The organism is Tullyiplasma multilocale ATCC 49900, assembly GCF_000483165.1.
Taxonomy (GTDB): Bacteria; Bacillota_I; Bacilli_A; order Mycoplasmatales; family Mycoplasmataceae; genus Tullyiplasma; species Tullyiplasma multilocale.
Map to the genome: position 1 here is coordinate 141,135 of NZ_KI519557.1, position 183,993 is coordinate 325,127.

Here is a 183,993-nt window from a genome sequence, read left to right on the forward strand (position 1 = left end):
TACTCAACAAACAATTGAAAACCCAAGGAGACGTTATGAATCAAAAAGATTTCCAAACAGAAGTTATGAGGCAATTTGCCAAGATAAACGGTAGGTTGGATGTAATTGAAGCTGACATCGTAGAAATCAAATCTGACATTGGAGTACTTAAAAAAGCTGTCATTAAATTGAATGAAAAAGTCTTTGGAGTTGCAGCTCTCGAAGTTTAATAAAACCGACCCTTGCGGTCGGTTTTATTTCGCTATTATTGTTACAGTTTTTAAATTTAACATTGAAGCCTTGTTATAGTTCTTAACTATACTAATTTCAGTGAAACCAAGTTCCTTGAGAATCAAACTAAATTCTTCTGCCCCGTATCATCTTAAATTAAATTGTTGAGATTCAAATCCTGTTTCAACACCATTGCTATATTGGTGATAGTTTAGTGTAGAAAATGTCTTTTGTTCTAATCAATCTATTTCCTTGGCAAAATTTATAAGTTTGATTTCTTCGTTTGTATCAATTTCATAATCAAATTCATGTTTTTCACCTGGTTTAAATGATATTGGATAGATTAAGTCGATATATATATTCCCAGTCGGAGATAAATGTCTTTTGAAATTCTTCAGAGTTTCAATAGCATCTTCTCTAGTTTCTAATAAACAAAAACTCCCATTAGGCATTATGATAGCTTCGAACTTTTCATCAATTTCAAAAGTTCTTAAATCACCTAAAACTAAAGGACACTCGACATTATAGTGTTCTGAGTTTATTTTGCACATTTCTAGCATCTCATTTGAATTATCTAGTCCTACTAAATCCATTCCTTTTCTTAATAGTGGAATACTCATACGACCGTTACCAATACCAGCTTCTAATATTTTTCCATCAAGAGGCATTAATGTTTGAGTGTAAAATTCTATATCCCCATCAATACTTGTTCCTGGTGGTTTTGTTAAATCATAAATCTTTGAACAAAGACTCCCGTAATAGTTCTTTTCCATTTTTTACCTCTTTTCATTTAATGATTATAACTTAATTAGTAAATGAGGGTAAAATATTTATTGAGGTGATTTTATGAAAAATTTTGATAATTTTAAAAACCAATTAATTAGCAATGATTCAGAAAATCATGAATTGGTGAGTAAGAATGAATTTAAGTATCTCGCTAAGATAATTTTCGACGAAGAAATTTTACTAGATATCATCGTTGGTTCAATTGATAATCAAGCGTGAATGTTATTGGTTACAGATCAAAGATTGTTGATGGCTAAAAAAGAAAGTTTAATCGGAAGTCAAGTTAAGCAATTTGGTCTTGAAGAAATTCTTGATTTGAAATTGGAAACGTTTGGAGATATGGGGGCATTAACTTTCATTCCTGAATCTAGTGATTTGTTTAAACTAGATTATCTAAAATTAAAAGAAGCAAAATCATTTGGTAGAAACCTAGCTAAAGCAATTAATGCTTGAACAGAAAAAATAAGAAAGAATTTGATATAATAATATAAGACAAAATTGGAGGAAATATTATGGCATTTGGAGACTTTTTATCAAAAAGAATGAAAAAATCGATTGAAAAAAATATGAAGCAATCGACTTTAACACAAGATAATATTAAAGATACATTACGTGAAATTCGTTTAGCATTACTAGAAGCTGACGTAAACGTTGAAGTAGTAAAAGAATTAATTTCTAAAATTAAAGAAAAGGCTGAAGGTGGATACATCGAAGAAGGTGTGAAAGCTCACCAACAAATGGTTAAATTAGTTCACCAAGAACTTATTGAAGTTTTAGGTAAGGAAAATGCACCATTAAACCTTTCTAAAAAACCTACAGTTATTATGATGGTTGGATTACAAGGATCAGGGAAAACAACGACAGTTAATAAGTTGGCCCACTTTGTAGCTAAAAAGAACGCTAAAAAACCTTTAATGGTTGGATTAGATATTTATAGACCAGGAGCTATTGACCAATTGGTTGAACTTGGACAAAAAAATAATATTGATGTATTTGAACAAGGTAAACAAGATCCTATCAAAACTGCAAAACAAGCTATTAAATTTGCAGAAGAAAATGGTCATGATGTAGTATTGTTAGATACTGCTGGACGTTTACAAATTGATAAAGATTTAATGAAAGAATTAAATGAATTAAGAAAAACAACTTCTCCAAGCGAAATTCTTTTAGTTGTTGACGGAATGATTGGACAAGAAATCATAAATGTTACAAATGAATTTAATAATTTACTAAAACTAACAGGTGTTGTTGTAACTAAGTTAGATGGTGATGCACGTGGGGGAGCAACTCTTTCAATAGCTCACATGACAAAATTACCAATTAAATTTATCGGGGAAGGTGAAGGAGTATCTGCTCTTGCGCCATTCTATCCAAAACGTATGGCTGACCGTATTTTGGGAATGGGAGATATTGAAACACTTTTTGAAAAGGCTGTTGAAAATATTGATGAACGTTCAATGCAAAAAACTATGAAACGTATGTTCATGGGACAATTTGATTTAGAAGATTTACGTAACCAAATGGCTCAAATGACAAAAATGGGTTCATTATCAGGTTTAATGAAAATGATGCCCGGAGCAAGTAAAATAAGTGAATCACAAATCGAAGATGCACAACGTAAACTTGTTGTTTTCTCAATTCTAATGGACTCAATGACATTAAAAGAAAGAAGAGATCCAAGATTATTAAAATCACTAACACGTAAAAAACGCGTAATCCAAGGATCAGGAAGAACTGAAAAAGAATTCAATGAATTGCTAAATAACTTTGATAAAGGTAAAAAGCAAGTTATGGAAATGACAAAAATGATGAAATCAGGAAGAATGCCCCAATTTGGTGGTAGAGGATTCGGTGGATTCTAAAAAGAGTTTTAACTCTTTTTTTATTTAAGGAGATATTATGAAAACAAGAATAATATGTTTTGGAAAATTAGATAAAAAGTTTTTCATTGAAGCTGCCAATGATTATTCGAAGAGAATTTCTAAATTTTCAAATATTGAAGTTATCGAACTAAAAGAAGAATTCAATGGTGAAGATGTTAAAAACAAAGAAGTTAACTCAAATACATTGATGGCCAAATTAGATACTATGAAAGATTATCAAATTGTTGTATTGGATGTAGCTTCAAAGAATGTTAGTTCTGAAGACTTAGCGACTTTGATTGAAAATAACAAAAACTTTAAGGGTGGAAAAATAGCTTTCATTATTGGACCAAGTGATGGTTATTCAGACACTTTTAAAAACAGATATTCAAACAAGATTTCCTTTGGAAATATTACATTACCACACCAACTATTTAGAGTAATTTTATTAGAGCAAGTTTATCGTGCTTTTAAAATTATGAATAATGAAAAATATCATAAGTAAAATATTTCTTCGGAAATATTTTTTTATACCCCTTTGTTTCAAATGAGAGTTTAATTGCTAGGGCAGTGCTATAATAAAATTAGCTATTCTTAATTATTGAAATTAAATATAGCTCTCAATGTTTTAAACATTTAAAAATAAAGAAGGAATAAATATGAAAAAAATAACAGGAGCAAAATTATTAGTAGATACATTAATTAATCATGATGTTAAATATGTATTCACAGTTCCTGGGGCCAAAATTGATAAAATTCTCGACGAATTCAACAACAATGATAAAGCTCCAGAATTAATCCTTTCAAGACATGAACAAAATGCTGCATTCATGGCTCAAGGAATCGGAAGAATCACAGGAGAACCAGGTGTTGTTTTAGTGACTTCAGGTCCTGGTGTTTCAAATCTTGCAACAGGATTGGTAACAGCTACGAGTGAATCAGATCCGGTTTTAGCAATTGGGGGTAATGTTAAAAGAAAAGATTCTTTAAAAAGAACTCACCAATCAATGAACAACGTCGCTATGATGGCACCAATTACAAAGTATTCAAAAGAGGTTTTAAGTGCTGACAGTATTGCCGAAGCTGTAAGTAATGCCTATCGTGAAGCGGTTTCATCTAGAAAAGGCGCTACTTTCTTATCAATCCCTCAAGATGTAAGTTTTGAATTAACTGAATACACAGCCCTAAGTCCCAATAGTATCGAAACAATGGGTAGAGCTCCGAAGGCTAAAATTTTTAAATTGATTGAAGCAATCCAAAACTCAAAAAGACCAGTTTTATTATTGGGGATGAGAGCTCCACAAGCTACTGAAGCGATTAGAACTTTTTTAACAAAATTTGCAATGCCAGTAGTAGCGACTTTCCAAGCAACAGGAACAATTTCTCACGATCTAGAAAAAAGATTCATGGGAAGGGTTGGGCTTTTCAAAAATCAACCAGGAGACATTTTATTAGACGAATCAGATTTAATTATTTCAATCGGATTTGATCCAATTGAATATGACCCTGAGATCTGAAATAAGGACCTAAACAGAGACATCTACCATATTGATGAGCACATATCAGATATTGATAATAACTATCAAGCAACAGCCGAATTAATGGGTGATATCACCAAAACAATTAACAAACTTACTGAGTTATTAAGTTTAACTGATTGAATGGTGAGTGAAGATTATTTATCTCACATTGAAAAACTTAAAACAAAATTCACTGACATTAATAAAATGTTCAAAATAAATCCTGACTTAACTCACCCATTACAATTAATGCAAGAAGTTAGAAGTTTGATTGATAATCCTGAATTTGATGTTATAGATGATGAAACAGTAATTACTGTTGATGTAGGATCTTTATATATATGAATGGCTCGTAACTTCAAGGTGTACCAACCTAAGAAATTATTATTTTCAAATGGAATGCAAACTTTAGGAGTTGCACTTCCTTGAGCAATTTCAGCATCATTATTAAATCCAGATAAGAAAGTTTTATCAATGTCCGGAGATGGAGGATTTTTATTCTCAGGACAAGAATTAGATACCGCAGTTAGAACGAAATCTAATATTACTCATATCATTTGAAATGACAGTTCATATGATATGGTTGATTTCCAACAGAAAAATAAATATGGAAGATCAACAGCTACTAAACTTGGAGATGTTGACTTTGCCAAATATGCCGAATCATTTGGGGCAAAAGGATTTAAAGTAGAACATCCTTCACAATTGAAAGATGTTTTAAAAGAGGCTATTTCTTATCAAGGTGTAGCAATTGTAGATGTACCAATTGATTACTCAGGAAATATTATTCTTGGTGAAATGATGGTTAAAGAAATAGATTAGAGGTTTTATGGAAAATAAAATTTATATGTACTCAAGCATAGCTAATTTAGCTAATGGCAACTATGATGGAGAAATTCAATATAAAGAATTATTTCAAAAAGGAGATCATGGTTTAGGGACATTTGATCGCTTGGATGGAGAAATGCTGGCAATTGATGGAGAATACTTCAAATTGACAAGTGATGGAAATGCTGAAAAAGTTAATCCAAATTCCACAACACCATATGCAGCTGTTTGCAACTTCAAACCAAACTGCACTAAAAGTGGATTAACTTTAGAAGATGAAGATAAATTATCTAATATGGTGAATGAATATATTGAGGTGAATGGTTCACAAAATATTTATGCCATTAAAATAATTGGTTGATTTGAAGAAGTTAATACTAGAGCGGTAGCTAAACAATTTAAACCATACAAGAAATTGAACATCGCAAGCAAAGAACAAACTATCCACAGTATTGTAAAAGAACAAGGAACAATTTTTGGGTTTGTAACGCCTAAATACTTAAATACACTTTCAGTTGAAGGGATGCATTTGCATTTCATAAACGAGGACAAGAATAAGGGTGGACATTTATTTAATTTTAAAAATGCAAGAATCGAAACTTTAGAAATTTCTAAGATAGATAACATTGAATTTATAATTGGTAAAACTCCATTTGAACAATTTGATATTCAAAAAGAAATTCATGAAGCTGAGAAGGCGAAAAGCTAAAAAATAAAATTTTTAAGGTGTTAAGTAAATTTACTTGACACCTTTATTTTTTTTATGTATGATAATTAAGGTTTAAAAATTAAAAAATTATATAGGAGGTATATACAATGGTTAAATTAAGATTAAAAAGAATCGGGAAAAAACAAGCTCCTTTCTACAGAATTGTAGCTGCAGATTCTCGTGTTAACCGTAATGGACAATACATCGAATTAGTAGGTACATTTGATCCATTAAGAAATGAAGTTAAAATCGATAAAGAATTAGCTTTAAAATGATTACAAAATGGAGCTCAACCAACTGATACAGTTAGAGATCTATTATCAAAAGAAGGTGTAATGAAAGAATTACACGATGCTAAATTAGCTGCAAAATCAGAAAAAGCACCTGTTGCTAAAAAAGAAAAAACAGTTAAAGCTGCTAAACCAGCTGCGAAAAAAGAGGCGACTGCAAAAAAGTAGTTGCTAAGAAAGTTGAAGTTGAAGTTAAAGAAGAAGAGACTCACGCTTTCTTAGATTCATTAGAAGGTAAATATGAAGAACACTTAGAAAAAGAAGATGTTCAAAAAGTTACTGAAGATGGTAAAAAATTATCAGCTGCAGAAAGAGCTAAGTTAGATGGTTCAGATTCAATCCAAGAAGAAAGATCAGAATTACAAAAACACGCTAACAAATTACGTTCAATGGCAACTGAAAAAGAATTATCAAAAAAATTAACAACAGTTAATTTAAGAGATATGACTAAAAAAGAACTAATCAAATACATGAAATCAGTTCGTACAGCTTTAACTAAATAGTTAAAACTAAAATAGTTAAAATTGGCTTTGTTCTTTAAACCCAAAGTTCAATTTAGATAGTGAGGTATTTATGAATTTAGAAAATGATTTATTAAATATCGGATCTATTGTTAATACTTTTGGAACTAAAGGAGTTGTAAAAATACTTTTAAATGAAGGGGTTACTATTATCTCTGAACTTGATGGTATTAAACTCTTGTTTACAAAAAGTTCTTCAGGAGCTCTTCAACCTTTAAGAGTTGAATCAATTGAAGAAAAACCAGGTCACTTATTAGTAAAATTTATTAATATGAATGATATAAACGATGTTATTAAACTTAAAGGTTATAGCATTTATGCACTTATTTCTGATGATGCATTCGGTCAAGAACTATCTTATTTAGATTTTAAAGTCTTTTATAAAGATGAAGAAGGAAAAATATTGGATGTTATGGATAACGGGGTTCAGGATTTAATTAAAGTTGAGTTTTCTCAATCTAAACCATTCTGAGTACCAGTTGTTGATAAATTCATTGAAGATGAAGATATCGAAAATGCGATTATTAAACTTAAAGATATTGAGGGGTTAAAATAATGAAATATTCAATTATTACTTTATTTCCTGGAATCATTAAGAGTTACATTTCAGAATCAATCATTAAGAAAGCTGCAGATAAATCATTAATAGAATTAGAAGTTGTTGATTTAAGGGATTTTACAGATTTACCACATAATCAAGTTGATGAATATCAATATGGTGGTGGTAGAGGAATGGTTATTATGCCAGATCCTGTTGTAAAAGCTATTGAATCAGTTAAAACTGAAGGTTCAATCGTCATCTTAACAACTCCTCAAGGAAAAACTTGAGAGCAACAAGATGCAAAAGATTATAGTAAAGATTACAATCACATAATTATCCTTTGTGGTCATTATGAAGGTTTTGATGAACGTGTTCTTAAATATGTTGATGCGGAAGTGTCAATTGGAGATTACGTTTTAACTGGTGGTGAATTACCAGCGTTAATATTACTAGATTCAGTCACAAGACTGCTTCCGGGTGTTATTAACAAAGAATCACATGAACAAGAAAGCTTCGAAAATAATCTTCTAGATTACCCGGTTTATACTAAACCAGTTGATTTTAGAGGAGATAAAGTTCCAGACGTTCTATTAAGTGGACATCATGCAAATATTCAAAAATTCCGTGATGAACAACAATTAATAGCAACATTTAAAAAGCGACCCGACTTAATTGACGAGTCAAAATTAAACAAAGTTCAATTAGAACTATTAAAACAATTAAACTCGAAAGGAGAAAATTAATCATGGCAACACAAAACACAAAAACAATGAAATCAAAATATGACTTAGTTAACAATCAATTACGTTCTGATCTACCTGACTTCACTTCAGGAGATACAATTAGAGTTGACGTAAAAATTAAAGAGGGAGAAAAATTCCGTATTCAATCATTCGAAGGTTTAGTAATTAAAACTCAAGGATCAGGAATTACTTTCTCAGTAGTTGTTAGAAAAATGTCAAACGGTGTGTTCGTGGAAAGAACTTTCCCATTACACTCACCAATTATTGATAAAGTTACTACTATCAAACGTGGTAGAGTACGTCGTTCAAGAATTTACTACATGAGAAATCTTACTGGTAAAGCTGCAAGAATTAAAGAAATTATTCCTGCAAAATCAGCTAAAAAATCAGCAAAATAATTTAAACTGATTTAGATTAATTAAAAATGAGCTTAGGCTCATTTTTTTATTTACCTGTATATCTTTTTATATAAGTAGAAAAAAGTTATAATTAAATAATACGAAAGAATGAGGACATAACCATGAGTGCTGAATTTAACTGATTCCCTGGTCATATGAATAAGACCCTAAAAGAAATTGAAAAAAGAATTCCTGTTGTTGATTTAGTTATTGAAATTGTTGATGCTAGAGCTCCATATTCTTCACAAAACTTAACATTTAGAAAAATCTTAAAAAATAAACCGGTTTTATATGTTTTATCTAAAGGTGATTTAGCTGATCCTAGTGTTACTAAATTATGAATTGAACACTTCAAATCTAATGGACATACTGTATTCTTATTAGATGATAGAAATAAAAACATCGTTAAAGATTTAATTAAAGCAATTGACCAAGCAACAATTATTAAACAAGAAAAAGATAAATCTCGTGGATTAGTAAATTCATTAATTAATGCTTTAGTAATCGGAGTACCAAACGTTGGTAAATCAACATTCATTAACCGTGTTATTAAAGATAAATCTGTAAAAGTTGGTAATAAACCAGGAGTTACTCGTGGAATTCAAACAATTTCGCTTAACCAAAGAATTACTTTAATGGATACACCAGGAGTTTTACCTGGAAAATTAGAATCAGAAGCTACTGCTACAAACTTATGTGGAATCAACTCAATTAAAGAAGAAGTTTATCCAAAAGAAAGAGTTTCAGCTCGTTTAATGAGTTATATCTTTAACCACTATGAAGGTGTTGTTGAAAACTACTTCAAGATTTCTCCACACTTACAAAGACCAATTCAAATTGCAGATACTTACATACTATTTGAAATGATTGCTAAATCAATGAAGTGATATCTAACTGAAGATATGCCAGATGTTGAAAGAGTAATGACAGTATTTATGAGAAACTTAGCAAATGGAGTTATGGGTAAATTATCATTTGAAAAACCATTTGAGATTGTTCCTGAATTAATCGAAGAGTCTCACAAAGAAAAAGTTAAAATCATCGATGGAGATATCACTAAACAATGATAGATAACTCTAGAATAGATTTTGATAATCAAATCAGAAAAGATCACAACCTTGAAATAATATCTGGAAGTGATGAAGCTGGTAGGGGAGCAATGGCTGGACCTGTTGTGGTAGCGACCGTTATTCTTCCAAGTGATTATCAAAATCCTTTAATTAAAGATTCTAAGAAAATTAATGAAGTTAACCGTAATAAACTTTATGAAGAAATTATTAAGATTGCACTTGATTACAAAGTTGAGATATTTTCAGCACAGCAAGTTGATGAATTAAATCCGAAACGTTCTAGTGTATTGGGAATGATCAATTCAATTAAAAAGCTTAAAATTAAACCTGAAATTTCCTTAATTGATGGTGAGAAATTAACTGAAGATGGAATTAATTCAATTCAATTAATAAAAGGTGATGATAAATCTCAAACTATTGCAGCCGCTTCGATCATTGCAAAAGTTACGAGAGATCGCATGATGATTGAATATGCTAAACAATTTCCTAACTATGATTTTGATAAACATAAAGGGTATTGTACTAAAGGACATTATCAAAAATTAGATGAAAATGGGATAACTGAAATTCATAGAATTAGTTATAAACCTGTATATGAAAGAATAAAAAAGTAGTTTAAGCTACTTTTTTTGATTTTAATTTAAATTTCTTTTTGAAAATTGGTAAATAATTTTATTTTTTTCCTAAAACTATATGCCGAAAGGCACAAAAAAGGAGTTATATGAATCTAGTAAATATTATCGGTCAGTTAGAAGGTGATGCTGACATTGTATACGAATCTAAAAATGGAGAAAAACGTCTATACAAATTTACCATTAAAGTTCCGAAGAGCTTTAAAAACAAGGACGGCGAAATTTTAGATGATTATATTAATGTGAAAGCATGATCTAGTATCGTAGAAGATGATGGCATCTTACATGATCAAGCAGTAGTTGGAGTGGAGGGTAGAATTCAATCGTTTGCAAATAATGATATGAGTGCATATTACAATGAAGTTGTTGCAAACAGAATTCTATATTTAAATTAATGGATTGAGTATTATTATTTTTCACTTTGAAATATAATGGTGACTGAGAAAAGATTTACAAAGCTTTGGAAGCTAAAGAGAAAATTGAACCAGTAGATTTAGAAGAAATTAAAAAAACATATTCTGGAAATTTCTTAGCTATTACAAATCCTTTGTATCCTAATCATTTAAAACACTCAAACAATACAGTGAACCCAAAAAGTAAGTTTTTAATGTTATTTTAAAAGATTTTAGGGTCTTTTTTTATTTATTAAAAAATAGTACTATCTTACTATAGAAAAAAAAGTATCCATTTTTAAAAAGGGAGATTATGCCGGTAAGTAAATATAATAAGACATTTAAAATAAAAATTGCGAAACTGCACTTAGATAAAAAACTAAGCATGCGTTTTATATCTGAGAAATATAATATACCTATTTCCACGGTCTGAGGATATGTAGATAAGTATAAAAAAGGGATCTTTGATGATGGTAATGGTTTGAGAAAGAAGAAGAACCTTTTTCCCGATGAGAAATATAGGTTGTTAAAAATGAATTACGACTATCTTAAAAAAACTAATAAAGAAAAATTAATATATATAAAGTATATCTATGAAAATGACAAAACCAATCTAAGTATTAGTGAGTTATTAGACACTTTCGATATCAAAAAAAGTTATTGAGATAAATACAAAAATTTAGATTATAAAAAAGATGATCTGGAGCTATTGATTTTAATAAAAAAAATATTTGAGGATAGTTTAAATCAATTTGGATATAGAAGGATCACTGAAGAATTGAAAACAAAATATAATATAAATGTTAATCATAAAAAAGTGTATAGAATAATGAAGGAAAATGAAATTATATCAAATTATGTTATTAAGGCTAAAAAATCTTCTAGATATTCGAAAGCATCGAAAGAAAGTAAAGGCAAATTTCCAGATTTAGTTTTAAGAAAATTTTCTAGTTCTGAAGAAAGGTTCAAACTTCTATTTACTGATGTCACATATTTGATATTGAATGGTAAAAAAATGTATCAATCTTCGATTATGGATTCTTATAGTAAAAATATAATTGATTATAAGATAAGTGAAAGAAATGATATAAAGTTAGTTATGGATAATTTAAAATCCGCAGTAAAAAAAATAAAAAACAAAGGTTATTCAGTTGAGGGGATGATCATACATTCTGATAGAGGTTACCAATACACATCAAACGAATATGAAATTTTTAACCAAAAAAATGGAATATTAATAAGCATGGGAAAAAGTGGGGTTTGTGCAGATAACCTAGTTATAGAACAATTCCATTCAGAGCTAAAAAAAGGCACAATTCATAATAACAAATTTGAAACTATGGAAGAATATATTTTATTTGTGCATAAATGAATGAAATGATATATGAAGTATAAAGATAAAAAATTTGAATTATCTAATAAAAACAAAAACTCACCTAGAAATAAATTTGTATCAAAAGAATATGATCAAAAAACTTTTTTTGAATTAATAAATAATTTAAATGTGGAGGATTATCTATGGCAAAACAAATAAACTCTGTATTGAAAAACGCTATAATAAAAGAATGAGAAAAAACAGGGAAATCTTCTTATAAATTGGCAGATCAATTCTCTATTTCGAAATCATCAGCACATTATATAATCAAGAAACACAGGGATAATGCGAATGGAATATCTGCAAATCAATATGAAAAAAGAATTAGGCACTTGATGGATTTTTTAAATTTAAAAAGAATCGGTAAAAATAAATAAAATATTTCTAAGTTTGATGCGTTAGTAAGAATAAAATCTTTGGATAAAAATATTATAGTGAAATAAGTATGGATTCTACAATACCTTCAACTCTATCGATTAAAAATCCAGTTATTTCTCAAAACCTTGAGCAGTTGAATATAAGTGCTTAAATGATTTTAAAAAACTTAAAATTATATTGGGTCCCAAAAAGTATAAATAAAAAAAGAAAAATCATTTTTTATTTAGAAGTTAAATACATTTTCAAATAAAATTAACATATATTACTTATTTGAAAAGAATAAAAAAGGAGGATATTATGGATATAGTTACAGTACTACCAGAATTGATAGAATCAGCTGGAGCGGTAATTAAAATTGTATATGAAGCTGTAGAATTTTTTAGCAAAAATAAAAATAAAATTTCTAAAAAGAACTCTAAATTATTATTAAATTGAATTGAAGAACAAAAAATAATAGAAAGGATAAAAGCGGTTGAAATTTTAGATGTTGATAAAGCTCAAAACATTTCCGCATCTATTGGACAATATATGTTTAACATATATCTGGATCCTTATCTTAATTTAAAAAAAGATATAATAAGATATGACTTTGATAACTTTATAGAAAATATAGAACATATTAGCTTTTATAACCAAATTACTTCTAAAGATATTGTATTCTTAAAAAATATTGTAAAAACTAGAGATAGATTACTAGTTATTAAAGAAGAATTTATTGAAGCGTATAAAACAAAGATGACTGATGATTCTAAAGTTCGATTTGAAAAAACTATTAACTCACATTACCCCGATTTACTGAAGTCTGGATTTCACGAAATTAAAGTTATTAGTTATAAAAATATAGAATATAAAAATAGTTCATTTGCTAATCCTAGTGTTATTTTCCAAGAAACAGAAGTAGAGAGAATGAATGGACATTTCGATCTCCCATTAGACAAAAAATATACAATAGTGGATTTTAATGATGTAACTATTGATTTAGAATATCATGATTACATTGAAGATTCTGAAGAAATTATATTTAGATTAGAATTTTCTGGACTGATAAAAACAGCGAGCTACGGTGCTACTTTTGGACCCGCAAAAAATAGTTATTTTTATTTAACCAATAAAGGTCTTAAATTTTTAGAATTTATATATGGAAAAACATTTTATTAATAACAAGTTGAGAGATAATATCACTCCATTGTATTTCCGTCTAATAAACAATATTGGTTGTATTTCGTGCGAAGAATATTGTTATAATTTAAAATTTAATAATAATTAATAATTCTACTGTACATAGAACTGAATTTAAGAATATTAAAGAATATTTAATAAATCTTTTATAAGATAATTAAATAAGATAAAATTAAATTCAGAGGTATTTATGAAAAGTAATGTTCTAGATCAATTTTATACAAATCCAATAATAGCTAATGCTTTAGTTAAAAAAACATTTGAATTATTTCCTTCAATTAAAAAATATGTATTTCTTGAGCCATCAGCAGGAACTGGCAATTTTATAGAATCATTGATTTTATATGGAGTACCAAAAAATAAAATTAAAGCCTATGACTTAGAACCTAAAGCTAAAAATAATTTAGGTGTTAAAATACATAAAAAAGATTATTTTGATTTAGTTATTAAAGAGAAAAAAATGGTAACCATTGGTAATCCCCCATTTGGAGTAAGAGGGTCACTAGCTTTAGATTTTTTAAATAAAGCTTTAAATGAATCTGATTTAGTTGTAATGATATTACCTAATATTTTTAATAGATATAGTGTTCAATCAAAAGTTGATAAGGATGCTAAATTGATTTTTTCTCAACAATTACAGGAAAAATCTTTTATACTGGATGATAAAAGTTATGGTGTAAAGTGTGTTTTTCAAATATGAACAAAAAAGATCAATACTTACAACAAAGATTTAAGAATAATTGACAAACCTATGATAAAACATCCCGATTTCGATACATGAATACACAATAACACAAAAGGTACACTTAAATATTTTGATAAAAAGAAATATGGTTGAGACTTCGCTGTTGTAAGGCAAGGATTTTATGACTATGGTGAGAAAATAACAAATCCAAAAAAACTGATACAAAATCGACAATATTTTTTTATTAAATACAATACACCAATTGCAAAAGAAATAATTGAGCAGATTTCATTTGAAAAATTGAGCAAAACCAATACACAGGTACTTGGCTTCTCTACATCAGATTTTGTTAAAGAATATAGAATACTTAAAGGGGAAATAAAATAATGTTATATAAACTATTCGAAAATATTTTAGAAAATAAAGATGTTTATACATCTGCTAATGATGGTACAAGATTTGAAGACAAATTAAGATCTAGGCTAAGAACAAATTTTTCTGAATTTAAAAAAAATGATATTTTTAATTTAGAAGGAATAGCTAAGAAAACAGCTGAAAAAAAATACAAAGAACTTAAAGAAAAGATATTATCTAAAAGCTCGGTTGAAATAGTTGAAAACCCTTTTGGTAAAATTGATAATTCATTTATATTTCAACCATATGGTTCTCAAAATTTTCCCGACTTCTTAATTTTCACAAATGGATTTGTAATACCTGTGGAAGCTAAATTTTCAACTAATGAAAAAGAGGGGTCAAACAAACCAACAGAAAATTCAAAGCCGATGTGAAATTCGAATCTTCCTAAAGCGAATGCATTGTATATTTATGGTATAGCTGGTCTAAACATCACGTTTTTTATAGGTTCTGATGTTCTTTGTCAGGAGACTAGAGAAAAGCTATTGGGTTTTTGAGATAGATTGATAGAAGGTGATTTTGGTAAGATTTTCATCGAGGAAATAAAAATGTCAGAAAATCCTTTCGGATTTTATCCATACATAAGAAAAGCTTATGATCAAAAATTGACAGCATCTACATACACGTATAAAACTAAAGAAGGGGATATAAAAGTAGGTATCGAATCATTCTTTAGTGACGGTTCAAAACAAAGGGAACAAAATCTTATTATTTTTTTAAAAAACATAGAAGATAAAAAATAATATAAACTTTATTATATTCTTATCCTAAAAAAACACTCCTTAAGAGTGTTTTTTTATTAATTCTCATATTGGTTTTACAATTTATATACAATAAAAGGCGCTAAAAAAAGAGCCTAAGCTTTTCTTTTAGCGGAACACTTGTTCACATACTTAATTCCCAAAGTTATCTTTGATTAATTTAAGTATACTTCCCCACCTTTGAAAAGAATAAGCTTTTTTACTAAATAGCAACTTTTTTAATTTTAATTTTTTTATCTACCTAATGTTTTTTATTTGCCTACTTTTTGGGGTTCATTCTACAACCACCATTCGTGATTTTCTTTGATGGTTCAATATCATTATTAACTTCGTATCACCAAATAATTTCTTGTGTATCAGGAAATGAATACAATGATTATGGTTTATGAAGTATGAAAAAAATGGTAAAAGGATTAATCAAAGAAAATAGAATACTACTAATTGACTATGAAGATGGTCTAAGTAATGAAGTAATAGAAAATGTTATAGAAAGAAACGGCAGAGTCATAATCTTGATAAAGGAACACTTGACTGATTTTATTTATAGAAATACAGAACTCATAAATAAAGTAAGAAGTATAGATTACCTATTAATTAGTGAATCTGATGCAAATGTTTTAGACAAAGAAACAAACATGACAAACGAAAATGAAAACAAATCGAACACACAAACAAAAGATGCAGAATCAAAATCACAATCGAATCTTAATAAAAAAGTTTTTCCACATAATGAAGACATTCCTGATCAAAGGAATAATCTCCATCCTGAGGCAAATCCTCCTCTTAGTAAAAAAGACCATTCAAATACATCTAAAAGATTACAAGTTGGTTTATCAAAAGCTTTATTATTCTTACAAAATAGTGCTGAACCTAGTGTAAAAGATATTTTATATCTTGGCTTGGAAGAAGGTAAAGAGGTATTTTCTATTCCTGAAGAAATCAAGTCAAAATACATTGGCGGCAATTCATTTATAAGACAAGGAGCTAAGCTAACTTCTGATGTAAAAGATATATTAAATGATCTTTAAAAAGTATAATAAAAAAACTCACTTTATGTGGGTTTTTCATATATTAAAAGAACCTCGAAAGTGATAAAATCATTTTAATATATAAGGAGGGTTTTATATGTTAGAAAAAGAACAAGTTGAACATGAACAACAAAAGCATGATGCTGTAATTGAAGAAACTTTCTCTGCCGCTAAAGGTGATGCTGAAAAAATGATGGCAATCGAAGAGCAAGAAAGACAATTAGCAAAAGCTGGTAAAAGTTCATTCTTCAAATTAGTCTTCAAGTACATGATTAAAAATAAATTATGAACTGTAGGTATTTTGGTATCTGTTATTATAAATGCTGTTTGTACAGCAATGGGTCCAAAAATTATTCAACAACTTATGATCTCTATTACTGATACTAATGGAACAATGACTGCTGAAGCAGCAAAAATCTGATGAGGTATTAGTTGACAAGGGGTTATCGGAATTCAAGTTGGGGTAATTTTATTGATGGGAGTAGCTATTTATACTTCTCAATGAATTGCTGGAATGTTAGGGAAACAAATCGAAATCGATTTGAGAAATGACATAGTTAAAAAATTAGTAGAGCTAGATATGGCTTACTATTCAGATAAAAAAATTGGGGAAATCTTAACTAAAGTAGTATCAGATACTCAAATCTTAGGAGATCAAACTGGAATTATCCCAGTTACTTTCTTAACTGCAGTATTAACACTATTCTCATCAATTATTGTTATGTTAACAATCGATTGAAGATTATCACTGATTACTGTGGGGGTATTCTTATTGATATTTGCGTTATTCGCACTTTCATACTTACCACTTAAAAAACTAATTTACAGAATTCGTGAAGCTATCACAAGAATCAACGGTGATGTTATTGATAGAATCAATACTGTTAAATTAATTAAAGCTTCAGGAACTGAAGAATTTGAATCAAGAAGATTCGAAGAATTACATGAAGAGTACTATGGAAAATATAAACAACTTAACTTGTCACAATCAGTTATGATGTCTATCTTATTCTTAGGGGTAAACAGTATCCAAGTTATCATGATTGTAATTGCTGCTGCAATTTACAAAAATGATTCCCCAGGATTATTAATTATTCTTCCTTCATTAATTACAAGTATTGGAATGATGATTGGGCCAATTATGGCTTTACTAAGAGTTATGGTTGGGTTAATGCAAGCCACAACTTCTGCACAACGTATTGATGAAATTTTACAAGTAGAAGCAAGAATTGATAATGGTTTTGAAAAACAAGAAGGAATCGTAATTGATAAAATTGAAGGTGATATCTACTTTAAAGATGTAACTTTCTGTTATCCTGAAAAACCAGATAAAGTTATCCTGCCAAACTTTGACTTTACCCTAAAAGCTGGTAAGTCATATGCCTTCGTTGGAGAAACTGGAGCTGGTAAATCAACAATCTCAAGATTATTATTAAGATTCTATGACCCAACAGAAGGTCAAGTGTTAATTAATGATGGAATTGATCTAAAAGATGTTTACTTATCAAGTTACTTAAACAACGTTGGTTATGTTGAACAAGAACCATCAATTCTATTAGGGAACATTTATGACAACGTAAGATACGGAAGATTTGATGCTACTGATGAAGAAGTAATTGAAGCATGTAAAAAAGCTGAATTAGACGGATTAATTCAAACATGACCAGATGGATACAACACAATCCTTAGAGAAAGAGGGTTCATGTTATCTGGTGGTCAAAAACAACGTTTAGTAATTGCTAGAATGTTCTTAAAAGATCCACAACTATTGATTTTAGATGAAGCAACTTCTGCTTTGGATAACGTTGTTGAAAAAGAAATTCAAGCTAAGTTAGATGAATTGATGAAAGGTAGAACAACAGTTTCTATTGCTCACCGTTTATCTACAATTAAAAATGTGGATCACATCATTGTTTTAGGACCTGGAAAAGGGATTGTACAACAAGGTACATTCGATGAATTAAAAACTACACCAGGTCATTTTAAAAACTTATATGATGCTGGTCAATCAAAAAATGATAATAAATAGAAAGGGAGACTAAAATGCAAACAAATGGACAAAATGTTCAAAATGAACAAAAACAAAAAAAAGAACGTCAAAAATTTGATAGCCAATATAAATTCACTTGAGCTAAGCTAGGTAGTTTCCTTGGAATCATTTTTGAAGAAGCTAAAAAGAATAAATTATTATTCATAACAATGGTATTTATGACAGCACTAGATTCAGTTCTTGCTGCATTATTACCAATTGCATCAGCTAGAATGGTGTCATTACTATCAGCTACTGATGCAAATCCAGCACCGGGAAATGCATTGAACTTCTTAGGTATGGATATGGTTTGAACTAGTTGAATTTATGTTTTACTAGTGATATTTGCCTTTATGTTAGTTGCAGAATATTTAACTAACTTTACAATCGGGTTATTTTCAGCTAAAGTTGAAGTAGCACAAAGAAATAAAATTTTAATTTCGTTAGTAAACCAAGAAGTTGATTTCTTCTTTGATCATGTTTCAGGGAATATTCTTACTAGATTAGTAGCTGATACTCAAGGATTATCATTAGGAATTCAACAATTCTTAACAAATATTATTTATTGTGGAGTTGGTCTAACAGCTGCCGTGGTAATTTTATTTGTAGAACAACATACTTTAATTGCAGCTGTTTCATTAGCTTACATGGCTGTTGTAATCTTTGTAGCAGTATTAATCTTTATTCAATTCAGAAGAAGAATGATCACTGCCTTTGACATTAAACGTGATGTTGACACAGATATGACAGATAGAATTGGTAATATTTCATTAATTAAATCATCTGGATTAGAAATGTATGAAATTGATCGTCTTGGAGCTATGAATGAGAAATATAACAGAGCTGGTGACAGTACTGTTAGATGATCTGCAGCCTTAAACCTTTGAGTTTCAATGGGTACAGGTTTCTTATCAACATTCATAATCATCATTGCAGCAATTAGATTTGTAAATGGTGATACAACAATCTATGCATCATTAACTTTAGCTTTACCATTGGTATCACAAATGGTTATTTCTATTGTTATGTTAGTACCAACTCTTAGAGCTGCTACACGTGCATCAAACTGTGCTGATAGAATTGGTGAATTAACTGAACCAATTCCAGAAATTCAACCAAACGTGGACGGATTCCAAGTTGAATCTATTGAAACTGTTGAATTTAAAAACTTAGATTTTGCTTACCCTAAGAAAAAAGACAAAATTATTTTACCTAACATCAATGTTAAATTTGAAAAAGGTAAATCATATGCCTTTGTTGGAGAAACTGGTTCAGGTAAATCTACAATCGCTAGATTACTATTAAGATTCTATGATCCATTAAATGGTGAAGTTATCATCAATGGTAAACATAACTTAAAAGATATTAATATGCCAGCATACTTATCACATATTGGATATGTTGAACAAGAGCCACAAATTTTCTTTGGGGATTTCTTTGATAACATTAGATATTCAAAAATGGAAGCAACCGATGCTGAAGTTATTGCAGCATGTAAAAAAGCTAAATTGCATGACTTTATCATGACATTACCTGAAGGATACAATACAATCTTAGGACAACGTGGATTCTTATTATCTGGTGGTCAAAAACAACGTTTAGTAATTGCTAGAGTATTCTTGAAAAACCCTGATTTAGTGATTTTGGATGAAGCAACTTCTGCTTTAGACAATATTGTTGAAAAAGAAATTCAAGCTCAATTAGATGAACTTGTAAAAGGTAAAACAAGTATTACTATTGCTCACCGTTTATCAACAATTAAAAATGCTGATGTAATTATCGTTTTAGGTGCTGGAACAGGAATTGTTCAAACTGGTACTTATGAAGAGTTAATCAAAGTTGAAGGTCACTTCAAAAAATTACACGAAGCTGGATTAATGAAATAGGAGAGACTATGAAAAAAATTAATATTATTGGTGCAGGTCTTTCTGGTTCAGAAGCGGCTTACCAATTGGCAAAAAAAGGTTACTCAGTTAACCTTTTTGAAGTTAAAAAACTAAAAAGAAACCCAGTTCAAGTAACTGATAATTTTGGAGAGTTGGTTTGTTCTAATTCATTACGTAGTGATGATTTAGGGAATGCTGTCGGAACTCTAAAAGAAGAAATGAGAATGTTAGATTCTTTAATTATTAAGGCAGCTGAATTCGCAAGAGTTCCTGCTGGGGGTTCATTAGCAGTTGATAGGGATAAATTCTCGGGATACATTACAAATGAAATGAATTCTAACCCTTTGATTAATGTTATTGATCAAGAAGTTGAAAAAATTGATCGTGATGCAATTACTTTAATTGCTTCGGGTCCTTTAACAACTGATAAATTGCAAAAAGAAATAAATGAAATTTTAGGAAATGATGATTTCTACTTCTTTGATGCTGTAGCTCCAATTATTGCAAAAGATTCAATTAATATGGATATTGCCTTCCGTAAGAACCGTTATGAAAAGGGTGAAACTGAAGATTACATCAATTGTCCTATGAATAAAGAACAGTATGAAAAATTCTACAATGAGTTAATTAATGCAGAAACTGCAATTGCACATTTAGAAGAAGATCAAACTTTGAAATACTTCGAAGGTTGTATGCCAGTTGAGGGAATGGCTAAACGTGGAGAAAAAACTCTATTATTTGGTCCTATGAAACCTCAAGGCTTAAGAAACTTAGATGGAACAAACAATTATGCTGTAGTGCAACTTCGTCAAGATGATGCTAAAGATTCACTATACAATATAGTTGGTTTCCAAACTAACTTAAAATGAGCTGAACAAAAAAGAGTATTTAGTTTAATTCCGGGATTGGAAAATGCTGAATTTGTTAGATATGGAGTTATGCATAAAAATAACTTCATCAATTCACCTAAATTATTAAATAAACACATGCAATTAAAAGATGCTAAAGATATTTTCTTTGCAGGTCAAATTACAGGGGTGGAAGGATACGTTGAATCAACTGTTTCAGGTATCTTAGCAGCTCTTAATATTGACAAATACATCAAAGGTGAAGAAATGGTTTGTCCACCAAGTTCGACAGTTACGGGGGCTTTAATTCATTATATAAATAATGCTAGTTCAACTAACTTCCAACCAATGAAGGCAAACTGAGGTATTGTTGATGAAATTGATATCGATAAACGTCAAGGTAAACCTGCTAAAAAAGAAGCTTATTCAAAAAGAGCTTTAGAAGAAATGAGAAAATTCATTGAATTAATATAAGAAGGAGGATTTATGTTAAATAAACAAGATTCAGTATTTTGAGCTTACTTCAACGAGTATGCTAAAAATACATTAAATCCGATTTATAAAAGAGTTACGATCGATCTTAAGAATAAGGTCAATGAAATTTTCAACGTAGCTTATTATGGAATCTTCCAATATCAAATGAAAAAGGGTGAACCCCTTTTATCTATTAGTCCTGAGATAATTCAAGAACTATCAAATTACATAATAGATAACTATTTCTTACTTTTTAAATTCAGTTATCAAAATAAGGAAGCTAAATCTAAATTTAGTGTTTCAAATGAAAGTGATTTATTGTTCATTGAAGAAACTATTGAAGATATTATTATTCCTTTTGTGAATTCAAATATGTTCTCTAATTGTCGTCAATTTTTAAAGAAAGATAATGCGGCATTTACATTGCTTGCCAATTTGGCTTTTAAACATGAATTTGATACTAACTTCACAAATGATGAAGATGTTAAGAGAATTTATCATGGTTTGGCATACCCATTACTAATAACTATGTTATTGGTTGATGTTACTAAACCAGATGAAATGTATAACAAAGTAAAAAGATTTTTCACATTTGAAAATGTTGTTCGAGCTATTCAAGTTGGACGTCGTCTTAGCGAAGAAGAACGTGAATATATTAAACCAGACTTAGAAGTAATGAATAACGAAGAAGATTATCATAGCTTCATTGTTAATTTTCAAATTGAAAATTGAGAAAAAATGGATTTAAATACTCGTTATAAATACTTATTTGAATTATCGAAATTCACAGCATTATTCTTAAAAGATAACATCAAATCAATTACTGCATTTGGTAACGGGGAAGAGGTTCTTGAGCTTATCTATAACTATTTACCAAATGTAATAGCAGCTGATGAAGAAGAGGGTATGACAGTTGCCTTCAACTCACTTGATATTGAAAAGAGTAATACAACCACATTCATGCTTTCATATTTAAATAAAGATTATGATTTTTATAAAACAATCAATCATATTGTAACTATAAAAGAGTACAAGAAGATGAATTGAGATGCTGACAAGTTGATTGGTATTACAAACTTAACTAAATATGCCTGCACTTATTTAGAGCTTGTTAATAAGCTAAAAAGAGGTAATGGAATCATTGGTGACTTTTTAATTGAAAATAAAAAGGTGGGAATTGTAAATACTTTGAAAATCTATGAAGAAACTGATAGTGATGGTTATGTTATGAAATATAAAAATATCAAATTCAACGATATTGAACTTGATATCAAAAATTTAGAACACTTAATTCAACCTTCTCCTCGTTTTGTAGAATTGGTTGATACTCATTCTGAAATCAGTGTAATGCTTAGAGTTATTTCGCTAGTATTAGCACTTGAGCCAAAAGCGGCTCGTGATTTTGGTTATGCATGACAAATGCTTGTCAAATATTACATCATAGCTTTTGGACCTTATAAAAAACAAGTGCCAGTTTATGATAAAAACTCATTCAAAAAAATTGAAGCTAAAGTTGAAAAACTACTAGATCAATATGAATGATTGAAACAAAAAGACAAAGTTATTGACTCACTTTACTTAATTTATAAGTTAGCAAACTTTAAAAACTAATAATTTGTAAAAAATTATTAAAAAATATTTTAATTCTGTATTAAAAGTGGTATATTTTTAATATGGTATTAATCATGCCCATGTAGCTCAGTTGGATAGAGCACGCGCCTTCTAAGCGTGAGGTCGGAAGTTCGAGCCTTCTCGTGGGCACCACTTAAAAAAGAACGTCATGCCTCGGCATGTTTTTTTTATATTTTATGAAAGGTAGGAATAGAAAATGAATTATTATGAAGAACTAATTTTAGAAATTAAAGAATTATTAGAACAAAAGAATTATGAAGAATCATTGAGATTGATTAATGCAGAATTAACTATGCCTTATATTCCTGCTGATACTGAAATTCAATTATTAGAATTTAAACAACAAATTATAAATATCCAAATGGAAACAGTGAGAAATAGTGGTGCCAAAAACTTTTCAGTTGAACAAATCAAAGAAATGTTAAATAACAAAAATGATGCAGTTGAACAAACAATAGCAATTAATAATATTGCAAATATTAATGCGAGATTGATCTTAGAAGATATTAAGAATTATTTACTTGAAGAGGATAATTCTTTTGAAAACAAAACTTTCCTAATATTAGCTCTAAGTGAGCAAAAATTAGATGAAGTTTTAACTATCAATAAGTATGAAGAGATTACAATAAATCCAATTGATATTGATGTTGTAGAATACCAAAATAAATTAGATAAGGTCGCTAATTTAATTGACTCTACATTAGGGCAAGAGAATCCTTCTTTAGCTCAAATTTCAAATACTATATTATTTACTTATTTCTTAATGAAATTCCCTAAAATTGACTTAGAAGATGATAAAAACCTAGCAGGTGCAATCATTTTACTAACTCACGAAATCAGCGGATTAGAATTTAATGAAATTGAGTTGAATAAATGATTAGTTTTTGATTTAAATCAAGTAAAATCATATATGGTAGATATTAAAGAATGTGGGGTTTTACAAGATGGATACAATTGAGTTCAATAGCGATTATTACGAATCATTTAACGATTATAATGATTTAATGGTTCAAGCCTTTGGAATTGGTTGTTCATTGTGTGAATCACCAGAAATTACTTTCGTTCATAAAGGGCACCCAACACCAATTGGGATGTTAATCAAAGAACAAGGTAAAGACCTATCAGATAAAGAAGTAGAAAAATTAATTGCAAAACCTTTAGAAGAATGACAAATCTTTGATGATTCAAATTCTGACGAAAGTATCGCAACCTTCTTATGTGATGAATGTTTTAATACATTAGAAAATAACTAAGGAGGAAATAAAGAATGAAATTTATTGATACAGCTAAATTTACAATTAGAGCCGGAAAAGGTGGAGATGGAGCAGTAAGTTTCCACCACGCCCTATTCGTACCAAATGGAGGTCCAAATGGTGGAGATGGTGGAAATGGTGGAGATGTTATCTTCGTTGCTGACGGAGGAAAACACTCATTACTAGATCTTAAATTACAAAAAGTATATGCTGGAGAAGATGGTGGAAAAGGTGATATCAAAAACATGCACGGTGCTGCCGGGGATGAAAAAATCGTTAAAGTTCCAGTTGGAACATTAATCATTGATATTGATGGAGATGTTATCTTAGCCGATCTTGATGAAGATGGTAAAAGAGTTGTTGTTGCTCGCGGAGGAAAAGGTGGAAAAGGGAACGCTCGTTTCGCCAACTCACGTAACAAAGCTCCAACAATCTTCGAAGCTGGTGAACCAGGACAAACTTTCAATGTTAAAGCTGAATTAAAAGTTTTAGCTGATGTTGGTTTTGTTGGGTTACCAAATGCTGGGAAATCAACATTATTAAGAGCTATCTCAAACTCTAAACCAGAAGTTGCAGATTATGCCTTCACAACATTAAACCCTCAACTAGGGGTTGCAAAAGCAAGAGATGGTTCAACATTTACTGTAGCTGATTTACCTGGTTTAATCGAAGGTGCTTCACTTGGTAAAGGGTTAGGACACCAATTCTTAAAACATATTGAAAGATGTAGAGTAATTTGTCACGTTTTAGATATGTCAGGGAATTATGGACAACAAGATGTAATTAAAAATTACGAAATGATCAGAAATGAATTAAAAGAATATAATTTAAAACTTGATGATAGAGTTGAAATTATTGTTGCTAATAAAATGGACTTAGATGAAGCTCAAATTAACATGATGGATGAAAATATCATTAACTACTTTAAAGATAAGAATATGATTCAAGTTTCAGGACTAAATAGAGACAATACTGAAGAATTATTAACAGCAATTGCTAAAGAATTAGAAACCGCTAAATACATTCCATTATGAGAAATGGATGGAGAAGTTGATACCGATGTTAGAATCTATACTCTTGAAGAAGAAGCTGAAGACATTCAAATTATCAACCGTGGTAATGGTAGATGAGAAATCGCTGGAGATACAGTATTCAAAATTTACCAAAAACTACCTATTTGAACAAGTGATAACTTATTACTATTCAATGAAAAAATTAAAAACCTTGGAGTTTACGATCAATTAAGAGAACGTGGAATCGGTAAAGGTGATATTGTTAAAGTATTCGAATATGAACTAGAATGAATGGATTAATTTTATGAAAAAATTAGAAAATTACTTAGATTACTTAGTTGAGTATATTCAAGATACAGTTAAAGCAGCTGGAGCTAAAGGGGTTATTGTTGGAATTAGTGGTGGAATTGATTCTGCTGTTGTTGCTAACTTAGCTAAAAAGGCATTCCCAAATGATTATTTAACTGTATGAATGCCAATCAACTCAAGTCAAGAAGATCTTGATTGTGCAAATGAATTAGTTGAAAGAAATAATTTAAAATCAATTACAGTTGATTTAGAAAATACTTTCTCAGCTTTTAAAGGTTCTTTTGAACAATTAGATGCTGAACCAACTCTATTGGCGCTTTCAAACTCAAAAGCTCGTTTAAGAATGACTACTTTATATAATATTGCTCAAACAAAAGGTTATTTAGTTCTTGGAACAGATAACATGGATGAATGACATATTGGATATTTCACAAAATTTGGTGATGGAGGAGTGGATGTTGTTCCAATTATTCACTTATTGAAATCTGAAGTAAGAGAAGCTGCAAGAATTTTAGATGTTCCTGAATCAATCATTAATCGTGCTCCAACAGCAGGTTTATGAGAAGATCAAACAGATGAAAAAGAAATCGGTTTTTCATATGATAGAATTGATGCATATTTAATGGGACAAGATAACGCTCCAGATCTTGTAGAAAGAATTGAACACTTACATAAAGTTAGTGAACATAAACGTAATATTGCTGCAAGTCCGAAGCCATTTAAAAGATAAATATAACAACCATTAAAAGTGGTTGTTTTTTTATTAAATGATAAAATATATTTAGGTTTATGTAAGAAAGTGAGGAAATTGTATGATACCAAATGCCGGAATTAACATTTTCCAACAAGACATTAGTTTTGATGTTATCTTTTATACATTCGTAGCATTAGCAGCATTTGCTTTGTTGATTTATATTTTAAATATGATATTCCGAAAAAATAAATATCGAAAAGTTGAAAAAACAAATAATGTTGAATTAATCAAAATAACAACAAATGAAAAACAAAAAAACTTAATTGATGATGAAATAAAATCAATAATTAAGGATAGAAAAATACAAGTATTAGCAACGGAGGGGGAATAATATGAGAGATTATAATGGTAACGAAATCAGTAACTTCACAGAAAATGGTGAAGTAAGAATTGATAATGGATATAACCAACAAGGTCAACGATTTGATCGTCCATTTCGTGAATTAACACCCAACTTTTCGAAGAAGGAGTTAGATTCAGTTGAAATCCCGAGAGAAATTGCTAAAGAAATTAAATTTGAAAAATTTAGAATATTTGGAATTCTTTTCATTGGATTTATCATAACTTTTATTTCTATATTCTTCATGTGTCTGGATTTAATAAAAATCGAGGGTAAAGATAACTTCTTGGGTATGAATCCTGATTATGTTCCTTCATATGTAGGGATGATGTTCTTATTAGCTTTAGGAATAGTGATGTTGTTAATGGGTATTGTTGATCAAGGGCATATCTTAAAAGATGTTAAGAGATACAAAGCTGATTTAATTATGGGTCGTGAAAAAATCCCATATTTCATTAAAAGAAATTATAAAGCATTATTAGCTAGACCAATTTATGTAAATTGAGCTGCATTCTTCATCTACATCTTTGGTGGTATTACAATCGGAATCATGTATGCAGTACAAGCAATCTCAAAAGGGAGCGTTAATATCAAAACCGAAATCATCATCATGATTTCAATTGAAATAGCTACATTAATACTTCATGTACTTTCATTAATCTTTAATAGGGCTAGAATGGGTAATTTACACGTGTATTACGACCGTGACATCCTTCCCTTTGAACAGATTAAGGATATCAAGAAAAGAGCCAACAGAACATGTTTAATTCTATTCTTCGGATTCTTAGCAGTTGTCCTATTCTTTATCATCATTCCAATAATGATTATTAGAAAACGGGATGGGAAATCAATAATTCCGTTCATATAATAACTAAGCACTAAGGTGCTTTTTTTAATGCTTTTGATAATTAGCACTCTTATGTTGTAATTGCTAAAATATGTTATATAATAATAAAGAATCATCGAAATGGTTCAAATATTTAGGAGGTATTTTATGGAATTTCAAGAAAAGGGAAATGAGACAAATGCATTAGAAAAATACACTAGAGATCTTACTCAAGATGCTAGGGATGGAAAGATAGATCCAATTATTGGAAGAGATGAAGAGATTTTAAGGGTTATTAGAATCTTATCTAGAAAAACAAAAAATAACCCCGTTTTAATTGGGGAACCTGGAGTTGGTAAAACTGCAGTTATCGAAGGATTAGCACAACGTATTGTAAAAGGTGATGTACCAAGTGTTCTTAAAGATAAAAAAATTTACGAATTAGACATGGGTTCAGTTATGGCTGGTGCCATGTATCTTGGAGATTATGAATCAAGAATTAAAAGTATTGTAAACGAAATTAAGAAAACTGATGGAGAAATTATTTTATTCATCGATGAGTTACACTTAATTGTTGGAGCTGGTAAAACTGGAAGTGGTGGAATGGATGTTTCAAACCTATTAAAACCAGCATTAGCTCGTGGTGAATTAAAAACAATTGGGGCAACAACTTTAGCTGAATATAGAGAATATGTAGAAAAAGATGCTGCGTTAGAAAGACGTTTCCAAAAAGTAATGGTTTTAGAACCAACACCTGAAGAAACAGTTTCAATTTTACGTGGTCTTAAAGACAGATTTGAAACATATCATGGAGTTAGAATTCATGATAACGCCCTAGTGGCTGCAGCTGAACTTTCAACTCGTTATATTTCAGATCGATTCTTACCCGATAAAGCGATTGATTTGGTTGATGAAGCATCAGCAACTATCAAAACAGAATTAGCTTCTGTTCCAACTGAACTAGATCAAATTAACCGTAAAGTTGTACAATTAGAAATCGAACGTTCAGCACTATCTAAAGAAAAAGATGATAAATCTAAAGAGAGATTGATTGAAGCCGAAACAGAACTTAAATCATTAAAAGCTAAACAAATGGAATTAGACGAAGAATGAGAAAAAGAAAAGGCTGAATTGGCAAAAATTAATGGGTTAAAATCAACAATTGAACAACTTAAAATCGAATTAGAGCAAGTTCAAAATGAAGCTAACTATGAACGTGCAGGGAAAATTCAATTCGATTTATTACCAGCAGTTGAAAGACAATTAGCTGAAGTTGAAAAGAATACAGATAACAAAATGCTAACAGAAGAAGTGACTGAACAAGAAATTGCGAAAATTGTTGCTCGCTGAACTGGTATTCCAGTTGATAAATTGGTAGCTGGTGAAAAATCTAAATTAATGAATTTAAAAGATGAATTGCAAAAATCTGTAAAAGGACAATACGAAGCAATTGATGTAGTTGGGGATGCTATTTTAAGAAGTAGAGCAGGAATTAAAGATCCTGAAAAACCAATTGGTTCATTCCTATTTTTAGGACCAACAGGAGTTGGTAAAACTGAAGTTGCAAGATCATTGGCTGAGTTAATGTTCAACTCATCTAAAAAAATGATTAGATTCGACATGTCTGAATATATGGAAAAACAATCTGTTTCTAAATTAATTGGATCTCCACCAGGTTATGTTGGATATGAAGAAGGTGGAAGATTAACTGAAGCAGTTAGAAGAAATCCTTATTCAATTGTTTTATTTGATGAAGTTGAAAAAGCACACCCAGATGTATTTAACGTATTGTTGCAAGTTTTAGATGAAGGTAGAATTACTGATTCACTTGGTAAAACAATTGACTTTAAAAACACAATTATCATTATGACTTCAAACTTAGGAAGTGAATACATGTTAAATGCCGAAAAAGCTGAAGATATAAATAAAGATTTAGTAACAAAAGAACTTCAAAAACATTTCAGACCTGAGTTCTTAAACAGAATTGATAACATCGTTATGTTCAATCCTTTATCAAAAGAAGTAGTTGTTGAAATTATTGATAAATTATTATTTGAATTGACAACAAGATTAGCAGAACAAAAATCATACTTCATTTCATTTACAGATGCTGCAAAATTCAAAATCTTAAATGACGGATTTGACAGACAATATGGGGCAAGACCTATTAAACGTTTCATTGAAAAGAATATTGAGACTTTACTAGCTAAAGCTATTGTTGAAGATAAAATAGAAGAAAACACTAAATACGTAATAGATGTTAATGAAAAAGGTGATTTTTCATTAGAATCATCAATTAAATTGAACTAATATTAGCAATATAATTGTTTGAGTGCTAAAATATTAAAGAATAGTGGTGAAAATATGTTAAAAGAAAGACAACAACAAATATTAAAAGTTATCGTACAAGAATTTATCGCAACTAACCAAGCTGTTGGTTCTAAACGAATTCTTGAATTACTAGATATTAAGGTTTCTTCAGCAACAATCAGAAATGAATCGGCTGCCTTAGAAGAAATGGGATTTTTAGAAAAACAACACACATCTAGTGGAAGAATTCCGTCAACAATGGGTTATAGATTCTATGTTGACAATCTGATGATTAGAACTGATAATGCTGAGTTAAAAGATTATCTTAAAAAAGTAATATTTGCTCGTGGTGTTGGGATAGACAATGTTCTTGATCAAGCTACAGAAATCATTAGTGAGATGACTAAGATGACTGCGATTGTTACAAAAAAAGATAACTTAGAAGAAGTTAAACTAAAAAAAATTGAATTGATTCCTTTGAATCAAAGTATGGCTTCTGTTATCTTTGCTCTTTCAAACGGAACTATTCAAACTAAAGTATTTAACTTAAACAATGTTTCATTAAATGATTTATCTATTTCAATTAAGTTGTTTTCTGATAACTTAATTGAAACAAATGTTGAAGATATCGAGACAAGAGCTCGTGAATTCAAACCATCATTGGAAGTTAGTGTTAAGAATTATGAGTATGTACTCCAAACATTCATTAACACAATCTTGCAAGGTAATGATGAAAAAAGAGAAATCGTTGGAATGAAATATATGTTAGAAAATCCAGAGTTTAATGACACACAAAAAATTAAAAATGTTATTAACTTAATGGAAAAAATGTCACCATTTGATTGATTTGATGTAACTTATGAATCAAATCAACAGATGAATAGAATTAGTACAAAAATTGGTAATGAAATTGGTGATGACACTGATGATATCGCGATTGTTGGTACTGAATTCAAAACTGAAGATGGTGGAACTACAACATTAACACTTGTTGGTCCTAAACGCGTGGACTACTCACAAGCCAACCAATTAGTGCAAATGTTGATTGATATTATAAATAGAGGCGAGGAAAGTTAAATGAACAAAAATATTCCAGAAGAAATTTTAGAATTAGTTAATCAACTTTCTGATGAAGTTGTAAAAGCTGATGAGACAGAAGAAACAAAACCTTCTGAGAGAGAAATCTTATTAGAATTTATCAACAAACAACAAGAACAAATTGAAGAATTAACTAAAAAAATTGAAGAAGAAGAATTAATGTATGCAGCTAAAGTTCAAACTTTAACTCGTAGACATAATGAAGAAAATACAAATAGTAGAAAATATGGTTCAGCAAGTTTAGCTGAAGATATTATTAAACCAATTGATTTATTCAAAAAAGTGTTGGCAGCTCCAGCACCAAGTGAAGAAGTTAAGAATTATTTATTTGGATTTGAAATGATCGCAAAACAATTGGAACAATCTTTAGAAAATAACGGAATCACAATGATTGAAGTAAAACCCGGAGATGAATTTGATTCAAACATCCACAACGCTAATGAGGCTGTTGAAGGAACTAAATTCAAAGAGAACCAAGTTGTTCAAGTTATTAGTAATGGATATAAAATTCATGATCGTGTATTAGTACATGCAATTGTAAAAGTAGCAAAATAATAAAGGAGATTTAAAATTATGGCAAAAGAAAAAATTATAGGTATCGATTTAGGGACAACTAACTCAGTTGTTTCTGTAATGGAGGGTGGACAACCAATCATTTTAGAAAACCCTGAAGGACAAAGAACTACAGCTTCAGTTGTAGCTTTCAAAAATGAAGACATTATTATTGGTGGGGCAGCAAAACGTCAAGCTGTAACAAACCCGAATGTTGTTATCTCAGTAAAATCAAAAATGGGATCAAATGACAAAGTGGATGTAAATAACAAACAATATACACCAGAACAAATTTCAGCAGAAATCTTACGTTATATGAAAAAATACGCTGAAGATAAATTAGGAGAAAAAATTACTAAAGCAGTAATTACTGTTCCTGCTTACTTCAATGATGCACAACGTAAAGCAACTAAAGATGCTGGTAAAATTGCTGGATTAGAAGTTGAAAGAATTATTAATGAACCAACAGCTGCAGCACTAGCTTATGGTTTAGATAAAAAAGACCAAGAACAAAAAGTATTAGTTTATGACCTAGGGGGAGGAACTTTCGACGTTTCTATCTTAGAATTAGCTGATGGAACTTACGAAGTTTTAGCAACAAGTGGTGATAACAAACTTGGTGGGGATGACTTTGATCAAAAAGTTATTGACTGATTAATTTCAAAAATTAAAGCTGAAGCAAACGTTGATTTATCAAATGATAAAATGGCTTTACAAAGACTTAAAGATGAAGCTGAAAAAGCAAAAATTAACTTATCTTCACAATTAGAAGTTGAAATCAACTTACCATTTATCGCAATGAACGCAGAAGGACCAGTTTCATTTGCAACAACTTTAACAAGAAGTGAATTTGATAAAATGACTAAAGACTTAGTTGATAGAACTGCTAAACCAGTTAAAGATGCTTTAGCAGCAGCTAAATTATCACCATCAGATATCGATGAAATTTTATTAGTTGGGGGATCAACAAGAATTCCTGCAGTTCAAGCTGTAGTTAAATCTCTTGTAAATAAAGAACCTAACCGTACAATTAACCCTGATGAAGTAGTTGCTATGGGAGCTGCTATCCAAGGTGGAGTATTAGCTGGAGATGTTACTGACGTTTTATTATTAGACGTAACTCCTTTATCATTAGGAATCGAAACAATGGGTGGAGTATTTACTAAATTAATTGATAGAAATACAACAATTCCAACAGAAAAATCACAAGTATTCTCAACAGCTGTTGATAACCAACCAGCCGTAGATATTAACATCTTACAAGGTGAAAGACCAATGGCTGCGGATAATAAATCTTTAGGACAATTCCAATTAACAGGAATTAAACCTGCTCCAAAAGGACAACCTCAAATTGAAGTTACATTCAAAATCGACGTTAATGGAATCGTTTCTGTTACAGCAAAAGATAAAGCTACAAATGAAGAAAAATCAATTACAATTTCAAATTCAGGATCATTAAGTGATGAAGAAATCGAAAGAATGGTTCAAGAAGCTCAAGACAATGCTGAAGCTGATGAATTAAAACGTAAAAATATTGAATTGAAAAATAAAGCAGAAAGCTACATTAATATCATGGAATCAAGCTTAACTGAAGCTGGTGACAAAGTTACTGAAGAACAAAAAACTCAATCAGAAACAATGATTAATGAAATTAAAGAATTATTAGCAAATGAAGACTATACAGCTTTAGAAGCTAAAATGGCAGAATTAGAACAAGCAATGGCAGCTGCTGCTGAATTTGCAAAATCACAAGAAGACAATTCTGGAGAAGAACAAGCAAATTAATTTAATCAAAACTAACTTAGGTTAGTTTTGTTTGTTAAAGAAAGGTATATATGGCAAATAAAAGAGATTATTATGAAGTCTTAGGTGTTAGCAAAACTGCAACAGAACAAGAAATCAAAAAAGCTTATCGTTCATTAGCAAAACAATATCACCCGGATATGAATAAAGCTCCTGATGCTGAAGAAAAGTTTAAAGAAGTAAATGAAGCTGCGAGTGTATTAATGGATCCCGAAAAACGTCAACGCTATGATCAATTTGGTCACGCTGGTGTTGATGGACAAGCTGGTGGATTTGGCGGATTTGGCGGATTTGAAGATTTCTTTGGAGGAGCTGGTGGAGGATTTGCTGATATGTTCGGCGACTTCTTTGGTGGCGGTCAACAAAGACGAGGACCTTCAAGAGGTGAAGATATTGTTTTACAGACAACATTAAGTTTTAAAGAATTAATTTTTGGTGTTGAAAAGGAAATATCTTTAAACTTACTAACTAAATGTGCTACATGTAATGGTGTTGGGGCTGCTAATCCAAACGATGTTCACACATGTAATAGATGTGGTGGATCTGGTCAAGTTCTAACTCAACAATCAATGGGTCCAATTAAATTCCAATCACAAGCTGCTTGTCCAGATTGTAATGGACAAGGTAAAACATTCACAAATAAATGTCACGATTGTGCTGGTCATGGTTTACACATGAAGAAAAAAGATATCATTGTACCTATTCCTCAGGGAATGAGACCTGGTCAGCAAATGGTTATGCAAGGATATGGTCACGCTTCAGAAAATGGGGGACCATCAGGAAACATTTACATCAATGTAAATGTAGCTGATTCAAAAATGTTTAGTATTTCTGGAACAAGAGATCTACTTATGAAATACAACATTAGTTATCTTGATGCAATATTAGGTAATACAATTACGATTGATACATATGATGGACCAATGAAATTAAAAGTACCTAAAGGAATTAATTCTGGTGAAACTATTAAAGTGCCTGGAAAAGGTTTATACAAAGATACAAAAAGTAGTAAACGTGGAGACTTGATTATTTCTGTAAATATTTCAGTTCCAGTATCTGTTTCAAAGGAAGAAAAAGAGATTTTAGAAAAAATCAATAAAGAGACAAATTTCAAAGTTAGAAATATTCTTGATTAATTTCTTATTGTTTATGTATAATAAGAATATAAATTGAATATCGAAAACTTATATAATCCTGCATATTGGGCAGGAGTCTCTACCTTACACCGATGTAAGATTATGAGTTATAAAAAGCTTCTAAGCTGTGTTTTCACATTGTTTAGGGGCTTTTTTTGCTTTTTCAAAATATGTTTTTCATTTAATTTATGCAAAAAAAGTCGAAAGGAAATATATGACGAAAAACACAAAATCAAAAACTGTTAAAGTTTCTGAAGATTATTTAATTGAAGAATATGATTTTTCAAATGAAACTCCAGAACAAACAGCCGCTCGTTTCGCCAAAGATTTTAAATTCAGTAAAAACAAAAGTATTGCTAGACTTGAAAGATATTTTAAGTTTGATACTTTAGGTGCTATCTGAAAAAAAGAATTTATTGGTGGACTTGCTACATTTTTATCACTAATTTATATTTTATCTGTTAACCCAAATATCTTGGGTAGCGCCACTTCAATTACTGAAGGTGCTCCAAATATGAACTCATTCGGGATCTTTTTAGCAACAGCTATAGCTTCAGGAGTTGGTTCAATTGCTATGGGGCTAATGGCTAATATTCCGGTTGCATTGTCAACAACAATGGGAATTAATGCCATGTTTACATTCAACTTAGCAAATGCAGGTAATCTTGGATATGAAGGGGCATTAATTGCTGTAATGATTTCATCAATTATGTTCTTCATAGTTTCAGTAACACCTGTAAGAAAAGTTATTATGGGAGCTATTCCTAAACAATTAATCCTAGCATTCGGAATCGGAATTGGATTCTTTATCGCCGTTGTTGGATTAACTGACATGGGATGACTGAAAAAAGATATGGATGCCGGTGTTCCACTTGCTTCAATTAATGATTTACAAACTTTCTATCCAATTATTTTAATTGGGATGGTTACTTTATGTATTATTTTGGTGTTACATTTCAATAAAATTCCAGGAGCGGTAGCTATTGGAATTGTATGTGGATTTGTTATTGCGATGATCTTTGCTAATACATTAAGTAAAGACTCTAGTTTATATGAAGAACTTGTAGGGAAATCATCAAGCCCTTTATATAACACTAACTTCAGAAATGGAACTGTAAAATGAGAATACAATTTCTCAGGATTTACAGATAACTTCAAAAACACATTTAAAGCGTTTGGTAATGTTGAGCTTTGAAAAAGTCCTGTAATGTACATTTCAATCTTTGTATTCTTATTCTTAGATTTCTTTGATACAACAGGAACAATGGCGACATTCAACCACCAATTAAACAAAAGAACAAACCAACACCATGAACTATCAACCAAAGCATTAGCTGTTGATTCTGCAACAACAATGTTGGGAGGGGTTCTAGGAACTTCTCCAGTTGGGGTATTCGTAGAATCATCAGCTGGTATTGAACAAGGAGCTAGAACAGGGGTTGCCGCTATCTTAAACGGAGTATTATTCTTCGCAGCAATCGCTTTATTCCCAATCTTTAAATCTATTCCTTCTTGTGTAACTTCCGCTGCATGTTTATACATCGGTTTAATGATGATTGGTGAAATGAAAGCTATTGAATGAAAAAAACCAGAATTTGCTTTTGCAACATTCTTTGTAATTGTATTCATGATGATGACATATTCAATTGCGGATGGAATTGCTATGGGAGTATTGATTTATACATTTGTGATGTTAGCTACAAAACGTTATAAACAACTACCAATTGCTATCTGATTCTTGTCTGTAATATTCATTCTTTACTTTGTGGCCTTAGCGTTCATAAAGTAGTTTAAAAAACACTATAAAAATGATAAAATTAAAATTGCTTATAAAAGCAATTTTTTTATTCTTTTAAAAGCATTTTTATTGTAAAAATAAACAGAAGGAAATATTATGAAGAAAAAAGTTATAGTAGGAATTAGTGGTGGTGTTGATTCATCAGTTGCTGCATTACTATTACTTCAACAAGGATACGAAGTTGAAGGATTGTTTATGCGTAACTGAGATTCTGCTGCTAATGGAGATGTATTAGGAAATCAAGAATCATTAGATGAAATTTGTACACAAGAACAAGACTATTTTGATGCTAAACAAGTAGCCGATAAATTAGGAATCAAACTACATAGAATCGACTTTATTAAAGAGTATTGAGATTATGTATTTGAATACTTTATTAAAGAATATAAAAAAGGGAGAACACCAAATCCAGATATTCTATGTAATAAATATATTAAATTTGATAAATTTTTAGACCATGCTTTAACAAACTTGGGGGCCGATTATATTGCGATGGGCCATTATGCGGGAGTTAGATTCAATGAAGAAACTCAACAATACGAAATGATTAGAGCTTTAGATCAAAATAAAGATCAAACTTATTTCTTATGCCAATTAAATCAAAAGCAATTATCAAAAACTTTATTCCCTTTACAAGCATTAGAAAAACCAGAAATCAGAAGAATTGCAGCTGAACACGACTTAATTACAGCTGATAAAAAAGATTCAACTGGAATTTGCTTTATTGGTGAAAGAGAATTTACAAAATTCTTACAAAATTACATTTCTAACCAACCAGGTGATATCGTAGATATCGCAAGTGGTGAAGTTGTTGGAGAACACATTGGAGCTATGTATTATACAATCGGGCAACGTAAAGGTTTAAACCTTGGTGGGATGAAAGAACCTTATTATGTTGCTGCAAAAGATGTAGAGAAAAAAATAATCTATGTTTCAAAAGCTAGCGATGAAAGTTATTTATTATCACAAAGCTGCATCGTAAATGAAATAAATTGATCATTGGATTTAAATAAATACTTTGACAATATTGAAGAATTTGAATGTACAGCCAAATTCAGATATCGTCAACCTGATGTTAAAGTTACTATGACTAGAATTGATGAAACAACTTATAAAGTTTCGTACAATGAACCGGTTAAAGCTGTAACAGAAGGTCAAGAAGCAGTATTTTACCATGGAGACATTTGTCTTGGTGGTGGAGTAATTGATATTGTTAACAAATAAATATGTAATAAAACAATAAATGTTTTATAATTATTAAGAAATATGTCATAAGGAGATAAAAATATGGGATCAGGTGGAACATGAGTCTTATTGGGACTTTTAGTTGTAGTAATCATTTTCGTTATTGTTACTACAATCACAGGTAAGAAAGCATCTAAAAAAGAAAAAGCTAAACGTTACCAAGAAGTACGTGAAAAAATAAAAGCATATATTGCTAAAACAGATAACCGTAAAAACTTACGTGTTGAATTTGAAAAAGTTTACGCAAGAAAAGGTGCTGAATATAAATATAGAGACGTTTTTGATGTTATTGTAGATTTAATTGAACCTAAAACTCAAAAACACTTAGAAACTAAAGCTTATGAAGTTGAAGGTATTACAACTAAAATTGATAAAAAAAATTATAGAACAGAATGAATTGTTAATACTACTTTAGAATTAGAAGATACTAAAAAACGTATTGCTATCGCCGAAAAAGATATCAAACTTACAAAAGAAGAAAAAGCTGCTTTAAGACGTGAAGAACGTGAAAAAGAAAAAGAATTCTATGCTAAAGAAAAAGCAGATAATAAAGCTGCTAAAAAAGCTTCAAAATCTACATCAAAACTTGATAGAGAAAGAGAACTTGATAGAGTTAATAAACAAATGGTAGAAAAATTCGTACCAGTAAGAAGAAAAGATTAATTAAGGATGGCTTATGCCGTCTTTTTTTAATCTCAAAAAATAAAAAAGATATAATTAAAGGAGAGGTAATTATGAGCAATATTTATAAAACTAACATTTCAAAAGAAACATTTAAAAAAGCACTAAATGAATGTGTTAAAAAAGCTTGAATTTTTAATTCCAAAGAAAACTTCTTACAAGCAGTCGAATGAAAGAATGAATATAAATTTCAATACAATTTAAAAGAAGCTGTAGATTCTGAAGACGATTTTGGTGGAGATGCTTCATCAATTGATATTTTCCAAACTTATATCGATTCTGTTAATGAGGGTGAAAGATCACAAGAGTTTTTAAAAGATTGAGAAGCTAGTTGAGAAAACGAGAATGGTTTTGAAATGACAAAATTTGCAGGAGAATCTATTGAAGATGGTAATGCTGTTGGAGAAGCTGCAAGAGAATATTTTGAAGCGTTAAATGAGCAAGAAAATATTACGAATAATTCACATTATAAAACATTCTCATTTGAACATATCTCTAATTTTGATGTCGCAGTTGAACACACTAAAAAACTTTTACAGAACGCAAATGAGTATTCATATCTATTTGAAGCAGCATTTGAATTTGATAATAAAAATTTAAGAACTAGATGTGATATTTTAAAAATCAAAAAAGATAAGCATGTAGAAATAATTGAGGTTAAAGGAACTTCTAAAGTCAAATCAGAACACTTCTTCGATTTAATGTATCAAGTTATTGTATTGGAGAAGAACGGGTACATTGTTGATGATATTGCAATTTGTCATCTACAAAAAAATTATTTAAGGGGTCGCGATAATAATGCTGACTTTAAATCTATCGGAGATGAAGCTAAAGAATACTTTGAAACATTTGACACAATAACTTATGAAGAAGTTGTTGAAGCAATTAAAAATGCTCCAGGGATTGAAAAAGATAAAACGCCTTCTGATCTTAATTACGATGAATACTTCTTAGTTGATAAATTATCATTTGGTACTGCAGCAACTAGGCCAACACTTAAACAAGAATTAAATTCTTTCAGAAGTGTTTTCAATGTCGAAGAGTTAATAAAAGAATTAACAGATATTTTAGTTGATAAGACTGGTCAAATTCTTGAAATATTCGCAAGTGAAACATGTGGAACAAAAGTGAAAAGAACACGTAGTGGCCAATGAGAAAAAACAGCTCCATATTGTTATCATGCGGTTGAATATTTCAATAAGGACCAAGAGAATGTTTTTAACTTTACAGGTGGAACAGATTTAACAAATGAAAAAAAAGCTAAATTCTTTCATAGAGAAAAACTTTGTTATTTAGACGACATTAGTTTAGAGAAGTTTCAAAAACATTGTTCACATTGTAATGAATATGAAATGGAACAATTAGAAGCAGATCTAGCAGACGCTAAAAAAATCCATAAGGATGAAATGAAAAATCTTCCAAAAGAAGAAAGATGAAAACAATCAGAAGATGATCAAATAAATGAAATCAAAGCTTCAATTGAAGAATTGAAAGCAACTTTCTATTTTAGTTATAAACACCATCGTCACTTTGAAACTTATTTGAATAAAGATTTAATTGCTGAAGATGTTACTAAATCGATAAATGGGGATACTTATTTTAACTTAGTATCAATGTTGCGTAAATATGAAGATTATCCTGTTTACATGTACGATTTCGAAACTGTAAAATGGGCAATACCAAACTTTGATAAGTCATCTGGTTACCAACAAATACCATTCCAATACTCTGTAGATATCATCGTTGATGATAAGTATGATTATTGAAATCCTGAAACAATGAAACACTATGATTTTATTGGTCCTAATCGTTTTGATCCGAGACCATACTTCATTGAACAATTTATAGTGGATATGTTTAGTGAAGGACCTGGAGTATACGTTGCATATAATGATTCATTTGAAAAATCAGTTTTAAAGTACTTAGCATACATCTATCCAGAATATGCAATTCCATTACTATACATAGTTCAAAACACAATTGATTTGATGGATTTTTTTAAAGGTAATTCAAAAAGAGATATTCCTTGATTCTTGGTATATCATCCAGGCTTCCACGGAAGCTATTCAATTAAAAAAACACAACCATCATTAGAACCTGGTTTCAATTACTCTGATTTAAAAATTAATAAGGGTGATAAAGCCTCTCAAACTTTCCGAGAATATGTAGATGGTAATATTCCATTAAAAGCATGAGAAGAAACAATTAAACCAGATATGATTAAATATTGTAATAGAGATACTTTAGCAATGGTAGTAATCCTTAAAAAGATTGAAGAAATTGCTGCTAAATATAAGGAGAATAATTATGGGTAATAAAATTAAAGTAGTATTTTGTGGGACTCCAAAAATTGGAGCAGACATTTTGAATGCATTAATCGAAATGAATAATGTGGATGTGGTAATGGTAATATCACAACCAGACAAAATGGTTGGTCGTAAGAAGATATTAACACCAACACCAGTTAAGGCAGTTGCTGTTGAAAATGATATTAAAGTCATTCAACCAATCAAAATCGGAGAAGCTTATGATGAAATTAAAGCTGTGAATCCAGACTTTATTGTTACTTGTGCTTATGGACAATTTATTCCTACGAAAGTTCTAGAAATACCAACAATCGATTCTATTAACATTCATGGAAGTTTATTACCAAAATATCGTGGAGGAGCTCCAATTCAATACGCTATTAAAAATGGTGATCCTGAAACTGGTATTTCAATTATGAAGATGGTTAAAAAAATGGATGCTGGAGATTACTTTGTTCAAGGGAAAGTTGCCATTACTGATGAAGATAATACTGGAACAATGTTTGAAAAATTAGGTATTCTAGGATCTGAAATGATTAAAGAAAATCTTGAAAAGATTTATAATGGTGAATTGACTCCAATTCAGCAAGTTGAAGAAGAAGTTACTTTTTCTAAAAATATTACAACTGAAGAAGAACGAATTGACTGACAAACTACTTCACGTGAAATCTTTAATCACATTAGATCTTTAGATCCATGACCTATTTCGCACACTTTCATTAACGGTGAAAGATATAAAATTAAATCAACAAGATTAATAACTGAAGACGAACACTTCATTACAACTATGAAAATTCACTTACCAGGTGAAATTGTAGCAATGGATGAAGAAGGAATTATAGTTAAAACAACTGATGGATTTATTAAAGTATTAGAAATTCAAAGACCTGGTAAACCAATGTCTGATGCTGGATTATACAAAAAGAATAATTTACAAGACTTAAAAATCGGAATGGTCTTCGATAATGTACAGATTTAAAAATACTAAGTACATTACAATCACAAGTATGATGATAGCTATTTTACTTGTGATTTCACTTACAACTTTATTCATTAAGGTTGGAGATAGTACAATTCAATTTACAACGGGTTTCTATTTAGCATTATGTGCTCTTATGCCGGGACCATCAATGTTAATTGTTGGAATTGTGTATGGAGCTTTAATGGATACCATCAATGGTGGCTTCATTTATATACCAGCAACAATAATGATAAATGTCTTGATGTTTTTAATTGTAAAATTTGGTAAAAGGGCTTTGAAACCATACGGTAGTTTTGCAATAGGCGCTTTAGTTCTGATGATTTATGTTCTATACAATTATCTAATTAACATGGCTAATTCGGAAGTGGATTCAATAGTTATTAAGGAATTCATAATAGATTCAATCCAGTATGTAACAGCTGTTGGAATATCTTGTCTTATTTACTATGTTTGTGTTAAAAGGGATTTTGACAAAACTTTATTTAAAGACAATTATAAAAAGTTCTAAAAATGTTATAATTATTAAGATGAAAATTAAGAGGAGAATTTAATATGCAAGTAAATGACTTACGTCCTGGAACTACATTTTTATACGAAGGTAATATTTTTGTAGTTATTGATCAATCATTCTCAAAAACTGGAAGACAACAAGGTAAAGTTACAGTTAAAGTTAAAAACTTAAGAACTGGAGCTAGAGTAGAAATTACTTTCACTGGTGGTGCTAAAGTTGATAAAGCAATGATCGAGAAAAAAGATATGCAATACCTATACAATGATGGTAATGAAGCGTACTTAATGGATACTGATACTTATGAACAAGTTCAAATTCCAATGTCTAACTTAGAATGAGAAGCAAACTTCTTAACAGATGGTTTAATGATTAAAATGACTGAATTTGAAGGTGAAATCTTAGGGATCTCATTACCAGAAAAAGTTGAATTAACTATTACTGAAGCTGAAGCCGCAGTTAAGGGAGACACAACAAGTGGAGCACAGAAAAAAGCTGTAGTTGAAACTGGTTGAGGAATCCAAGTTCCATTATTCGTAACTGAAGGTACAAAAGTTATCATCAGTACAATTGATGGTAAATATGCTGGAAGAGCACAATAATTTAATAAGAAAGGAGAAATAATATGTATATCTCAATCGAAAGAAACACACGTGGTGCATTAGATATTGAAAGACATGCTTTGAATAAATTAATTCAAGGAGCTGTATTTAATGCAATGAGCGTTAAAAAAGATCGTAAAGTAGAAGTTACAACAGATTTGTATCATGATAATTTATTATACGTTTTGGTTAAAATTGAATTAGCTTCAAATGGAATCGCTGATATCGTTTTTGAAGAAAAGAAAATTAGTAAAATGGTTGAAGATATTATTTCTCAAACATTAGATATCAAACCTAAAAATATTGCAATCGCATATACAAAATAAAAAGAGGAGAAAATAATATGAAATTTACAGAAAGCAAAATGCTTGAACAAGGTCAAGGTAAATGAACAGTTACTATTGATGGTCAAGAATGAACAGATACTTTAGCAAAAGCTAAAAACAGAGTAAAAGCTAACATCGAAATCCCAGGATTTAGAAAAGGTAAAGCTCCAGAAAGTGAAGTTGCTAAATTCTTAACACCTTCAAAAATCTTTAACGAAGGATTCAGAATGTCAATTCAACCTGCATTTGAATTTGCAAGAGCTCAAGAAGTTAAAATTGAACCAATGAACTCACCAGAACCAGTTCCTTTCAAAGTAAGTGAACAAGAAATCATTATCGATTTCGTATTTGACTTACGTCCAGAAATCGAATTAGGAGCATACACAGGAATTAAAACTGTTGAAAAAGAAACTCCTGCAGTAACAGCTGAAGAAGTTGAAGCTGTTATTACTCAATACCAAAACCAATTTGCAATGGAAAAAGCTAAACCAAAAACAGCTAAAATTGAAGCTGGAGATGTAGTTGCTTTTGACTTCAAAGGATTTGTTGATGGAGTAGCATTCAAAGGTGGAGAAGCTAAAGGTCACAAATTAACAATTGGATCAGGACAATTCATTCCTGGATTTGAAGATTCAATGATCGGATTAGGATTAGGTGAAGCTAAAATTGATGTTAAATTCCCTGAAGATTACACACCAGAATTAGCTGGAAAAGATTCAGTATTCGAATTAAACATTACTGAAATTACTTCAAGAATTTTACCTGCTAAAGATGATGAATTAGCAAAAGACTTAAACATGAAAGATGTTAATACATTTGCTGAATTAGAAGCTAAAATTAAATCAGAAATCTTAGAACGTAAAGTTTCAGGATTAAAAAATCAATTTGTTAACCAAATCATTGATGAAATCATCAAAGGTTCAAAAATTGAATTACCAAAAACAGCAATCGATAACCAAATTTTAGATCTTAAAAAACAATTTGAACAAGAAGTTCAAAAACAAGGTTTAACAATGAAAGCTTACAAAAAAGCTACAGGGTTAACAGATAAACAAATCGAAGCTGAAATGTATGGAGATGCTAAAGCTAAATTAGAAGGTTTCTTAGTAACTTCAGAAATTAGAGATAAAGAAAAATTTGAAGCAACAGAAGAACAAGTTGAAGCTAAATATGCTGCATTAGCAACACAATTTGGATTAGACTTAGAATACATCAAAAAAGTTATTCAACCAGAAGCTGTTAAAGCTGAATTAATGAACGACTTATTAGTTGACTTCTTATACGAAAACAACGGAAAATAATTTCTTACAAAAAAGCAAAGCTGACAGCTTTGCTTTTGTTTATAAATTAGCACTTTTACCTTTAAAGTGCTAATTATTGTGATATTATATTTATGTACCGAAAAAAGGGGGAGAAAGTATGAATAAAATTAAATTTCCTATATTTGTAACTAGAGGGGTTTTTGCTTATCCAGAATTTACAGAAACTGTAGAAGTTGGGAGAAAAGCAACTCAAGATGCAATTAAATATGCTATTGAAAATAACGATGGGAAAATGATCGTTGTTTCTCAAAGAAAAGTTATGGACAACGAGCCAAAAATTGATGAGATTTTTGACTTCGGAACTTTAGCAACTGTTCAAATTAGAAAAGAATGAAAAGATGGTACTTTAACTGTTGAAATTAACGGTGAAGAGAGAATTAAATTAACAAATGTTGAAGAAGAAAATGGATTCTTTATTGGTGAAGCAGACGTTTTAGATTCAAAAGAATTTGAAACAGAAGAAAACAAAGTAGAATTAAAAGTCTTGATTCAAGAAGTGGCTAATTTAGGTAATGAATTACCAGAAATGGCAAAAAATTTCTTAAATAATAGTGATGAAGAAGTTAGTTTAAACTATTTAGTAGACACAATAGCTAAAGGTTTACCATTCATGACATTAGAAACTAGAAATAGTATTTTAGGTGAAGCTAATCCTGTTAAAAGATTAGAAAACTTACTATCATTCTTAGGTAAAAAAGATGTATCTCAAGATGTTGAATCAGACATTAACAAAAAGTTAAAAGAAAAAATGGATCAACAACAAAAAGAATACTACTTACGCGAAAGAATGAGAATTATTAAAGAAGAATTAGATGATGAAGATTCAGATTCAAGTGCTGTTGAAAAATACAAAAAACGTTTAGAAACTGAACCATTCCCAAAAGAAGTTAGAGAAAGAATTCTTTCTTCAATTAGTCGTTTAGAAAACATGCAAGCAGCATCTGCTGAAGCAAATGTTGAAAGAAACTACATTGATTGAATGATGTCAATTCCTTGATGAGAACAAAGTGAAGATATTCAAGATTTAAAATTTGCACAAGAAGTATTGGATAAACACCACTATGGATTGAAAAAAGTTAAAGAAAGAATTATTGAATATCTAGCTGTTAAACAAAAAACAAAATCATTAAAAGGACAAATCATTACATTAGTGGGTCCTCCAGGAGTTGGGAAAACATCTCTAGCAAAATCAATTGCTGAAGCTCTAGGTAAGGAATTTGTAAAAATTTCTTTAGGTGGAGTTAAAGACGAATCAGAAATCCGTGGTCACCGTAAAACTTATGTTGGGGCAATGCCAGGACGTATTATTCAAACAATGAAACGTGCTAAAGTTAAAAACCCACTATTCCTATTAGATGAAATTGATAAAATGGCAAGTGATCAAAGAGGAGATCCAGCTGCAGCTATGTTAGAGGTTTTAGACCCTGAACAAAACGCAGAATTCTCAGATCACTACATTGAAGAACCTTACGACTTAAGTAACGTAATGTTCATTGCAACCGCTAACTATCCTGAAAACATTCCTGAAGCTTTATATGACAGAATGGAAATCATCAACTTATCAAGTTATACAGAAATTGAAAAAATGAAAATTGCTGAAGATTACTTAGTGGAAAAAGTTCTTAAGGAACACGCTTTAACTAAAGATGAATTAGAATTTACAAACGAATCATTTGATGAAGTAATTAAATACTACACACGTGAAGCTGGAGTACGTCAATTAGAACGTTCAATATCTGCTATTGCTAGAAAATTCATCGTTAAATTATTAAATGGTGAATTAGAAAAATTAGTAGTTACTAGAGAAGTGGTAAATGAATACTTAGGAAAACGCATCTTCGATCACACTGATAAACAAGGTGAATCAAGTGTTGGGGTTGTTACTGGTTTAGCATATACTCAATTTGGTGGAGATATCTTACCAATCGAGGTAAATACTTTCCCAGGAAAAGGAAACCTAATCTTAACTGGTAAATTAGGTGATGTTATGAAAGAATCTGCATCAATTGCTTTAGGATATGTTAAAGCCAACTATGAAAAATTTGGAATTGATAAAGATATCTTCGAAAAAACTGACATCCACTTACACGTACCAGAAGGTGCAGTACCAAAAGATGGTCCGTCAGCTGGAATCACTATGACTACAGCATTAGTTTCTGCTTTCACAGGAAGACCTATTTCGAGAGACTTAGGAATGACTGGAGAAATCACTTTAAGAGGTAATGTGTTACCTATTGGTGGATTAAGAGAAAAATCAATTTCTGCTGCAAGAAGTGGATTGAAAAAAATCTTAGTACCAATTAAAAACTTACGTGACTTAGATGAAATTCCTGATGAAGTAAAAGAAGTATTAGAAATCAAGGGTATGGAAACATACGATCAAGTATTTGCTGAAGTATTTGGTAAATAGTTAAATAAAAATGTAAAATAACTAGTAAGTACTAGTTATTTTTTATTAGGAGGAAATATGTCAAAACCATTAGCATTTTTATTAAGACCGCAAACAACAAAAGATATTATTGGTCAAACTCATATTCTTTCAAAAGATGGATTAATCCCCAGAATGATTGAACAACAATTTTCAACATCACTTATTTTTTATGGACCAAGTGGAATTGGTAAAACAACATTTGCAATTGCTTTGGCAAATGACTTAGGAATAGAATATGCACTATTTAATGCTTCATACGATAAGAAAGAAAAAATGTCTAAAATTATCGATAAGGCTATGAAGACTGAAAAATTTATATTAATAATAGATGAGATTCATAGATTAAACAAAGACAAACAAGATATTCTTTTAGAATATATGGAACATGGTAATATTAATCTTTTTGCTACAACTACAGAAAATCCTTTCTTCGTAATTAACCCCGCTATTAGATCACGAGGGAATATTATTGAGTTGAAAAGAATTGCCCCAGAAGAAATGTTTGATTACGTAAAAGGATTAATTACTTTAGGAAGAATTGACCTAGAAATTCATGATGAAGCTTTAAAATACTTATGTGAATTAGCCGGAGGGGATGTTAGAAGTTTAATAAATAATATTGAACTTTTCATCAATTTATATCCTGGCCAATTAATTGACTTAAAGTTAATACTGAAAGTTATTCCTTTAGCTAAGAATCCATCTGGAGCATATGGTGATGATTTCCATGATTTGAAATCTGCATTACAAAAATCAATCAGAGGAAGTGATGTAGATGCTGCATTGTATTATTTTGCAAGACTAGCAGAAATTGGAGACTTTGAAACTTTAATGCGAAGAATGGTTATCATGGCCTATGAAGACATAGGGATGGCTAATCCAACTCTTCCTCCAAGAATTGTCACTGCAACTAATGCTTTTAGACAAATAGGGATGCCTGAAGGAATTATACCTTTGGGACTAGCAATTGTTGAAATGGCATTAAGTGAGAAATCAAATTCGGCATACTTAGGAACAGCTAAAGCCCAAGCGGACGTTAAAAATGGCTTGATATATGATATGCCAGATTATCTTAAAGATAATCATTATGCTTCAGCTAAGAAACTCGGTAGGGGAGTGGGATATAAATACCCACATGATTATAAAAATGATTGAGTAGAACAACAATATTTACCAAATGAAATCAAGAATGTTAAATACTATAAAGCTAAGACAAGTTCAGCGTATGAAAAACGTATCTTCGATTTATATGAGAAAATGAAAAAACACTAGTTTAACTAGTGTTTATTTTTTTGTAATATCTGTAATTTTTCAAGTAGCTACAGGATCTTGTCCTGGATTAACTGCATATCTCTTAATTGTTACATCATATTTTTCTTTTGCTTTAGTATCATTGTTATTAAAAATTAATTCGTATTTAATAACTGCATCTTTATGAGCGTCATGAATATCTGTATTAGAAATATGTCTTGTTGTTCAATTCTTTTGATTTAAAGCATCAGAGAAAGTATCTTTAACATAAACTGCCATAGATTTATTATCTAATCAAGTAACAACTCTTAGTAAACCATCAATAACCTTTTGCATAGTTTTAGCTTCTTCTGGTTTAGCACTGTTAACTCCAGTTGTTTGGTCATAGTAGTTACCGTACATATTACCTAAAACTCCAAATAGAGAACCTTCTTTGAAGATGTTTTTTCCATTAACTTTTCTCATACCTAGTAAGTATGTAGATTTTAGTTCTTTGATTTCTGTACCATTATCTTCAAGTACTAATTGTTTCTCATATCCTAAAGTCATTAAGATCTGTCCCAATAAAGTTTTAGGTAGTGATTCATTAGTAGGGAAGTCTGATGGTGGAGTTGTTCCATCAACTCATTTAATAGTTGTTGATGTTTCTCCAACTAGAGCGTCCAATAAATTTACTATGTGATCTGTGTCAAATTTATACTTAGTATTATCTTTTGAAGGTGTATCTCTATTAGTTTCAAATTGTAAAGCTGCTGAATCCATAATATCTGATAATGAAGTTCATTTTAGACCATATAAGAAAGTTGCAGAATCGACAATATTTAATCCGAATATTGCCAGAACATCAGCAAGAGGGGTAGTTAATAAACCACGTAAACCTTTACTATTAAGTCTTGCAAAACCTGTGATTACGGAGTTATTGATATTAACTCCTCCATCTTTTAAAGCTTTAAGGATATCTAAGATGAAATCCCCATCAAAGATAGCTAAGTATAAGTTATCTAAAGCATTTTGACCAACTGGACTTAGTAAATAGTTTGCGATTGCTTTAACTGGTTTTGAAGGGATAAGTTTTAAAATTGTTGCAATTGTGTTTAATAAACCTTTTGATTTATTACCTTGATTTGCAATATCATAAAAAATATTTTCAATAGCTTCAACAATTGCTGAAGTCCCACCTTTTAATAAGTCTAAAATTAATTCTTTAATTCAAGGTTCAAGTGAGTTGGGGTCTAATCCTAATGCTTCTAGAATTGTATTGAGTAGATCAGCACCACTTTGACCAACTAATCCCAAGATTGATTCTAAGGCTGCAAGTATTCCACCAATAACCGGATTGTTAATTCCTTCAGCTTTTGGTTGTGCAAAAAGCATAACTAATAATTTTTGGAAGTTATATCCTTTTCGGTCTTTTTTCTCTGGTGATAATAACATTTGTAGAGTACTGAATAAATCTTGAAGGCTGATTTTTGTATAAGCTTCATAATCGAAATCTCTTCTTAAGACCTCTTCAACAACTTGTTCATTTGTTTTGGTTTTTGAAAAAATCTTAGTTGGATCCACAATATCATAAATATCTAATTGACCCTTGTAAGTATCAAATTGGTTAATATAGTAAACTAAAGTTCTTACATATTTAATAATGTCAGGAAGCATAGACATTAAAGCATCCATTATATTTCCACCAGTTATTAATTCACCTACTAGTGCACCAATTATGTTTACGATACTTCTTTCGTTGAATAAATCGTTTAAAGTTCCACTAAATTCTTTTATATCTGAATTATTGAAACCTTCACGGATACCATTGATTATTAACCCAATAGTACTTGTGTCAGTTGATAAACCTTCAACAGTTTCGATAAGAGAAGGGGTAACAATTCCTTTAAGAGCATTAGCTACTAAATCAGTTACAATAGCACCTTCAATAGTTGCTGAAATCCCGGAATTAAAGTTTGAACCCAATAACACTGAAGCAGCGGCAGAAACCAAAGAAAGGGTTTTTAAGATACTACTATCGCCAGTGATTGTAGTATCTGTTGATTCAGCCATAGATTTAATAAAATCACTGTCTTTGTTTTCAAAATCGTTGGCATTAACACGATAATCTTCATCTCCAAACATTTGAGAGAATAATCTTTCCATTGTAGTTGTATCTTGAGTTTCACCCATCGGTACTTCAATAAAGTCTTTACCTAAGACATCTGCAACCTTTTGTGATTTAAAATGACCGCTTGTGTAATCTAAGGAAAAGTTTTTACCATCTTTGTCATTTAAAATCGCTGATTGCGCTTTAATAGATGAAATTTCGATGTAGTTTTTTATTTGTCTTTCAATAGAAGCCTTGTAATCATTAACAGTTGTACAAGCTATTGTTGCGGTACTTGAAGCAGTTATACTTATCGCACCTAATATCGCTAATAATTTTTTCATGAAATTTACCTTTCCTTTGTGTTTTTATATGAAATTATTTTATCACATTAAAGAGTGTGATTTTTATTGAGAATATACTTTTATGATATTTAAATATGATATAAACTATATATGTAAACTTATTTTAGGAGAAAGATATGAATAAAAAATCTAGTTTCTTTTTATTGCTTAAACAAGGGATAAAAGGGGTATTTAAATTTAAAGTTCAATTCATCATCATTTTGGTGTTGTCTTTTTTAGCTACCTTTATTTTCACAACTTCATATACTGTCTCACAACGTATTAATGGATCTTATAATAATATTGTTAAAAGTATTAAACGATTTGATGAAACAACTTCAATGACGGTTGGTTCTAGAAGTAAGATGGATGAAGACATTCAAAGTCTTTCACCTTTAAGTGACTTCATTGATTCAGGTTTTGTTAACTATACATCAAAAGATGGCTCAAACAAATCTGACTACAGTTTTTCATTTAACACAATTAATAATAAAAATAATCAAGTGACTTTTTTAACAAGTACTTTTGCCAATGAAAAATTCAAAGAAGAATTTGCTAAATTACAACTTACTTTTGATGAAGGTGTTAATGGTGATGCATATAAAAACATGCGTAACATTTTAGTTGATGAAATGATTAAAGCGATGTCTGAATACTCACAAGACAACAACGTTAATTCATACCTAAAAAATACTACTTTTGGAAACTTAATCAGAAAAGATAAAGATTTTATTAAAAATATTGAAAATGGTACTGATACTACAACATCAAGTTATATCAACATGACTGCAAGTACTGTAATTAACTGAGTTAAAAACCAAGGGGTTCAATTTGGTCAAGACTTAATGGATAAATATAATAGTGATAAGTTTGCTGAATTATTATACTTATTTATTACAGGTAACCAATTAAATGGAACTATAACAGGAACTGAAGCTTTGGTTGTGTCAGAAACTAATAAGTATTTAACTGATATTAAATTAGGACAAGAATACAATCAACAAGATGAAAATAGATATCTACAAGTCTTAACAAACCAAGATGCTGAAAATGCAGCTCCATTAAATGAGGTTGTTGTATCTAAGGGACTAAGAGGGATTGTTAACCCAATCTCAGTTAAAACTTTTGAGTCAGAAGGTCAAGTCGTTCTTGAAGCTGCATTTTTCTTAGGAAATAATTCAGAATTTAAAATGAACAACTATAATACAAAACACCCGAGCATTGGTCAAAAATTATCAGCATTTTCAAACTATGAATTACCTTTCATGGGAAAAGATTTTTGAATTAACTTCACTGTAGATGATGGTGAAGAAGATAATCATTTAGATATCAGAGCTTCTATGTTCCAATATCACTTAGAATTAACAGCTAAAGCTAGTGGATTAGATATTAGATTCAGAAAAGAAGCATTTGCATTTGATTCAATTACGCAAACTAAATATCGTGCCGTAACATTGAATGAAAAAGACGATGCAAACTTTACTATCTTAACTGGTAGAATGCCTACTACAAAAGGTGAAATTGCTATTTCAGAACAATATGCAAGAGCACACCATATCCCACTTGGGAAAACATTAAGAATTGCAGATGCTACATTTACAGTTGTGGCACTAGCAACAGATGCGTTTTCATATTTCCCAACTGCAGATCCCGACTTCCCGGTTCCTCAAACTGAAGTGAGTGCTATTATTTATGGATACAGAGATACATTAAGAGCGATTTCAGCTGGTTCTTCTTCAAGTCAAGCGGATAAAACAGTTACTGAAACTTTTACATTCTTCTTAACAAATCCAAATAAAAAATCTGGATTCTGAAATAACATATTGGGAAAAGATAGTCAAAATGAAACTAATAATAAAATTGCTAAATTTGTAGCTTTACAAAAAAACGTACCTTCATCATTGAAAGATAGTTATGAATATATAACTTCTTTTAAAGAAGGGAAAGCAGAAATAAATGATGCTGTAAGACCTAGAACATTTTTCAGTTTAACTAAATTTGATGATTCTAACTATGCTTTAAACTGAACAATCCAACCGCGTGTAATGGGTGCATATAACGCAATTACAATGGCTGCTTCTGCAATCATCGCAATCATTGCTTTAATCGCTTTAATTATCTGTATTAGAAAAACTATTATGTTTAACTCTAAACAAATCGGTATTTTAAAAGCATTGGGGGTAAATCCTTCAACAATTTCAGCTTCATATATCGCTCACTCATTAATCATTGCCTTTATAGTTATTCCTTTAGGATGATTAGTTGGATTGGCAATGCAAGTTCCATTCATGTATATGTTCTCTGATTACTTTAGTGCCCCATACATGTTTAATCAATTCTTATTTGATTTTGGTTCACTTGGAATTACGTTTGCTGTGTTTGGGGTTGTTGCAATTGCAATATCATTCATTTCAGCATTCTTAATCACGAACCAAAGTGTTATGGAAATTTTAAAAGTAAGTGTTAAATGATCTAGTTCAAAAACGATTAATAAACTTAAAGATACAATCTTTAAAAACTCTAAGTTTACTTTGAAATTCTCATTAACTTTAGCTAGTTCAGGTAAAAAACCTATTGCATTATTAGTAACTGTTGTAGCTTTATCATCTGTACTGATTTCTACAGGATTAGCAATACCAGCCATTGCGATGAACGCTAAAGATTCTTACTACAAGAGTGTAAATTACGCCAACTCATATAAATATAACGATGTAACAGCAAACTCACCATTCTCTAAAAAAGCTATTAACTTCTGAGATGGTCATGATGATTTGGATACAGACTATACTGAATCTGATTTAAATCTTGATGGTTCTGGAACTGGTTATGGATACTACATTAATCCTGAAAATTATTCAGCATCAATAAACGATATCAACCCAATTTCAAGATATGTTTATAAAACTGATGTAGAGTCACAAAAAAGTGTTCAAAATACAATGCAATATTTAGTTGAAAATAAAGATGAATTGATTGGATTCATTACTAAGATATTTGGGGATAACTTCTTCAATAACTTAGGACAAAGTTTCTCAATCGGGATGATTGATCAATTCTTTGGATTGATTTTAAACTCATTAGAAAACCCTTATGACAAAAATGAAGCATGAACTGATGAAAACAAAGTTTCATTCTCACAAGAATTCTCAGGGTTTATTACAAAAGCTGTTCCTCAATTAATTTCTGCAATTATGGGTTCTGCCGATAACAATGAAGCTGAAGCTGGTAAAGATGCTAACTGAAAACGTCAAATTATTGACACAATTTTAGTGAGTTTACCACCTTATGTAAAGGGTTATGTACAAGAGGAAAGTAGATTAGATCAATATTCAATTGGTTGAAACGTTGAACACTTTATTCCGACAGAAGAAAGTTTATCAACTCAAGTTTCTTTAAATACTAAGTCTAAAAAAGAATTTGTTATTTCAGGATTAGATAAAACTCAATCAGCTTTCAATATTGATAAATCAGATAAAGAAAAAACTTTCTTAGATATCAAAACTCAAGCTGAAGTTGAGAAAGTATTCCAAGGAAAAGCTACAAATGACATCTACTTTAACAAGACTAAGATTTACGATTACGCTACAAATACATTGACAGCACCAATTGTAACTAATGCGCAAGCAAAAGCTGCATTTAATATCTCAGAGGGTACTGTAGTTAAAGATGTTTCAACAACATCAACTGTTCTTAAATATCAAAGCAATGAGGAATCAGGATTCAGTGTTCTGCCAAACTCAGCATGAGTTTATAATGATTCTGATTATGTAAATTCTGATTATGCAACTAAAAATCCAATGTTAGATGCACAAGCGCAAAAACAATATAAAGAATCTATTAAAACAAGAACTGGGGCAATTGATGAAAATTATTTAGATCCATTTGCGATCGATACAAATAAATTCACTTTCTCACAACAATATGATGGTAAAAGAAAAGAAGTTGGAAACGCAGTTAATGCATTAGATCCAACTCAGCCAATAATTAAAAACGCAACTTTGAAAGACAAAACATATTTATTCAATGACTTTTCATATAATGAAGATGGAGAATTAGATTCTTCATTCGTGAGACCTTACTACCAATATGATAATCTTGAAATCTTTGTTCCTGTATCTAAATTAGGTAAAGGTGGAGTTGAAGGATTTATTAATGGAATGAACAAAGATCACCGTTCAACAAATGATGAAAACACTTGATATAGTGTTGTTGAAAATGAAGTTGTTCCAACATCAGTTAAAGAAGGATATGATAATGCAACTGGCAAATACTTACTAGTTCGTCCATTTGATATCTCATACAATCTTGATTCACAAGAAATGCCTCAAAATGATGATGGTTCTTTAGGTAACTTATTAAATGGACCTAAATACTGATTCAGATTTGCTTTCGAAGGTATTAATCCTGCTTTAAATCAACAAAAAGCAAAAGTTACTTATGCTAACAAGGATTTAAAAGTTAATTTAAAATCTGTTGGTAATATGACTTCTTATAATGAAAAAGTTATTGTTGTAGATTCTACAATAGCTAACTTAATAGCTGGATATTCTACAGCTAGAAAAATCGGAGTTAATTATACTTACTTTGATGAAAATCCAGTTATCAAAGCTAATGTTGATGATCAAGTTTACGGAAAATCACGTTTTGATAGATATAACTTCAAAACTGTGGATAATCAAATTTATACAAAAAACTGAGAGTCTCTAACTTATATGGGTGAAGAAGCTCAAAACTATGCACCTATGTATTGAAATAACTTTAAATTCTCAAATATTGAAGAACCTTTAGGATTAACAAGTGGGGTTTCATACACTACTCCAAATAATATTGGTCAAAATGCTATTGGATTAGAAAGTGGAGATATTGGTGGTGTTGTAAACGGAATCAAATCTCAAACATTACTATCAACTTCAAAAGCTTTAATTAATCAAATTTCTGTATTAGCTATTTCAATCGGAATGATGTTAATTATTGCTGTTATTATTACAGCCGCATTACTAATTATGTTGGTTGGGGATATCTACATTATGCAATATCAAAGATTTATGATCTTGATGAAAGTATTGGGATATTCAAATTGAAAAATCCAAAAATACTCATTTGGTACAGTTACAATGTTCAGTTTATTTATGTGACTATTGGCAACTGTTCTAGCGTGAGGATTAATGGCTATTGCTATTACTGTTATTGCAAACATGGGATTCGCAATTCCTTACGGAATTTCTTGATGACCACCAATTGCAAGTTTCGCTATTATCTCAATATCATTCTTGGGTTCACTACTAGTGTCATCTAAGAAAGTTAGAAATGGTAATCCGGCTTCACTTATGACAGATAGTGCAGAATAGAAAACGCCTTCGGGTGTTTTTTTTATTTGATATAATATACACAAGAGGTGATATTATGAAAAAAATCGCAATTTTTATTAAAAAGAATTTTGAAGAAATTGAAGCAATAACAACAATTGATATCTTAAGACGAGGTGGAATTGAAGTTGAATTAATTTCTATGGAATCTGAATTGAATGTAAAGGGTTCTCATGACATTGAAATAGTAACTGACAAATTTATAAATGAATTTGATCAAAACTCATATGAAGGAATTATTATTCCTGGAGGACCTGCTGTCAATGATTTATTTGATAACAAAACATTGTTAAAAATCATTAATGACTTTAATGATGAAGAAAAGATGGTGGCAGCAATTTGTGCCGCACCACAACTTTTAGGTCAAGCAGGAATTGTTAAAGGATATAGAGTTGTTAACTATCCGGGATGTGACATGTACTTGGCTTCAGCTGAACAAGTTAGTCAGATACCTGCATTAACTCACAAAAACATTATTACTGGAGCTGGACCTGGTTCAACAATTCCTTTCGCATTAGAAATTGTTAAATATCTAACAAATGAAGAAAATTTTAAAGAAGTTAAAGAAAAACTGGTAATTTTATAAGATTTTTTCCTAATACTATTTGATGATAGAACACATTAAGCAAAATAGAGAAAATGATTGTGGAATCGCTTGTGCAGCTATGTTGATAAACCACTTTCAAAAAACTAACTACAAAGTCGAAGATTTAAATAAGCATTTTAACTTGAACGAAAACGGTTCAAGTTTTTTTGACTTAATAGAGGTATTGAAAAAGTTTGATATTTTAGGCACTGGTTATTATGATGAAGAAATCTTTTTAAAAGATATCAATGATTCTCCGATGCTGGTTTATGTTGGTGATGAAAATTTCCATCACTATATAATTGTTTATCGAAAAGGTAAAAGAATAATAGCACATGATCCAGGAGAAAATTACAGCAAAGAAATATCCTTAATAGAATTAAATTTGATTTTTAAAAATAGAATAATAACTTTTAAATGTAAGTGTGAAAAAATGCAATATATAGAAAAATTAAAACCTCTGATAAAAAATAACTTCTGATCAATTATTTTCTTAACTTTTATTAGAGTATTCAAAGTGATTATATTTATGATCGAATCCAAGTTCATACTTAGTTATATAACGATGATGTTAAAAAGTGAATTTGAAATATCTATTGCGATTTATTTTTTAGTCATTTTCATAATTGGAGGGATGATAGTGAAGTTAGAAACAATCTTTACTATCAATATCCAAAATAAAATTAAAGTAAGTAATCTCGAAAGGACATATAACATCATTTCAAAAAGGCATTCAATTTATGAAACAGTAAATTTATATAAGGACTTCAATTTCATAGCAGATTTTGAAATGTTAAATTTGATTAAGGTGATCACCAATATATTGCCACTATTTTTATGTATAGCATTTTGTTGATATATAAATGACACCTCGTTATATTTGATTCTTCTTATAGAGGTCTTCATTATATTGCTATTGATAACTTTTAAGAATAGGGGTTCTAGAGCATGTGATACGAATAGTTTCGTAGAAATACTAACCAATATCCATTATTATCAAAAGAATGGCTTAGAAAGCTATAAAATCAAGGAACTTAAACACAAACTTGAACAACATACTTTCGTAAATGTATTTAAGAATTTATCTAATTATTTATCTGTGATTTTTAAAGTGGCAGATATTCCATTAATGGTACTGTTCTTCTTTTTATTTAAAAGCGACATAATCGATATATTTGATATTATTATTGTGCTGTTGATGAAAACAAATATAAGAAAATATTTCTCCAATATAGCTAACATGACAATGGATTGACAAAAGTACAGAGCTAACTTATACCGATTAAATAAAGAATACAAAACCCAGAAGCGGTTTTTAAATATTTCTAAAATATCATCGATAGAATTTGTGCAATTTTGTAAGAGAGAAGATATCTTAAAAGAAGGGTTATCAAAGAAAATAAGAATTGGTGAAGTGATTGTAGTCAATCACGAGGTTGAAGATTACATTCTGAAACTAAATGATGATTATTTTGGGAGAATTATAGTGAATGATCTTAACCTTAAAGAAATTTCAGGAATTGATTTACGACAGCAAATAAAGGTTATTCACAAAACCCCAAATGAAGACGTTTTCCTAGAGTTGGAGAAAACCCTTGTTAAGACAGAATATAGTTTAGCGATGATACTTGATATGTCTGATTCTAAACCTGATGATATAATGATTCTAAAATGCGAACAAATGATTGGTAAATACCCAGATAATATAGTCATTTGACAATGTAAGGAACCATATAAGGTATAATAATAAAAAGAGGATATTATGGTAGAAATTGATTTTATAAATGAAACACAAATTGATATGGTTGAATGAGAAAATTTCGCTCAAACAATATTAGATAAAGGAAAAGCGATATTAAATATTAAAGAAGATATTAATTTGTCAATTACCTTTTTAGATGAACAAGCAGCTTTAGAAATAAATAAGGAATATAGAAATAAAAGTTATATACCTGATGTAACATCTTTCCCTGTTGAAATGAGTGAAGCTGAAGTTGCAGCATTGGGATTCAGAGAAATTGGAGATATCTTCATTTGTCTAGAAGAAGCTCAAAGAAAAACAATTAAATATGATCACACTATTGAACAAGAAATGGGATTCTTATTCGTACATGGTTTCTTACACTTATTGGGATATGATCATGAAGATAGCTTGGAAGAAGAGAAAAAAATGTTTGATTTACAAGACCAAATTCTATTAGCAAATAATATTAACTACACTATAAAATTCACAGAAGAAGATTATTTAGAAGAGGAAAAAAATGGATAAAAAATTTAAAGCAGGATTCGTGACGATTGTTGGAAGACCAAACGTTGGGAAATCAACATTATTAAATAAAATTATTGGACACAAAATTTCAATAGTAACAAACAAAGCGCAAACAACAAGAAACAACATCAGAGGTATCTTAACTAAAAAAGATGAATACCAAATGATTTTCGTAGATACTCCGGGTATCCATACATCAAAAAAAGAATTAGATAGATTTATGAATGCATCTGCTTTAAGAAGTATGAAAGATGTAGATTTAGCATTATTCTTAGTTCCAGCAGATGAATTAGTTGGTAAAAATGACTTATTCATCTTAAGAGAATTAGAGAGATCTGAGATTCCTAAGATTTTAGTAATTTCTAAATCAGATTCTGTTTCAAAAGAAGAATTGTTCAAAAAAGTATTAGAGTGAAAAGAATTATCAAATGGATTTATCGATACAGTAATTACATCTTCAGTTAAAGATGTAAATATCGATACTTTAATTGAATTAATCCGTAAAAACTTACCAGAAACTGATTACACATTTTATGATGAAGATATGATTACAGATCAACCAAATCGTTTTGCAATCAGAGAAATAATCAGAGAAAATATTTTAATGAAGACAGGTCAAGAAATTCCACACTCAGTAGCAATTATGATTGATGAGTTAATTGATGAAGAAGATGGTATGGAAATTACAGCTTCAATCATCGTTGAAAGAAGTTCACAAAAAGGTATTATCATTGGTAACCAAGGTACTAAAATTAAAGACATTAAATATAAGTCTAAAAAACAAATTAAAGAGCTTTTCGAAAAAGATGTTCATTTAGAGTTATTTGTTAAAGTTCAAGAGAACTGAAGAAACTCACCGAGTTTAATTAAAAAAATGGGTTACGACAAAGATAAATATTAATCATGGCTGAAATCAAAACAAAGGGGATTGTATTATCGTCTTTCGACTTTGAAGAAAATTCAAAGATTGTGACAACCTATACTGAAAAATATGGAAAGATGTCGTTTGTAGCTCGTGGAGTAAATAAACCAGAAAGTAAGAATCGTTATTCTATTCAAAACTTTTCTTATTCTGAGTTTGAAATATTTAAATCAAGATTTAAAACCAGTTTATCCAAATTAAAAAAAGGGATCTTGATAAATTCGAATGTCACTATTACAAATAATTATGACAACTATCTATTTGCTTCTGTTATCACATCGTTAATAGACTTACCAAATGAATTCAATAACAAGAACTATCGATTATTCACAATGCTAAACAAGGCAATTGAAAATATTTCTTCTAATATAGATCCATTCACAACAATGGTGTACTTCATGTTTTATTTATTAAAGCATCTTGGAGGTTCTTGAAATCTTGAATCATGTTATCGTTGCAAACAACGTAGTAAAGTTTATCGAAGATTTGATTTCAAGAATTATGGATTAATTTGTCCTAATTGTTTAAGAGAAGACGAAGAAGAGCAAAATGTAGATTTCCTAAATTTCTTAAGAATTCTAGGAACGGAATCATTTGCTTCAATTTGAAAATATAGCTTTGATACAAGTTTTCAAATAATATTGGCTAAGTTAGTAATGGATTACTTGTTAGACAATCTTGGAATCGAAACTAATTCAATCAGAATTCTTAAAGCTAAGAAAATATTCAATGATGACGTGTTCAATGACTACACTCATAGTGTCTTGACAAAACGTGATTTTTGAGGATAATATATAGAGAATAAATGTTATTATAACTAGTCAGCGGATGCTGACTTTAATTGTTTAAGGGAGGAAAATATCAATGGCTAAAACTATGGAAGAAATGATCAATCACTTGAAAGCACAAGGGTTTGTATTTCAAGGGTCAGAAATTTATGGAGGGCTTGCTAACAGTTGGGATTACGGTCCATTAGGAGCAGAAGTTAAAAACAAACTTAAATCTGAATGATGAAACTTTTTTGTTAAAAAGAATTCAATGAATATTGGGTTAGATAGTTCAATTATCTTAAATCCAAAAGTTTGAAAAGCATCTGGTCATATTGATGGATTTAATGATCCGTTAATCGATTGTAAAAAATGTAATTCACGTTGAAGAGCTGATAAATTAATTGAAGAATTTGATGAAACAATTAATGCTGGAGCTATGGAAGATGCTGAAATGGAAAATTTCATCAAAGAACATAATATTAAATGTGCTAAATGTGGTGAATGTGATTTCACTAATATTCGTAAATTTGCATTAATGTTCAAAACTAATCAAGGAGTTCTTGAAGATGAATCTTCAACTGTATACTTGAGACCAGAAACTGCACAAGGGATTTTCATCAACTTTAAAAATTCTCAAAGAGCTTTACGTAAAAAATTACCATTCGGTATTGGTCAAATCGGAAAATCATTTAGAAATGAAATTACTCCAGGTAACTTTATTTTTAGAACAAGAGAATTTGAACAAATGGAATTAGAATTCTTCTATGATCCAGCAGATGGTAAAGATTGATTTAATTACTGATTAGAAAAAGTTGAATTTTTCTTAAACAATAAAGTTGGTATTGAAAAAGAAAACTACCGAGTAAGAGCTCACGATCAAGAAGAGTTAGCTCACTACTCAACTCAAACAAGTGATATCGAGTTTAGATTCCCATTTGGATGAGGTGAATTATGAGGAGTTGCACACAGGGGAGAATTTGACTTAAATGCTCACCAATCTGCTTCTGGTCAAGATTTAACTTATTTAGATCCAACAACTAATACAAAATTACTTGCAAACGTTATTGAACCATCAGTTGGTGTTGAAAGAATGATGTTAGCAATATTCTGACAAGCATTTACAGAAGAAGAACTTGAGGGAGGTACTTCAAGAGTGGTTATGAAATTACCATACTCACTTGTGCCTTACCAAGTTGCTGTAATGCCATTACAAAAACAACAAAGCGAACAAGCTAAAGAATTATTCGAAGAATTATTATTAGACTTCGATGCAACATATGATGAAACTGGAAATGTTGGAAAACGTTACAGAAGACAAGATGCTATTGGAACTCCATTTGTAGTTACTTATGACTTTGACAGTGTTGAAGATAAAAAAGTAACTGTAAGAAATAGAGATACAATGGAACAAGAGAGAGTTGAAATCTCAAAAGTTAAAGAATACTTAGCTTCAAAATTTTAATTACAAATGATAGGGGTGATATTTTATGGCAAATATTTCAAGAGAAAAAATTGAAATGATTACCAATAAAGCAGATATCGTCTCTATCATTTCGTCTTATTTAAAGCTTTCAAAAAAAGGTAGAAATTTTTGAGGTGTTTGTCCTTTCCACCCAGATAGTGAGCCATCAATGTCGGTTTCTCCAGAGAAAAAGATATTTAAATGTTTCTCTTGTGGGGCTGCTGGTAATGCTATTGATTTTGTTAAAGATATTGAAAGAATAGATTTCTTATCAGCTTTAAAAAAGGTATCTGATTCTGCTGGTGTAGAATTGGGCGAATTATCAAACCATGCAGTTAAAGATAAATATTCTAAAGAGCAAAGGTTGATAATAAAAATCAATGAAGAAGCAAACAACTTCTTTAAAGGAATGCTACATACCGAAATCGGTAAGGAAGCATTGAAATACATTCAAGATCGTAAAATTTCAAATGAATCAATTAGAAAATTTGAAATTGGTTATGCTTCTTCAAAAGTAAAACTATCTGAAAAACTTTTGGAAAAGGGTTATACAAAACAAGAGATTGAACTAGCTGGACTTGGAACTGTTTATGACTTAGAGGTAAGGGATTATTTTGTTAATAGGGTAATATTCCCGATTAGAAATGAAGATAATCATGTTATTGGATTTTCGGCAAGAACTATGACAGATGAAAAACCTAAATATATCAACAGTCGTGAAAGTTTGGTCTTTAAAAAATCTCAATTAGCGTATAACATTCAAAATGTAGCTAAAACTGCCAACTTTAAAAAAGAGATTATTGTCTTAGAAGGATTTATGGATGTTATTAGTCTAGATCAAGTAGAGATTGATAATGCGATTGCAATTATGGGAACAGCTTTCAGTGATTATCATGTTAAGTTATTCAAAAATATAAATGTAAAAGTTAAGTTATTCTTGGATGGCGATAATGCTGGTATTAATGCAACTGTCAAAGCAGCTAAGAAACTTATTGATAATAAGATTGATACTTTAGTAATTGATAATGAAACTGAATCAGATCCTGATGAATTGATTAATCAAGGTAAAGTAGAATTGGTTAATGAATTGATTTTAAAAGCAACCCACCCAATTAACTTTGTTATTAACAAACTTTGAAAAAGAGTTGATATTAATAACCCAGACAGTGTTAATAAGTATATTGTTTCAATTAAAGATTTTGTTCAAGGTGTTTCTAATCCAATTTTGATTGAACAAGCAATCAAAAAGATTTCGAAATTAACAAATATAAATGAAGATATCGTGAGACAACTTTTCGGGGCTAAGCCCCAAAAGGTAGTTGATAAACAATTCGAGAAAGAATTTATTCCTGACAATCCTTCAGTATATGAACCGGGACCTCAATATATTCCGGAAGATATTCCTCCAATTCACAATGTTGTTGTAGAAGATACTAAGGCTTATCGCATTGATAAAGCATATAGAAGAGCTGAACAAAGAGTTTTTGTTTCATTATTAAAAAGTGATGAATTTATCGAAAAGATAGATAAAAATAAAGACCTTATAATTGATAGCAATTTAAGAAGTGCTATAAGAGGGATTATCGGAGAATATCGTAAAGGCAATTATCTTGGTAATAACGTTACTAAGATATTAGAATTGGTTTCAGATAGAACTATGCACTACCGAACAGAAATAGATCAAATCATTTCTGACCCATTAGTGAATATTGCAATGACCGAAAAAGAAATTGATGACTCTTTTAAACTTCTAAGTCGCTTCGAGGGTGAAAGACAAATCAAAGAATTAGAGATAAGAATGAATAATGCTGATGATATTAAAGAAAAAATCAGAATTATGAATAATATAAATCTATTAAGAAAAAACTTAAATAGTAAATAGGAGAAAATTTATGGCAAATAAAAAATTTAACGATAAAAAGAATATGAAAAATATTTCTAACTTTGAAGATTTCAAAGAAAGAATTCATGATTACTTAGGTACAAATGATAACGAAATTTCTTCAGAAGAAATTTTAGATGCATTTTCATCTACATTCCCAAATGCTGATGATAACGTTGCAGAAAACTTATTAGAAGATTTACAAAAACATGGAGCGATCTTTGTTGATGCTGATATTGATCTTGATGAATTAGATATTGATGAACCATCATCATCAGATGACTTCATGGATGATTTAGAATCAGATAAAAAAACTGCTGCTCGTGGAAGAAAAGCTGCTAAAGATACAGTTACTATGAAATACCGTGTTGGTGGAATTTCAAATGAAACAAAAATCCAAGATATCATTAAAGCTTATTTTAACAAAATTGGTTCAGCAAGAATCTTAACAAAAGATGAAGAAATTGAATATGCAAAAATGTTAACAGCTGAAGATCCTGAAGAAGTAATGGAAGGACGTCACAAGTTAATTGAATCTAACTTAAAATTAGTTATCTCAGTTGCTAGAAAACACTTAAACCGTGGATTAGACTTCGCTGACTTAATTGAAGAAGGAAACATCGGTTTAATGAAAGCTGTAGATAAATTCGATTATACAAAAGGATTTAAATTCTCAACTTATGCAACTTGATGAATTCGTCAAGCAATCACACGTGCTATTGCTGACCAAGCTAGAACAATTCGTATTCCAGTTCACATGGTAGAAACAATTAATAAATTAGCAAGAGTTGAACGTCAATTAACTCAAGAATTAGGAAGAGAACCATCTGCTGAAGAAATTTCAGAAAGAATTGGTTCAGGAATTACTCCAGCCAAAGTTATTGAAATTAAGAAATTATCTATTGAACCAGTTTCATTAGAAAAACCATTTGGTGATGAAGATGATACACACTTTGGAGACTTCGTAGAAGATAAAGATATGATTTCGCCAAATGACTATGCAGAAAAGGAAGTTTTACGCGAAGTTATTGATAATGTATTCTCTGAAATGCCTGCAAGAGAAGAAAAAGTTATCAGAATGCGTTATGGTATTATCCCAACTAAATTAAGAACATTAATCAGATTAGCTGATGAATGTGGAGATGAAACAGTTGAAGATTTAAGAAATGCAATTAGAGATTTAGATATCCACATTGACACTCCAATTGAAAAAGTTAGAATGTATGATTCAGAAATTATTAAAGATCACTTATCAAAATACGATGCTCCTAAAACTTTAGAAGAAGTTGGTAAAGAATTAAATGTTACTCGTGAAAGAATTCGTCAAATTGAAGCGAAAACAGTAAGAAAATTAAAAACACCTTCAAACACTAATAAATTAGGTAAAACATTAAAAGAATTCTACAAAGGATAAGATGCTTACTAAAAGATTAGAACAAGTGTTAAATTTAATTGAAGGTGTTCAAACAGTGGCTGACATTGGAACAGATCATGCTTATTTACCGATATCAATTATTGACAAGAGAAAAGCTAAGTTTGTTTATGCAGTCGATGTTAATGAAAAGCCATTACAAAGTGCAATGGCTAATATCAAGAAATATGGCTTTTCAAACAACATAACTCCAGTACTTTCAAATGGGTTAGAATTTTCATTAAGTGATGAAGTTAAAGAAATTGATTATGTAACTATTTCAGGACTTGGAACTCAAACAATTTTGTCAATTCTTGAAAATGACAATGACAAAATCAAGGGTTATATAATTTGTTCAAACACTGATTTATGAGCTTTAAGAGATTGAGTTAAAGAAAAAGACTACAATATTGAGCTGGAAGACTTTTTTGATGACTACGATAAACACTATTGATTAATCAAAATTAATAAAAATAAGAAATTTGAACAAGTATCAGATGATTTTATGAGACTTGGAGATTATAAATTCTTAGCCAATAACGAAACATATGGAAGATTCTTAATTTCTGAAAAAGCGAAATTTGACAACATCATTTCAAAAATAACAAATGATGAAAATAGAAGATCAGAAATGATAAAAGTTTCTGAAATTATAGGGAGATATCTTGAGAATGGAATTAATAAAAATAATTAAATATCTTGATAAAAAATTCAACCCTAAATTAGCTAGCGAGTGAGATATGGTTGGGTTACAACAAACATCGAATAAAAACATCGATATCAATAGAGATGTTGAAAACATTTTTGTTTGTTTGGATTTAACTAGTGAAGCCTTGGATGAAGCAATAAAACATAATGCTCAATTGATTATTACTAGACACCCTTTTGTTTTTAGAGAATTGCAAAATGAAAGAAAAAATCCAGCAAAAAATGCAATGCTTAAATTGATTAAACAAAATGATATAGTTATATATTCTATACATACAAACTATGATGCTTCAATAAATCAAACTTTGATAGAAGAATTATCAAAAGTTATTTCGATCAAAAAGTATAAAAAATTCGGTTTAGATAAAGAATCAACTAAAATCACTATCGACAAAAAAATCACTTTAAATGATTTCATCCATAAAATGAAAGAAGTTTTTAAAAGTGAGTTTGTTCAATATTCTAAGAATATTGAACTGAAAAATCAAATTCAAGAATTTTATATTACAACTGGATCTGGAGCTTCTACAATGGTAGAAAACAAAATGCAAGATGTTGTGTTTTTAACAGGTGAAGTTAAATGGAATGAATGAATATATGCAAATGACAATAATGTAGATTTAATATCTGTAGGACACTACATGGAAAACTACTTCATTAATGACATAAAAAATAAGTTAGAAAATAACTTTAAAGATAAATTAAAAATAAGAGCATTTGATATTACAAATGCATATAGAGAAATATAGGAGGAAGAAGATATGGAATTTTCAAGTTTTGGATTTAAAAAATTTATAAATGACACACTACATGATATTAATTTTGTTACTCCTACATCAGTTCAAGAAAAAGTTATACCTTTAATTAAAAAACACAGGAACGTGGTAGCATTGGCCCACACAGGGACAGGTAAGACACACAGTTTCTTATTACCAATCATTAATAATTTAGATGTTAATGTACCATTTGAAAAGAGAAGGGTACAAGCATTAATTATTGCCCCAACAAGAGAATTGGCAAAACAAATTTTTGATAATATTAAAGATTTCCAAAAAAATGAGCCAAGAATTACTGCAAGTTTATTCATCGGGGGAGAAGACATTGAGAAATCAATTGATAAGTTAGAAAAAACTCAACCAATGATCGTTGTTGGTACTCCAACAAGAGTAAGAGAATTATATGAAGCAAATCACCTACGTGTAACAACAGCTGATTATATCGTTGTTGATGAATGTGATATGATTTTTGATTTAGGTTTCATCGAAGATGTCGATTTAATTATTTCAAAAGCTAAACAAGATGCTGTTATTTCATTATTCTCAGCAACAATTCATGAAACACTTAGACCATTTGTTAAAAAATATCTAAGAGATTCTATTTTTATTGATGACTCAGAATCAAAACCATCAAATAAAAATATTCAACATATTTTAATCGATACAAAAAACAGAGAGTTAGAAGAAGTTATTAAAAAGGTAGCTACTTCAATTAATCCATACTTATGTTTATTATTTGTAAACAAAAAAGAAGATGTTTCAAGAATTGTTAAAATTTTAAGAAATGCAGGAGTAACTGAAGTTGGAGAATTACATGGTGATTTACAACCAAGAACTCGTATGAATATGCTTAAAAAAATTAAGAATAATGACTTTAAATTTGTAGTAGCAACTGACGTCGCTGCTCGTGGGGTTGATATTCAAGGTGTATCACACGTTGTGTCTATTGATTTGCCAACTGATTTAAGTTACTACATCCATAGAGCTGGTAGAACTGGTCGTTCAAAAATGACAGGAATCAGTTATGTTTTACTAAATGTTAAAAACCAAAGTTTAATTGAAGAACTTGGTAAAAAAGGAATTGAATTCGAAGTTCAAAGAATGGTTGATGGAGAGTTAGTTGACGTTAAAAAACGTGCTGCTAGAACCGTTAAAAAGAACCAACAAAACTTAGATGTTGAATCTCAAACAGTTATTGCCAAATATAAAAACCAAAAAGTAAAACCAGGATATAAGCAAAAACGTAAACGTGAATTGGATAAAATTAAACAAAAGCGTAAACGTGATCATATTAAACAAAACATTAATAAAATCAAAAAAGAAAAATACAAAAAACGTAGAGAAGAAATTTTCGGAGATTAACACCAAAAAGGGGTTGTTAATCTCTTTTTTTGTTATATTATTTATATAGTTAAAAAGGGGAAAATAATGAAAAAGATTAAATTCAAATCATCTGATGGTCAAGAGACTGTTTCCCTTTCACCTGAAGAACTGGAGATTGTTAAAAGTTCTCCTAAATACGATAAAACTTACAATGATTTAATAAGTAAGTGTGAAAAGAAATTAGAGAGACAAATTTATTTTAAAAAGACTTTTTGACATGATTTAATGATCATTGCCTTAAGTGCTTTTGGAACTACAATTGCATTTGACTACTTTATTTCAGCAACTGGTAGAGTTGGACTATTCCCGGGTGGTTTGGGTTCAATTACTAGATTCGTAGCTGTTATTGTTGGAAAAGATGCAGCAGCACAAGCTAGTTTATACTTTGTGTTCTACTTCTTATTTAATCTACCCTTTATTGCTTTTGGTATTTGAAAGCTCGGGATTAAATTTTCACTAACCACTACCCTTTATATTTTATTAAGTATTGGTTTTGACCAAATAATTACTAGAATACCAGTTATTAATCCAAATGACTGACATGTTATTATTGATTACCAATTAATTGCAGCTATTCCAGGACAATGGGGAAGCACATTATGATTATTCATATTTGCAGCATTTGGTGGTATTGTTTTAGGTTGATCATATGGACAAGTTTATAAAGTTGGTTCATCAACAGCAGGGACTGATTTTATCTCAGTTTACTATTCAAAAACAAAAAATAAAAACATTGGTAAAGTTAATATGAAGATTAACTTTTGTATTATGATTGCTGTAATTATTTTAAATACAATCTTATTAACTCCGGACCAGTTTGATGAAAGTATTAGATATAGTGTTCTTAATGCATCTTATGGTTTCCATAAGAATGGATTTAATAATGAACTAATTCAGGTTTTAGGTTCTGGAAACGGATATGGATCTGATTTATCGGCATGATTGGAAGCTAATAAAGGTGTGTATGTTGAAGCAAACGGAAATAATTTAATGATCGGAGATTGGTTAGAAAATTCTATTTCAATTACAAATTCACAAATTGAATTCAAATTAGGTTCAAATGAAGCTAATGGAAACTTATATCAAGCTATCATTAGAGAAGTTGCGATTGATGATTCATTTAAAGGTTATACATCTGAAATGAAGAATTTAATCCGTTTTAAATACATCTTAGGACCAAGTTTATTCGCTTCATTAATTTTAGTTATCACACAAGCATTGATGATCGACTTTGTTTATCCGAAACACAAAATTAGAACAATGATGATTACTACAACTAATGCATCAGAAGTTGAAACATTCTTATTTGAATCTGGATACAGAAATAACGTTTTTGTTTGAGAGGCTCAAACTTCTAAAAAAGGTTTAGATGTAACCAATAAAAAAGTATTAATGGTAACTATGACTGTTATTAATTGAAAAGAACTAGAAGCTGGTATTAAAAACTTAGATGAACATATGAACATAAGTGTTGTTCCAACTAAAAAAGTTGAAGGGCCATTTACATTTGAATTGAAAGATGAAAGACGTAAAGAAGCTATCAATGCCAAAGTAGTTGAAAATAAAAAATTAATGAAAAAAATTGAACACGATGCAGTTATTAAAACTGTTAAAAAGAAAAACAAAGAATTTAAAAAAATCAAAAATGATAAAAAATAATTAGTACAAAATATTGTATAATTGAATTATGATTTATTATTTTGGTTAAAGAAATAATAATGAAATATTGGCTGACATTTTAAATGTTGGCTTTTCTTATTTTATTAATGGGAAAGGGGATATTATGAATAAAAAAAATTCTAACAAAAAGATAGTTCATATTTTTATAATGTTTATGATTATCGCCTCATTAATAATTGGTATTGTTTTCTCACTTGGAGGGGCAATAAATGATAATAAATTAGGATCACGTTTTAACGGTGGATATGAAGCTCTTGTTGGGGTTTATAATAACACTAAAGAACAAGATGATAATGAAAACCTACCAAACGGTGATTCTGATGAAGGTGCTAGAGCTCTAGAAAAAAAACTATCACCTTTTTCAGATAACACAATCGAGGTTACAAAAACAGGTAACAGTCGTTTAACTGTAAGAGCATCAAAAGATGCTTACTCAAACAATGAAAATTTCTTTGTTGATGCTATTGAACAAAATGGTGGTCTTGTAATTTTAAATAGCGCATTCGAAGATGTTTTATTTGATTCAACTATCATGAAAAAAATTGATAAAACAGTTTTAGATGGTGAAGGGAATGTGACTGATAAAGTTAAGATTTCTGAAATCGTTGGAAATGTTAAAGCTGAAGCAGTTAAGGTTGGAACATCAAACCAACCGTTCTTAAATTTTGATATTAGTGAAACTGAATACTTATCTAAAATTGTTGCAGCTTCTGAAACAGAACAAACACCTGTTCTTAACATGATCACAAGTATCGAAACTTTATTAAATAATCTAAGAGGTTATTATAATCTAGGAACTACTGAAGATGAAATGGATGATTATGTTAGTGCTTATTGAAATGGTTTAATTTCACCATTACAAACAGCTTACAACAAGTTATCTACTAAAGAACAAAATGTATTAGATGATTTTTTTGGTGGAACTTACATTACTACAGGAACAACTGGTTTACAAGTTGAAAATGTTGTTTCATTAATGGATCAAACAAAAATCAAAAGTGAACAATCATTAAAAAGTGTTTTATTCCAATATGAAAATGGAAAAATTAATACAAATAAATCATTTAAATTCTTAAATACAAATATTGGTAAATACATTTATGATCCAAACTCAATTGCTGAAGACTTCATGATTAAAGATGGTAAAAAAGGTAAATACTACGATAATTTAAAAGTTGATGCTAAATTAAATAAACCTTCTCGTGATATGGGGAACATTAGAGAAGCTTTCAAAGTATTGACATCTAATTTATTAGGTAAAGCTTTATTCAAAGATATTAAAGCTGGTTCTAAAGTTAACCAATACTTTGATGAAAAAGTTTTCGATGATTACATCTTATTAACTGAAACAATTAATCCAGCAACTAATGTAAACTCAAAAGCTTATATCGATACAGATGCAAACAGATTAATGGTAAGAAGTGAAACTTATACTAAATCTAAGAAAACTGAAGCAACAATTCTTCAAACAACTTTAGGTATTACATTCAAAGTATTATCAGTTAGTGAATTTGATATGGATATTACAGCAGTAATGTTTATTGTGAGTGTTGTATTCTTAATTATTATTGCATTAGCAATCATGGGATACTTGATCTTTGCATATCGTTTATTAGGGCTATTTGCTTCAATACTAGCTTTCCTGGCAGCATCCTTAACATTATTAGTACCAGTTTGATTCACATTGGCAATTGGGCCTGAAATCATAACATCATTAATAATTGTTGTTGGATTAGTGCTTGATGCAAGCTTCATATACTTTGAATCAATTAAGAAAAACATTTATAAAGATAAGCACTCAATTGAATCATCATTCAAGATTGCTGGTAAAGAAACTTTATGATTAGGAATTGATGCAGCTTTAGTTACTTTGATACCAAATGTCGCTTTATTCTGAATTGGTTCTGGAGCATTGAAAAACTTCGCAACTATCACATCACTTGGGGTAATGTTTGCATTAGTGTTTGGAATAATTGTTTTAAGATTCATGTCAAGAATCGTTATTAATACTAAATGATTTAAAAAATATGATTGATTATTACCAATTGATACTTCTCAAAAAATTAAATCAACTTTCTTTAATGATTTCTTTAAAAAACATTATGAAAGTAAATTAGAAAAATTAACTTCTAAAGATTCATTATCTTCAGAACAATTAATTAAAATTAAGAAAATAAAAGATAAAGTTTCTCATTATTCACAAAAAGAGAGAGATATTATTGCTAAGAAAAATGCTGCATTCATCAAGAAAGCGGAAGCTAAAATTGCTAAGTTTGAAAAACAAAACAAATCACTTAAAGAAACAAAATTTAAGTCATTAAATAAATTAATCAATTCTAGAAAAGACCAAAACAACTTCAATAAGAATTATTATGAAGTTAAATTAGCAAATGATAATCCTGAAGAGATCCAAGTTAATGAAATGATTAAACTTGAAAGAAAAGTTTTTAAAACAGGTAAAATCATGGCTGTTATTGGTGTATTTATGATCGCTATTGGAGCAATCGTGGGATTCACAGCTGGACCTAACTTAACATCAAGTTTTGGTAAAGGGAATAAATTTGTTCTTTATGGTTCAACAATTGATGATACATATGAAAGCTTATCAAACAACGGTCAAATTCAAGAATGAGTATTTGATCCAAATTCAAAACTTGTTCAAGAGATAATTGATTTAAAAGCTAATTCAGATCAAAAGAATATTCAGAAATTAAAAGATCAAGGGATTATGAATATTAATCGTCCTGAAGAATTACAAGGTGATCAATATCTTGAAGCAAGAAATGAATGAAAAGCTAGCGTTGTTGCTGACTTCTATGAGTTCATTATCTTCAATAATCACTTAACAGACTTTGTTAACTATAAAGAATCTGTAGGTAAATTAGCAAACGTTCAAATTAAATATGGACCTGACTTCAAACAAACAGGGATATCACTAGATAAATTGAGTGACGTACCTTATGTTTCTATCCAAACAACCTCATCTGTAGAATTTGGGACATTCAAGGCTTGAATGAGAAGAATTGCAGATAATGGTAAACAAACACCAACTTCAGCTGGGGGAATTTTAGGATTATCAGAATCTCCTTTCACAGCCTATGGTCAAATCAAAGAAGTTGCTATCATGTTTGGAATTATCTTATTAGCGTTACTTGTTTATATGATAATTAGATTTAAATGAACATATTATGTAGCTCTTGCGCTTGGTTTCGTATTTATTACAGCAATCACAGTGGCTTCTGTAATTATTTTCAGAGTTCCAGTAACAGCTGAAATTATTGCGGCTGTAGTTGGAGTAATGAGTTTCGCAGTTATTACAGCTATATTGATTCTAGGAAAAGGAAAATCTATTATTTCTTCAAAAACAGATGAAAGAATTAATGAGTACTTTAACAAGGAAATTGAATTAGCTGTTGAAATTAAAGAATATAAAAATACTATTAATGATATTATTTCTTCTGAAAGAAATCAATACGCTAATAAAATCAATGATCTAAAAGTAAAACTAAAAGATATTGATGATAAAAAATCTGATGACTATAAAAAAGTTAAAGTTGAAATGAAATCATTGAGAAATGAATTTAGAATTTTTAGAAAAGTTGAAAAACAAAAGTTCAAAGACTTCAAAGCTAAAAACAAAAAAGCAATTAAGTTAGAATCAAAAACTAATAACTTTGCTAAAGAGGTTTTCTTAAATGTAACTAAATTTGCAATTACTAAAACTGTCTTTATTTCATCAATTTATGCAATTGTAGCTATTGTTATGGCATTAACATTGCCATCAATTGTTGGGATGGGTATAACACTTGTTATTGGAATTGTAACAACAAGCGTTGTAACTATAACAATTGTAGTTCCGATCTGAATTTGATTAGAACGTCAAAGAATTAGTGCTAAATATGGATACAAACGTTTTATTAGAAAAATTAAAGTGTCTGAAGAAGAACAAATAATTAAAGATATAAATGATTAAGGAAAAAATGGATTTAAAAAAATATATATACGATGTTAAAGATTTCCCAAAAGCTGGCGTAAACTTTAAAGACATCACACCTTTATTAAATGATGCAGATGCATTCAAATATACAATTGAAGAAATTTCAAAATTTGTTAAAGAAATTGGTGCTACTGTAGTGGTGGCTCCTGAAGCTCGTGGATTCTTATTGGCTTCAGCAGTTGCTTTCAACACTAATACACGATTTGTATTAGTAAGAAAACCTGGTAAATTACCAAGAGAAGTGTTTGATATTGAATACACTTTAGAGTATGGTACAAACCACCAGCAAATGCACAAGGGAGATATTAAACCTGGTGATAAAGTTGTTATTGTTGATGATATTCTAGCAACTGGTGGAACTATTGAAGCGATTATTGAATTAGTTGAAATGCAAGAAGGAACTATTGAAGGTATTTCATTCTTAGCTGACTTAACCGATTTACATGATGAAACTTTATTAAGTGAATACAAAGTTCAAAAACTTTTAAAATATTAAAAATAAAGACTTCGGTCTTTATTTTTTTATCTCTAAAAAAAGTTATAATTATTAACAAAGCAGGTGAAATTTATGGCAATGTCAATGAACATGATGAAGAAGGTTAAACGTAACAATAATTCCTTAAATATCGTAGAAATCAGAAAATGATCTGATTTAGAAAACGAGTTGAAAACTTATATTACCAACAAGAAAGAACTTAAAGAAATTGAGTTTGCATATAACTATGCAGAAGAAAAACATAGAGGACAAGAGCGTAAAAATGGAGATCCATATATTTACCACCCATTGTCTACTGGTTATTACTTAGCACAGCTTAAAATGGGTCCTAAGACAGTTATTGCTGGTCTATTACACGATATTATTGAAGATACTCCATATACTGAAGAAGATTTAGAAAAAGTCTTTGGAGCAGAAGTTGCTACATTGGTTGAATCAGTTACTAAAGTAAGCTACTTCGCGAAAGATAATCGCGAACAACTTAAGTCAGAGTACCTAAGAAAACTTTATGTATCAATGGCTAAAGATATTAGGGTAATGATTATTAAAATTGCAGATAGATTACATAATATGCTGACAATTCATAATCTACCTGAGAGAAAACAAATTGTTATCGCTACTGAAACATTAGAAATTTATTCAGCAATTGCACACCGTATTGGGATGAAAAACGCCAAGGGTTGATTAGAAGATTTATCATTTGAAGTTTTAAACCCAGTTGAATATCATAAAATTCAAAATATGTTAGATCGCGAACGTGAAGAAAGAACAAAGAGTATTAATACAATTATTGATAACTTAGACCAATATTTACGTAAAGAAAAACATATTAAACTTCTAGATATTTTTGGGAGAGATAAAACTGTTTATTCTATTTACAGAAAAATGAACGTTTTTGGTAAAAACTTCGATGAAATTACAGATTTATTAGCTGTTAGAATTATCACAAAATCAGTTGATGATTGTTATAAAGTTTTAGGATATATTCACCAAAAATACACTCCACTTGCTGGAAGATTTAAAGATTATATCGCAACACCAAAAAACAACGTTTATCAATCACTACACACAACTTTATCAGATCAAGTTGGAAATATTTTTGAAGTTCAAATCAGAACTCAAGAGATGGATGAAGTAGCTGAAACTGGAGCTGCTGCTCACTGAAGATATAAAGAAGGGGAAGTAATTGATATTGCTAAACGTCAAAAACAAATTGATGAGCAAATTGATATCTTCCAAAGAATTCTAGATATTGAGCGTCAAACAGCAATTGATAACGTAGGTCCAAACCCTAAAAAAGGTGAAATTGAAAAGGCCTTAAAAGAAGATTTATTTACAACTTCTATTTATGTGTTAACTCCAGGTGGAGCTGTTAAAACATTACCATATGGTTCAACTGTTTTAGACTTTGCTTATAGAGTTCACACTGAAGTTGGTGAAAAATGTATCGGAGCCAGAATTGATGGAGTATTTGCTCCAATGAATACTGTACTTAAATCTGGACAAGTGGTAGAAATTAAAACTTCTTCTAAACAAGAACCAACACATGAATGATTAAAAATCGTGACTACATCAAATGCTAAAAATAGAATTAAAAAATTTTTAACAGCTAAGATGAGTGAAGAAAGTGTTAAAGATAAAAAAGACGAAAATAAAGCTATTGCTAAAAAAGCTGAAAATACAATTAACTCATACATCAATCAAAAAGATTTACGTTGAAAACGTAAAACTGATGCTGAAATTTTAGAAAGTGTTAAAAAATTAGGTTTCAAAGATCTTGAAGATTTCCTATTAGCTCAAGCTAAAGGTGAATACTCAGTGGTTGAAGCAACTGAATTAGTATTCATCGATCACAATCATACAAAAGATGATGAAGCACTTGAATCTATTAAAACTAAAATTATTAGTAATTTAGATTTAAAAAACGATATTGTAATTGATGGAATAACTAATTTGAAAACTTCACTTGCATCATGTTGCATGCCAATCCCTTATGAACCAGTTATTGGTTATGTAAGTAAAGGGAATGGTATTAAGGTTCACCTTAATGAATGTGTCAATGTTGGTGGAGAAGGGGCAGAGCGTCTAGTTTCTGTTCAATGAAACTCAGCTGTTGCTGAAAAAAGTATGTATACAACAAAAATTAAATATTATGCAACTGATCGTCCAAACCTTTTATATGATGTAACAAAAGTATTAACATCATTAAAAGCGGCAACAATTAGTGCTAATATTTCAACAGATGAAAAAACATTATTAGCTTCAGGGGTTTTAACTATTAAAATTAAAAACTCTGATCAATTAAATCAAATAATTTCATCATTAAAATCTATTCCTTCAATCGTTGATGTTGATAGAGCAATGAAAAGAAGAGGGAAGTAATGAAAAATACAAACTGACAAGATTATCAAAAACTTGTCGAAGAAGGTTATGAATTAATTGATATTCGTGAACCTTACGAAACAGAAAAAGGGTTTGCTCCAGGTGCTACTTTGATTCCAGGTTCAGTAATTTCTGAAGATATTTCAGTATTGGATAAAGACAAGAAATACATTATTTCATGTCAATCAGGTGGAAGAAGTAACTTTATGATTCAACAATTAGTGAACCATGGTTATGATGAAGAAAATCTAGTTAATATGGTTGGTGGGTATGGTAATTACCTATTAACAAAAGATAATAATAAATAATATTATAAAATAGGAGTTTTTCTCCTATTTTTTGTCTTTAAACCTTTATCAAGTATGAAGGGATGTTATATAATTAATTAGATATAAAGGAACGTGATTAATATGATTCAAAAACCAAGAGGAACTCAAGACATATTTGCTCAAGAAGCTAAAGAATGAAATGCCTTAGAAACTAAATTAAAAAATATTTTAGCAAGATTTAACTTCTCAGAAATTAGAACACCAATTTTTGAGGCTAAAGAATTATTTGTTAGATCAGTTGGGGAAACAAGTGATGTTGTTTCAAAAGAAATGTATGACTTAATAGATAAAAAAGGAAGAGAATTTGTTTTAAGACCAGAAGGTACAGCACCAACTGTTAGGGCCTTAATTGAAAACAAATTATACGCTCCTGAATTCTTGCCATTAAAAGCATTCTATATTGGTCCAATGTTCAGATATGAAAGACCACAAATTGGACGTAATCGTCAATTCCACCAACTTGGTGTAGAAGTGTTTGGACCAAATAGTTTCAATCAAGATATTGAAGTTGCTGCATTGGCATACCAATTAGTTAAAGAAATTGGTTTAGCTGATAAAGTGAAAATCGACATCAACTTCTTAGTAACTGGAGAAGGCAGAGTTAGATATATTGAAGATCTTAAAAAATACTTAACTAACTTTGACCTATGTAACGATTGTAAAGTTAGAATCGAAAAAAACACTCTAAGAGTTCTAGATTGTAAAATTGATGGAGATAAATTTACAGATGCTCCAAATATGAATTTATACTTATCTGAGCAAGAAGAAGTTGAGTTCAAAGCTTTAATAAAAGGTTTAGAAGCAATTGGAATCAAAACAGAATTAAATACTAAATTAGTTCGTGGATTAGATTATTACACAGGATTCATTTTTGAGTTAAAATACTTAGAAAATGATTTAGGAAGTCAGCAAACATTAATAGCTGGTGGAAGATACAATAATTTAGTTGAAGACTTAAATGGTCCATCAACTCCTGCAGCTGGATTTGCTATGGGGATGGAAAGAATCATTATTACATTAAAAGAAAATGGAATAACATTAGTTGAAGATGATTCAATTGATGTTTATACAATTGCTTTATCAACTAATGCGATGATCTTAAATCAAAAGATTATCAGTGACTTAAGAAATAATGGTTTTAAAGTAGATACTGATTATATGAATAGAAGTATGAAATCTGCATTTAAACAAGCAGAAAAATTTAAAGCTAAAAATATCATAATTCTTGGAGACCAAGAATTTGAATCAAATAATATCAAAATTAAAAATCAAATAACAGGAACAACAACTGAAGTTGAAGTTCAAAACTTAGTAGAAACATTAAAAGGGGAATAACAATGAAAAGAACACATACATGTGGTGAGTTAAATATTTCAAACGTTGGTCAAAAAGTTCTATTACAAGGATGAGTTAAAAAAATCCGTAAAATGGGAGCAATGAACTTCGTAGATTTAAGAGATAGATATGGGATCACTCAATTAATTATTGGAGAAGAAAATGCTTCATTAATGGAATCAATTAAAACAGAATACGTATTAGAAGTTGAAGGGACAGTTATTGAAAGAAAATCAAAGAACTCTGATTTATCAACTGGAGAAATTGAAATTCAAGTTTCAACAGTTACTTTAATTAATAAGTCTGAACTAACACCATTCCAAATCGAAGATAACATTGATACTCTTGAAGATAAAAGAATGACATACCGTTACCTAGATTTAAGAAGACCAGAAATGCAACAAAACTTAATTACTAGAGCTAAATTAAATAGTGTTATTAGACGTGTGCTAGAAGGTCAAAACTTCTTAGAGGTAGAAACACCATACTTTGCTAAATCAACACCAGAAGGGGCTAGAGACTTTTTAGTACCATCAAGATTAAACAAAAATAAATTCTATGCTTTGCCTCAATCACCACAATTGTTTAAACAATTATTAATGGTTTCTGGATTAGATAGATATTACCAAATTGTTAGATGTTTCAGAGATGAAGATTTAAGAATTGATCGTCAACCTGAATTCACACAATTAGACTTAGAAATGGCTTTTGCAACAGGTCATGATGTAATGGATTTAGTTGAAGATATGTTAAAACAAATCTTAAAAGAAATCAAAGGTATTGAAATAGATGAACCATTTATCAAAATGCCTTACAAACAAGCAATTAAAGAGTATGGAATTGATAAACCAGACATCAGATATGATTTAAGGATTCATGATTTAAATGAAATCTTTGCAAATACTGAAGTTAAAATGTTACAAGCTCATATTGCTGAAAACGCTTCAGTTCGTGGGATTATGATTGATGAATTATTGGGTAAAAAACAACTTGAAGAAATTAATGAAACAGCAAAACAAAACCATTTAAACGGAGTGGGTTTTGCCAAATATGAGAATGGAACTTGATCTGGATCAATCGCTAGTCAAATGAGTGATGCAGAAAAAGAAGCTATCTTGAAAGAATTTAACATTACTGATAAAGGTACTTTATTAGTTAATGGTGGAAAATACGAAGATGTATCACAAGCAATGGGTGCTATCAGAATCAATGTTGCTAAAATATTTGATTTAGCAAACCCAAATGATTACAAACCATTATGAGTTGTGGACTTCCCATTATTTGAATGAAGTGAAGAAGAAAATCGTTACATGGCAGCACACCACCCCTTCACTATGCCTAAAGCAGAATCATTAAGTGATTTTGAAATTAATAAAGGTGAAGCTGTGGCTTACGCTTATGATATTGTTATGAACGGATTTGAAATTGGTGGAGGATCACAACGTATTACTGACCCAGAAATCCAACAAAGAATGTTTACAGCTGTTGAAATGACTCAAGAACAAGTTGGTGCTAACTTCGGATGATTTATGAATGCCTATAAATATGGAGCACCATATCATGCAGGATTAGCATTTGGTTTAGATAGAATTGCTATGTTATTAAGTCAAACAGAATCAATCAGAGATGTAATTGCATTCCCTAAAAACTCAAACGGAATTGATCCAATGAGTAATGCACCGGATTACGTTGAAGAAAAACAATTAAAAGATTTAAATATTAAAAATGTATAAAAAAATGAGTTTTAAACTCATTTTTTTATTTTAAAACTTAAAATAGCTTAAACTTTCCATTATTGAAAGGGACCCGATTTTTTTATTGGTTTAAAAATGAGAATATACAATATTATTATATAAACGTATAAATGAGGTTTAAATTATGAAAAAGAAAAATAGATTATGAGCTGGTTTAGCAGGATTACTATTGGCTTCAACACCATTATTGGTTTTGGCTGTGCATAGTTCAAAACACGAAACTGAAAATATTCAAGATGAATATGAATTAAAAGATTTAATTAAAAATACAAATTTAGGTACTTTTGAAGAGGAATCTTTTGACGAGCAAAAAGCAATTGCTAAAATTTTAGAATTAAATAAAAGTAAACTTTTAATTGCATCAGAGCTGTCTGTGAATTTAGAAACAAGAATTGTAACTTCTTCAAATGAAAAAATAACAGGAGAAGTAACTTTACAATGAGTTCTTACAATTGGAGGAACTGAAATAACTCCGGCAACTTATGACTTACAAAAATTAATTATTAATCGTAATCTGGGAGAATTTGAAGAAGAAGATTTTTCGAGTGAAGCTATAATTGCAAAAGTTATCGAACTTAATGATAGCCCTATCTTAAAGCCTGAGCAATTAGTATTAAATTTAGAAACAAGAATTATCAAATCTACATTAGAAAATATAATCAATGAAGTGGAATTGGAATGAGCTGTTATTCCGGCTGTTAGAGTTAATCTTTCAGAAATGAATATTGAACCAGTGTTATCAGATACATCTGAAACACCACACCAAGACGCTAAAACTACAGAACAAGTTTTAGAACTTATTGCAACTGAAACAGCAAGACTAAAACCTGGAGCTCAATACGGTAAAGACTACACAGTTGAAGGAAATATGGATCAAGCTGGAATAATTACAGTTAAGGCTGTTGAAGGTTCATTCAAGCTTGAAGGGCAATATGAAATAATTGTTAAAACCACTTTAAAACAAGCATTAAAAGAGTTAAAAGGTTTCGTTGTTAATGAAACTAGTGAAGAAGATGATTTAATCAATCTACTTATCGAAAAAAACCCAGAAGCATACGAATCTTTTGAAGAAGCTAAAGAAGATCTAAATATCACTTTCCAACCAAGTTCAGTTGTTGGTAAAATAAAAGCTACACTGACATCTAAAGAAAAATATTGAAATGATGAAGTACAAGTTAAATCGATTACAGTAAATTATATTAAAGTAGAAATCAATACATTAATTGTTAATACTGATTTGGGAGAACTTAAAGATTTAACTATTGAAACTTTAGCAGAAGCTATAAAGGTTAAAAATCCTCAAATTTCTGAAGATGTTTTAGCTATAATTACAGACGCTTGAAATGATGGTCAACTTGATGATACTGCAACTTACGATACACTTTCTGGTGTATCAGTAGATTGAACAATGAGTAAAAAATCACCAAAATATATAGGTAGTGTTAAATTAACTTATACAGTTAAAATTCCTAATGAGGCTGCTGAGAATGATCTTGTGTATATTGATGCTAAAGGTAATGTTATTATTTGGGACGAAGAAAATAATGTGCAACCTATCGTTATTCAAGTTGGTTATGATTTAGAAACTGGTGAAGCTTTTGAACTATTGGGAGCAAAACATGTTCCTGCATCTATTTCCGAAAATATAACAAGTTTAAATGGTATATTTGTCGGGTCTAAAGAAATGAATGACTCTAACGTTGGGTTGTGAAATACTTCTAATATTGTTGATATGTCTGGAGTATTCAATGATGGAGCTTTCAACCAAGATATTTCAGGATGAAACACATCAAAAGTTACAAAAATGACTCAAATGTTTAGTGGTACTACTCAATTCAATCAAGATATTTCAGGATGAACCGTTTCTAACGTTACTGATATGGAACAAATGTTTTATGGTGCAGAAGCATTTAACCAAAATCTAAATGGATGAGATGTAAGTAAAGTTGAAAATGCAGACTTTTTCGCAAATAAATCAGCGTTTGAAGAAACTAATTGACCTCCATTTAGTGGTGATGTTGATCCTTACATGGTTTCAAATGAATACGCAATTATTAACAAAAAAGAAAAATAATACTAAAAAAATTCTCGCAAGAGAATTTTTATTTTATTTGATATAAGAATTGATTATATAAGAAATTAAATGATTGATTAAATCCTAAGTTGACATAGCATAAGTAAACAACTTTAAGATAATCGGGTTTTTCTAATTTACCAGCTTTCATTAGCTTTGCTGCAAATTTCATTAAAGTATGAACAAAAACGTTAGATTCAAATAATTGTTTATCATTGTGTACTTCGTTTGCAAAGATTTCATCCAGGATATCTTTTTCCTTGATGACTTTATATATTTCATTTTTAAAACGTGTATATTTAACTGAAATTGTTTTGTTACCCAATTGCATAGCTGTTACATGTTTGTTATCGACATCATTGCTATCAATTGTATTATAGTATTCAATGATTTGATCTATTGCCATACAAAAACCTACCAATGACATATAATCTGTAAACATACGGTCGAATTTTCTAAATAACTTATCATCGGTTATGATTTTTGTTAATTTTGGTTTAAAGAAATTTAAGTAATTATTTACCGCTCTAAAAAGTTTGTCATAACTTGTTTGTTCAATGGTATCGAAAGGAATGAAATCATTTGGATTTGTATTGAATTTACTAATTCAAACCTTATTCTTTTTAATTATTTTGTTTAAGTTTTTAGTCCATCAAGGATTAACATGATTAAGCTGTTTTAAATCTTTTTCAGATAACTCTCTTAGTTTGAAGATTTCTATCATAAGTTTCTCCTTTTTATATTATTTATATTATATATAAAATAAAACTGATAGTCATATAAGGTATAATTTAATAATATAAAGAGGTGTATTATGGATAAACAAAACAATGTACAAGAAGAAGTAGAATTAGGTTTCTTTGAACCAAGTTTAGGATTAATTATCACTAACTTAGAATTCTTAGAAGAAGAGTTAGCACAAGAGAAAATTGATGTTAAAGCTTTAACAAACTTAATTGATGAATTTAATGAAATTGAAGACTTAGAACAATGAAATGGTTTAGTTAATAAACTTGATGAAATGTCACAAGGATTAATTGAAAATATTTTAAAAATCGTTGATGCTGATCACTTCAAATTATTATCTTACTTATTCTTAGCTTTAACTTTAGCTAAACATTTAAAAGAAGATGAAAAATTAATGCAATTTGCAATTGAACTAGAAGAAAAGATTGCTAATAAAGAATTGGTAAACAATGATGAAGTTATTATCGTTGAGTACAAAGGATTAGTAGTTAACTTAGTAAATGAGTTATATGCTCACATTCAAGAAAGAATTACAGATGAAACACCAGTTTCTGATGAATTTAAAAAAGTTGTTAAAATTTTAGCAAAAGAAAAAGAATTAGCAGATCTACGAGATGGTACTGAAGTATTAATGGATTTATATGTTGTTGAACACGAAATCAATAATGAATCTAAAGAAACTGTCTTATTACAATTTCAAACATTAAATGAAATTAATGGATTAATTACATTGATTGATTTCTGAGAACAAGATAACTTAGAAGAAGAATAATTGGAGGACAAATGAGCATCGGATATATAGTTTTAACAGCGGTTGTGGCAATATACTTGATTGTTTTATTAGTGAGTGGGATTATGGCTTATAAATACCAAAAAACCCACAAACCAATGAAACAATTACGTGAAGAATATTATCAAGAGTGAAATCTGCAAAAAAACAGCATTGACATTGAACAATTATTACAACCAATCAATGTAAAACTAGAGTTACCAGTTGGAGAAAAAGTATATCTAATTGATGACAATGCCGAAACTTATATTCTCGATAAAAAAAGTGGAGATTTAAAAAATCTAAATAAAACAGGAATTCCTGAAATTGATGCAATCGATTCTTATTATGATGACAATGATTTCATATCTTTGAAAAGTAGTTATAAAGTCTTTAAAAAGAAAATCATGAAAGAAGATTATCTTGGAGTTGTTTATATAACTAATAAAAGAATCATGTTTGAAACCCAAAGTGGTTATGAACAACTACCATTGTCAAAAATAATTAAAACCTATGTTGCGCCAATTGCAGTCAAAAGAGATTTTTACAAAGGATATATTATTCATACAAAAGATGAAATATATCAAGTTGTCTCATCACATCCTGAATCAACAATTGTTTTAAATGAATTATTGAGATTCAATAAATCTAAAAAGGGGGAACAATAATGTTGGATAAGTATATGTCAATAACTACATTTATTTTAATGTTTGTAGTATTTGGATTAAATGTTTACTTAACAATTGATCTATTCTTAAAAATAAGAAAATTAATGTTATTTAAAAAACAAGAAGTAAGAATTTACGAAAATAAAAGAATGCTGAAAGTTATCGTTCTTTCAACATTAATAGTGATGCCAGTAATGTTTATATTGAATACAATATTTTTTGCATTATATATGGCCACTGATAAGACGACATATTCAATTTGTTTAGAAATAGCCGCTTTAATCTTTATTGGTTTTGCGATTTACTTTGATCTTTACATCTTAAAAATAAGTAAAGCTGCAATTGTTGTTAATAAAAATGATAAATTAGCATTCCTTGATGATGTTGTGGATGTTAAAGATATTACAAATATCAGAAATGATATTAAAAGAAAAAACTTCTTCATCAACTTTAAAACCGAAGATGGAGTAATTGGTCAGGTTAAATTAAAATACCACTGAAGGTTAAAAGATTTCCTAGATGAACTAAAAGTAGAAAAAGAATTTATATAGGAGATAAAATTATGATTAAACAAGCAGAATTTATAAAATCAGCAGCTGATAGAAGTGGTTGAATTGAAGATGAAATGCCCGAAATTTGTTTCGTTGGACGAAGTAACGTTGGTAAATCAAGTTTCATTAATTCAATTACAAATAGAAATAAGTTAGCAAAGGTTGCTAATACACCAGGTAAAACTAGATTACTAAACTTTTTTGATATTAACAAAGGAACATTTAGAATTGTTGATGCTCCAGGTTATGGATATGCCAAGATTAACGTAAGTATGAAAATTAAATTTGGACAAATGATGGAAGATTACCTAATCAATCGTCCAAATTTAAGAGGGGTTGTAATGTTAGTTGATCTACGTCATAAGCCAACTCAAGATGACAGAAATATGTATGACTTTTTAAAGGGTAATGAAATTCCAGTATTAATGATTGGAACTAAATTAGATAAGTTAAAAAGAAATGAAATTGCTAAAAATGAAAAAATGATTAAAGAAACATTATCATTTGTAGATACAGATACATTTATTAAAGTTTCAAACTTAAACAAAACTAACATTGAGGGAACTTATGAAGAGTTCATCAAGTTAATAGAAGACTAATTGGGAGAAATATGGAAAATTTTGAATCGAAAAAAACTAAAGATATCGAAGCTGAGTTAGAAACAAATCTTAAAAATGGATTAACTCAAAATGAAGCTGATATCAGATTAGAAAAAAATGGGAAAAACGAATTACCAGCCGGTAAAGTTAGACCTTGATATGTAACATTTATGTTGGCCTTAATTGAACCTTTACAACTTATCTTAATTGCCGCTGCAATTATATCAGTAGTAGCTCCAATTATTGCTCATGGAGCAGGGAACTTAACAGCACACGATTTCATTGACTTTGCTGTTATTATTGCAATTGTATTCATTGATGCAATTCTAGGTACTGTACAGGCTGTTAAAGCTCGTAAATCAGTTGATGCTTTGAAATCATTGTCTAAACCACGAGCAATCGTAATTAGAGATGGGAATCAAAAAGAAATTGATGCTGCTGACTTGGTTGTTGGAGATATCGTAGTTCTTGAAGCTGGGAAATATGTCCCGGCCGAATTAAGAATTATTGATTCTTCTGACTTTATGATTGATGAATCTATCTTAACTGGTGAATCATTACCAGTTGAAAAGACTCATAAAGATGTTAAAGAAACTACAATCTTAGCAGAGAAAATTAATATCGCATTTATGTCAACATTCACAACTGCAGGACGTGGAATTGGTGTTGTTATCAAAACTGGATTAGATACAGAAATTGGTAAAATTGCTAAAACAGTTAATGAAAATGCTGATGTTGAAACTCCATTGGAAAGAAAATTAACAAAATTTAGTTACTGAATATCAATGGCTGCAGCTTTAGTTGGAGTTATTATTTTCACAGCCATGTTATTAACTGGTGAAAGAAATGAATGATCAAACTACTTAATGGTAGCTATTACATTAGCAATTGGGATTATTCCTGAATCATTACCAGCTGTTGTTTCAATTACATTATCATTTTCAACAAAGCGTATGGCTCAAGAAAATGTTATTGTTAAGAAATTAGCATAAGTTGAAACATTAGGATCTGTAAATGTTATTTGTACAGATAAAACTGGTACTTTAACTCAAAACAAAATGACAGTTAAAAAAGTTATTATTAATAATAAGATTATCGAAGCTAAAAAATATGAAGGTTTCGATATGGATGAGCATAAAGAAATCTTCTTACGTGCATTAGTATTACCAAATGATTCAGTTACCGAGGGAACTGAAAGAATTGGTGATCCAACAGAATTAGCATTAGTTGATTATGCTGATTTAATGGGAATTGATGAGCAAAAAACAAGAGCTCAATTCTTAAGAACTGACGAAATTCCTTTTGACAGTGAAAGAAAGTTAATGACTACATTAAATAGCATTGATGGAAAAGTTACTTCATTCACAAAAGGAGCAATTGATCAATTATTAAAAGTTTGTGACCGAATTTATCTAGATGGTGAAGTAGTTGAATTAACTGAAGATCACATCAAAGAAATCTCAAAACAAGCTCTTAACTTAAGTGATGATGCTTTAAGAGTATTGGCATTTGCTTATAATGACAAACCAGCAAAAGATAAAGCTAACTACGAAAGTGGATTAATCTTTATTGGTGCTGTTGCTATGATTGACCCTGTTAGAAATGAAGCTGTTCAAGCGATTGAACAAGCTCATGCTGCTGGAATTAGAGTAGTTATGATTACTGGAGATCATGCAATTACTGCTTTAGCAATTGCTAGAGATTTAGATTTAGCTTATACACCATACGAAGTAATGTCTTCTGAAGTATTAGAATCTATGTCTGATGAAGAATTAGTAAGAGTAATTGATAACATTAAAGTATTTGCGAGAGTTAACCCTGAACATAAAGTTAGAATTGTAGCAGCCTTACAAAGTAAAGGAAACATTGTTTCAATGACTGGAGATGGAGTAAATGACGCGCCAAGTTTAAGTCAAGCTGAAATTGGGGTTGCTATGGGAATCACTGGAACAGATGTGGCTAAACAAGCTTCTGATGTTATTCTTACAGATGATAACTTTGCAACAATTATGACTGGAGTTAATGAAGGTCGAAATGTATATCAAAAAATTAGACGTGCTATTGTTCTATTGATGGGATTCAACTTAGCTAACGTTATTGGAATCTTTGTGATTTCACTATTATTCCACTTATCACCATTAGAAGCCACAAACATTTTATTCATTAACTTAATTGTTGAATCATGTTTAGCTATTGCTATTGGAATGGGGCCATTAGACAGTTCTCTAATGAAACTTAAACCAATGACTGGTAAAAATGGATTATTAAAAGGATTGATGTTACCAATCTTGAAAATTGGAGTATTTTCAGGATTAGCTTCAATCTCAGCATTCTTTATCGGAATGGAAGCTGTAGATATGGTAGCTTGAAACCAAGTTGCAGGAACTGACTTTAGTTCTTGATTTGATTTAGCAAGAGATAATGCTTTAAAATTAGTTGATAAAACTGCCTTTATCTCATTTGGTAGAACAGCTATGTTTATTACAACCGTTACTTCACCATTGTTATTTGCTCACTTGATTAAACTTTCAAACTGAAAAGCATCTAAACATGTAAATATGTTAGTTTCATTACCTTTAGTATATGCTTCATTAATTGCTTTCGGATTAAGTTTAATGGTAGTATTTATTCCTGGTTTAAATGATCAAATCTTTGGATTAGTTCATTATGGAACAAGAACTATAAACGGAATTGAAATTGCTGGTTGAACAAACGATAACTTATGAGTAATCTTTGCTTCATTAGCTTTAGGATTGGTTCCAGCTACTGGAATTTTATTAACTGATGCAATTACATTCTACTCATACCACTTGTCACCTAAAACATGACAAACAAATCGTCAATTAATTAACACAATGATTGAAAACGATAGAAAAGAAGAAATTGCTGCAGCAAAAAAACGCAAAGCAGAAGATAAATAATAAAAACCTTCGTAAGAAGGTTTTTTTATACTCTTTGAAGTTTTGACTTAATTATGTTTGCAAAATTTAGAATTGAATTAACTAAGTATCAATTAAATTAGGTGATAAAAGATAATTTAAAGAGGCTGAAAAAATTTATTTCTAAAAATATATTTTGAGAAGGATAATTGACTGGAACTATAAAATAGATGTTGATATTTATAATTCTGAAATAAAATAAGTGTAAAAACTTTTTTACACTTATTCAAAGTTTTCTTATTTCAAGACATCCTCAGACCTATAAGAAGGTGCTACATCAGTATAGTCTTGTTCGTTTATAAATATTAAATAGTTTTTGACTTGGACTTTTGTAATACCGTTAATAACTTTAATCTGCCTTTCACTAAATATATTTTTATTGTATATAAATTCATCATCAAGGTGGGGACCATTTTTGTGGTCTTTATATTTAACCCTATAGTTTCTTTTCCAGATGTCCTCAAGCTCGAAATTAGAATTAAATATTTTCTTATCTGCATGAAATATTTTTTCGGTATATGTATTTTCTTCCAAAAATTTGTTTGTTAACGAAAGGCAAATGGTTGGAGTTAATGGATAAAAATGTACCAAAGGAGTGTGTGTTATTGTGCCTGCGGCATAAATCGGTCCATGGTCGGTCAGAATATATTTTTTGTTTGTTTCATTTGTGTCTATTTCTGAAAAATTAAGAAAAGTATACTTTAAAAAATTTTCCAGAACTCTTATTGCTTGTCTAATAAACAATTCACTTTTGTAATATTCATCATTTGGTAATATCGAATCAAGATTGCCATTATATTGCTTATTTTCGATAGATTCAAATAATAAATAATAAAAATTCAAATTTTTTAATTGAGCATCTTTGATGTCTTGTGGACTATATTTTTCCATTAAATTATTAAATAAAAAATCACCGTCTAAATCGTTTGAACTGATAATTTGAGATTCCGATCTAGCCATTTGGACAATCATGAATAATTTAATAATTAACAGATCGCTCCTTGTTATTCTAATAGTATTGTACTTTTTTCAATTTCCTATAATATTTTCACTGATAGTATAATATTTCTGTTCAATTTTCCCTAATTTTATTTCTATCTCATTAAAGTCAAAACCCGCTGTATTAGATTCGTAAAAATAATTTCTGAAGAATGGATCGTCTTGTGATCTTATTTCAACAATTTCTGAATTTTTTTCATTGTATTTTAAAATATTAAAAAAAGATTTATCTTGGATTTTTGTTGATCATCTTTTGATTATAAAATTTGGTAAGAAATGTTGTCTTTTAATTTTGGTCATATTATCTCCGCCTTTTTCATTCTAGGCCCTATAGGGGACTTATATTCTGTTACTTTTTAACATTTAAATTTGAAATTTTGTTACCAAACAACATTATATAGCATAATTAATTCAATCAAAAGGTTATTTAAAATAAATTTTTAGATATACTTATTTATTCGGTTTAAGGGGCAAGGGGTGAAAGCAGGGTGTAATTTCATTGTATATTTTTTTATCAATGAGCGTTGTGCCATCAAGTGACTAAACTTGTCTTTGCTGAAAATACATAAAAAAGTTTTACAAGTTGGATCATTCGTCTATAAAATTAATGTTTTTTTATTACCCTTAAGTGTTTTTTAAGTAGGTATAATATTGTAAAATTATATTATTGAATGTGAGGTACATTATGGATAAAAATAAAGAATTAGCAACTAAATATAATCCAACTGAAGTAGAAGAGGGGAAATATGATAATTGAAACCAACAAGGTTTATTTAAAGCTGATCCAAAATCAGCAAAACCTAAGTTTTCAATTATTCTTCCACCACCAAATGTAACTGGAAAATTGCACATCGGTCATGCTTGAGACGGAAGCTTACAAGATGCTATTATTCGTTTTAAAAAATTAACTGGTCATGATGTACTTTATGTACCTGGTATGGATCACTCTGGAATCTCAACACAAGTTAAAGTTGAGGCTAAATTAAAAGAACAAGGAATTAGTCGTTACGACTTAGGGCGTGAAAAATTCTTAGAAGAGTGTTGAAAATGAAAAGAAGAGTATGCCCAAACAATTAGACAACAATGAGCTAAAATGGGACTTGCTCTAGATTACTCAGTTGAAAAATTTACTCTTGATGAAGACGTTAATCAATTAGTAAAAGAAATCTTTGTTAAATTTTACAATGATGGAATTATTTATAAAGGAAAAAGAATCGTTAACTGAGATCCAGAACAAAAAACTGCAATCTCTAACGTTGAAGTAATTTATAAAGAAGTAGAAGGTTCAATGTTCTACTTTAAATACCAAATCGAAGGAACAAATGACTTTTTAGAAGTTGCTACAACAAGACCTGAAACTATGTTTGCAGATCAATGTATTGTAGTTAATCCAACTGATGAAAGATATGTTCACTTAATTGGTAAAAATGTTATTAATCCAGTTAATGGAGATGTATTACCAATTATTGCAGACGATTACGTTGAAGTTGATTTTGGAACAGGGGTTATGAAATGTACTCCAGCTCACGATCTTAACGATTTTGAAATTGGAGTTCGTCATGGTTTAGAAAAACCAGTATGTATGAATGAAGATGGAACTATTAATGAAATGGGTGGAACTGATTACCAAGGTCTTGATAGATTTGAAGCACGTAAAAAAATCATCGAATTAACAACGATTGCTCAAACATTCATCAAAGCCGAAACAATAACTCACCAAGTAGGATTTAGCGAAAGAACTAATGCTGTTGTTGAACCTTACTTATCTGATCAATGATTTGTTAAAATGGATTCATTTGCTCAAATGATTTTAGATTTACAAAACAGTGATGAAAAAATTAATTTCTTCCCAGAACGTTTTAATGATGTATTAAACAAGTGAATGGAAAATGCTCATGATTGAACGATTTCTCGTCAATTATGATGAGGACACCAAATTCCTGCATGATATAACAAAACAACAGGGGAAATGTATGTTGGAAATGAAGCTCCAACTGATATCGAAAACTGAAAACAAGATGAAGATGTTTTAGATACATGATTCTCATCTGGATTATGACCATTTGCTACATTAATGCGTGGGGAAGGATTTGATAGCGAATACTTCAAACAATACTTCCCAGTTGGAGTATTAGTAACTGGATATGACATCATCTTCTTCTGAGTTGCTAGAATGATTTTCCAAACAATGGAATACACTGATTCAAAACCTTTTAACGATGTTCTGATTCACGGTTTAGTTAGAGATGAACAAGGACGTAAGATGTCTAAATCGTTGGGTAATGGAGTTGATCCAATTGATGTTATTGAAGAACATGGAGTTGATGCTTTAAGATTCTTCTTATTAACAAACTCAACACCTGGTCTAGATATTAAATATTCAAATGAAAAAGTAAGAAGCGCTTGAAACTTCATTAATAAATTATGAAATGCTTCAAGATACGTTTTAATGAATATTGAAGAAGATTTCAAAATGGACGATACATTTATTGAAGATATTAAAAACAATGTTGAACCAAGTTCAACAATTGATAAGTGAATCTTAAATGAATTAAGTAAAGTTCAAGTTGAAGTTAAAACATTGGTTGATAAATATGAATTTGCCTTAGCTGGTAAATTGGTTTATGATTTTGTTTGATCAAAATATTGTTCTTGATATATCGAATTTGCTAAAGTTAACTTAAATGGTGATAACTCAGCAGCTAAAAGAACAACAAAACAAACTTTATTCTATGTTCTAAAAAATATTTTAATTATGTTGCATCCATATACACCGTTTGTAACAGAAGAAATTTATTCAAAACTAGGATTAAAAGATTCAATCATGAATGAAGAATGAAATGAACAAGAGTTTGATTTCACAACAGACTACATCAATGAAGTAATTAACATCATTACAGTAGTTCGTGAATTTAGAAATAAAAACAATATCAAAAATTCAATCGCATTAGAGTTTAGCTTATCAAACTTAAATGAAACTCATAAAAATATATTTGATAGTTATACATCAAATATTAATGAATTCTTGAATGGTTTTGTTAACTCAACAATCATTGAAACATTATCTTCAACAGATACAACTTCTTTATCAATTGAAGAATACTTCTTAGAAGTTGCAAATGATTCATTTATCAATAAAGAAGAGTTAATTAAAGAATTGACAGAAAAAAGAGACTCATTACAAAACGAAATCTCAAGATCTGAAAAAATGTTAAATAATGAAAACTTTATCTCAAGAGCAAATCCTGAAAAGATTGCTGAAGAGAAAGCTAAGTATGAAGCTTATAAAGAACAATTAACTGCAATTGTTGACAAATTAAATAGTCTATAAAAAAAGAGCTTTCAAAGCTCTTTTTTTATAATTTAATTTTATGGTTCAATTTTAAAATTGTTTTAGGATAAGAATGACCGATGTTAATATTTAAAATAACAGGAAGATTATATTTATTTGCATACTTAGATAAGATAGATTTATATTCTTCGTAAAAAACTTCATCTTGAGGTTTAGCAAAAATTAGAGCTTGAATAACTTTTAAAGTTCCAGTATCGTCAATTGCTTTAATCATATTTTCAAATGTTTCTGGATTTGGTTTTTCTTCACTAGTTTCTAAGAATAATATTTTATTGTTTCAATACTCTAAATCAGGGTATAAGTTATATTTATCAAAAATTTCTTCTTGAATGTTTCCTTGAGTTGGTTTCAGCATTTCATAAATACTTTCTAAACATCCTCCAAAGACAATTCCTTCAATGTCATTTCTTCAGTTGATGTATTCATGTCCGCGAGCTTCTCCGTGTTTGATTCTTGAAATACCAACTTGATCACTACCAAATTGTTTTCTTTCTTCATATCAAACTGGACTTGAGTTAATGTTATTTACGAATTCTTCATCAAACAATCTTTTGAATGCTTTCTCTGAATACTCTAGCATATTTGTGTCTAATTCAGCTATATCAGTTACAAATGATTGACCATAAAAAGTAGGTAATCCTAATTTGTTAAACATGAAGTGATTTGTTGTTGAATCAGAATATCCTAAAAAGATTTTCGGGTTATTTTCAACAGCCTCAATAAATTCTTGATCATCTAATAAATGGGCAAGGGTTAAGAAAGTATCGTTTCCTCCAATGGCACAAATAACGGCTTTGATATCATCATCTAAGAATGCAGCCTTCAAATCATATGCTCTTTTATCTGGATTATTTTTAACATATTCGATTCCTTTTAAAGAATTCTCCATAAAAACTGGAACCAATCCTAATGCTTCAAGTCTAGCAGTACCGATTTCTAAAGTATGATTACAAAAGTCTTCTCCAAGCATTCCACTTGAAAGACTAACTATTGCTACTTTATCGCCTTTTTGCAAATGTTTTATCTTTAACATAATTACCCCCTTGTTGTTAATCAATTTTAAACCTTATGATTAATAAATACAAGAATATTATTTTAATCATTAGAAAGTATTTATTTGACCAAATTCAAATAAATACCCTCACTTTGCTATAATATGTATATATAAATATAGGAGAAGATCATGAACAATCAACCATACGAACAAAATAGAAATGAATTTAACCCATACTTAATAGCTTTCATTATGAACTTAGTATGTACTATCATCTTAGGGGTTATGATAATCCCATTAGCTTGAGGTATCCCGATGACAATCGCTACTAAAAAAGCTATGGATGAATATGGAACACCTAATGAAATTAGACATGATGCCTTAGGTATTTTATCTATCTTATTCTTAAGTTTTATTGCAGGAATTTGCATTCTTATAGCTCAACCTTCAATTAATTCACAAATATCTAGACAAAATTCTACAAGACATTACCAAAATGAAAATCAAGACTAATTAAACCTGAAAGGGTTTTTTTATTTTTTATCTATCTAAAAGTTTTTTTGAAATTATAGAAAATTGGAATTCTTATATACAATGTAGTTGAAGAGGTTGATATGGAAAAGATTTTATCTACTGCAGTTAAAGAAGTTTTTAAAGGCTTTTTAAAACAATTAAAAAGTTTTTGTATTTTGGCAATATTTCTATTTACTTTGACTATGATTGCTACAATCACTTTAATTGTTCTGGCGACACAACCTAGCTCAAAAATTTCTGGAGAGTTAGCGGGCGGTTTTGGCATATTGTTATTTTTCACCGGAATTAAAATGATATGGATCTTGTGTGTTTACAGTAAAGCAAAAAGATCTATATGCAGCGAGTATCCAGATGTTGTGATTGTTGGGATAAAGATATTAGCAACCTTATTTTTAAGTAAAAGACTGTATAATGAAATTTTTAATACATCAAAACCCAAAAGTATAGTGTCACGAATTTTCAAATTACAATTTTACCAATCATTTGATGCATTAGATTTGATAGTTTGACCTGTTATCATTTTTCTATTTTGAATTGCAACTCTTTTGAATGTGGTGATAATAATCTTAATCAGAGCGATTTGTTTTAATACTATAAAAGAAAATGATGCAATTATTAATAAGTGTTTAAAAGAATGGGAAATTTAAACCAAACAAATAAATAATATAAGTTAAAATATAATAAGTTAAGAGGTAAAGATGAAAATACAAGAATATTATGCAAATCCATTAGTTAAGTTAAATGAAGAAACGCACGAATACTACAATACTCAAACAAACGAAATAATTCAATTAAAGAGTGTTACTAAGTTAGTTGATAACTTATACCCATTTAATCCAGTAAACATCCCAGAAGAGGCTTTAAAAGCCGGGATTGAGAAGGGGATTTGTGTTCATGATCGTTTAAGTAAATGAATTATTAATAAAGACTTGGGTAAATGTAATCATACATACAATGGTTGACCGATCAGAACTCATACAAGTGAGTTCCAATGAATAAAAGATGGTTTAGAAAAAATCCAAGCCAAAGAAATTTATAGTGAAGTATCATTATCAAATGGTGAATTTAATGGAACATTTGATCTACTATATAAAGATTTTAATGATAAATGACATTTAGTTGATTTCAAAACTACTTCTAGATTAAATAAAGACAAAGAATCTTTACAACTAAAATTCTATGAAAAATTATTAACTGATATCTTTGAAGATGTTGATAAAATCGATGTCTTTGAAATTTATAATTCTAAAAATGTCGAACATTATTCATTTGATGAAAAGTTACAAAATGTAGCTGAAGAGAAAATGAATTTAATTTTAGATAAATACCTATAAAAAATATCGCCTATAAAGGGCGATATTTTTATTTAATGTTTGAATTTATTTTTTCTAAAGCTCCAACTCCGACTTTTTTGTTGAATCATTTAGTTCATCCGAATAGGAAACCAACCAAACCCAGTGATTGCTTTGATCATTTGTAAAAATTGAATTCGTCTTTGTGTTTAACAATTTTATCGTTTTCAATTTCAAATGAAGCTAAAACTGAATTTATAACTTTTCGTCTTTTTGGACCAAATTTATATGTGACGATTCAATTTACTTTGAAGTCATCATTGTCTTCGATGATAGTGAATTCCACTGACATATCCTCATTATTTTCTAATAACATTTTTCACATTGCCGTTACTTGTTCGTGATTTAACCCTTTGAAAATTGAATCTGTAAATGTAGTATTATCTGCATAAAATGAATTCATAGTTTTTCAGTCACCTTTTGAGAAGGCTTCATAAAAACTTTCCATTAATTCTTTTTTATTCATAATATTCCCCTTAATGTTTGCACATATGTTAATTATAGTCTTTTTATTGGGCACTTTTCGAAATTTATTCCTAATACTATATGTGAAGAAAAGTATTATAGCAATTATCATAATGATGATCTTGATTGGTTTGTTTATCGGAACATTGATACGAGATGGTTTAATAAATGTTTAGTTTAAGAAAGGAATTCTCTAAGAACCTTTTCTTTGCAAACATTCATCTAGTATTTTTTAGTATTAGTATATTAACTTTAATAGCTGGATTACTAATTAATTGATGAATACTTATGATATCAATTTCATGTCTGATTACAACCTTAATATTTAAAAGGCAATTTTATAAATTGTTTATTTTGATATATCTAATAACTATTGTTATTCTGGTTTTTCAGATTCTCATTATCAATAATAATTATAAAAAAGAACATTTTTATAATGAACCAGCCACAATTATGAAATCGACTAAAAGCTATATTATTGTAAGAATCAATCGACAAGACTTTTATATAAGTATTTACCAAAACAGTTATTTACAATATCAAAAAATATTAGTTTCTGGAGAAGTTGAATCGATTGTTGGTAATGGTAATTATTATAGTTTTGATTTTATGGGATATCTCAAAAACAATAATGTTAATTATCAGATTAAAAAACCTAATATCAGAATACTTCCAACAACAGGAATGCGCTATCTTTTCTGGAAATGAATTAATGGTATTGATGTTAATGATTCAATAAAGTTATTTTTGTTAAATGATAAAAGCAAAGACATACTAATTAATCAGGAACTAAATAATTTAGGGATTGGTTTTTTAACAAACTTCAATGGGTTGAGTTTTTATGTATCTTTAAGTGTTGTGCTTTATCCAATTAAAAAATACCAAAGAAGAAGAAAAGCAGAATCTGTAATTCTTGCAATTTTGTGGTTTTGAATATATCTATTAAATTATCCTAATGTCTTTCTAAGGGTTTTAATCTTTAAAACATTAAATAACATTCTAAATTATTCTAAGTTTAATTTAAACCAAATATTTAAACGAATGACAGTGGTATATCTTGTTTTAATGATTGATCCTTGATATTTGTTGAATCAAGGATTTTGATATGTATCGATAGCTTATTTATACTTATGAATCAATAACAAGAAAAAGGGGATTAAGGGTTTTGTAAAACAACTAATTACCTTATCGGTTGTCTTTTTACCACTTCAAATATACTTCACCTATCGGTTAAACTTATTCAATCAATTAAATATCTTTTTGATTTATCCTCTAATAGAATTAAACTCACTTTTAGTGAAATTGACCTGATTTATTCCAGGAATTCAAAGTGTTTATACATTATTGGATTATGTAACTTATAACGTTCTTATCATAATGAATAAGATTTCATTCTTTATAAATATTGGGAGTTTGCCATCGTTTGTCTTTGTCTTGCACTACCTAATTTTATTTAAGGTTATTAATCTCAGATATCAAAAACATAAAATCATTATCTTAGAATATGTAATGTTATTTCTCTTAATTTTAATATGATGGATTCTTAAGCCAAATATTAGATTGGATATGTTAAACGTTGGGAACGGAAATGCTTTTGTTATATCTTTTAAATGAAGGTTTCAAACATTTTTATTTGATGCAGGAGTTGGGTCTGGTTTTAGCAAATCAACAGTGGCTGATTTTCTAATATATCAAGGGATAAATAAAGTTGATGCAATTTTTGTTTCTCACAATCACCAAGACCACTATAATGGAATTGAAAAAATTGATGAAGTTATAAAAATAAAGCAAATCATAACTAGAGAATTTGATACTTATCATTTTAGTTTTAATTCAATTGATATATTCAAATTTGATAATCCTTATGCCATAAGTGAAAATGATCTTTCAAGTGTTTATATTGTTGATATAAATGATACTAGAGTTGTTTTTACAGGAGATATTGAAAAACAAACTGAGAATTATTTTATTAACAATCAAGAGTTTATTAATAAATTGAAAGAACGAAGAGTAGATATTTTACAAGTACCACATCATGGTTCAAAAACTAGCTCATCACCAGAATTCATATCCTTAATTAATCCTGTTTATGCCCTTATAAGTGGTCATAGTAAGGGGCGATTACAATTTCCTAATATAGAGACAATAAATACTTTGAATAGCTTTAAAATACCTTATTTTATAACGGCAGGAAATTATAACTGAGGTTTTAATCTTTCTAATTTAAATTTTTTGGAATGGTAAATATTTTTAAAAAATCTCTAATACTTAATGGATAAGTGAAATTGATATTTTTATCAATACAACAAAAGGACTTTCAAGTAAATCTTTTTAAAGTGTAATTTGATTGCTATACTAACAATATAGAATGATCAATTTCATGTGTTCACTTATCGAAAGGAGACATATGAAAACAACAAAAGTATTTTGATTCAATTTCGAAAGCATTTCAGATTTGGAATTTGTTTTCGAAGAAAAATGATTCAAAAATATCGAAGTATTAACAGATGAAGAGAAAACTAAAATTAATAATTATCTAAAGGCTAAATGAAAAATCATTAATATAGCCTTAAAAGTGGAGGAACCAATGTTACAAAAGGATTTTCAAATCGAAGTATTGAGACAATTTGGAATGATAAATGGTAGACTAGACAAAATTGAAGATAGGTTAGATAAGATTGAAACTAGACTGGATGTAATTGAAGGAGCGATCTCAATGCTTAATGAAGCTGTATTTGGGATTAATGCTCTTGTAATACCTAAAGGTGCTAAATCAATTCTTAAATGTAACTGCAATCACGCATAATAAAAACGGCAATCCGAAGATTGCTGTTTTTATTATTAATAATGATTAATTGAAAATAATTAAGCACTCATTAAACGAGATTTTTCTCTTGCTGCTTTATTCATTTTTAGGATTCCTTTTTTAACCCCTTTATCAATTAAGCTTACTGCTGTTGTAACTAATTCAGCTGCGTTTGCTGCTTCTTCTTTTTTAGCGATTGAAGCTTTTTTAATTGCAGTTTTGATTTCTGATTTAAAAGCTTTGTTTGCTAAACGAGATTTTTCGTTAGTTAAAACACGTTTCTTTTGAGATTTGATGTTTGCCATATATTTTCAACTCCTTTTGTTTATATAATCGTCAATACAAAATAAATTATAACAAAGATTAAGTTATAGTGTGTAATTATTTTGTATAAAAAAGATATTTTTTTAATGATAAAAAAGTTAAAATATAAATAATAGATTTGAGGACGATAAAATGCATTTCATATATTCTGAAGATTATTTTTTATTAAGTAAAGCCACAAATAAACTTGTTAAGTTCCTAAATAAGGATCAACAAGCTGAAATTCATAACTTTTCTTTAATTGAAGATAGTTTCAACGAAATTGTTGAAACAATCACAACAATTTCTATTTTTGCTGAAAACAAAATTGTAATTTTGAAAGATGCTTGATTTGTAAATGAAGATAAAGTAAATCTTAATAAAGATTTCAGCTTAGAGAAATTAGAATTCATTTTAAAGAATCCTAATCCAAACGTTGAAATAATATTTACACTCAATTCTGGTAAGTTTTCTAAAAAGTTAAAGATTGCCAAAAGAATTAATGAGTTGGCAAAAGTTGAACACATTGCTCCAATGACTGAAGATACGATTAAGAAATACATTAAGACTTTTATGGTTGAAAAAGAAGGTAAAGAAATTAGTGACAAATTAATTAACTTCATCTTTATGAATCTTCCACATGACATGTTAATAATTAATAATGAATTAAACAAGTTATCAAAAATAGATCAACCATTAACTGAAAACATTATTAAAGATACTCTAACTAAATATTTAGAGGCAGATATTTTTGAACTTTCAAATGCTTTTATCAAAAATGATATCGAGAAGTTTTTAAAGTTGTATCGTGATTATTTATTATTAAATGATGATATTTTTGGTTTAATAAATTTAATATTGGCAAACATTTCCTTCACAAGAGATGTCTTGGTAATGAGGGGTCAAGGTAAATCACAAGCTACAATTGCAGAACTATTAAAAGCTCACCCTTATCGTGTTAAATTAGCTTGTGAAATTAATAATATTAAAATCAAACAATTAAATGATAAAATTAAATTGTTATATAAAATTCAAAAGGGGATAATCTCAGATCAAATCGATAAAGAGGTTATAACTGAATATGAATTTGTAAAGATAATGAGGTAAATATGGAATCAAATAAAATTTATTCTAGTGTTGCACATTTATTAAATAACGTTATCAAAGTTGAAAAACTACGTTATTACTTAAATTCAAACACAGAATTCAAAGATAAATTTATTACTCAAGTTAACAATATGTTAGCTTTAGAAATAGATTTTAACGAAGAACTTAACGAAGTTAAATGAGCCAAAGAATTTGGTAAATCAATCGTGAAGATTACTGGACTAAAGCAAAGAATTGAAAAAAGTGAAAACAAAGATCTTGATTCTATTTATGCTGAATATGCAGAATTTATAACTTATATTGTTAAAAACTTTAAAACTCCAAGAACTAAATTAATTGATGACTCAATTAATTTCACAGTTGAAGATGTTAAATTTAACTCAGTTTTAAATGAAACAATGAAAACAAAATGAAAAGAAAAAGAATTAGAAGCTAAAGCTAAAGAAGAAGCAAAACTTGCTGAAGAGGCTAAAGTTGAAAAAGTTAACCCAGAAGATGTTAAAGTAAATGAAAATCCTAACCAAGGACAAAATATGGGTAACATGGGAGCTGGAGCTGGAATGTTTGGTCCTGGAATGGGATTTAACCCACAACAGAACTTTGTAAACAACATGCCAATCCACCCAATGCAAGATCCTCGTTTCTATCCATTTGATAGAAAACCAAGTTGAATGCCATTTGCTAAAATGGGATTAGCAATTGTAAGTATTATTGCTTCAATCCTATTAATTGTTGGTTTATCATATGTGATGGCTACAAGAATTGAAGTTAGAACAGAAGACTATGCAATTAAATTATTTGGAAATGATGGTCCTTTCTGAGTTCTGAAAGATAACTATACTGGTGAATTCCCGAATTCAGTTTCTCTAGCGGGAACATTTGGATTCTCAACAATGAACATTTTTAGTTATATCTTCATTGTTTTACCATCAGTTTATATTGCTTTTGATGCATTTAAAAAACCAAACAACATGAGAATGAAATATAAAGCTGGAATGTGACCAATTATTTTCATGATAATGTTCTTCGGAATTAATATTGCTACAATCGTAAACATGGTATCAATCGATAACATTGAAAGAGTTTGAAATAAAAATTTCGATACTGTATTAGCGGATTTTAATGGTGATAAATTTAAAGACTTTTTCTCATTATTGTACAGCAATAACGCATCTAAATTTGATGCAGGATCTACTCTAATGGTAGTGGCACTTGCGATGATTTGTGTATCAATCGCGTTTGGAATTGTATTATTAATCATGAATCCAAAATTAGATAGACAAAAAATTGGTAGAGCTAACATGGAATTCCAAAATGCAGTTGGAATGGCTATGCAAGGAAAAAGTTATACAATGGATCAATCACTTTATGAAGATGATAATGATGTAATTATTAAAGAGAAATCTAAATTTGCATTATGAATTAAAAAAGTATTTGGTAAAAAGGACAATAACAAATAGAGAGATTGGAAAATCTCTCTTTTTCTTTGTAAAAAGATATTGCATTGTGATTTTTAAATTGGGAAAATGAAATTGGTAAATTTGTTAGAAGGATATCTAATATGAAAATTATCGAATCCAAAAGACTGCTTGAACAATTTAGTCACTTCAATAAGATTGGATTAAGTAACCTTTGTGAAGAAGACAAAGTAAGGCTATTTAAAATTTATGAAGGACCAGTTGAATATGCAATAAATAAAGCTTTCATGAAATTCAAATCCCTTCCTCTAGAAAAATCTGATTTAGAATTAGCTGCTTGAAGCGCTTTTGAGAAAAGTTTACAAATTTTTAATACAAAAAAACTTAGAAAAAATTTTCTTTCATTTTTGGTAGATGCCATCTATTGAAAATGCATGGATGCATGTGTCACTTACATTAACAATAGATACAAAGTGTTAAACCAAGCACTTGAGATGTTTGTTGAACAAGATGGCAACAATCCTCAATATCAAGACGATTTTGCTACCAATATTTCCAATGAAGATTGTCTACGCAAATATTTTGCCCAAACCAATGAAGAATTTGCTGAAGTTATTTTTAGAAAATATGTCGAAGGACATTCTCGAAAAAGTATTTGTGATGATTTAAATATTTCCCGAAATCGAATGACAAGAATTCTTGAAAAGACAATCACCGAATTAAGACCGTATTTTGAATAAAGACACTAAAATATATTATAATCTCCTTAATAGGAGATTTTTTATGAGTTATTATTACAAACACAATTACAATTTTTCATATCATGGTCTTCAACGTTGTCGTGAAAGACTAAATCTTAAAGATGCTGCTGATTATGAAGTAAAAGCAGCTGTTATGGAACATATTAGAAAATCTACTAAATCTTTTGAAATAGGAAGAGAGATTTACATTTCAGCTTCTAATACAGATATTTACTTCATCATTGATAAAACATCTAATTTAATAATTACAGCAACAAAAGTATCTGCTGAAAAACAACTTAGTTTAATGAGTAGGGAGTGATAATATGTTAATTGGAATTTATGGATTAATCGGGAGTGGTAAAACAACGGTCGCGGCTAAAATTAGTGCTATGTTGAATGCCGAAAACATTAACCTAGATGATGTTGCTAAAATAATTATCAATCGTGAAGATGTTTTAGAAAAAATAGCATCATTTGATCCAAAGGTTATTAATAATAATGTGATTGACAGAAATCTTTTCAGAGAGAAAATTTTTACAAATCCAGATTATGCAAATACCATCAATTCAATTACATGACCAGCTATTAATGATTATGTGGAATCAATGATTAAACCTGGACTTGGTTATGTAATAGAAGGGGCTATTTTGCCCAAAATAAGCCTATATGAGAGACTTGATCACAAAATCCTGATAACTACTCCAAATACTGAAATAAACCTTGAAAGAGTGCTTAAAAGAGATGGCAAAGATAAACATCAAACTCAAGGTATTATTGATCAACAACTTAAATTATTGGCTGGAGCAGTACCAACAAGTGAAATAGATTCAACAAAAGGGTTTATTAAACAAATAACAACTATTTTTAAATAGTAGAAATGAGAATAAATGAATTTAGTAATATCAATGAATCAAACATTTTTTGATCAAATAAAAGCAGGGGAGAAAACAGTAGAGTATCGTTTTAAATTCCCAAGAGTTAATAGTGAAGATAAAATATATTTATTTGTTCCTAAAACTCAAAATGCAATTGTGGGTTATATTAAACCTGAAGAAGTGATTTGATTAGATAAAGAAGAAGCTTGTGATTTTGATGCTAAAATGCACGATGATTATGATTCGAACTACAACATAATGAAAGAACTGATCGGAAAACGTGAAGGAACTTTTGCTATTAAAATTAAAGAGTTGGTGGAATTTGAAAAACCAATGAGCTTTGATTATTTAGATAAAGCTTTTGGATTTAAAATACCAACCGGATATCAATTCTTAGGAAACCAAGACTTCCAAGATGATTTAAATGATTTAGAAAAATAAAAAGGTTCAGATGTTAGTCTGAACCTTTTTTATCACGTCTATTTTTAATATCTTTATTAGAGATATGAGTATCATAGTTTTTAATATATTTACCTTGAGCTTTATTTAACTCAAATTGCTTTTCTCAATCAGTTCCACTAGTAATTGATTTATTACCAATCTCCTGATTAATTCTATTCATTAAATCATTTACAACAGGATTGAAAGAAATATCTTTTTCATGTTTAGAGGTTTGATTTAGATCAAAAGTTTCTTGAACAGATAGTTTTCCTTCTTTTTGAAGATTTGATAGACCAACCCCAATTAAAGAAATTTCTCTTTCAGTGTCAAACACTTCGTTGAATAATGCTTTAGCAGCTGAATAAATGTCTTCAAAATCATTGGTATATTCTCCGAAACCTTGTTGTTTACGAAGGTTTTTATGATGTTCACTTTTATCAAACACCGCCATTTTTTTACGATACCTAATAATAATGCTAATTGTTTTGGCTTTCATTCGACGCTTTGTGGCACGAAGATGAATGTGATTTGATAAATGCAAGATAATGTCTTCTAATTCATCTACATCATTGGTTGGGAAATCTAAAGTAACTTCATTTGAAATTGATTTTAAATCATTGTTATCTAATAAAACAACATCAGAACTTAGACCACTGGCTTTTTGTTTTAAACTTGGACCAAAAACCCCTAAAATGCTTTTTAGTTCTTCATCTTCTACTTTTACTAGATCTCCAATTTTATTGATATTATTATCTCTTAAAACTTTTGCTGTCTTTACCCCTACTCCAAACATTTCTTCAATTTCCATTGGTCAAATTTTTTGATAAAAAGTATTTGGATTAGTTATTGTTATCCCATTTGGTTTCATCATTTTACTACTCATTTTTGCCAAGAATTTATTTGAAGATATTCCAACTGAACAAGTTAACCCTAATTGGTTATAGATTTCTTCTTGCATTTTGATCGCCATATTTCTTGGTGAACCAAATTTCTTTCAATCGTGAGTTACATCCATATAACATTCATCAATTGAAGCTACCTCGATTCTTTTGGTAAATTTAGTGTAAAGAATCTCTCAAATCTCTTGCGAATATTGGGTAAATAAGGGGTAATCTGCCTCTACTGGAATTACACCAGGAAAAAGTTCTCTGGCTTCAAATAATGGCATTGCTGCATGAATTCCATACTTTCTAGCTTCATAACTAGCCGCAGATATAATACTACGGTTTTCAAATCCAGAAACAACAATTGGTTGATTACGATATTGTTTGTATTTTGCTTGAATACATCCAGCAAAAAAGGCATCCATATCTAAATGGAATATCACTTTATGTGTTTTACCATCCATATGTCTGCCCTCCTACTAAACTAATGTTTTTCAAGTACGATCAACGATTTCTCAAATGTCTTCATCTTTGAATCGTGAACTTGGATTATCAGATCTTTCTAATAATGCTAAGTACTCGATGTTTTGTTTCTTATTACCTTTGATTGGTGAATAAGTGATTTTTTTAACTGTAAATCCATTATGCAATGCATAACGAATAACTTTAACGATATCTTTGAAATGGATATCTTTTGAGTTAATTTTTCCATGTCTAACTTCTTCAATTTCTGATTCAAATTGCGGTTTGATTAAGATAACTCCTTCAACACCAATCTCAACAATATCTTTTAATGGAATCAGAATCTTTTCAACAGAAATGAAACTTACATCACAACAAAAGAAATCGATGTTTTGATCAAAGTCAGTTTTAACTGCATCTCTGAAATTAAATTTCTCCATGTTTACAACTTTTGAATCATTTAATAAAGTTGGGTGTAATTGTCCTACTCCAACATCAAGAGCATATACTTTACTAGCTCCGTTGTTTAAAGCACATTCGGTGAAACCACCAGTTGATGCACCAATATCTAAAACTGTTTTATCTTCAATGTTTAAACTTCAACGACTTAAGGCCTTCTCAAGTTTTAAACCAGCTCTAGAAACAAATTCCACTTCGTTTTTATCAACAACTATATTAGCTGTTTCTTCAACTAAAAAACCAGCTTTAGTGATTAATTTACCATCAGCAGTCACTGCTTTTTGGTCTTTGATATATTGTTTGGCTTTACTTCTATTTTCAGCAAAACCTAGTTCTACTAATAATTCATCTATACGTTTCTTCATTATTCGAACTCTTCAATTTTGTTATCGGCTAAAACTTTGTTAATTTTACCTTTGTATTCTTCTAACCTATCTTTTGCTAGATTGATTTTTTCTAAGTTATCTTCAAAAATTACCATAGCATCTTCCATAGTGATTTCGTTTGAAGAAAGTTTCATTGTATCTCTTTTAATCTCTTCGATTAATTGATCATAATTTTTATCTTTATTTTCCATTGTATATCTCCTTGATGTTTGTGATTACATGGCCATCTTTTAATTTTATTTTAATATCTTGGTTGATGGCAACATCACTAGTTTTTCTAATGACTTTATTGTTATCGTCTAATAATAATGCAAAACCTTTTTCTAAAGGTTTGATTGGGTTTAATAAGTTATTTCTTTCACTTGTATTATTAAGGTAATTTAAGTTAGTTGTATAAATATTTTTCATATACATAGTGTTTCGATCACTTAAATTAGCTAAATTATTGAAATCATTTGTTATTAAGTTATTGATTCTAAATAAATTGCGTTCTGTGATGTTTTTAAGCTCTGTATCAGCACTTTTGATATGATTGTTCATACTATTTAGCAATTGAGTTGAATTACTCTCAAAACGTTGTTTTTGAACGTTTAATAAATTAGTTATTCTAATTGTTAAATCGGGTGTGAATGTTTTAATGTTGATTGCATTTCGTTTATAAATATTGGCAATATTCATTTTCATGTTTTTATAGTTATAACTTAATTCGTTTTTTAACTCATCCATACTCGGGCTAGCAATTTCTCCAGCAGCAGTTGGAGTGGCTGCTCTTAAATCAGCTACATAATCTGCTAATGTGACATCGGGTTCATGACCAACAGCACTAATAACTGGAATTACTGAATCTTTGATTGCTTTTAAAACAGGCATTTCATTAAAAGATCAAAGATCTTCATAACTTCCACCACCACGTCCAACAATTAAAATGTCTAGTGGAGTTGAGAAGTTGTTTGCTTGAATAATTTTTTTAGCAATATCAAATTGTGCTTGTTCTCCTTGTACTTGACTCGGGAATAAGAAAATATTGATTGAAGGCATTCTTCTTTTAATAGTTGTTATTAAATCGTGAACAGCAACTCCGGTATCAGCAGTTACAATTCCAATGTTTGTCGGAAATTTAGGGATTGGTTTTTTAATTGATTGATCAAATCATCCAGCTTCTTGCAATTCTGTTTTACGATTATCAAATAATTGTTGCAATTCACCTTTACCTTCAATTTTTACATCGCGAACTTCAAAAGAAACTCTTCCGGTAGGGATGTAGTAAGTGATGCGACCCAAACAAGTTATTTTCATACCTTCTTTAGGATTTAGTTTAATTAATGATTGTGCTTTATCTTTCCATATCATGCAATTAACAGATGATGATTCATCTTTAATTGAAAAATATACGTGCCCGGATTTGTTAAAAGTTAAATTACTTATCTCTCCTGTTACGTATAAATTTTTTAAATATTCATTTTGTTCTAATCCAGTTTTTAGAATTTGATTTAATTCTTGAACTGTTAAAATTTGTTCCATTATAGTTTAATGATTTTATCAAGCACAGCATTTACGAATTTGTGATCAAAATCAGGTTCAAATTCTTTTGTTAATTCAGTCATTTCATTGGCAATAACAGCTTTAGGAGCATCAGTATGTTTAATTTCATATGTTCCAACAACAAGAATAGCACCAATTAAAGCTGGTAATCTTTCTCATCTTCATTTTTCTGATAAGTGTGTTTCAACTTCTTCAATCAACTCTTCTAATTTAGAGTTGATATCATTTGCCATTGTAGCAGTATCTTCATCAACTTGAGCTTGAATCTCATCTAAGATATCTTGTTTAATGTATTCTTCACTTGAACTCATTAATAAATATCTGTAATACATGTGTACTAAAACTTTACGACGTTTTGAAACACTTAATTTTAATTCTTCCATATTTTATCCCCTATTAAATTTCTATGTTAATAACAATTGCGCCAATTGCTAAACTTTTTGTTTGTTTTGTTTCTTTTTCTGCTGATGTTAAATTGCTATATCATTTTATGAAGTTAAATAATGTAGCTGCAGAATCATCAATTCCATTTGCGATTTGTTGATTTTTATCTTTTTCCATTTCATTGTATAAAACTTTATCAATTGTTGTGAAGTTGAACGATGTGTCAGTTAATATAAATGAATCCATTGCATGTAATTCAAAACGTAAGTAATCACCCAATAATCTAGATGTTCTTTTAATGGCATTTTCCATAGCTTGATTTTTTACAAAATCTTTATCTTTGTAAGGTGAATTTTTATCTTTGATTTGATCATAAACCCTCTTAGATTCTTTCATTTCATTTACAAATCCAACCATAAATTTTTCAACATTAGGATTTGAATTAGTGTTTGAAATAGAAATTTCAATTTCTTGAGCTTCAGTAATTGATAAAACTTTTCCGGCTAATGGATTTTCAACTGTTTTGCTTAAAACGTCAAGTTTTAAGAAATCACTTTTAGAAGTTATAGTTCCTTCGTCTGTTTTTTTAATTAAAGAGAATTGAATGTTATTAGCAAAATCATCTGCTGCCACTTTTGTTTTAACATCATCAAATGTGATTGTTTTAGCAACTCCAGAAAGTACTTCATTGAAAACCACTGAAACATCATCACTTGTGATACTTTTAAAAGCTTTTAATTCGTTTTTATTAAAACTTGATGCAATAACTGCTCCAACGGCTTTAATGAATGAAGCTTCGTCAGTTGTTGTGATAAATTCTGCTGGTAATTTTGTTTGTTCACCTTTTCATGAACTTGCTTTAATTGAAGACAAACCTTTATATTCGGTTTTAAATTCAACTTTAGTTCCACAAGCTACAACAGCTGTTCCAGCAGTTGCTGTTAATCCGACTGCTCCTAAAATAGCTAATAATTTCTTCATAAAATCATTCTCCTTCAATTTCATTTATTTATTATCTCATTTAATAGGTCTTATTGAAAGGTATATTATTCCTTAATTTCTTTAAATGGATCTGTAAATTTCTTATTTCTTAAATCTTTAATCTCTTGTTTGTATGGTGATATATCTCCAATATATGGTGTTTCTAAAATTTTAGGAATTTCTTTGAAATCCTCATCATGTAAAATTTCACATAAAATATCAAAACCAATTGTTCCATAACCAATATTTTCATGTCGATCTTTTTTAGCTCCAATAGCATTTTTTGAATCATTCAAATGAAAAACTAACACGTTTTTAATTCCAATAGTTTGAGAAATGTTTTCTTTAACTTTTTCTCAATTACTCAAATCATATCCAGCGTCATTCATATGACAAGTATCTAAACAAACACCAAGTTTTTCAGGATAATCAACTTTTGAAAGTACATAAGCAATTTGTTCTAAAGTTATTCCGACTTCAGTCCCTTTTCCACTCATTGTCTCAATAGCGATTCTCAGTGTTGTTTGAGTATCAGCTACTTGATTTAATCCTTCGATTAATTTTTCTAATGCGTCTTCAGTATTTCCTTTTGTATATGCTCCAGGATGTAAAACTAAAATATTAATACCAATAGCTTGACAACGTTCGATTTCTCTTTTTAGCATTGATACCCCGAATGTTCAAGTTTCAGGATTGACCGGGTTTGAAATATTAATGATATATGGTGCATGGACAACCAAATCATTAATATCAATATTATTTTCAGATATTAAAGCTTTCATTTCTTCAATATTAAATTCTTCAATTGGTTTACGATTAGCATTTTGTGGAGGACCTGTATAAATCATGAAAGTGTTTCCACCATCTCTAATTGCTTCTTCAGCAGAACCAATTAAATATTTTCCTTTGGAATTAGCACCAACGTGTGATCCTAAAATTGGATAATTTTTCATATTAAGCTCCTTTAGAAATTAATTCTTGTGCAGTTTTTTTATCTTGATTTAATAAATCAATTAATTGTTCTGTACTTTCAACTTGAACGTTATCTCTTAAATAAGAAACTAGCTCAACTGTCATTCTTCAATCATAAATATCTTGATCGAAATCTAAAATGTGAGTTTCAAAAACTTCAATTTTATTTTGGTTGATTCAGAATGCTGAAATTCCTCAGTGGAAAAAGTCTTCATTTGGTAAAGTTACTTTTACTAAGTAAACTCCTTTTTTAATTTGTAGTTTTTTCTCAGTTAATAGATTTGCTGTTGGATAACCTAAAGTTCTACCAATTTTGTTTCCGTGTGCAACGTGTGCTGTTAATTGGAAGTTGGCTTTATTTAAAGCTTTATATTCTTCAACTTGTCCATTTGCTAAAAACTCTTTACTGTTAATTAGATCTTCATCCATTCCTGTTTTAAATTCAATTCCATCAACAACCCCAGCAAATGAAGTTTTGATTTTGTGGAATCCTTTTACATTTGAAAATGCAAATAAACATGTGATGTTTAAATCTCTTTTTAAGTTATCTCAGTTTCTTTTTGAAATAATTGGTTGGTATCAGTAAATAACACCAACTCCCATTTCTTTTGCTTTTGCTTCGATAATATTATTTGAAAAAATGTTTCCGATATTGTAATCTTCAGTCATCACGATTAAATTCATATCTAAGTTTGAAGGATTGTGAGCTTTTGCATGTTGAATTAACTCATATTCGTTATCTGTTCAATTTCCTCAATTTCCTACTAAACCAATACTTGGTTTCATGTTGTATAGCATCATTGCCATTTCGTTATAATTTACTGTTCTCATATATTTCCCCTTGAACTCTTTTAGATAATTATAAAGCATTCTCTATATAAATGAACAAAACACCCGGAGGTGTTTTGTTTATTTTATGTCGTTTATACAACTATTGTTTTCGATTCATTGTTTTAAGTTATTAAATGATGTTTCTACCATGTTAGTAACAGCTTCATCAGTATAACTACCAATATGTGGTGTAAAGACCACTTGAGGGTATAATGAATGTAATTTTTCATAAGCGTCAATCGTGATTTTTGCATCGAGATATTCTTTGAAGAATATTTCTGATTCTTGTTCTACAACATCAAGGGCTGCTCCATTTAATTTACCATTAACAATGGCATCATATAAAGCTTGTGGGTCTACTAATTCTCCACGAGCTGTATTTACCAAATAACTTCCATCTTTCATTTTACTGATAAATTTTTCATCTATCATATGGAAATTTTCACCTTTGATAAAAGGACAATGTAAAGTTATTAAATCTGATTGTGATATTAGATTTTCAATATCAGTATATTCAAGAACCTCTTTTGCTATTTCTGCTGGATAAATATCAAATCCAAGAACTTTAGCTCCAATTCCTTTTCAAGATTTGGCAACTTCATATCCAATTTTTCCAGTCCCAATAACTCCGATTGTAGATTTTCTAATCTCTTTAGCAAACATTTTGTTATCAACTTTGAAGTTTTTAGTATTTCCAGTTTTGTTTGTCGTATGGAAAATGTTTCTTAACAATCCACAACCTAAACTAACCGCTAGTTCACTAACAGCATTTGGTGAGTAAAATGGCACATAACCCATTTTAAAGCCTAATGTTTGAGCCTCTTTAATGTCGATGTGATTTACTCCAACAGTTCTTGTTAAAAGGTATTTAACACCTTTTTCTTTCATTTTCTCAAGGTTAATTTTATCAGCCACACAATTAGCTCTCAATAAAACTGCTTCATGACCATCAACTGTATCAATGTTTTGATGAGTTAATAGTTCGGGTACCAATGTTAATTGAAAATTAAATTTTTCATTCACTTGATTAAAGAATACTTTTTCAGTTTCTCTAACTCCATAACATACTATTTTCATATTTTCTCCTTTATCCCACTTGGGCAAATAATGGTGTTGATCCAATAGCAATTCCGACAACAACCCATAATGGCATAGCAATAACGGCTCCTAAAGTCGAAAGTGATGTTAAACCAGCTGCAGCCTCGGGGGCTTTATTGTAATTGATAGCATAAGCTACAATTACATTTGCTGGTGGTGTCGCTGCCATCATTAAAATAACTGTCAGTTGTGTTTTTGTTAGTCTTAAAGTACTTTCTGGATCAATTGCATAAATTATTCCTGCAATTCCCAACACTAAAACTAATGCAAAAACTGGAATAGCAAAGATTCTGATAATTGTTGCGTATCAAATTGTTTTTGATTTCATAGCATTTTTGATTTTACCCTTAGCAATTGTCATACCAATAGCAATTCATGATAGTGGTGTACAAATACCGGCTAATGTTGATAAAATGCTTTTTGATGGTGGGAATAATAAGTCTATTCTCAATGGTGAGTAATATGTTTGTAATCCATCCTTATCAAGACCACCCTTCATCACTTGAATTCCAGGTATCAATTGAGTTGCTCAAATAATGAACCCAATAAAAGTACAAATAATAATTGGATTTGCAAAAATATTTTTTAACATCTTAATTCTTAATTCCTTCTTACTTGGTCCGGGCTTAATAACTGCTTGAGTCATGTTTTGACCTGTTGTTAATTTGACCTCAACTTTTTTACCACTAGCATAAGATTTAACTGTTTCGACTGTTAGTTTGCTCATAATTGTGAATCCCATTGTGTACAAGAATACACGATAAGGAATGTTGAAGTTATTACCAGTGATTTCTCCTTGTGGTAATGTTTCTGATAATGCTTTGATTAAGGGTATTGCAAAGAATGTAGTTGATCCAAATGCCACACACATAGCCAATGTATCTCTAACATCTTTGTCTGACTTATAAAAGAAATATTTGGCTATTAAAACTAAAATGAAATAGAATAAAAATCCTATTAGGATAACCATTGCCTCTCTTTTCAAATCGTCAATATTTGCACTGTTTAAAAAACCATTCAAAGCTAATGCTGGTAAACCAACTAGCATAACAATTTTTATAAAGACCTTATCTCAATCTTTTTTAAGAACACCTTTTACTGTGAAAAAGTATCCAAGTCCAATAACAAATATTGTGGCTCCAATTGCTGTTCATAAAGGTCAACTTCCAACAACCTTTAATATAGCATCACTAACTTCTGAACTTGCGTATAAATTCATATATTATCCTCTCTATATTAGAGTTTTTCTAAAGTCTCTAAACTTATCATTTTTTCTTCATTTGTTCTAATTACATATATTGGTATTTCAGAATTGATTGTTGATATTCTCAAATGATGAGAATATGGGGTTTTATTTTGAATAGTGTCAATTCATGTATTCAATAATTTTACTTTTGTAATAATACCTTTTCTTGTACGTACAGAATTCTCACCAATTCCAGCGGTGAAAACAATAGCATCAATGTCACCTTCGAGTTTGTTGGCGTATTTTACGATATAGTCTGCAGCTATTTGAGTATATTTATCAAATGTTATTCTCGCTAATGAATCACCAGTTTCATATTTATTCAATAAATCCCTCATATCTCCTGAAGTTTGGCTCAAACCCTTAACACCTGAATCGTTATTTAGAGTACCTGTGATGTTATCGATATTTTCATTTGTAATTCTGTGAATATATTGGACTATTGAAGGATCAATTGCCCCACTTCTTGAACCCATCATCAAACCATCTAATGGAGTGAACCCCATACTTGTATCGATGGATTTAGAGTTTTTAATACAGCTAATGCTGGCTCCATTTCCTAAATGACAAATTATTAAATTAACTTTATTAGTTGGTTTCTCTAATATGGCTTCCATTTCTTTTAAAACATACTGATAACTTATCCCATGGAAACCATATTTTCTGACACCGTATTTTTCATATCATTCATAAGGTACTGGATATAGGAATTCTCTTGGATCTAAACTTTGATGGAATGCTGTGTCAAAACATGCTACCAACACAGCTTTTGGCAAGAGTAATTTAATAGAATCAATTGCCACAAGAGCTGCAGGGTTGTGAAGTGGTGCAAGAATTGTACTTTCTTGAATTTTTTTATAAACTTCATCAGTTATTAAAGAAGCACTTCTAATATCTCCGCCATGAACAACTCTAAAACCAACAGCTTTAATTTGCTTAATATCAGTTATTATTTTTAATTCTTCTAATAGTGAAAAGATGTTTTTGATACCTAAAAAATGTGTTGGTATGTTAATGTTATATTCTTTTTTTTCATCACCATATTTGATTTTTATTTTTCCATCAATTCCGATTCTTTCAATTAAACCTTGGGCTATTGTTGAAGTGTCTTTTTTGTGAGCTTTATAGAGTTGAAATTTTATTGAACTGCTACCTGAATTAATTACTAAAATCATTAGTTTCGATCATCCTGGTATAAAGTGAATAAAGCGGTTCTTATTATTTCATCTATTTTAGCTCCACGTGACAAATCATTAACAGTTTTATTTAATCCCAAAATGAATGGACCGATAGGTTCTCATTCACCCATTTGTTGCGCTATTTTATACCCGATATTTCCGGAATTGATGTCTGGGAATATGAAAATATCTGGATGTTCTTTTGTTATAGTTGAATCCGGTTTCTTCTTGTCTCTTACCACTTTGCTTCACGCCGCGTCAAATTGCATCTCACCATCAAATTCAAAATCGACTCTGTCTTGTTTTAATAAATTTACTGCTTCAATAATTTTGGTTACATCTTCGCCTTTTCCTGAACCATTAGTTGAATAACTTAATAAAGCCACCTGAGGGTTTCAAACTCCCATGGATTTGGCAAAATCAACAGTCATTTTGGTAATTTCAGCTAATTGTTCAGCGTTTGGATTTAGATTAAAACCACAATCACTAAAGAATACTGTTTTTCCATTTTTTTGCAAAATTGTCGTTGAACATGCTAATTTAAATTCAGGTTTTGTTTTGATGATTTGTAATGCTGGTCGGATGGTATCGGCAGTGGTATTAATTAAACCTCCCAATAGTACATCAGCCTTGTTAGTGGCTACTAACATTGCTGCTAAATAGGTTGGTCTTTTTAGAAGTGTTTCAACCATTGGGTAATCCCACTTGCCCTTTCTAATTTCAAATAGTTGATTTTTCATTTCTTCAGTTGCGAAATTGTGAATATCTATAACCCTAACTTCCTCATCTAAAGGTTTGATAATCTTAAACGGATTTTCAATTATCAAAATTGGGCGTGCTAATTTATTTTTAGCAAGATAATTGGCAACCTTTTGAATTTCTATTTGATCACCTTCAGGAAAAACAACTGTTTGTTTAACAACTTTATTTCCTAATTTTTCAATTATTTCATTTAATGTAATCATAAAACTCCTTTCTATAAATTCAATGTAAAACCACTATCTAAAGCTTCAGCTGCTTCTCCAATGGCTTCGCTCATTGTGGGGTGTGGGTGAATTGCTCTAGCAACTTCACTTATTGTTCCTTCACATTCTATTAATGTAGTTATCTCTGAAATCATTTCAGTAGCCCTATTTCCAATTATGTGGGCCCCAATAACTGTTTTATATTTCGGTTCGATTATTAACTTCACGAATCCCGATGTATGATCATCGGCCAAAGCTTTTCCAATAGCATTGAATGGGAATTTAAACTGTTTGTATTCGATGTTTTGTTCAATTAATTGCTGTTCAGTTTTTCCAATAGTGGCAATTTCTGGATGTGAGTAAATACAACTCGGAATGCGATCGATGTTTAAGACTAAATCGTGAGCTGATTCAAGACCTTTTAGTTTAGCGATATGATTAGCAGCGATTATTCCTTGGTGAGATGCAACATGAGCTAACATTGCTTTACTGGTTACATCTCCAATCGCATAAACGCCTTTTATGTTTGTTTCACAATATTCATTAACGTTGATGAATTTTTGAGGACTTAATTCTAAATTAATATTTTCAAATCCTTGAATAACTGTTTGTCTACCAATAGATTCTAAAATCACATCAGGTCTAATTGAATTAACATTACCTTCGAGCTTAAAGAATATTTCATCATGTTTGATTTCGGTTATTTTAGCTCCAGTGATAATTTGAATTTTGTATTTATTACGCAACTCTTTTGTCATCTCTTTTGAGAGATCTTCATCCAACACTTCTAAAATGGTTGGTAATCCTTGTAGTATTGTTGTCTCGATTCCTAAATTACTGAAAAGGCAAGCAAATTCAACTCCGATTACCCCGCCACCAATAATGACGATTTTCTTAGGTAATTCTTGTAAACCTAGAGCGCCTGTTGAATCTATTAAGAATTCTTTTTCTCGTGCTCTTTCAAAACCTGGTAAATTTAACTTTCTAGGGATTGAACCGGTCGCAATTACTAAATTATCACAAGTATAATATTTGTTATCATCTACAACAATTTCTGTTGATGATATTGCTTTGGCTACACCAGCTACTCGGGTAACTTTGTTTTTATCTAAAAGATACTTAACCCCATTCGTTAATTTTTTAACGACATTGTTTTTTCGCTCTTGAGCTGTATCTCAGTTGATGTTGATTGAAGCCCCTGCTTCGATATCGATTCCAAATTTTTTAGTTTTATTAATTACATCATCATACACTTTTACTGTTTTTAACAATGCTTTTGTAGGGATACAACCGATGTTTAAACAAACCCCTCCATATGCACCTTTTTCAACCACCATAACATTCAATCCCAGCTGTGCTGCTTTGATTGCATGGATATATCCTCCAATCCCGGCTCCCACAACTATTACGTCAAAGTGCGGTTTGATTAAATCTTTAACGGGTTTTACCATATTAGGTATGCGACTAGGGATTACATCATTTGAAATTGGTGTTGATCCTACTACTGAAGCATTTTCATCTTCTACAATATTTATTTTATTTTTCATAAGTCCCTTTCTAAACCAATAGCGTTACAGGATTATCTAAAAATGATTCAAGTTTTTGAATGAATCTTCCTGCATCAGCACCATCGATTATTCTATGATCGCATGTTATTGAAAATGGCATTATATATCTCGGTACTAATTCATCACCAATATAAGTTGGTTGTTTGGTCATTGTTCCAACACCAAGAATTGCTGATTCAGGTGAATTAATAATTGGGGTAGCATAATCTAAACCAACACTCCCGAAATTAGATATTGTAAAAGTCCCACCACTCATATCAGCCATTGTTAATTTCTTGTCTCTAGCTTTACTTGCTAAAGAAGATATTTCTTGAGCTATTTGAAATAGAGATAAATGGTTGGCGTTTTTAATAACTGGTACAACCAGTCCATCTGGAGTATCAACAGCTATTCCAATGTTAATCAAATTTATGTATTTTATCGAATTTGTTTCCTTATTTAATTGAACATTTATTCCTGGCATTTCTAATAATGTTTTAGAGACCGCTTTAACAATGAAAGCAAGATATGTCAATTTGATATTTTGATCAATAGCGTATTGTTTTAATTCTGTTCTTAAATCAAATGTGCTTGTGATGTCAACATTACTCATTCCTGTAAATGCTGCGTTCTCTGTATGACTATATGTCATTGCTTTAGAGATGGCTTTTCTCATTCCAGTAAGAGGTTTCTCATAAAAATCTATGGTGCTATCATTTTTTGGTATAAATGGTTCTTCTTTTATTTTGATAACCTGATCGGATTTTTTGACCATTGTTGATTCAACTTTTGATGCTAAAGAATCTAAATAAGTTTGAATATCTTTTATTAGAATTCGATCTCCTGGTCCGGTTGGTCTAACTAGAGATAGATCAACATTATTTTCAGCAGCCATAACTCTAGCTACTGGAGTAGAACGAATTAATGAAGTGTCATTTTTTTGTTTAACTGAAACATCTCTTTTAATTACTTCGTTTGAGACTGGTGTGGAACCGACCACTGAGGCATTTTCTTCTCTTGCTTTAATAGGTGTTTCAACTACTGTTTCAGTAACAGGGGCCGAAACGGCTCCTTCTTGGGTATTAATTATAAAAACTACATCACCAACATTGATGTCTTGATCTGCGCTTACCAAAATTTCACTAACTATTCCATCAACAGGTGTTGGAATTTCGGAGTTAACTTTATCTGTTTCAACATGAAATAGGCTATCTCCCATTTTTACTTTATCTCCGATTTTAACTAATACTTCAGTTACTTTTCCTTCGGTTAATCCCTCACCGATATCGGTAAATTTTACTTTATACATATCTCCTCCTTCTAAGTTAAGAACTCTAAAGTTTTAACCATTTCTTCATATATTTTTTGAGGATTTACCTGATGATATTTTTCACCTCTTACAAATGGGATGTTTACGTCATATCCTGTGACACGGCGCAACGGAGCTTTTAAGTATTCAAAACAATTTTCATTTACTGAAGTGATTATTTCTGAAGAAACAGAAAAAGATTTGACAGCTTCATGAACAACAATCAACCTACCGGTTTTTTTAACTGATTCAAAGACCATTGGTCTATCTCAAGGACTAATAGTTCTTAAATCGATTAAATCAACAGTGGTATTGGGATGAGTTTCATTAAGTAATTTAAGAGCTTTTTGACAATCAACAGTTTGAGCTCCATAAGTAACCACAGTTAAATCTTTTCCTTCAACTATCTTGTAACCTTCACCAATATTAACTGTGTAGTATCCTTCTGGTACTTCTTGTTTGAAAGCACGATATAGTTTTGTTGGTTCTAAAATGATTACTGGATCTGGAGATTCGATTGCAGCTAAAATTAATCCTTTTGTATCATAAGGAGTTGAAGGGACAACGACTTTGATTCCGGGAATTCCTGCATAAACTGCTTCATAAGTTTCTGAATGATGTTCTAGAGCGCTGATTCCTCCACCCATTGGAGTTCTAATGACCATCGGGCAAGTATATTTACCTCTTGTTCGATTTCTTAGTTTTCCTAAATGAGTACTTATTTTTTGAAAAGATGCTCTACCTAAACCTTCAAATTGAAGTTCAATTACCGGAATCATTCCGTTAATTGCCATACCAATTCCGGCTCCGACAAATATAGCTTCAGAAATTGGTGCATTGAAACATCTGTCTGCTCCAAATTTTTCTTGTAGACCTTGAGTGGCTCTGAAAACCCCTCCTTCAAACCCAACATCTTCACCAAAAGTGATGACGTTCTTATTGCGTTCCATAGCTACTTCCATAGCATCTGTAACGGCTTTGATGTTATTTATAATTGCCATCTTAGTGACCTCCTTTATCAAGTGGATTTCTTGTGAAGAAATCTTTGGCTTCTGCTAATTGTTCTTCCAATTCTGGTGTAAGTTTTTCATAAGTGTAATTAAAGATATCATCAACGGGATAATCTCTATTTTCTTCCATTCAATCAAATTCTGAACGAACATGTCCATCTTGCTCTTCATCTAATTTAGCTTGTAAGTCTTCGTTTCAAATTCCATTTTCAATCATTCAAGCTTTTAATCTAATTAAAGGATCTCGAGTGCAAGCTTCTGCAAATTCTTCTGGGTCGCGATAAATATCTGGGTTGTCTGAAGATGAATGTGCTCCAAGTCTATAAGTTTCTAATTCCACAAAGAAAGATCCATTACCTTTTCTAACAAATTCGAATATCTCTTGCATAACCCCATATACGGCGAAGAAATCATTTCCATCAACTTTAATTGAAGGGATTCCAGAAGATATTGATTTAACAGCTATATTTAATGATTTAGTTTGTTGTTCATATGGTGTAGAAATTGCTCATTGATTATTTTCTGAAACAAAAATACAGGGAACTTCATGTAATTTAGCGAAGTTCATGGCTTCATAAGTTTCTCCCTCGCTCATTCCCCCATCTCCTGTTGTTGTTAAAACAACACCATTCTTATTTTGATATTTTTCAGCAAATGCAATTCCTGTAGCTTGACTGTATTGTGAACCAATTACAATATTTGGTGGTAAAGAGTTTACTCCAATTGGAGATTGAGCTCCAAACTCATTTCCAACTCAATATAATAAAATATTTCTAATAGGTACTCCAACTGTCAATCAAGCTGCATTATTTCTGTAACCTGATAAGAATCAATCTTGACCTTCGATTAGATGCATGGCATAACCAACTTCACTAGCTTCTTGACCAGTTGAAGATAGAAATGACAAAAGTCGCCCCTGTCTTTGAGCTTTGTTTTGGAAATCATCTTGTCTTCTTGATAAGTTCATTAATTTATATGCTTCAATTATGATTTCATTTTTTATTTTTGGCATTATTTTTTGATTAATAATTTTTCCATTTTTATCCATTATCTCGACCCTTTGGTCTTTTAATGGATCAAACTTTCCAATGTATTTCATTTTTCCTCCTTATTTGAAAAATAAATCGATAATATCTTGTTCCTTGAAATTGGGGCCAAAGATATTTTTAACTTTAAATTTATTCAAGACTTTCTGGATATCGTGTTCGGTAAATAAACATTTAACCAGTGCACGTTCTAATTTTTCTGTTCCTTGATAACCCATAAAATCACCATAGAATTTAACTTTCGTAATTCTGGCATCAACAACATCAAAATTAACTTCAATTAACCCAAGGTGTGGTTCATAAACTTTATTCTTCTTTTTGAATTCAGCATTCTTACCAAATGTTCAATCTCAGTTTGAATATTTTTCAGATACTAAGTGTTTGATATGCATTATGTCTTCATCGTTTAATTCAATTAGATTAACTTCATCACCTTTGACATAATGAGTAATTAATTGCTTTGTAAATTCCTCTATTTCCAAAGGTTCATTTAAAAGATGTTTGATGTTGGTAACTTTAGCTCCAACACTTGCAACTTTTTTTGATTCCATTTTTGTCTTATCGACATTTAGATATTTTGGTAATTTGCTTAAATCAACATCGAATAATAATGTTCCGTGCTCTAAGATTTTGTCTTGTGTTTTTAGTTGGGCATTTCCAGAAATTTTCATTTGATCAACTTCAATATCGTTTCTCCCACTAAAGTAAGCTTTCACTCCTTTTTGATTTAAAAAATCTATTATTGGGGCGAGGGTTCTTTGGTAATTTTGGCTTGATGAGAGATTATTATTTTCAACGATTGAGGAAAAACAAATGTTTCCCATATCTTGATAGACGGTTCCTCCGCCAGTATTGCGACGAATGATTGTTACATTATCTTCTTGTGCTTTTAAAACATTAATTTCATTAAAGGCATTTTGATTTCTACCAACGACAATAGTGTTGGCGTTTTGTCATAAAAAGAATAAAGGGTCTTTGAATTTCTTTTTATAAACTAGATATTCTTCAGTTGCTAAGTTGAAGCGAGCATCATTGCTCGTACCAACAACTAAATTAATCATTTTTCTTAAAGTAGTTTAGACCCAAAACTTCCAATCCTAATAAAGTGATGAAATTATACGGCTTATTAAAGTGTGGTAAGAAGAAAATGTCTATTAAGGGTAATTCTTCTATCTTTAAACCTTTTTGAATTGCTAACGCAAACATATACATGACTTCAGTGTGATTATTTTCACTAGCTACTTGTGCTCCAAGAATGCGTCTTGTTTCTTTGTCTCAAATAACTTTCAAAGCAACTTTTTTAACAGTGCTCATAAACTCAGGGCGATTATTGTCTGTGAAATATTTCTCTTCAATTTCAAAACCAACTTTTCTAGCAACTTCAGCACTCATTCCAGCAGCAGCCATTTTCATTCCAAAAACATCTATTCCATTTGCGCCAGTAAAACCAGGTGATGGCATAGTATTGTTTGTAATAGAATTTATCGCTGCTAAAATTCCTGTTCTAACAGCAGTTGTAGCTAAACCAATTTCAACTTCCATATCTGAAGCTGCATTATAGACTTCACAGCAATCTCCAATAGCGTAAATGTCACTATCTGATGTTTGACAATATTCATCAGTAACAATTGATCCATTAACATTCAAGTCTAAGATGTTATCTAATAAATCGGTTTGAGGTTTTGTTCCAACTGACATCACTACAAAATCAGTTTCAATAGTTCTTTTATCAGTTTTAATGCCAACAACTTTTCCATCTTTACCAATAAATTCAACAACTCTTTCACCAGTATATAAATCTAATCCTGAATTTTTCATTCGTCATTCAACATCATCTGTAAATTCTTTATCATAGTAATTTTTCATAATACGATCTTCTAAGTCTATTAAAGTCGTCTTGTGTCCTTTTTTATTAAATGCTTCAGCAATTTCAACTCCAATATATCCAGCTCCAATAACGGCAATATTTTTGTGTTCTCCAGTATTATTTTGGGCTTCAATAATTTTTGCATGATGATAATTCTTACAAATTTGAATACCTTCCAATTCGACTCCTGGGATTGGAGAAATAATTGGCCAAGAACCAGTTGCAATTATTAATTTGTCATAACTCTCTTCGAATGTATCTCCAGTTATAAGGTTGCGAACCACAACATTTTTACTAACATTGTCTAACGCTAGTCATTCGTGATTCATATTAACTTCTATATCTTCATTTTCCAAAATCTCTGCATTGGCATAGAATAGTGAATTAGGATCTTCAACTTCTCCCCCAACTCATAAAGCTATTCCACATCCAAGAAATGAAATATTGTCACTTTTATCAAAAGTCACAACCTCCACTTCAGGCTTAATACGTTTAATTGTTCTAACTGCAGTTGTTCCTGCATGATTAGTACCGATAACTACTACCTTCATAGTGCCTCCTTATTATTTTTTTATTAAAAATGTATTTATTTTGGAATAATTTCCAAAATATTTAAGGTAAACACTTGTGTTTAATTATTATTTTTCCTTTTATATAATAATATTTTGGAAAATATTCTAATTTTATTGTAATCCAAAAGAGTTCTAATTGAAAATCACTATTTGGCAGTTCTGTAGCATATCGAATAAGACAAATTTGAGCCCTTTTAAATGTATCTATGCAAAAAGATGAGTATTTACCTGGCTTAAATGAATATTGCTGTTTATGGGCGTTAAAATAAGAAAACAACTAAAACTTATTAAAAAATATTTGAACATTTTTTAATAGAAAATAATAAAATATCATAAATCACAAACATAGCTTCAGGTTATCTTTTTGTTGTTTGTTATACATTGCTTTTATCAGATATTAAAAAGACAAATAAAAAAAGCGAGTATTCGCTTTTTTTATTTATTCAATTTTCTTAGTTCTTGATTCTTTTTCTACCTTTGTTTTAAGATCATCCAGATTTATTTCAAAACTATTAGAAGTAACTGCCACTAGCAAACCTTCTAAAAATGGTGCATCAGCTATTAATGTTTTTGCTTGTAGTTCTAAATCTAAAAAGTTTATTGCCATTTCAGTATTCATAATCGAAGAACCTAAGTCACAAATTACAAGAACCCCACTTCCACTATCGGCTTTTTCAATTGTTGATTTAATCAACATAGGATCGGTTCCAAAATCGATTCCATCATTAATGCCGGCACAACTCATTAGATTAAAATCTTCAAATTGCATTTCACTAACAAATTCAATAGCTGCTTTTGCTAATTTATGCGAATGTGAAACAACAACTATCCCAATCATTATAAAGTTCTCCCAATAGCGTCTAATACTAGATACATAGAATAAGCTCCTGGATCCATGTGTCCAACACTTCTCTGACCAAGATATGAAGCTCTTCCCTTTTTAGCTATTAGATTAATTGTGTTTTCAGCACCGGTTTTTGCTGCGATGGCAGCTAATTCAAAAACCTCTTTTGCTGCTTTATCTAGATTGTTTTTCATTGTTTGAACAGCTGGAGCTAAAGCATCAATCATTGTCTTATCTTCAAGTTCTGCTTCCCCCATACGAATAATACCATTTAGGCCTGCTTCAAAACTTTTGACAGCAGTTTGCAAATCATCGTTTTTCCAAACCCCAGACATTTGTAATAACATAGAACCTAACAATGGTCCTGATGACCCTCCAATTTTAGACATTAACGTCATAGCGACAGATCTCAAAATTGTGTCGGTATTTTTACCTCCATAAGTGTCCAACTCATTAACAACCCCTTCAAAACCCCTAACAATATTAGTTCCATGATCACCATCACCAATTGCTTGATCCAAATCATTCAAGTGTTGTTTATTTTCTAAAAGAGTTTGATAAATATTTTTAAAAATTGCATCTAATTTCATTAAATTACCACCATTCCATTTGTAATTACAGGCTCATTCAATAATGTTTTTAATTCATCATCTAATTTTAAGATTGATAATGAGAAACCAGGCATATCAATTGCAGTCATATAATTTCCTACAAAAGTTTTGTTTACAGTTATTTGTTTTTCGTCCATTATCATTAAAGCTTTTCGGGCAAGGATGTTTAATTCCATCAGAGGAGTAGCTCCTAGTCCATTAATCATAATCGCTACCTCATCTCCCTGGCTTAAATTTAAATGTTTCTCAATTTCTTTGTATAACATTTCAATAACTTCATCAGCTGATTTTATAGGTTCTCTATTAACTCCAGGTTCTCCATGAATTCCTAAACCAACTTCCATTTCGTTTTCTGGAATCTCAAATCCTTTTACTCCATTTGCAGGAACTATACAGGCATCTAGTCCAATTCCATAAGAACCAAGGTTATCGATAGCTTTTTGAGCTAAACATTTAACCTCTTTTAAATCTTTTCCCAATTCAGCAGCGGCTCCAGCGATTTTATGAACCAAGATTGTTCCAGCAATCCCACGTTTACCTGTTGTATATAGTGAATCTTCTAAAGCAATATCATCATTTACAATAACTGTCTCAACTTCAATATTTTCTGCTGCCGCAAATTCTTTTGCCATTTCAAAGTTTAGAACATCTCCAGTATAGTTCTTAATCACTAAAAGAACCCCTTTAGAGCTGTCAACGGCCTTAATTGCTGCCAATACCTGATCTGCGGCTGGACTGGTGAATACTGGGCCTAAAACAGCGGCATCTAACATCCCAGTTCCAACAAATCCGGCATGTGCTGGTTCATGTCCTGATCCTCCTCCAGAAATAATTGCCACTTTATCTTTATTTAAATTCTTTCTAGTGATTACTTGAAATTCAGGAACTCTAGATAAGGTTTCAGGATTAGCCATAACCATTCCTTGAATCATTTCTTCAACTATTTGATCAATATTATTCGTGAACTTTTTCATAATAAGTCCTCCTTTGTTTACAATATGATTTTAGTCCTAAAAGAGAGATATTCCAAAAGATATTATATTATATGGAAAATATTCCATATAATAGCAAGATAAAAGCAACCCAAAGTTGCCTTTATCTATAGTTCTCAAATTTGAAACTAGTTTAAGGCATATAAAAAAAGGAACTAGATTAGTTCCTTTTTAGATTATTCATTTCTACTAATTTGATCTTCATCAGAGTAGTTAGGTTTTTGAACAAATTCATATTCTTTTTTATCGTATCATTTGAAGCTTCCTTCGAATGGATACATAGCTCTTGTTTTCATATATAATTCTTGATCAAAGGCATTTGGTAAAGCTTTTCAGTTATAAAAAATTTTATCTTTTTTACCTTCTTTAGATTTAATGATTTCAAATTCGCTTGTATCTCTTCCTAAAGCTTTCATAGCACTAGCAACTTTACGTCCCATGTGTCCACCATAGTTCATATCACGTAATCTATTTCTTTGTCCAATAGTTAATCCTAATGTTAAGAAGATTGCGATGTAGATAAAGAATACAGCAAAGTTTTGTAAGATAAAGGCATTTGTAGCAGCTGTTGCTGGTACTCCGAGACTTGTTCCATAAACAATTGCGGTGAATCCTTTAATAACGTATGTGAATGGCACTACGTATCCAACATAGTGGAAGAATGGTAATTGAGCAAAGGCTGGGAATGTTCCCCCTCCAGCTGCAAGTGATAATACCATCATAATAATTACTAAGAACTTACCAACTGTTTCATCTTTAACAACAAATCATAATGATTGAATGATTACCACAAACATCAATCCTGATGCTATGAATCATAATCAAATGTAGAACATTGTAGCAAATCCAAGAATGTGTCATCCAGCGATTGTTACAGCTAATATTTCTAATGTAGCTTGAACAACAACTGTTGTCATCATCATGATAGTTTTTGATAAGTATCATTGACGTCCTGAGGCTTTTTGAAGGCGTTTTCCACGATCGTAGACGAAAGTATGCATAAGAACACCAATTCATAGTCCAATCACTAAGAAGAAGATTCCTAATCCAATTCCATATAATCCAAATTCTTCTCCTTGGATTTCGATTGTCATGATGTCATCTTTTCCAATTCCACCAGTAATTGAGAAGTGAATTAAATCAATAATTGCTCCTGGTAATTGACTAGCACTTGTTATTCCTAAAAATAGGTCTGGATTTTTAACGATAACTTCATCAATCTTAACTGAAAATTCTTTTTCAGTTAATTTAGGTTGCTTAGCATCAAAAACATTCATATTTACTAATAAGCGGTTAAGTGCTTCAGTTAATTTATTGTTTGAAATGTTAATGTTTGTTTTATCTTCAATAAATTTAATTATTTGATCAATGATGTTTTTAATAATTCCTTGATCTTGTTGTGGGTTACCCACAGCTGCATTAAACAATGTTTGGTTCAATTGAACTTCATTGAAAGCTTCATCAAGAACAAATTCAATTGCCCCTTTAATAATTGTAGAAATAGTTTTATTTCCAGTAATAGTATCGATCATTTCAAATAGTTTAGCATTAGCTAATAAATTTTTACCATTTGCTTTAATGTTTGAAAGCATGTTGATGATTTTTCCACCACGACCAACTAACTCTCCATTTTTAATGTTTACATTACCAAATAATGTGTATTTAGCTAAATCATCTGGATTATTATCTGCAGCATTAATGTTTGTTGATAATAATACGTAATCTTCATTTTTTTCAAAGTAATTTGAAGTAGTTTCACCATTTGGAGTGATTGCTTTATTTAAAACAGCTCCACTAGTTGATAAATCACCCATGATTGTTCCTGAAATCACTGAAGTGAAGACACTTGGAATTGATTTAATAATAATTCCATCTACAAATGATGTAAAAGTATCCATCAAGTATCCAAACATGAAGTTTCTCTCAAAAGTAGTTCACATTTTGATTTGGTTACCATTTAATGTATTAACTCAATCACTTGGTGATTTAATTGAATCATCATTGTATAGAATTGAACCAGCATAACCAATTAGGTTAGCCATATAGTTCTCTTCAATACGCATTTGAGCATAATACTTAGTTGCTTGTCATTCTTTATCGATAGTTTGTGAATTATCGATATAACGAATGTTGTCTAGTTGAATTTTATTTTTAATCATTGGACTTGAGAAAGTATAGTCTTGATCGCTGATAGTTTCATCTGTTTTAGGTAATAATTTTTGTTTTAAAATATCTCAAGCACCCATTGCTTTATATTTAACTCCACTAGCATCATCGATTGTGATTCCGTTGTTTAAAACTAAAGTGTTTGCTGATTTTTCTAAGTCAAATATTTCTTCTTCTAAATCTCTAACTGTTTTACCATCATATGAGAAGGTTTTTCCATTTACAGATTCTAGAACTCCTAATTTAAGTTTGTCCCCTATTAAATCATCTTTAGCTGGTTCATTTTTAGTAACCATAATAATAGCATGATCATTGTTCATAATTGCAATTGGAGCTTTTCCAATTCCGGCAATTGGGTTTCAGAATGCTAGAACACAAACTACCCCATAAATAATTGGTACTAATGCAATACCAACGAATTTGATAATACGTTTTCATGACATGAAAACTCTTGATTCGAATTCTACTTGTGTAGTTTTACCTAAAGTTGAAAATCATTCTTTAACTGATGTTCATCATTTATTATTTTTAGATTCTGAATTAGTATTTTTATTTCTCTTTTTCATACCAATTTCTCCTTTTTTCTATAAGAAAACTAAAGCGGTGAGGCTTTAGTTTGCGTGACTATTTAAATAAAATCGAAATAGTCATCGCCTTCTAGGTTATTCACGTTTCCAAGTGCTAAGTCAACCATATCTCTGGCAGCTTTTCATTGGCTTTCTGGAATCCCTTCTAACATTTTTTCACGATACTCATATACATATTCAGTTAACATAACTGAGTAATCGTTTCCTTTGTCAGTAACTTTTAAAATGTTACTACGTTTGTTAGATGGATCTTGAACTTTAGTAATAAGTCCTTCTTCAGCTAGTTTAATAACAATTCTACTCATTGTAGTTTTGTCAATTCCTAAACCTTTTGCGATTCCATTTTGGTTAATACCTGGTTTAAAGAAGATTAATAATAAAACACTTGTGTGCATTTTATCAATAGTTCTTTTTAATCCTGCCTTCTTGTTCACATATTTAATTCCGTTAATCATTAGGAAGTAAACTTTGAATGTAAAAGGTAAGACGATTTGTTTTTTTTCAGTCATATGTTCCCCCATTGTTATTTTTGATAACAAAATGATACTATCTCATATGAAACTATTTTTCAATTATTTTTTTATTTTTTTGATAACTTTTCAATTTCAACATTATTAACGATTATTTTTAATTCGTTTCTAGCAATTTCAGTTTTAACTTTAACTAAAGCATTATGAAATTCAGGAAGACTTCTTCTTTTATTTGTAATAGCAATAAAGATAAATCACCCAACGATTGGTAATAATCATCATAATCAATGTTTTGAAATAATTTTCTTATTAATGTCTTTAACAATTTTGTCAAACTCTTTAATTTCTTGTGTTAATTTTTCGTTGTGAGCTTGTAACTCTTCGATTGTGTTGTATTCAGGTTTCATGTTATCCTCTTTTCCCGACTAGTTCTTCTAAAACTTCTTTAACTAACATATCCAAAGATTGTAAGATAATCTTCATTTCATTTGTTTGAGTTAAGAATACTTGTTTTTCAGCATTGTTGTCTGCTGGGTTAATTTCAGCATATAAGTTTTTTAAATCTTGTAAATAAATTGTGAACTCTTCCATCATTTGTAATTTTTCACCAATTTGGTCACTTGTAATAACTTCACTTGTATATAAAGCTAATTTATCTTTTACTCCATTACTTCATTCGTGTAATGGGTAGTTGTTCATTGTGTTGATATAGTTACCAACATAAAAGTTAATTTGTGATGAGAAGAATGGTGCAAATACATCTAAGAATGTAAATGCTGGATCTTCGTTGATTAATTCTGCTGTAAATTCATCAGAATAGTTTAGATAATCATTATTAGTTGCTGCTAGATATGCGTAACGTTGTAAAAATTGTTGAATAATCATCGCCAAATCAAATTGTTTAGCTTCTGCTAATTTATCAAATAAACTTCCTAGAACATCAACTACCTGAATTAATGTTGTAACTTCACTTAATCTTTGGATCCCTTCTTCAAATTCAACAGTTGTTTCAAACCCTTGATCTTTTAATCCTTTAAGAATTAAATAGTCTTTTTCTAAAAGATCTAAACTAATTCTTTCAATACTGATAATTTCATTAAATTTTTCCATTGTAATTCCGCCTTTGCTTTTAATATTATCTTATTTATTCTATAATAATATTTATATGAAAGGAATAACTATATGCATTACTTAGGTATTATATTAGCTTGTATCTTCGGATATTTCATGGGAGCTGTGTCTTGATCTCTTATCATTGTCTATTGAAGACGTGGAATTGATGTTAGAACAACAGGTTCTGGAAATGCTGGAGCTACAAACACAACAAGAATTTTAGGAAAGAGATGAGGACTTGTAGTTACATTCCTTGATGGATTTAAAGTAGTCTTCACAGCATTGTTTGCTGTTGGGATGAGTGCAATTCCATCTCCACTATTTAGTGAAACTAGTTTCTTCATTCCGTGTATCTTTGCCTTAATTGGACATTGTTATCCAGTTTATTACAAATTTAAAGGTGGAAAAGCTGTTTCATGTTTCTTAGGATTATTATTCGTAATTAACTGAATGTATTTATTAGTATTCCTAGCTGTATGATTCATAGCTGTTTCAATTAGTAGAAAAGTTAGTGTAGCTTCAATTGCAGCAGCAACTGTAATTGGAATTATTATCTGAATCCCATATACTTATGGAATTGCTGATGCACAAGCTGCATATTCTACTGCTAACTTATGAAATGCTTATGGATTATTTGAAGCCAATCCAAGTGGATGATACTTCGCTTGATTTAATGCTTTCCATTTAGCAACAGATCAAAATTTTGCAAGTAGTATTCTAGAAATGCAAATCGTTATCTTATTAGGGTTTGGAATTCTTGCTTGAAGACATTTCCCTAACATGAAAAGAATTAAGGCTAAAACAGAACCTGAAACTTTCCCAAAAATGACTGAAGAAGAAAAAATAAAACGTCATCAAGATGTTAGAAAACCAAAACCAACTAAAGAAGAACGAATTAAATTAAAACAAGAACGAATTAAACAAAAAAGAACTCAATAAGAGTTCTTTTTTATATCCATATTTATTTATAAAGACATTGCAAGATATTAGGTTAATTTTAAGCCTATGACAAATAAAAAAAGAACCTAAGCTCTTTTAAAGCATATCTTCTTGATCCTCAAATTTAAGTAATGAAGATGTGTTATTCTTGTAAGCAATATCAATATTTGAGTTCTCAGGGCTTGTTTCTATGAAATGCAATCTTACTTCGCCCGCATTATTTATTAATTGTTCTATTGCTTCTACACTTTCGAAGTCAATTGTTGCAAAATCAATTCCATCGACTGTTAATTTCAATTTTTGGTTAGCATTCGCATATTCAGATTCGCTAAATATATCATTCATATTACCATTCGTTAAAGATCTGAAAATACTTATTTCATATTCTTTTTGCTTCTCTTCAGTTCAATCATTACCGCTTTCCTTTTTGAATTGATATTCATCAAATATTCCTTGAAGATATTTATCTTCTAATTCACCAACTTTAAACGCAGAGGGTGGAGTTTTAATAAAACGAATACCGTATCAATAAGGAATTTCGAAATCTGGATGTAAACCAGGAACTTGTTCATAATAAGATTTTATGTAATAACCAAGCATTCCATCGATATAACGACCCATCATATAACTGTCATGAATTTCCTCTCATTCCATTTCCTCTATCAGTGCGAAGAAACTTCTAGTTATTTCTAATTTGAAATCATCATCGTTTGGAAAAAAATTCAGTAAGTCTGCGTTGGCAGCTTTAAATTTTTCTAAAATATATTGACGTCTTTGGCCTAAGTCAACAGTCTTAAAGAATTCTACAAATTCTTCTTTTGAGTTAATTAAATCTCCATCATAAACATCAATACCCATCAATGTTCTAGAATCTTCATCAATTTCATTTATGTCATTTACTGTAATACCATTATATTCGACATCAAATTCTTGTAGTACTAATTCAACATCACTAAGATCTATTTCGAAAACAGCTTCGCTGCTTATTGAAGTTTCTTCAAAAGTCACAATAGCGGTTTTAAGACCTTGTTCATACAATTCCCTTGATTTGAAACTGTTTTGGTCTTCACCCAAGAAGGTGAAATCAAATTCTACATTAACAATTGAATTATCAGTCATTCATTTATTTTCAATTTTGAGATTTTCGATAATTGAAGGCGAAAGATATTTGTTAGCAAAATCATTTTGAATTTCTAATATTTCTTCTTTCAGTCAGTTTCCATCATAGCCACCATACTCAACTTCCGGAAACTCCAATACATCTGAAAATTGTGAAGGTAATGTAGGTTCATGCTTAACTGGTTCTTCTGGATTTCCTGGTTCAGTAGGTTTTTCAGCAATAGCAGGATGACTCGATACTAATAAAGCGATTGGTGTTGCCGTTAAAGCTAAAACTGCAAGAATAGCCAATAATTTGCTCATTCCGTTTCTTTTTTTCATTATATGCCTCTTTTCCCTTGGGTATCACTTAGTAAGTGCAATATTTATTCTGTGTAATATAAGTTTTTGAATTCCCCTAAGTTAACCACTTTTTCTTCACCAGTATTAACATTGTGAATTTCTTTGGTTTTAACTGTAACGGATATTTTAAAAGTCTTGTTTTTGATCGGACCTGGAGTCGGGGTTACACCAGCAGCCTTTAAAAGTTTTTTCATGACTTCGATTATTTCTTGACCATTCATATTTGTAATATTAATTTCTTCACCATAAGAAATTCTTATGTTTACTGCTGTTATTTCAGCTGATTCCATAACCTCTTTGTGTTTTCCTATTGTACTAATATAGGCATTGTCCTGAGAATTGAATGACCCTTCTTGTACTTTTCAAAATTCGAGCATTTTATCGCCGAAATACTTTTGTCTTTCCTTAAATTCTTCATTTGTAATAGTGCTATTAATTGCAAGATCTGCTTCTTTTATTTCAGCACTTACAGGACTTGGAACAGGTAAATTGTAGTTAGGTGTCTCATCTTTGAAAGTATATCTATTTGCATTATCAACTACCACAATATCAGTTTCAACAAATGATTTGTTTTCGATTATTACACGAGTATCTACAATTATTGAATTAGGTTCGAACTCATCTTCAACAATCATTTGTTCAAGTTCATCTCAAGTGTCTGGCATATTCAAGAATTCTATTTTAATTTCTTCTTCTTTTAATACAACACCAAGATCACCGAAATCTTCATTTAGGTAATAATTATTTCTCTGAACGAAATATTGTCTTGTGTATTTTGATAAGACTTGTTCACTATAGTCTTTAGGATTTAAACTATTAAAGTTTTTTCAAAAATAGCTGTAAATTGGGCTTACAGCTCCAGGATTCTCTAATACTTCTATTTTGTCGCTGATTTGGAATTTAATAGTTGTATTTGACTCATAAACTTCATCATTTAAAATGATTTTAATTTTTACTTTGTATCCTTCATTTGCCAATTCAAGTTGATTTTTACCGCCAAAAATATTTAATTTTCTTGTAATGTCATTTGATGAAACTCCATAGTCTGGAGTTAATGTAATTTGTTCACTTGTCAACTGAGATTCATCTAATTGGTTATCTTCTCTTATTAAAGCAACCAATGAATCTTTCATTTTTTCTAAATCTTTCATATAACGAAGGCTTAGATCCTTTTCCCTTGTTGTATCATCTAGTCAAATATTTCAAAATGCAAAATAACGGTTTTGAACAAATTCTATATTATATTCATCCTTGATAGTTGAAATTGCATTTCCGGGTGCTGCAGGTTTAATAGGAAGTTCTTCTTCACCTTTCGAAATATTGCTTGTATCTGGATTAGAGCAAGCTACAACAGCAGCCGTTGAAGATAAACTGATTGTAATTGCTGATAATATTGATAATATTTTTTTCATTTTAATCTTCTCCTCTTGAATCTGTAAGTTCTATAATTGTGGATGTTCCACTCTTGTTTGCATAACGAATTTCTCGAATATCTTCACACATTTTTATTCAATCAACTCTAATTTCTTCATAGTTTCTCAATAGTTCTAGGTTTTGTTCAACTGATCCAAAATCAATTTCTTCAGCCAATACACCATCTATTTTCATTTCGAAATTGACACCATAATCTATTACGTTGAAAGCATCAAAGAAATAAACTATTTCACTATAACCTGCAAGTGTTTCATAAATTTCAACTTTATAATTCACTTCGTCTTCATATCCCCATTCACTTTGTTTCATTTCTAACATTCGTTCATAACCATCTTTTAATCACTCAGCCATTCTTTCAAATGAATATTGAATTTCATAAATTTCAGGACCGCTCATTACAGGTCTAACGTAAGCTTCTAAAATAAAATCAAATTGTGGATGGATACCAGCTTCTTGTTCGTAATAAATTTCAAAATAGAATCCGATACTTTCAACGTTATTTAATCATTCTCATTGAATATGTTCTCATTCAAGCTGACTGTGATCATCAATATATAATTTTGATAAATTAAAGTGGAATTTGCTTTCATCTCCCATTAGATGAGCTAACTCTGGATTGATTTCCTTTGCACGTCTATACGCAAACTCTGCTCAATCATCAAAATTATAATTCATCATTAAGTTTACAAGATCCTCTGCACTTTCAACGCTATCGGCATCAATAATTTTGAATGGTCTAATTAATTCTTCATTTTCATCGTATTCATTAAGATCGCTTTCAAAATCAATTTCGGTTAATTCATATTCTTTTAAAATTAATTCAGTTTGTGAAACGTCAACGTTTTTATCAATGGCAAAATTTTGCTCACCCTCACTTAATTTAACGTTAACTAAATTTATTCCTTCATCAACAATAATTCCTGAATTTCAGTGATAATCATCTTCAGTTAGGAAATTATCAAGTAAAGTTAATTCCAATTGATTTTCATCGATTCAATCGTTTACGTTAAGTAAATCAATCTTAAGACTAGCTATCACATATTCTTCAAGATAACCATCAACTATCTTTTTAGCCTCATCATAATAATCAATACTATCAATGTTATATTCCCCAATTGTAATTGCAGAAAATGATTGTGGAATAACAATTTCTTTTGTATCAATAACTGTTGCTATTAATTTTGAATGGTAGATATTACCATTAATGAAAATATCAAGATCAACTTCTCTTTCGAGTTGATCAAATGATGAAATGTATTCTTTTGTATTTATGATAACTTCAGGCACTTCTAAATCATTGTTTGTAGCGATATCATCAGCAATCAAACCTAAATATGGAACCAATTTATTTTGAATATATCTTTCAACATTTATATTAGTTCTTTTAATTGATAGTTCATTATAAGATTCTTTGATATTAAAATCTGGGTTTGTTGAGCTCTCTTCAGTAACTTTGAAGGTGAATTTTCCTGTAATTAATTCAGATTTAGCTAATGCTTTAACTGTAATTATTCCCGCATACTCTGTAGTTCCTTGAACAATGTAATCAATATCAAGAACAGTTCCAAGAATTAACTTATCGATTTCCTTTTGAATATTCGGTAAGGGGTCTCCCACCTTTACATCTACAATTTTAATATTCGCAATAGATTGCCTTTGACCTGGATCTGGTGTTGACGTAACTTTATCCAAAGTAGTGGCCATTAAAATTATTGGTGTTGCAGTTAGCGTTAAACCAGCTAATATCGCCAATAATTTTGTCATACCTTTTTTCTTTTTCATGATATTCCTCTTTCAGTTTGCTTGTTTTTCTTTCAATGAAAAACAATAACAAAGTTATTGTAAAAGTTTTGGTATCATTTTGTAACTATTTTAACTTTCCAATTAGGAAATAAAAAAACTAGCCGAAGCTAGTTTTAAAAACCTTTAACAACTACATCTCCTTCATAGACGTATTCTTTAATTTTTTCTGATCAGGTTTTTCTAAAAAAACTTTTTGAATGATCAGAAAGATTATTTCACGCCATGAAATTAAGAAGAATTCTGTCTTTGCCATTTCTTCCGGCTTCATCAGATAATTTCGCTGCAAATGAAACTGATTCACCAATTCAAATATTATCATTAATCCCAACACCCTTTTGTCCTGCTTTAATCACTAGCGTATTAGAGACTGCCATACCAATACCGATTTCAAAAGTTGGAAAGTTATTTTCTTTCAATATAGATTTGAAAAAAATGTGAAATGAATTTATTTCGTATGTGGCAGAAAACAAATTTTCGATATCTTCTTCATCTAATATATTATTTATCGAATAAACACAATCTCCCCTTATTCCTATTTGTCTATATGTGTAATTTCTATTTAAAACCTTAATTATCTCCTGCGTGAACGCCCTCATGATTCGTGCAACTACCTCGGGTTTCTCTTTTGTAAAAAGTGCTGTTGAATCTATTATATCTACGAAAACAGCCCCTACATAACTTTGCATTCCATTTTTAAAAGTGAATGCCTCTTCCTCCTTGGGAATACCCTTTTTACGCCTCACTACTTGTGTTTTAGATTGAAGAATTTCTAGAACATCATTTTTTATTTGATTCTTATTCACTATATCACCACCAATATCAACAAAGGAATTAGCATAAATGTTGCTAACAATAATGAAATAGAAGAAGTTAAAACGTAGTCGTGTTTACCTTTACAAATTGTCGCATTGATCTTTATTTGTTCCTTTAGAGTTTCGATATCTACTTCGCCAGTAATCTCTGATTCTTTCATTTTAAAAATATGATAGTAATAAAATTGAGACTTGTTTTTAGAATCCACTCTTTTTCTTGGCATAACACACAATATAGAAGAAATTGTTGATATAAAAATCAATATCATAGTGATGACCAAAACAACTATCAAACTAATTTTTATATCACTATTTTTGATTTCACCAATTTTTCCCGTTACACCTAAAAACACTCCAATTATTGCATAATAAATACCCACTATTACCAATAATATATTTGCCTTGTTATCAAATTTATTTATTTGACTTTGTACAGAGGCAAGTACTTTTTCTAATTTTTCTTGCATTGTTGCCCAACTTTCATTTCCTTTCTTATTATAATGCTAAGATGTTCATTTTTGAATATCAAAAGACAAATAAAAAAACTAGCCGAAGCTAGTTTGATATTATTTAATCTATTTACTACGTTTCATAGCGTTCATTGTTTTTTTAATGTCAGCTTCAGATGGTTTTCTCCCCATGCTCATGTACATAGCTCTAATTTGTTTTTCATTAATTGGTGGGTTGTCTTTTAATTGTTTTTTAACAACTGCTCTAGTAATGAAGAAACCAGCGATTCCCCCAACGATTAAAGCTCCAATTACTCCTAAAACGATTCCAGCGATTGCTCCACCAGATAAAACTGTTGTAGTTAATAATGAAATTGTCATAATCATCTCTCCTATTATTCTTTTTACATATAAATATTATCTATTAATATTCACCTATATTCAATAAGTTTGTTATTTAGTTTGTTCTTTTAACTCTTTTAGTTTAGCTGGAGTAATATCTTCTCCTTGTTCATTGACAACTTTTAAGCTTTTTAGTTGTTGAACAAAACCCTCGCGATAAAGTTCTAGATAACGTTGTTTTAATTCTTCTCTATAAGAGCTTTCAACCTCATCTAGTGGACGTTCTTTCTTAATTGCAGCTAATCTATTGATTTCAGCAATAACGTCAGGCATTTGCATATCTTTGACTAACATATTAATCCTCTCAGTTATTGATTGCATAAAATGCTGCACCAATAATTCCTGAATCATTTTGTAATGATGCTAATTCGAATTCTAATTCATCTGCCATAAATGGTAAGATGTGAGCTTTAGCTCCTGTTTCAATAATTTCTAATAAATCATTTCCCATTAAAGCAGCTCCACCACCAATAATAACCGCTTTAGGATTTAAAGCATTTACCATGATTGAAATATGATCGTAGAATGGTTTATAAATTTCATCCATTAATTCTCTAATTTCAGATGGTTTATTATTTTTAATGTAAGCTTCACCAATTGTTTTCATAGTGATTTCTTTACCATCTTTAAAATATTGGTTTGCTAAATGTTCTGGGCGTTGTTCTAGAATAGTTGCAAATGTTTTACCGAAGTTAATTGCTGAACAAGTAGCTTCAATACATTGTCCTAATCCACAATTACATTTGTTGATAGTTTGCATAGCTCCACCATGTCCAAATTCTCCAGCAAATCCGTTTGCTCCAGATACTAATTTGTTGTCAATTACAATTGCTCCACCAATTCCAGTTCCTAATCAATAAAAGATCGCTGAAGAATATTTGCTGGCAGCTCCAGTTCAATATTCTCCAAGTGCTGCTGCATTAACATCATTTAAAACTGAAACATTTTTATTATTAAACAATTTAATTGCTTCACCTTTAACGTCATAGTTTTTTCATCCTAAATTATTTGTTAAAATTGAGATTCCTTCTTCGTGGTTAATAAAACCAGGAACAGCTAATCCAATTCTTTCAATATCAACTGAACATTCATAACCTAAATCAGTTAGTTTAGTATGAATTTGTTGTGCTAAGTTTTCTAATACATTTTCTTTTGAATTTTCAACTACAAACTTGTTTTCAATTTCCCCAAATTGATTAACAACTCCGACTTTAGCTGAAGTTCCTCCTAAGTCAATTCCTAATACTTTTTTCATAGTGACACTCTCTCTTTTTGCTTATATATTTTTATTGTAAAACATTTACCCTGTTTTACAAAGTAAAACCCTCTTAAAATAAAAAAAGCCTCTTAGATTAAGGCTTTTCTTTTATAAATTTCTACTTTGTTGATTTAATTTTAAACATATTGACAAACATCAAGTTTTTTTCTTCTGCTAATATTTTCTTAAAGGATTCGTTGGGTGCAAAAAGCCTACCTTTTAAACGGTATTTGGAAATGATTTGATCTTTGCTAACTCTCATTAATGAATCTCACATAATGTTACTGTTCGTTTTATTCAAAAACGTTCTATATGGTGATTGGGATGTTTGAGTTGTGAGTGGAGCTACCAAAAAATGATTATTACTTATTTTGGCAACTATTATAGCAGGTCTTGATTTAACATATACACAATCATTCATCATAGTTGTTGGATGCTTCTTACAACAAATAAGAGACTCTAAATTATTTTTAATATTGGAAAAAATTAAATTTTCGTGGATTTTGTCAACCATAACGAAGTCAAACTCGTAATATTTATTAGTATTCATATTTATGACCTTTTTTAGACTTTTATTCTTTAAGAATAAAAGGGGAGCCGCAAGGGCTAAAGAAGGAGGAGTATAGAAAAGATATTCTATAAGAATAAAAACATTGATTAAACATCTATGTCCTTCTATTTATTCTAATAGTTATTATATTGTATTAAAGCTGCTTTTCAAGGTCGTTAATCAAAATGAATGGATATCTACTTTAAAATTCAATAAAAAAAGAAAAGAAAAGCCTCTTAGATTAAGGCTTTTCTTTTATAAATAAGAACTTCTTGTTCATTTGCTGGTATTGTAAATACTAATTTACATGGAACTTCAATTATTAAGTTAACTCAACCCAATCCCGAAATCATAATGTCATATTCTTGACCAATATCAGAATTGTTGAATGTAAATTCTTTTACTTGATGAGTTGTTTCTTTAATTGCTGGTTTAATAACTTCTTTATTACGAGTTCAATAATCATTGGCATTAATAGTTTTAGTTCTATGTAGTTCAATTTCTTTATTTGTGTAAATATGGAAGTTTTGACGGTATCCTGCATTATTTTCATAACTAAATCATGCTAATCCTGCAAAGAAGATTGTTTGATCTGAATTTAGTTGGAAAGTGAATTGTTTAACTTCTTTTTGGAAGTATGAATATTTTCAATCGTCTTTTTCCATTAAGTGAGCAATAGAACTTGTTCTAGCAACCCCTGGAGTATCAACGATCACTACAGTTGGGAATAATTTAATTTCAATTAAATCTAAAGTTGTATTAAAGTATTTTGAATCAACAATAGTTGGCACTAAATCTGTGGCATACATTAAAGCATTAATCAATGATGATTTACCAACATTTGATACTCCAACAAAATATTGTTTACCAACATTTTTAACTAATAGATCCAAGAATTCATTAATTGAATCTTGTCCAAATGCCGAAACCATAATAACTTTTTTATCATTTAATTTTGAATCTTTAAATGTTTCATTGATATATCTTCTAATTTTAGCTAACTTAACTGATTTAGGTAATAGATCGATTTTGTTAATTACAATAACAACATTTCTATGAGCAATTAATTCTTCTAATTCTTTTAATCTTGAACCATCTAAATCAAAGATATCTAAGATGTAATAAAAAGTAGCTCCTGGATCAGTTTTAATAACTTCTTTAATATTGTCGATAAAAGCTTTTGGATCAATATCTTGTTCTACTAAATCATTATAGTGTCTAATTCTAAAACACCTTAAACAATAATCATTTTCTAATTTCTTAGCATAACCTTGTTGGTTTTCAAATTCTGTTTGTAGGCGTTTCCCACATCCAATACATTTTTTCATATTAGTACCCTTCTATTTTCTTAACTGTTGCTTTGAGAGTGTTCTCTCTTGGTTTTTTAGCTTTCTTCTTAGCTTTCTTTAAAGCTAAGGCTACTAGTTTGTCTTCTTCGGCTTTTTTACCATGGTTTCTGATGTATTTGTTGTCTTCGTCTTTGAAGAACATGAATGCATATAGAAAGTCGATTAAATACAATAATTTAAGGACATCGTTATAACAATGCATGCGAGCTTTTTTAACATCTAAGATTCACTTAGTGAAATCTTCATAACTAGCTTCTTTATGTGAATAGAACTTTAAAGCTCCAACACATAAGTTATAAATATCATCTTCTTCAATAAAAGTTTTTTCACCATAAATTGTTGTTGCGTAATCGAAGAACTTTTTAAGACTTGGTAGTGATAAAGTATTCTCACCCATTTTTCCTTTTTTAAGGTTTTTAGGTTCATAAAATTGATTACCAAATTTATCTGTGTTTGAAAAACTCATATTTTGACTTAAGACATTATAAATATCAAAAGCATTTACTTCGTATTCCTTAGTTTTATCATTGAAGATAAATAAATCTGTCTTACGATTGTTTAATAAATTTTTATTATTATTGATTCAGTTTGTTAAAATTTTAGAATCATTTTCTTTTCCAGCAAAAACTAGAGTTTTAATACCTTTATTAATACACATATTAATAAAGCTTCTAACCATTGCATTATATTGTTGTTCAAAGTTATAAGTTGGATCTTTAAAGCTACGTTTTACAGATAAACATTTAATAGCCTTATTATTTTGGCGGTTATGAATCTCTTTAAAGTTTTTAGCAAATGAATACTGTAAAACATAAACAATATCTTTTTGCTCTTCACTATATAATTTCTTTTCAAAATCCCCATGATCGTGAGATCTATTGAAAAACTCTGTATCCATAACAATTGCCGGAAACTTAATTTCATTAAGTTTCTGCTTCATTTCTTTTTTATCTACATAAAAATATTGACTATTATTAATATAATACTTATCTTCAAATTTCCTAATTAAGTTCTGTTTCATTCAATCCTCTTATTTCCTTTTTATATAATAACAAATTAGGAGTAATTAAAAAATTAATAATTGAATAAATTGTTATAATATTTTTGTAAGAAAAAGGTGAAAATATGAAATTTACAAAAGAAACTACATTTAATGAATTTTTAGATCAAACATTAATTCATATAACAAAAGAAAAGATTTTTGAAAAAAGTTTAAAAGTTAGAGAAGAATTAACAACAGCTACAGATCAAATGGGTGCTAACCCAATGTTGTCAATGTTTATGCCAAGTCAAGCCGATATTGACATGTATGTAAACGATTTAACTGGAACAATCTCATTGATGAAAAACATGGGAGATTTAAAAATCTTTTTAAATCAAAATTCATTTGACTCAGCAAAACTATTTTCTGGAGATGCAATGAGCAATCCTCAAGAACTAATTGGTAGTTTAATGTCTGGTGGAACTGGAAGTTTCTCAAAAGTTATTCTAAACATGCAGTTTGGTGGAACTTTAAAAAAATTAGGTGAAGTAATTGAAATGATTAATTCAATTAAACCTAAAATTGGAGCTGATGAACAACTAGGAAATATCGATGTTGAAGATCTAGATTATTTATTATCTACTCTATTAACAAATGATATGGATAAGTTAAGAAAATTCTTAACTTCTAATCCAAAAGATGCTGAATCAGTTATTACTGAATTTGCAACATTAGAAGAAACTAAAGTTTGAGAGTTAAGAGATAAATCAATTGAAATTATTGAAAAATACTTCTTAAACTTTAAATCACAAGATATCATGGGTTCTATTCAAGCCATGCAAGGAATGGAAGATATTGAAAACATTGATATGGGTGGAGATATTCAAGAATATATTGAAGTAGCTACTAATGTATCAACATTAAAAGATTTAATCAAAACATCAATCGTTTTAATTAATGAATTAAATAAAGTTAATGCCTAACGAAAAAGTGAGATTTAATCTCACTTTTTATATTTTACTTTATGTATAATTTTAAAAAAGAAGGAGATTTATATGGTTAAAAAACTTCAACAACGATTTAATGACAACTTAAATAGACATCCAAACGTATTGTGAAGTGATGTTTTAAATTTACTTGTCAACAAAGAAATAATGGATGCGATTAATTTTATGGAAGAAACTGGTGGTGAACCAGATATTCTAAAAATGAATGACAATTTATATGTTGTTGATTTCTCTAAAGAAACTCCAGATCGTAAAAGTTTGTGCTATGACAAAGAATCTAGAATAAATCGTAAAAAATTTCCTCCTGTTTCATCAGTTTTGGAGTCATGTGAAATGAATTCATTAGAGTTGATTGATTTAGAAATATATTCGTTCATGCAATCAATCGAAGATCTTGATTTAAAGACTTCTAGTTGATTGAAAACACCAGATGATATTAGAATTCTTGGAGGGGCCATCTTTGCTGAAAAACGTTATGATAAAACTTTTGTTTTTCATAATAGTGCTGATTCATACTATTCAAATCGTGGCTTTAGAAGTTACATTAAATTGAAGTAAAAAAACAAATTGAAAATATCAATTCATATAAGCCCCTTTTGAATAGGGGTTTTTTGATGGTCACTTCTGCGATTCATTTATATAGTCGTTGTCATCTAGATAATTTGAGACTTCAAATACTCAATCCCTTTATTAGTAATTTGTCTTCCTCTTATTCCTCTTACAATTAATCCACAACGTAAAAGTATTGGTTCAATATTAGTTATTAAAGTCGGGATTGGAACATTTAATATTTGACTAGCAGCTTCAATTCCCATGACTCTATTTTCATCTAGAATTTTTAAATATCTTAATTCTTGTTCAGTGATTCCAAACTTATAAATCCCCATTTGTAAAAGAATTTTGTTGAGTGATTCAAGATCTTCAATTTGATAATTACCTGTTATGTAATAATCATTAATCCTTTTAATTAGATTAATGCAAATTCTGGGTGTTTGACGACTATATTCAGCTATTTGCCAACAAATACTCTCATCAATGGGTAAATCTAATTTAAAGGCTGTATTTTGAGCAATTACCCCTATTTCTTGGCTTGTATAACTAACCAATTCTAAATTAATCGAAAATCTATTTAATAAAGGATATGGAATCTTATTAATTTCAGTAGTGGCTGTTATTAAAGTAAAGGCTGGTAGTTTTATATTAATAACTTTTGAATTGTATTCTTTACCAATAATGATATTTAATTTGTTATCTTCTAAAACCGGATATAACAATTCCATAATATCTTTATTAACTGCATGAACTTCATCAATAAAAACAATATGATGTTCTTTAATACTTGAGAGAACTGAAATTAAATCACTTGGTTTTTGAATGCTGGGTCCATTTAAAATATGAATCTTAGTTTTGAGAATTTTAGCAATCAAATAAGCTAGTGATGTTTTACCCATTCCACTGGGACCATGAATAATCATATGATCTAAAACTTTTTCTTGTTTAATTGCTGCTTGAACATAAATCTTTAAGTTTTCAATTATCTTAGTTTGACCTAAATATTCAGATCATTTAACTGGTCGGAATTGATTACTCATGGCGACTCATTTCTTGTAAAGTTATTTTAACCATTTCTTCAACATCAAGACTTTGGTTTACTTTATTAAGTTTGTTATAAATCATTTTAGAATTAAACCTAATTTGATTAAAGACTCCATCACTTTCTTTTTCTTGATTGATAATTGATTTTCAAAATAAACTTTATTTAAATGTTCAATAATTAATTTACATCCAACACTTCCCAATCCTTTAATTTTTCCCAATCTATCTAGATCATAGTTTTGAACAATTTCTAATATTTGATTACTATCATAAGTATTTAATATTAGACTAGCCGTTTTCAAACCAATTGTTTTAACATTTAATAACTCTAAAAAGATATCACGTTCAGCTCGAGAAATAAATCCGATTCAAGTTTGAACAAATTCATTTGTCTGACTTGCTATAAATATTTTCACTGTTTCATTTTTAAGATAATGCTTTTGATCTTTAGTTAGAATATTTATCTTATATCCTTGATCTTGATTTCTAAAATATAAGACTTCATCATCAAAATATTCAACTATTCCAATTATGTAATTCTGCATGTTTACCCCTATAGTATTAGGAGAAAATAAAAAAAACGAACCAATTATGGGTTCGTTTTATTAATAAGAATAACTTTAGTAAAAATTATTTAAATTTACGGTTTTGTTTTTGTTTGTAAATTCTTTTTTCTTTTTTACTTAAGTGGTATTCACGTTTTCTTGCTTCTGCTTTGTTTGCTGAAGCTACCTTTTGAAAGCGTTTTAATGCTTTTTCAATTGGTTCTCCTTCGTGTACGATAACACTTGCCATATGTAATTCAACTCCAATTCCCTTTAATAATACATTATTTTTTATATATTTTGCAACCAGTTTTAAAAATATTTTACTTTTTTTATTTTTTAACTTTTGCGTAGATGATTTCACCAGTTTCAAGGTTAGCTAATTTTGCTACTTGATAATCAATTCCATAATCATCTTCACGATTTTCCATTCCAACAACTTTGTGAGCAACTTCATTTAAAATTACTTCTTGTCCAAATTTAGGAGCAATAGTTAATTCAAATTCTTTTTCTTCACTTGTTAGTTCAACCATTGTAGCTGAATAGTCATCTGTATATTTATCAATGAAGTCTAAAGCTTCTTGAGTTGAACTCATTTCATCAATTGTATCAGTATCTTCTAAGTTATCTAAGAATGCTAATGCATCAACAGTTGAACTCATTTCATCTTCTTCAAATTCAATTAATTCATCATCAATTGTATATTTACCATCAAGTTCATCAATAAAGTTTAATGCATCTTGAGTTGAACTCATTTCGTCATCTTCATCAAGTTCAACTTCTTCTTTAACGCTTGTCAAATCATTGACAATATCTTTAAAGTCTTGGAAAGTATTGTTTAAGTTATCATCTTCGGTAAAGAATGTAGTGATTTCATCTTCAACTTCGGTAATTAATTCATCAAGAGATTGTTCTGTTGTTGAATCTAGATTTAAAGTTCTACTTAATTCTTCTAAATCTAAACTAGGATCATTTTGACTAAAGTTTGACATTTCATCAATTGTTTCAGTTCCATTATCTTCAAAGTCATAATCAACTTCTTCAAAGTTAATTTCAGATAAAGTACTTAGACCATCTAAATCAAATTGTTGGGTTACAGCATCTAAATCAAATTCATCTTCACCAAAGATTGCTTCTTCATCAATTGTTTGAGTGTTATTGTCTTGAGTCACCGTATAAACATTATCTGTTAATTCCTCAAATTCATCTTCAAGATCTTCTAAGATAGTTTTTAACATTTCTTCATCATCTAAGTCTTCTAAGATTGAAGGAATTTGAGTAGTTGAACCAAATTCATCTTCTTCAACTTCTTCTAAATCTAATTCAGCAAATGTTTTACTATACTCATCACTATTTAATTCAAATTCCTCAATAGCATTTTCATATACTTCTTTTCTAGCTGAATAATCAATTGTTTTATCAAAGTTATCTGTAAATTCATCTAATTTAAATGGCACATCAATAGTTTCATCTAAAAGACCTTCAACAGTTTTTTCTAATTCCTCATCATCTAAGTCTTCTAAGATATCATCAATATCAATTGTTTGAGCCATTGTTGGATCTTCATTAAAATCAACATTGATATTGTTAATTGTTTTATCAATTACTTCTTCACGTATTTCTTCGATTTGATTTGCTAACTCTTGGTTGATAACTTCTGTTTTTTCTCTTGAGGCTTGTTGGTGGATTAATTTAGAATAATGATCGATTCGTTCTTGTTCTTTTCTTCGTTGTTCTAGAAATTCGGCATGAGCTTCAGTTTTGACAACTTTCTTTTCAACAACTTCTGCAATTTCTTCTTTTTTAGTTAAAGCTTCAATTCTTGCAACAAATCTTCCAAATGAATTTGTACGATCTTTGTGGTTATCTTTTAATCAAATTACAAAACTAATATATTTTTTTACATCATCTAAAAGTTCGTCACTAAAACTATAAAATTCATTTGACATAATTGATACTACTGTTTCAGTATCTAAGTTCATATCTACGTATTCATCAATTTTATTAATTAATCTTTCATTTAAAAAATCTTTAATATTATGTTTCATAATCTCAACCTCTAGTTTTTCTATAATAATTATAACTAAAATAAAAACAACCAATGTGGAAAAGTGGACAAAAAAACACCTATTAAGGTATTTTTTAATAAATTATAAGATTATATGACTATTTAATAGCTTCTCTTGCTTTTGCGATTGAGTTTGCTAATGTAGCACATGATTCGTTAAACATTTTTTGTTCAGCATCTGTTAAGTCTCATTCAATGATTGATTCTCATCCATTTTCCCCAATAATTGCAGGTACTCCTGTGAACATATCTGTGTTTCCATATTCTCCGCTTAATTTAGCTCCAACCATTAAAGTAGTTCTTTCGTTGTTTAAAACTGCTTTAACAATTCTTGTTAAACAAACACCGATTCCGTAGAATGTTGCTCTTTTTAATTCAATAATTTTGTAAGCCATGTGTACAGCTTCATCTCTGATTTGGTCTAATTCAGCTTGAGTAACTTTACCTTCAGCGATGAATTTTGAGATTGGTTGGTTCATAACTGTAGCATTTGATCAAACAGCTACTGATGAATCTCCGTGTTCTCCAGCTAAGAATGCGTTTACTGATTCAGGAGCAACATTTAATTTGTCTGCTACTAATCTTCTTAAACGAGCTGAATCTAAAGTAGTACCTGATCCAATAACTTTGTGAGCGTCGAATCCTGTAGCTTCTTGATAAACTAATGTTAAAACGTCTACTGGGTTTGAAGCAATAACAGTGATTCCTGTGAATCCTGATTTTTTAACTTCTTCAGCGATTGATTTCATAATTACAGCATTTCCTGCAACCATTTCTAATCTTGTTTCACCTTCTTTTTGTGGACGTCCAGCTGTAATAACAATTACATCTGCGTCAGCACAATCAGAATAATCTCCTGCTTTAACTGTTGTAAATGGTTGTGGTAAAACAGCCATAGTATCAGCTAAGTCAATTGCGTTTCCTTGAGCTGCAGCTGGGAATGCATCGATTAATACGTAATCTGAAGCGATTCCTTGGTTCATTGCCGAATACATAAATGATGTTCCAACGGCACCAGCACCGATTAAAACAACTTTGTTTGATGTTTTTTTCATATATTTTCTCTCCTTATATATAATTTCTTAAATATTATAACACTTAGATTTTTTAACTAAATTGTTTTCTTATTTTTTCTTATTGTTTTACTTAAATTAAGCCGCTGCTTAAATTCAGCCGCAATTTTAAAATGGAATTTCTCGATATACATCTGATAAATCTATAAAATATTTTCTTCTCTCCGCATCACTTGTTTTATCTATAACTCTGATGATTCATTCTCACATTTCGTAAAAAATATTTTTTACAACATCATACGAACCGCCATCTTCTTGACAGACATCTTCAAAAAGTTCCACTAAATTAGAAAGTACCTCACGGTCATTTTCTACAATTGATATTAATCCAGAATATCTATAATCATTAAATAAAACTTTAATAATAAATAAAATTTTAAACAAAAATTCAAATGAATTTCTACGCTTTAACTTTTGAGTCTTCTTCAACTCCGCATTTATTATTTTGATACCCTTGCACATCCCTAAATAATTATTCTTTCTCGCGATTGGAATCATCATTTTTGATAATAATAGATTTAAATCAACATTTAAATCTATTTCTTGAACCTTCGGAAAAGTAGAATTAGACCCATCATACAATGCACAAATTAACCTCTCTTTGTACTTAGACCCATCATAATTAGTAAATCCATGAATTGCTGCCGCAAAAGCCAAATCATAAAGATCATTAAAACTAAACCTCGTCTTTTTCGAAATGGCAATTAACCTAGAATCCAATTCTTCTAAAAAGTAACTTTTATTGTCAATTTCGTTTTGTAATCAAATTGACAATAAATTACCGAAAAACTTGTTTTTTCTAACCTTTTCAAAATCCGAAAGAAAGGATTCTTTCAAAAAAGGCGAATTTTCTACAATATCCCATATATTATCTCGGCCTTTGTTCAAATCAATTTCAATTATTGAACGTAAAACTATGTCATTATCTCCCAACAAAGATAGATTACTTTCAATTAGATTTTTGATAGCACCTGGTTTTTGTAAATACTTATACGAAAAAGGATTCTTAAAATTTATTATCCCTGTTGCTCTATTAAAAATTTCAACCGGTGTAATCTCTTCATAATTTCATTCGGAAATTATGCTTTTAGCGATTACATTTCTTTCTTTTTCGTTATTTGCTCTCGCTAAATTTTCCAGTATTCTTTCCTTATTGTAATAAATATAGATATCGTCCGGCGTTACAATCTCAGTTTCAAATTCTTGAAAACGATTCTCATCCACCTGTAATGTTTGATTATAGTTTTCAAAAAGCTTATTAAAATTCAATGAATTAAAAACCCCTCCATCAAGTTGTGTCCTGAAATTTCTGAGATCTTCATATCGAATGTTCAAACCGCGATTTAAATTTGAGAAGATTTTTTGAACTGATAAAAAATCATATTTAAGTGTTTCCATCATAGCAATTTCACTCATTACTTGTTCATCGAATAAATATCTATATTTCTTCATCAAAAACTTTCTCCATTTCTCTTTTGTTATAGACGAAATTCTTAAACTTCCTATAATTAGAAAGTGTCATTCCTAACTTGATTTCCTCTTCAGTTGCATTTGGTAATATCTCTTTCAACACATTTTCAGAAGGTTTGAATAAGAATATTTTTTCGAAAAATTTTTCCTTAAAATCACTTCCTGAAGTATTTACTATTTGTTCAGAAGTCACGAAAAGAAATGTGAAACCATATTTATATTTTGAATTTTTACGTATTTTATTAATTGATGAAATTTTAGTTATTATATCATTTTCTAAATTATGACTTGAACTATTTTTTTCAACTCTATTTAAATCATCAATTATGAAGATTAAATCTTTTTTATTTTTGTTACATCACTTTTCAATTTCTATATGAGGATTAATTTTATAAAACATTTTATTTTTTATTTTTATATTTATCAATCAACCCAATATGGCTATTAAAATCATAGAGACAAAAAGTAAAATGGAAAGTGCAGGTCAAAAATATTCTTTGGTCAAGAAAAAAGTTTCTTTAACTTCATCATAATAACTAAATACATGGTTTTCGCACAAAATTCCAAACGCTATTCACAACGAACTGCAAATAGTGGTCGCGATACTGATTACTAAAATGGGTAAACTAAGAAAATACTCTTTCGATCAGAACTTTTTCCTTTTAGTACCATCTAGACTTTCTATCAAAAAATTGTAAAAATTTCTCTTAATATCAAGGTCGGGTTTATCAAAAGAATTCAGCACATTTATTGCCGAAAGGTATCTGTATTCCATTTTTTTCTTATATTTAGTATCAAATTCAGGTTTAAGGTTTTCATCAATGAATTTAGTCTTTCCTAAACCTCACGCGCCTGAAATTGCTATATTATCAAATTCGGCCACACTTTTATTAGTTCTTCTGTTTTGAAAAACTTGAAATGCATTTTCTGCAATTTTTTCAGCTAATTCAACCTTGGAATGATCACCCTCAAAAATTACTTCTGCTATCACGAGACTTGCTTTTTCTTCATTTTTATCAGTCATTATTTTTTATCCTTCTTACTATTTTTCTTATTTAAAAATTCTTTTAAATCTTGATCGTTTTCTAATCCTTGATTCAGTTTTTCATCCATAAATGGATTGTATTTTTCTTCTTCAATTTTAACTGTTGTAGTCTTTTTAACAACAACATCTTTTCTAACTTTAGTATCTTTAGATAATAACTTTTCAGCGTCACACGTTTTTTTAGTTGGCTTAACAACTTTTTCTAGAACCTTTTCATCAATTTCATCATCGGGAGAAATTGATAGTTCTTTAACTTTTTGAGCTTTAGCTTCTTTTAACCTATCTTGTTCTTGGTTATATAAAAAGATTTGTTCACCAATTCTTGAAACTGATTCAAAGATTGAACCACAAACCATTCCAATAAAGATTAATGGAAAGATTCCATAAAAAGTATTCATTCCAACTTCATGGTTTTTAGTAGTTAATCCAATAACTGTATAGATTAAGCTCATCAATCCTGCTATTCCATAACTAATTAAAGATCCAGTGATAAATCAGTTATCTTTTTTAGTATATGTATAACCACTCTTAGTTTTAAGAAACATTCTTAAAACTAAATAAACGATTATTCCAACTAATCCTATAACTAAAAGAATTGCTGATACTGTATTTAAAGTATTGGTATTTCCCTTAAAGATATCTTTTCATCATGATAAGAATACTAACAATGGTGCTAGTAATAAAAACAATGATGAAATAGTGGCTATATATTTTGTAAATGTATATGTTTTTATATTCATATATCCTCCTAATATTTTTCAATAACTTCTTTTAATGTTGTTTTACGAGTTATTGGTTCTCTTTTAATAGCTTTTAAGAATAATTCTTTATCTCCAACGATATATAAATGATCTTTAGCTCTTGTGACTGCTGTATATAATAATTTCTTATTTAGGAAGAAAGAACTTCTTCCTGGTTCAATTGCTAATATTACATTTTGATATTCACTACCTTGAGTTTTATGCACACTACATGCATATGCTAAAGCAACATCATTGAAGTTATTTGATTCCAAAAAGGCATTGTTTGTTTGGAAATCAACTCAAGCTTCTTCAAGCTTATTGTTTTTCATTTTCAATGATTTGATAATTCCAACGTCCCCATTACTTAGATTCATATCACTATCGTTTTTTAGAAACATAACTTTATCTTCAACCGTATATCTGAATCGTCCACGATCATAAACTAGATTTGGACTCATGATGTTTTCGTTGAACTCTGCTTGGATATAACTATTTAAGTTTTCAATTCCTAATTCACCAGCATAAACTGGAGAGATGATTTGTAAACTTAAAGGATTATCCAACATTGTTTCTTTATGATCTTGATAAACGTTTTTTATAAACTCTAATGAGTTTTTATTATCTGCAAAGTTAATTGTCAAGTTTTCTAAATTATCAAAATCTAGATATTCGACAGTTTCTTCTTGAATAGCATAAGCTAAATCAATGATTCCATTCCCGCCAGCTTGACGGTGAATACTTTTTAATTTAATTGTTGGAAAACGTTTAACGCTAATAATATCTTCAAACATGTTTCCAAATCCGACTGATGGTAATTGATTTGCATCTCCAACTAAAATAACTTTTTTAGCATCTCCAACAGATTGTATGAATTGTGAAAATAATCTATTTTCAATCATTGAACATTCATCAATGATAATTAAATCGTTTGTTAATGGATTCTTTTCACTAATTTCAAAATCATCATTGGCATTAGCTTTTAATAACTTATGTAAAGTAGTAGCTGCTAATTCTCAACTAGATTCTCTAATTCGGCTTGCAGCTCTCCCGGTTGGGGCAGCAATTGCTACATCAACACTGTTTTCTAGTTTTCTAAATAATTTAACCATTCCTTTAATAACTGTTGTTTTACCAGTTCCAGGACCCCCAGTTAAAATCATTAAACGTGAATTTGCAAAAGTTCTTAAAGCTAGTTTTTGTTCTTCATCATAACTAAAGTCAGGATTTCTAGATTCAACTCTAATATCACTTTCAACTTCTTTAATAGCTCTATTTATAGTTCCATCATCATGTTTGATGATGTGAGTATTTAAGTCATGAAGTTTTCTAGCAATAATTTGTTCATCTGTAAAACTTTCATATGTGTAAATACGTTTTTCAGTTAGTACTAATAATTCTTTTTCTTTAGCATATAGAATACCATCCATTAAGATTTCTTTGTCATTAATATTTAAAGTCTTAGATATTTTGTTTATCAAAGTTCCGAGATTTGTATAAGTATCCCCAGACTGCATTAGAACATCACCAGTAAGCTTTCAAGCTCAATACCCTATTCTTTCTGGATCTACTTGTTGAAGACCGAAATAAAGGGCAATTTTATCAATTTCTTCAAATGGTTTCATCTTACGACGAATTGCAAATCTAAAGAAATCATTTTTAAAGATTGATTCAATTTCAGCATCACTTTCAGTATACTTGCGCATTTGATTTAAGATATCTAATTTAAGATTATTTTCAAAGAAGATAGAAGTTAACTTCTCATCCTCTTCAATCATACGCATTTGAGTTTTAATGATATGAGCATATTTAGGATCTAACCCAGGAATATCAAATAATGAATCAATATCATCTTTGATTTTCTTCATAGCTTCATCACCATAGTGATTAACAATTAATTCAGCAGTTACTTTTCCGACAGTTGGGAAAAGTGGTGAAGATAAGTATTTAACGGTTTGCTCTTTAGAGTTAGCTTCAGCTACTTTATATGAATCTACAATAAATGATTTTCCATATTTTGGATGAGTTTCAAAAACACCATTAATTTCATATAAAACTTTTTGCTTCATTAATCCAATATTTCCATTGATTTTAATTTGGGCTTTAGCATTTTCTTCACTTGAAAAAATTGCTAATCCTCATCCATTATCGTTGGCATATAAAATTTTGGAAACATGTCCTCTTAATACTTTTTTATCTTCCATATTTTTACCTAATTTCTTTACTTATAATTTTAACAAAATAAAAAGAGGTTACCCTCTTTTAAAAACAATTGCTTTGAAGATAATAAATAATAATCAAAATTCACCTATTCTTCTTCATTTAAGTTAACAAAATTGAAAATACCCTTTTCCTTAATTAAATCGACAATTTCACCGTGTCTTTTTTCAATATATTCAGGTTTTAAAGCATTATAATCTATAATGTTGAAATCATTTGAAGTTAAAGGGTCAGTTTCCTTCGACTTCTCTTTAACAATTTTACTTTTCTTCTCAGACTCGTTATTAGAAGCGGTAATGTTAGTATTTTTATTCATCAATCTTATATTACCAAGACAGTCCCTATATTTTGCAATAGCTTCTTCATTATCCTTCAAATCTTTCCATACGTCAGATTCCATAAACTCAGGCTTCGGATTTTTAGGAAAGGCATGCTCTCCATCAATCAAATTTAATTTTAAATGTGTGTGTGGCTCTAAAGTTTCCATAAAAATCAACAACAACAAAGCTTTGTTAAGACTGAAATCTAGAATCTCAAAATTAGAAAATCTTTCAAAAATATCAATTTCACTATAAATTTTAAAATCTCGCTTTACATTTAAGTTTCCTTCTACGATTTCATCGAAAGACACACAATCTTTGGAAATGGAAATAAATTTCATTATTTCCTTTATTCTGTATTGGAAATTACCGGGTGATTTACCCAATAAATTCAACTCAATGATTGAATATTTTATCATTTTAAGAATAATTTCATCTGTAGAAGATGAATCATACCCTTTCTTAGTAAGTAAAAGATAGAGTGGTAAAATCTTCGTTCTTTTAAGTCAATGAATCAATTTACCTATGTAGTTCATTTCATCAGTTAAATATCCATCTAATTTTTCAAACGAATTAACCATGCCTGAGACATTAGTTAAGAAATTTTTATTTTTTCTATCGCCTATAAATTTTTTTATTTCAACAAATACTTCTGAATTAGAAGTGTCGTTATTATTAATTGAATTTATTCAATGAAATGCGTACTTATTCGATAAATCATTACTATCATTATGTATTTTAGTTATGACATCTGTGTATTTTTTCTTAACCATCAAAGCTTCAGGACCGCTCAAATTCTCAATTTCATTCCTGATATAACCATTTATAAGATCAAACGGTTTCAATGACATTCCTGTGTTATTCATGGTTTCAAAAATACTAAATGCATTTGACATATCATTTATTTCGATATTCAATACAAACGTGTTTTCAATAAGGTTTTCACCATATAGAATTAGTAATTCTGCTATTTTTTGGTAATCCTCTTTTAAATTTCAATCGTAATTTAACTCTGCGAATTTGTTATCAAAATAGTTAGAAATATTGTTGTAGTTCTTAATCACTATCGAATTCTTCTTAATGTCATCCATATCTTTTTGGTTTACAATTTTAAAAAAAGCGATTCTATCATTTTCATTATGGTGTGTTAAACGAATTTCATTTTCATTTCCGGACATTGAGCGAACTGCTTTTCGCTTTTTATTAACAAGTATAAGATTCTCGCATTTTTTTATAAAATCAGAAACATCTTCTTCTAGTTCTACAAATGAATCATCGTCAAACTTTGATCTCAATTTTTTTAAACTATTCGTTAAAAAAGCGATTATTAAGAAAATTGTTGTAATCCTTTGTTGTCCATCTATTATTTCTTTTTTTTCACCCGACAAAATAACAATGGGTCCTATATAATTCATAAAATTTGTAACATAAGTTTCGCCTTCTTTATCTGTTTTGTCATAAAAAAGTTCCAATGAATCAAGTAGTGCATTAACATGCTCCTTTGTTCAACTATAATTGCGTTGATAATAAGGTATTAGAAAAATATTTTTAAATAAAGTTTCTATACTTATAAAATTAGGATTCGCATTACCTCTTTTTAATTCTGCCATTTTTACATTTCCTCTATTTTCTTTCCGAGACACTTTGTACAAATAAATTTTCGTTTATTTGGTTTCATAAAATCTTCTTTTTCATAATAATAAATTTTTGTTCTATTTTCTAAACAAGTACTACAATATGTCTTCAATTTTTTGATAGTAAGGCTTGTGAAGAGACCAAATATTTTATATTTCTTTGTAAATAAAATTTTTAATAATATATTTTCCTCAAAGCCTTCTTGGAAAAAAAATTCATTCTTTTGATAAATGGTATTTACCCCTTCTTTATGGTAACTAATTTCTTTTCTTTTTTTTCAAGCCATCAATTCTTTCTGAATTTGAAGAAACAATATTCGTTAATTTAGTTTTAATTTTGAGTTTGCTGTTGTTTTCGTTTTCTGGAAGAAAAAAATATGTAGGAAAAATATTCTCATGCTTTTTAAAAAAATTAAATCAAACATCTGTTATATCACAACTTCGTATATTATCTTTCTCATCGTGATTTATGATGTCGATGATTATTAATTCACGTATAAGTATATAAATTTCATTTTTATCATCATCAAGAGAATTAAAAATATTCATATTATTTAGTAAATATTCTTCACTAAAAATCATTTTGTACATATTGATTACCTCTCTTATCTAAAATGAATAAAAACTCTTTAACGTATTTTGTGCGATTCTTCAAATTTCTAGATCCTCTATATGCATTATATTTCTCTTCTATCACAGTAACTACACCTATTTCAGACAGCATTTCCTTTATTTCTTCGGGTCTGATGAACCCTTCGTTATTAAATGAAATAATAACAAATTTAGAGTCTGCCTTTTCACATATAAAACGCAAAGATTCCTTTGCTATACTCATTTTATTGAAATCTGATTTATTTCAATTATCTGGTATTCCGGATACCTTGCTTATATTTTCTGGTCTCTTGTAATCATTTATTATATTCAACATAAAATAATTTGAAGAATATGGATGTTGATTATAAGGGGGGTCAATATAGACCAAATCAAGATTTTTCAATTTTAAGATTAATTCTTTGGCATCTTCCTGATGAACTTCAAATTCAGAATTAAAATTAGAGAAGATAGGCCTCTTAATTTCGATGTCTGATTTTATTCTCGAAAGTGCATTTTCGCCATTTCCCCCGAATTGCCCTATTCCTGTCTTTGAGTTTTTGAAAAATCCTTTAAATACGCCGGATGTGTTGTTTTTTATAGAGCATTCACTTAGTAATGGTGCGATGAAATACTTTTGATAATCTTTTGGAATTTTATCAATTGCTTGTCGAAGCGAATCTATAAATTTTGCATTTCTCGTTGTATAAAATACTCTCTCACCTTTTTTTATATCCGTATCTTCCTTTGGCGCATATAATTCTTGTATTATCCCCGAAGAGTTTTTCTTCATATCCTTGACAATTCGCTTATAGTATTTCTCGTATTTTTCGAAATCAAAATCACGAGAATTAGTTAAATAACATTCATTGATAATTTTAGAATAACCTTCAAGATCATTAACTATTACTTTGGTTGAATGCTTTTTTAAGTTGCGTGCGACGATACCTGAACCAGAAAATAAATCAACCGTTACAAGCCTTTCCTTTTGAAGCTCGTCTTTGACGTACGTAATTCCAGCATTTATTAGTGGCAATAGTGCTCTCTTATTACCCAAATACGTTATTATTTGCTGTGTTAAATATTCTTTTGATTCCATACATTACCCATTCTATAAATCATTTATATCATTTATTATATAACAATAATAAAATAATAAAATGAGAAAATAAATAAGAAAAATATTCTCAGAAAGAAATAACTTTCGAGAATATAGATGCTTTTAATTATTATTTTTAATCTTCAAATAAATCATCAAAGTTCAATTGAAGTTTTTCTTTTTCTGCTTTTGCAGCTTTTTTCTCTTTATCAGATTTTGGATTGGCATTGACCGAACCAAGAATTGAAGTGATATCTCCTAATAAATCAGAAAGATCAGTTCCTTTAACTTCAGCAGCCGCTGCTTTCCCAGCTTCTTTAACTTCTTTAGTGGCTACAACTTTAGCTGTAACTTTGCCTTTGTTAGCTTCACGTTTAGCATTTAATTCAGCTTTAGAAACATATTCTTCACCTTCATTTGAACCACTATTTGATTCAGGTGGTAAATCCCCATTTACAGCCGTGTATTGGTTTTCTAAACTAGCGGCAACTATCCCTTCAACACCAGTATCAGCTGTTGTTGAAGATGTATCTAAGAATTTAGCCTTAGCTACAATAATTTCTTGATATTCATCATTTGAATCCAATACTCTGATAATGTCATCTTGATTTACGCTAAATCCAAATGTTATATTTTCGCTTCCACGTTTGCGTTCTGGTAATAAACGCGTTCCACGTTTTGGACGAATATAAACGGGCACTTCATTTTGATCAATTTTTTTCATACTGTCTTTTTCAGTAATAATCATAATTGCATCATTATCAGATAATGCTTTTCCCGAAATAATGAAGTCATCTTTCAAGTTTGAAGCCTTAACACCTTTAGAGTTTGTTCCTTGGACAGGAATATCTTCAATGTGGTATCTAACTCCAAATCCTTTAGATGTAACAATAGTACAAGTTCTTGTTTTAGATGTTACTAAACTAGCTGATACAACTTCATCACCATCGTTTAATTTCATGATTCTAAATGATTTAGTAAATAACTTAGTTGCTAAGTCAATAATTGGAACTCTTTTAATCATTCCTAATTTTGTAGTTAGCATAATTTGTTGAGTAGCTTCTTCAAAGTTTTTAATTACAAATACAGAAACAATTTCTTCATTTCCATCCATTGTAGTTACAGTGTTTAAGTGAACTCCCATATCTTTTCATTTACTCATAGTTAACTTGTGTAAAGGAATTGAGTAGTATGTTCCAGCACTTGAAACTAATAATAAGTGATCAAGGTTTGAAACTTCACTTCTAGATATTCAGATATCATTTGGTTTACGACCAAATGTACTCATGTCATTTTTAGCAAGAACTGCGTTTTCAATAGCTTTTAGATACCCATCTTTAGATACTCATAAGTTGAATTTTTTCTCAACTAAAGTATCTTTGAATTCAACTTCTAAGTCTTCAATAAAGTCTACAACTTCACTTCTTCTTGGAGTTGGGAATTGTTTTTTAACTTCTTTTAATCTATTAATAATTTCTTCATCTCTAACTTCAGGGTTATTAATGATATTTGTTAATTTGGCGATTAAAAGTTCTAAGTTAGCTTTCTCTTCTTGAAGTTTAACCACATCAGTTGAAGTTAAACGATATAGACGCATATCAACGATCGCTACCGCTTGTTCTTTATTAAATCCAACAGCATCAACGTTCATTAAGTTTTCAATTGCATCAGCTCTATTTGTAGATTTTCTAATTGTAGCGATTACTAAATCTAAAATAGACATGGCTCTAATTAAACCATCAACAATGTTTAATCTAACTTTAGCTTTATTTAAATCAAATTGTGATTTTCTTGTAAAGATTTCAGTGTAGTGAACAATGTAAGCTTTAAGAATATCAATGATTCCTAATTGTAAAGGTTGTTTATCAACAATAACCACGTTGTTGTAGTTATATGAAACTGATAGTGGAGAGTTTTTAAATAAGAACTTTCTAACTGTTTCAACATTTGCTTTATCTGAAAGATCAATAGCAATTCTTAAACCAGTTCTATCAGTTTCGTCACGTACTTCTCTAATCCCTAAACCAGGATTAGCATCAACAACATCTCCAATTTTTCTTACAAGATCTTGTTTAACAACTTCATAAGGAATTTCATCAATAATGATGTTTCCTTTTTCTTCATGTCATTTAGAATTGATGATAACTTTACCTTTACCTGTAGCAAAAGCGTCACGAATACCATCGCGCCCTTGAACAGTTCCCCCCGTTGGGAAATCTGGTCCTTTAACAATATCTAGAATTGTATCTAATCTTGTATTTGGAGTTTTAATTAATTTAATAGTTGCATCAATTACTTCACCTAAGTTATGTGGTGGCATGTTTGTAGCGTACCCCGCTGCAATCCCAGTAGCACCATTTGCTAAGATGTTTGGAAAGTAACTTGGTAAAACTGTTGGTTCTTTTTCAGAATCATCGAAGTTTGGTGCGAACATAACTGTATTTTTTTCTAAATCTTCTAACATTAAATCAGAAATTTTAGCTAGACGAGTTTCAGTATAACGCATAGCCGCTGCACTATCACCATCAATAGAACCATTATTCCCCTGCATATCTACAAGAGGTGTTCCTAATTTTCAAGTTTGAGACATACGAACCATAGCGTCATAAATAGAAGTATCACCGTGAGGGTGGTACTTACCAATAACTTCCCCAACAACTCTAGCTGATTTTTTATAAGCTTTATCATTAGTTAGTTTTAATTCTCCCATTGCGTATAAAATACGTCTTTGAACTGGTTTTAATCCATCGCGAACATCTGGAAGAGCACGTTCCTGGATAATGTATTTAGCATAACGTCCAAATCGATCACCCATCAGGTCTTCAAGTGGATATACTACTATTCCTTTTTCATTTTCAACGTTCGAGTTGTCCATTACTTTTTTAGCCATATTGTGTTCCTCCTATTCTTCTATATTATCTTCTAATAATAATTCAGCATCAGAATCTTCTAATGTGAATTTAACATTTTCTTGAATTCATACTTTACGCTTTTCAGCATCATCACCCATTAAAGTTCTGAATGCTTTTTCAGCTGCTAAGGCATCATCAATTGTTACTAAGATTAATTTACGTGTTTGAGGATCCATTGTAGTTTCTCACAATTGATCAGCATTCATTTCTCCAAGTCCTTTATAACGTTGGATTTCAAATTTCTTAGTACTTGTTTTTGTATATTCAGCTAATTCTTCTTCATCTCATAAGTAAATAAATTTACGGTCTGAGAAAGTTAATTTATAAAGTGGTGGCAAAGCAATAAAGATATGTTTATTAACAATTAAGTCTTTCATATATCTAAAGAAGAAAGTTAATAATAATGTTTGAATGTGAGCCCCATCGGTATCGGCATCGGTCATGATAATAACTTTTCCATAATTGGCTTCACTAATATCAAAATCAGATCCAATTCCAGCTCCAATGGCTGTAATAATTGTTCTAATCTCCTCATTTTTCATTAATTCAGCTGGTTTAACTTTTTCAGAGTTAATAACCTTCCCCCTTAAAGGTAGGATGGCTTGGAATGCGCGATCTCTTCCTGATTTTGCACTCCCCCCAGCTGAATCCCCTTCAACTAAGTAAAGTTCGTTTAATTCTTTTTTACGACCTTGGGCTGGAGTTAACTTTCCAAGCATTGTACGAGCAGTTTTCTTACCTTTTGAATCACGAATAGCTTGACGAGCTTTTCTAGCTTCATCACGGGCCTTACGAGCCAATAAAGCCTTTTCTACAATCTTTGTAGCTGGTGCTTTATTTTCTGTTAATCAGAAACTCATAAAGTTGTATGTAACTTGTTCAACTGCTTGTTTAGCATCCGGAGTTCCCAACTTACCTTTAGTTTGTCCTTCATATTCAATTAAATCTTCAGGAATCTTAACTGTAACAATTGCAATTAAACCTTCTCTCAAATCATTTGAATCTAAACGAGCTTCTTTTTCTTTTAATAATTTATTAGCTTTAGCATAATCATTAATAGCTTTTACTAAACCAGTTTTAAAACCAGTGATGTGTGTTCCACCATCTCCTGTTTTAACGTTGTTAGCAAAACCTAATACAGTTTCATTATAGTCTTCTGTATATTGTAAACAGATTTCAGATTCAATACGCTTAGCTTCTCCCTTGATAGTCATAGGATCGGTGATTTTTTTCATATCTTCACCAAGTTCTTTTACGAATTCTTCTAACCCATTTTCGAAGTTATATTCAACATGTTTATCTGTTGTTTCATCTTTAAGAGTAATTTGTAACCCTGAGTTCAATAGTGCTGATTCTTTTAATCTTTCAGCAATAGTAGTAAAGCTATATTTTGTTGTTGTAAAAATTGAATCATCTGGAAGGAAGTTAACTGTTGTTCCAGTTCTATAAGTATTTCCAGTTTCTTGTAAAGGAATTGAAAGTTTTCCTCCATCTTTGAATTCAATTTCATGAATTTTTTTATCACGATAAATAGTTACTTTAAATTTCTTAGATAAAGCATTAACAACTGAAGAACCAACTCCATGTAGTCCTCCTGATGTTTTATATCCACTTCCACCAAATTTACCTCCGGCATGAAGCACACTAAAAATTACTTCTGGAGTTGGTTTTCCAGTAGCATGCATTCCAGTTGGAACCCCACGACCATTATCGGCCACAGTTACAGATCCATTTTTCTCTAAAGTAACATTAATTTCAGTAGCAAATCCAGCTAATGCCTCATCAATTGAATTATCTACGATTTCTCATACTAAGTGGTGTAATCCACGACTATCGGTTGAACCAATATACATTCCTGGACGTTTACGAACAGCATCTAATCCTTCAAGGACTTGAATGGCTGATTCGTCATAAGTGTTTGTGTTATTTGCCATATAAATCTCCTTTTTTACAACATAAAAAATATAAAGTTGCTTTAACTTTACTTAATAAATTATAAAGCAAAATATTATGTAAATAAAAAAAGTGGAAAGGTTTTCCACTTTTCCACATAGGTTTATTTTAATAACTTATAAGTTCTTTGAATAATTTTTCAAAATTATTCAAAGTATCTTTTGATAGTAATTTCTTTTCGAAAGTTTTTTTGAACACATAAGCATTATTATATTTCTTATCTTCTAAATTGTTTTTAACAACGTCTTCTTGGGAAAATAAATCTTCAATATTTTTTCAAGAAGGGTCTATATCAACTAGTGAGATCACATCATATTCTGCTTTTTCAGCAGTTTTTTGAAACTTCTTAGCAGTATTATCTCCATCGACTATAAACATTGGATTTTTCCTAATTTCACGAAGTTTATGTATTAATTCATTAAATTCTTTATCTGATTTTTTAATACCTTGAATTGGTATAAATTGCAAATGTTTATATTCTGGTTTTAATTGTTTGAAAGCTGTTAAATAATTATAATCCGTAATACCTTCCACAAAGAAAACTGTATTTTCAGGGTTCATAATTATGTGCTTCTCAACAGTTAAAGCATTTTTAATATTACCAACAATATCTTCTTCATTTTGAATTGTGAATTTATTTATGATTTCACATTCATTTTTTGCGTTTGAATACACAACTCTAACTTCTTCTAAATTATCAGTATTTATCATAAAAGGAGAGTGAGTAGCTATTACAAAAGTTAATCCATTTTCTACTGCATAATCCTTAAGGAAGATTCTCAATTCCTCAACCCCTTTTGGATGGATTTTAGAACCCGCCTCATCTATTATGATGATATCTCCAGCTGAAACATTTTCTTTAATTAAGAAGTTGAAGAAAAAGTTGAAGAATCACTTAAAACCTTCCGATTGCTTGTCAAGGCTAATATTTTTGTCATTATTTTGCATCGCAAAATAGATAGTTTCGGGAGTAAACCTTAAATTAAATTGATATTTATCAGCATGTGAATTGTATATTTTGTTAAACTGTGTATTTATTTTACCCATTTTTTTATTTACATCTTTTTGTAGGTCTTCCAACATTCCAGGGTTATGTGAAGTTTTAGATCTTGCATAATAACCTTCTATAACTTCTTTTGAAAAACCTAAATATTTGATTATATTTTGAATAGGTGTGGTTAATTCCAAGTTTTTGCATACTAATTCAGAATTTTTAATTTCTTTACTTTCGTTATAATCAATAACCTTAGGTATTATATCAAATCCCAAATTTTCTTTAAAATCTTTGATGATAGGATTTGAATGCTTAATTTTCAATATTTCATTTCGAATTATTACTAATTCCGAATTGCTATTAATATCTTTCACTCTTTTTAACAAACTATTAATTTTTCCTTTTTTATATAACAAATCATTGTATCCATTTTCGATATGTTTTAGCATATCGGATAAGTGTACAAAATAACTTTCATCTTCGATAATATCCTCATCAAAATTAGAGATTATTCTTTCGGTTGTAGTGAAATAGTCACGATTATATCCATAATATGAGTTTTCACCAAATTTATACCCGCTTTTTTCTTCTCATGCTATTTTATATTCTTTAGCAATTCTAATAACTTCTTCTTTGAAAATATCGTATGAGCTTTCTTTTATCCTTTCTTCAGCATTATCTGATATTTTATTTAAACTATATTCATTTTTTTCATATTTAAAGTTAACTTTATATTTGTTATTCTTAAAAGAATAATTCATTTCTAATTCAGGTAAGTTATCATCACTTAATTCGTAAAAACCATCATTAATATCTTCGCTATTAATTTGTTTATTTGCAAAAGCTTTAAGTCCAGAAAGGACGTTACTCTTACCTGAATTATTAGGTCCAATCAGGATAACCACATCTCCCATTTTTTTAGGATCAAGAGTATGATTTAAAACAATTTTTTGTTCACTTTCGACTCCGATGTTTCGATAATTTTTGAATTTCAAAACTCTCTCACTAAATTTATCTGTATACTTCATTTTTATTCTCCTTTAAGTTTTTCTAAAGCTTTTTTAGCTTGGGGATTTGTCATTGATTTAACTAAATTTAATAACTCTAATTTTTCTTCAGAAATTTTAGAATCATAACTTAAATCATTTAATATATATTTCAATATAATATTTTTATTTGAGAATTGATTTTTCTCAATGAATCTAAATAATTTTAATACATTTGAATTTATCAAATTATAATTACCATTTTCATACATTTCTATAAACTTATACATTGTAGGTCTCGATATTCCCATTTGTATACTTAGTTCAGAAATGCGAAGATCCATATTCTTCATTATTTCTTTCATATATATACGTCTCAATATTAAATATATCATTATTTTACAAAAAATGTAAAATAATTACAAAAAATGTAAAATAATAAAAAAACAACTAAATAAATAGTCGTTTTAATCTACTAAACTAGCAATCTTTGTAGCCACCATATCAATAGCTACTTCATTTCCATCATAATACGGAACAATAACATCAGCATAATCAATACTTGGTTCAACAAATGCTTCGTGCATTGGTTTAACAGTTTCTAAGTATTGTTCAATAACAGCTTCTGTTGTAAATCCACGTTCTTGAATATCTCTTGTAAGTCTTCTGATGAATCTAACATCATCAGAAGTTTTGATAAATAATTTAATATCTCCAAAGTTTCTTATTTTCTCTACATGTAAAGCTAAGATTCCATCAAGAATAATAACATCAGCTGGTTCAATACATTTAGTTTCATTAGTTCTTAAACTTGTATTGAAGTTATAAATAGGAACTTCAATACTTTCTCTATTTTTTAACTTAGTTAAATCTTCAGCTAATAGATCAATATCCATACTATTTGGATGATCAAAGTTTAATTTCTTACGTTCAACTATATCTAGATTTGAAAAGTCTTTATAATAGTTATCCATAGACATATATGTCACAGATTTATCTTTTAATATAACGTTTGCTATCCTTTTTGCAACTGTTGTTTTACCTGAAGCACTACCTCCAGCAATTATAATAATATGTACAGGTTTTTTATTCATATTTATTTACCTCTTCAAATAAATATTATAAACAAAAAAATGGCTTAAAAACCATTTTTCTCAGATTGTTTTCTTCATAAATCATCTTCTGCTATGGCTGTTTCGAAACTTCTGTTAGTTTCTTCACTTAATATTATATCCATGGCGTTTAAAGTTGTTAAATCTCTGTATCCAAATCATCTGGCGCGTTGTAATGTAGAATCAGATTGAATTGAATTAGCGGTTAAAACTTCTAGCAATAGATTGTCAAAAGTTACTCCTCTAGCGATTTTATAACCACCAATGATAAAAACAGAATTTATCCCATCAATGATTTCTTTTGTATCATATTTTTTATCTTCAGTTTCCAATCCTGACATTTTTACCAAAAATGTTTCCGGGTCATTAAGAACAATTGTTGATCATTTTCTGAAAAAATCAACAAAGTTAATTACATTAACTCTATTAAGCTTTTCGATTATCATCCTTTTTATAACATACATGTCTGGTGAAATATTCATAAGAAATATCTTTTCAAAATCCAGCGCGCTTTCAATTTCATGTTCTAATAATAAATTGTTGAATATTTTATTATTAGAAATGGCAAGATCGAAAAAATATTTATGTTTATTTTCTCTAATATTCGGGAAAAATAAACCATGTACTATTTTCTTTGATTTACCCAAATTAGCTTTTTCTCTATTATAAATATAAGAGTTCAAGAGGAAGAGTATTAAAGATAATTTTAGTAAATCATCTTCATTATGATCATTGGGAACTGTTTTGATGAAGTTTTTATTAAGGGTTTTAAAAACATTCATTTGAGAATCACTTCCAACAGCTTCTCTTAAATATTCAAAAGAATTTTCTTTATGGAAAACATCTATTCCACAATAAAAAGGCTGGTTTTCGATAATAAAATTATAGTGCATCCATTCTTCAATCACCTTAGATTTCAATAACACAGTTTTATTATTGATAAAATTTTCTCTTGTATTTTTAAATATTTTATAAGGTGTAGCTGTAAAGGCCAAATATTTTAAATATTTTCCAGTTGAATGACAACTCTCTTTAATATCCACCAAAATATTGTATAGCTCAGGATTATTTATAATCTCTGAATTATCAAATCCTCAATCAGATTCATCATCAAGAATAAGGATACCATTTCTATCAGAAATCGGATTCATGCCCTGTACAATACTTTTCATCTTATTGTAATTAGAAGTATTTTTTAAAACAAAAAATACATTCATTTTGTTATTTCTATTCCAAATTTCGATTTGATTGTTCAATTCTGCAGTTTGAATTTCATCATTAATTGAAAATCTACCTTTTAGATTTATAAATGAAATAGCAGGACTATAATCAACCCCTAAAAATTTAGAAAAATCATTATTGAATATTGAAAAATCATTTTTTTCTACTATATCTTCTTTTAAAAACTTTTTGAAAGCAAATGTTTCTTTAACAAACCTGTTAAATGTTTGTTTATGCAAAGGGTCATTATTACCAGTTAAAATAAAGACGTTTTTAAAGCCCAAACTGTAAGCTTTTATGAGAGAACATATCATATTAGCAGTTTTTCCTGATTGAACCTCACCGTATGCAAGTACACCACTATAATCAGACTTGTATTCAACATTACTTTCATCAGCGAATAACCCTTCTATATTTTCTTGTAATATATCGTACAAATCAGGATAATTAAAAACATTATTCGCTTGATAGTGTAAGAAAGATTCAAGAGTTAAGGGGAAATCGGAATAACTTTTAGTTTTAAGGAAACTGTTACCAGTCTTTTTAAATATTTTTAAAGTGTTCATAGTTAAAATATTTTTTTCTCAATGGCACTAAATCTTCTATCTAGTTCACTTTCGATAGTTTCATTTAATTTATTTCCATTTAATTTCAAAGTTCTTTTTGCTATTTTGAAAAAACCATTAATATCTAATATTGATAATAATAATTCTGAAATGAATGAATTAATTTTCCCATCCAAAACCTCTTGATCGTATTTATTTATCAAAATAGGTAATGAAATTTTTATACTTTCACCATCTTCGATTATGTATTCCAATATTTCTTCTTCGTTTTCATTTAATTCGATGATTATTCACTTTTCTCAATTTGAAAATGCGTTACCCTTAATTTCAAATCCAATTTTATTTTCTTCCTTAGAAACTTCAACTTGTTTAATTATTTGTTTACTTATAGAATTTTTCTTAGCATCTTTAAGAAGTCTCTCTATGTATTTTAAAACATCTTCAAAATTGTTAATCTCAGATTCATCTTCCAAGAAATCTTGAACAAGTTCTTTTTTAACATAATCATTAGCAATTTTAATCTCAACTAATGAATCAAGTTCTTTTTGAGCCTGAAGTGATAAATTATTAACTTTAGCATTTAAAGATTCGATATCAATAGAACCTTCTTCATTTCTTACTCCAGAATTTTCAACTTCTACACGGGCTTGTTCGTAAATAAATCTTTCCACTAGATCTTTTATTATTTTGACATTTTTAACTCCTAGACGTTTAAATTCTTTAATTTTATCTTCATATTTAGATGCATTTGTTACTAAATCCGCGGGAAAATTATTTTCAAACATATGAACCCATTTAGCAAGTACAGACATACCCATTTCTGAAATTTTCTTCAATAAATAATCTTTAAGAATGTCAAGATTTGTTGTTTGTGATTTGTTAGTTCCTGATTCAAAATTACTATCATTTCTTATTCTTATTGAACCAAAGATTTTAGAAGTATATTTAGAAACGTTACCCCCTACTAATACTTCGGTACCAGATATTTTTGTTCAAGATTTAGGGAAATACATTGCTGTAGCTTCTCTCAATTCTTTAATAATCATATTTTCAGGCATTGGATTACCCGAAAAACTAACGCCATCTAAATTAGGACCGTGATAAATCGCACGATTGTTTTGGATTAACTCAAACCCAGTAATTTTATCTACATTGAAATTTCCAAAAGTCTCTGAAAACTTGGGTGAATTCATTTTAGCTGAAGCTAAGTTAAATGTAAAATTGATTGGGAAAGAATCTTCCTCATCGCTATATCTAGTGGTTAAAATCTTTCTACTTTCATCAATAATAAGGTTATCAATAGTGAATTCTAAATCAGAAAAAGTACCTTTACCTTCAAAAAACATTGTCGTAAAAATTTCAGCCGTCATTTGTGCTAATGGATAATTATCTAAATCAGGCAGAGATATTTTTTTGTCCAAGATTCCATATTTTTCAAGCGGATTTTTATTAATTAAGAAACCGTTAGGAATGTTTGACACCTCCTCTTTCTCTTCTTCGCTGAAAATATTTTTTTTGATTTCGATGAAGAATCTTTTCATATCAGATGTAATTGAATTCTTTATAAATCCCTTTCATTCATTACCAAAAATCTCATCATTTTCTATTTTTTTGTATAAAGAAATATTCTTCTTTCTAAATTCTTCAAATGAGAAAGCTGCTGATTGACTAAAATTGTTTTTAGATATTGTTTTTAAGAATTCAGGTCTCTCACTCCCTATTTTTATTCCATTGGCATTATTTAATAAAAGATTGTTTTTGTTATAATCCAAACAATTGAAATTAATAGAAATTTGATCGTATTCATTAACCAATGGTGAATATCTTTTGAAAAGACTTGCAGATATCAATGGGAAAGCTTCCTTTATCTTATCTAAGATTTTCATTGTGTTAGAGTAATTGACGAACTGAGAATCATCCAAATCATTCATTTCAGGAAATTTTTCAGCATCATTTTTTTGTTTGAATTTTAAATTTCTTCAAAATTGTTTCGCAGAAGAGTAATCTTTAAACATTAAAATTCTTGATCCAGAATTGCCTTCTGATTCTAATTCAACATCTCCATCCAGTAGACCATTTCTATATATAAAAATATTAGCGAAATTTCTCATCTCTCCATCTATTTCTCTTTCTGAAACTAAAATTGAATAATCTCCGAAATAATTCATCGCCGATTTCATTCCAACGAAATATTGGTTTGTTTGCCCAGTTTGAACTTCATCCCTACCTATTTTTTCAATAGAACTTTCAATATCGAATCCTTTACCTAAATCTTTGATTGAAATATAACCTTCACTTTGATCAAAAGTTATATCAATAGGCATTCTTCCTTCATTACCCTCTTTTATCATTTGTTCATAACTAGATTTTGAGTTATCTATAAATTCAGATATTAAATAAATTATATCTTTTTCTGGGCGGGCTCAAATTAATGTATCTCCACCCAATACTTTTTTCATATTATTTTTCATTATCGTTCTCCACTATTTTTTTCTGCAACATATCTAATTGCTTTTCTAATTTATAATCAGAAAATTCAGTTTCTATGTATTTTGGTATATTTATTTTGTATTTAATTTCATCTATATATTTATTATCAGCATTTAAATAAAAATTTGGTAACTCTTCATTCTTAAGAATAACTATATCTATAGAGCTCAAGTCTATATTTATTTTATTAAAATCGTGTTTATTAGAGTTTAAAAGTAAATGATTTGGAACGCTTTTATCTTCAATTGTTAAAATTTCAAATATCTTTTCCGTTAAATCTTTAAGGGTGATCCCAAAGCCATAATCTAGAATATCGTATTTTACAAAGACATATCATATATCATCTTCAATATTATTCATTTGTTGATTAGCCTTCATTACGAAATTCATATATTCTCCAGATGTAGATTTAATTTCCAAAGCCATTTTTTTATTAGGTATCTTAAAATCATGTTTCTTAGAATCTTTTTTCTGATATGATTCAAAAATTGTTTTGACATATTCTAATTTGTCTTTATATTTTTGAGTCATAAAATATATAAAACACATTTCTCCAATATACCCTTTTATTTTATTATCTAAATCACCATCAATTTTTATTTGTAACAACTCAGAAATCGCATTCATTGACGAATACAAGTCCGGTCACACAGAATTATTTAAACCATCGAAAATGTTTTCGAATATTTCATGTATAAATTCTTGATTAGCTATTGACACATTATTTCTAAAAGTTATTATTTCACCAATAAATTTTTCTTTATCCGTTTCATTATCTCCTATTCACAATTCTTCATTGTTTTTATATGTGAAAAAATTTGTTTTGATATTTTTTTGCTTCGATAAATTATTCATATTTTTTATACCGTAAAAAATATTTATCTCATTTTTTAAATCTCTAAAAATAAATAATATGTTGTCATTATTTGTTCGTTTATGATTTAAACTATCCGATATTTGTTTGAACATATATACCCCTTTTGTTTTTTATAATTTTATTATAGATAAAAAAACCACTTATAATTGTTATTTGAGAACAAAAAAATGAGGTTATACCTCATTTTTATATTTTATAACCTCAAAATCTCTTTTCGAAAGGCAAAATTCCGTAATTTCTTTAATTTCTATAACATCATCTAATAATACTTCGACTAAAACTTTTTTAACATCAAAATCTGCATATTGTAAATTTTGCGATATAAAAATATAACTATAAAATTCCAGTTGGCCAAGCCCTTTTAAAAATTGTGCTAAATAATTAGAGTTCGTTATTGTTTTAAACTCATAAATATTTACAATTTCATTCTCCTCATCAATTTCATATAAATCTGTAAATTTACCTTTTAAAACTATATTTTTATCAGTCAAACTTTTTGAAAATTCTTCTATAGCTTTTTCGTGTAATCTTCTAGCTACTTCCAATTTATTTTTACGAACAGAATCGTCAATATTTTCTTTATCGAAACTCACAATGTCTGAGTATTTTAAGTTTGAGTTAACAGCGGATAAAATTTCTCTCAAATATTTTGTTTTTTCATTTACCAAATTTTTAGGTTTTAAAACCTTTTTATTATTAACTTTATAAACGAAATTGAAGTTTTCTGCAATAAAATCGTTTAAAATTTCTCTTTTTTCATTTTCTATTGGTACTAAAGTAAAAGTGAAATTTCTGTATTGATCATCTCATTTTTTTGAAATAACCTTCATTTTTCCAAAACTTTTATATGTATGCGGCGCAAATCTTACAAAAACCTCGAAGAAATACTCACTGTTTAAAGATTTATCTAGAAGCCCATTCCCAGATTGCACCGTTGTACTATATTCTGAGGTTTTATCATTAATTGCCCCATAATAAATAATTTCATAAGAAGTAACCTTATTAGGATACGATGGCCTTTTATATTTTGGTGAATTAATATAAATAATCCCATTTTTTGTATTATTTTTTAAAGGTATTATTCCCGGGAGTTGTCTTGCTCCTGGGTATTCTTTTTTTATTTCTTCTAATTTGTAAATTTTCCCTAACAACATCTTGATACCAGCCTTTTTAATTTACTAATATCATATAATAAGTTAATAAAAAAAACCTTTACAGGTTATTTTTTTATTTTTTTTATTTCATTACCCATTTTTGTTATCAAAGGGACAACTAATGCATTACCCATACAGAAGTATCTCATTCTTTCAGGCATTACGCCATCTGTTCAATTATCTTCAAATCCGTTTAATCTTTCAGCTTCGATAGGTGTTATTTTACGCAATCTCTTCTCGCTTTTATTTAAAGCTATAAAATGTGATGATCTATTAATGGTAGATTCCGAAGTTAACATAGTTCTAGCCGGCAAATCAGGGCTATCAACTTTTGCCATTTTCCCTTCAGCATAGAAATAAGGTGTTCCATCCGGTTTTATTCTCGGAATTTTCTTACTATCTTTTAATTCTTCAACTTTTTTAACTTGTTCTGGAGTTAATTCATATTCTTTAGAAACTTTTTTTTCTAAAATATCCCCTAGCTTTACAAATCCATTCTCACCATTATAATTTGATTCGTAATCAAATGATTGAGCCACTCCATCGATCATAATACCTGCATTTAAAAACTTACCTAGATTATAATTTTTAGTAACTTTTACTTCATCTTTTAAATTCTTATTTTTAAAGTCAACAACGTGCAATTTAGATTTTTCTTTAATTTTCATAGGAAACTCTTTAGAAAAGAATCCGTTTTCAGATAATTCTCTGTCAAATATTTTATTATTCAAATCAAGTTCCACTGTTTTTTCATCTTTTAGTCATGCAAAGACGAAGACCCTTCTTCTTCTTTGGACAAATCCATACTCAGCGGCATTGATAACCCTTCATTCTACGTTATATCCTAAATTATCAAAATTTTTAAGCATGATTGCAAAATCTCTTCCTCTTTGATTTGAAGGTGATTTAAGCAATCTATCAACATTTTCAAGTAGCACCATTTTGGGTTGTCTGTTTTCAAGTATTCAACTAATTTCTCATCATAGGACACCTTTTTTACCTTGGATTCCTTTAGCACCAGTAGATGCTACAGAATAATCCTGACAAGGGAATCCACCAACCAATAAATCAAAATCATTTGGTATTGAATGTTTCGCTAGAGTAATATCTTCATTACTAAAAACCTCCTTAGAATCATCTGTTTTAAAATTTTTTTCTAAAGCTTTAAAGGCATATTGAGCGGCAGGAGTTTTACCAGGTTCTCATTGATTACTGAAAACGAAATCAAAATCATCTGAACTTTTTTTCAATCCCAACTGGAATCCACCAACCCCAGCAAATAGTTCAACAACTTTTATTTTTCCCATATTTATCCCCTTAAATGTAAAATACATAATAATATTGTATATTATAAATGAAAATAAGAAAAGATCCAGGGGTAATATTATGAAAGAAATTAAATATAAAGATATTGAGGAAATCCTGCAAAAAGCTAAAAGAGCTGAAGGGCAAAGGATAATTGATTTAGTTGGAGACTACGGAACTAATAATGATAAAGGAAAGGTTGGTAATCTAATTCAGAAAGGTTATTTTGGCATTCCTGTAAATAATAATCCAGAGGCCGATTTCAAAGAATTAGGTTTCCCGATGGAACTTAAAGTTACACCAGTTAAGCGATTACAAAAACCCAAAAAAGAATTAAATTCAGACTTAGTAGCAAAAGAACGTTTGGTTTTATCAATGATAGACTATAACAATATTGATTTAGATGAAAGTTTTTTTACATCTCATGTTTTTGAAAAAACTGAGTCAACTCTTTTGATGCATTATCTACATGATTACAATAATGAGATAAAAACTCAAAATAAAATTTTATACTCTCACATTTTAGATTTGAATGAAGATTTAACTGACATGGAGAAAAATATAATCGAAGAGGATTTCCAAATAATAAGAAATAAAATAATTACAGGAAACGCTCACGAACTTTCAGAAAGCAATACAAAAATATTAGCAGCCACAACAAAAGGTCAAGGGAACCAAAAGCCTAGAACTTATAAATTTTCTGATATCAATGCCAAAGGAAGAGCTTTTTCTTTCAAGCCCTCTTTTATGACATTGTTGTTCAATAGAAAATACAACAATGCAAAAATCATTACTCCAAAATCAGGAAAATCAGACATCTTCAGTTTTTTTGAAGAAATAGTTGATAAATATAAAGGCATCAACATTTATGAAGATTACATTCAGCGCAGATTAAAACAAGGCATTCATGAACCTAAAGATAATAAGAGTATGAATGCCTGATGAATGAAGAAAGTTGTTAATGAACATGATGAAAACTTCCTGCCATGAATGGAGACTTTAGGATACAAAATGATCTGTATCACAATAGATGAAAAAGGCAAAATACAAGAGAGCATGCCCCTTTCAAGAGTAATCGATCCTCAAGAGTTAGGAGAAAATGAATTTCTTGATTCTTATGAATTTGAGCAATTAGTCCTAAATAAGTATATATTTGTGACATTCAAAAAAATAGTTGGAAATAATCACGAGATATATCTTGATGGTATTTTTGAATTTAATATTTCAGAAAATGATAAATATATTAAAAATTTAGAAAAAGTTTGAAATGACACAAAAATTAAATTCCAAGGAGAACCCTTTATCCAATTTAAACAAACAAAAAATGGTTTATCTAACAACTTAATTAAAATGAAAGATGATTTAGATTTCCACATTAGACCAAAAGGTAGAAATAAAGAAGATAAATATCTTTTGAATGATAATAAAACATTAATTACAAAACAAACTTTTTGAGTTAACAGAGATGTTTTACAAGAATTTAAAGACAAAAAAGCGAACTAATGTTCGCTTTTTCTATACTGCTACTTCCCCTTTAATTCTCGGGTGTGATTCGTACCCTTCTAATCTGATATCTTCGTATTTTACATCAAAGATATTTGTAAATTCAGAATTAATAATTAATTTAGGTAATTGTTTAGGTTCTCTAGTTAATTGTAATTCAACTTGTTCTAAGTGATTTGAATAGATGTGAGCATCTCCAATTGTGTGAACGAAGAATCTTGCTGTTAATCCGCATTCTTTAGCTACAAGTTCTAATAACAATGCATAACTGGCAATGTTGAAAGGAATTCCTAAGAAAATGTCTCCACTTCTTTGGTATAGTTGTAAATCCAAAAACCCTTCTTGAGATACATAAAATTGGAATAATGAGTGACATGGAGGCAACAACATATCATCAACTTCAGTTGGATTTCAAGCAGATACAATGTGTCTTCTTGAATTAGGGTTATTTTTAATTGAATCAATTACTTTTTTAAATTGATCAACTCCATTAAAGTCTCTTCATTGCTTTCCATAAACTGGACCAAGATCTCCATATTGTTTTGCAAATTCATCATCAGTTTTAATTTTTTCAATAAATTCAGCTAAAGTTTCACCTTGGAAAGCTTCTGATTTTTGGTAATCTGCATACGGTCATTCATTTCAGATGTTTACTCCATTATCTACTAAGTATTTAATGTTAGTATCTCCTGAAATAAATCATAAGATTTCATGAACGATTCCTTTAAAGAAAACTTTCTTTGTAGTAACCATTGGAAAACCTTCTCGTAGATCATAACGAGATTGAGTTCCAAATTTAGAGATAGTTCCAGTACCAGTTCTATCTTCTCTTTTTTCACCATTTTCTAAGACATCTTTAATTAAGTCTAAATATTGTTTCATGTTATTCTCCTCTTTTTGTTTTTTGAAATTTGTTTCACTCTATTAAATTGGTTAGTGGAAGACTTTTATTGAGACCTTTGAAAAAAGTATTATATTTCTTAATGTAATTTTCCTCTATTTGCGCAACTTCTTTAGGATTCTTACTCATTTTATTAGAATCAAGAGTTTCCAATATTATAAATATGGGATGTTTACTCCTCAAAGATAGGTTGTCTTCTTTAGCTTTTAACAGTTCAAAGTATCTAACATCAGCAACGCCTTCAAGCATTTTTTCATCATCGCTCTCTAACACGGATTTAACTAAGTCAATTTGAGACGCATGATATTGAAACCTTTCTCTGAACTTATGAGTTTGGCCTATATAAATGGGTAATCTGCGGTCAGGATAATCTTTTGTGTCCACCTTATAACACATCATATATATTCCACCCTTATCAAGAATTTCTGATTTGCTATCCCAACAATCGTATAATCAATATTTTCCTTTACCAGTTGGTTTAATATCTCATCCATTCATTAATTCTTGAATATCTTTTAAGTAATTAATATTGTGATTGTAATGTGGTAATTCACTAACGATTTGTTTTTCAATAACTTTCTCAACATTCTTTAATTCATTTTTTTGAAATTTTAGTTTAGCTACTTCAATTTGACTTTTATTTAACTTATTTATCAGTTCTTGATTTTTATTTTTTAACACCAACAATTTCTTTCTGTTCAAAAAATCAAACATATTAGTTTCCTTCTCTATTTTTTAATAAGTTATATGCTATGTTAATCTTCTTCATCTCAGTTTCTGCTTGGTGAGATTTATTATTATCTGGATGATATTTAATAGCTAATTGTTTATATGCTAGTTTAATTTCTTTTAAACTAGCACCACTTGTTAATCCTAATGTTTTTAATGCAATTTTCTCATCATCAAAGTTAGGATTAAATAATTCAATCTCTTCATCAAAATCAGCAAAGCGATTTTTCTTATGGAAATTATTATTTTGTTGAGATATATCTTTTAATTGATAGTTGCGATATATCTCATTTAAACTTATTTTAGTTATATCTAAAACTTTTTCATTTATCTGAATTATTACATCTTCAATTAATATTTCTAATTTCTTTTCTAATAATTCTTGATCTTCGATTTGAAAGTATTGATTCAAATAAACATCAATTAATCTTGGAAGGATTTTGCTTCCAAGATTAACTTTAATAGTTTCATGAAATGCTTCATAAATCTTTAATTTAATATTATTAACAAATTCAAATATATCTTCAGTTTGGTAAACGTTTTCAATTGCATTATCAATGCTATCAAACCCATTAGTTATAATGTCTTTAAAACGTTGATTTAAGCTTGTTAGCTCAACTTTAGCAATTGTTGCTAGTTCTTGGCTAGAAAAGGCTATAATAACGCTTAAAGTATTGTAAAAAGCACTTCCAGTCAATGATGTTAGACTCTCTTGATAGTTATATTTATTTACTTCAAAATTGTTGTTTGTGTTTTTAAAGTAATTGGTAATATTTGTTAAATTATTATTTTGGTTATTGTTAATTGTTACAGAAAGGGCTTTATCATAATAATCTTTATTAAATTCAACTAGTTGTTCTATTAAATCTAGGTTAAGTTTCATTACAATAAATCTCCTTAAGATATATTTTACTTTATAAATGAAAAATTGAACTTTTAAAGTTCAATTTTATTTTATTTTTTAGCTTTAAGTTTTTCAATGTTTTCAATTTGAGTCACAATGTCATCTGCATATCCATCAGGATCGGTTGAGTTTCCATCAACTACCATAAATGGTGCCATGTGTTTATAGATTTCAAATCACTCTTCATAGATTTCAGCCAATGTTCTTCAATAGTCATATTCAGTATCAATTTCAGATTCACGTCCACGTCCAAGAATTCTTTGAATTGAAACTTCGGGATCTACTTTTAAATAAATTACTAAATCAAATCCTGAGTTTAAATCATCATCTCTAAATAGTTCTGGAAGAATACACCCTTGGAAGTATTCTTTAAAGACTGTATAGTCAACATCATTTAATCTTCCGAATTTATGATCGGCATGAGCAAAGATCATTGAATCTAAAATACTACGATCGTAAATTACATGAGGCTCACCTTTGTTTTTGCTAAATGACTTCATACGATCTGATAACATTCATAAATCTAATTTATAGTTCATGTTTTGATATTCGGGATGATCGTTGTCATAAGCATATTCAAAGTAAGGACAATCCAATGATGTTTCTCAAAAGATTTTGTATTCTTTTGGTAGTCTTTCTTCTAGTTTTGTTATTAAAGTTGTTTTTCCAGCACCAGTAGTACCAAAGATAGCTATCCTCATTTGTTCTCCTTAGATTTTTATATTAAATATATATTAGTATTTTATTAATTAATATTCAACCTTTAAATAGATAAAAACCCTATAAAATAGGGTTTTTAAGGTATATTATTTACTTTTATTCATTACAGATAATATTTCATCAGCATATACTTCAGGATTTTCAATATTTCCATCCACTACTAAGAATGGGAATTTGTTTTCTAAGTATTTATATCAACGATCATACATATTAGTTAATTTAGTTCAAAATTCAGTATTAACATTTAATTCACGTTCAATTGCACGATTAGTAATTCGTTTAATACTTGTCTGGGGACTTACTTTTAAATAAACTACTAAGTCGTATCCATCTTGGCCTTTTTGGGCAAAGATTGAAGGTAATACTACTAATTCAAAATATTCACGATAAACATTTCAATCTTTTTCATCAATGTTTCCTTCTTCATAGTTTCAATGAGCAAAGATAATTGTGTCCATGATTCCACGATCATAAATAACATTTTCATATTGTTTAGATTCTTTAAATTGTTTCATACGATTAGATAACATTAATAGCTCCATTTTATAAGCAGCAGATTGTCTAATAGCTTTATCTGGAGAATAAGAATCTTCAAAGTAAGGATTATCTTGTAATGGTTCTCAAAAGACTTTGTAATCTTGAGGTAGTTTTTTCTTAAGTGTGTCAATTAAAGTTGTTTTACCAGCTCCAACTGTTCCGAAGATAGCAATTTTCATTTTATACCCCTTATTATTTTTTTACTAAATTAATAATAACATTATCAACTATAAAAGTTATAGAATATTTAAAAGGAGTTAAATAATATGAGCTTAAAAATATTAAAAGAAATCAGAACTAATAATTTCGCTGATCCTCAAATGGGAGAAAAATTTGTTAACGTTTGAAAACAAGCTGAAGAAATAATTACTAAACAAAAATTGGAAGGACCTTTCTATGGTGTTTATCATAAATACCAATCAAACTATAAAGGTGATTACAACTATGCAGTTGCCAACATTGGAGTTGAATACAGTGATTTAAACATCAACGAAACAGCTCACTATAAAGAGTTTGAAGTAGATACTAAAAAACCTAATGCTATTTCAAAAACATGAGAACACATTTGAGATTTAGAAGATGCTGGTAAATTAAATAGAATTTATGAGACAGATTTCGAATTCTATGATTTAGATGGAAGTATTACAATTTATATTGGTGTAAAGAAAAACGAGAAATAATTTCTCGTTTTTTTAATTTATTTAAAAAATTCAACAGAATTGTATAGGTTAAATATTATTTTATCTTCCGTAAATTCTTCGGCTTCAATAATTTCTTTTCAGTACGGATTATAGTTGTTCATATCCATACGTCATAGAATATTTTCGGTACCAATTTGAATCAAATAACTATTGATTCAGTTAGTGCAATTCCTGAATGCACTGCTTAGTTGAACATCGAATTCTTCAACCAACCCCTTCTTTAACGCTTTGAATTCTCTTTGAACATTTTTAAATTTATTTTTAAAATGCTCTAAAACTATATAAATATCATCCTGATAATCATAACCAAAATAATTTATTTCTGTATTTTTAGGACTTTCATTAATGAGAATTTCTAAAACTTCATTATCATGGTTGAAACTTAATCCAAAAATATCAATGACGTGTTTTTCATCATGTGATAATTGAGCCATATAACTTTTAAGTTTTATTTCTTTTTTTCTTTCATCAATTTCTATAAGACATTCATCATATTTTGAATAAATATCCTCATTTTCACTTATAGCACCATGCAAATGAATAACACCATTAAGCCCAAACATTTCGATGGTGTTTGAATAATTGAATGTTAATACCACATCATAACTTTCAAGTTTAGATTTTATCAACTTAAATAAAATCGACTTATTATTTTCTAAATCTTGGATCGTTTTATAAACATTTGAAATTTTCATATCCAAAATAAACATAATATAATTTTTTATATTTTCCTTTAAATTCATTATTGAATTTGCTTCTAATTTTGTTTTGCTTTGGATAAATCACTTATCTTTGCATAAACTAAGTAAAAAAGCAGGAAACTCCTCTACACCTTTGTTTATGTAAGAATTACTAAACCCCGGTTTCTTGTGATCTTCCAAGACACTTATTAAAAGCGCTTTTTCAAAAGAATTTTTGTTAAAAACGTCTAATCACTCATTAAGATATTTACTTTCGTAAAAATCTTTGAAAATTCCTTCCATAGTTAATTCATCGTTTTTGATTTTAATGTCAAACCCATTCCCTAAAACTAATATTTTTCTCATTTATTCCTCTTCTAAATTAATAGCTCCCAAGATTCCAGATAAACCTTTATAGATTTTATCTTTAAATTGCGAACTCAGTCTTGTTGATGCTTTAGTTAATTTTGCTGAATTATTATCCAATGAAGATCTTACTGAATCAATTGCTTTTAATTCCGTTTCAATAATCTTTCATGTTTTAGGAAATTCAATAGTTCAGTATTCATCTAACTTAACCTTTTTCTCTTCATATTCTTTAATTAAATCATCACTAACTTCTCCTGTTAGTTTTTGAGTTTTTAATTCAAAGTCATTTTCAACTTCAATTAATTTTCTAACAATTTGTCCAACGAAGATAAAACTTTCACTATCTGTTATTCAAATGTTTGGATATTTTTCACTTCTAATGAAAGGAATCCCATTGTATTTATCATTAAAGCTTGTAGCAATTAAGATTCCGTACTTAGTTTTGTTATTAGCAACATCTGTCGCTAATTTTCCTTCTCAAGCCTCAGATCAAATAGCATTCTTAACTTCATAGACAATTTTCCCAATCTCATTACCTTGGCTATTTTTAATTACTTGTAAGTAGTCAGCTTTTTTATCAGCTGTTGTATTGTTAATTTTACTAATTGAATCATACATTCCAAATGCTTTACGCAATTCACCCTCAACTTCATGTTCAAAGTTTTCACCCTTACGTTTTGATTGTAAGATTTTGTTTTGAGCATTTGCTATTTTTAATTCTTCAATTTGAGTTTGATAACGTTTTTCAACTTCTTGTTGAACGCTTGCTAATTTAATTTCAAATTCATTTTGTTTATTAATTAGTTCAATCTCACGAGTTTGAACTAATTCCTTTAATTGATCAATTACAGGTTTAATTTCATCTCTAAATTGAGCTTCTTTTTTAAGAATTAATGTTTCTTGATTGTTTTGTAAAGTTGCTAATTCTAATTTATATTGATTAATTTTATCTGTATATTCTTTTTCAATTTCATTAGCTTTATTAGCAATTAGTAATTCACGTTCTTCTTTAATTTGTTGAAGTTTCATTTCACCTTCAGCAATTCTAGATTTATAGTTATTAATCTCTTGTTGATTTCGATTTAAAATCTCACTGGCTTTTAAATCGAAATCTTTTTTAGCATTAACAACCGAATTATCAAATTCCATTTTATTCTTTTGAATTTCATTGTTTAATTTATCAATAATTTCTTGGTATTTGTTTTCTGTTTTTAATACTTCAATTTCTTTTTCTTTAGCAAAATCAATTGTTAAAGTTTCTTTAACTTCTAATTCAACTTTATTAAGCATTTCTTGTTTTTGTTGATCCAAAAACTTTTCAACATTTGCTCAAGAATGTTTTGAGTTTTGAAAATCTGATTTAGTTATATCTTTGCCACAATGTGGACATTGTAAAATAATATCATTCATTGATGATACCTCCTTATTTAATGATTTTAAGAATTGTACTAAGATCTTTTAATTTACAATCTAAATTAAATATTGCATTGCATTAATTCTTTGGGTCTCCCCATATTTCAATTATAACAAACCAAGTTATTATAATTGAAATAACAATTGATATAATGAAAGTATTGCGAGGTTGTATGAATAATAAATATGTCTTAATAGATTTTGAAACTGCTAATAGTGATTTATCTAGTGCTTGTCAAATCGGAATAATAGTTGTCGAAAATAATCAAATCATTGAACAATACAGTTCGTTGATAAAACCAGAACCTAATATCTTTAGTAGGTTTAATATCTCAATTCATCATATAACACCAGATATGGTTGCTGATGCTCCAACATTTGATGAAGTATGATGTGAAATTAATAAGTACTTCAAAAGTGATATTCCAGTAATTGCCCATAATGCAAGTTTTGATATTGGGGTTTTAAGAAAACTTGATCAACAATATAACTTAAACATCAACAACTTTAATTATGGTTGTTCAGTTTATATGCTAAAAAAGGTTTTCAATTTACCAAAGGCTGGTTTGGGATATTTAACTGAAATTAATAACATTCACTTTGGACATCATGACGCTTTAGAAGATGTTAAAGCCACAAAGCAAGTTATTGATATTTATTTTAAAAACACTAATAACTTTTTAACATTACCCATACACCATGGATACAGATTTAAAAAATACTAAGCCTTGCTTAGTATTTTTACTATCTACTTCTCATAAGTTTTCTAAAAACAAATTTATCATGATTTTTATACATTAAACAATATAATGTAAGTCCAGCAATTAAGCCTAACATTCCAAAAATAACAACCGTTAATAATATTAGTTGATTTCCTGTTTGGTTTGCCACTTGCGTTACGTGACCTGTAGCTGTATCAACCCACTCCATGCTATATTGTTTTTCAATTATTGCTTTAATAAATCTGAAAAAGGCATTTGGTGTAAAGGCAATTACAGATACCACTCCAACTCCAGTCGCATAATTAGTATTATCAATCTTTAATTCTGCTCCAATCGGAGATCAGCGAATAGTTACTATTGCTCAAGTTAATAGTCCTAAAATCATTAAATTCAAACTAGCAGCTACCGCCATAATTGTTTTAAAAACTTTGCCCTTGTTTTCAAAAGAATTATTAAATCCCGGCAATAACATCGCAACCACGACTAAAACCATTCCCAAGAATAAGCCAAGACATATCAAAAGAATATATGAGTGTGATTTATCAGCTTTTTTACCAGCATAAGGAGAAATTAGAAACCTCATTACATAAGTTCTAAATGTTCCTAACAAGGATACAACAAGTGCTGGTACTAAGAAAATGTTTGTTAAGTAATTCATATATGAACTAAGCCCCATTTGTAGCATATACACTCCAAGTACCAATGTTCCAAGTAATCATATTTTTCAATTTTTAACAACTCTTATTAAACTTTTTAAAGTAAAAGTTTTTTCATGATTATCATCAATTCCTTTTATTAAGAAAACCGTTAATAATAAAGATGCTATTATTAATGTTACATAAACAGCTAACAAGATAAAAAATCCCATATTAATAGACTTATCACCAAATTCAATTGTTGGTAATTTTTTAGCATTGGCAAGGCTCATTAACATAGTTCCAAACAAAGCAAGAACCAATCCTAATAAACCATTAATGCCTCCTTGTAAACCATTGTTTTTACCAACCTGTTTTTCTTTCTCTTCACCAACTAAGTGAGCAGTGTTGTGATTCTTAACAACTTTTCAAAGCGGTGCTCACAATAGCCCTGCAATCGCGAAAGCAAATCCTGCAAAAATTATATACAACTGAATCATTGTTGCAAGTTTGGTGCTATTGAATGGTAACGTCATATATCAAACACCTAGAATACTTATGATTATTAGTGAAAGAACTAGTAAATGTTTGGATTTAAATTTATCTCCTAAATATGAACCCAATAAGTAACACGGTAATTGAACAAATCCATATATGGCATTGGCTCACGAATACTGGCTAGCTGTTATATGTAAACTACTATTCAAATTTGGAATGAAATTTTCCATATATAGTGGAATAGCAAAAATAACAACATCAGTTAAAGCCAAGATTATTATCGGGAGATTTGTTTTGAAAAATGACTTAATATTTTTAACTTCAATCTTTTTCAATTTCATAATAAACCTCAATTCATCGCTCAACCTAAATTTAATATTTCAATGACCACTCATATAAATATTTTCCATTCAATTAAAGCCTAAGACAATGAAACACCTCACAATACTTTCATCAACGCAAAATAGCGACCTAAATCGCTATTTTATAATTTATTTATTTTTCATTAACTTTCTAAAAACGAATTTTTCATGTTTCTTATAAATTGAAATGTACAATATCAATCCAGAAATTAAACCAATTAGAGCAAAGGGAATTGTTGTTGCCAGAATTAATTGATTCCCCACTTGATTTGCCACTTGTGTAATATTACCTGTAGCTGTATCTAAATATTCAGTTGAGTGATTTTTCTCGATCACTGATTTAATTGTTCTGAAAAATGCATCGGGCGTGAAAGCAATTACTGAAATAAATCCTACAGCTGAAGCATAATTGTCGTTGTCTATTTTAAGTTCGGTTCCAATCGGAGATCATCTAATAGTTACCAATCCTCAAACAACAACTCCTAAAACTAACATATTAATTGAAGCTACCACTCCGATAATAATCTTTGTAGTTTTACCTTTGCTTACAAAGTCATTATCGAACCCTGACAAGCTAATTGCTACAACTACTAGTATTATTCCAATTAAGAGTCCCAAACACGTTAAAACGATGTAAGAATGCGATCTATCAGCTCTTTTACCTGCTCGTGAAGATACTAAAAACCTAATAATATAAGAAGTTGATATTCCTAGCAATGAAGTAATAATTGCCAGCACTCCAAAAACATTAGTTAAATAATTCATATAAGCACTTAAACCCATTTGTAACATATAAACCCCAAGCACTAATAATCCTAAACATCAAATCTTTCAAGATTTGATAACTTTTATTAAAGATTTAAGTGATAAGGTTCTTTCATTATTATCTTCAATATTTTTAATACAAAAAATTGTCAAAAACAGTGAAGTAATTATCAACGAAACATAAATTGTCACTAAGATATAAAATCCTAAACTAATCGAAGTTTCTCCAATATCAATTGTTGGCAATATATTTTTACTTGATAATAACAATAATAGAATTCCTAACAAAGCTAAAAACAAACCAATAAATCCATTAGTAGCTCCTTCTAATCCATTATTTGCCCCAACTTTCTTCTCTTTATCTATTCCCACCAAATATTCTGTATTATGATTTTTAACAATCTTTCAAAGTGGAGCTCACAACAAACCACAAGTTGAAAAAGCAAATCCAGCAAAGATTATATATAACTGAATTTTTGTAGCCATTGGTGTTGAGTTGAATGGTAATGTCATATACCAAACCCCAAGCGTGCTTGCCAACGCCAATGACGCTATTAATAAATGTGAGACTGTTACCCCTTTTTGGAGCATTTAAAATAAAATTTGACTACAGCATAGTAATTAATTTAATTTTATCTAAAAAACTAAAAAAGTGTATACAAAATTAAACTTTTTATTTCAAAAGTTTTTTCATTATTTAATTAAATAATTGGAAATTTATATCTTTTTATACCAACTTATATAAAATGGTATAAATTTAGAATGTTTTTTGTCAGTATAGTTTTATGTTGCTTTTTTTATTTTTGTTATATCAAATAATTCAACCAATGACATCATTTATATAATCCTTCAAAGATTTATATTTTTTCTTATTAGAATGAATTGTAGCTTTTTTCATTAA

Annotated in this window: 165 protein-coding genes, 1 tRNA gene and 1 riboswitch; of the genes, 91 read left to right on the forward strand and 75 right to left on the reverse strand. The window is 29.4% G+C overall.

Going from position 1 to position 183,993, the window contains the following annotated elements; all coding sequences use genetic code 4:
- Positions 1 to 209, forward strand: a 209-nt coding sequence (locus G319_RS05045) for a hypothetical protein (protein WP_280123372.1), incomplete at its 5' end; no start/stop codon positions are given.
- A gap of 24 nt (positions 210 to 233) precedes the next feature.
- On the opposite strand, the gene G319_RS07880 is transcribed toward G319_RS05045, so the two are convergent.
- Positions 234 to 983, reverse strand: a complete 750-nt coding sequence (locus G319_RS07880) for a class I SAM-dependent methyltransferase (RefSeq protein ID WP_051350884.1) — start codon at positions 981 to 983, stop codon at positions 234 to 236.
- 73 nt (positions 984 to 1,056) lie between these two features.
- On the opposite strand from G319_RS07880, the gene G319_RS09865 reads away from it, so the two are divergent.
- From G319_RS09865 to G319_RS0103850, 46 genes are all read left to right on the forward strand, one after another.
- Entirely contained in the window at positions 1,057 to 1,479 is a 423-nt protein-coding gene (locus G319_RS09865) for a PH domain-containing protein (RefSeq protein WP_026389714.1), read from the forward strand.
- 29 nt (positions 1,480 to 1,508) lie between these two features.
- On the forward strand, positions 1,509 to 2,858 hold the full coding sequence (ffh, locus tag G319_RS0103625) for a signal recognition particle protein (RefSeq protein ID WP_026389715.1): 1,350 nt from the start codon (positions 1,509 to 1,511) through the stop codon (positions 2,856 to 2,858).
- Between the two features lie 37 nt (positions 2,859 to 2,895).
- Complete coding sequence (locus G319_RS0103630; RefSeq protein ID WP_026389716.1) at positions 2,896 to 3,363, forward strand: 23S rRNA (pseudouridine(1915)-N(3))-methyltransferase RlmH; 468 nt, start codon at positions 2,896 to 2,898, stop codon at positions 3,361 to 3,363.
- A gap of 154 nt (positions 3,364 to 3,517) precedes the next feature.
- Positions 3,518 to 5,200: an acetolactate synthase AlsS gene (gene alsS / locus G319_RS0103635; RefSeq protein ID WP_051350885.1), complete on the forward strand. Its 1,683-nt coding sequence runs from the start codon at positions 3,518 to 3,520 to the stop codon at positions 5,198 to 5,200.
- 7 nt (positions 5,201 to 5,207) lie between these two features.
- Positions 5,208 to 5,915, forward strand: coding sequence for an acetolactate decarboxylase (gene budA, locus G319_RS09870; RefSeq protein WP_026389718.1), 708 nt, complete (start codon positions 5,208 to 5,210; stop codon positions 5,913 to 5,915).
- A gap of 107 nt (positions 5,916 to 6,022) precedes the next feature.
- Positions 6,023 to 6,373 (forward strand): 30S ribosomal protein S16, encoded by a 351-nt coding sequence (rpsP, locus tag G319_RS0103645; RefSeq protein WP_026389719.1) that lies wholly within the window; start codon positions 6,023 to 6,025, stop codon positions 6,371 to 6,373.
- Positions 6,374 to 6,778: 405 nt separating this feature from the next.
- The gene (locus G319_RS0103655) at positions 6,779 to 7,282 is read left to right on the forward strand and encodes a ribosome maturation factor RimM (RefSeq protein ID WP_035358874.1); all 504 of its coding nucleotides are present in this window, start codon (positions 6,779 to 6,781) and stop codon (positions 7,280 to 7,282) included.
- Positions 7,282 to 8,010, forward strand: coding sequence for a tRNA (guanosine(37)-N1)-methyltransferase TrmD (gene trmD, locus G319_RS0103660; RefSeq protein WP_026389721.1), 729 nt, complete (start codon positions 7,282 to 7,284; stop codon positions 8,008 to 8,010). The genes G319_RS0103655 and trmD overlap by 1 nt, the downstream gene beginning before the upstream one ends.
- 2 nt (positions 8,011 to 8,012) lie before the next feature.
- Positions 8,013 to 8,408, forward strand: coding sequence for a 50S ribosomal protein L19 (gene rplS, locus G319_RS0103665; protein WP_026389722.1), 396 nt, complete (start codon positions 8,013 to 8,015; stop codon positions 8,406 to 8,408).
- A gap of 122 nt (positions 8,409 to 8,530) precedes the next feature.
- A complete protein-coding gene (ylqF, locus tag G319_RS0103670; RefSeq protein ID WP_026389723.1) occupies positions 8,531 to 9,478 on the forward strand; it encodes a ribosome biogenesis GTPase YlqF in 948 nt (315 codons plus the stop codon).
- Positions 9,472 to 10,092, forward strand: coding sequence for a ribonuclease HII (locus G319_RS0103675; RefSeq protein ID WP_026389724.1), 621 nt, complete (start codon positions 9,472 to 9,474; stop codon positions 10,090 to 10,092). Before ylqF ends, G319_RS0103675 begins: the two co-directional genes overlap by 7 nt.
- A gap of 107 nt (positions 10,093 to 10,199) precedes the next feature.
- Positions 10,200 to 10,505 carry a single-stranded DNA-binding protein gene (locus tag G319_RS0103680; protein ID WP_026389725.1) on the forward strand — a complete coding sequence of 102 codons (306 nt, stop codon included), beginning with the start codon at positions 10,200 to 10,202 and terminating at the stop codon, positions 10,503 to 10,505.
- The gene (locus G319_RS0103685) at positions 10,505 to 10,729 is read left to right on the forward strand and encodes a hypothetical protein (RefSeq protein WP_026389726.1); all 225 of its coding nucleotides are present in this window, start codon (positions 10,505 to 10,507) and stop codon (positions 10,727 to 10,729) included. The genes G319_RS0103680 and G319_RS0103685 overlap by 1 nt, the downstream gene beginning before the upstream one ends.
- A gap of 86 nt (positions 10,730 to 10,815) precedes the next feature.
- A complete protein-coding gene (locus tag G319_RS09875; RefSeq protein WP_051350886.1) occupies positions 10,816 to 12,036 on the forward strand; it encodes an IS3 family transposase in 1,221 nt (406 codons plus the stop codon).
- Positions 12,021 to 12,254 carry a hypothetical protein gene (locus G319_RS09880; RefSeq protein WP_026389727.1) on the forward strand — a complete coding sequence of 78 codons (234 nt, stop codon included), beginning with the start codon at positions 12,021 to 12,023 and terminating at the stop codon, positions 12,252 to 12,254. Before G319_RS09875 ends, G319_RS09880 begins: the two co-directional genes overlap by 16 nt.
- 298 nt (positions 12,255 to 12,552) lie before the next feature.
- A complete protein-coding gene (locus G319_RS0103700) occupies positions 12,553 to 13,413 on the forward strand; it encodes a hypothetical protein (protein WP_026389728.1) in 861 nt (286 codons plus the stop codon).
- Positions 13,414 to 13,624: 211 nt separating this feature from the next.
- A complete protein-coding gene (locus tag G319_RS0103705; protein WP_026389729.1) occupies positions 13,625 to 14,506 on the forward strand; it encodes an SAM-dependent methyltransferase in 882 nt (293 codons plus the stop codon).
- On the forward strand, positions 14,506 to 15,276 hold the full coding sequence (locus tag G319_RS09885; RefSeq protein WP_026389730.1) for a hypothetical protein: 771 nt from the start codon (positions 14,506 to 14,508) through the stop codon (positions 15,274 to 15,276). The genes G319_RS0103705 and G319_RS09885 overlap by 1 nt, the downstream gene beginning before the upstream one ends.
- Before the next feature lie 284 nt (positions 15,277 to 15,560).
- On the forward strand, positions 15,561 to 16,322 hold the full coding sequence (locus tag G319_RS0103715) for a hypothetical protein (RefSeq protein WP_156902688.1): 762 nt from the start codon (positions 15,561 to 15,563) through the stop codon (positions 16,320 to 16,322).
- 97 nt (positions 16,323 to 16,419) lie between these two features.
- Entirely contained in the window at positions 16,420 to 18,351 is a 1,932-nt protein-coding gene (locus G319_RS0103720) for an ABC transporter ATP-binding protein (protein WP_026389732.1), read from the forward strand.
- 14 nt (positions 18,352 to 18,365) lie between these two features.
- Positions 18,366 to 20,237, forward strand: coding sequence for an ABC transporter ATP-binding protein (locus G319_RS0103725; protein ID WP_026389733.1), 1,872 nt, complete (start codon positions 18,366 to 18,368; stop codon positions 20,235 to 20,237).
- 8 nt (positions 20,238 to 20,245) lie between these two features.
- Complete coding sequence (trmFO, locus tag G319_RS0103730) at positions 20,246 to 21,559, forward strand: methylenetetrahydrofolate--tRNA-(uracil(54)-C(5))-methyltransferase (FADH(2)-oxidizing) TrmFO (RefSeq protein WP_026389734.1); 1,314 nt, start codon at positions 20,246 to 20,248, stop codon at positions 21,557 to 21,559.
- 12 nt (positions 21,560 to 21,571) lie between these two features.
- On the forward strand, positions 21,572 to 23,170 hold the full coding sequence (locus G319_RS09890) for a hypothetical protein (RefSeq protein WP_026389735.1): 1,599 nt from the start codon (positions 21,572 to 21,574) through the stop codon (positions 23,168 to 23,170).
- Between the two features lie 76 nt (positions 23,171 to 23,246).
- Positions 23,247 to 23,323, forward strand: a tRNA-Arg gene (locus G319_RS0103740).
- Positions 23,324 to 23,387: 64 nt separating this feature from the next.
- Positions 23,388 to 24,158: a DUF3196 family protein gene (locus G319_RS0103745; protein WP_026389736.1), complete on the forward strand. Its 771-nt coding sequence runs from the start codon at positions 23,388 to 23,390 to the stop codon at positions 24,156 to 24,158.
- Complete coding sequence (locus G319_RS0103750; RefSeq protein WP_026389737.1) at positions 24,136 to 24,444, forward strand: hypothetical protein; 309 nt, start codon at positions 24,136 to 24,138, stop codon at positions 24,442 to 24,444. Before G319_RS0103745 ends, G319_RS0103750 begins: the two co-directional genes overlap by 23 nt.
- Before the next feature lie 14 nt (positions 24,445 to 24,458).
- Positions 24,459 to 25,757, forward strand: a complete 1,299-nt coding sequence (gene obgE, locus G319_RS0103755; protein WP_026389738.1) for a GTPase ObgE — start codon at positions 24,459 to 24,461, stop codon at positions 25,755 to 25,757.
- A 4-nt stretch (positions 25,758 to 25,761) separates the two neighbouring features.
- Positions 25,762 to 26,496, forward strand: coding sequence for an NAD(+) synthase (gene nadE / locus G319_RS0103760; protein ID WP_035358878.1), 735 nt, complete (start codon positions 25,762 to 25,764; stop codon positions 26,494 to 26,496).
- Positions 26,497 to 26,578: 82 nt separating this feature from the next.
- On the forward strand, positions 26,579 to 26,851 hold the full coding sequence (locus G319_RS0103765; RefSeq protein ID WP_026389740.1) for a TIGR04561 family membrane protein: 273 nt from the start codon (positions 26,579 to 26,581) through the stop codon (positions 26,849 to 26,851).
- A gap of 1 nt (position 26,852) precedes the next feature.
- Positions 26,853 to 27,728, forward strand: a complete 876-nt coding sequence (locus G319_RS09895) for an MSC_0882 family membrane protein (protein ID WP_051350887.1) — start codon at positions 26,853 to 26,855, stop codon at positions 27,726 to 27,728.
- Between the two features lie 126 nt (positions 27,729 to 27,854).
- Positions 27,855 to 29,996 (forward strand): ATP-dependent Clp protease ATP-binding subunit, encoded by a 2,142-nt coding sequence (locus G319_RS04785; protein WP_051350888.1) that lies wholly within the window; start codon positions 27,855 to 27,857, stop codon positions 29,994 to 29,996.
- 54 nt (positions 29,997 to 30,050) lie between these two features.
- A complete protein-coding gene (gene hrcA / locus G319_RS0103780; protein WP_026389741.1) occupies positions 30,051 to 31,073 on the forward strand; it encodes a heat-inducible transcriptional repressor HrcA in 1,023 nt (340 codons plus the stop codon).
- Positions 31,074 to 31,649 carry a nucleotide exchange factor GrpE gene (locus G319_RS0103785; RefSeq protein WP_026389742.1) on the forward strand — a complete coding sequence of 192 codons (576 nt, stop codon included), beginning with the start codon at positions 31,074 to 31,076 and terminating at the stop codon, positions 31,647 to 31,649.
- Between the two features lie 18 nt (positions 31,650 to 31,667).
- Positions 31,668 to 33,431 (forward strand): molecular chaperone DnaK, encoded by a 1,764-nt coding sequence (dnaK, locus tag G319_RS0103790; protein WP_026389743.1) that lies wholly within the window; start codon positions 31,668 to 31,670, stop codon positions 33,429 to 33,431.
- Between the two features lie 50 nt (positions 33,432 to 33,481).
- A complete protein-coding gene (gene dnaJ, locus G319_RS0103795) occupies positions 33,482 to 34,585 on the forward strand; it encodes a molecular chaperone DnaJ (protein WP_026389744.1) in 1,104 nt (367 codons plus the stop codon).
- A gap of 28 nt (positions 34,586 to 34,613) precedes the next feature.
- Positions 34,614 to 34,708: riboswitch (purine riboswitch) on the forward strand.
- A 91-nt stretch (positions 34,709 to 34,799) separates the two neighbouring features.
- Positions 34,800 to 36,374, forward strand: coding sequence for an NCS2 family permease (locus G319_RS0103800; RefSeq protein ID WP_051350889.1), 1,575 nt, complete (start codon positions 34,800 to 34,802; stop codon positions 36,372 to 36,374).
- Between the two features lie 105 nt (positions 36,375 to 36,479).
- Positions 36,480 to 37,607, forward strand: a complete 1,128-nt coding sequence (gene mnmA, locus G319_RS0103805; RefSeq protein ID WP_026389746.1) for a tRNA 2-thiouridine(34) synthase MnmA — start codon at positions 36,480 to 36,482, stop codon at positions 37,605 to 37,607.
- A gap of 63 nt (positions 37,608 to 37,670) precedes the next feature.
- Positions 37,671 to 38,291 carry a hypothetical protein gene (locus G319_RS0103810; RefSeq protein WP_026389747.1) on the forward strand — a complete coding sequence of 207 codons (621 nt, stop codon included), beginning with the start codon at positions 37,671 to 37,673 and terminating at the stop codon, positions 38,289 to 38,291.
- A 71-nt stretch (positions 38,292 to 38,362) separates the two neighbouring features.
- Complete coding sequence (locus G319_RS09900; protein ID WP_026389748.1) at positions 38,363 to 40,624, forward strand: DUF2779 domain-containing protein; 2,262 nt, start codon at positions 38,363 to 38,365, stop codon at positions 40,622 to 40,624.
- Positions 40,617 to 41,594, forward strand: a complete 978-nt coding sequence (gene fmt / locus G319_RS0103820) for a methionyl-tRNA formyltransferase (RefSeq protein ID WP_026389749.1) — start codon at positions 40,617 to 40,619, stop codon at positions 41,592 to 41,594. Before G319_RS09900 ends, fmt begins: the two co-directional genes overlap by 8 nt.
- Positions 41,581 to 42,105, forward strand: coding sequence for an ECF transporter S component family protein (locus G319_RS04790; protein WP_051350890.1), 525 nt, complete (start codon positions 41,581 to 41,583; stop codon positions 42,103 to 42,105). Before fmt ends, G319_RS04790 begins: the two co-directional genes overlap by 14 nt.
- 44 nt (positions 42,106 to 42,149) lie before the next feature.
- Complete coding sequence (gene efp, locus G319_RS0103830) at positions 42,150 to 42,707, forward strand: elongation factor P (protein WP_026389750.1); 558 nt, start codon at positions 42,150 to 42,152, stop codon at positions 42,705 to 42,707.
- Positions 42,708 to 42,730: 23 nt separating this feature from the next.
- Positions 42,731 to 43,033, forward strand: coding sequence for an MMB_0454 family protein (locus G319_RS0103835; RefSeq protein ID WP_026389751.1), 303 nt, complete (start codon positions 42,731 to 42,733; stop codon positions 43,031 to 43,033).
- Positions 43,034 to 43,050: 17 nt separating this feature from the next.
- A complete protein-coding gene (gene tig / locus G319_RS0103840) occupies positions 43,051 to 44,334 on the forward strand; it encodes a trigger factor (RefSeq protein WP_026389752.1) in 1,284 nt (427 codons plus the stop codon).
- Positions 44,335 to 44,452: 118 nt separating this feature from the next.
- Positions 44,453 to 46,765: an endopeptidase La gene (gene lon / locus G319_RS0103845; protein ID WP_026389753.1), complete on the forward strand. Its 2,313-nt coding sequence runs from the start codon at positions 44,453 to 44,455 to the stop codon at positions 46,763 to 46,765.
- Between the two features lie 57 nt (positions 46,766 to 46,822).
- Positions 46,823 to 48,058 carry a replication-associated recombination protein A gene (locus G319_RS0103850; RefSeq protein ID WP_026389754.1) on the forward strand — a complete coding sequence of 412 codons (1,236 nt, stop codon included), beginning with the start codon at positions 46,823 to 46,825 and terminating at the stop codon, positions 48,056 to 48,058.
- 12 nt (positions 48,059 to 48,070) lie between these two features.
- Here the strand turns inward: G319_RS0103850 and G319_RS09905 are convergent, their stop codons facing one another.
- Positions 48,071 to 50,470, reverse strand: a complete 2,400-nt coding sequence (locus G319_RS09905) for an MOLPALP family lipoprotein (protein ID WP_026389755.1) — start codon at positions 50,468 to 50,470, stop codon at positions 48,071 to 48,073.
- Between the two features lie 137 nt (positions 50,471 to 50,607).
- Here G319_RS09905 and G319_RS09910 point away from each other — a divergent pair, with 137 nt between their 5' ends.
- The 20 genes from G319_RS09910 (at position 50,608) to G319_RS09945 (ending at position 82,052) form a co-directional block, all read left to right on the forward strand.
- Positions 50,608 to 55,818 carry an FtsX-like permease family protein gene (locus G319_RS09910; RefSeq protein ID WP_026389756.1) on the forward strand — a complete coding sequence of 1,737 codons (5,211 nt, stop codon included), beginning with the start codon at positions 50,608 to 50,610 and terminating at the stop codon, positions 55,816 to 55,818.
- 55 nt (positions 55,819 to 55,873) lie between these two features.
- Positions 55,874 to 56,422: a DJ-1 family glyoxalase III gene (locus tag G319_RS0103865; protein WP_026389757.1), complete on the forward strand. Its 549-nt coding sequence runs from the start codon at positions 55,874 to 55,876 to the stop codon at positions 56,420 to 56,422.
- A gap of 22 nt (positions 56,423 to 56,444) precedes the next feature.
- Positions 56,445 to 58,166, forward strand: coding sequence for a cysteine peptidase family C39 domain-containing protein (locus G319_RS09915; RefSeq protein ID WP_026389758.1), 1,722 nt, complete (start codon positions 56,445 to 56,447; stop codon positions 58,164 to 58,166).
- Positions 58,167 to 58,184: 18 nt separating this feature from the next.
- The gene (gene ybeY / locus G319_RS0103875; protein ID WP_026389759.1) at positions 58,185 to 58,691 is read left to right on the forward strand and encodes an rRNA maturation RNase YbeY; all 507 of its coding nucleotides are present in this window, start codon (positions 58,185 to 58,187) and stop codon (positions 58,689 to 58,691) included.
- The gene (gene era, locus G319_RS0103880; protein ID WP_026389760.1) at positions 58,684 to 59,592 is read left to right on the forward strand and encodes a GTPase Era; all 909 of its coding nucleotides are present in this window, start codon (positions 58,684 to 58,686) and stop codon (positions 59,590 to 59,592) included. The genes ybeY and era overlap by 8 nt, the downstream gene beginning before the upstream one ends.
- 2 nt (positions 59,593 to 59,594) lie before the next feature.
- Positions 59,595 to 60,404, forward strand: a complete 810-nt coding sequence (gene recO / locus G319_RS09920) for a DNA repair protein RecO (protein ID WP_051350891.1) — start codon at positions 59,595 to 59,597, stop codon at positions 60,402 to 60,404.
- Between the two features lie 73 nt (positions 60,405 to 60,477).
- The gene (locus tag G319_RS0103890) at positions 60,478 to 61,845 is read left to right on the forward strand and encodes a glycine--tRNA ligase (RefSeq protein WP_026389761.1); all 1,368 of its coding nucleotides are present in this window, start codon (positions 60,478 to 60,480) and stop codon (positions 61,843 to 61,845) included.
- 25 nt (positions 61,846 to 61,870) lie between these two features.
- Positions 61,871 to 63,727, forward strand: coding sequence for a DNA primase (dnaG, locus tag G319_RS09925; protein ID WP_026389762.1), 1,857 nt, complete (start codon positions 61,871 to 61,873; stop codon positions 63,725 to 63,727).
- A 10-nt stretch (positions 63,728 to 63,737) separates the two neighbouring features.
- Entirely contained in the window at positions 63,738 to 65,141 is a 1,404-nt protein-coding gene (locus G319_RS0103900) for a sigma-70 family RNA polymerase sigma factor (RefSeq protein ID WP_035358881.1), read from the forward strand.
- A gap of 1 nt (position 65,142) precedes the next feature.
- Entirely contained in the window at positions 65,143 to 65,832 is a 690-nt protein-coding gene (locus tag G319_RS09930; RefSeq protein ID WP_026389764.1) for a tRNA (adenine(22)-N(1))-methyltransferase, read from the forward strand.
- Positions 65,810 to 66,595 carry a Nif3-like dinuclear metal center hexameric protein gene (locus G319_RS0103910; protein ID WP_026389765.1) on the forward strand — a complete coding sequence of 262 codons (786 nt, stop codon included), beginning with the start codon at positions 65,810 to 65,812 and terminating at the stop codon, positions 66,593 to 66,595. The genes G319_RS09930 and G319_RS0103910 overlap by 23 nt, the downstream gene beginning before the upstream one ends.
- A 12-nt stretch (positions 66,596 to 66,607) precedes the next feature.
- The gene (locus G319_RS0103915; protein ID WP_026389766.1) at positions 66,608 to 67,984 is read left to right on the forward strand and encodes a DEAD/DEAH box helicase; all 1,377 of its coding nucleotides are present in this window, start codon (positions 66,608 to 66,610) and stop codon (positions 67,982 to 67,984) included.
- 66 nt (positions 67,985 to 68,050) lie between these two features.
- Positions 68,051 to 69,664, forward strand: a complete 1,614-nt coding sequence (locus G319_RS09935; protein ID WP_026389767.1) for a YitT family ABC transporter — start codon at positions 68,051 to 68,053, stop codon at positions 69,662 to 69,664.
- Positions 69,665 to 69,788: 124 nt separating this feature from the next.
- Positions 69,789 to 73,658, forward strand: coding sequence for a protein translocase SecDF, variant type (locus G319_RS09940; protein ID WP_026389768.1), 3,870 nt, complete (start codon positions 69,789 to 69,791; stop codon positions 73,656 to 73,658).
- Entirely contained in the window at positions 73,651 to 74,178 is a 528-nt protein-coding gene (locus G319_RS0103930) for an adenine phosphoribosyltransferase (protein ID WP_280123373.1), read from the forward strand. Before G319_RS09940 ends, G319_RS0103930 begins: the two co-directional genes overlap by 8 nt.
- Before the next feature lie 72 nt (positions 74,179 to 74,250).
- Complete coding sequence (locus G319_RS0103935; protein WP_280123374.1) at positions 74,251 to 76,560, forward strand: RelA/SpoT family protein; 2,310 nt, start codon at positions 74,251 to 74,253, stop codon at positions 76,558 to 76,560.
- Positions 76,560 to 76,868 (forward strand): rhodanese-like domain-containing protein, encoded by a 309-nt coding sequence (locus G319_RS0103940; protein WP_026389771.1) that lies wholly within the window; start codon positions 76,560 to 76,562, stop codon positions 76,866 to 76,868. Before G319_RS0103935 ends, G319_RS0103940 begins: the two co-directional genes overlap by 1 nt.
- A 102-nt stretch (positions 76,869 to 76,970) precedes the next feature.
- Complete coding sequence (hisS, locus tag G319_RS0103945; protein ID WP_026389772.1) at positions 76,971 to 78,224, forward strand: histidine--tRNA ligase; 1,254 nt, start codon at positions 76,971 to 76,973, stop codon at positions 78,222 to 78,224.
- Between the two features lie 2 nt (positions 78,225 to 78,226).
- Positions 78,227 to 79,957 carry an aspartate--tRNA ligase gene (gene aspS, locus G319_RS0103950; RefSeq protein ID WP_026389773.1) on the forward strand — a complete coding sequence of 577 codons (1,731 nt, stop codon included), beginning with the start codon at positions 78,227 to 78,229 and terminating at the stop codon, positions 79,955 to 79,957.
- 145 nt (positions 79,958 to 80,102) lie between these two features.
- Complete coding sequence (locus G319_RS09945) at positions 80,103 to 82,052, forward strand: BspA family leucine-rich repeat surface protein (RefSeq protein ID WP_051350892.1); 1,950 nt, start codon at positions 80,103 to 80,105, stop codon at positions 82,050 to 82,052.
- 28 nt (positions 82,053 to 82,080) lie between these two features.
- Here G319_RS09945 and G319_RS09950 read toward each other — a convergent pair whose 3' ends face one another.
- Entirely contained in the window at positions 82,081 to 82,776 is a 696-nt protein-coding gene (locus G319_RS09950) for a hypothetical protein (protein ID WP_026389774.1), read from the reverse strand.
- A gap of 90 nt (positions 82,777 to 82,866) precedes the next feature.
- Here G319_RS09950 and G319_RS0103965 point away from each other — a divergent pair, with 90 nt between their 5' ends.
- The 6 genes from G319_RS0103965 to G319_RS09965 are packed head-to-tail and all read left to right on the forward strand — an operon-like array spanning position 82,867 to position 88,307.
- Positions 82,867 to 83,571 carry a hypothetical protein gene (locus G319_RS0103965; protein ID WP_026389775.1) on the forward strand — a complete coding sequence of 235 codons (705 nt, stop codon included), beginning with the start codon at positions 82,867 to 82,869 and terminating at the stop codon, positions 83,569 to 83,571.
- Between the two features lie 11 nt (positions 83,572 to 83,582).
- A complete protein-coding gene (locus G319_RS09955) occupies positions 83,583 to 84,236 on the forward strand; it encodes a hypothetical protein (protein WP_026389776.1) in 654 nt (217 codons plus the stop codon).
- On the forward strand, positions 84,236 to 84,787 hold the full coding sequence (locus G319_RS0103975) for a hypothetical protein (RefSeq protein WP_026389777.1): 552 nt from the start codon (positions 84,236 to 84,238) through the stop codon (positions 84,785 to 84,787). Before G319_RS09955 ends, G319_RS0103975 begins: the two co-directional genes overlap by 1 nt.
- 11 nt (positions 84,788 to 84,798) lie before the next feature.
- On the forward strand, positions 84,799 to 85,386 hold the full coding sequence (gene yihA / locus G319_RS0103980; protein WP_026389778.1) for a ribosome biogenesis GTP-binding protein YihA/YsxC: 588 nt from the start codon (positions 84,799 to 84,801) through the stop codon (positions 85,384 to 85,386).
- An 11-nt stretch (positions 85,387 to 85,397) separates the two neighbouring features.
- A complete protein-coding gene (locus G319_RS10195) occupies positions 85,398 to 86,378 on the forward strand; it encodes an HAD-IC family P-type ATPase (RefSeq protein WP_280123375.1) in 981 nt (326 codons plus the stop codon).
- Positions 86,379 to 86,405: 27 nt separating this feature from the next.
- Positions 86,406 to 88,307, forward strand: coding sequence for a cation-translocating P-type ATPase (locus tag G319_RS09965; protein ID WP_280123379.1), 1,902 nt, complete (start codon positions 86,406 to 86,408; stop codon positions 88,305 to 88,307).
- Positions 88,308 to 88,562: 255 nt separating this feature from the next.
- Here G319_RS09965 and G319_RS0103990 read toward each other — a convergent pair whose 3' ends face one another.
- Positions 88,563 to 89,624, reverse strand: a complete 1,062-nt coding sequence (locus G319_RS0103990) for a DUF4238 domain-containing protein (RefSeq protein WP_026389779.1) — start codon at positions 89,622 to 89,624, stop codon at positions 88,563 to 88,565.
- 385 nt (positions 89,625 to 90,009) lie between these two features.
- Here G319_RS0103990 and G319_RS0103995 point away from each other — a divergent pair, with 385 nt between their 5' ends.
- Entirely contained in the window at positions 90,010 to 92,655 is a 2,646-nt protein-coding gene (locus tag G319_RS0103995) for a valine--tRNA ligase (RefSeq protein ID WP_035358885.1), read from the forward strand.
- 25 nt (positions 92,656 to 92,680) lie between these two features.
- Here the strand turns inward: G319_RS0103995 and G319_RS04810 are convergent, their stop codons facing one another.
- Positions 92,681 to 93,709 (reverse strand): S66 family peptidase, encoded by a 1,029-nt coding sequence (locus G319_RS04810; RefSeq protein WP_035358887.1) that lies wholly within the window; start codon positions 93,707 to 93,709, stop codon positions 92,681 to 92,683.
- A gap of 150 nt (positions 93,710 to 93,859) precedes the next feature.
- Between G319_RS04810 and G319_RS09970 the strand changes: the two genes are divergently transcribed.
- The 3 genes from G319_RS09970 (at position 93,860) to G319_RS09975 (ending at position 95,538) form a co-directional block, all read left to right on the forward strand.
- Positions 93,860 to 94,183, forward strand: coding sequence for a hypothetical protein (locus G319_RS09970; RefSeq protein ID WP_026389781.1), 324 nt, complete (start codon positions 93,860 to 93,862; stop codon positions 94,181 to 94,183).
- Positions 94,184 to 94,284: 101 nt separating this feature from the next.
- Positions 94,285 to 94,851 carry a hypothetical protein gene (locus G319_RS0104010; RefSeq protein WP_026389782.1) on the forward strand — a complete coding sequence of 189 codons (567 nt, stop codon included), beginning with the start codon at positions 94,285 to 94,287 and terminating at the stop codon, positions 94,849 to 94,851.
- A gap of 51 nt (positions 94,852 to 94,902) precedes the next feature.
- Complete coding sequence (locus G319_RS09975; RefSeq protein ID WP_026389783.1) at positions 94,903 to 95,538, forward strand: PD-(D/E)XK nuclease family protein; 636 nt, start codon at positions 94,903 to 94,905, stop codon at positions 95,536 to 95,538.
- A gap of 28 nt (positions 95,539 to 95,566) precedes the next feature.
- On the opposite strand, the gene G319_RS09980 is transcribed toward G319_RS09975, so the two are convergent.
- Positions 95,567 to 96,022 (reverse strand): nuclear transport factor 2 family protein, encoded by a 456-nt coding sequence (locus G319_RS09980; protein WP_026389784.1) that lies wholly within the window; start codon positions 96,020 to 96,022, stop codon positions 95,567 to 95,569.
- Between the two features lie 452 nt (positions 96,023 to 96,474).
- Between G319_RS09980 and G319_RS09985 the strand changes: the two genes are divergently transcribed.
- Together G319_RS09985 and G319_RS09990 are read left to right on the forward strand one after the other, a co-directional pair.
- On the forward strand, positions 96,475 to 98,265 hold the full coding sequence (locus G319_RS09985; protein WP_280123376.1) for an MBL fold metallo-hydrolase: 1,791 nt from the start codon (positions 96,475 to 96,477) through the stop codon (positions 98,263 to 98,265).
- Positions 98,266 to 98,428: 163 nt separating this feature from the next.
- Positions 98,429 to 98,827 (forward strand): hypothetical protein, encoded by a 399-nt coding sequence (locus G319_RS09990; RefSeq protein WP_026389786.1) that lies wholly within the window; start codon positions 98,429 to 98,431, stop codon positions 98,825 to 98,827.
- A gap of 59 nt (positions 98,828 to 98,886) precedes the next feature.
- Here the strand turns inward: G319_RS09990 and rpsT are convergent, their stop codons facing one another.
- A complete protein-coding gene (rpsT, locus tag G319_RS0104035) occupies positions 98,887 to 99,132 on the reverse strand; it encodes a 30S ribosomal protein S20 (protein WP_026389787.1) in 246 nt (81 codons plus the stop codon).
- Between the two features lie 151 nt (positions 99,133 to 99,283).
- On the opposite strand from rpsT, the gene holA reads away from it, so the two are divergent.
- The 6 genes from holA to G319_RS10010 all read left to right on the forward strand — a co-directional run bounded on the left by holA (position 99,284) and on the right by G319_RS10010 (position 103,714).
- A complete protein-coding gene (holA, locus tag G319_RS0104040; protein ID WP_026389788.1) occupies positions 99,284 to 100,237 on the forward strand; it encodes a DNA polymerase III subunit delta in 954 nt (317 codons plus the stop codon).
- A 2-nt stretch (positions 100,238 to 100,239) separates the two neighbouring features.
- Entirely contained in the window at positions 100,240 to 101,697 is a 1,458-nt protein-coding gene (locus tag G319_RS09995) for a hypothetical protein (RefSeq protein ID WP_026389789.1), read from the forward strand.
- 101 nt (positions 101,698 to 101,798) lie between these two features.
- Positions 101,799 to 102,395, forward strand: coding sequence for a sigma-70 RNA polymerase sigma factor region 4 domain-containing protein (locus G319_RS10000; RefSeq protein WP_026389790.1), 597 nt, complete (start codon positions 101,799 to 101,801; stop codon positions 102,393 to 102,395).
- A gap of 43 nt (positions 102,396 to 102,438) precedes the next feature.
- Positions 102,439 to 102,720, forward strand: coding sequence for a hypothetical protein (locus G319_RS0104055; RefSeq protein WP_026389791.1), 282 nt, complete (start codon positions 102,439 to 102,441; stop codon positions 102,718 to 102,720).
- Between the two features lies 1 nt (position 102,721).
- Positions 102,722 to 103,270 (forward strand): dephospho-CoA kinase, encoded by a 549-nt coding sequence (locus G319_RS10005; RefSeq protein ID WP_026389792.1) that lies wholly within the window; start codon positions 102,722 to 102,724, stop codon positions 103,268 to 103,270.
- A gap of 15 nt (positions 103,271 to 103,285) precedes the next feature.
- Positions 103,286 to 103,714 carry an ASCH domain-containing protein gene (locus tag G319_RS10010; protein ID WP_026389793.1) on the forward strand — a complete coding sequence of 143 codons (429 nt, stop codon included), beginning with the start codon at positions 103,286 to 103,288 and terminating at the stop codon, positions 103,712 to 103,714.
- A 13-nt stretch (positions 103,715 to 103,727) separates the two neighbouring features.
- Here G319_RS10010 and G319_RS10015 read toward each other — a convergent pair whose 3' ends face one another.
- The 25 genes from G319_RS10015 to G319_RS10050 form a co-directional block, all read right to left on the reverse strand.
- Positions 103,728 to 105,062 carry a Y-family DNA polymerase gene (locus G319_RS10015; RefSeq protein ID WP_051350893.1) on the reverse strand — a complete coding sequence of 445 codons (1,335 nt, stop codon included), beginning with the start codon at positions 105,060 to 105,062 and terminating at the stop codon, positions 103,728 to 103,730.
- A gap of 15 nt (positions 105,063 to 105,077) precedes the next feature.
- The gene (locus G319_RS0104075) at positions 105,078 to 105,884 is read right to left on the reverse strand and encodes a TlyA family RNA methyltransferase (protein ID WP_026389794.1); all 807 of its coding nucleotides are present in this window, start codon (positions 105,882 to 105,884) and stop codon (positions 105,078 to 105,080) included.
- Positions 105,884 to 106,096, reverse strand: coding sequence for an exodeoxyribonuclease VII small subunit (locus G319_RS0104080; protein ID WP_026389795.1), 213 nt, complete (start codon positions 106,094 to 106,096; stop codon positions 105,884 to 105,886). The genes G319_RS0104075 and G319_RS0104080 overlap by 1 nt, the downstream gene beginning before the upstream one ends.
- Positions 106,086 to 107,426, reverse strand: a complete 1,341-nt coding sequence (gene xseA / locus G319_RS0104085; protein WP_026389796.1) for an exodeoxyribonuclease VII large subunit — start codon at positions 107,424 to 107,426, stop codon at positions 106,086 to 106,088. The genes G319_RS0104080 and xseA overlap by 11 nt, the downstream gene beginning before the upstream one ends.
- A complete protein-coding gene (gene nusB, locus G319_RS10020) occupies positions 107,426 to 107,830 on the reverse strand; it encodes a transcription antitermination factor NusB (protein WP_035358890.1) in 405 nt (134 codons plus the stop codon). Before nusB ends, xseA begins: the two co-directional genes overlap by 1 nt.
- 13 nt (positions 107,831 to 107,843) lie before the next feature.
- Positions 107,844 to 108,812 (reverse strand): lipoprotein, encoded by a 969-nt coding sequence (locus G319_RS10025; protein WP_026389798.1) that lies wholly within the window; start codon positions 108,810 to 108,812, stop codon positions 107,844 to 107,846.
- A gap of 65 nt (positions 108,813 to 108,877) precedes the next feature.
- Positions 108,878 to 109,765: a deoxyribonuclease IV gene (locus G319_RS0104100; protein WP_026389799.1), complete on the reverse strand. Its 888-nt coding sequence runs from the start codon at positions 109,763 to 109,765 to the stop codon at positions 108,878 to 108,880.
- Position 109,766: 1 nt separating this feature from the next.
- Entirely contained in the window at positions 109,767 to 110,615 is an 849-nt protein-coding gene (locus G319_RS10030; protein ID WP_051350894.1) for a riboflavin kinase, read from the reverse strand.
- 78 nt (positions 110,616 to 110,693) lie between these two features.
- Entirely contained in the window at positions 110,694 to 111,692 is a 999-nt protein-coding gene (locus G319_RS0104110) for an NAD(P)-dependent oxidoreductase (RefSeq protein ID WP_026389800.1), read from the reverse strand.
- 10 nt (positions 111,693 to 111,702) lie between these two features.
- Positions 111,703 to 112,932 (reverse strand): AEC family transporter, encoded by a 1,230-nt coding sequence (locus G319_RS10035; protein WP_026389801.1) that lies wholly within the window; start codon positions 112,930 to 112,932, stop codon positions 111,703 to 111,705.
- Between the two features lie 17 nt (positions 112,933 to 112,949).
- Positions 112,950 to 114,134 (reverse strand): acetate kinase, encoded by a 1,185-nt coding sequence (locus G319_RS0104120; RefSeq protein ID WP_026389802.1) that lies wholly within the window; start codon positions 114,132 to 114,134, stop codon positions 112,950 to 112,952.
- Positions 114,134 to 115,102 (reverse strand): phosphate acyltransferase, encoded by a 969-nt coding sequence (locus G319_RS0104125; protein ID WP_026389803.1) that lies wholly within the window; start codon positions 115,100 to 115,102, stop codon positions 114,134 to 114,136. Before G319_RS0104125 ends, G319_RS0104120 begins: the two co-directional genes overlap by 1 nt.
- A gap of 11 nt (positions 115,103 to 115,113) precedes the next feature.
- The gene (gene lpdA / locus G319_RS04825) at positions 115,114 to 116,649 is read right to left on the reverse strand and encodes a dihydrolipoyl dehydrogenase (RefSeq protein ID WP_084514149.1); all 1,536 of its coding nucleotides are present in this window, start codon (positions 116,647 to 116,649) and stop codon (positions 115,114 to 115,116) included.
- A 10-nt stretch (positions 116,650 to 116,659) separates the two neighbouring features.
- A complete protein-coding gene (locus G319_RS0104135) occupies positions 116,660 to 117,958 on the reverse strand; it encodes a dihydrolipoamide acetyltransferase family protein (protein WP_026389804.1) in 1,299 nt (432 codons plus the stop codon).
- A gap of 11 nt (positions 117,959 to 117,969) precedes the next feature.
- Complete coding sequence (locus G319_RS0104140; RefSeq protein ID WP_026389805.1) at positions 117,970 to 118,959, reverse strand: alpha-ketoacid dehydrogenase subunit beta; 990 nt, start codon at positions 118,957 to 118,959, stop codon at positions 117,970 to 117,972.
- A gap of 1 nt (position 118,960) precedes the next feature.
- The gene (locus G319_RS0104145) at positions 118,961 to 120,067 is read right to left on the reverse strand and encodes a thiamine pyrophosphate-dependent dehydrogenase E1 component subunit alpha (RefSeq protein WP_026389806.1); all 1,107 of its coding nucleotides are present in this window, start codon (positions 120,065 to 120,067) and stop codon (positions 118,961 to 118,963) included.
- Between the two features lie 9 nt (positions 120,068 to 120,076).
- Positions 120,077 to 121,075, reverse strand: coding sequence for a lipoate--protein ligase (lplA, locus tag G319_RS0104150; protein ID WP_026389807.1), 999 nt, complete (start codon positions 121,073 to 121,075; stop codon positions 120,077 to 120,079).
- Positions 121,068 to 122,432 (reverse strand): FAD-dependent oxidoreductase, encoded by a 1,365-nt coding sequence (locus G319_RS0104155; protein ID WP_026389808.1) that lies wholly within the window; start codon positions 122,430 to 122,432, stop codon positions 121,068 to 121,070. Before G319_RS0104155 ends, lplA begins: the two co-directional genes overlap by 8 nt.
- A 460-nt stretch (positions 122,433 to 122,892) precedes the next feature.
- Positions 122,893 to 123,291, reverse strand: a complete 399-nt coding sequence (gene dhaM / locus G319_RS0104160; RefSeq protein ID WP_026389809.1) for a dihydroxyacetone kinase phosphoryl donor subunit DhaM — start codon at positions 123,289 to 123,291, stop codon at positions 122,893 to 122,895.
- The gene (gene dhaL / locus G319_RS04830) at positions 123,291 to 123,887 is read right to left on the reverse strand and encodes a dihydroxyacetone kinase subunit DhaL (RefSeq protein WP_035358893.1); all 597 of its coding nucleotides are present in this window, start codon (positions 123,885 to 123,887) and stop codon (positions 123,291 to 123,293) included. Before dhaL ends, dhaM begins: the two co-directional genes overlap by 1 nt.
- On the reverse strand, positions 123,887 to 124,882 hold the full coding sequence (gene dhaK, locus G319_RS0104175; protein WP_026389811.1) for a dihydroxyacetone kinase subunit DhaK: 996 nt from the start codon (positions 124,880 to 124,882) through the stop codon (positions 123,887 to 123,889). The genes dhaL and dhaK overlap by 1 nt, the downstream gene beginning before the upstream one ends.
- Before the next feature lie 194 nt (positions 124,883 to 125,076).
- Complete coding sequence (locus G319_RS10040) at positions 125,077 to 127,632, reverse strand: hypothetical protein (RefSeq protein WP_026389812.1); 2,556 nt, start codon at positions 127,630 to 127,632, stop codon at positions 125,077 to 125,079.
- A gap of 62 nt (positions 127,633 to 127,694) precedes the next feature.
- Positions 127,695 to 128,162: a MarR family winged helix-turn-helix transcriptional regulator gene (locus tag G319_RS04965; protein WP_051350895.1), complete on the reverse strand. Its 468-nt coding sequence runs from the start codon at positions 128,160 to 128,162 to the stop codon at positions 127,695 to 127,697.
- Between the two features lie 71 nt (positions 128,163 to 128,233).
- On the reverse strand, positions 128,234 to 128,530 hold the full coding sequence (locus G319_RS10045) for a hypothetical protein (protein WP_051350896.1): 297 nt from the start codon (positions 128,528 to 128,530) through the stop codon (positions 128,234 to 128,236).
- A gap of 1 nt (position 128,531) precedes the next feature.
- The gene (locus G319_RS10050; protein WP_026389813.1) at positions 128,532 to 129,233 is read right to left on the reverse strand and encodes a hypothetical protein; all 702 of its coding nucleotides are present in this window, start codon (positions 129,231 to 129,233) and stop codon (positions 128,532 to 128,534) included.
- A gap of 72 nt (positions 129,234 to 129,305) precedes the next feature.
- On the opposite strand from G319_RS10050, the gene G319_RS04845 reads away from it, so the two are divergent.
- On the forward strand, positions 129,306 to 130,175 hold the full coding sequence (locus tag G319_RS04845; RefSeq protein WP_084514151.1) for a glycerol-3-phosphate acyltransferase: 870 nt from the start codon (positions 129,306 to 129,308) through the stop codon (positions 130,173 to 130,175).
- Between the two features lie 96 nt (positions 130,176 to 130,271).
- Here G319_RS04845 and G319_RS10055 read toward each other — a convergent pair whose 3' ends face one another.
- The 11 genes from G319_RS10055 to G319_RS04855 form a co-directional block, all read right to left on the reverse strand.
- A complete protein-coding gene (locus tag G319_RS10055) occupies positions 130,272 to 131,615 on the reverse strand; it encodes a hypothetical protein (RefSeq protein WP_026389814.1) in 1,344 nt (447 codons plus the stop codon).
- A 44-nt stretch (positions 131,616 to 131,659) separates the two neighbouring features.
- Positions 131,660 to 133,048, reverse strand: coding sequence for a lipoprotein (locus G319_RS10060; protein WP_026389815.1), 1,389 nt, complete (start codon positions 133,046 to 133,048; stop codon positions 131,660 to 131,662).
- Between the two features lies 1 nt (position 133,049).
- A complete protein-coding gene (locus G319_RS10065) occupies positions 133,050 to 134,852 on the reverse strand; it encodes a hypothetical protein (RefSeq protein ID WP_026389816.1) in 1,803 nt (600 codons plus the stop codon).
- A 134-nt stretch (positions 134,853 to 134,986) separates the two neighbouring features.
- Positions 134,987 to 135,676, reverse strand: a complete 690-nt coding sequence (locus tag G319_RS04850) for an adenylate/guanylate cyclase domain-containing protein (RefSeq protein WP_051350897.1) — start codon at positions 135,674 to 135,676, stop codon at positions 134,987 to 134,989.
- The gene (locus G319_RS0104225) at positions 135,676 to 136,152 is read right to left on the reverse strand and encodes a Pycsar system effector family protein (protein ID WP_026389817.1); all 477 of its coding nucleotides are present in this window, start codon (positions 136,150 to 136,152) and stop codon (positions 135,676 to 135,678) included. The genes G319_RS04850 and G319_RS0104225 overlap by 1 nt, the downstream gene beginning before the upstream one ends.
- A 108-nt stretch (positions 136,153 to 136,260) precedes the next feature.
- A complete protein-coding gene (locus G319_RS0104230) occupies positions 136,261 to 136,503 on the reverse strand; it encodes a YneF family protein (RefSeq protein WP_026389818.1) in 243 nt (80 codons plus the stop codon).
- A gap of 84 nt (positions 136,504 to 136,587) precedes the next feature.
- Positions 136,588 to 136,830 (reverse strand): DUF896 domain-containing protein, encoded by a 243-nt coding sequence (locus tag G319_RS0104235; RefSeq protein ID WP_156902690.1) that lies wholly within the window; start codon positions 136,828 to 136,830, stop codon positions 136,588 to 136,590.
- Between the two features lies 1 nt (position 136,831).
- A complete protein-coding gene (locus tag G319_RS0104240) occupies positions 136,832 to 137,791 on the reverse strand; it encodes an ROK family protein (protein ID WP_026389820.1) in 960 nt (319 codons plus the stop codon).
- A gap of 121 nt (positions 137,792 to 137,912) precedes the next feature.
- The gene (locus G319_RS10070; protein WP_026389821.1) at positions 137,913 to 138,344 is read right to left on the reverse strand and encodes a type II toxin-antitoxin system PemK/MazF family toxin; all 432 of its coding nucleotides are present in this window, start codon (positions 138,342 to 138,344) and stop codon (positions 137,913 to 137,915) included.
- A gap of 236 nt (positions 138,345 to 138,580) precedes the next feature.
- Complete coding sequence (gene yqeH / locus G319_RS10075; RefSeq protein ID WP_026389822.1) at positions 138,581 to 139,672, reverse strand: ribosome biogenesis GTPase YqeH; 1,092 nt, start codon at positions 139,670 to 139,672, stop codon at positions 138,581 to 138,583.
- 1 nt (position 139,673) lies between these two features.
- Positions 139,674 to 140,714, reverse strand: a complete 1,041-nt coding sequence (locus G319_RS04855) for a hypothetical protein (protein ID WP_280123377.1) — start codon at positions 140,712 to 140,714, stop codon at positions 139,674 to 139,676.
- Between the two features lie 104 nt (positions 140,715 to 140,818).
- On the opposite strand from G319_RS04855, the gene G319_RS0104260 reads away from it, so the two are divergent.
- A complete protein-coding gene (locus tag G319_RS0104260) occupies positions 140,819 to 141,658 on the forward strand; it encodes a hypothetical protein (protein ID WP_026389823.1) in 840 nt (279 codons plus the stop codon).
- Between the two features lie 72 nt (positions 141,659 to 141,730).
- A complete protein-coding gene (locus G319_RS0104265; protein WP_051350899.1) occupies positions 141,731 to 142,240 on the forward strand; it encodes a DUF4256 domain-containing protein in 510 nt (169 codons plus the stop codon).
- A 95-nt stretch (positions 142,241 to 142,335) separates the two neighbouring features.
- On the opposite strand, the gene ruvB is transcribed toward G319_RS0104265, so the two are convergent.
- From ruvB to dcm, 23 genes are all read right to left on the reverse strand, one after another.
- Complete coding sequence (ruvB, locus tag G319_RS0104270) at positions 142,336 to 143,274, reverse strand: Holliday junction branch migration DNA helicase RuvB (RefSeq protein WP_026389825.1); 939 nt, start codon at positions 143,272 to 143,274, stop codon at positions 142,336 to 142,338.
- Between the two features lie 57 nt (positions 143,275 to 143,331).
- Positions 143,332 to 143,823 carry a helix-hairpin-helix domain-containing protein gene (locus G319_RS10080; RefSeq protein WP_026389826.1) on the reverse strand — a complete coding sequence of 164 codons (492 nt, stop codon included), beginning with the start codon at positions 143,821 to 143,823 and terminating at the stop codon, positions 143,332 to 143,334.
- Positions 143,824 to 143,908: 85 nt separating this feature from the next.
- Complete coding sequence (rpsU, locus tag G319_RS0104285) at positions 143,909 to 144,073, reverse strand: 30S ribosomal protein S21 (protein WP_024863263.1); 165 nt, start codon at positions 144,071 to 144,073, stop codon at positions 143,909 to 143,911.
- An 82-nt stretch (positions 144,074 to 144,155) separates the two neighbouring features.
- Positions 144,156 to 145,871: a hypothetical protein gene (locus G319_RS0104290; protein ID WP_026389827.1), complete on the reverse strand. Its 1,716-nt coding sequence runs from the start codon at positions 145,869 to 145,871 to the stop codon at positions 144,156 to 144,158.
- 118 nt (positions 145,872 to 145,989) lie between these two features.
- The gene (locus G319_RS0104295) at positions 145,990 to 146,946 is read right to left on the reverse strand and encodes an L-lactate dehydrogenase (RefSeq protein WP_026389828.1); all 957 of its coding nucleotides are present in this window, start codon (positions 146,944 to 146,946) and stop codon (positions 145,990 to 145,992) included.
- Between the two features lie 126 nt (positions 146,947 to 147,072).
- Entirely contained in the window at positions 147,073 to 148,416 is a 1,344-nt protein-coding gene (locus tag G319_RS10085; protein ID WP_026389829.1) for a hypothetical protein, read from the reverse strand.
- Positions 148,403 to 149,458, reverse strand: coding sequence for a P-loop NTPase fold protein (locus tag G319_RS10090; RefSeq protein WP_026389830.1), 1,056 nt, complete (start codon positions 149,456 to 149,458; stop codon positions 148,403 to 148,405). Before G319_RS10090 ends, G319_RS10085 begins: the two co-directional genes overlap by 14 nt.
- Positions 149,458 to 150,219, reverse strand: a complete 762-nt coding sequence (locus tag G319_RS10095) for an MFS transporter (protein WP_026389831.1) — start codon at positions 150,217 to 150,219, stop codon at positions 149,458 to 149,460. Before G319_RS10095 ends, G319_RS10090 begins: the two co-directional genes overlap by 1 nt.
- 8 nt (positions 150,220 to 150,227) lie before the next feature.
- Complete coding sequence (gene recD2, locus G319_RS10100) at positions 150,228 to 152,423, reverse strand: SF1B family DNA helicase RecD2 (protein WP_026389832.1); 2,196 nt, start codon at positions 152,421 to 152,423, stop codon at positions 150,228 to 150,230.
- Positions 152,424 to 152,527: 104 nt separating this feature from the next.
- Positions 152,528 to 154,369, reverse strand: coding sequence for a DUF262 domain-containing protein (locus G319_RS10105; protein WP_026389833.1), 1,842 nt, complete (start codon positions 154,367 to 154,369; stop codon positions 152,528 to 152,530).
- A gap of 2 nt (positions 154,370 to 154,371) precedes the next feature.
- Positions 154,372 to 154,680 (reverse strand): hypothetical protein, encoded by a 309-nt coding sequence (locus tag G319_RS10110; RefSeq protein ID WP_026389834.1) that lies wholly within the window; start codon positions 154,678 to 154,680, stop codon positions 154,372 to 154,374.
- Positions 154,652 to 154,984: a hypothetical protein gene (locus tag G319_RS10115; protein ID WP_026389835.1), complete on the reverse strand. Its 333-nt coding sequence runs from the start codon at positions 154,982 to 154,984 to the stop codon at positions 154,652 to 154,654. Before G319_RS10115 ends, G319_RS10110 begins: the two co-directional genes overlap by 29 nt.
- A complete protein-coding gene (locus G319_RS0104335) occupies positions 154,965 to 156,083 on the reverse strand; it encodes a DNA adenine methylase (RefSeq protein ID WP_026389836.1) in 1,119 nt (372 codons plus the stop codon). Before G319_RS0104335 ends, G319_RS10115 begins: the two co-directional genes overlap by 20 nt.
- A 136-nt stretch (positions 156,084 to 156,219) precedes the next feature.
- Positions 156,220 to 158,973, reverse strand: coding sequence for a DNA topoisomerase IV subunit A (gene parC, locus G319_RS0104340; RefSeq protein ID WP_084514152.1), 2,754 nt, complete (start codon positions 158,971 to 158,973; stop codon positions 156,220 to 156,222).
- A gap of 12 nt (positions 158,974 to 158,985) precedes the next feature.
- Positions 158,986 to 160,929: a DNA topoisomerase IV subunit B gene (gene parE / locus G319_RS0104345; protein WP_026389838.1), complete on the reverse strand. Its 1,944-nt coding sequence runs from the start codon at positions 160,927 to 160,929 to the stop codon at positions 158,986 to 158,988.
- A 127-nt stretch (positions 160,930 to 161,056) separates the two neighbouring features.
- Positions 161,057 to 162,970, reverse strand: coding sequence for an AAA family ATPase (locus G319_RS10120; RefSeq protein WP_026389839.1), 1,914 nt, complete (start codon positions 162,968 to 162,970; stop codon positions 161,057 to 161,059).
- Positions 162,971 to 162,972: 2 nt separating this feature from the next.
- Positions 162,973 to 163,293, reverse strand: coding sequence for a hypothetical protein (locus G319_RS04860; RefSeq protein WP_051350900.1), 321 nt, complete (start codon positions 163,291 to 163,293; stop codon positions 162,973 to 162,975).
- Positions 163,294 to 163,395: 102 nt separating this feature from the next.
- Positions 163,396 to 164,022, reverse strand: a complete 627-nt coding sequence (gene udk, locus G319_RS0104360) for a uridine kinase (RefSeq protein ID WP_026389840.1) — start codon at positions 164,020 to 164,022, stop codon at positions 163,396 to 163,398.
- 44 nt (positions 164,023 to 164,066) lie between these two features.
- The gene (locus G319_RS10125; protein ID WP_026389841.1) at positions 164,067 to 165,827 is read right to left on the reverse strand and encodes a Z1 domain-containing protein; all 1,761 of its coding nucleotides are present in this window, start codon (positions 165,825 to 165,827) and stop codon (positions 164,067 to 164,069) included.
- A gap of 2 nt (positions 165,828 to 165,829) precedes the next feature.
- Positions 165,830 to 168,298, reverse strand: coding sequence for a sensor histidine kinase (locus tag G319_RS10130; protein ID WP_026389842.1), 2,469 nt, complete (start codon positions 168,296 to 168,298; stop codon positions 165,830 to 165,832).
- A complete protein-coding gene (locus G319_RS10135) occupies positions 168,288 to 169,286 on the reverse strand; it encodes a PD-(D/E)XK motif protein (protein WP_026389843.1) in 999 nt (332 codons plus the stop codon). The genes G319_RS10130 and G319_RS10135 overlap by 11 nt, the downstream gene beginning before the upstream one ends.
- An 81-nt stretch (positions 169,287 to 169,367) precedes the next feature.
- The gene (locus G319_RS10140) at positions 169,368 to 170,348 is read right to left on the reverse strand and encodes a hypothetical protein (RefSeq protein ID WP_026389844.1); all 981 of its coding nucleotides are present in this window, start codon (positions 170,346 to 170,348) and stop codon (positions 169,368 to 169,370) included.
- A gap of 65 nt (positions 170,349 to 170,413) precedes the next feature.
- Positions 170,414 to 171,655 (reverse strand): DNA (cytosine-5-)-methyltransferase, encoded by a 1,242-nt coding sequence (gene dcm / locus G319_RS0104385; protein ID WP_026389845.1) that lies wholly within the window; start codon positions 171,653 to 171,655, stop codon positions 170,414 to 170,416.
- A 79-nt stretch (positions 171,656 to 171,734) separates the two neighbouring features.
- On the opposite strand from dcm, the gene G319_RS10145 reads away from it, so the two are divergent.
- The gene (locus G319_RS10145) at positions 171,735 to 173,156 is read left to right on the forward strand and encodes a MutH/Sau3AI family endonuclease (RefSeq protein ID WP_026389846.1); all 1,422 of its coding nucleotides are present in this window, start codon (positions 171,735 to 171,737) and stop codon (positions 173,154 to 173,156) included.
- 12 nt (positions 173,157 to 173,168) lie between these two features.
- Here the strand turns inward: G319_RS10145 and thyA are convergent, their stop codons facing one another.
- From thyA to G319_RS10155, 5 genes are all read right to left on the reverse strand, one after another.
- Positions 173,169 to 174,038 carry a thymidylate synthase gene (thyA, locus tag G319_RS0104395; protein WP_026389847.1) on the reverse strand — a complete coding sequence of 290 codons (870 nt, stop codon included), beginning with the start codon at positions 174,036 to 174,038 and terminating at the stop codon, positions 173,169 to 173,171.
- A 1-nt stretch (position 174,039) separates the two neighbouring features.
- Positions 174,040 to 174,771, reverse strand: coding sequence for an F-actin-capping protein subunit alpha (locus G319_RS10150; RefSeq protein WP_026389848.1), 732 nt, complete (start codon positions 174,769 to 174,771; stop codon positions 174,040 to 174,042).
- Position 174,772: 1 nt separating this feature from the next.
- The gene (locus G319_RS0104405) at positions 174,773 to 175,669 is read right to left on the reverse strand and encodes a J domain-containing protein (protein WP_026389849.1); all 897 of its coding nucleotides are present in this window, start codon (positions 175,667 to 175,669) and stop codon (positions 174,773 to 174,775) included.
- A 71-nt stretch (positions 175,670 to 175,740) separates the two neighbouring features.
- On the reverse strand, positions 175,741 to 176,391 hold the full coding sequence (locus G319_RS0104410; protein ID WP_026389850.1) for a deoxynucleoside kinase: 651 nt from the start codon (positions 176,389 to 176,391) through the stop codon (positions 175,741 to 175,743).
- A 105-nt stretch (positions 176,392 to 176,496) separates the two neighbouring features.
- Positions 176,497 to 177,126, reverse strand: coding sequence for a deoxynucleoside kinase (locus G319_RS10155; protein ID WP_026389851.1), 630 nt, complete (start codon positions 177,124 to 177,126; stop codon positions 176,497 to 176,499).
- A gap of 87 nt (positions 177,127 to 177,213) precedes the next feature.
- Between G319_RS10155 and G319_RS10160 the strand changes: the two genes are divergently transcribed.
- Entirely contained in the window at positions 177,214 to 177,627 is a 414-nt protein-coding gene (locus G319_RS10160) for a hypothetical protein (protein ID WP_026389852.1), read from the forward strand.
- A 17-nt stretch (positions 177,628 to 177,644) separates the two neighbouring features.
- On the opposite strand, the gene G319_RS10165 is transcribed toward G319_RS10160, so the two are convergent.
- Positions 177,645 to 178,694, reverse strand: coding sequence for a hypothetical protein (locus G319_RS10165; RefSeq protein WP_026389853.1), 1,050 nt, complete (start codon positions 178,692 to 178,694; stop codon positions 177,645 to 177,647).
- Complete coding sequence (locus G319_RS10170; protein WP_026389854.1) at positions 178,695 to 180,107, reverse strand: DUF2130 domain-containing protein; 1,413 nt, start codon at positions 180,105 to 180,107, stop codon at positions 178,695 to 178,697.
- A 176-nt stretch (positions 180,108 to 180,283) separates the two neighbouring features.
- Between G319_RS10170 and G319_RS10175 the strand changes: the two genes are divergently transcribed.
- Positions 180,284 to 180,835, forward strand: coding sequence for a 3'-5' exonuclease (locus tag G319_RS10175; RefSeq protein WP_051350901.1), 552 nt, complete (start codon positions 180,284 to 180,286; stop codon positions 180,833 to 180,835).
- Between the two features lie 19 nt (positions 180,836 to 180,854).
- Here the strand turns inward: G319_RS10175 and G319_RS0104440 are convergent, their stop codons facing one another.
- Both G319_RS0104440 and G319_RS10180 read right to left on the reverse strand, forming a co-directional pair.
- On the reverse strand, positions 180,855 to 182,306 hold the full coding sequence (locus G319_RS0104440) for an MFS transporter (RefSeq protein WP_035358900.1): 1,452 nt from the start codon (positions 182,304 to 182,306) through the stop codon (positions 180,855 to 180,857).
- Positions 182,307 to 182,456: 150 nt separating this feature from the next.
- Positions 182,457 to 183,605 (reverse strand): hypothetical protein, encoded by a 1,149-nt coding sequence (locus G319_RS10180; RefSeq protein ID WP_051350902.1) that lies wholly within the window; start codon positions 183,603 to 183,605, stop codon positions 182,457 to 182,459.
- Between the last annotated feature and the right edge of the window lie 388 nt (positions 183,606 to 183,993).